Here is a 227,959-nt window from a genome sequence, read left to right on the forward strand (position 1 = left end):
GGTGAACGACGGGCGGCCCGAGGCGTCGACGGTGACGTCCAGGGCCCGTACGTCCGCCTCGTTCGCCACGCCGAAGGTCAGGACCCGGGCACGGGTACGGGACGCCATCGCGGCGACCAGCGGATCGTCGGCGTTGAGGACCGCCACCCCGTCCTCCGCGAGCGCCTCGACCAACTCCCCCTTCGCCAGGGCGATCTGCTCGCGCCCGCCGAACTCCCCGACGTGGGCCGTCCCCACGTTGAGGACCAGGCCGACGGCGGGCGGGGCGATCCGGGTCAGGTGAGCGATGTGGCCGACGCCGCGCGCGCCCATCTCCAGCACGACGTACCGGACGGACCGGTCCAGGTGGGTGACCGTCAGCGGCATGCCGATCTCGCCGTTGAACGACTTCACCGTCGCGATCGTCGGGCCGATCTCGGGAAGCACCTGGGCGAGCAGGTCCTTGGTGCTGGTCTTGCCCGCCGAGCCGGTCAGCCCGATCACCACCGCCTCGGGGACGGCGGCCAGGACGGTACGGGCCAGCGCGGCGAGCGCGTCCAGCACGTCGTCCACGACGATCGCCGGGACACCGACGGGACGGGTGGCCAGGACCGCCACCGCGCCGGCCCGCACCGCGTTCACCGCGAAGGTGTGCCCGTCGGCGTGCTCGCCGGGCAGCGCCGCGAACAGGCCACCGGGCTCCACCGCGCGCGAGTCCACGACGGTGGGGGCGCTCACCAGGACGGAGGGGTCGGGCACGTCGTGCAGGCGGCCGCCGACGGCCGCCGCGACGGCTTCGAGGGAAAGGGGGATCACGGGACAGGTCCTCCGCATCGACAAGGTGTGCCCGGCACGGCCCCACCGGCCGAGCGGTCCGGACCCGAGACCGGTCCGGCCCTGCCGACCGTAACCCCTCCACCCCCGGGAGCTGCGGAGACGTGCCAGGGAGGAGGGAGACCCGGGCCCGGGCGAGCGGCCGGTTATCGACCTCACGGTTGGCCAAATCCGCTGATTCGCAAGCGAGTTGCCTGGCCATAGATCAACCGTGCTGAAACGGAAGAAATTCGGTGTCCTGGTCGCGACGGCGGCCCTGGTCGGTGTGACGGCGGCCGCGACCCCGCCGAGCCGGGCCGACCGGCCGGCCCACACCACCCGCTCCCCCGCGTCGGCGGCCGGGTCCCGCCCGGCCCTGCCCGACACCACCGACGGGGCCTTCCTCCAGCAGGTCGTGAAGGCGGTCAACCGGTACCGCGCGAGACATGGCGCCCCGCCGGTGCGGCTGGACGGAAAGCTGAACGCGTACGCCAAGTCCCGTGCCCGGCAGGTGTCTTCGCACGAGCGGTTGCACGAGGGCCACCGGGGCCTGGACCGGCGGTACGGCGAGAACCTGTACTGGACGGGCTCCGCCGAACGGAACCGGCTGCCCGGGCCCACCGCCGTCAAGGCGTGGTACGACGAGGTCGCCTCGTACGACTTCCGCGCCGGCGGATTCAGCCACGCGACCGGGCACTTCACCCAGTTGGTGTGGCGCGGCTCGAAGCGGATCGGCGCGGCGCGGGCGACGGGCCGGGGCGGGGAGTGGTTCGAGAACTACGTCGTGGTGACGTTCAGCCCGCCCGGGAACGTGGAGGGCCGCTTCCGGGAGAACGTACAGGTCAAGGTGCGTTAGAACGCACGGGTCAAGGTGCGTCAGAACGCCTCGGGGGCGGTGGCCGACGCGCCCGTCGGCCGGGTCAGGGTCCAGTAGCCGACGTGCGGGACCATGCCCAGCGTCCTGTTCGCCCGGAGGATGGGCTCGTTCGTCACGTCGTTGTGCGTGGTGACGGTCTCGACCCCGGCCCGGCAGGCGTAGAGGAGCGAGGCGGCCTTCACCGCCGCCGCGACCCCCCGGCCCCGCCGGACGGGGTCGGTGGCGGTGAAGGCCACGTGCCAGCGGTTCGTGTCCGTCAGGGGGGTGAGGACCGTGATGGCGTCGGCGCGTACGGTGCCGGTCGTCACGTCCGCCCCGGCGGCCGGGCCGTGTTCCGCCTGGATCGGCTCGGCGAGCAGGAAGACGGTGCCGGGAGGGCAGTCCGCGAGCCACGCGTACGGGTCGACGGGCCGTTCGCCGTAGGGCAGGGGGATCCCGGGCCGGCAGCGCTCGGCGCACTCCACGATCGCCTCCTGCTCCGTGCTCGGGTCCGCCAGCCGGACCCGCACCCCGGCGCGCTCCAGCGCGGACCCGGCCCGCTGGGCCAACTCCGCCTCGTGACCGGTCAGGTCGAACCGGAAGCCGACACTGTGGTGGAGGACACCGAAGCCGTACCGCTCGGCGAAGGCCCTTCCGCGCGGGAGGTCGTCCCGCAGCGAGCTGGTGACGGTTCCGGCGGCGGCCCCGTCCCGCCCGGTCACCAGCGGGTCCTCCATCAGCCTGTCCGCGAGCGCGGTCCCGATCCCCCGGCCGCGCTCCGCCGGGTCGACCGCGATCCGGGTGGCGGCCGTACCGAGGAAGACGAGGTCTTCCGACACCTTCGCCGCGCCCACCAGCCGCCCGTCCCGCTCGGCGACCAGGGCGCGTCCCGGCGCGTCCCGCGCGGCGGCCAACACGCCCAGGTCCGCGCGCAGGAGGTGCCGGACGTCGCTCGGGCTCGTCAGGTTCAGCAACTCCACCGCGGCGTCCACGTCGGCCGCGCCGAGCGGGCGCACCGACCAGGTCAGGTCTGAGTTCATGACCCCCACCGTAAACGCAAAGGCGGACAAACCATCCGAGAGGGTCCACGAACCAGCCCCACGCCGCCGGCCCGGACACGAGGGGTGCGTGGAACCACGGGGGGGTGTGGAACCACAGGGGCATGCGGCGGCCGTACGGAAAAGCGGACCGGCCCGTACGTGTGCGTCGTACGGGCCGGTCCTGGGAAAGGCCGGGGTGTGGAGGGGGGTCAGACTCCGGCCTGGGTCTTCTCGGTGACGACCTTCCCGCCCGCCTCGGACGCCGGGGCGTCGGAGTCGGCGTCGGCGTCGGCGTCGGCGTCACCGGCGGACGCGCCGTGGTCGTCCAGGAGCGTCGTCTCGTCGAACGGGATGCGGCCCGCGAGGACCTCGCCCGCCCGCTCCTTGTCGATCTCCTTGGTCCACGTGCCGACCAGGACGGTCGCCACGGCGTTGCCCGCGAAGTTCGTCAGGGCGCGCGCCTCGCTCATGAAGCGGTCGATGCCGACGATGAGGCCGACGCCGTCCACCAGTTCCGGGCGGTGCGACTGGAGGCCGCCGGCCAGGGTCGCCAGACCGGCGCCGGTGACACCCGCCGCGCCCTTGGAGGCGACGATCATGAAGAGGAGGAGCGAGATCTGCTCGCCGATCGACAGCGGGTCGCCCATCGACTGCGCGATGAAGAGCGAGGACATCGTCAGGTAGATGGCGGTGCCGTCGAGGTTGAAGGAGTAGCCGGTCGGCACGGTGATGCCGACGACGGGCTTGCTGATGCCCATGTGCTCCATCTTCGCGATGAGGCGCGGCAGGGCCGACTCCGACGACGAGGTGGAGAGGATCAGCAGGAACTCACGGCCCAGGTACTTCAGCAGGAGCAGCAGGTTCATGCCGGCGACGAATCGCAGCAGCGCGCCCAGGATGACGAAGACGAAGATCGCGCAGGTGACGTAGAAGCCGATCATGATGACGGCGAGCGACTTGAGCGCGTCCACGCCGGTCTCGCCGACGACCGCGGCCATCGCGCCGAAGGCGCCGACCGGGGCGGCCCACATGATCATGGCGAGGATGCGGAAGACGAGGCGCTGGATGTGCCCGATGCCGCGCAGGACCGGCTCGCCCGCCTTGCCCATCGCCTGGAGCGCGAAGCCCGCGAGCAGCGCGACCAGCAGCGTCTGGAGGACTTCGCCCTCCGTGAAGGCGGACACCATGGTCTTGGGGATGATGCCGAGCAGGAAGTCCGGCAGGGACTCGCTCGCGCCCTCCGCCTGCGCCGCGCCCACGCCCTTCGTGGCCTCGGTCAGGTGCAGGCCCGAGCCCGGCTCCAGGATGTTGCCGACGACGAGGCCGATGGCCAGGGCGACGGTGGACATCACCATGAAGTAGCCGAGGGCCAGTCCGCCGACGGCGCCGACCTTGGCGGCCTTCCGGACGGAACCGACTCCGAGCACGATGGTGCAGAAGATGATCGGCGAGATCATCATCTTGATCAGGTTCACGAAGCCCGTGCCCAGCGGCTTGAGCTCGACGGCGACGCCCGGAGCCGCGAAGCCCACCAGGATGCCGAGCGCGACGGCTGCGATCACCGCTATGTACAGGTAATGCGTACGGTCCCGCCTTGCTGCGGCCACGGGTCCTCCTTGACTCGTCCCTGCGATGCCCCCGTCGTCCCGACTGGGGTCCCGGCGACTATCCACCACCGTGTGACGCCGGTCACCCTTGCGTTCATTTCGTTCATACGATTCCGGACAGGCAGACTTGGGCCATGCGTCTGCCCCGTCGGCTGCCCCGCCGACTCCCCCGCCGCCTCCCGCGCCCCCGCAGCCTGGCGGGCCAGCTCTTCGCGATGCAGGTCGTGCTGGTGGCGGCCGTCGTGGCGGGCTGCGCGGTCTTCGCGTACGTCACCGATCGTGCCCAGGCCGACGAGACGGCACGGGGGCAGGTTCTGGCCGCGGCGCGCGCCATGGCCGATTCGCCCTCCGTACGGGAGGCGATACGGACGCCCGACCCGACGGCGGTGCTCCAGCCGTACGCGGAGCGGGTGCGGCACGACACCGGGGTCGACTTCGTGACGATCATGAATCCGAAGGGGATCCGCTGGACGCACCCCGATCCGAAGCAGATCGGCATGCCCTTCCTGGGGCGTACGGCCCCTGCGCTGGCGGGGCACACGTTCACCGAGACCTACACCGGGACGCTCGGCCCCTCGATGCGGGCCGTGACACCGATCGAGGACGGCGGGAGGATCACCGGGCTGATCAGCGTCGGCATCACCGTCGACCGCATCTCGACGCAGGTGACCGAGCAGGTGCGGCTGCTGTTCCTGGCGGCGGGGGCGGCGCTGATGCTGGGCGGGCTGGGGACGTACGTCGTCAACGCGCGGCTGCGGCGGCACACGCACGGCATGAACGCGGCCGAGTTGAGCCGGATGCACGACTACCACCAGGCCGCGCTGCACGCCGTACGGGAAGGGCTCCTCATGCTCGACGGACAGCGGAGGATCGCGCTGATCAACGACGGCGGGCGGGAGTTGCTCGGCCTGGACGACTCGGCCGTGGGGCAGCCGGTCGCGGCGCTGGGGCTGCCGGTGCCGCTGACGGGGGCGTTGCTGGCGTCGGAGCCGCGCGTGGACGAGGTGCACATGACGCGGGACCGGATCGTGGTGGTCAACACCCGCCCGGTGGTGGGCGGGGAGCGGCGGGGCACGGTCATCACCCTGCGCGACCACACCGAACTCCAGGCGCTGTCGGGCGAGTTGGACTCAGAGCGGGGCTTCACGCAGGCGTTGCGGTCGCAGGCGCACGAGGCGGCGAACCGGTTGCACACCGTCGTGTCGCTCATCGAACTGGACCGGGTGGAGCAGGCGGTGGAGTTCGCGACGGCCGAACTGGAGCTGGCGCAGGTGCTGACGGACCGGGTGGTCGGCGCGGTCGCCGAACCGGTGCTGGCGGCGCTGCTGTTGGGGAAGGCGGCGCAGGCGAACGAGCGCGGTGTGGAACTGGTCCTGGCGGACGACAGCCGGATCGACGACGGGGTGCTTCCGGCGTCGCTGCCCGCGCGGGACCTGGTGACGATCCTGGGGAACCTGATCGACAACGCGGTGGAAGCGGCGGGGGCCGCGGGCGCGGCCGGGGGCGGTCCCGTGGGGGCGGCCCGGGTCACGGTCACGGCGCTGGTCGAGGACGGGGTGCTGCTGCTGGGGGTACGGGACACGGGCGCCGGGGTCGAGCCGGGCGACCGGGCGGAGGTGTTCCGGAGCGGCTGGTCGACGCGCGGGCCGGGGCGGGGGCTGGGCCTGGCACTGGTCCAACAGGCGGTGCACCGGGCGCGGGGGACGGTGGACCTGTCCCAGGGCCCGGAGGGCGGCGCGGAGTTCACGGTTCGACTACCGGTCGCACCCGGCGCGGGTGTGGGTGGTGTGGGTGTGGGTGGGCCCGGTGTCGCGGGTGGTGGGGTGCCTTGGGTGGGAGGGGGTTCGTCGTGAGTGGGCACGCTATTCGGGTGCTGGTCGTCGAGGACGATCCCGTCGCCGCGGACGCCCATCAGCTGTACGTACGCCGGGTCCCCGGCTTCGCCGTCGCGGGTGTCGCGCATTCGCGGGCGGAGGCGGGGCGGGTGCTGGAGCGCACAGCGATCGACCTGATCCTGCTCGACCTGTACCTGCCAGACGGCCACGGCCTCCACCTCCTGCGGAGCCTGCGGGCCGGCGGCCACCAGGCGGACGTCATCGCGGTGACGTCGGCGCGGGACCTGGGGATCGTACGGGAGGGGGTGTCGCTCGGGGTCGTCCAGTACGTGCTGAAGCCCTTCACGTTCGCGACGCTGCGGGACCGGTTGGTGCGGTACGCGGAGTTCCGCGCGTCGTCGGGGGAGGCGAGCGGCCAGGACGAGGTGGACCGGGCGCTCGGCGCGCTCCGGACGCCGCACGCGGCCTCGCTGCCGAAGGGGTTGAGCGCGCCGACGCTGGAGGCGGTGACCCGGACGCTGCGGGAGTCGGACTCCGGGTTGACGGCGGCGGAGGCGGCGGTGCGGGCGGGGATCTCGCGGATCACCGCGCGGCGGTACCTGGAACACCTGGTGACGGAGGGGCGGGCGGAACGGAGCCCGCAGTACGGCCACGTGGGCCGCCCGGAACTCCAGTACCGGTGGCGGCACGCGTCGCGGTGACCGGGAAAGGTCCGCCCTGTCCTCAAGCGCCGGACGGCCCCGCCCCGCCCTCGCCCGGGTTCAACGGCTGCCACCCCGTCTGGATCAGGGTGGGCCCGCTCCGGCGGGAGATGAAGTACCCCCGCCCGGGAGGCATCGGGCGCGGCCGGACGCGGCCGAGGATCTCCCCGTCGGCGGGCTCCCCCGAGAGCACCACGCCCTGGGCGCCCAGTTCCTGGACCCGCTGCGTGAACGGCTCGTAGGCGGCGCGGGAGGCGCCCGCGGAGCCGCGGGCGAGGAGGAAGTGGACCCCGGCGTCATGGGCGAAGGGCAGCTGCTCGGTGAGCACGCCCAACGGGTTGCCGCGGGCGGTCGCGACCAGGTCGAAGTCGTCCACGACCACGAACAGCCGCGGCCCGGACCACCAGCTGCGGTCGCGCAGTTGGCGCGGGGTGACGTCCTTCGACGGCATGCGCTTGTCGAAGACCTCCTTGAGCCCGGCCACGTGCGCGTCCATGCCGGTGGGCGAGGCGGCGTACTCGATCAGGTGCGAGTCCGGGACGGTGTCCAACAGGGTCCGCCGGTAGTCGACCACCACGAAGCGCGCCTCGTCGGGTGTGTACCGCTCGCAGAGCTGCCGGACCAGCAGGCGCAGCAGCGCGGTCTTGCCGGACCCGCTCTCCCCGGCGACCAGGAAGAAGGGGTCGGTCTCGAAGTCGGCGAAGACCGGCCGCAGGGTGTTCTCCTCGATACCGAAGGCGACCCCCGACGCCGGAAGGGCGTCGCCCCTGGGGAGTTGGCCGGCGGGCAGCTCGCCGGGGAGCAGCCGGACCGGCGGGGCGGGCGGGCCGTGCCAGGCCTGGGCGACGGCGCGGCTCAGGGCGGCGGTGGCCCCGGGCAACTCGTCGTCGGAGGGCACGCCGTCGATCCGCGGGACGGCCGCGATGAAGTGCAGCTTCTCGGGGGTCTGGCCGCGGCCGGGAGTGCCCGCCGGGACATTCCGGGCGACGGGGACGGAGAACTCCGACATCGTGGGGTCACCGAGCCGCAGTTCGAGCAGGTAGGGCAGGTGGTCCTTGAGCGCCGGCCGTACGTCCATGGCGCGGTACGCGGTGAGGACGACGTGGATCCCGTAGGCGAGCCCTCGCGAGGCGATCTCGGTGACGGTCTCCGACGGCAGGTCGTACTCCTGCCGGAAACTTCCCCAGCCGTCGACGAGCAGGAAGACGTCCCCCCACGGGTCGGTGATCTCCCCGCTCGCGCGACCGCGCCGGTAGGCCGCCATGGAGTCGATGCCCAGGGAGCGGAAGGACTCCTCCCGCTGGGCCAGGATCCCGGCGACCTCCGTCACGGTCCGCCGGACGCGCTCCGGGTCGAGCCGTGTGGCGATGCCGCCCACGTGCGGCAGTTCCGCGAGGGCGGACAGACTGCCGCCGCCGAAGTCCAGCCCGTAGAACTGGACTTCGCCGGGAGTGTGCGTGAGGGCGAAGGACGACACCAGCGTGCGCAGCAGCGTCGACTTGCCGGACTGCGCGCCCCCGGCGATCAGCAGGTTGCCCGAAGCTCCGGAGAAGTCACCCCACAGGACGTCGCGCCGCTGCTCGTACGGCTTGTCCACCAGGCCCAAGGGCACGACGAGCGCGCCTTCGGCCGGGTAGCCGGGCACGGTCAGGCCGCGCCCTTCGACGACCGCCAGCCCCGGCAGCAGCGCGTCGAGCGGCGGTGCCTGGTCCAGCGGCGGCAGCCAGATCTGGTGGGCCGGGGGGCCCTGGCCCTCCAGCCGGTTCAGGATGAGGTCCATCGGGGAGTCCCCGTCGGCGGCGCGCGCGTCCTCGCCCACCCAGCCGGACGCGTAGGCCGCCCGGAAGCCGACCATGTGGTCCATGTCGAACCGGAGATAGCCGGACCCGGGCACGGACGGCAGCGAGTACGCGTCGGGCACGCCCAGCACCGCGCGTGACTCCTCGGCCGAGAAGGTGCGCAGACCGATGCGGTACGACAGGTGGGTGTCCAGGCCGCTCAGCCGCCCCTCCTCCAGGCGCTGCGAGGCCAGGAGCAGGTGGATGCCCAGCGACCGGCCGATGCGGCCGATCTGGACGAGCGCCTCCAGGAAGCCGGGCTCGGCGGTCAGCAGTTCGGTGAACTCGTCGATGACCAGGACCAGCGTCGGCAGCGGGATCAGCGGCGCACCCGCCGCGCGCGCCCGCTCGTACTCGTGGATGTTGGGGTAGTTGCCCGCGCCGCGCAGCAGTTGCTGCCTGCGGTTGAGCTCGCCCCGGATCGCGTCCTCCATGCGGCCGACCAGGGACGGTTCGTCGGCCAGGCCGGTGATGACGGCCGCCACATGGGGCAGGCGTGCCATGCTCGCGAAGGTGGCGCCGCCCTTGAAGTCGACCAGGACGAAGTTCAGCGTCTCCGGGGAGTGGGTGACGGCCAGTCCGAGGACCAGGGTGCGCAGCAGCTCCGACTTGCCGGACCCGGTGGCGCCGACGCACACGCCGTGCGGCCCCCAGCCGCCGAGCGCGGCTTCCCTCAGGTCCAGCAGGACCGGGGCGCCGTTGGCGTCGACGCCCACCGGGGTGGTGAGCCGGCGCTCCGGCTTGACGGCCCAGGCGGACGCGGGGGCGGCGTCCCAGCCGCCGGGGAGCGGCAGGAGGTCCAGGAGGCGGGGTACGGAGTCGTGGTCGTCCCTGAAGGTGCTCAGCGGACGGGCGCCCGGCCGCCGCCACGCCCCGGCCACCTTGTCCAGCAGCGCGTCGAGTTCCTCGCCCTCGTCGCCGGTCCGCGCGGGCGCGGGCGTCTCCCCCGAACTCCCGGCGGCGCCCCCGCTCGCCACGCCCGCCGTGCCCGCCGCCGTGGCCAGCGCGGGGACCGCGAGCCGGACGTACCGCCGCCCCCGGGTCAGTCCGAAGCCCGGCTGCCCCGGCGGGATCCCGCCGGCGAGGTCGCGGTCGATCCGCGACTCCTGCGGGTCGGCCAGGGCGAGTTCGACCCACGTACCGAGGTGCAGGAACAGCTCCTCGGGCAGGTCCTTCCACCGGTCGGCGGAGACCGCCAGGTGGATGCCGTAGTAGACGCCGCGCTGGGCAACGCCGAGCAGCAGGCGGGACTCCTCCGGGAAGCGTGCCGCGAAGTCCGGCCAGCCGTCGACGAGGAGGAACACCTCGCCGTTCGACTCGCCGTCCAGCAGCCCCCGCGTCCGCATCCGGCGGAACGTCTTCGGGGACCTGATGCGCAGGCGGTCGCAGAGCCTCTCGCGCCGCTTCAGGGTGGCCATGACACCGTCGACCAGGGTGCGTACGGCGTCGGCGCGGCCGTAGTCCGCCACCATCCCCATGTGCGGCAGGGTCTCCAGGCGTGTCATCCCGTCCGGTTCGCCGTGCAGGGCGTACATCTGCACCTCGTCCGGCGTGTGGGTCAGCGCCAGCGAGCAGGCGAGGGTGCGCAGCACCGACGTCTTGCCGCTCCACCTGCCGCCCACGACGCCGATGTGCGGCGCGCCCCCGGACAGGTCGAGCGTCAGGGTCTCCTGGAGTCCCTGCGCCGGGTCGTACATCCGGCCCAGCGGCACGGTGAGTTGTCCGTTCGGCGGCCAGTCGGGCGCGCAGAGGCCCCGGTCGGGACCGGCGACGAGCGCCGGCAGCAACTCCCCCAGGGAGAGGCTGTCGCCCACGAAGGGATCACTCTCCGCGCTCTGCCCCCGGTGCCACAACGCGGCCGTCGCGAGGGGGATGTTGCCCTGTACGCCGGAGCGGAACTCGGTCGGCGTCTGCGGGGCCCCGCTCTCCCGGACGTGCCGCTCGACGTGCTGGAACAGCTCGTGCGCGGTGATCACCCCGTCGTTGTCGAGGTCCGCGCGCCCGGTGCTGAGGCCGTCGATGAGCGCTTCGGTGAACACCGAGTGGAAGTCGCCCGAGCGGCTCTTCACCGTCTCGCCCTCGAAGGCGAACTCCAGGACGTCCGAGGCGGTCATGACGTACGTGCCCTTGCCGGCGGCCTGCACGGACAGTTCACCGTCGTCGGGCGCGAAGGGCGCCATGCCCTGGACGTACGCCCCGCCGAAGCAGCAGTCGAGCAGGAGCACCTTGGACCGGGCGCGGCAGCGACTCATCTGCTCCTCGACGAAGCGCGCCGATATCGCGGTCGACTCGGGCAGGTCGCGCTTGGTGCGCAGCGTCGTGAAGAAGAGGCGGCCGTGCTTGTCGCGGATGCCGTGGCAGGACACGTACAACAGCAGGGTGTCGTTCGGCCCGAGATCGCGCAGCGTGCGCTCGATGTGCTCCTCGATCTCCGCCTTCGAGTCGTTGACCAGGGGGACGACCCGGTCGAAGTACCCGATCGCCGGGTCCTCCAGCAGCGCGCCCAGGCGCCGCGCGTCGGAGGCGGGCGAGCGCAGGCGGCGCAGTCCGGAGTCGATGTAGTCCGTGGTGGCGACGAGCAGGGCGACGCGGCTCAAGGTCTCTCCCGGAGGCCGCGGCTACGGCTGCGGGTCGCTGCCGGAGCGGCGCTGGAGCCACGCCTCGATCAGGGCCTTCTGGTCGCGGCCCGAGACGCCTTCGACGATCAGCGAGTCGTCGCCCTCGGTGAGTTCGACGCGGCGGGCCTGCGCCCGCTGGCGCCATTCGCTCACGAGGCTGACCATCGTGTTGAGGGCCGCCCGGGAGAACACCCCGGTGACGAGCAGGGCCCCCAGCGTGGTGGCCGTGCCGCTCTTGGCGCCCGCCGGGGCCGCTCCGCCCTCGGGGCGCGCGACGGACTCGGCGGCGTCGAGCAGCAGCAGCTCCTCGCCCAGCTCCCGGGTCAGGGTGTCCAGTTCTTCCGCGTCGCCGTCCGTCGTCTCGACGGCTACGGCGATCTGCATGGGTCGCATGGAATGGTCCCCCCGTTGCGGTGCGGCCGATCTCCAGCTTGGCACAGAACGACCGCCGCCAGCACCCTCGTTCGCCGCTCGGCGAAACGTCCGCGGGGAGCGTCCTCCCGGAACGTCCGCGCGGAACGTCCTCGCGAAGAGGCCCGGTCGAAGGTCTAGAAGACCGACTCCGCCTCGTGCATACGGTTCTCCGGGACGCGCTTCAGCTGCGTCACGGCCTCCGCCAGCGGAACCATCTCCACCGCCGTCCCGCGCAGCGCCGTCATCCGGCCGAACTCGCCGCGGTGCACCGCCTCCACGGCGTGCCACCCGAAGCGCGTCGCCAGGACGCGGTCGTACGCGGTCGGCGTGCCGCCGCGCTGGACGTGGCCCAGGATCACCGGGCGGGCCTCCTTGCCGAGGCGGTGTTCCAGCTCCGCCGCCAGGCGGTTGCCGATGCCCTGGAAGCGCTCGTGCCCGAACTGGTCGATCTCGCCCTTGCCGTACTCCATCGAGCCCTCGGCCGGGTGCGCGCCCTCGGCGACGCAGATGACCGCGAACTTCTTGCCCCGGGAGAACCTCGCCTCGACCATCTTCACGAGGCTGTCCACCTCGAAGGGCCGCTCCGGCAGGCAGATCCCGTGCGCGCCGCCCGCCATGCCGGACTCCAGCGCGATCCAGCCGGCGTGCCGCCCCATGACCTCGACGACCATGACGCGCTGGTGCGACTCCGCGGTGGTCTTGAGGCGGTCGATCGCCTCCGTCGCGACCATCACGGCCGTGTCGAAGCCGAACGTGCGGTCCGTCGAGTAGATGTCGTTGTCGATCGTCTTGGGGACGCCGACGACGGCCATCCCCGCGTCCGACAGCAGCCGGGCCGCCGTGAGCGTGCCCTCGCCGCCGATCGGGATGAGCGCGTCGATGTCGTACCGGCGGGCCAACTCCGCGCAGTTCTCGGCCGCTTCCCGCAGCCGGTCGCGCTCCAGGCGGGCCGAGCCGAGGATGGTGCCGCCCCGGGCGAGGATGCCGCTGACGGCGTTCAGGTCCAGCGGGCGGAAGTGGCCGTCGAGGAGTCCCTTGAAACCGTCCTCGAAGCCGATGACTTCGTCGCCGTACCCGGTCATGGCCCGGTGAACGACCGACCGGATCACTGCGTTCAGGCCGGGGCAGTCGCCGCCCGCGGTGAGGATTCCGATACGCATCGTGCCGTGTCTCCCGCTCGCTAGTGCTGTGCTTCAGTGCCGTGCTTCCCGGGGGCGGGCCCTCCGCACCCCGCGCATGAGCCGCTTCCGATACTCCCACGCGGGGTGCGCGGCGCACGCATCCGGACACCCCGAGTCCAGCGGGTGGACCGGCGGCGCCCGGGGCCGGTCCCGCCGACCGCCGCGAGACGGGCCTAGGGCCTGTCCGGCGGATCTTCGTGGATCAGCCCGCGGCGTCTGGTGCCGTGCCTCGCAAGGCGGAGGACCGACCACGTACTGGATGTACTTGGTCGGTCCGACAACGCCGCGAGGTGCGGTGCCAGGCGTCGCGGGCCCACGAAGATCCGCCGGACAGGCCCTAGCCGTACCCGGAGGTATTGTCAAGAGGGAATTGCCGCCCCACCACATCCTCACCGACATGGACAGGAGAGCACGCGTGACGCGCAGCGTGTACGTGACCGGGATCGATCGCGGGGACGGCCGGCAGGTCGTCGAGCTGGGGGTCATGGAGCTCCTGACCCGCCAGGTGGACCGCGTGGGCGTCTTCCGCCCGCTGGTGCACGACGGCCCGGACCGGCTCTTCGACCTGCTCCGCAGCCGTTACCGGCTGTCGCAGGAGCCCTCCGAGGTGTACGGCCTCGACTACCACGAGGCGACGGCGCTCCAGGCCGAGCGGGGCACGGACGAGCTGGTGTCGCGCCTGGTGGACGGGTTCCACCGGGTGGCGCGGGAGTACGAGGTCGTCCTCGTCCTCGGCACCGACTTCGCCGCCACCCAGCTCCCCGACGAGCTGTCGCTGAACGCCCGGCTGGCGAACGAGTTCGGCGCGTCGGTGATAGCGGTGGTGGGCGGCAAGGACCAGTCCGCCGAGTCCGTACGGTCCGAGGCGCGCAACGCGCACCGGGCGTACGAGGCGCTCGGCTGCGACGTGCTGAGCGTCGTCGTCAACCGGGTCGCCGCCGAGGACCGGACGGCCATCGCCGAGGGGCTGGTGTCGCAGCTCCCGGTGCCCTGTTACGTCCTGCCCGACCAGCCCGCGCTGGCCGCCCCGACGGTCGCGCAGATCACCCAGGCGCTCGGCGGCGAGGTGCTGCTCGGGGACGACGCGGGCCTGGCGCGGGACGCGCTGGACTTCGTGTTCGGCGGGGCGATGCTGCCGAACTTCCTGGGCGCGCTGACCCCCGGCTGCATGGTGGTCACTCCGGGCGACCGCGCCGACCTGGTGGTGGGCGCGCTCGCCGCGCACTCGGCGGGCACCCCGCCGATCGCGGGGGTGCTGCTCACGCTGGACGAGCGGCCCGCGGAGCTGGTGCTGACGCTGGCGTCGCGGCTGGCGCCGGGCACCCCGGTGATCTCGGTGGCGGGCGGTTCGTTCCCCACGGCGACCGAGCTGTTCGGCCTGGAGGGCAAGTTGAGCGCGGCGACCCCGCGCAAGGCGGAGACCGCGCTGGGGCTCTTCGAGCGCCACGTCGACACGGCGGACCTGCTGGCGCGGATGTCGGTGGCGCGCAGCGGCCGGATCACCCCGATGATGTTCGAGCACGAACTGCTGGAGCAGGCCCGGTCGTCCCGCCGCCGGGTCGTCCTGCCCGAGGGCTCCGAGGAGCGTGTGCTGCGCGCGGCGGACGTCCTGCTGCGCAGGAACGTCTGCGACCTGACGCTGCTCGGCGACCCCGACGTCATCCGCAAGAAGGCCGCGGACCTGGGCATCGACCTGAGCGCCCCGTCCACGCAGTTGATCGACACGGCCACCTCCGACCTGCGCCGGCGCTTCGCCGAGCGGTACGCGGGCCTGCGCGCGCACAAGGGCGTGACCGTGGAGCTGGCGTACGACGTGGTGGCGGACGTCAACTACTTCGGCACGCTGATGGTCGAGGAGGGCCTCGCCGACGGCATGGTGTCGGGCTGCGTGCACTCGACGGCGGCGACGATCCGGCCCGCCTTCGAGATCATCAAGACCAAGGAGACGGCGTCGATCGTCTCGTCGGTCTTCTTCATGTGCCTCGCCGACAGGGTGCTGGTGTACGGCGACTGCGCGGTGAACCCGGACCCGGACGCGGAGCAGCTCGCGGACATCGCGGTCCAGGCGGCGGCCACGGCGGCGCGGTTCGGCGTCGAGCCGCGCATCGCGATGCTCTCGTACTCGACCGGCACGTCCGGTTCCGGCGCGGACGTGGACAAGGTGCGGGAGGCGACGAAGCTCGTCCGGACGGCCCGCCCCGAGCTGCGGATCGAGGGGCCGATCCAGTACGACGCGGCCGTGGAGCCCTCCGTGGCGGCGACCAAGCTGCCGGACTCCGAGGTCGCCGGCCAGGCGACGGTCCTCATTTTCCCGGACCTCAACACCGGGAACAACACCTACAAGGCCGTGCAGCGTTCGGCCGGCGCCGTCGCGGTCGGGCCGGTCCTCCAGGGGCTGCGCAAGCCGGTCAACGACCTGTCGCGGGGCGCGCTCGTGCAGGACATCGTCAACACGGTCGCGATCACCGCGATCCAGGCCCAGGACGGAACGGCATGACGGACTCCCCCACCTCCCTCGGCTCTCCCGACTCCCCCACCCGGGTTCTCGTTCTCAACTCCGGTTCCTCGTCGCTGAAGTACCAGCTGCTGGACATGGCGGACGCGAGCCGCCTCGCCGTCGGCCTCGTGGAGCGCATCGGCGAGGCCGACCCCCGGCTCGTGCACACCCCGCGTTCGGGCGGGAAGCGCGAGCGTACGGGCGGTTTCGCCGACCACGCGGCGGCCCTCGCCGCCGTGTCCGAGGAGCTGGCGGCGGACGGCCTCGGCCTCGACTCCCCCGCGCTGGCGGCCTTCGGCCACCGGGTCGTGCACGGCGGGTCGCGGTTCGGCGAACCGGTCGTGGTGGACGACGGCGTGGAGGCCGAGATCGAGCGGCTCGTACCGCTGGCGCCGCTGCACAACCCGGCGAACCTGACCGGCATCCGTACCGCCCGGGAACTGCGGCCCGACCTGCCGCAGGTCGCCGTGTTCGACACGGCCTTCCACCGGACGATGCCGGAGTACGCCGCCCGCTACGCCATCGACGTGGCGACGGCGGACGAGCACCTCATCCGCAGGTACGGCTTCCACGGGACGTCGCACGCCTACGTCTCGCGTAAATGCGCCGCGCTGCTGGGCAAGGACCCGGCCGACGTGAACGTGATCGTCCTGCACCTGGGCAACGGCGCGTCCGCGTCGGCGGTCGCGGGCGGGCGGTGCGTGGACACCTCGATGGGAATGACCCCCCTGGAGGGGCTGGTGATGGGCACCCGATCCGGTGACATCGATCCGGCCGTTCCGCTTCATCTCCAGCGGGCGGCGGGAATGTCCGTCGACGAGACCGATGAACTTCTCAACAAGAGAAGTGGTCTCACCGGCCTCTGCGGGGACAACGACATGCGCGAGATCCTGCGCCGTTCCGACGCCGGTGACCAGCGCGCCCGGCTCGCTTTCGACGTCTACATCCACCGGTTGAAGAAGTACATCGGCGCGTACGCCGCCGTGCTCGGCCGGGTCGACGCGGTGGCTTTCACGGCCGGGGTCGGGGAGAACGCGGCGGCGGTCCGGGAGGCCGCCGTCGCAGGTCTGGAGCCCTTGGGTCTCTCGGTGGACCCGGAACGCAATACCGTACGTTCCGACGAGCCGCGGATCATCTCGCAGGACGGTGCGCGGGTCGTGGTGGCCGTCGTCCCGACCGACGAGGAGCTGGAAATCGCGCAGCAGACTTTCGCGCTGGTCGGCACGGAGAACGTACGAAAGAACGAGATTCGCACACCTCTCTCCTGAGCGGCCCTCCGCCCATTTGTACTTTCCACCAGACGGAATATTCCGCGCTGAAACAAACCGATAGGATCCGCCTCATGCGCCGTTCCAAAATCGTCTGCACACTGGGTCCCGCCGTCGACTCGTACGAGCAACTGAAGTCGCTCATCGAGGCCGGAATGAATGTGGCCCGCCTGAACATGAGCCACGGAAGTCACGCCGAGCACGAGGAGCGGTACCACCGCGTCCGTCAGGCCGCCGCCGACACCGGTCGCGCCGTCGGCGTGATGGTGGACCTCCAGGGCCCCAAGATCCGCCTGGAGACCTTCGCCGAGGGTCCGGTCGAGCTGGTCCGGGGGGACGAGTTCACCATCACGACCGAGGACGTCCCGGGTGACAAGTCCATCTGCGGCACCACCTACAAGGGGCTGCCCGGGGACGTCGCCAAGGGCGACCAGATCCTGATCAACGACGGCAACGTCGAGCTGCGGGTCGTCGAGGTCGAGGGCCCCCGGGTCAAGACCATCGTCATCGAGGGCGGGGTGATCTCCGACCACAAGGGCATCAACCTGCCCGGCGCGGCGGTGAACGTGACCGCGATGTCCGAGAAGGACGTCGAGGACCTGCGCTTCGCGCTGCGGCTCGGCTGCGACATGATCGCGCTCTCCTTCGTGCGCGACGGTGACGACATCCTGGACGCGCACAAGATCATGGACGAGGAGGGCCGCCGGGTCCCCGTCATCGCCAAGGTCGAGAAGCCGCAGGCCGTCGAGAACATGGCGAGCGTCGTCGCGGCGTTCGACAGCATCATGGTGGCCCGCGGTGACCTGGCCGTCGAGTACCCGCTCGAAAAGGTCCCGATGGTCCAGAAGCGGCTCATCGAGATGTGCCGCCGCAACGCCAAGCCGGTGATCGTCGCGACCCAGATGATGGAGTCGATGATCACCAACTCCCGCCCCACCCGCGCCGAGGCGTCCGACGTCGCCAACGCGATCCTGGACGGCGCGGACGCGGTCATGCTCTCCGCCGAGTCCTCGGTGGGCGCGTACCCGGTCGAGACGGTCAAGACGATGTCGAAGATCGTGGTCGCGGCCGAGGAGGAGCTGCTCTCCAAGGGCCTCCAGCCGCTGAACCCGGGCCGCAAGCCCCGTACGCAGGGTGGTTCCGTCGCCCGCGCGGCCTGCGAGATCGCCGACTTCCTGAGCGCGAAGACGCTGGTCGCCTTCACGCAGTCCGGTGACACGGCCCGCCGTCTGTCCCGCTACCGCGCCGCGCAGCCGATCCTGGCCTTCACCACGGACGAGTCGACGCGCAACCAGCTCTCGCTGAGCTGGGGCGTCGAGTCCTTCATCGTGCCGTGGGTGAACAGCACGGACGAGATGGTCGACCTGGTGGACGTGGAGCTGCTCAAGCTCAAGCGCTACAACGACGGTGACATCATGATCATCACCGCCGGTTCCCCGCCCGGCGTCCCGGGCACGACCAACATGGTCCGGGTGCACCACCTGGGCGGCCAGAGCCGCGACTGACCGTCGCGCCGGCCGCGTTCGCCGAGCTTGTACGGCTGTGGGCCGCACCCCGGATCGGGGGGCGGCCCACAGCCGTGTGCGGCGGTACCCGGTGGCTGGTGCTCTCCGCTCGTACGGTCAGTTCGTGACGTAGTTCTTGAGGTGCGGGATCGTCAGCGTGCCGCCGAACTGGCCCGCCTGGAGGACGGTGACGTCCGTGAAGAACGCGAACGGGATGTTCAGCGGGGGCGGGGTCGCCGGGCTGAAGGTGATCGGGATCAGCCCGAAGAGGTTGCCCTTCAACTGCTCCGTGTACATGGTGACCTCGGCGCCCCGGATGGTCGACGTGGTGCCCGGTCCGCCCGTCGTGTGGCCCACGCCGCCCGCGGGGTGGATCCAGCTCTGGTGCAGGTCCTTGATGTCCAGGGACGAGGCGGTGAACTTGAGCACCTTCTTGAGCTCGCCGCCCGCCGTCTCCACCTCCACGATGCCGTGGTAGTCGAGGCCGTTGAGGGTGAGCAGTGAACTCTTGAGCGTCCAGGGCTCGTTGGCGAGCCGGGGGATGCCCGGCTCCAACTCGGCGTTCGCCAGGGCCTCGGGGTCCGCGGTCGGGCAGGGGAACGGTTCCTTGCCGTCCGCGCCCTCCGGGATCTCCTCGTCCTCGCGCGCGTCGAGCCCCTTCGCGTCCTTGTCCAGCTCCTCCACCGTGGCGCCGGCCTTGTCGGCGGCCTCCTTGATGGCGTCCTCGGTGGACTTGGCGGAGTCATCTGTGCCGCTGCCGGCGGGCTCGGTGGGCCGGTCCGGTTGCGCGGTCGGCCCGGACGTCGGCTCGGACGTCGGCTCGGACGTCGACTCGGACGTCGACTTCCCGCTGGACGACCCGGTCTCCGACGGGGTCGGTACGGGCTGCTCCGGCGGCGGTGTGGTGGTGTCCGGTGCCGGCGGGGGCGTCGACTTCTTGCCGCCGAGGAGGTCGCCCAGCACGTCTCCGAGGCCCAGCGGGTCCAGCGGGTGCGCCGACTTCGTGGGCGTGGGGGTGGGCGTGGCCGTGGGCTTCACGGTGGGCGCAGTGTCCCCGTCCTGGGGCGCGTCGGGCGGCGGCGCGTCGGGCGGCGGCGTCACGGGGGCCGAACTCGCCGACGGATGCGGCTCGGTGGCCGTACCGCTCCCGGTGGGGGTCGGCCCCGGCGTGGCCGAGTCCGACGGGTCGACGGACGCCGACGGCGACGGCGAGCCGCTCGGCGACTCCGAGGGCTCGGGCTCGTCGGAACGTGTCACGCACGGCCCCGGCAGGAAGGGGATGTCCTGACTGTCACTGGCCAGCGCGAGGCGGGGGGTGAGCCCCATCCCCACGAAGACCGCGGTCGGCATCGCGGCCAGGGCCATCGCCTTGCCGGCGGGTATCTGGAGCTTGGTCAGAAGCGATTTCCTGGGCGCCGCGTGGCGCGGCCCCCGCCGTACCGGGGGGTTGTCGTCCCCGGCCGCGGTCCACCGCGTGGTGTCACCCCGCACTGTTCCTCCCGCCCTTGGCCTCGGCAGTCGTTTCCGTCGCGTTCGGTTCCGCCCCTTCGCGCGGGGCGGGGAAGAGGGGGGCGCGGGTGCCGTCGGGCTCCGGGGCCCACTCGTCGTGGCGTGTGGCGGTGTCGTACGGCTCGGCCAACTCGTCGTAGTGCTCCTCGTCCGGCTCCTCGGGCACGGGGTGCTTCACGGGAACCCAGGCGAGCGCGAGCCCGCCTCCGACGAGTGCGAAGAGGTAACCGAGCAGGAAGCCGCCGAAGTTGGAGATGGGGATCGAGACCAGGGCCAGCAGGATCGCGGCGACGCCGGAGAACACCCGGACGAGGCTGTGGTACCACATCGTCAGACCCAGGGTGACCAGCAGGACACCGATGATCAGCGAACCCGCCCCGGCCGTGGTGGACATGGCCAGCGTGAGGTTGCCGAGCTTGAGATTCCCGTACGGGAAGTAGGCGATCGGGATTCCGCCGAGGAGGGTGAACAGCCCACCCCAGAAAGGGCGACTGCCACGCCACGCCCGGAACCGAAGCCGCCAGTAGGTGAATCCGCGGGGATCTGTGGACTCGGCCTTCATGGATGCAGCTCCCTGGGAGGTGTCACGTGGTGAGAGGGGTCCGAGCGAGCCGGACAACCGGGCCAGCGCCGCGGGGATCCGACCCGCTCGGGGCAAACAACTACGGAATGTCCGGGAAGCACTCGTCGTTGCCGAGGCTCAGCCGCAGGCTGAGGTTCGGCAGAGTGAAGGAGCCGGCCGTGGTCGCCCACGCCGTCTGCCTGACACCGGTCAGCGTGGCCGTCTTCGCCTGCTGGCCGAAGCCGTAGGGGGCAGCGGGCGAGACGCCCTTCTCGTCGGTCCTTCTGCCCGGCAACTGAAGGTCCTTGGCCGGCAGGCCGATCTCCATGTGGTCGAACACTGCGTTGTCGACATTCAGTGACGCGACATCAAGGTACAGGTTGTCCGCGACAACCTTCTTGTCGCCGAATCCGGCCTGCAACCTCAGGGTGACAGTGCCCAGGATCGGCACGTTCGGTGTCACCACGGACTGACACATGTCGGTGATCGTCGCCGACTTGAAGCCCGAGACGACTACTGGGTAGTTCTTCTCCGGACCCGGGGCGACACCGCCGTACTGCACCATGTTCTGGCCGACCAGTTCGGACGCCTTCACCTTGAAACTCTGCCCCGACACACTGAACGACGCTGCCAGCGCCCCCTGTGCGAGAGCGACACCGATCGCGGCCGTGGCGGCCACACTCGGCACCATGACGACGGCGAACCGCCGCCATCTGGTCCCGCCACGGACTTGGGCTGGGGACTCCATGTATTTCCTCCTTCTCGGACGTACATCTCCGGATCGGGTCTGGCCCGTCCTGGGATGGGAGAAGTGCTACGTCCTCGGGAAGGGGAGCGCCCGGATCGGGTGGGCGGGCCGCACCGTGCGGACCACGTCCGATTCTCCGGCGATCACCCCCGAGCGACAACCACTGGCCACGCCTTCGCGCAACCTCTGGACAGGCCCTGCCCGTGAGCAGGAACCCCCCTGTCCGGGCCGGCGGCGGTGCCGCCGGTCCACTCGGCGGGGAACCCTCGACCGGCGGGCGCGGCTGGTTGCCGTGCCGGTGCGGTATTGGACCGAGCGTCGCCGATCGTCGTGCATTCACGAGCTCTACACAAGGGGGCTCGTTACTGGCTAGTAACGGCGAGATAACCGGCCCGCGACCCAGCGATGCCGCCCGGCCACTCAGGGTGCCCCGGGCGGGGGCGACAGAAGGGAGCAAGGGACCCAATAACCGGACAGAGCAAGCCCGTTGATTTACTCGCAGTAACAGCAGCCGCGTTTGCCAAGTTTTAGCAAAACGCGGCTGCTGCGTGTGTGACTCCCCCGGAAGTGGAATTTCGTTACCCGGAAGCCACCCGAACGGGCCGCCGTGGCGGTGTCAGAACAGCACCCTCGCCAGCGCCTGACGCGCCGCCGTCACCCGCGGATCGTCCCCGCCGATGACCTCGAAGAGCTCCAACAGCCGTACGCGCGCCGCGTCCCGGTCGTCGCCCGCCGTCCGGCGGACCGTCTCGACCAGCCGGGAGAACGCGTCCTCCACATGCCCCCCGACGAGGTCGAGGTCGGCCGCCGCGATCTGCGCCTGCACGTCCGCCGGCTTGGCCGCCGCGTCCTCGCGCACCCGCTGGGGGTCCATGTCCCGGACGCGCGTGAGCAGTTCGGCCTGGGCCAGGCCCAACTTGGCCTCGGTGTTGCCGGGGTCGTCGGCGAGCACGTTGCGGTACGCCTGCGCCGCCCCGCCGAAGTCGTTGGCGTCCAGCGCCTGTACGGCCGCTTCGAGCAGCGCGTCGTACGGCCCGACCGGGACGGCCGCCTCCGGTGCGTCCGCCGCCGCGCCCTCCGCGTCCGCGTCGACGGCGATCCCGGTGAGGCCGAACCGCTCCTCGCCGACCTGGATCAACTGGTCGAGGGTGCCGCGGATCTGGGCCTCGGGGGCCGCGCCCTGGAAGAGGGGCAGCGCCTGGCCGGCGACCACCGCGAAGACGGCGGGGATGCCCTGGATGCCGAACTGCTGCATCAGCATCTGGTTGGCGTCGACGTCGATCTTGGCGAGCACGAACCGGCCGTTGTACTCCCGCGCCAGGCGCTCCAGCACCGGGCTGAGCTGCTTGCACGGCTCGCACCACTCGGCCCAGAAGTCGATGACGACCGGGACCTCGGAGGAGCGCTGGAGGACGTCGCGTTCAAAGCCGGCCTCGTCGACGTCGATCACCAGGCTTGAGGGGGGTACGGCGGCGGTCCCGCCGTGGCGGGCGGCCTCGGCGCGAGCCTGCTCCGCCTTCGCCTTGGCCTCACCGGCCGCCTTCACCGCGGCGAGGTCGACAACGCCGCTCATGGACATGTTCCTAGGCTGCATGAGTACATCCTCCCCCCTCCGCGCACGCTTGAGAAAAGCGGCGTGTACACCCATTCCTCCCGGTGGCCTCCGCCGCGGGCCGAACGGCGCTATGGCACGGCTTCCGGCACCGTTCGCAGCCTAACTTTCACCCGCGGGACGCAGGCCGGATCCCCGCCGTGAACTGCCTCACAGCAGGTCACCGCCCGACCACCGGCAGCTGCCGCTACCGGCCGCAGCGCACCTGCGCGGACTTCGCCGGCACCAGCCGTACCTTCCCCGCGGGGACTTTGAGCGGTTCACCGGCACGCCGGTCCCACAGGACGGCGTCGCCGCCCGCGACGCCGAAGGCCAGGTAGGGACGGGCGGGGTCGAACCGGGGCCCCTCTCCCGGGAGGGAGGCGAGCGGGACGGTGGGTTCGACGCAGGTCCACGCGGGCTCGACGCCGTAGTAGTGGGGGGCCTCGTGGCCCTGCCGGGCGGCCTTCTCCGTAAGGGAGGCGGCCTCCTCGGCCGAGTCCATGGCCAGACTGCCGCCCGCCACCAGGAACGCCGCCAGGATCGTGACGTACATCAGCCCGCCGACCCGTTCGCCCGGCACCACGTAGTGGTAGTGCTTGGCGATACCCCACACGGCGGGCACCAGCAGGACCGGCATCAGGAGCGTGACCAGGCGCAGCGCCGAGAGGAACTGCCACATCGGGGGCACGTCGAGGTCGCCCGGCGTCAGCTGGAGGGAATCCGCGTAGAGGGCGTGCAGGACGGACCCCGCTCCAACAAGGCTGGAGATCAGCAGGGTGGCGGTCAGCGGAACGGCCCAGGTGGCCCATTCTCCCCAGGTCCACTGCCGCACCAGCAGCCACAGGCCGGTCAGAAGGGTCAGTCCGTAAAGCAGCCGCACCCCGCCCGTCTCGGTCAGGCCCCCCTCCTCTCCCAGAGTGAAGAGGAGAGCCATCGCGATGATCCCGGCAGCCATCGCCGTGTTCAGCCAGCGGCGGCCCAGGTCAACGGTCCCGCCGGCCGACAGCGCCCCGCACCCCGCGACCAGCGCCACCGCCACCCAGAAGTAGCGGCTCCCGCCGTTCTGTCCCGCCGAGATGGCCGCGCTCGACACCAGGACCAGCGTCCCGATCGAGAACACGGCCATCCGGCGGTCGAACTGCCGCTCGCGCCGCATCCGCGCCGGGCGCTTCCAACGCCCGTCCATCGGCCGTACGGCGACCGCGCGTGGCGACCCGCCGTCCAGCCCCGCGCGGGCGAGCCTGAACGCCTCCCCGGGTCCTCCGGTCACCTGCGTACCGGCGTCGAACACGCCCATCCGGGCCAGCCGCCGGGCCACCCGGGCCAGCCGTCCCGCACGGTGGGCCGTCGAGTACGCCAGCCATTCGGTCAGCATCTCGCTGTCCCGGTCGAGCCGGTCCGCCCGCCGTACGTACATCTCCAACTGCGCCGCTCGCGCCGCGTTCCGTACCTGCCAGGTGGCGCCGCGCTCGGCCCGGCGGGCCGCACCGTACAACCGGATCTCGACGCGGTAGACCCGCGCCGCCGCATCCGCGCTCAGGATGCCCGCCGACGCCCCCTGCCCGCGCGGCTCGTGACCGACGACCGGCCAGCCGTGCGCCTCGAAGACGCTCTCGGCCTCCGCCCAGTCCCGGGAACCCCCGCGCACCTCTATCAGTGCCAGCACCCGCTGGTCGTACCGGACCCTCGCCGCCACGGCCCTCTCTCCCCCCGTCGAGAGCCGCCGACCCTACCGCGCCAGACGCCCCAGCAGCGACGACGCCGCGGCCACCCCCACGGCGGCGGCGAACACCAACACCCCGAAGTCCAGCAGCAGATGGTGGGAGGACGTCCCGAGCAACAGGCCTCTCAGCGCGTCCACCTGGTAGCTCAGCGGGTTGATCCGGCTGATCACCTGGAGCCAGCCGGGCATGATCGCCACCGGGTACAGCGCGTTGGAGGCGAAGAACAGCGGCATGGTGATGGCCTGCCCGATGCCCATCAGCCGGTCACGGGTCAGCACGATCCCCGCGATCGACATCGACAGGCACGAGAAGAAGGCCGAACCGAGGATCACCACGACGGCCACGCCGAGCAGCCGCAACGGGTTCCAGGTCAGGCCGACGCCGAGCGCCGCGGCGATGACGATCACCACGACCGCCTGGATCAGCGCCTTCACCCCGGCGGCGAACGCCTTGCCGGTGATCAGGGCGGATCTGGGGGTGGGGGTGACGAGGAGTTTGGTGAGGACACCCGCGTCCCGCTCCCAGATGATCATGATCCCGTAGAAGATCGCGATGAACATCGCGGACTGGGCGATGATGCCGGGCGCCAGGAAGTCCAGGTAGGGCGTGCTGCCCGTCGGGATCGCGTGGATCCGGGTGAAGGTCTCGCCGAAGATCAGCAGCCACAGCGCGGGCTGGATCGCCCGCGTGTACAGCTCGGTGCGGTCGTGGCGGAGCTTCTGGAGCTCCACCGCGCACATCGCGCCGACCCGGGCGAGCAGGACCCGCCAGCCGGTGCGGGGGCGCGGCGGGACGAGGAGCAGGTTGAGCTTGCTCAGGTCGGGCTTGCTCCCAGGAGCTGGGGCCCCGCCCTGGCCCCCGTCGCCGTCAGCCGACACGGGATGCGGTGCGCCGGGTCGTACGGACATCGCGGAAGTCCCCTCCCTCCTCGTCCAGGCCGCTGCCGGCCACGTCCCGGAAGACGTCCTCCAGCGTCGGCAGCGGGTCCTTCCCGGTCGCGGCACCGGACGCCACCCGCCGGGCGCGCAGGTCGCCGCGCAGCTCGCCGGGGGTGCCCAGCGCGTGGATCCGGCCGCGGTGCATCAGCGCGACGCGGTCGCAGTACTGCTCGGCCTCGTCCATGTAGTGGGTGGTGACAAGAACGGTCATGCCGGTCGCCTTCCGTACGGCGGTGATGTGCTCCCACACGCTGGTACGGGCGATCGGGTCGAGGCCGATCGTCGGCTCGTCCAGCATCAGCAGGCGGGGCGCGCTGACGAGGGCCTGGGCCAGTTCGAGCCGCCGGATCATGCCGCCGGAGAACGTCTTGGCCATCCGGTCGGCCGCGTCGGTGAGGTCGACGGCCGCGAGGGCCTGCGCGACCCGTTCGGCGCGCTCCCGGCGGGGCACGTCGAAGACCCGGGCGAACAGGGTGACGTTCTCCCGGCCGGTCAGCGTGGCGTCGGCGGAGAGCTGCTGGGGTACGTAGCCGAGCAGGCGGCGTACGGCCATGGGCTCCTTGGCCGCGTCGTGTCCGAACACCCGGACCATGCCGGCCGGGACGGGCAGCAGCGTGGTGATGCAGCGGATCGCGGTGGTCTTGCCCGCGCCGTTCGGCCCGAGGAGCCCGAAGACCTCGCCCGCCCCGACGGAGAGGTCGAGGCTGTCGACGGCCTTCGTCCCGTTGAAGGAGTAGTCGAGGCCGTCACAGGTGACGGCGTCGGTCCCGCTCGTCTCTTCGGCCTTGTCCTCGGTCATGTGCGCTCCCCCTCCTCCTGAAGGTTCCGGGCGAGTCTGTTCAGCGCGGGGATCGCCGCCGCGAGGGCCTCCCTGTCCTCCACCGTCAGCCGCTCCAGCTGCTCGCGCATCAGCGCGGCCCGCCGCGAGGCCCAGGCGGCGAGCCGCGCACCGGCCTCGGGAGTGGGCAGCAGTACGGCGGAGCGCCGGTCGTCCGGGTCGGTCTCGCGGCGCAGGTAGCCCGCGCCGCTGAGCTGGTTGACGAGCGTGGAGACGGAGTTGTTGGCGAGGCGCAGCTCCCGGGCGGCGGCCGACACCCCGATGCCGGGGCGCGCCGCGACCAGCCGCAGCAGCTCGATCTGCGCGCCGCGCATCGGCGAGACGTCCAGCTCGCGCCGCAGACGCCGGCGGACGAGCCGCTGGACGCCGGCCAGCGCGTCGGCGAGGGAGTCCGCGTGGTCAGTGGTCATACCACCTACATTAGCTCTCACTCAGAGCTAAATGCCAGAAACCATCCCCCGGACCCGTACAGCCGGTCCGGGGGATGGTTTCGTGGTCGGATCCGCGCGCTCAGAAGCCGGGCGGCTCCGTGTACGTACCCCACTCGTCCCGCAGCGCGTCGCAGATCTCGCCGAGCGTCGCCTCGGCCCGTACCGCCTCCAGCATCGGCGCGATCATGTTCGACCCGTCCCGCGCGGCCGCCAGCATCGCCGCGAGGGACTTGGTGACCCGCGCGTCGTCCCGCGCGGCCCGGCGCTCGCCGAGGACCTTGACCTGGTCCCGCTCGACCTCGTGGCTGACCCGCAGGATCTCCAGGTCGCCGGTGACCGAGCCGTGGTGCACGTTGACGCCGACGACCCGCTTGTCGCCCTTCTCCAGGGACCGCTGGTACTGGAACGCGGACTCGGCGATCTCGCCCGTGAACCACCCGTCCTCTATGCCCCGCAGAATTCCCGAGGTGATGGGGCCGATCGGGTGCTGTCCGTCGGGGTGCGCCCGTACCCCCCGCTCCCTGATCTGCTCGAAGATCTTCTCGGCCTCGGCCTCGATCCGGTCGGTCAGCTGCTCCACGAACCACGAGCCGCCGAGCGGGTCGGCCACGTTGGCGACGCCGGTCTCCTCCATCAGCACCTGCTGCGTGCGCAGCGCGATCTCGGCGGCCTGCTCGCTGGGCAGGGCCAGGGTCTCGTCGAGCGCGTTGGTGTGGAGGGAGTTCGTGCCGCCGAGGATCGCCGACAGCGCCTCCACGGCGGTCCGTACGACGTTGTTGTACGGCTGCTGCGCGGTCAGCGAGACCCCGGCCGTCTGCGTGTGGAAGCGCAGCCACTGTGCCTTGTCGGTCTTCGCGCCGTACTCCTCCTTCATCCAGCGCGCCCAGATCCGGCGGGCGGCGCGGAACTTCGCGATCTCCTCGAAGAAGTCGAGGTGCGCGTCGAAGAAGAAGGACAGCCCGGAGGCGAACGCGTCCACGTCCAGGCCCCGGCTCAGGCCGAGCTCCACGTACCCGAAACCGTCGGCGAGTGTGTACGCCAGCTCTTGCGCGGCCGTCGCCCCGGCCTCGCGGATGTGGTAGCCGGAGACCGAGAGCGGCTTGTACGCGGGGATGGAGCTCGCGCAGTGCTCCATGAGGTCGCCGATGAGGCGCAGGTGCGGCTCGGGCTGGAAGAGCCACTCCTTCTGCGCGATGTACTCCTTGAAGATGTCGGTCTGGAGCGTGCCGTTGAGGACGGCCGGGTCGACGCCCTGGCGCTCCGCCGCGACCAGGTACATGCAGAAGACGGGGACGGCGGGGCCGCTGATCGTCATCGAGGTCGTGACGTCGCCGAGCGGGATGTCCCCGAAGAGGATCTCCATGTCGGCGGCCGAGTCGATGGCGACCCCGCAGTGGCCGACCTCGCCGAGCGCGCGCGGGTCGTCGGAGTCGCGGCCCATCAGGGTCGGCATGTCGAAGGCGACGGAGAGCCCGCCGCCGCCGTTGGCGAGGATGGTCTTGTAGCGCTCGTTCGTCTGCCGGGCGTTGCCGAAGCCGGCGAACTGGCGGATGGTCCAGGTCCGGCCCCGATAGCCGGTGGGGTGCAGCCCGCGCGTGAACGGGTACTCCCCCGGCCAGCCGATCCGCTCGAAGCCCTCGTAGGTGTCCCCGGGCCGGGGCCCGTACACGGGCTCCACGGCGTCCCCGGACAGCGTGGTGAAGTCCGCGTCGCGCTTGCGGGCCTTGTCGTAACGTTCCTGCCAGCGACGGCGGCCCTCTTCGACGGCGTGAGCGTCCATACCTCCACCCTCCTTGGCTTCCATGGAGTCCAATTTACTAGGACGTCCAAGTAAATGTCGATGGCAGAGGCCGTCAGGGTGACGGGGACGGGGAACGAGGACGGGAGGCGGGGACGGGGGATGCGGACGGGGGACGGGGACGGCCCCCGCCGTACCGGTCGTCCCGGTCCGACGGGGGCCGCCGCGAAGGTCAGTGCGCGTGCTGGGCGGCCTCGTACAGGGGCCGGGTGACCTTGGAGCTGAACTGCGGGCCGACGAGGTACCGGGTGCAGTCGGGGTCGTCGCTGTCCTCACAGACCGCGCCCGTGCTGTGGAAGAAGGCCCCGTAGGTGTTGTCGCCGACGACCGTGCCGAGACCGGTGGCCGGGTCGAAGGCGGCGATCCGGGGCCCGCCGCTGGAGCCCCCGCCCATCACGCAGGCGACGCCCCACTCGCCCTTGGGCTCCGGGAAGTCGGCCGTGCCGGGGTCCTCGCGGGTGGAGCCGGCGCAGAAGGCGAGCCGGTCGCCGATGTACTCGGGCAGGCCGGCCCGCGCCGGGTCGGACGCGGCCCGGGGATAGCCGAAGGCGTACGCCCGCCCGTCGCCGGGCCGGTCGAAGCCGATGCGCTGCGCGGCGCCGGCCACGTCCTGCACCCGGCGGCCCTGGGAGTCGGTGTTGAGGACCACGAACGCCTGGTCGTAGTCGTCGTACTTCAGCGTGCTCTGTCCGTCGTTCTCCAACCAGGTGGCATCGGCCACGCCCAGCCGGCCGACGAACTTCCCGTACGGCGCCCGGCCGTCCTTGAATCCGGGCACGAACATCTCGTTCGCCGCCCACTGGTTGTCCTCGCCGATGAGGTTGGTGCTGTTCACGCAGTGCCCCGCGGTCACGACGGTGCTGCGGTTCGCGCTGTCGACGACGGTGGCGGTGCAGCTGGCGTCCTCGCCGTGGTCGGTGAAGAAGAGCCTGCCGACCGTACGGCTCAGGGTGGCGGACCCGGTCCACGGCGCCCCGTCGGGGCCGCTCCTGGGCGGGTTGTCGGACGACGGCTCGGTGAGGGCGGCGATGCGCGCCGGGGTCCAGTAGTCCAGCACGGCCTGTCGCTGCGTAGCGGTGACCGCCTGCGGGTGGGTGACGACACGGCCCGAGCCGCCCGCAGCCGCCGCGGCGGGCCCGGCAGGCACCGACAGAGCGACGCCCACGGCCAACACCGCCGCCGACAGGGCGACTTCACGCCGTGCGTACCCGTGTGTCCGGTTCTGATGACCGCGTGCGCGGCCGAAGATCTTGAACATACGCGGGAACGTAGCCAGGCGAGGTCAGGAACCTGTCAGCAAGCGGTGAGAAGCCTTTGTGCCACGCGACGCCCCTCAGCCACCCAATGCGCCGCGCTTCACCGCCGAGACGAACGACGACCAGCCGTCCGCGGGGAAGGCGAGCACGGGGCCGAGCGGGTTCTTGCTGTCCCGGACGGGGACGATGTCGGCCACGCCGTCGGCGACCTCAAGACACTGGCCGCCGTCCGAGTTGCTGTAAGAGCTCTTACGCCAAGTGACTGTGGTCAGGTCGAGGGATCGCACGGTACTTCCTCCAGAAGGCGCAGGATGAACTTCCGCGACTCAGCAGGGGACAGCGCCAGGTCGCGCACAAAATCGTACGTGAGCTGCAACCGTTCAACCGGTGCGGTTTCCTCGATCAGATCGCCCCGGACATCGTTCTCCGCGTAGGCCACGGTACGCCCATCGAGGAGCCGAAGAAACATCACGTCAGCGTTCGAGAGCCCATGCAGCCCCGCGCTGAACGGCAGTACCTGCACGGTCACTTCGCCCCGCTCCGTCGCATCCCGCAGGTACTCCAACTGTGCTCGCCACCGGCCCGCGTCCCGTAACTGTGTGCGCAGCACCGCCTCCGACAGAATCGTGCGGAACGGTGGCGCGTCGTCTCCCGCCAGCAACTCCCGCCGCCCCATCCGCGCGTCGACCTGCTGATCCAATTCCTCACCCTTGAGGCCACCGGCTGCCAGCAGCTCCCGCGCATACCCCGGCGTCTGCAACAGCCCCGGCAGAACGCTCACGGCGTAGTGCCACAAACTCGTCGCCTCGGCCTCCAGGGACATGTACCGCCGATACCGCTCCCGGAACTGCGTCTTGTCACTGACCGCCAGCTCCCACAGGGCCAGCAACAGCCCCGGGGTCCCGTAATACGTGTCGAGCGCCTGGACCACCTCCGGGCCCCCCACCGTCTCGCCCTTCTCCATCTTGCCGAACAACGACCAGTCCCAGCCCAGCCGTTCACCGAGCTGCCGCAGGCTGTCCCCGCGCTGGAGGCGCAACGAGCGCAACTCCTCCGCGAACCGCGCGCGGGGCTCCCTGCTGCGGCCCGTGACCACTCGTCTCGTCGGCATGGCGCTGCCCTCCGTGGAAGGTGTGGAACGTACGTCGGACGCGAGAGAAGCAGCACCCGCACTCGGCGCGGCCCACTCCTCCGGTGGCGCATTCTCGTAACACGCCCCTGACGCACAGTAATCAGAAACGTGCGATCCGGAGGGCGATTCCGCGCAAGAACAACCGAAGGAAGGCCCACGTGACTCAGCAGCCGTCCACCCCTCCCACCCCACCGCTCCCCCGCCGAGACGAACGGACAACTCCCGCCCCGAGCAACACCGTTCTGGTCCCGCCGGAGGGCCTGGTAGGAGCGCCCAAGATCCAGGAAGCCGTCGAAGCACGGGACGCACTCGCGGGTGCGCTGACGGCGGCCGGCATCCAACTCCCGGCGATGGACGTACGCACCCCATGGCCCGAGACGGACGACGAGGACGCCGGCCGGGCAACCCGCCACGCCCTCATCTACCTGGGCGTCTGCTCGGCCCCAGTAGCACTCGCCCTCGCCGCGGTGATCGTGAAGGGCACCACCCGGTGACGGACGGCCCCCCAGCCGTGGGCGACACCGTCCACGACCCCGCCCGCGACCGCGTAGGCGTGGTCATGGGCGGGGTAGGCCCCTACCTCCAACTCCGCCCCCTGGGCGGCGGCCAAGAATGGGACGCCAACCCGGACCAGGTCCGCCCCCTGACCCCCACCGAACTACTAAGCGCCCGAGTATCCGAAGCCAACACCCGCAGCCGCACAACCCTCGACCTAGGCCCTCTGCCCGAACGGCAGCCGTGGAGCCCGTCGGTGCAGCTCAGAACCGCCGTCGGGGATAGTGGAGACCTCGTCGACGAAGGAGGCTGCATTGAGCAGCACGATTGAAGCCTGGTCCCGCGTTACCCGCTGGATGAACGAGAACACGCCTGACCACGCCGATGCTTTGAACGATCCTGCCACTGACGAGCAGATCGCGCAGGCCGAGGAAAAGATGGGAGTACGTTTGCCCGTCGAGTTGAAGCAGCTCCTGAAAGTGAACAACGGCAGCACCGCCAAGCAGCGGTCCATTGCCGGGAATGAACGCTACGACATACGAGGCGGCGGCGACTACTCGCCGTTCCCGTTCGACTATGCGTTTTGCGATGTGGAACTCATCTGTTCTTTGTACACGACCAACAGGAAAGCGAGCATCGACTTGCAGGAGCCCGGTTCCCGCTACGAGTACTGGAAGGAGGGTTGGATTCCAGTCTTTCGGACCAAGGAAGAGCACAGCGGACTGTTCCTCGATGTGTCCGGACTCAGCGGGCAGGACCCCGCACCGGTCTACGAGTACGGTGAGGAAAGCTTCCCGGATCTGGCCTTCCCGTCGTTGGCCGACTATCTGAGCACCATGGCGGATGCATTGGAAGGCATCCGGCCGTTCACGATCATGGGCCGCCGATCGCCGAATTTTCCCGTAGTGCAGGAGGGGCTGATCCACTGGTAGGTGGATCAGCCCCTCTCCCTCACACTGTTCAGCACCCCACGGTCACGGAGTAAAGCCGTTCAGGTCAAGCCAGTAATCGTCCTTGTCCATCAGCCTGTTCCGGGTGATGAAGGCACCAAAAGGTCGCATGGATTGGACATTCTGGTTTTTGGACATGGTGGCGCGTCCACACTTCTCGTTCCACGTCGGAAGCGGGTAGCGAAGGTCGGGACGAAGCGTCCATACGCCATTGTCGCCCCTCTTGGCGTACGTCTGAAGACACTGGTCGCCTGAGTCGACCGGGTTGAACCCGCCGGCCATGCCCGCACTGTTGTAGCTGGCGGCGAAGGCCAACTCGTCGCAGGAATATGTATCAGGATCGCTTCCTTCATCCAATTCCGGCGAGAGGGTGGCGTCCGTATTGCGTGCCCAACTTCTCGGGCAGATGACCTCGCGGTTGGCTGTGCTCTGCTTCTTGGCGGGGTTGGTCGGCGACATCACGCCGCTGCCGAGGTAGGTGAGCGGAGTATCGAACGCCTTGCTCCCGAAATGTCCGGGAAGCTTGTTCTGGGCAAGCCAGGCGTGTGCGGCCGCGGCGGGGAACTTCTTCGAGTTCATGACGTACGTCGGACTGTACTGATCGAACACACACCCCGGGGACGCCCCCGGGACCGTGGAGTCGCACCGGATCTGCGCTTTGGGACCCTCGGTACCGACCTTCGCTTCGTTCTCCGTCAGGATTCCCCCGATATCGCCCGTCATGGACCATCCAGGGAAGAGCAGATCCGCCGGCCTGGACTCACCCCAGCGCCAAATCTGCGACATGGAGTACGTATGCCTGTCGCCCAGGTCGAATTGCCACCACAGACCGTTATCCTCCGTTCGGGGTCCGTTCCTCGTGCAGTCCAGGGAGCACACATCGTTGACATCTACGAAGATCGCCTCAGTAGCGGCTTCGCCAGTCGCTTCAACCAGTTTGAACTTGAACGCGGTATTCCATCCGATTGAGTCGGGGTGAACCTTCATCTCGGCCTGGAAGTCGAAGGTGGCGGTTCCGGTCACGCGTCCGTCAACCGATTTGATGAATCCGAACTGTCCTTTGATGCAGGCTTCTGTGCGGTTGGTCCAGACCTTGCGATTGTCGCGGAATCCGAAGGGTTTGGCCGCGCACCAGGGGACGTAGGTGTTCACGGGTGAGGAGAACTCCCGCTGAATGGAGTCGAGGGGCTCCAGCCCCTGGGAAGTCGCCTCAGGCGTCATGTCCTCCGGGGTGGTGATGTCGCCGGGCTGCGGGGCGCTGACATCCGGGTCGGCGAAGGCGATGCTGGGCATGCCGGAGTAGTCGCCCGGTACGAACGCGACAGCGTCGTAGGCCACGTCCTTCTCCGCCGTACCGTCCGATGTCGCGTTGGACAGCTGAACTTCCGGTGCCTGGTCCTTGAAGTTGTAGGCGCCGAGAGACACCCACTGGTTGGCCGAGTTCCCCTGGTTGACGGTCTTGTTCACCGCGCCGAACGGCGTGATGATCCGGTAAGTGGCGTTCGAGACCTGGGCTCCCGTGTCCGGGACGTGCACGTACACCTTTGCCTGGCTGCCGGTGATGGCTGAGTTCAGCTTCCAGTCACCCAGGATGGTCATGCGTCCGCCGTCGCCGCCCAGGTGCGCGGCGTCGCGTGCGTGCGTGTACCAGAAGTGCCCCTGGTAGCCGCCGCCGATCTGGTGCAGGTCAGCCTTCGCGTCGTATGCCCCCAGGCCCGGTCCCGTCGCGCTCGGATCGGGGTAGAAGGTGAACTGGAACGAGCCGGCTGTTGTGGTGGTGCCGCAATCGCTCCAGGTGTTGGTGCCTGCTGGGACGGATGCGACGACCTTCGCGCCCGAGGGAGCGCCGGAGCACACCGGTGTGCCGTATTGGAGCCGGTAGCCGCGACCGGGCTCGCTGATCAACGTCTGGTACTTGACATTCTCGAAACCGCAGGTGGTGGCACAGTCGGACTTCCAGGTGGCGTTGGGCGCGTTCCACCAGTACTGGGTGTAGCAGGCGGCGTCCGGGCAATCCGGCGGGTGGGCGGTGTCGCAGTTGTTCTTGGCGTTGCAGAACGTGTCGAGGGGCGGCGCGACGTGGGCCCGGTTGTATCGTGCGCTGCCTTCGAATGCGTAGGGCAGGTCCGAACCGTTCCAGTAGGCGGGACGGAAGCCGGCCGATGAGAACCCGGCTTCTCCCGGCCAGTCCTGTCGCCCGGAGGTGGCATAGGAGTGTCCGGTGTCGATGGACCAGGCGGCCCAGCCCATCACCTTCTCCTCGTACGGCCATTTCTGCGGCTGCGCGGCGTCCTTGGCGGCAAGCGGGTCGATGTCGGTGTTCATGAACGCCAGCCGGGACGCGGGATAGACCGGGTTGGCGGGGTTGTTGTACCAGCCGAGACCCCAACTGCCGTTGGTTGCCTCGTCCGCCTTCGCATTGAAGCCGAGGTTGTAGTTCCAGACGGCCGTGAACCAGTTCTCGGGCTTGGCCGGGTTGTCGTTGTTCACGGCGATCGTCTGTCCCGCCTTGTGGACCTCGTTCCACTTGTCGGCGAGGATGTAGAGCGACGCGGCTATGTTGGTCGTGTAGTCGATGGCGATGGCGCGTTGCGTGGCGACCGGGCGCGAGTGTTCGCCCTCCTTCTCGAAACCTGCCTTGCGCATGCCGTCGGTGACCTGACCGACGCCGTAGCCGCAGTCGGACAGGTTCCAGTGGATGGCCCAGAAGTCGGTGAGACTTCCACCGGTCTGGTGACCGTAGTAGCCGTCCACTGCCGCGAGTGGGCTGCCCATCTGACCCGGGATAGCGCCGGATTCCGCCTGCCACAGGTTGGACTCCTGTGCGAGGACGCCAAGTTCGACCTGTGCGGGGATGGTTCCGCCGGTGACCAGGTCGGGGCGGGGAAACATGCCTTGCGGGTCGATGGTGCCGAGCCCGGTCTGCGCGCGCCAGCCGCCCTGGGTGATGTATCCCGAGCGCAGGTTGTTGCGGACAGCCATGTCAACGGCCCACTCGACCTGGTTGGAGGTCGGCTGCAGGGCCTGGGCGTCGACATCGTTGCGGGCCACCGAGCACCAGGCATCCGTATCGACCGGATCGTGCGCCCGCGAATCGTCGGCAGCCGCCGCCATCGCACTCATCGTTGACGTCTGCGGCTTCGACGAGCCGGTCAGCGCCGGTGACGGCTTGCTCCCCGCGGTAACGCCGGGTTCGGCGGCCTTCTGCTTCGTGCGCCGGCCCGTGCTCGGCGCCGTGCTGGTGATGGTCAGCACATGACTGGTCCGGCCCAGCGTTCTTTCCGCGGCCGGTTCGGTGGTCTCGGTCTTGGTGAAGCCGCGGCCCGCGCTGGTGATGTGGTCAACGCCTGCCTGCACGGCCGGGGAGACCACCGGGTCGACGGCGAGGCGACCGCGGGTGGAGACCTCCGCGTCGGGTGAGACCTTCAGCGCCTTGACACCGCTCGCCGCGAAGTTCTTCTCCCGCGTCGCCGTACCGGTGAGGTAGACCGTCCCGTCCATGCCCTGGCGCAGATTCATCTCCGCCAACTTGCCACTCGCGACGGTCGCTCTCCTGCCGCGGGCGTAGGTGTGCACGCCGGCGACGGTGTTATCGGTCCGGTCGAGATAGGTGACCGTGCCGTCACCAGCCACACGGATACCGTACGGGGCGTGCTTCGTGGCCGCGAGTTCGTCGACCTCGCCCTTGCGGTCGATGTGGACGAGCCTGTTTCCGGAGGCGGCGACAGCACCGTCGTCGGTGGGGACAGCGGAGGTGATCTCGCCCGTCGCGGTGGTGTTCGCGACAGTGGCGCCCTTGGTGTTCACCGTGACCAGGCGTGTCTTGGTGTCGCGGAGCGCGGTGAAAACTGCGGTGTGGGTGGTGGGGCTGCAGGTGGGGTCGAAGTACGCCAACGACGCCGTGAAGGGCAGCTTGGTCACGCTGCCGTCATCGAGATTCACGATCGCGGTGAACGCGCCACCCATCATGAGGTCCGGCTTGTTGGTGAAAGTACGGGGTGCGTAGACAACGGCCGCGTAGTGGTCGTTCATCACGCACTGGTTGCCGATCCAGGTGTCGGCCGGTAGCTGCGGCTCACTCAACACCGCTACGGTCTTCCAGTCGTAGCCAGATGTGCTGTCAGCGACCAGGAGATGGAGTCCATCGCTGTCGGCCGCAGCGGTCACTGCCCGGTCGGCCGATGCCTTCCAGCCCTTCCCGAGAACCGTGTCACGGTCCTTCAACGGGACTCCCGACGACGAGGACCTCTTTTCCGACGCGGTGACCTTTTCCCGTATCGAGCCCTTGGGTGGTTTCGGTATCGACGCTTGCGCGGTGCTGACAGTGAGGGTGGACGCGATCAACGCGACTGCCATGACGGCAACCGGTATTCTCGCTTTCTTCCGGAATCTCAAAGCATCTCCTTGGACTTCATGCGCGCCACGCCATGTGGCGAACGCTCGACGTGAGTTGGTCCGAAGCGTGCGGGGAGCGGCTAGTGGCGTAGTGCCTCGACGGGCTGGATACGGCTGGCCCGCCACGCGGGATAGAGACCCGCGAGCAGGCCGGTGAAGAGGCCGATGCCAGGCGCGGCGGCGACGGTCGCGAAGGAGATCACGGGGGTCCAGTCACGCGCGACGGCGACGATGACCACGGTGAGGGTGCCGAGCGAGGTGCCGATCAGACCGCCGAGTGTGCCGAGTACCGCTGACTCGGTGAGGAACTGGGCGGTGATGTGGCGACTGCGGGCGCCCAGCGCACGGCGCAGGCCGATCTCGCCGGTGCGCTCCAGCACCGCGACCAGGGTTGTATTGGCGATGCCGATCGTACCGATGAACAAACAAATCACGGCTAGCAGGAGAAACAGCTCGTCGAGGTCCCCGGACACCGCGCTGCGCAAGGTCCGGGGGTCGGGCGGAGGAATCGCTTTGAAGTAGTCGGGATGGGCCGGATCCAGCGCGACCGGTGCTTCCGCCGCGACCTGGACCGCGGCACCGGGCGCCGTGGAGATGAGCATCTTGGCGTCGCTCTTGGGCGCGCCCCAGAGCTGCTCGGCGGTCGAGCGGGGCACCACGACGGACAGCAGGAGGTCCGCCTTGCGTTTCACGTCGCTGACGATGCCCACGACGGTGAAGGCCTCGTCGCCGATGAAGACAGCCGGATGGGTCTCAAGCGTGGTGATGCCGAGCCGCGAAGCCACGCCGGCGCCGACAACGGCGACTTGCTGGTCGGTCCTGTCGTGCCAGCGGTCGAAGAGCCGCCCCTCGACCAGGGTGGGTTCGGCCGCCTCGAGTACGCCGGAGGAGGCGGCGACGACCTGCGTGTTGCCGTTGGAGCCCGCGGCGGTGATCGGCGACGCCCGTACCGCGTGGTCCTCGTCCAGTTGGACGGACCAGTAGACGCCCGCGTGCTCGACCCCGTTGAGCTGCTCCACCCTGGTGTCGGCGTCCGACGGGAAGGCGAGAACGCTGAACTCGTCCTGTTCGCCCGCGACATCCTCGACCGTCACTTCGGTCGCGCTCAGCAGGCTGAACCGCTCGTCGATCTGCGAGGATGCGGTCGCGGTGAGACCGAGGATGGCGACGAACGCCCCGACACCGAGCAAGGTGCCCACGGAGGTGAGCGCCGCGCGGGCCGGACGTTGCAGAATTCCGGCAAGCGATTCGGAGAGCAGGTCCTGCCAGGGCAGACGTGAGCGCGGGGGCTTCATTCCTTCACCCGTTCGGTCATTTTGCCGTCGCGGATGGTCAGAGTGCGACAACCTCGTTGCGCGACCGCGGTGTCGTGGGTGATGACCAGAACGGTCATCCCGGCCTGATTGAGGTCTTCGAGAAGCCCAAGAATCGTATCGGCGGTCGCGGTGTCGAGGTTGCCGGTCGGCTCGTCGCACAACAGCAGAGAGGGTCCTCCGACCAAGGCCCGGGCGATCGCCACGCGTTGGCGCTCCCCGCCGGACAAGGTCGTGGGGAGCGCCTCCACCCGGTGCCCCAGGCCCACTCGGAGGAGAGCCTGCCGTGCGAGGTCACCGCGTGCCTTACGGGGAGTGCCGTTGTAGACGAGAGCGAGTGCCACGTTTTCCACCGCGGTGCGATGAGGCAGCAGGTGGAACGACTGGAAGACGAAGCCGATGCGTTGCCCGCGCAGAGCCGTGCGATCGCGGTCACGGAGATTGACGGTGTCGAAGCCGTCCAGCAGGTAACTGCCCCTGGTAGGAATGTCGAGAAGGCCCACGATGTTGAGGAACGTCGACTTGCCGGCCCCCGAGGGCCCGACGACGGTGACGAACTCTCCTTGATGAACCGTCAGGTCGCAGCCGTCGAGGGCCGTGAACGGGGGCGGTCCCGGATAGCGAAGGCCAGCCTGCCGCAGTTCGATGACCGGAGGCCTCCCGGGCTGGTCGTCGCCCATCACCTGGACTCCGGTGGAGCCTGCACTCCGGTGATGACCCGGTCCCCCTCCGCCAGCCGCCCCCCGGCGGCGGGGCGTACTTCGACATAGCCGTCACCGCTGGCTCCGGCCCTGACGGGAACCCTGCGCTGATGGCTCGTCCTGTCCACCACGACCACAGAGGTCTTTCCGTCCGCCGCGGCGAAGACCGCGGTGACCGGGACAACGATGGCCTTGCCACCGGTGGATGCCGCCTGGACCGTGAGGCGCAGGTCCTGTCCCGCAAGCCTCGCGTCCAGGTCCTTCTCCGGCTTCACAGCCATCCGGTAGCCGCTGGGGCCGGAGTTCGGCTGGACGGCGCCGCCGCCCTCCGGCTGCTGATCCGAAGTGATCGTGTCACCGACGGAAACCACGACCCCGGACGCGCTCATCCCCGTCAGTTCGGATTCGATGTCGACCTTCTGACCGACTCGCACGAGGCCCCTCTGCTGCTGCCGCAGAAAGCCGTGCACCACCAGGGCACCGGAGGACACAGTGAGAACGGGACCGGAGACTGTCGCGCCCACCGTGGTCGTGACCGTGTCGACACGGGCGGGAAAGCGCTTCAGGAACACCACCTCGGCAGCCGGCAGCATGGGGCCGCTCTTGGCCAGGGTGCCGGCCAGTTGCTCTTCGGCCTTGCGTAGATCCTCCTCCGCCCGCTCCGTCCGCCGGTCGGCTTCCTTGTCGCCGCCGCCCTTGACAGCATCACGGGAATCCTCCATGGCGCGCTGCGCCGCGGTCACGGCGTCCCGGGCGCTCTCCACGGCGGCGTCGCCGTCCGGATCGGCGGGCATCGGGTCGTACCCGACACTTTGGTAGAGCATGGCGAGAGCGGACTTCGTGCCGCTCCCGAAGTGACCCTTGGCGTCCGCGCCTGATCCATGGCCCAGTTTCTCGAGGGCCCTTTGGAGTTGGGCGACGTCGTCCCCCTCGGCGCCCGGCTTGAGATCCCGGTACACAGGCAGGTTTCCCTCGAGGGCGATCACCGGCCGGCCCGAGACCTCCAGCAGCACCTGACCGGCTTTGATCTTCGCCCCGGAGAGCAGCGGCAGCTTCGTCACCACCGCCGCCCCTGCTTCACTGCCCCCTGAGGGAGCCACCGACACGGATTGTTCGGCCGTCGCCGTGCCGCGCACGATCACGGAGTCGGTCAGTACGCGGCGCTCCACAGGAGCGGTGAGAACACTGGGCACAGGAGGTACGGAATCCGCGACGGCCTGGGCCGGGGACTTGATCATTTGAGCGGCCGTCAGCCCCGCGCCGGAGACCAGCACGGCCCCCGCCGCCACGCCAGTCACCCACCGGCGCCGGCTCACCAGGCCGGGAAATGCCGACCGGGGTTCCTTTTCCTTGTCCATACTCCCCCCAACCCCGTCTGCTCCGCCCTAGCCGCGGAGCACTCTTTCAGCGGCCTTCACCGCTGCCGTGTTCTTCTTCTTGAGTTCATCCAGGGCAAGGGCGTTCTGCGCGATCTGCTCGTGCTGGATCGAGGTCTCCTCCTCGAACCAGATCTTGACCAGGTCGGTTTGCTTCTTGCAGTCGATGTCCGCGATCGCCGTGGCTATTTCTGCCTGGGAGGCCTGTCCGTTCCCGGAGGAGGGGTTGAGTTTCACGGCGTCATAAGGATCAGCAACGTCGTAGCCGCTCTTCTTCATGCAGTCGGACCAGTCCTTGATGGCCGACCGCACCTTGGGGCGCTCCTGTGATTTCGTCTGGCTCTCGTACGCGAGCGTCTCGGGGAGGCTCCCGTCCAGACGTCCACCTACCTTGGCGAACGAGGATCCCGCGCAACCGTCCTTGGGGATCTTCTTTCCCTTGTACGTGTCCGGAGCGAGCTCCGCGTTGGGCCCTCGGCCCTTACGGCCGGTCAGAACAGCGACGGCTGCTTCGCTGAGCTGGGGACCCTGCGGGCGCGCTTCTTCGGATTCCGACAACTGGTAGCCATATCGTGCGGCGGTCTCACGGTCCGTGATGCCGTAGCGCCGGGGCATGTTCATGCTGTTGTTACTCGGCGGCGGATTCGTTCCCGCCGGGGGGAACTTGATGTCGAACCCGAAGCCCGCCATGCACTCTTCCTGGAGATTCCGTCCCGCCTGCTCAACGGTGACGGACTCCTCGTAGGACTGCATATACGTCTCCAGCGGCAGCACAAGCCCTTTCGCCAGCCCGGTTCTCGGAATAGCGGCCGGCCAGGCACCCCTCTCCACGAGAGGAGTGCCTGCTCGACCGACGGCGCCGGGAGGCTCGCCAGGCCCCTTCGTACTCGATGTGTCGCAGGCGCTCGCACCTGCCACCACGATGCCGACGAGCCCCAGGACCGCACTGCCCCGACCGAAGGCATGACGCATCCGCGATCGCCTCATCTTGCCGTACCTATTTCTTGAGTGAGATGTGCACCGGCGCCCCGAAGCCCAGTTACGCGAAATGCTGGGAGGCGTTGTTGTTCTTCAGGGCGGCAATGAAATTCTCCGCCACGAAGCACCCGCCGGCATGCTCGAAGAGCTGAGCCGTGCCGGTGTAACCGGAGTTGAAATAGACTCGGTAGTTGTCCGCGTCAGCGCAGTTGGTCGCGGATGCGGCGTTGTTCTTCACCGACGTCCCGCTCCCGTCACCCGGCCCGAAGACAAATACATAGTCGACTGCCGTCGCCCCGTTGTAGCTGATGGTCTGCCCGGCATAGTTGTAAACGTTGCCGTAGAACGTCGCCAAGGCGCTGTTCGGGACTCCCGACGAGCGGTACTTGAGGTAAAGGTCACCACTGCTGCACCCCGCGTACGGACAGTTACTGTCGACGTACTTCGTGGTGTTCGCAGCTTCTGCCGACGTGGCGGGCAACAGCATTCCTGACGCGGCTATCGCCGCGGCACACACGACTCCAAGACGCTGACGCAGAGATCCTGACTTCATTGTTTCCTCCCGTTATCAAGGCAGCCTGTCGAGAACATCGCCCATACGACGAAAAGAGCGGGCGCACGTGACAGGGGTGGACGCTATCCTCGTCGCGCGGCGAAGGTCCAGACCTTATTTCGCTGCCCCAGCCTTCCACCGCGCCCGAATTGGGCAGGTGAGCGGACTTGGTCGCCATATGGCACCTGCGGGAGCGTCAGAACGACTTCCGAAAATGACGATGTGTCAGATTGAACGCGCACAAGGGCAACTCGCGATCCGGCCGATGCGCGGACCCTTCTGCGTACACCCACGACTACACTGAGTTAGGTGTCATGCATCACACAGATATTTCAGGATCGGCTCCCGCGTCCGGGGCACGCCGGTCCGACGCGGGACGGCCGACCGAGTGAACGACAAAGGCCGACCAGCGCGTTCGCGCATGGTCGGCCTCCGTGCAGGGGAGAACCTGTGGTTACACCTTTGCCGTGACGGGGGTCTCGTCGGTGAGTCTGGCGGCCAGTTCGCGGGTGACCTTGCGTTCCACGAAGAACGCGGCCGTGGGGACCGTGCCGGCCAGGAGGACCCAGATCTGGCGCTTGACCGGCCACTTCGCCTTGGCGCCGAGGTCGAAGGCGAAGACCAGGTAGACGATGTAGAGCCAGCCGTGGGCGATGCCGACGACGCTGGTGAAGCCGCTCGCGCCGTCGATGTCCAGCACGTACTTGGCGATCACGCCGAGAGTCAGCAGGACCAGCAGCACACCGGTCACGTAGGCCATGACCCGGTAGCGGGTGAGCACGCTTCGTTTCATGCGGACGAGCGTAACCGGCACGTTCCAGGCGATCTTCGCTGGGTCCTCCACCTACTTCGGCGGCGCCGCTACTCGTCCTCGAAGTCGTTCGCCGCGACCCGCAGCGGGCGCAGCATCGCGAAGATCTCGGCGCACTCCTCGGCGTCGTACGCGCCCAGGCCGAAGTCCATCCGCATCAGCTCCTGGGTGGCGGACTCGACCACCTCGCGGCCCTTGTCGGTGATGGAGGCGAGGGTGCCGCGCCCGTCGTTGGGGTTGGGACGCTTGTCGACGAGACCGGACTTCACCAGGCGGTCGACGGTGTTGGTGACGGACGTCGGGTGGACCATCAGCCGCTCGCCGATCTTCGACATGGGCAGTTCGCCGGCCTTGGAGAAGGTGAGCAGCACCAGCGCCTCGTAGCGGGCGAAGGTCAGTCCGTACGGCTTGACCACGGCGTCGACCTCGGCGAGCAGGATCTGGTGGGCGCGCATGATCGAGGTGATCGCCCCCATGGAGGGCACCGGACCCCAGCGCTGCTGCCAGAGTTCGTCGGCGCGGGCGATCGGGTCGAAGGGAAGGCTGAGCGGCTTTGACACGGCCCCGACCTTACCCAGTGGTCACTTGCCGGCCCGACCCGTCTCGTACTTCGGTCCTTTCGGCTTCGGGGGCTGTTGCTCTCACCTCCCGTACGAGCAGCAGACAGCACAGGGTGCCGAGGCCGCCGGACCAGGCGACGACGTGGTGCACGGGGAGGAACTCCGCGGCGGCCCCCGCCAGTGCCATGCCGAGGCCCTGGATGGTCATCAGGCCGGCGGTGAGCAGCGTCATCGCGCTGCCGCGCCGCTCCTCGGGTACGGCGGCGACGAACCACTGGTCGAGGCCGATGACGTACGCGGCGCCGACGCCGGACAGCGCGAGCGCGGGCAGGGCCCAGCCGAGGCCGGGGCGGGCGGCGTAGACGAGCAGGGGTACGAGGCCGAGGGCGGCGACCGGCAGGACGATACGGCCACGGGCGCGCGGCGAGAGTGCCGTACCGACGTACAACTCCGCCGAGATGTGGCCGATGGGCATGGCGCACATCATCAGGCCGAGGGCGGCGGGGCCGGCGTCGATGGCGTCGGCGTAGGGGGCGGCGAGGGCTTCGGGGGCGACGACGAACATCGCGGGGATCCAGAAGAGGAGGAGCAGGGCGCGGATGCGGCGGTCGCGGAGGAGGAAGCCGGCGCCGGCGAGGGACTCGCGCATCATGCCGTGGGGCTTGGCCGCCTTGGCGTTGTCCCGCCGGGCGTTGTCCCGCCGGGCGTTGTCCCGCCGGGCGTTGTCCCCCCTGGCGTTGTCCCGCGCGGCGGCCTTGCGGGCCGGGCGCTTGCGCGTGCCGAGGCGCAGGAGGAGGGCCGAGCAGAGGAACGTACCGAGGGTGACGCCGATCGCGCCGCGCGCGGGAATGACGGCGAGGAGGACGCCGCCGACGCCGTAGCCCGCGAGCAGGGCGCTCTGGGAGACGATCCGCAGGAGGGAACGGCCGAGGACGTAGAGGTCGCCCTCGCCGAGGATGTCGGTGAGCGCGGCCATGCGGGTGCCGGTGAAGACGGGCGAGACGGCGGCCACCGCGCACCGCAGCGCGAGCAGGGCGGCGACGGGGGTGCTGGGCAGGACCATCACCGCGACGCAGGCGGCGCAGATCAGGTCGCAGGTCACGAGGGTGCGGCGGGCGGGGTACCGGTCGGCGACGCCGGCGAAGAGGAGCCCGCCGAAGAGGTACGGGAGCAGCCCGAGCGCGAAGGTGAGGGCGGAGAGCAGGGGGGAGCCGGTGAGGTCGTAGACGAGGACGGTCAGCGCGATCTCGCTGACGACGACGCCGAGGAGGGAGAGGAGGTGGGCGGCGAACACGAACCGGAACTCACGCACGGCGAAGACGGCTCGGTAGCCGTGCGGCGCGGCGGGGGACTCGGCGGCGCCGGTGCCCGGGGTGCGGGTCGGTCCGGTGGCGTCGACCCCGGCCGCGTCCGACACCGCGGCAAGCGGCACGGCGGCAACCGCCCCGGCGGCAGGAGCGTCGGCGTCAGGAATATCGGCGCCCGTGCCGACGGGCCCCACAGCGGCGGGCTCCCTGCCGACGGGCCCCACAGCGGCGGGCGCGCCCGTAGGCGGGGGTTGCGTGTTCTTCTTGGGCATACGCGCAGCCTGCCGGGGCTGCCCGCCGGTCGGTAGACTTTCGGGTACGGGCGAATCTTCCGGAAGCCCGGCCAACCCCCCGGAGCCGGTCGGACCATGCCCTTCCACCTTCACTTCGGCGAGAGCGACCTCCTCCGCTCCCGCTTCGCCGTGTCCCCGCTCTGGGAGACGCAGGAGGCGGTACGGACTCTCGCGCGCCCCGAGCGCCACGGTTACCACCTGCCGTGGCTCCGGCGCGTGCGGGGCGCGGCCGCCGGGCTCGACCTCGGGCCGTTGCGCCTGCTGATGCCCGACCTCGGCCACAACCCCGACTTCCTCTGCCCGGCGCCGCTGAGCGCCGTCGCCTCCTTCGAGGAGGAGATCGAGGCCGTACGGGCCACTCCGGCCGAGGCCGCCCGTACCGACATCGCCCTCTCCCTCGCCGACTCCCCCGGCGCGGCCGGCACCCCGGCGGGGCGCGCGATGCTGGCCGATCCCGCCGGCGCCGTGCGGGAGTTGGCCGATCTGCTGGAGGCGGCCTGGCGGGCGCTGGTCGAACCCGAGTGGCCACGGCTGCGCGCGCTGCTGGAGGCCGATGTGGCGTACCACTCGCGGCGGTTGGCGGACGGCGGCTTCGAGCGGCTGATCGGGGAGCTCAGTCCGCAGCTCAGGTGGGGCGGGGGCGCCACAACCGGGGGCGCAGCGGGCGAGGGCGCCACGGGCGGCGGCGCCTCGCTCACCATCGTCGGGACGCACGGCGACCACGAGCGCGTGCTCGGCGGCCAGGGGCTCGTCCTGATGCCGAGCGTCTTCTGCTGGCCCCGGGTCGTCAGCGGGTACGAGGCGCCCTGGCAGCCCGCGCTCATCTACCCCGCGCGCGGGATCGGCGGGCTCTGGACGGAGGCCGCCGACCGTACCCCCGACGCCCTCGCCCGGCTCCTCGGCCGCGCCCGCGCCGACGTCCTCTGCGCCCTCGACGAGCCCGCCGGGACCACCGCGCTCGCCCACCGGCTGGGCCTCGCGCCCTCCTCGGTCTCCGCGCACCTGTCGGTGCTGCGCGGGTCGGGGTTGCTGACCTCGCGGCGGTACGGCCACCAGGTGCTGTACGAGCGGACGCCGCTGGGGATCACCCTCGCGGTGTCGCAGCCCCTCCCTGACTGACCGTTATGCCACGATGTGCCGGATCTGTCGTTCCCCGTTGTCACGTCACGTCGTCATGCCCTAGGGGGCTGGATGTCCGGCCGCAGACCGCGCTCACCCTTCGCCGCCCGTTCCGTCGCCCCCGCCCGCTCGCCCTTCGCCGCCCGCACCGTCCTCGCCGCCCTCGCCCTCGCCCTCGCGCTGGGCGGCTGCGCGTCGCCCCAGGGCGACCGGGGCGCCCAGCGCGGCGGCTCCTCCGTCGGCCACGGCGAGGCGGCCCCCGAGGCGTCGCCGTTCTGGGTCGATCCCGACAGCGAGGCGGCCCGCCAGGTCGCGCGGTGGGAGCGGCAGGGGCGGGCGGCCGACGCGAGGGTCCTGCGGCGGATCGCCGACCGCCCGGTCGCCGTGTGGCCGTCGGGCGCCGACCCCGTACCGCAGATCGAGCACGCCGTACGCGGCGCCACCGCCGAAGGGCGCACCCCGGTCCTCGTCGCGTACAACATCCCCCACCGCGACTGCGGCCTCTACTCGGCGGGCGGGGCCGCCGACGCCTCCGCGTACCGCACCTGGATCCACTCCTTCGCCACCGCCCTCGGCCGCGCCCCGGCCGTGGTGATCCTGGAGCCGGACGCGATCGCGCACCTGGCGGACGGCTGCACCCCGGCCGAACACCACGAGGAGCGCTACACCTTGCTGGCCCAGGCGGTCAGCCGCCTCAAGCAGCAGCCCCGTACCCGCGTCTACCTCGACGCGGGCAACCCGGCCTGGATCTCCGACCCGGCCCGGCTCGCGGGCCCCTTGCAGCGGGCCGGCGTCAACGCCGCGGACGGCTTTGCCCTCAACGTCTCGAACTTCCAGTCGAACGGTACGGTACGGGCCTTCGGCGCCCGTCTCTCCGCCCTCCTGGGCGGCTCCCACTTCACCGTCGACACCAGCCGCAACGGCCAGGGGCCACTGCCCGGCAACCGCGCCCAGGCGTGGTGCAATCCACCGGGCCGCGCGCTCGGCACGCCCCCGACCACGCGTACGGGCGACAAGCTCGTCGACGCCTACCTGTGGATCAAACGCCCCGGCGAGTCGGACGGCCCCTGCCGAGGCGGCCCACCCGCCGGCACCTGGTGGCCCGACTACGCCCTCGGCCTGGCCCGCAGAGCAACAAACTGACCCCGCCCCTCGCCCCCAAGCCCAGGAGCCCGAACCGGCCCCGGACCCACCCCACAGGGCAACCGGCCTGAACCAGGACTCGAACCGGACCAGACCCGCAAGACAACGAGCCCAACCCGGACTGTGCCCCAGCCCACAAGGCCGGGAGGCCGATCCGGAACCGAAACCGGGACCCGAACCCGCCCCGACCGGCAGGGCGCAGGGCTGAACCCGAACCAGACCTCACCCGACCCGCAAGGCAAAGGGCTGAGCCGGAACCCGACCCGACCCGCAGGACAACGGGCTCAGCCCGGACCCGAACCAGGCCGGGCCCGCAAGGCCGGGAGGCCGAACCGGAACCGGACCGCCACGACCGGCAAGGCGCAGGGCTGAACCCGACGCCAAACCCCACCCGACCCGCAGAACAACAGACTCAGCCCGGACCCAAACCAGGCCAGGCCCACAAGGCCGCAAGGCCGAACCGGAACCGGACCCGCCCCCACCCGCAGGGCAAAGGCCTGAGCCTCGACCGGACCGCGCCCGACCCACAAGGCAACGGGCTCAGCCCGGACGCGGACCAGGCCCGGTCCGCAGGGCCGGGAGTCCGAACCCCGGGCCCCACCCGGCCCACAGGCCCGGGCCGGGAGCCGGATCCGGGCGGGACACGCGCGCCCCGTGGCCCGCGGCCAACGATCCCCCGGCCACCGGCCACCGCCCGGCCCGCGCCCCGGGCGCCCCGTGGCCCGCGGCCAACGACCCCCCCGGCCCCCGGCCACCACCCCGCGCCCGCGCCCCGCCCACCCCCCGCCCCCCCGGCCTACGGCCAACACCCCTCACCCCACCCGCACCCACTTGGCCTCCGAAGGCACCCCCTCCGCGTTCGTCACGAACAGCATGTACCAGCCCGGCGGGACCAGCGTCGGGTCCTTCGGTACGCCCACCGTCACCTCGCCCGCCCCCTTCGTCAGCGTCAGCGCGATCGAGCGCTGCTCCACGTCCGTCGTGTGCGTGACCGCGCTCGGGCGCATCAGGCGGGCCTTGGTGATCCGGTCCGCGTCCGCCGTCGCGAAGGTCGCGCGGCCCGACGCGTCCAGCGTGGTCGGGCCCGTACCCAGCACCGGGCGGTCCTCCTCCCCGCCGCCGTGCAGGTACGGCGGCGTGTAGATCTCCACCCGCTGCTCGAACGTGCCGAGCTTCGTGTTGTCCTCGTCGTCGAAGAGCGGGTCCGAGCCGAAGGTGACCACCCTCCCGTCGGGCAGCAGCAGCGCCTCGGAGTGGTAGTTGCGCCCCACCGTCGGGTCGGCGGCCCGCCGGAACGCGTTGGTCAGCGGGTCGTAGAACTGCGCCTTGTGGATGTCACTGGCCGACCGCCCCCGGTAGTCGGAGGACCCGCCGGTGGTGAACACCGAGTCGTCCGGCATTAGCACGCTGCTCAGGTACCGCGTGCCCTGCGGCAGCGAAGGCCCCTTCACATAGCCGGGGCTCTCCCGCTTGAGGTCGACGATCGCCGTACGGGACGTCGCGAGGGACGACTCGCCCACCCCGCCGCCGCCCAGGATCATCACCTTCTGGTCCTGCGCGGGCGGCAGCATCAGGGAGGCCGACGTCTCCGTCTGGTCGACGTCCGTCAGCCCGTTGACCCGGGTGAACGTGTTGGTCCGCACGTCCCACAGCCCGGGCTGCCGCCCCTTCTCGGCGGGCCCGTACCCGGCGTTGGAACCGGAGTAGAAGAGCTTGCCGCCCTTGGTGAGGAACAGCGCCGGATAGGTGGGGAAGTAGCGGGTCGGGCCCTTGGACCACGTCTTCGTCGCCGGGTCGTAGATCTCGTTGTCCCCGGTGAGTACGGCACCGACGTCGTCCAGCCCGGAGACGGCGAGCACCTTGCCGTCGTCCAGGGTCACCAGCGTCGGGTACCAGCGGGCCTCCTTCATCGGGCTGACGGGGACGTACTTCTCGGCCCGGGGGTCGAACTCGTACGCCGCCTTGATGCCCTGGAAGTCCTGCTTCTCCGTGGTGAGCTTCTGCGCGAGGCCGTACAGGTTGTCGGCGTCCTTGCCCTTGAGGCCGAGGATCTCGTACTGCGCCGCCTCGGTCGTCAGCGCCTCGGGCCCCGCCTTCGCCGCCTCCACGAAGACCCGCGCCTCGCCCGCCGTGACCTTCGTGCGCCACGGCATCATCCGGCCGCCGCGCGCGTACGAGATCTTGAACTGCCGTTTCGCCTTGGGCACGGTGACGTCGAACCTGCTGACGTACTCCACCCCCGACGGGGAGCGGAAGCGCGTGCCCTTCTTGAAGGTGACCGCCTTGTCCGGGCTCTCGTTCTTGACGCGCATCCCGCCGCCCGCCCGGTCGACCTCGCCGTCGAGCACCTCGTACCGCGCCGTCCCGCCGGCCACCAGCAGCCGCCCGTCCGGCAGTTGGGAGTGGCCCGAGCAGAAGAAGTCCTCGGGGGTGGGGATCTTGCGGAAGCTGTTGTCCGCGGGGTTCCACAGGATGGTGTCGAAGGTCCCCTTGTCGAACTTCTTCTGGCTGTTGCCCGAGCCCGCGATGATCAGCACCTTGCCGGTGCGCAGCAGGGCCGCGTGGATCGCGTTCGTACGGAACTCCTCCGGCACGTCGAGCAGCTCCCAGGAGCCGTAGCGCTGCTTGTAGCCGGGCTGCGAGATCTTGTACGCGTGGTACTTCTCGCCCGCGAAGGAGAGCGCGGCCGGGGCGTTGAGCCCCGCGAGGACCACCAGCGCCCCGCCGCCCAGCAGCGTCTTCCTGAACCTGTCCGTCGGACGGTACCGGTACCTCATGACTCAGTTCCTCCTGTTGTCGTCGAGGCGAGCGCCGTGGTGGCGGGGGCGGGGGTGGGGGTGGGGGTGACAGCCGAGGTCGTCGGGGCGGGAGCCGGAACCGGCTCCTGGGTGGTGGCGGCCACCGACGGGGCCACCGCGCCCGCCGCGCGCCGCTCGCGCCGTACCGTCCCCACCCATATCGCCACCGGCGCGAGCGCGATCGCGAGGGCCAGGACGGCCCAGGTGCGCATCGCCGCGTGCGTGTGGCCGAGGACGACGGACGCGACGAGCGAGCTGACCAGCACGGCCGCCCAGAAGAGGTGGACCCGGAAGGTCATCAGCCGGTCGACCGTGGTCTCGCCGCCCTTGGGCGTGACCACGAACCGGCCGCGGGTGCGCAGCAGCGCCGAGCCGAGCGAGGTGAGGTAGATCGGCGCGGAGAGGGCGGACATCGCCATCCCGGCGAGGCCGCCCGAGCCGCGCGGCTCGTGGGGCGAGACGTTGTGGCGGCGGTTCCAGAGGTACAGGCCGATCTGGAAGGCGGCGGCGTCGCTGTAGAGCATCAGCAGGACCGAGGACGACACCTGGGTCCCGGAGGCGCCCAGCCACAGGAACAGGACGCAGCTGAGGATCCCGAGGAACCAGTTGACGGCGGTCATCGGGTAGTAGACGAGCATCAGCGTGTAGCTGACCACGCGGCCGGGCGGCATCCGGAAGGGCGCCTTCCAGTACTGCTTGATGAGCGTCTCGTACGTGCCCCGCGACCAGCGCAGCTGCTGCGTGAAGAAGTCGGTCCAGGAGGCGGGGCCCTCGCCGACCGCCAGCACGTCGGGGGTGTAGACGGAGCGCCAGAACCGGCCGGTGAGGGGGTTCTTCCTGCGGTGCAGCTCGAACCCGGTCGCCATGTCCTCGGTGATCGAGTCGTAGAGGCCGCCGGCCTGCTTGAGGGCGGTGATGCGGACGACGTTGTTGGTGCCGACGAACATCGGCGCGTGGTAGCGGTTGCCCGCGCGCTGGATCAGGGCGTGGAAGAGGAACTGCTGCGACTCGGCGGCCTTGGTGACGGGCGAGGTGTAGTTGCCGTACACCTGCGGTCCGACGACGAAGGCGATGTCCGGGTCGCGGAAGAAGCCGAGCATCCGCTCCAGGAAGTTGGGCAGCGGTACGTGGTCGGTGTCGACCGACGCGAAGAAGTCGTAGTCGTCGCCGTGCCGGGCGAGCCACGCGTTGTAGTTGCCGTGCTTGGTGCGCGCCTTGTGGGGGCCCTTGGGGCGGTTCCACTCCGGTACGCCGTTCCGGGTGAAGTGCCAGACGCCCAGCTCCTCGCAGAGCGCCCGGGCCTCGGGGTCGTCGCCCTCGTCCAGCAGCCAGATGTCCAGGAGGCCCTGGTGCCGCAGGGCCACGGCCCCTTCGAGGGTGGCCCGCACCATGGCGAGCGGTTCCTTGCCGGGGACGTACGTGGTGAGGAACGCGACGCGGGTGCCGACCTCGGCGGGCACGGGGACCGGGTCCCGGGCGACGAGGGTGGCGTGGGCGACCGAGGCCACGTTGACCAGCATGAAGAAGGCGATGAGCCCGATCGACACGAGCATCACGTGGTCGAAGGCGACCAGCCAGCGCTGGCCGCCCTCACGCTCGGTGCGGTGCGAGGGCCAGACCAGGTACAGCAGCAGGACACCCGAGAGCAGCGGCGCCATCGTCATCAGCAGGACAGCGCGTATTCGGTGCGGCTCCTGGGCGAGCAGACTCCGGTATCCCACCCGGTAGACGGCCGCCGGGTCCGGTTCCGTGAGGGGACCGGCCAGGCAACTGTGGCTGTCGTAGTCGTAGCCTTCGGGCCGCACGGTGCCTCCAGCTGATCAGCAAGGTCGATAACCCCACAAAAAGGGAGATCGACCGGCGTGTCGACTGGAGACGGGCCGAGCGGGTGGCGTATGGAGCGGGAGGCCGGGTACGGGGGCGGTCAGCTCGCGAGCTCGTGTCGGCTCAGCCCGCGAGGTGGCGTTCGACCGTCTCGACCTTGGACGTCAGGCCGTCGGTGACGCCCTGTCGGATGTCGGCCTTGAGGACGAGCGAGACGCGCGGGGCGCGGGCCTCGACGGCGGCGACGGCGCGCTTGACGACGTCCATCACCTCGTCCCACTCCCCCTCGATGGAGGTGAACATGGCGTCGGTACGGTTCGGCAGGCCGGACTCGCGGACGATGCGGACGGCGTCGGCGACGTACTCACCGACGTCCTCGCCGGCACCGACGGGCGAGACGGAGAAGGCAACGATCATGCGCCGACCTTAGCTTCCCCGGCCTCGCGGCGGGCACGCGAGGCGATGACCTCGTCGTCCGCGGCGCGCTTGAGCTTGCGCTCGGCGAAGAAGCCGCCGGTCGGCAGGACGGAGAGCACGAAGTAGAGGGCGGCCGTGCCGAAGGACCACCGGGTGCGCTGCCAGGCGACGGCCCAGAAGAGCACGTACAGGATGAAGAGCACGCCGTGGATCATGCCCATCGCCGGGACGGCGTTGAAGTCCGTCGTGCGCTTGAGCACCGAGCAGACGAGCAGCAGCAGGAAGGACACGGCCTCGGGCGCGGAGACCAGGCGGAGGCGGTGGAGGGCGGAGGCGGTCTTGATGTCCACGAGGCAGGCACCTTCGTCGTCGGAGTGGGATCTTGTGAATGCGTGCACAAGCGCCGCCCCATTGTCGCAGGCCGCCCCCGTACCGCTTTATCAGGGTCGGGTCAGGGAGGGGAAGAGCCCGGTTGCTCTGTTCCCGGGGGTCCCCGGCCGACTACCGTCGTCGTGTGGCTCAGTTCCGACTGCAAGGCAGCAAGGTGCTCGCCGTCGACATGTCCGGCGACGCGGTGAAGGCGAAGAACGGCTCGATGGTCGCGTACGACGGCCAGATGGCCTTCAAGAAGATGTCCGGCGGCGGTGAGGGCATACGCGGGATGGTGACCCGCCGGCTGACCGGCGAACAGATGGTCATGATGGAGGTGAAGGGCCAGGGCACCTGCTATTTCGCCGACCGGGCGAGTGAGATCAACCTCGTCTCGCTGCACGGCGACAAGCTGTACGTGGAGTCCAGCAACCTGCTCTGCACGGACGCGGGCCTGCGGACGGGCACGTCGTTCACCGGCCTGCGCGGGGGCGCGACGGGCAACGGCCTGTTCACCACCACCGTCGAGGGGACGGGCCAGGCGGCCATCATGTCGGACGGCCCGGCGGTCGTCCTGCGGGTGACCCCGCAGTACCCGCTCTCGGTCGACCCCGGCGCGTACATCGCGCACCAGGGCAACCTCCAGCAGAACTTCCAGTCCGGGGTGACCTTCCGGACGTTCATGGGCGAGGGCTCGGGCGAGGCCTTCCAGATCCGCTTCGAGGGCGACGGGCTCGTGTACGTGCAGCCGAGCGAGCGGAACACCATCGGGGGTGACGTCTGATGCCGTTCCGTGAGGTCAATTCGAAGATGGTCGAGGCGACGGTCCTGCCCGGCCAGAAGATGTACAGCCAGCGCGGCGCGATGCTCGCGTACCGCGGCGACGTCAGCTTCACCCCGAACATGCAGGGCGGCCAGGGCGGCCTGGCGTCGATGATCGGCCGGCGCGTGGCGGGCGAGGCGGCGCCGCTGATGACCGTCGAGGGCAACGGCACGGTGATGTTCGGGCACGGCGGCCACCACATCCAGGTCATCGGGCTGGCGGGCGACACCTTGTACGTGGAGGCCGACCGGCTGCTCGCCTTCGACGGCACGCTCCAGCAGGGCACGATGTTCATGGGCTCGCAGGGCGGGGTCATGGGCATGGTCCGCGGCCAGGTGACGGGCCAGGGCCTGTTCACCACGACCCTCAAGGGCCACGGCGCGGTCGCGGTCATGGCACACGGCGGGGTGATCGAGGTGCCGATCACCCCCGGCCGCCCGGTCCACGTGGACCCCCAGGCGTACGTCGCCCACCACGGCGACGTACGGAACAAGCTCTCCACCGCCCTCGGCTGGCGCGACATGGTGGGGCGTGGCTCGGGCGAGGCGTTCCAGCTGGAGCTGAGCGGCAACGGCGCGGTGTACGTGCAGGCATCGGAGGAGAAGCTGTGAGCGGGCCCGTGATCCATGACCCGATGACGCTGCCGAGCGACGACAACGTCAACGCGTACACCTTCTGCGTGGAGCTCAAGGGGAGCCAGTGGTTCCTCCAGAAGGGCAAGATGATCGCCTACTACGGGCGCATCGACTTCAACGGGATCGGCCACGGCCGGTTCGAGGGGCTGCTGCGGACGAGCTTCCACTCGCCACTGCACGCGGCCGACTGGGTGGTGGCGGAGGGCAGCGGGAAGATGCTGCTCGCCGACCGGGCGTTCGACGTCAACTCGTACGACCTGGAGGACGGGAATCTGACGATCCGGTCCGGGAACCTGCTGGCGTACCAGCCCTCGCTCGCCCTGAAGCAGTCGATCGTGCCGGGCTTCCTGACCCTGATCGGTACGGGGAAGTTCGTGGCCGCGTCGAACGGGCCCGTGGTCTTCATGGAGCCGCCGCTCAAGGTGGACCCGCAGGCGCTGGTGGGCTGGGCGGACTGCCCGTCCCCCTGCCACCACTACGACCACGGGTACATGACGGGTCTGCTGGGCGGTCTGCGGGCCATGACGGGGATCGGCGGGGCGTCCGGCGAGGAGCACCAGTTCGAGTTCGTCGGGGCCGGGACGGTGCTGCTCCAGTCGACCGAGATCCTGATGGCCGAGCAGCCGACGGGCGCGGTGCCGCAGCAGGCGGGGGTGCCGGGCGGTGGCCCGGGGGTGCCGGGGCACGGTCCCGGCGGGGGTCAACAGGGCGCCGCGCCCCGGTTGCCCGGCCAGCTGGGGGACCTCCAGCGCCGCTTCGGTCTGTGAGCGGTAGGCTGCGGAGGGTGACGTCGAACGCCTGCGCCGTTTCTCCGGGGCTCCCGGGGGGACATCCTCGGGTGGGTGCGGCATGTCACCCGCCGAGGATTCGTCCAAATTTCAACTTCTTAGGTAGAATGCTCATATGGAGACCGAGACGGAAACCCGCTGGCTGACCGAGGCCGAGCAATGCGCGTGGCGCACCCACCTGGACGTCAACAGACTGTTGACCCACCAGCTGGAGAAGGATCTCCAACCGTTCGGCCTGACCCTGAACGACTACGAGATCCTGGTCAACCTGTCCGAGTCGGCGGAACGGCGCATGCGGATGAGCGACCTCGCCGCCGCCACGCTCCAGTCGAAGAGCCGCCTCTCCCACCAGATCACCCGGATGGAGACGGCCGGCCTGGTGCGGCGGGAGAACTGCGAGTCGGACCGGCGCGGCCTGTTCGCCGTCCTGACGGACGCGGGCATGGAGACCATGCAGAAGGTCGCCCCCTTCCACGTCGACTCCGTACGGAAGCACTTCATCGACCTGCTGTCGACGGAGGCACTCGCGGACCTGAGCGCGTCGCTCACCCCGGTCGCGGAGCGCCTGCGGGGGCGGCGGGGGAAGCTCTGACCGGTCGGCGGGGAAGCGGGACGACGCAGGGCCCCCGCCGGTCATCGGCGGGGGCCCTGTCCGTGGACGGCATCAGCACGTGGGTGAGTCCATGATCCGTATCCCGGTCGGCCCGGCCGCTCCGGGAGCGGTCTGCCAGCTCCAGCCGGGCTGGAGACAGTAGGTGCCGCTGGAGAAGCGGAGCAGCGCCCCGTCGTCGTTACGGGAGTTGTGGACCCACTTGGCTCCCATGGCTCCCGAGCTGAGGTTCTGGAAGTAACTGGTGACGTCCTTGTACGCGGCTGTCCACCGCCTGGCGTCCCAGTCCGCCTGCGTCTTGTAGAAGCAGACCTGCGGGTATCCGCAGCCGAACGCGGTGTCCGCGGCGGCCGGCGTGGTCCCCGTCGCGGCGATGCCGAGAGCCAGGCCCGCGGTGACGAGAGCGCCGGCGACGGTGCGTTGGAGCCTCATGAATCCCCCTGGGTGCGTCCTGATTCGTTCGCTGTCACGCGCGTTTCGTTCACGGGCCTTTCGTTCGCGGCATTCAGCAATTGCGGATCGACCAGACGAGCGTCCAGTCGTAGTTCTGCTGACCGCCCCCGGGAGCGAAGGGACCCTTCAGTACGTTTCCGCTCGACCCGTAGAAGGTCGATCGGGCGCTCGGGGTCTGGTTGTTCCAATAGGCCCCGCCGCCGTTCCAGTTCGCCAGCGCATACCTCGCGCAGTTGTAGAGGTAGAAGACCTTCCAGCTCGCGGTGGTCGGATCCCAGGCGAGGGCGCAGAAGTTTCCGTACGCGCAGGTGTAACTGCCGCCCGGCGCCACGTGCGTGGTGGTCACGGCCGGCGAGATCGTGGGCGGGACCGCGGCGGGCGCGAAGGCCGGCCCGATCCCCGCGGGGGCCGGTGGCGCGGTCAGGGCGGGCCCGGCCGCCCGGTGGTCGGCGGGTGCGGCCGCCTGGGCCGGTCCGGCGGTGAGGAGACTTCCCAGCACCAGGGCCAGGATGCCCAGCAGGGTGAGGATGAGGCGCTTGAGGCGCATGACGTGGTTTCCCCCAGTCAGGACGACAACATTTCCGAAGGTCGCGAATCGCTGGTCAGGCGAGAACCGGTACCGATCTCCGTCGCCGGTATTCCGGTGTGCGAAAAGCGCGACTGTCCGCGCTCCCCGTGCCCGTCAGAGTCACGGCCGTCCGCGAGGGCGTCAACGACGTCTTTCGGTCCGCTCGTACCTCGTGTCCCAACAGTCCCGGAAAGCCGGGGCGGTGGGCGTCTCACGCCCCTGTGGTGAGCTGGTTCGATACCGAATCGAACTCCTGTTTCCCGGGAAATGCGGCGGGCGCTCAGGAATGACGCATTCCGGGTGGTTCTCGTCGACGCTCAGCCGGCCCTCCGGGCCCCCGGACCGCTCATGCCAGGGGCAGGTTCAGGGTGAACAGGGCGCCGCCCCGGGGGGATCGGGCGAGGGTGAGGGTGCCGTTGTGGCGGTGGGCCACGTCGCGGGCGATCGCGAGGCCGAGTCCCGCGCCGCCGTCATCGCGGGCGCGGGCGTCGTCCAGCCGTACGAAGCGCTCGAAGACCCGCTCCCGCTCCGCCTCCGGCACACCGGGGCCGTCGTCGGCGACCGTCAGCGCGACGCGGCCGCCCCGGCGGTGGACCGCGACCGTGACCGACGAGGCGGCGTGGCGCTGGGCGTTGTCCAGGAGGTTGCCGAGGACGCGGGCCAACTGGCCCCGGCTGCCGGTCACTTCGAGGGCGTCGTCCGGCCCGGGCTCCCTCGCCGCCAGGGACACCGTCACGCGGTCGCCCGCGCGTGACGCGATCTCCTCGGCCGCCAGGTCGCCCAGGTCCAGGCGGGCCGGCCCGGGCCGCTCCCCCGCGTCCAGGCGGGCCAGCAGCAGGAGGTCGGCGGCGAGCCGCTGGAGCCGTACGGTGTCGGCGACCGCGCCGGGGACGTCCAGCAACTCCGGGTGGGCGTCGCCCACTTCGAGCTGGGTGCGGAGCGAGGCGATCGGGCTGCGCAGTTCGTGCGAGGCGTCCGCGACGAAGCGGCGCTGGCGCTCGACGGAGGCCTCCAGCGCGGTGAGTGTCTCGTTGGTCGTACGGGCCAGCCGGGCCACCTCGTCGCGCGTGGCGGGCTCGGGCACCCGCCGGGAGAGGTCCGCCGACGCGGTGATCGCCGCCATCTCGCGCCGGATGCCCTCCACCGGGCGCAGCGCGCGCCGGGTCACCAGCCAGGTCACTCCGCCGACGACCAGCAGCAGCACCGGCAGTCCGGCCAGCATCGCCGCGGCGGCCGTACCGACGGCGCTCTGGCGGGCGGCCAGGGTGGCGCCCGCGTGGACGACGACCGTCCGGCCGGCGGTGTCGGTCACCTCGATGGAGGTGAAGCGGTAGTCGCCGGTCTCGCCGTCGACCGTGGCGCGGCCGGTGGTCGGGGAGCCCGGCGTCCCGATGGCGCCGATCGCCGGGTCGTCGTTGTCGTCTTCGTTGTCGCCTTCGCTGTCGTCGTCGCTGCCGCCGCTGTGGCGGCTGGTGCCGCTCCCGCCCCCGGAGCCGTTGCGGTCCTCGGTGGTGTCGTCGTCGGACCCGCTGTCGTCGGCGGAGGTGTCGGTGTCGGCGCTGTCGGTATCCGGGGTCGCGGTCGTCGGCGGGGCCGTCGGTGCCGGGGCCGTGGCGGTCGGCAGGGCGGTCGGTCGCGGGGCCGGAGACCGTACCGGAGTCACCGCCGCCACGCCCGTGCCGCTGATCCCCTCCAGGTCGCCGCTCACCGCGATCAGCCGGCCCCGCTCGTCGGCGACCTGGACCGGGTGCTCGTCGGCGTCGGGCAACTCCAGTCCGCTGTACGGGGTCCGGCCCGGCACCTGCCGGGCGATGATGTCGAGCGCCACCTCACGCGCGGCCGCCTCCGCCTGCCGGTCCGCCTGGTCGGTGAGGTCGGAGCGCAGCGACAGCAGCACCGCGAGCCCCGCCGCCACCAGGGCGACCGCGACGACCAGGGTGGCGCCGAGGGAGGCCCTGGCCCGTACGGAGGAGAACCGGCCACCCCGGCGGCCCGGCGCGGGGCTCACGCGGCTCACGCGGCCACCAGCCGGTACCCCGCCCCGCGCACGGTCTGGATGCTCGCCGCGCCGATCTTGCGGCGCAGGGCGCTGATGTAGACCTCGACGATGTTCGGGTCGCCGTCGTAGGCGAAGTCCCAGACGTGCTCCAGGATCTCCGGCTTCCCGACCACCTCGCCGACCCGGACGGCGAGTTGCTCCAGGACCGCGAACTCCTTGGCGGTGAGGGCCACTTCGGTGTCGTCGCGGAAGACCCGGCGGGCGGCGGTGTCGATGCGCAGGGCGCCGGCCCGCAGCACGGGCGAGGCCCCGGCCGTACCCCGGCGGCGGAGCAGCGCCCTGACCCGGGCGACGAGCACCACGTACGAGAACGGCTTGGTCAGGTAGTCGTCGGCCCCGGTGTCGAGCCCCTCGGCCTCGTCGTACTCGCCGTCCTTCGCCGTGAGCATCAGGATCGGCACCTCGTTGCCCGCGTCCCGGAGGGCGGCGCAGACGCGGTAGCCGTTCATGCCGGGCAGCATGATGTCGAGCACGACGAGGTCGTACACGCCCTCCCCGGCCCGGTGCAGGCCCTCCAGGCCGTCGTGGACGACGTCCACGGCGAAGCCCTCGGCCGTCAGCCCCCGGGCGAGCGAGACCGCGAGCCGTCTTTCGTCCTCCACGATCAGCAGGCGCATGCCCCCACCCTCCCAAACGCCACCTGAAGATCTCTTCAGGTGGCTTCAGGCTGCGTTCAGCCTCGCCGGGCCACCTTGGGGTCATCCACAACGGACATCCACGACGGACATCCACGACGGACCGACTTCGGAAGGACCCTCCATGAAGCGCAATCTGGTGATCGCGGCCGTCACCGCGGCGGCACTCGTCGGCGGCGGCACGTACACGGCGGTCGCGGTGGGCGGCGAAGGACGCGACGACGACAGGGGTACGACCCGGGTCGCCGACGACCGGAGCCGTACGACCACCACCGCCAGCACCCCCACCACGGCGGCCGGCGCGCCGGGCACCGCGAACGAGGCCGCGGCCGCCGCGCTCGCGAAGTACCCGGGCGCGGTGGCCTCGTTGGAACGCGACGACGACCGCGGGAGCGTCTGGGAGGTCGAGGTGCTCGGCGAGGACGGCCGGTGGCACGAGCTGAGGATCGACGCGGCCGGTACGGTACGCGCCGACGGCCGCCAGGACGACAACAGCCGGGACGACGACCGCGACGACGACCGGGAGGACCTCGCCGAGCGCGCCGCGCTGCGGGCGGCCACGGTGGACGCCCAGGAGGCCGCGAAGGCCGCCCTGGCCTCCGTCCCGGGCACGGTGACCTCCGTGGACCTGGACGACGACCACACGAGCGCCTGGGACGTCGACGTACGCGGCGAGGACGGCCGTACGCACGAGCTGACCGTCCACACGAGGACGGGCAAGGTCACGCCGGCGGGCACCACCGAGGACCGCCACGACCGCGACAACCGCGACGACGACCACGGCGACGACGACTGACCGCCGTCAGCCGAACGGCCCGGCTTTCCGGCCGGCCGTTCGGCCGCCCGCCGGCCGCTCCCCCTCGCCCGCTCAGAGGAACAGCGACTCGACCAGCTGGAAGGGCACCAGATAGAGCCCCAGAGCGACCGCGGGCAGCAGGACGAACACCACTCCCAGCGTCCGGAGAATCCAGCTGCCCACCGGCAGGACCGCCGCAGTCCGGGCAGGGCGGAGGGGGTCGTAGTTGATCTCGTACCGTTCCGGCCCGGTGCTCACCGGCCTCGCGGCGCCGTCGATCTCGACCCGGCGCTCCGTCCCCTTGGCGTCGGTGAACGCGTACCCGTTGCCGTAGGGCACCGCCAGCACGGTGATACCGCGACGCCGAAGGATCCACCGGGTGTACAGCGCCTTGACCACCACGGAAAGGAGGACCAGCGCCTTGATGAGGGGCGAGATACCGATGACCCACAGGATCGCCCCCACCACGTCGCCCCTCACGACCAGCGTCACGAAGCCGGCCACGTAGCACACCAGCCCGGTGACGGCTCCGATCAACCACCAGTTGGGTGACCAAGGTTGACGGCGCTTCGGCGGCAGCACCTCCACCAGCTCCGCGCCGTCCCGCCGCGGGGCGCCGTCCTCGCGGCGCGGCAGCGCGCCGTTGACCGCGTCCGCGAAGGCCGTGACCGCCGCGCTGTTGCGGCAGTTCAGCCGGAACACCGTGCCCGGAACGCCGTCGGGGGCCGTCAGCACCACCTCGACCGCAGACGGGCGGGCGTCGTCGGCCCGGATTCTCTCGACCGCCGCCAGCGGTATGCGTCTTCGTGTCCCGTCCTGGTCGAGCAGGAGCGCCCCCGGCTCCGCGCACAGCCTCGACGAGCGGTCGCGAAGTACCAACGAGGTGGGCTGAGTTGAGTTGTTCGCCTTGGTTTGTCGGGTCATGGCGGAACCCTAACGAGACGCCCGGGGGCCGCGTGGGCGGTTTCCGCCCTTCAGGGCCGCGTCAGGGGCGGTTCCGGGCCGTCACCCGGCCTCCGGTTCCGTCAGGCCCGCGATCAGTTCGTCCGCCGCCGTGTACGGGTCCAGTTCGCCCGCCACGACCCGGCCCGCCAGGGTCTCCAGGCGGCGGTCGCCGTGGAGGTCCGCGATGCGCTCCCGCAGGGCGGTGACGGCGATCGTCTCCACCTCGCGGGCCGCGCGGGCCGCCCGGCGCGTGGTGAGGACGTCGTGCTCCTCCATCCACGCACGGTGCTTCTCCAGCGCCTCCACGACCTCGTCCATGCCCTGGCCCCGCGCCGCGACGGTCTTCACGATCGGCGGCCGCCAGTCGCCGGCGCCCCGGGCCTCGCCTAGCCCCAGCATGTGGTTCAGCTCGCGGGCCGTCGCGTCGGCGCCGTCGCGGTCCGCCTTGTTGACGACGTACACGTCACCGATCTCCAGGATCCCGGCCTTCGCCGCCTGGATGCCGTCGCCCATGCCGGGGGCGAGCAGCACCACGCACGTGTCGGCCTGGGAGGCGATCTCCACCTCGGACTGGCCGACGCCGACCGTCTCCACCAGGATCACGTCGCACCCGGCCGCGTCCAGGACCCGGATCGCCTGCGGCGCCGACCAGGCGAGGCCGCCGAGGTGGCCGCGGGTCGCCATGGAGCGGATGTAGACGCCCGGGTCGGACGCGTGCTCGGACATCCGTACCCGGTCGCCCAGCAGCGCCCCGCCGGAGAACGGCGACGACGGGTCGACGGCCAGCACCGCGACCCGCTTGCCGGCCCTGCGGTACGCGGACACCAGCGCGGAGGTCGACGTGGACTTGCCGACCCCCGGCGAACCGGTCAGCCCGATCACGTACGCGCCTCCGGCGAGCGGCGCCAGCGCCGCCATCACCTCGCGCAGCTGCGGGGACGCCCCCTCCACCAGGGAGATCAGCCGGGCCACGGCCCGCGGCCTGCCCTCCCGCGCCTGGGCCACCAGCCCGGGGACGTCCTGCATCACAGCTCCCGTTCCTCCTGTCACCTGCTCGTCATGCCGTACGGATCGTCGGGACCGCGGCTACTTCGCCACCCGCACGATCAGGGCGTCCCCCTGGCCGCCGCCCCCGCAGAGCGCCGCCGCGCCGACCCCGCCGCCGCGCCGCTTGAGCTCCAGCGCCAGGTGCAGCACGAGCCGGGCGCCGGACATGCCGATCGGGTGCCCGAGGGCGATCGCCCCGCCGTTCACGTTCACCTTTTCCGGGGAGACCCCGAGATCCTTCATTGACTGGACCGCGACCGCCGCGAACGCCTCGTTGATCTCGATCAGGTCCAGGTCCCCGACCTCCAGGCCCTCCTTCTCCAGGGCGTGCCTGATGGCGTTCGAGGGCTGCGACTGGAGCGAGTTGTCGGGTCCCGCCACGTTGCCGTGGGCGCCGATCTCCGCGAGCCATTCGAGGCCCAGCTCCTCGGCCTTGGCCCGGCTCATCACCACGACCGCCGCCGCGCCGTCGGAGATCTGCGACGACGTGCCGGCCGTGATCGTGCCGTCCTTGGCGAAGGCGGGCCGCAGCCGGGCCAGCGAGTCGACCGTCGTCTCGGGCCTGATGCCCTCGTCCTCGCTGAAGAGCACCGGGTCGCCCTTGCGCTGCGGGACCTCCACCGGGGTGATCTCGGCCTCGAAGATCCCGTTCTTCCTGGCCGCCGCCGCCCGCTGGTGGGACAGCGCGCCGAACTCGTCCTGCGCCGGGCGGGCGATGCCCAGGCGCGTGTTGTGCTTCTCCGTGGAGGCGCCCATGGCGATGTCCTCGAAGGAGTCGGTCAGCCCGTCGTACGCCATCGCGTCGAGCATCTCGACGGCCCCGTACTTGTATCCCTCGCGGGACTTGGGCAGCAGGTGCGGCGCGTTGGTCATCGACTCCTGGCCGCCGGCCACCACGACGTCGAACTCCCCGGCGCGGATCAGCTGGTCGGCGAGGGCGATCGCGTCGAGCCCCGAGAGGCAGACCTTGTTGATCGTCAGCGCGGGGACGCTCATCGGGATGCCGGCCTTGACGGCCGCCTGGCGGGCCGGGATCTGGCCCGCGCCGGCCTGGAGCACCTGGCCCATGATCACGTACTCCACCTGCTCGCCGCCGATCCCGGCCCGCTCCAGCGCCGCCTTGATGGCGAGCCCGCCGAGGTCCGCGCCGGAGAAGGACGTGAGCGATCCGAGCAGCCTGCCCATGGGGGTACGGGCGCCCGCGACGATCACCGAGGTGGTCTTGTTCGTCTTGTTCGTGTCAGCCATGAGACGCGATCCCCTTTGCGTTGCCGCTGCGGTGCGGCGTGAGGAGGTGAACGAGGGTTAACCCCAATGTACTGAGGGGTAGCACCCCCGGTCACCCGGCAGCGCGTGTGACAGCGCGCACGTTGCGTAACCGCCGCCGTACCGCTGCACTGGGACCATGCTGACGCGCATCGACCACATCGGAATCGCCTGCTTCGACCTCGACGCCACCGTCGAGTTCTACCGCGCCACCTACGGCTTCGAGGTGTTCCACACCGAGGTCAACGAGGAACAGGGCGTCCGCGAGGCCATGCTCCGGATCAACGGCACCTCGGACGGCGGCGCCTCGTACCTCCAGCTGCTGGAGCCGATCCGGGAGGACTCGGCCGTCGGGAAGTGGCTGGCCAAGAACGGTGAGGGCGTCCATCACCTCGCGTTCGGGACCGCCGACGTCGACGGGGACGCCCAGGACATCCGCGAGAAGGGCGTCCGGGTGCTGTACGACGAGCCCCGCACCGGCTCCATGGGCTCCCGCATCACCTTCTTGCATCCCAAGGACTGTCACGGAGTCCTCACAGAACTGGTCACCTCGGCCCCGGAGCACTGACCTCAAGCATTCCCGGCCCGGTAGAGTGGACCGCTCCGGGCCGGGGCCGGGCCGGGGCCGCGCCCCGACCGAAGATCTGACACCATTCCCCGGGGGGGCCGTTCACCGAAAGAACGGGCTCTATAGGGCAGTTGCGACCAGGGGACGGATGGGACCGCGCAGTGCGGGGCTACGAACGCCAGGAGAGCCACCGAGCTGACGACGACCACCTCTCGCGGTTCGAAGCCGAGATGGAACGGCTGAAGACCGCGCGGGAGAAGGCCGTCCAGCACGCCGAGGACCTCGGTTACCAGGTCGAGGTATTGCGCGCCAAGCTGCACGAGGCGCGCCGCAATCTGGCGACCCGTCCCTCCTACGACAACGCCGACCTCGGCTACCAGGCCGACCAGCTGCTCCGTAACGCGCAGATCCAGGCCGAGCAGATGCGCACCGACGCGGAGCGCGAGCTGCGCGACGCCCGGGCCCAGACGCAGCGCATCCTCCAGGAGCACGCCGAGCACCAGGCGCGGCTCCAGGCCGAGCTGCACGCGGAGGCCGTCCAGCGCCGCCAGCGCCTCGACCAGGAGCTGGCCGAGCGCCGCCAGACCGTCGAGTCGCACGTCAACGAGAACGTCGCGTGGGCCGAGCAGCTGCGCGCCAGGACCGAGTCCCAGGCCCGGAGGCTCCTCGACGAGTCGCGCGCCGAGGCGGAGCAGTCGCTGGCCGCCGCCCGCGCCGAGGCCGCCCGGGTCACCGACGAGGCCCGCCGCCGGCTCAGCTCCGAGGCCGAGTCGACCCGCGCCGAGGCCGAGGCGCTCCTCCAGCGCGCCCGCAGGGACGCCGAGCGGCTGCTGAACGCCGCGTCCGCGCAGGCGCAGGAGGTCACGAGCCACGCCGAGCAGCTCCGTACGTCCAGCACCGCCGAGTCCGACCAGGCGCGCCAGCAGGCCGGTGACATCAGCCGGGCCGCCGAGCAGCGGATGCAGGCCGCCGAGGAGCGGCTGCGCGAGGCCCGCGCGGAGGCCGAGAAGGTCGAGGCGGAGGCCAGGGAGGCCGCGGCCAAGCGGATGGCCGCCGCCGACTCGCAGAACGACCAGCGCACCCGTACGGCCAAGTCGGAGATCGCCCGGCTGGTCGGCGAGGCCACCCAGGAGGCCGAGGCGACGAAGGCCGAGGCCGAGCAGGCGCTCGCCGACGCCCGCGCCGAGTCGGAGAAGCTGGTCGCGGAGGCGGCCGAGCGGGCCCGTACGGCGGCGGCGGAGGACTCCGCGGCGCAGCTCGCGAAGGCGGCCCGGACGGCGGAGGAGGTCCTGAACAAGGCGTCCGACGACGCCCAGGCCACCATCCGGTCGGCGAGTGAGGAGGCCGAGCGGATCCGCCGCGAGGCGGAGGCCGAGGCGGACCGGCTGCGCGGCGAGGCGGCCGAGCAGGCCGACCAGCTCAAGGGCGCGGCCAAGGACGACACGAAGGAGTACCGCGCCAAGACCGTCGAGCTCCAGGAGGAGGCGCGCAGGCTGCGCGGCGAGGCCGAGCAGCTGCGGGCGGACGCGGTCGCCGAGGGCGAGCGGATCCGGGGCGAGGCGCGGCGCGAGGCCGTCCAGCAGATCGAGGAGGCGGCCAGGTCCGCCGAGGAGCTGCTGACCAAGGCGAAGGCCGACGCGGACGAGGCGCGGACGAACGCGACCGCGGAGAGCGAGCGGGTCCGTACCGAGGCGATCGAGCGGGCCACGACCCTGCGTCGGCAGGCCGAGGAGACGCTGGAGCGCACCCGCGCCGAGGCCGAGCGGCTGCGGGCGGAGGGCGAGGAGCAGGCCGAGGCGACGAAGAAGGCCGCCGAGGAGGCCGCCGCCGCGCTGCGCGAGGAGACGGAGCGGGGCGTCGAGTCCCGCAAGGCCGAGGCGGCGGGCGAGCTGACCCGGCTGCACACGGAGGCCGAGCAGCGCCTCGCGTCGGCCGAGGAGGCGCTCACCGAGGCCCGCGGCGAGAGCGAGCGGATCCGCCGGGAGGCCGGCGAGGAGACGGACCGGCTGCGCGCGGAGGCCGCCGAGCGGATCCGTACGCTCCAGGCGCAGGCCGAGCAGGAGGCCGAGCGGCTCCGTACGGAAGCGGCGGCGGACTCCGCGCAGTCCCGCGCCGAGGCGGAGACGCACGCGGTACGGCTGCGCACCGAGGCCGCGACGGAGGCGGAGCGGCTCAAGAACGAGGCGCAGGAGAGCGCCGACCGGATCAGGGCCGAGGCCGCCGCGGCGGCGGAGCGGGTCGGTACGGAGGCCGCGGAGGCGCTGGCGGCCGCGCAGGACGAGGCGGCCCGGCGGCGGCGCGAGGCGGAGGAGACGCTCGCCGCGGCCCGCGCGGAGGCGGACCAGGAGCGCGCGGCGGTCCGCGAGCAGAGCGAGGAGTTGCTCGCGTCGGCCCGCAAGCGGGTCGAGGAGGCGCAGGCCGAGGCGCAGCGGCTGGTCGAGGAGGCGGACCGGCGCGCGACGGAGCTGGTGACGGCCGCCGAGCAGACGGCCCAGCAGGTACGGGACGCGGTGGCCGGTCTCCAGGACCAGGCCGAGCAGGAGATCGCCGGGCTGCGGTCGGCGGCGGAGCACGCGGCGGACCGGACGCGTACGGAGGCGCAGGAGGAGGCCGACCGGGTGCGCGGCGACGCGTACGCGGAGCGGGAGCGGGCCACGGAGGACGCCAACCGGATCCGGGCGCGGGCGAACGCGGAGTCGGAGGCGGCGCAGGCGCTCGCCGAGCGGACGGTCACGGACGCGATCGCGGAGGCGGAGCGGCTGCGGGCGGACACGGCGGAGTACGCGCAGCGGGCCAGGACCGAGGCGTCCGACTCGCTGGTCGCCTCCGAGCAGGACGCGTCCCGGGCGAGGGCCGAGGCCAGGGAGGACGCCAACCGGATCCGCGGGGACGCGGCGGCGCAGGCGGACCGGCTGGTCACGGAGGCGACCGGCGAGGTCGAGCGGATGCGCGCCGAGGCCGCCGAGGCGATGGGCCAGGCGCAGCAGGCCGCGGAGCGGTTGCGGGCCGAGGCCGAGCGGTTGAAGGCGGAGACCGCGGAGGCGGCGGAGCGGCTCAGGACCGAGGCGCAGGAGGAGACGGACTGGCTGCTCGACGAGGCGCGCAAGGACGCGGCCAAGCGCCGTGCGGACGCGGCCGAGCAGGCGGACCAGCTCATCAACAAGGCCCAGGAGGAGGCGTTGCGCGCCGCCACCGAGGCCGAGGAGCAGGCGGACCGGATGGTCGCGGCCGCCCGCAAGGAGTCCGAGCGCATCGACGCGGAGGCGACGATCGAGGGCAACTCCCTGGTGGAGAAGGCCCGGGCGGACGCGGACGAACTGCTGGTGGGCGCGCGGCGCGACGCGACGGCCATACGCGAGCGGGGCGAGGAACTGCGTCAGCGCGTCGAGTCGGAGATCGAGCAACTGCACGAGCGGGCGCGGCGCGAGACGTCCGAGCAGCTGCGGACGGCGGGCGAGCGGGTCGACGCGTTGATGAAGGCGGCCGAGGAGCAGCGGGCCGAGGCGGCGCGCAAGGCGGAGGAGCTGGTCTCGGAGGCCAACTCCGAGGCGAGCAGGGTCAGGATCGCCGCCGTGCGCAAGGCGGAGGGGCTCCTCAAGGAGGCCGAGACGAAGAAGGCCGAACTGACCAAGGAGGGCGAGACGTTGCGCGCGGACGCCCAGCAGGCCGCCAAGCAGATGGTCGAGGACGGCGAACGGGAGCTGGACGTCCTCACCCGCAGACGCGCGGACATCCAGACGGAGATCTCCCGTGTCCAGGACGTGCTCGAAGCGTTGGGGTCATTGGAGGCACCGTCGGGCCCGGCGAAGGACAACCCGGTCAAGGCGGGTGCGGCGGCCGGAACGAATCGTTCGGGTGGCAAGTCTTCGGACGGCTAGCCACTCAAAAGGCTGGACATTCTCCATATCAAACCGGCATCAACACGATGACACGCCGCTCCGGCCCCTAGGATTCCCCCTATCACCTCACCGGTCTCATTCGACAGGAACCCCATGAGTGACACATCCTCCCCATTCGGCTTCGAGCTCGTGCGGCGTGGTTACGACCGTGGTCAGGTGGACGACCGCATTACCAAACTCGTCGCCGACCGTGACAGCGCCCTGGCCCGCATCACCGCGCTGGAAAAGCGCATCGAGGAGCTGCATCTCGAAACGCAGAACGCCCAGGCCCAGGTCAGCGACGCGGAGCCGTCGTACGCCGGCCTCGGCGCGCGTGTAGAGAAGATCCTCCGTCTCGCCGAGGAGGAGGCGAAGGACCTGCGCGAGGAGGCCCGTCGCGCGGCGGAACAGCACCGCGAGCTCGCCGAGTCGGCGGCCCAGCAGGTCCGTAACGACGCCGAGTCGTTCGCGACGGAGCGCAAGGCCCGGGCCGAGGACGAGGGCACGCGCATCGTCGACAAGGCGAAGGGCGACGCGCAGACGCTGCGCTCGGAGGCGCAGAAGGACGCGCAGTCCAAGCGCGAGGAGGCGGACGCGCTCTTCGAGGAGACCCGCGCCAAGGCCGCCCAGGCCGCCGCGGACTTCGAGACGAACCTCGCCAAGCGGCGTGAGCAGTCGGAGCGTGACCTCGCGTCGCGTCAGGCGAAGGCCGAGAAGCGCCTGGCGGAGATCGAGCACCGCGCCGAGCAGCTGCGCCTGGAGGCCGAGAAGCTGCGTACGGACGCGGAGCGCCGCGCCCGTCAGACGGTGGAGACGGCCCAGCGTCAGTCCGAGGACATCGTGGCCGACGCGAACGCCAAGGCCGACCGGATCCGCAGCGAGTCGGAGCGCGAGCTGGCGGCGCTCACCAACCGCCGCGACTCGATCAACGCGCAGCTGACCAACGTCCGCGAGATGCTGGCGACGCTGACCGGTGCCGCGGTGGCCGCCGCGGGCACGCCGGCCGACGACGAGCCGATCTCCCGCGGGGTGCCGGCGCAGCAGTCGCGCTGACGGCATCCTTCCGGATCGCGCCGGATCGCGCCGGATCGAGGTCCGCGTAACGATCGCGTAAGCCCCCTGCCACTCCGGTGGCGGGGGGCTTTTGGTGCCCTTAGGTTGTCCGCATGATCGAGGTTGAGGGTCTCACCAAGCGCTTCGGCCGCAAGGTCGCCGTCGACCACCTCTCCTTCGAGGTCAGACCCGGGGTCGTGACGGGCTTTCTGGGGCCCAACGGCGCGGGCAAGTCCACCACGATGCGGATGATGCTCGATCTGGACAATCCGAGCGGTGGCTCGGTCAGGATCGACGGCAAGCGCTACCGCGACCTCGCGGAGCCCCTCACCCACATCGGGGCGCTGCTGGAGGCGAAGGCCATGCACGGTGGCCGGACCGCGTACAACAACCTCCTCTGTCTCGCGCAGAGCAATCGCATTCCGGAGCGCCGGGTGTCCGAGGTGCTGGACATGGTCGGACTGACGGCCGTGGCGCGGAAGAAGTCCAAGGGTTTCTCCCTTGGTATGGGCCAACGCCTCGGAATCGCCTCGGCGCTGCTCGGTGATCCCGAGATCCTGATGTTCGACGAACCGGTCAATGGTCTGGACCCCGAGGGAATTCACTGGATCCGCAATCTGATGAAAGCCCTGGCGGCCGAGGGCCGGACGATCTTCGTCTCCAGTCACCTGATGAGTGAAATGGCCCTGACAGCGGATCACTTGATCGTGATCGGTCAGGGACGGCTTCTCGCGAACACCTCGATGGCCCAGTTCATCCACGACAACTCCCGCAGTTACGCGCGTCTGCGCTCGCCGCAGCGCGAGGAGTTGAGGGACGTGCTCGCGGCGGCCGGCCACACCCCGGTCGAGGGGGAGGGCGGGGTCCTGGAGGTCGACGGGGCCGAGACCGAGGAGCTGGGTGAGCTGGCGGCGCGGCACGGCATCGTGCTGCACGAGCTGAGCGCCCAGCGCGCCTCCCTGGAGGACGCCTTCATGCAGATGACCGCGGAGTCCGTCGAGTACCACGCCCACGCGGCGGCCGGCGGGGGCCCGCCGACCGGGGGCGCGGTGCCGCAGTGGGGTCCGGACCGGTTCGAGGGCAAGGGAGCCTGACCCATGGCACTGACAGCGGCACCGGCGGTCCTCCGGTCCGAGTGGACCAAGATCCGTACGGTCTCCTCCACCACCTGGACCCTGATCAGCGCCCTCGTGGTGACCGTCGCCCTGGGCGCCGTCCTCTGCGCGGTGTACAACGCGACGTTCGACGACCTCAGCGACGCCCAGCGGGCCACCTTCGACCCGACGTTCGCCAGCTTCTCCGGGATGGTCCTCGGCCAGCTGGCGATGGTGGTCTTCGGGGTGCTCGTGGTCGGCTCCGAGTACTCCTCGGGCATGATCCGCACCTCGCTGGCCGCCGTCCCCCGGCGCTCGCTCTTCCTCTTCTCCAAGATCTTCGTGGCCGGGGTGCTGGCCCTGATCGTCGGGCTCCTCACCGGCTTCCTCTCCTTCTTCCTCGGCCAGGCGCTGCTGGGCGACCACAGCACGACCATCGGCGCGCCTGACGTGCTGCGCGCGGTCATCGGCAGCGGGCTCTACATGGCGCTGATCGCCGTGTTCTCGATGGGGGTGGCGGCGATGCTGCGCAGCTCGATGCTGTCGCTGGGCATCCTGATGCCGTTCTTCTTCCTGGTCTCCCAGATCCTGGCGGCGGTCCCGGGCGCCAAGGACGTCGCGCGGTACTTCCCCGACCAGGCGGGCCGGAAGATCCTCCAGGTGGTGCCGGACGCGATGAACACGGACCGGGCGCCGTACGGGCCGTGGGAGGGCTTCGGGATCCTGGTCCTGTGGGTCGCGGCGGCGCTGGTCGGCGGCTGGATCGTGATGAAGAGGCGCGACGCCTGACGGGAGCGGCCCGGGCGAATACGTCGTCGCCGCGACAAATCCGCCGCCGACGCTCCGTCGTAACGACTTGGCCGGAACCGTCAAGGCCCGGATATCCTCCTAACTCAAACGGGGGGCATTCGGTCCACGAGCGGCCACTGCCCCGACGACCTGACCTGTCGATGGGGCTGGCGAATGATCGAGGCGATCGGCCTGACGAAGCGCTACGGCGCCAAGACGGCCGTGCACAACCTTTCCTTCCAGGTACGGCCCGGCACCGTGACCGGGTTCCTGGGCCCCAACGGTTCCGGCAAGTCCACAACGATGCGGATGATCCTCGGGCTCGACCAGCCCACGGCCGGGCAGGTCACGGTCGGCGGCCATCCCTTCCGGCAGTTGCCGAACGCGCCGCGCCAGGTCGGCGCGCTGCTCGACGCCAAGGCCGTGCACGGCGGCCGCACCGCCCGTACTCACCTGCTGTCGCTGGCCCAGCTGTCGGGCATCCCGGCCGCCCGGGTCGACGAGGTCCTCGGGGTCGTCGGCCTCCAGGACGTGGCACGGCGGCGCTCCAAGGGCTTCTCGCTCGGCATGGGCCAGCGGCTCGGCATCGCGGCGGCGCTGCTCGGCGACCCGCAGGTGCTGCTGTTCGACGAGCCGGTCAACGGTCTCGACCCCGAGGGCATCCTCTGGGTCCGCAACCTGATGAAGCGGCTGGCCTCCGAGGGCCGTACGGTCTTCGTCTCCTCGCACCTGATGAGCGAGATGGCCGTCACCGCCGACCACCTGATCGTGATCGGGCGCGGGCAGCTGCTCGCCGACATGAGCGTCACGGACTTCATCTCCGCCAACTCCGCGGACTTCGCGCGGGTGCGGACCGCGCCGATCGACCCGCCGCGGCGCGAGAAGCTGACGGCGGCGCTGACGGAGGCGGGCGGCCAGGTGCTGTCCGAGCCGGACGGCGCGCTGCGCGTCACGGGGCTGCCGCTCCCCCGGATCAGCGACCTCGCGCACGAGGCGGACGTACGGGTCTGGGAACTGTCGCCGCACCAGGCCTCCCTGGAGGAGGCGTACATGCGGATGACGCAGAGCGTGGTGGACTACCGCTCGACGTCGGACGCCCTGGAGGGCTTCCAGCCGCCGCAGCAGCAGGGCTGGGGTCAGCACCAGGGGTACGGCACCCCGGCGCCGCCGGTGGTCCAGGAGGCGCCGCAGCAGGGCTGGTACGCGCCGCCGCCGCCCGGACAGAACCCGTACGCGACGACGCCGCCCGCGGGGGCGCCGGCCCCCGCCGTACCGGCCGCGGCTCCCGCGCCGGCCCCGGCCGCTCCTCCCGTAGCCCCCGCGGCCCCCATGGCTCCGGCCGCCCCGGCCGTTCAGACGACGAAGCGCGACAGCAACGAGGACGCCCGATGACGACCCCGTACCAGCAGCACGCTCCGCAGCAGCCGGCCCCGCAGTGGGGCGCGGGCCCGGTGGGCGGTTACGTCTCCCCGATCCCCGTGCGGCGTGCCACGCTCGGCGACGCCGTGGCGTCCGAGTGGACCAAGCTCCGGTCCGTACGTTCCACGATGTGGACCCTCGGCGTGATGCTCGTCCTGATGGTCGGCATCGGAACGCTCACCGCCTGGGTGGTCTCCGCCTCGTCCACCGAGTCGATCAACGACGACGTGCTGACCCTCGGCTTCTTCGGGGTGCTGCTCGGCTCGATCTGTGTGATCACGCTCGGCGTGCTGACCATCTCGTCCGAGTACTCGACCGGCATGATCCGTACGACCCTGACGGCGTGCCCGAGCCGGGTCCGGGTGCTCGGCGCGAAGTCGCTGGTCTTCTTTCTGCTGATCTTCGTGCTGGTCGTGGTCACCACGGCGCTGGTGGGCGCGCTCCAGGTGGCGATCACCGACGCCCCCTCGCCCTCCGGCGAGGTGTGGTTCCGCTCGACGGTCGGCGTCAGCCTCTTCGTCGCGACGCTGGGGCTGTTGTCGCTGGCCGTCGGGGCGCTGATCCGGCACTCCGCGGGCGCGATCACGATCATGATCGGTGTGGTCCTGCTGCCGCTGGTGCTGGCGATGTTCATGTTCGCCGACTCGCTCGACGGGCTGCGGGACGCGCTGTTCAACTACTCGATCCCCAACATGCTCGCGGCGCTCTACGACAACACGGGCGTCTCCACCGACAGCTCGGGACCGACCGGCTGGCTGCCGCTGTGGATCATGATCGGCGTGACGGTGGTCGCGATGACGGGCGCGTTCTTCTCGCTGGACCGGCGCGACGTCTGACCGCGCGGGCGGGTCCGGCCGCCGGTGATTCGTCGGCGGCCGCCGGTGTCGTACCAGCGGGCGGTCGTCAGTAGCGGGGCGCGTTACGGGACCGCTGCACCCGCGAGGTGCGGCGGTCCTTGGCGTTCCAGCACGCCTGGTGCCAGTGCCGCCGGTCCTCCACCCCGCCGTACTCGGGCCAGGCCACCACGTGCGCGACCCCGGAGGGGATCTCCTGGTCGCACCCGGGGCAGCGGTAGCGCTTGCCGGCCGCGCTCGCGCCGGCGACGTGGCGCACGGACCACTGCTCGCCCTGCCAGCCCTCCGTGCGCTGGAAACCGCCGTACCGGTCCCCCGCTTCGCCGGCGGGTTCGGTCGGTTTCTCGCCGCCTTTGGGGCGGTTGCGGCGCGGGGACACAGGACACCTCACGGGGCAGGCAGCACGGTTCAGCTCCAGCGTACGGCCCGTACCCGCGGGCGGGCGTCGCACACGGCCCGGGACAACTCCCACCACAAGGGGGACTTACCGGACAATCGCAAGAACTTTGCGGGGAGCCGTGCCTTTGGCACGTGTCAGGCGTTGTTGCCGGTAGGGGGAGTCGCGTCGGCCGCAAGGAGGCAGAGAGCGATGCGTGTGGGAGCTTTTGTGCTCGCGGCCCAGTTCCCGGGCCAGGGACAGGGTGAGGCGCTGCACCGGGCGGTGCGTACCGCCGAGGTCGGCGAGGAGTCCGGCCTGGACTCGGTCTGGCTGGCCGAGCACCACTTCGTGCCGTACGGCGTGTGCCCGTCGGCCGTCACCCTGGCCGGGCTGCTGCTCGGCAGGACCCGGCGCCTCAGGGTGGGTACGGCGGTCAGCGTGTTGCCGAACGTGCATCCGGTCGCCCTCGGCGAGCAGGCCGCGCTGCTGCACCTGGTCTCCGGGGGCCGGTTCTCGCTCGGGGTGGGCCGGGGCGGTCCCTGGGTGGACCTGGAGGTGTTCGGCAACGGCCTACGGGCGTTCGAGGAGGACTTCCCCGAGTCCCTCGACCTGCTGCTGCGCTGGCTGCGCGAGAGCCGCGTCGGGGCGGCGGGCGACCGGTTCGGTTTCCGTGAGGTCGCCGTCGTACCGCGGCCGGACGAGCTGATGGACGCGCCGGCCCCGGAGGTCGTCGTGGCGTGCACCTCGCCCCGGAGCGTCCAGCTGGCGGGCGAACGCGGCCTGCCGATGCTCCTGGGCATGCACTCGGGCGACGACGAGAAGGCGGAGATGGTCGCCCTGTGGCGTACGCACGCCCGCGCGGCCGGGCACGATCCGGAGGCCTCGCACGTGTCGGCGGGGGTCGCGCAGATCGCGGACACGGACGCGGAGGCGAGGGAGAGCCTCGTCAAGGCGATGCCCGGCTGGCTGCGGCAGGGGCTCGGCGCCCATGTGACCGTGGACGGCCGGGAAAGGACCATGCGGGACCCGGTCGGCTACACGGAACTGCTCTGCGGCATGCACCCGGTGGGCTCCCCCCGGCTCGCCGCCGACCGGCTGGCGGCCACGGCGGAACGTACCGGCATCACGCGCTTCGCGCTGCTCGTCGAGGGCTCCGGCGACCTGGCGTCGACGGAGGGGAACGTACGGCGGCTCGGAGCGGACGTACTCCCCCTGCTGACGTAGGGCCTGTCCGGCGGAGCACCGCCACTCCGCCGATTCAGGCGGCGGAGTGGCGGCACGGGACGTCAGCAGTCCCGGAGTTCGGGGGACTGGTTGAGCAACTGGCCGCGTATCGAGGTGAATCGGGCCAGCCGCTCGTCGACCGAGGGATCCAGCGGGAACACCGCGACACGATGGCAGTTCTGGAAGGCGAGACGCACTCCGAAGTGGCGCTGGAGCGCTCCGCGAATGGCATCACTCGCGAGGGCGCGCAGCAACTGACCACGTGCCTGCTCGTCCGGCGGCGGCGTCTGGTTGTCGGCGAACTGTCCACCGTCCACCTTCAGCTGAGCCACCAGAGAACTGATCATCTCCCACGCGTAGGGCAGGGAGGTCCGGACGCAGTCGACGAAAGCCGCTTCGTCGACCTCGCCTCGCTCGGCCTGTTCCAACAGTGCCGGTGAGACGTCGAGCGACATGAGTTCTCCTCTCGCGACCCCGAAGACCGGGGTCTTGCGGGCACGGAAAGAGGCGACGACGACGCAGCGTGCACGACCGGCGACCTCAGGTATCCACGTTAGGCGCGCAGTCGGGCCCGCACCAGGCGAATGGGAACACAACCGGCCAATAACGAACGGGGCTTCCGGGGCGAATCGCGCGCGACACGACGGGTCGAGTAGCGTTGCCGACCATGCGTCTCGTCATTGCCCGCTGCTCCGTGGACTACGCGGGCCGGCTCACCGCCCACCTGCCCTCCGCGCCCCGCCTCATCCTGGTCAAAGCCGACGGCAGTGTGTCGATCCACGCCGACGACCGGGCGTACAAACCCCTCAACTGGATGTCGCCGCCCTGCACCCTCAAAGAGGATGACGGCACTTGGACGGTGGTGAACAAAGCGGGCGAGAAACTGATCATCACGATGGAGGAGGTCCTCCACGACTCGTCCCACGAACTCGGTGTCGACCCCGGCCTGATCAAGGACGGCGTCGAGGCCCACCTCCAGGAGCTGCTCGCCGACCGCATCGAGACGCTCGGCGAGGGCTACACCCTGATCCGCCGCGAGTACCCGACGGCCATCGGCCCGGTGGACATCCTGTGCCGGGACGCGGACGGCGCGACGGTGGCGGTGGAACTGAAGCGGCGCGGCGACATCGACGGCGTGGAACAGCTCACCCGCTACCTCGAACTCCTCAACCGCGACCCCCACCTGGCCCCGGTGAAGGGCGTCTTCGCGGCCCAGGAGATCAAACCCCAGGCCCGAGTCCTCGCCACGGACCGAGGCATCGGCTGCCTGGTCCTGGACTACAACGCGATGCGAGGCATCGAGGACGACAAACTCCGCCTGTTCTGACGCGACAGGGCCCGACCTGAGCAACAGGCCGGGCCCTTCACGTCGTACGGCTGCCGACGGGACGACCACGACCGGCCGAACTCCCCCCGTCGTGCCGCTGGACGAACACGGTCAGCCAGCCACAGCACCCACCCGTGCACTCGGGCTCACCGAGCACTGCCCGCACCGCCGTGGGCCGACTCGGACGAGTGGGTTTCGGTGCGCAGAAGGTAACCGGCTGTGCGGGCGGGCGTACCGTGTGGCGGGGGAAGGGGAAGATCGTGGATGCCACCTTCAAGACCGTCATCGGCGGCAAGCTCGTGGAGCTGCCCGGCACCATCGCGGGCGTGCGCGCGACCATGGACGCCGGCCGGGCCGCGGAGTTCGATCGCGAGATCGAGCACGTGCCCGCCGACCGGCTTCCCGCGGCTCTGGTGCGCTGGGCGCTGGCCGGGACGGGTGCGGACGACGAGGACGACGCCCTCTTCGAGAGGCTGGCCCGCGGCGAGGACATCGGCGCGCACGATGCCGCTCCGGGCTCGGAGACCGCGTGACCTACCGCCTCCAGTACGCGCCGCCCGCGGAACAGGCGCGCCGCGCCATGCCTCGCGCGTTACAGACCGTCTTCGACGCGGGCATGCGGCGCCTGGCCGCCGATCCGTACGGTCTCGGCTCCACCCCGGTCAAGGCCGACACGGATCGCCGTGACGCCACGGTCGGCGGAGTTGTCGTCCGCTACTACGTCAGCGCGGCCGTGCTGGTGGTGACCGTCGTCCGCGTCGTGTACGTCTGACGACGGCGACGGTGCGTCGCTCTCCAAGGAGGGCTGACTCACCAGTCCGACAACCCGCCCGGTCAGGCGATGACGCCGCCCTGCGTTGTCTGGGTGCTCGTCGGGGTGCCGGCGCTCAGGCTGGGTTGGGAGGAGCTGGCCGTCGGTGGGGTGGAGTCCGACGACGGGGTTTCGCTGGGCGGGTCGGAGGGCGTGTCCGAGGGGGTGTCCGACGGGGTTTCGCTCGGGGTGTCCGAGGGGGTCGTCGGGTGGGACGGGGACTTCGTGGGCGACTTGGTGGGGGTGGACGGGTCGTCGTCCGGGGGTGTCGAGGTGGAGCTGGTGGTCGGGGACGGGGTGTCCGTGGTGGTGGGGGTGCCCGAGGGGGTGCCGGTGCCGGTGGGGGACGGGGGGGCCGCTTCGCCCGGGGCCGCCGCGTTGCCGCCGATGGGGCGGTTGGTCGAGCCCGTTCCCGGCTGGTCCTGCTGCACGCCGCCGTCGCCGTCGTCCGGCTCCAGCGACTGGCCCGGCGTCCCGTGGTCGAGCTGGTTGTTGTCGTTGTTGGACGTCGCGCCCAGGGTCACGACCGTGCCCAGGACGGCGGCCAGCACCGCGCCCGTGCCCGCGGCGACCAGGTTGCGGCGCGCCCCGCCGAAGACCGCGCGGCGTCGGCGGCCGCGCCCCGAGGGCGGGACGGCGACGGTCGGGGTGCCGCCGACCGGGGTGTCGTTGCGGGTGACCAGCATGTTGTTGCCGGCGGACGACGGCAGGGCGGGGAGAGCGGCCACCCCCGCCGAGCCGCCGCCCAGCGCGAGCGCCTTGGGCGTGGTGGGCGGCGCGTCGCCCGGGGTCGTACGGGCGCCGAACGCGTTCCCCGGCACCCCGAAGCCCGACAGGCCCGGCATCCCGGTCAGCCCGCCCTCGCGGTCCGTGACCAGCGCCAGCGCGCGGCGCCCCGCGACCGTACCGCTGCGGTCGGCGACCGCGCCCCGCATGCCGATCGAGGCCTCCAGCTCGGCGCGGGCCCGCTCCAGGTTCCCCACGCACAGCGCCAGGACGCCCAACTCGTGGTGGAAGTACGCCTCTTCCGCGACCTCCCCCGCCAGCCTGGCGGCCTCGGAGCCGGACCGCAGGGCCCGCTCCCAGGCGCCCCAGTGCAGCCCGGCCAGGAACGCGGGCGCGGCGCTGCGGGCGAGCAGGACCGCCGCGCTGGCGTGCCCCGCCTCCGGGCTCGTGACCAGCGGCGCCATCGCGGCGAGGATCGCGTCGGCCTCCGCGGCGGCGCGCTCCGGCGTGACCGAGGGGTGCGCCGACCACCAGGCGTAGTGCTGGGCGGCCGTGTGGGCGTGGGACACCGCGTCCTCGCTGTACCCCTCCGCCTCCAGCTGTACGGCGACGCCGGTCGCCAGCCGGTAGCGGGTGCCGACCGGCGAGATCAGCGCGCACGCCATCAGTTCGCCGAGGGCGGCGTCCGCGTGGGTGTCGCCGATCAGCGCGGGCAGGTGCGCCTGGTGCGGCACCTCGCCGCCGAGCGCGACGGCGAAGCGCAGGGTGGCGCGGGCGGACTCGCTCAGCCGGGAGGCGAGCAGGGCCGCGGGCGCGGCGCCCTCGCCGACGGTGGGCAGCGGCGGGTCGTAGCCGTCGGCGGTGCCGAGGCCCACGACGAGCGGTACGTCCCCGGTGGCCTCGGCGAACGGCTCGAAGTCGTCGATCGCCTCGGCGGACGCGCCGCGCAGGACGTCGCGCTGGCGCAGCAGCGCGCCCGCCTGGACGAAGCGCAGGGGCAGCCCCTCGGACTCGAACCAGAGGTCTCCCGCCCAGTTCGCCTCCTCGTCCGTGAGGGGGCGGTCGACGGCGCGTTCCATCACTTCCAGCGAGCCCCCGCGGCCGATGCCGCCGAGCAGGACCTCGTGGAGGCGCGCGGTGGCGGACGGCGGGTCGGCCTCGGGCGCGGTGGCGAGCAGGTACGCGCACTCGGGCGTCGCGGCGAGCAGCTCGTCGAGGGCCTCCCCGCCGATCTCCAGGTCGTCGAGGAGGACGACGGCCCCGATGCCGTGGACGCGTTCGAGCAGGGCGGCCCGGTCGGGGCGGGAGAGCTCGATGCGGTAGACGGCGGCGTACAGGTCGTACAGCAGCTCGGTGGTGGTGCGGCGGTGTCCGGAGAGCCGGACGACTCCGTCCGGCGCGAGGTCCGCGCACTCGGCGCCGACGGCCTCGATGAGCGCGGTGCGGCCGGATCCGGGCTGTCCTGTGAGTCGTACGGAACGGCCGCGGCCGAGCAGCTCGACCAGTTCCTTGTGCTCGGCGCCGCGCTCCAGGAGCGGGAGGGGCGGCGCGGCGGGCCCCGGCGGGACGGGCGGGCGGCCGGCGCGCTGGAGGGCGGTGCGCTCGGTGGCGCTGCGCCGGATGGGTGCGGCGGGTTTGCGGCCCGGCGGGCAGGGCTCTATCTCCGTGCCGTCGACCGGGTTGACGGTGAGCAGGAAGTCGCCCGATATCAGCTGGACGGTACGGGCGGGGACAGGCGTGGTCGCGCCCGCGCCCTTGATGTGTCCCTGGGGTGGGGTGAGGGGCTCACGCGACGGCCGCTGCTCGTCGGCGCTCCCGGCGGCGCCTTCGCCGTCGTGGCCGTGTTGTTCTTCCGCTCCCCGGCTCATCGGGTCCATCGTGAAAGTCCCCCAGATCGTGGCGTGCGGTTGCCCCCCGGCCTCGCACGCTTGTCTGTCGCTCCGGTCCGGTGCCTGCTCCATGGGTCGGTCGATCCGCAGACGGCCGAAACCCTAGGCTCCGGACAGTATCTACGAACAGGCGGGGTGCTGACCTGCCCAGGAAGTCACGTTCTCGTGAGGATTGTGCGGCGCATCGGGGAGTACGTGCGGCGCGCGGCGGCGCGCGGGCCGCGCACCGGCGGACGTACCCGCCGGTCCGTCACCCACCGGAACGGACCCCTCACACCCGCGGCAGCGACTCCGCCGCGATGCCGCCCTCGATCGCGAGGATGCGGTGGAGCCGGGTGGCCACGAGCAGCCGCTGCATCTGCGGCGGGACGTTGCGCAGCACGAGTCTGCGCCCGCACCGTCCCGCCCGTCGGTGGGCCCCCATGATGACGCCGAGTCCCGTGGCGTCCCAGGAGTCCAGATCGGTGAGGTCGAGCACGAGGTCGCCGGCTCCGCCGTCGACGGCCGAGTGCAGGACCGTACGGGCGTCCGCCGCGCTGCGCACGTCGAGGCGGCCCTCGACGACCAGCTCGGCGTGGTCGCCCCTGATGTGCATATGCGCTCCCCGAGAGTGCTCAGTGCTCCATGGCCTGTTCGGTCTCGCACCCCACTGACTGTCACGCAGCCGTGGAAGTTGCCGTCCGTGAGCGAACCGATACCGAATTCACCCGGTGGGGTGAGGTCGCGACGGCGGTGCGGCTCAGTGCTTGTAGAACCCCTGCCCGCTCTTGCGGCCGATGTCACCCGCGTCCACCATCCGGCGCATCAGCTCCGGCGGGGCGAACTTCTCGTCCTGCGACTCGGTGTAGATGTTCTCCGTGGCGTGGAGCAGGATGTCGACGCCCGTCAGGTCGGCCGTGGCGAGCGGGCCCATGGCGTGTCCGAAGCCCAGCTTGCAGGCGGTGTCGATGTCCTCGGCGGACGCGACGCCCGACTCGTAGAGCTTGGCCGCCTCCACGACGAGCGCGGAGATCAGCCGGGTGGTCACGAAGCCCGCCACGTCGCGGTTGACCACCACGCACGTCTTGCCGACGGACTCGGCGAACTCCCGCGCGGTGGCGAGCGCTTCGTCGCTGGTCTTGTACCCGCGGACCAGTTCGCACAGCCGCATCATCGGCACCGGCGAGAAGAAGTGCGTGCCGACGACGCGCTCCGGACGGTCCGTCACGGCGGCGATCTTCGTGATCGGGATGGCCGAGGTGTTGGAGGCGAGGACGGCCTCGTCCCGTACCAGCTTGTCCAGCTGACGGAAGATCTCGTGCTTGACGTCCAGCCGCTCGAACACGGCCTCCACCACGAGGTCCGCCTCCGCGACGGCGTCCAGGTCGGTGGTGGTGGTGATCCGGCTCAGCGCGGCGTCGGCGTCGGCCTCCTCCAGGGTGCCCTTGGCGACGAACTTGCCGTACGAGGCCCGGATGCCATCGATCCCGCGGGCCAGCGCCGCGTCGGTGACGTCACGCAGGACGACGTCCCAGCCCGCCTGGGCGGAGACCTGCGCGATCCCGGACCCCATGAGTCCGGCCCCGATGACGGCGAGCTTCCTGGCCACGACACACCCCTTGAATCGCCCCGGTCTTAACGCCGGGTTTACATTTGCGTGCTCTGCCGGAGGTTAGCGTTCGCGGGCGGCCGGATGGCGGCGAAGAGATGCGCGTCACGTCTCACATGACGGACATCACACCGGAGGGGGTCATCAGGGGCCCCGTACCGGGCACTTGAGCGGGTTGTCCCCCGTACGGCGCAGCACCTCGGGGGGCCTCACTACCCTGGTCGTATGGTCAATCTGACGCGCATCTACACCCGCACCGGCGACAAGGGCACGACGGCGCTCGGCGACATGAGCCGTACGGCCAAGACCGATCCGCGGATCGCCGCGTACGCCGACGCGAACGAGGCCAACGCCTGCATCGGGACGGCGATCGCGCTGGGCCGGCTGCCCGAGGAGATCGTGAAGGTCCTCGTCCGCGTCCAGAACGACCTCTTCGACGTGGGCGCGGACCTGTGCAACCCGGTGGTGGCGGAGCCCGAGTACCCGCCGCTGCGGGTCGAGCAGGCGTACGTGGACAAGCTGGAGCGGGACTGCGACCGCTTCCTGGAGGAGGTGGAGAAGCTCCGCAGCTTCATCCTGCCGGGCGGCACGCCGGGCGCGGCGCTGCTGCACCAGGCCTGCACGGTCGTGCGGCGCGCGGAGCGCTCGACGTGGGCGGCGCTGGAGGTGCACGGCGACACGATGAACGCCCTGGCGGCGACGTACCTGAACCGCCTCTCCGACCTCCTGTTCATCCTGGCCAGGGTGGCCAACAAGGAGGTCGGGGACGTGCTCTGGGTGCCGGGCGGCGAGCGGTAGGACGGGGCGGGGCGCCGAGGGGCGCCGCGCTCAGCGCTCCTCGCGGGAGCCGGCCGTGACCGCCGGCTCCTTCTTCGGCCAGAGGGTGTACGTCAGGGCGATCACGCCGTGGATCCCGGCGGCCCGCAGCGCGGTGAACTGCCACTGCCTCAGCGAGCCGGTGTCGCCCCCGTCGCCGACGTACAGGACGGCGAGCTGGAGCAGGGCGACCGCGACCGCCGCGCCCAGCAGCGTCCGGAGCCACATCTTGGCCTCGTGCGCGGCGCGGGCGGTCCCGTAGCGGGGCGGCCTGCGCGGGGGCGGGCCGCCGGCGAAGCGGTGGGCGACGTGCCCGTCGATCCACCGGATCGTGTAGTGCCCGTACGCGACGGTGTAGCCGAGGTAGAGGGCGGCCAGGCCGTGCTTCCAGTCCGGGGCGGCGCCGTTCCTGAGGTCGACGGCCGTGGCGACCAGCAGGACGAGCTCCAGCAGGGGTTCCAGGAGCAGGACCGCGGCCCCCAGGCGCCGCTTCCCCGCCGCGTACCGCAGCGCCAGGCCGGCGGCGAGCAGCACCCAGAAGCCCACCTCGCAGACGATGATCAGGGTGACGATCACGGGGGTTCCTCTCGGTGGGGTGGGGGCCGGCGCGCCTCACGGACACGACCCGGACGGGCACGACCCGGACGAGCGCGACCCCGACGGATACGCCCCGGCCCGACACCGTCCAGCCTGCCGACCGGCCGCCGCCCCGGCGTCGTCGCCGGTGACGAATCCCCACTGCATCTTTCGATGTACCCGCCACTCCCCCGGCACGCCGACGCCACCACCCCGCACGCCGTGTTTCATGGAGGCATGACCGCCTCCCTCCGCCCGGGCCGCGCCGTCCGGCCGCACCGCGACGACGTGTTGATCGCCTCGGCGGGGCTCCTGGGCGGCGTCGTGCTGTGGGCGGCGGGGGTCCACACCCAAGGGCCCCGCCTGTGGAACGGCGCCTGGGTGCTGGTGCCCGTGGTCGTCATGGCCGCGATGGAGCCGCTCCGCAGGACCGCGCCCGCGACCGCCCTCGCCGTCGGCACGCTCGCCCTCGTCGCGGACCAGTTCACCCGGGGCAGCGTCGCCACCGTCGTGATGTTCACGGATCTCGTGTACGCGGCTGTCCTGTACGGGACCCCGGCCGCCGCCCGCCGGGTCCCGCGCGTCACGGGTCTGCTCACGATCGCGGCGACGGTCGGGTTCCTCGCGTGGTTCCGTACGGCCGACGCCCTGCTCATCGGGATCGCCCTCGGCGTCGTCGGCTTCACGCCCGCCGCGACGGGCGCCCTCGTGCGCAACCACCGGGACGCCGCGGAGACGGCCCGGCTGCGGACCCGGCAGGTGGCGTTGCTGGCGGAGATCGACCGGAGCCAGGCGGTGACGGCCGAGCGCGCCAGGATGGCCCGCGAACTGCACGACATGGTGGCCAACCACCTGTCGGCGATCGCGATCCACTCCACGGCCGCGCTCTCGCTGGACGACGCGCGCACGACCCGGGACGCGCTCACCGTGATCAGGGAGAACAGTGTGGAGGGCCTCGCGGAGATGCGCCGGCTGATCGGGATCCTGCGGGACAGCGGCGGCGGTGACCCGGAGCCGGCCGCCGCGCCGAGCCTGCGCGCCCTGGACTCCCTGTTGGCGCAGGCGGGCACCAACGGGGCCGCCAGCGGGCTGGAGTTCGTCCTCGACGACGGGCTGCCCGGGGGTCGTGCGCTGCCCGCGCCGGTCGAGCTGGCCGCGTACCGCATCGTGCAGGAATCGCTGACCAACGCCCTCAAACACGCCTCTCCGGGGCGGGTGTTCGTCGGGCTGGCCGTCGAACCGGTCGACGGCGCGGAGGAGTTGACCGTAACGGTGGAGAGTCTGTACGGGGACCGGCCAGGACCCCGGGCGCCCGGCTCGGGAGCGGGTCTGGTGGGGATGCGGGAGCGGGTGGCGCTGCTGGACGGTGTGTTCGCGGCCGGGCCCGTCACCGACGGCGGCGGGCGGAGGATCTGGCGGGTACGGGCCCGGGTGCCCGTCGGGACCACCGGGACCACCGGGACCACCGGGACCACCCGGATCACCGGGACCGCCGGGCTTCTCGGAGCCGCCGGGAGCGCCAGGAACGCCGGGAAAGTACGGGAGGGGCGATGACGATCCGGGTGCTGGTGGCCGAGGACCAGTCGGCGGTCCGCGCGGGGCTGGTCCTCATCCTGGGCAGCGCGCCGGACATCGAGGTGGTCGGCGAGGCCGCGGACGGCGAGGAGGCGGTGGCCCTGGCGCGTGAACTCCGGCCGGACCTGGTGCTGATGGACGTGCAGATGCCGCGTCTCGACGGGGTGGCGGCGACCCGGCGGGTGGTCGAGGAGGGGCTCGCGGACGTGCTGGTGCTGACCACCTTCGACCTGGACGCGTACGTCTTCGGGGCGCTGCGGGCCGGGGCGGCGGGCTTCCTGCTGAAGCACACCGAGGCCGCGGACCTGCTCACGGCGGTACGGACGGTGGCCCGCGGCGAGGGTCTGATCGCACCGGCCGTCACGCGCCGCCTGATCGCGGAGTTCGCGTCCCCCACGGCGTCCTCCACGGCGGCGCGTGCGGGGAGCGCGGCGGACCCGGCCGTACTGGAAGCGCTTACCCGCAGAGAGCGTGAAGTGCTCTCGTGCCTGGGCGACGGGCTGTCGAACGCTGCGATCGCGGTACGCCTCGACATGGCGGAGGCGACGGTGAAGACGCACGTCAGCAGGGTGCTGGGCAAGCTCTCGCTGCGCAGCCGGGTCCAAGCGGCCATGCTCGCGCAGGAGTTGGGTGTGTAGCCCACCTATCACCGTCGGTGGTCTGGACCTATTGACGATTGGTCCAGACCTTCCTACTCTCACCGCACACACTGCGGTGAGCCGACGTGGTGTGCCCAGTGCACGGACCACCCCCGAATTGTCCGGTACTCACTCCACCGAGGAGCACCTTTGAACATCCCACCTGCTCTCAAGAACAGGTTCAGATCGAGAGCCGTCGCGGGCCTCACCGCGCTGCTCCTGCCCCTGGCCGCCATGGTCGGGCTCGCCGCCCCCGCCGAAGCCGCCACGTCGGCCACGGCCACCTTCTCCAAGCCCTCCGACTGGGGCTCGGGCTTCGAGGGCAGGTGGACGGTGAAGAACACCGGCACCACGACCCTCTCCTCCTGGACCGTCGAGTGGGACTTCCCCGCCGGCACCACCGTGACCTCCGCGTGGGACGCGGACGTCACCGGCTCGGCCAACCACTGGACGGGCAAGAACAAGACCTGGAACGGCACGCTGGCCCCCGGCGCGTCCGTCACCTTCGGCTTCAACGGCACCGGCTCGGGATCGCCCTCCGGCTGTAAGCTCAACGGCGCCTCCTGCGACGGCGGCCCGAGCGTCCCCGGCGACGCGCTGCCCTCGGCCCCCGGCACCCCCACCGCCAGCAACATCACCAACACGGCGGTCACGCTGAACTGGTCGGCGGCGACGGACGACAAGGGCATCAAGAACTACGACGTCTTCCGTAACGGCACGAAGGTCGCCACGGTCACCGGCACCTCGTACACCAACACCGGCCTCACCGCCGGCACGGACTACTCGTACACCGTCCAGGCCCGCGACACCATCGACCAGGTGGGCCCCGTCAGCGGCGCCCGCGCGGTCCGCACCACCGGCGGCTCCACGGACCCCGGCACCCCCGGTACCGGCAGCAAGATCAAGCTCGGGTACTTCACCGAGTGGGGCGTCTACGACCGGAACTACCACGTCAAGAACATCGTGAGCTCCGGTTCCGCCTCGAAGATCACGCACATCAACTACTCCTTCGGCAACGTCACCGGCGGCAAGTGCGTCATGGGTGACGCGTACGCCGCGACGGACAAGGCGTACACCGCCGACCAGGCCGTCGACGGTGTCGCCGACACGTGGGACCAGCCGCTGCGCGGCAACTTCAACCAGCTGCGCAAGCTCAAGGCCGCGAACCCGAACATCAAGGTTCTCTGGTCCTTCGGCGGCTGGACCTGGTCCGGCGGCTTCACGGACGCCGTGAAGAACCCGACCGCGTTCGCGCAGTCCTGCTACGACCTCATCGAGGACCCCCGCTGGGCCGACGTCTTCGACGGCATCGACCTGGACTGGGAGTACCCGAACTCCTGCGGTCTGTCCTGCGACGCCAGCGGCCCGAACGCGTTCAAGAACATGATGCAGGCCATGCGGGCGAAGTTCGGCCCGAACTACCTGGTCACCGCGGCCGTCACGGCCGACGGTTCGGCCGGCGGCAAGATCGAGCAGACGGACTACGCCGGCGCTGCCCAGTACATGAACTGGTTCAACGTCATGACGTACGACTTCTTCGGCTCCTTCAACGCGGCGGGCCCGACGGCGCCGCACTCCCCGCTGACCTCCTACACCGGCATCCCGCAGCAGGGCTTCACCTCGGCCGACGCGATCGCCAAGTTCAAGGCGCAGGGCGTCCCGGCGGCCAAGCTGCTGCTCGGCATCGGCTTCTACGGCCGCGGCTGGACCGGCGTCACGCAGGCCGCCCCGGGCGGCACGGCGACGGGCGCGGCGCCCGGCACGTACGAGGCGGGCATCGAGGACTACAAGGTCCTCAAGAACACCTGCCCGCCCACCGGCACCATCGCCGGGACGTCGTACTCCAAGTGCGGCTCGAACTGGTGGAGCTACGACACCCCGGCGACCGTCGCGGGCAAGATGGCCTGGGCCAAGCAGCAGGGCCTGGGAGGCGCGTTCTTCTGGGACTTCACCGGTGACACCGCCAACGGCGAACTGGTCACGGCGATCAGCAACGGTCTCCAGTAGGACCGACCCGGTTCGTGACACACCCGCATGACTGAAGGGGGCGGCGCTTCGAGCGCCGCCCCCTTCACCCTGTCCCGGTACGGTACCGGAGCCCCGGGCCGGACCGGCCCCGGGCCCCGCGCCCAGGCTCTCTACGCCACGTTCACCCGCTGGCCGGGAGGCGCGGCCTCCAGCCAGGCCAGGAAGCCCGTGAGCGCGTCCTCGCTCATCGCCAGCTCCAGCCGGACGCCCCGGTGCGCACAGCCGAGGATCACCGCGTCGGAGAGCAGCGCGAGTTCCTCCTCGCCCTGCGGGCCGCGGCGGGCCGTCACCTCGATCGACGCGCGGTCCAGGGTGCGGCGGGGGCGGGGGGCGTACGAGAAGACGCGGAACCAGTTGACGCTGTCGCCGTTGTAGCGGGCGACCCCGTACACCCAGCCCTTGCCGGAGAGGTCGATCTCCTCCGGCACGTCCCAGCGCAGACTGCAGTCGAAGGTCCCTCCGGAGCGCTGGATCAACCGCCGGCGCAGACCGAAGACGAAGAGCCCCACCGCCACCAGTACGACGACCAGTCCGCTTACGAGCAGAGCGAGGACCATCACCACCGACCTCCTCGCCCTATCCAGTACCGGACCCAGAACCGCACCCGCATCGCCTCAGCCGCGACCCGGTCTGGAAGTCCAGCCAGGGCCGCGGCTGAGGGTGGAACCGTTGTGCCGGAGCGCTTGTCAGCGCGCCGACACCGCACGCATCCGTACGTCGGCGCGCCGCTCGGCGGCGTCGTCGTCGTCGGACTTCGCGCGTTCCAGCGCACGCTCCGCGCGCTGGGTGTCGATCTCGTCCGCCAGCTCGGCGATCTCCGCCAGCAGCGAGAGCTTGTTGTCGGCGAACGAGATGAACCCGCCGTGCACCGCGGCGACGACGGTGTCGCCGCCACTCGTACGAATGGTCACCGGGCCCGATTCCAGCACACCGAGCAGTGGCTGGTGACCGGGCATGACGCCGATGTCGCCGGACGTGGTGCGCGCGACGACCAGGGTGGCCTCGCCGGACCAGACACTACGGTCGGCGGCGACCAGCTCGACATGCAGCTCAGCAGCCAAGGGTGGCTCCTCGGGTCACCACCCGGCCCTGCGGCCGGGTGTTGGAATTGATTCTATGGGGTACCGGAGGATGCGCCGGAGGGGGGCAGGTCGACCCGCCCCCCTCCGAGCGTCCGCCAGGTCGGAAGACCGGGTCAGGAGACGCCGAGCTCCTTGGCGTTGGCCTTGAGGTCCTCAATGCCACCGCACATGAAGAACGCCTGCTCGGGGAAGTGGTCGTAGTCCCCGTCGCAGATCGAGTTGAACGCCGTGATCGACTCGTCGAGCGGCACGTCCGAACCGTCCACGCCGGTGAACTGCTTGGCGGCGTGGGTGTTCTGCGACAGGAAGCGCTCGACACGACGGGCACGGTGGACGACGAGCTTGTCCTCCTCGCCCAGCTCGTCGATCCCGAGGATCGCGATGATGTCCTGGAGGTCCTTGTACTTCTGCAGGATCCCCTTGACGCGGCTGGCCGCGTCGTAGTGCGCCTGCGAGATGTAACGGGGGTCCAGGATGCGGGACGTCGAGTCCAGCGGGTCCACCGCCGGGTAGATGCCCTTCTCCGAGATCGGACGCGACAGCACGGTCGTCGCGTCGAGGTGCGCGAAGGTCGTGGCCGGGGCCGGGTCGGTCAGGTCGTCCGCGGGGACGTAGATCGCCTGCATCGAGGTGATCGAGTGACCACGCGTCGAGGTGATGCGCTCCTGGAGCACACCCATCTCGTCGGCCAGGGTCGGCTGGTAACCCACCGCGGACGGCATACGGCCGAGCAGCGTGGAGACCTCGGAACCGGCCTGGGTGTAACGGAAGATGTTGTCGATGAAGAGCAGCACGTCCTGCTTCTGCACATCGCGGAAGTACTCCGCCATGGTCAGGGCGGACAGGGCGACCCGCAGACGGGTGCCCGGCGGCTCGTCCATCTGGCCGAAGACCAGCGCGGTCTTGTCCAGGACGCCCGACTCGGTCATCTCGTCGATGAGGTCGTTGCCCTCACGCGTACGCTCGCCGACACCCGCGAAGACGGACACACCGTCGTGCAGCTTGGCGACACGCATGATCATTTCCTGGATGAGGACCGTCTTGCCGACGCCCGCACCTCCGAACAGACCGATCTTGCCGCCCTTGACGTACGGGGTCAGCAGGTCGACGACCTTCAGGCCGGTCTCGAACATCTCGGTCTTCGACTCGAGCTGGTCGAAGGCCGGGGCCTTGCGGTGGATCGGCCAGCGCTCCGTGATCTGCGACTCGGCCTCGGGCTCGTTCAGGATCTGACCGAGGGTGTTGAACACCTTGCCCTTGGTGATGTCGCCGACCGGCACCGTGATGCCCGAGCCCGTGTCGGTCACCGGGGCCTGGCGGACCAGGCCGTCGGTGGGCTGCATCGAGATGGCCCGGACCACGCCGTCACCCAGGTGCTGGGCGACCTCGAGGGTCAGGACCTTCTTCTTGCCTGCCTCGGCCGGGTCGGAGACCTCGACGTGCAGCGCGTTGTAGATCTCCGGCATCGCGTCGACGGGGAACTCCACGTCGACGACCGGGCCGATCACCCGGGCGACGCGGCCCGTGGTTACGGCCGTCTCAACAGTGGTCGTCATTAGTTGTCACTCCCCGCGGTCGCGTCGGCGAGGGCGCTCGCGCCTCCGACGATCTCGCTGATTTCCTGGGTGATTTCGGCCTGGCGGGCCGCGTTGGCAAGCCGGGAGAGGCTCTTGATGAGATCCCCGGCGTTGTCGGTCGCCGACTTCATCGCGCGTCGGGTGGCCGCGTGCTTGGAAGCGGCGGCCTGGAGCAGCGCGTTGTAGATACGGCTCTCGACGTACCGCGGCAGCAGGGCGTCGAGGACGTCCTCCGCCGACGGCTCGAAGTCGAACAGCGGAAGGATCTCGCCCTTCGTGCCCGCCTCCTCGGCCGCCTGGTCGAGGCTGAGCGGCAGCAGCCGGTTCGCCACCGGCGTCTGGGTCAGCATCGACACGAACTCGGTGAAGACGATGTGGAGCTCGTCCACGCCGCCCTCGGCCGTGTCCTGCTGGACGGCCGCGATCAGCGGAGCCGCGACCTTCTTGGCGTCCGCGTACGTCGGGTTGTCGGTGAAGCCCGTCCACGACTCCGTGACCTCGCGCTCACGGAAGCCGTAGTACGAGACACCCTTGCGGCCGACGATGTACGCGTCGACCTCCTTGCCCTCACCGCGGAGCCGCTCGGTGAGCCGCTCCGCCGCCTTGATGGCGTTCGAGGAGTAGCCGCCGGCCAGTCCGCGGTCGCTCGTGACGAGCAGGATCGCGGCCCGGACCGGGGACTCGGCCTCGGTGGTCAGGGGGTGCTTGGTCGTCGACCCCGTGGCGACCGCGGTGACCGCGCGGGTCAGCTCGGTCGCGTACGGGGTGGAGGCCGCCACCTGGCGCTGCGCCTTGACGATGCGCGAGGCGGCGATCATCTCCATCGCCTTGGTGATCTTCTTGGTCGCGGTGACGGATTTGATGCGACGCTTGTAGACCCGGAGCTGGGCTCCCATGAGTCAGGTCCCTTCCGTCGTCACTTGGCCGCGCCGGCCGGGGCGTCCTCGCCGAGCAGCTTGCCGTCCGAGGTCTCGAACTGCTGCTTGAAGGCGCTGATCGCGTCGCCGATCGACTGGATCGTGTCGTCGGACATCTTGCCGCCCTCGGCGATGCTGGTGAGGAGGTCCTTGCGCTCGCGGCGCAGGTACTCCAGCAGCTCCGACTCGAAGCGGCGGATGTCCAGGACCGGTACCTCGTCCAGCTTGCCGGTGGTGCCGGCCCACACGGAGACGACCTGCTCCTCGACGGGCATCGGCGCGTACTGCGACTGCTTCAGCAGCTCGACCAGGCGCTGGCCACGGGCGAGCGACGCCTTGGACGCCGCGTCCAGGTCGGAACCGAAGGACGCGAACGCCTCCAGCTCACGGAACTGGGCGAGGTCCACGCGCAGTCGTCCCGACACCTGGCGCATGGCCTTGTGCTGGGCGGAGCCACCGACACGGGAGACCGAGATACCGACGTTCAGCGCGGGCCGCTGGCCGGCGTTGAACAGGTCGGACTCCAGGAAGCACTGGCCGTCGGTGATGGAGATGACGTTGGTCGGGATGAACGCCGAGACGTCGTTGGCCTTCGTCTCGACGATCGGCAGACCCGTCATCGAACCGGCGCCCAGGTCGTCCGAGAGCTTCGCGCAGCGCTCCAGGAGACGCGAGTGCAGGTAGAAGACGTCGCCCGGGTAGGCCTCGCGGCCCGGCGGACGGCGCAGCAGCAGGGACACGGCGCGGTACGCGTCGGCCTGCTTCGAGAGGTCGTCGAAGATGATCAGGACGTGCTTGCCCTGGTACATCCAGTGCTGGCCGATGGCCGAGCCGGTGTACGGCGCCAGGTACTTGAAGCCGGCCGGGTCGGACGCGGGGGCCGCGACGATGGTCGTGTACTCCAGCGCGCCGGCCTCGTCCAGCGCACCGCGCACGGACGCGATGGTGGAGCCCTTCTGGCCGATGGCGACGTAGATGCAGCGCACCTGCTTGTTCACGTCGCCCGAGCGCCAGTTGTCGCGCTGGTTGATGATCGTGTCGACGGCAAGAGCGGTCTTGCCGGTCTGACGGTCACCGATGATCAGCTGTCGCTGGCCACGGCCGATCGGCACCATGGAGTCGACGGCCTTGTAGCCGGTCTGCATCGGCTCGTGCACCGACTTGCGGACCATGACGCCAGGGGCCTGCAGTTCGAGGGCGCGGCGGCCGTCGGTCGCGATCTCGCCGAGGCCGTCGATCGGGTTGCCGAGCGGGTCGACGACGCGACCCAGGTACCCCTCGCCGACGGCGACGGAGAGGACCTCGCCGGTACGACTGACCGGCTGCCCCTCCTCGATGCCGCTGAACTCGCCGAGGACGATGGCACCGATCTCGCGCTCCTCGAGGTTGAGGGCGAGACCGAGGGTGCCGTCCTCGAACTTCAGCAGCTCGTTCGCCATGGCCGAGGGAAGTCCCTCGATCTTGGCGATACCGTCGCCGGCCACGCTGACCGTACCGACCTCCTCGCGCGAGGCCGCGTCCGGCTGGTACGACTGGACAAAGGTGTCCAGCGCGTCCCGGATCTCCTCCGGCCGGATCGTGAGCTCCGCCATCTGGGTTCCCTGCTCTCCTTGTTGGGCCCGAAGTTTCTTTGGGGGTCTGCGGGTCTGGGGGCGACCCCCAGGAATCTTCTGCAATCTCTGCACGGCCCAACCGGGCCGCTCGTCCTGCTGTTCTGCGGTGGTGCGGGTCAGCCGGCCAGTCGCCGGGCCGCCTCGTCGAGACGGTCCGCGATCGTGCCGTTGATGACCTCGTCGCCGACCCGTACCGAGATCCCGCCGAGGACCGCGGGGTCCACGTCGAGGTTCAGGTGCATCGGGTGGCCGTAAAGCCTCGCCAGTGCGGCGCCGAGGCGCTGCTTCTGGCCGTCGCTGAGCGGGACCGCCGACGTGACGACGGCGACCAGCCGGTCGCGCCGTTCCGCGGCGATCCTGGACAGGGTGTGGATACCCGCTTCCAGGCTACGTCCACGCGGCTGTGCCACGAGTCGTACGACCAGGCGCTCGGTCACCGCTTCGGCGCGGCCGCCGAGCAGGGTCCTGAGCAGCGCGGTCTTGGCCTGGACCGTCGCCGACCGGTCGGTCAGCGCGGCGCGGAGGTCGGGGCTGGAGAGGACGATCCGGCCGAACCGGAACAGCTCGTCCTCCACGTTGTCCAGCGAGCCGGTCCGCTGGGCGGCGGTGAGGTCGGCGACGGCCGACAGCTCCTCCACCGCGTCGACCAGGTCGCGCGGCTGGGACCAGCGGGAGCGGACCATGCCGGACACCAGGTCGGAGGTCGTACCGCCCACCTGCCCGTCCAGCAGTCGCGCGGCCAGCCCGGCCTTGCCCTCGCCGTCCTGCGCCGGGTCGGTCAGGACCCGGCGCAGCGAAACCTCGCGCTGGAGCAGCGCCGTGACGGCGGCCAGCTCGTCCGCGAGCTTCACGGCGTCGACCGACGTGCTGTCGGTCAGCGCGTCCAGACGCTCACGAGCGGCAGCCAGCGCCTCGCGGCTAGCTCCGTTCATCGTGTGGCCTCCGTCTTGGACGCGCCGTCCTCGAGCTCGTCGAGGAAGCGGTCGATCGTGCGGCTCTGCCGGGCGGAGTCCTCCAGGGACTCGCCGACGAGCTTGCCCGCGAGATCGGTGGCGAGCTTGCCCACGTCGCGGCGCAGGGCGCCGGCCGCGGCCTTGCGGTCCGCCTCGATCTGCGCGTGACCGGCGGCGATGATCTCCTCGCGCTGCCGCTGGCCTTCCGCTTTCATCTCCTGGATGATCGCGGCGCCCTGCTCGGTCGCCTCCTGCCGGAGACGCGCGGCCTCGTGGCGGGCCTCGGCGAGCTGCGCCTTGTACTGCTCCAGGACGCTCTCGGCCTCGGCCTTGGCGGCGTCGGCCTTCTCGATGCCGCCCTCGATGGCCTCGCGACGCTCTTCGAGAACCTTGTTGATGTTCGGGAGGAGCTTCTTGGCGAGGAAACCGAAGACGATGATGAAGGCGAGCAGGCCGATGATGAGTTCGGGGATCGGGGGAACCAGCGGGTTTTCCGATTCCTCGACCGCGAGCTGAACCAGGGGATGGCTCACATCAGTGCCTTTCGTCTAGTGGATCTGCGGCGGATCTGGAGATCAGGTGCCGTAGACGAACGGCATGACCAGACCGATGAGGGCGAGCGCCTCACAGAACGCGAAACCGAGGATCTGGTTGGCGCGGATGAGGCCGGCCGCCTCGGGCTGGCGGGCGAGGGCCTGGGTGCCGTTACCGAAGATGATGCCGACGCCGACGCCGGGGCCGATGGCGGCGAGGCCGTAGCCGACGGAGCCGATGGAACCGGATACGGCAGCAAGAGTCTGGGACATGCCAGTTCTTCCTTCTCTTTCACGGACCGGTGGGGGTTGGCCACCGGACAAATAACGGGAGCGGGGGTAAGGGAGGGACGATCAGTGGGCCTCGGCGAGCACGGCCTGCTTCTCGCGGGCCGGCTCAGCGTGGTCGGCGTGGTCGTCACCGTGACCCGAGAGCGCACCTTGGATGAAGGTGCAGGTCAGCAGGACGAACACGTACGCCTGAAGCGCCTGGATGAAGAGCTCGAAGGCGGTCATCACGAGGACCATCACGAACGAGACGGCGGCGTAGGCGATGCCGATGCCGTTCAGCAGGTACCAGCTGGCGATCGTGAACAGCAGGATCAGCGTGTGGCCGGCGAACATGTTCGCGAACAGTCGCACCGCGTGCGTGAAGGGCCGGACCAGCAGGTTCGAGAAGAACTCGATCACCATGGCCAGCGGGAGCACCGGGCCGAGCGACTTGTCGTACCCGGTGAAGTTCTTGAGGGCGCCGACGAAGCCGTGGCGCTTGAAGGTCAGCGACACCCAGAGGACGTAGACGATCAGCGCGAGCCCGACCGGGTACGAGATGATCGCCGTCACCGGGAACTGGGCGAGCGGGATGATCGACCAGAGGTTCATCATCCAGACGAAGAAGAACAGCGAGACGACGAGGGGAACGTACTTCTCGCCCTCGCGCTTGCCGATCGTCTCGTACACGATGCCGCGGCGGACGAAGTCGTAACCGGCCTCGGCCACCATCTGGAGCTTGCCCGGGACGAGCTTCGGCTTCCGGAAGGCCGCCCAGAAGAAGACGACGATGATGATCGAGCCCAGGACGGCCAGCAGCATGGTCTTGTCGAAGTACCAGCTGGTGCCGGTGCCCCCGTGCCCGATCAGGGGCTTGAACAGGAACGAGTGCAGGCCGGGTGCCGGGAAACCACACCCGTCGAAGATGTGGCAGTCGGTCTCGAAGGCGAGCACCTGCGTCGGGTCAGCACTCACCGCGGGCTCCTTCAGCATGGCGCATAGGTACGGCAACCTCGTTGTGTCGGCGCGGCGCTGAGCCGCGGTTCGGCACTGGACAGGTGGAACGGATGGGGGAGCGGCGGTCGGGTTTCGAGCCTCGCGTCGAAACAACAGGCGTCAGCTCGGATGCCCGCGCCCGCAATGCCGCAGTTGGCACCGGACGATAGCAGGGTCCCGAACAGTCGCTTATCCCGGCCCTACCCCTCACGTCGAGGACCCCGACTTCTGGGGCGCGCTGCCCTTCGAGGATTCGGGTTCGACGTAGAGGATCTTGGCCTTCATGTGAGCACGCGCCTGAGCGCCGATCCACACCAGGGTGGCCGCGACGAGCGTGGCGGCGAAGGCTTTCGGATTGAACAGTGTGGTGTTCTTGAACGCGGCCATGAAGATGAACAGCAGCAACAGCTGGGCTGTGTACAACATCAGGCCCATCGCCTGGAACAGGTGCGGCAGCGATTTCGCCGTCCGTTCGAGCACCACGAGCCCGATCCCCATGAACAGGATCACGATCAGCGCGCCGACACCCGCGCCCAGAGCTCCCTTTCCACCGGCGACCACACCACTGACGACAGCGGCGACGGCACCGGCGGCGGCAGTGGGCACGGCGGTGTGAAGGAGGTTCCGGACGTCGTGGGACGGCATGGCGGCAGCTCCGCTTGCTGGGTGGGGCAGATGGTGTCGTCATGGACGAGCGTAGGCCCGGTCCGAGAGAAGGTTTCTCGGGCCAACGAACCGTCGCACTACGGTCCTTCGGCTCTGTCGCCGGGTCTCGTGAACAGTATCACAAACTATTTGATGAGGTCTTTACCCAGGTGGTGTGCTACCTGTCACACGTGAGAGTGGGCGCGCCCATGTGTATTGCTGAAATGGGCGCGTTGTGTGGTATTGGACCTCAGTGCGGTAAATGGAAAAGTGTCATCGCCGGGACCCGGCCTTGCCGCGTTCAGGAAGACGCGAACGAGCGCCGAGCGCAGTCGCGCCGTTGACGCCGGCGGGAACAGGCGTGCGTTCCCCGGGCATCTCCCGTGCGTCGGCGGCGAGTCCGGGCACGATGTCCTCCACCGTGATCTCCGCCCGCTTGCGGCGCCGGTAACGGGGCGGGACGAACGACTCCGCCCAACGCGGCGCCCGCGGTGTGAACCGCGGCAGCAGCAGGAGCACCAGACCCACCGCGCTGAGCGGCACGATCAGCAGCAGGATCCACATCGCCGCCGAGTGCACCGAGTAGAGCACCACACCGAACGCGATCAGCGCGGACCAGAAGTACATGATCAGGACCGACCTGCTGTGCGAGTGCCCGATCTCCAGCAGCCGGTGGTGCAGATGGCCGCGGTCCGCCGCGAACGGCGACTGGCCGTTCCAGGTACGGCGCACGATGGCCAGCACCAGGTCCGCGAACGGGATCGCGATGATCGTCAGCGGCAGCAGCAGCGGGATGAAGACCGGCAGCATCTCGTGCGTGGCCTCCCGCTCGGAGCCGGCGAACAGGTACAGGCGGTCCGGGTCGACCTGGCCGGTGATGGAGATCGCGCCCGCGGCGAGCACCAGGCCGATGAGCATCGAGCCCGAGTCACCCATGAAGATCCGCGCGGGATGCATGTTGTGGGGCAGGAACCCGAGGCACATCCCCATGAGGATGACGGCGAACAGCGTCGCGGGGGCGGCCTCCTCGATGCCGTACCCGACCCACAGCCGGTACGAGTAGAGGAAGAACGCGCTCGCCGCGATGCACACCATGCCGGCCGCGAGGCCGTCCAGGCCGTCCACGAAGTTCACCGCGTTGATCGAGATGACCACCAGCGCGACGGTCAGCAGATTGCCCTGCCAGGCGGTGAGCGCGACGGTGCCGACACCCGGGACGGGGATCCACAGGATCGTGAGGCCCTGGATCACCATCACACCGGCGGCGATCATCTGCGCCCCGAGCTTGATCAGCGCGTCGATCTCGAACTTGTCGTCCAGGACCCCGACCAGCCAGATCAGCGCGGCGCCCGAGAGCAGGGCGCGCGGCTCGTTGGAGCGCTCGAAGACCCCGCTCAGGTTCTGGAGGTTGTCCGCGACGAGCAGTCCCGCGCAGAGCCCGAGGAACATGGCGATCCCGCCGAGTCTCGGTGTCGGCTCCCGGTGCACGTCACGGGCGCGGATCGCCGGCATCGCCCCGACCGCGATCGCGAACTTCCGCACCGGGCCGGTCAGCAGGTAGGTCACCGCGGCCGTCACACAGAGCGTCAGCAGGTAATCACGCACAGGCTGCCCCACAGGAATCGCTGGCCATCTGAGCACCACACATTAGCCCGCACCGGAAGCGCGGGCGGATACCGCGTCCCCCCGGGAGGAGGACACACGGTTCTGGCAGATGGTTGCACGGCTTCCTGTCGACACCAATTCCATTCAGGAAAGGGGGCCGTACGGCGGAAAGCGTTCGGCCAGTTCCCGCACCCGGGCGCGTACGTCGCGCCGGTTCTCGGCGCCTTCGCGCAGCGCCTCCGCGAACAGCACGGCGATCGCCGCCATCTCGGGCTCCGTCATGCCCTGCGTGGTCACGGCGGCGGTGCCCAGGCGGATGCCGCGCCCCCGCGCGTACGGCAGGGCGCAGGTGTCCAGGACCAGGCCCGCGGCGGCGAGGCGGCCGCGGGCCGTCCTGCCGTCCACGCCGAGCGGGGCGGGGTCCGCGGTGATCAGGTGGGTGTCCGTGCCGCCCGTGGTGATCAGGAAGCCCTCGGCGGCCAGCGCGCCGGCGAGCACGCGCGCGTTCGCCACGACCTGGTGGGCGTACGCGCTGAACGCGGGGGTCGCCGCCTCCCCGAACGCGACGGCCTTCGCCGCGACGGAGTTCATCTGCGCGCCGCCCTGCGTGAAGGGGAACACCGCGCGGTCGACCCGCTCCGCCAGCTCTTGGCCGCACAGGACCATCCCGCCTCGCGGGCCGCGCAGTACCTTGTGCGTGGTGGCGCACACGACGTCCGCGTACGGCACCGGGTTGGGCGCCGCTCCCCCGGCGACCAGGCCGATCGGGTGCGCGGCGTCCACGATCAGGTAGGCGCCCACCTCGTCGGCAGCGGCGCGGAAGGCCGCGTAGTCGAGGTGGCGGGGGTACGAGATCGAGCCGCAGACGATCGCCCGGGGGCGGTGCTCGCGGGCCAGGGCGCGCACCTGCGGCAGGTCGACGAGGCCGGTGCGCTCGTCGATCCCGTACCCGACGAAGTGGAACCACTGGCCGGAGGAGTTCACCGGGGCGCCGTGGGTGAGGTGCCCGCCGTACGGCAGTCCCAGGGCGAGGACGGTGTCACCGGGGCGCAGCAGCGCGGCGTAGGCCGCGAGGACGGCGGCGGACCCGGAGTGCGGCTGCACGTTGGCGTGCCCGGCGCCGAACAGGGCCTTCGCGCGGTCCACGGCGATGCGCTCGGCGGTGTCGACCAGCTCGCAGCCGCCGTGGTGGCGGGCGCCGGGGTAGCCCTCGGCGTACTTGTTGGCGAGCGGGGAGCCGAGGGCGGCGAGCACGGCGGGCGAGGTGATGTTCTCGGCGGCGGTGAGCTGGAGGCTGTCGGCCTGCCGGCGCGCCTCCCCGAGAATCACCTCGGCCATCTCGGGATCCTGGCGCAGGAGCCGTTCGTACGAGGGCGCGTACGCGGGCACGGGGGTGGGGGTGGGTGCGTGGTGGACGACCGGCATGACGGGCTCCGGGCCTCGGGAGCGGTGCTTGCCCTCCAATGTAGGCCTGGGGCCGCGCGGCTGCCCGCCGGCGCGGACGTGGCCCGACAGGCCCTAGGGGACGCGCCGGGCCGGTACGCCGGTGAGTGCCGTGACCACCGGGTCGAGCGCCTGGTTGATCTCGTCGCCGATCGAGCGGAAGAACGTGATGGGGGCGCCGTACGGGTCGTAGACCTCGTCGGCCTCCGCGCTCGGGGCCAGCAGCCAGCCGCGCAGCGCCGCCGCGGCGCGGACCAGGGCGCGGGCGCGCTCCACCATGCCCTCGTCCAGCGGGTCGGGCAGGGTGGCCGGGTCTATGGCCCGTACCAGCCGGGTGAACTCCTTGAGGGTGAAGGTGCGCAGCCCCGCGGAGTGCCCCATCGAGATCACCTGGGCGCGGTGGTCGCGGGTCGCGGTGAGGACGAGGTCGGCCCGGATGACGTGCTCGTCGAGGAGTTCGCGGCCGACGAACCCGGACGCGTCGGCGCCGAAGTCGGCGAGGACCGCCTCGGCGTTGGACTCCATGGGGGCCCCTTCGTGGCCCCAGGTGCCCGCGCTCTCCACGATCAGCCCGTCGGTGAGGCGCGCGCCGAGGCGGACGCTCAGGGCATGCCGGTTCAGCCGCTCGGTGATGGGCGAGCGGCAGACGTTGCCGGTACTGACGTGGAGGATGCGGAAGGTGTCGATGTTGCTGCCGGTGTATGCGGTCTCCGCTATGCCACGCCCCTCAGGGGCGGTCAATTGGCCACCTCGAGGTCGGGTACCACCTTGCGGAGCTCGGCCGCGTCGAGCGAACCGGCCCGCAGCAGCACGGGGACCTTGCCGGTGACGTCCACGATCGAGGACGGGACGATGCCGGGCGTCGGGCCGCCGTCGAGGTAGACGGAGACGGAGTCCCCGAGCATCTCCTGGGCGGCGTCGCAGTCCTCGGGAGCCGGGTGTCCCGTGAGGTTGGCGCTGGAGACGGCCATCGGGCCGACCTCCGTGAGCAGTTCGATGGCGACGGGGTGCAGCGGCATGCGGATGGCGACCGTGCCCCGGGTGTCGCCGAGGTCCCACTGGAGGGACGGCTGGTGCTTGGCGACGAGGGTGAGCGCGCCCGGCCAGAAGGCGTCGACCAGTTCCCAGGCCTGCTCGGAGAAGTCCGTGACGAGGCCGTGGAGGGTGTTCGGGGAGCCGATCAGGACAGGGGTGGGCATGTTGCGTCCGCGCCCCTTGGCGTCGAGCAGGTCGGCGACGGCCTCGGCGCTGAAGGCGTCCGCGCCGATGCCGTAGACGGTGTCGGTGGGCAGCACGACCAGCTCACCGCGGCGAATCGCCGACGCGGCCTCACGCAGACCCGTCGTACGGTCGGTCGCGTCGTTGCAGTCGTATCGCCGTGCCATCAGCCTGACTCCTCGTTCTTCGAAGCTCTGTGGGTGCCGCCAGGGGTCCGCGCGCTCACGGCATGGCCTTGCGGGCCGTGGCGAAGCGGGGGCGTTTGTTGAGGTCGGGGTGGTCCGCGGCGTCCGCCCAGCCGGACTCCTCGCTGAAGATCCAGGGCACCTGGCCGCCCTGGGTGTCCGCGTGCTCGACGACGACGAGCCCGCCGGGCCGCAGCAGGCGGTGCGCGGTGCGCTCGATGCCGCGGATCGTGTCGAGGCCGTCCTCGCCGGAGAAGAGTGCCATCTGCGGGTCGTGGTCCCGGGCCTCGGGGGCCACGTACTCCCACTCGGTGAGCGGGATGTACGGCGGGTTGGAGATGACCAGGTCGACCTGTCCGTCGAGCTCCGGGAGCGCCGTGAGGGCGTCTCCCTGGTGCACGGTGACCCGGGACCCCTCGGCGTTCTTGCGCGTCCACGTGAGGGCGTCCTCGGACAGCTCCACGGCGTGCACCCGCGAGCGGGGCACCTCCTGCGCCATGGCGAGCGCGATCGCGCCGGAGCCCGAGCAGAGGTCCACGATGAGCGGCTCGACGACGTCCATGGCCCGTACGGCGTCTATCGCCCAGCCGACGACCGACTCGGTCTCGGGGCGGGGGACGAAGACCCCGGGGCCCACCTGGAGCTCCAGGTAGCGGAAGAAGGCGCGGCCGGTGATGTGCTGGAGCGGCTCGCGGGCCTCGCGGCGGGCGATGGCCTCCCAGTACCGGGCGTCGAAGTCCGTGTCCTTGACGTGGTGCAGCTCGCCCCGCTTGACGCTGTGCACGTAGGCGGCGAGCTCCTCCGCGTCGAAGCGCGGTGAGGGCACGCCCGCGTCGGCCAGCCGCTGGGTGGCCTGGGCCACCTCGGCGAGCAGCAGACTGCGGGGTGCGGGCCCGCGGCGGAGCCGCTGAGGGTCGCTGGGCCCCCCAGATGATGGCTGCACGCTGGTTCCTCCGGACTGCGAGAGTGGTCGGGGCGGGGAGTGGGTCGGGGACGGGTTACTGGGCGGCGGCGAGCTTGGCCGCGGAATCGGCGTCCACACAGGCCTGGATGACCGCGTCCAGCTCCCCGTCGAGCACCTGGTCCAAGTTGTACGCCTTGAAGCCGACGCGGTGGTCCGAGATCCGGTTTTCCGCGAAGTTGTACGTACGGATCTTCTCGGAGCGGTCGACCGTGCGTACCTGGCTGCGACGGACGTCCGAGGCGGCGAGGTCGGCCTCCTCCTGCGCGGCGGCGAGGAGCCGCGAGCGCAGGATGCGCATGGCCTGCTCCTTGTTCTGGAGCTGGCTCTTCTCGTTCTGGCAGGAGGCGACGACGCCGGTCGGCACGTGGGTGATGCGCACGGCGGAGTCGGTGGTGTTGACGGACTGGCCGCCGGGGCCCGAGGAGCGGTAGACGTCGATCCGCAGGTCGTTGGGGTTGATCTCGACCTCGATCTCCTCGGCCTCGGGGGTCACGAGGACACCGGCGGCGGAGGTGTGGATACGGCCCTGGGACTCGGTGGCGGGCACGCGCTGCACGCGGTGCACGCCGCCCTCGTACTTGAGCCGGGCCCAGACGCCCTGTCCGGGCTCGGTGGCGCCGTTGCCGCCCTTGGTCTTCACGGCGACCTGGACGTCCTTGTAGCCGCCCAGCTCGGACTCGGTGGCGTCGATGATCTCGGTCTTCCAGCCGACGCGCTCGGCGTACCGCAGGTACATGCGGAGCAGGTCGCCGGCGAAGAGCGCGGACTCGTCGCCGCCCGCGCCCGCCTTCACCTCCAGGATGACGTCCTTGTCGTCGCTGGGGTCGCGGGGCACGAGCAGCAGGCGGAGCTTCTCGGTGAGCTGCTCGCGCTGCTTCTCCAGGTCCTTGACCTCGGCGGCGAAGTCGGGGTCGTCGACCGCGAACTCGCGGGCCGTCCCGATGTCGTCCCCGGTCTGCTTCCAGGAGCGGTACGTGGTGATGATCGGAGTGAGCTCGGCGTAACGCTTGTTGAGCTTGCGCGCGTTGGCCTGGTCCTGGTGGACCGACGGGTCGGCGAGCTTCTTCTCCAGATCGGCGTGCTCGCCGATCAGTTCCTCGACCGCCTCGAACATCGGGGTCTCCTGGGTTGATGCGAAAGTGCTGCGCACGGGTTGCGAAGGTGCTTCGGGACGCCAAAGCGCCGGTCTCGATGCCCGGGAGAGGGCACCGAGGACCGGCGCGGGTTGCTCGCTACTTCTTGGCGGCGGCGGCCTTGCCGAAGCGGGCCTCGAAGCGGGCCACGCGGCCACCGGTGTCGAGGATCTTCTGCTTGCCCGTGTAGAACGGGTGGCACTCGGAGCAGAGGTCGGCGCGGATGGTGCCCGACTCGATCGTGCTCCGGGTGGTGAACGAGGCACCGCAGGTGCAGCTGACCTGGGTCTCGACGTACGCGGGGTGGGTGTCGCGCTTCAAGGTGTCTCCTAGGGAACATCCCCGCCGGGGGCGGGGAAGGCTCCGGGTCGCACGTGCTGAGTGCTCGTACGTGAACCGGGGCCGACGAGCCAGTCTGCCAGGACCGGCCGCATCTGCCCAAACCGGGGGGCGCCCGGATGTATTCCGGGGGGCGTACCGGTGGCGGGCGCGTACGGGCGGCGGGGGCGCGCGTCAGCCGCCCTCGACGACCCGGCCCACGTTCTCCTTGTCGCCCGCCGAGTCCTTGGTGGCGGACGCCGGGATCGGGCGGTCGTGCGCGAGGGCCGTCCAGACCTGCTTCGACTCCTTCGCCAGCGGCAGTACGCGGTTCTCGTCGGCCGGGTCGTAGCGCACCGGCAGCGTGATCATCTTGAGGTTCTTGCCGCCGATGTCCTTGAGGCCGCCGGCGAAACCGATCAGTTTGTTCACCGAGTCGAGCTGGGAGTCGGGGGTGATCGCGCTGGTCGCCGTGTCGGCGAGGTCGAAGAGCTTCTTGGGGTTGCTGAACACCCCGACGCTCTTGATCTGGCTGATCAGCGACTTGATGAAGATCTGCTGGAGCTGGATACGGCCCAGGTCGCTGCCGTCGCCGATGCTGTGCCGGGTCCTGACGAGCCCGAGCGCCTGCTCCCCGTGGAGCGTGTGCGTGCCGGCGGCGAGCTTGAGGTGGCTCTTGGGGTCGTCGATGGCCCGCGTCGTGGTGATCTTCACCCCGCCCAGCTCGTCGATGATCTTCTTGAAGCCGGTGAAGTCGACCTCGATGTAGTGGTCCATGCGGATGCCGGACATCGACTCGACGGTCTTGACCGCGCAGGCGGGCCCGCCGGCCTCGTACGCGCTGTTGAACATGACGAGGTGCTGGGGCGGCACCCGGTGGCCCTTGGAGTCGGTGCACGCGGGCCGGTCCACCAGGGTGTCCCGCGGTATGGACACCACGCTGGCCTTCTTGTGGCCCTTGTAGACGTGCACGACCATCGCCGTGTCCGACCGGGCCGTACCGCTGTCGCGGCCGTACTCGTCGTTCTTCCCGGCCCGGGAGTCCGACCCGAGGACCAGGATGTCCTCGGAGCCGTTGTCGACGTTGTGGGGGCGCGCGGTGCCGAGCTGGGCGTTGATGTCGACGCCCTTGATGTTGCCGTTCAGCTTGAAGTACACGTACGTGAGACCGCCGCCGCAGACCACGAGCAGGGCGGCCAGGCACCACACCAGGACGACGACCGGCCGGCGGTGCTTGCCGGGCGCCCTGTGGCGTCTGCCACGGGCCCCTACGGGCCCCCCGCTCGGTTCGGTCATGGATCTCCTCGGTCCGTGGTGCCGGTCCCGCCGCCTCCCGCCGGGGCCGTCCGGGCCGCCGGGGCCCGAAACCGGCCGTTTCTCGCCACCGGGCTGTTTATCGTCACATATACAGACGGTGAAGGACCACGCGGGGTTCCACAACCGGGCAGAACGCGCGGAACCGCCCCGGCACGGGGTGCCGGGGCGGTTCTGGGGAGCGTACGAGCGGCGGAACCGTCAGTCGTTGCCGTTGCCCGGCGTCGTCTTCTGGATCTGCAGCAGGAACTCCGCGTTCGACTTCGTCTGCTTCATCTTGTCCAGGAGCAGTTCGATCGAGGACTGCTGGTCGAGGGCGTGCAGCACCCGGCGCAGCTTCCAGACGACGGCGAGCTCGTCGCTGCCGAGCAGGATCTCTTCCTTACGGGTGGAGGACGCGTCCACGTCCACCGCCGGGAAGATGCGCTTGTCGGAGAGCTTCCGGTCGAGCTTGAGCTCCATGTTGCCGGTGCCCTTGAACTCCTCGAAGATCACCTCGTCCATGCGCGAGCCGGTCTCCACGAGCGCGGTGGCGAGGATGGTCAGCGAGCCGCCGTCCTCGATGTTGCGCGCCGCGCCGAAGAAGCGCTTCGGCGGGTAGAGCGCGGTCGAGTCGACACCACCGGACAGGATGCGTCCCGAGGCGGGCGCGGCGAGGTTGTACGCACGGCCCAGTCGGGTGATCGAGTCCAGCAGGACGACCACGTCGTGACCCAGCTCGACCAGGCGCTTCGCCCGCTCGATGGCCAGCTCGGCGACGGTGGTGTGGTCCTCGGCCGGGCGGTCGAAGGTCGAGGAGATGACCTCGCCCTTGACCGACCGCTGCATGTCGGTGACCTCTTCGGGCCGCTCGTCCACGAGCACGACCATCAGGTGGCACTCGGGGCTGTTGACCGTGATCGCGTTGGCGATGGCCTGGAGGATCATGGTCTTACCGGTCTTCGGCGGGGCCACGATCAGACCGCGCTGGCCCTTGCCGATGGGGGCGACGAGGTCGATGATCCGCGTCGTCAGCACCCCGGGGTCGGTCTCCAGGCGGAGCCGGTCCTGCGGGTAGAGCGGGGTCAGCTTCTGGAACTCGGGACGGCCGCGGCCGGAGTCGGCGCCCATGCCGTTCGCGGAGTCGAGCCGGACGAGCGCGTTGAACTTCTCGCGGCGCTCGCCGTCCTTGGGCTGGCGCACCGCGCCGGTGACGTGGTCACCCTTGCGCAGGCCGTTCTTGCGGACCTGGGCGAGGGACACGTACACGTCGTTGGGACCCGGCAGGTAGCCGGAGGTCCTGATGAACGCGTAGTTGTCGAGGATGTCGAGGATGCCCGCGACGGGGATCAGCACGTCGTCGTCGGCGACCTGCGGCTGGTCGGGGCCGAACTCCTCGCGGCCACGGCGCCCGCGGCGGTCGCGGTAGCGTCCGCGACGGCCCCTGCGGCCGCCCGCCTCGTCGTCGTAGTCGTCCTGGGGGCCGTTGTTCTGCGGGCCGGTGTTCTGGGGGCCCGCCTGGGCCGGGGCGCCCGCGCCGCGGTTGTCGCGCTGCTGGCGCTGGCCGCCGCCCTGGCCGCCCTGCTGCTGGCCGCCCTGCTCGTCGCCCTTGCCCCGGCGGTCGCGCTGGCGGTCACGGCGGTCGCCGCGCTCGCCGCGGTCCCGCTCGCCGCGCTGGCCGCGGTCCTGGCGGCCCTGCCGGCCGTCGGCGTCGCCCTGGCCGTTCACCTGCGCGTTCGCCTGGGCGGACACGGAGACGGCGGCCTCGGCCTTGGTGTCGGGCTGCGCCTCGACCTTGACGTCGGCCGGCGCGGCCTCGGTCCTGGTGTCGGTCCTCGCCTCGGAACGGGCGCCCTCGGGGCTGCCCGCCTGGGCGGTGGCCCGGCGGCGGCGGCGCTCGCCCGCGGGCTGGTCGTCGCTGGCCGGCTGACCCGGGATGTCGATCTGCTGCTGGGCGACGGCCTGCTCGGCCTGGGGCGCCGCGGCGGCGGCCGCCGACTCGCCCGTACGGGCCTTGGAGGTGGCGCGGCGCTTCGGCTTGGCCTCGCCGTCGGAGCCGCCGGTCTCGGCGCTCTTCGGCGCGGACGCGGAACCGGCCTGCGTCTCCTTGATGACCTCGATCAGCTGGCTCTTGCGCATCCGCGCGGTGCCCCTGATGCCGAGGCCGGACGCGACCTGCTGAAGCTCGGCCAGGACCATGCCCTCAAGGCCGGTGCCGGAGCGGCGGCGCCGTGCGGTGGTGCCAGTGGCAGCACCTTCGGCGGGCGCGGTCGTGTCGACGCTGTTGTCGGCAGTCACGCCCATCAGATCGGTGGTGTCGCTCACGAAGGGTCCTTCCCTGGAGCGGACGTCGGCCTTCTGGCTCGGCGACCGGTTGTGCTGTCCGGCTGCGGTCCCATCTTGTGGACCGTGCCGGGGCGGTGGTCCCGCCGGGTACGGCGGAGAAACATGCGTACGTGCCATGGGTCCGGCCCGAGGTCCCCCTGCTCGGCCCACCGCTGGGAAAAACGGGGGGTGTCGTGCCGGTTCCGGTGCGTGCTCAAAACTGCTCAGGCAGGCTGCTCAGGCAGTTGGGGAGGCTCCCGGAAGAAAGGTGGTCCCGAAACGGGACACGAAGCACCGCGCCTGAAAGACGTCGGTTGCAGACTTGAGGTTAACACTACCGGCTCCAACAAACATTCCCCCTCTCACTCACCGGCAATCCCGGCTCACGGGCCTTCCGGCCCCTGTGCCTGGGCCCGGTCGGGCCCGAGCGGCAGTACACACGCGCCTCCGGCGTCGAGGGACAGCCGGTTCGCCGCCCAGCCCTCGCCCGCCAGTCGCGCGACCTTGTCCGCCGCGCCGTCCTCGGCCAGCGCGAGGACCGTGGGGCCCGCGCCGGAGATGACCGCGGGGACGCCGTCCGCGCGCAGCCGGTTGACGAGCGCGACGCTCTCCGGCATCGCCGGGGCCCGGTAGTCCTGGTGCAGCCGGTCCTCGGTGGCGGGCAGCAGCAGCTCGGGACGCCTGGTCAGCGCCTCGACGAGCAGCGCGGCACGACCGGCGTTGACGGCCGCGTCCACATGGGGGACGGAGCGCGGGAGCAGCCCGCGCGCCGTCTCCGTCAGCACGGGCCGGCCGGGCACGAAGACCACCGGAACGATGGAACGGGCCGGTTCCATCCGGATGGCGCGGGCCGCTCCCCCGTCCGTCCAGGCCAGGGTGAACCCGCCCAGCAGGCACGCCGCGACGTTGTCGGGGTGTCCCTCGATCTCGCTCGCCAGCTCCAGCAACGACGCGTCGTCCAGGCGGGCGTCGCCGCCTATGGTCACCGCGCGGGCGGCGAGGATGCCGGCGCAGATGGCCGCCGACGACGAGCCGAGCCCGCGGCCGTGCGGGATGCGGTTGGCGCACACGACCTCCAGGCCGCGCGGCTGTCCCCCGAGCAGGTCGAAGGCGGTGCGCAGGGACCGTACGAGCAGGTGGTTCTCGTCGCGGGGAAGCGTGTCCGCGCCCTCGCCCGCGATGTCGATGTGCAGGCCGGAGTCGGCGACGCGGACGACCACGTCGTCGTACAGCCCCAGCGACAGGCCGAAGGCGTCGAAGCCGGGACCGAGGTTGGCGCTGGTGGCGGGGGTGCGCACCCGTACGGCGGCGGCGCGGAACGAGGGACCGGCCATCGCTCTGACGACTCTCCTTGACTGCGGGACCTGCGTGGGGATCTGCGGGCACTGCGGGAAATACGGGGCGTGCGTGAGGATCTGCGGAACGGCGGGATTTCGGCGGTACGACGGTATACCGGACGCCCGGGCCGCGGGGTCGACAGCGCGGCAGCACGTTGCGGCACGGCGGGTTGGCCACAGCCTATCGAAGGAAGGTTCCATGGCGACATAGGGCGCACAGGAGGCGCACGATGCGTGTCGCGTGCCTGCGTGTGCGCCTGTGACCATGGTGTCCCGGAGGGGCCTCCCGGAGGCGGCCCGCCCGGGACGGGCCGGACAGGATCTACGCGTCCGCCAGGCCCAGCCGGCGGGCGGCGACCGCGGCGTCGACGGGGACGACGGACGGCTGCGGGGCGCCTGCAGTGGCCCATTCCGGGTCCTTGAGGCCGTTGCCGGTGACCGTGCAGACGATGCGCTGGCCGGGGTCGACCTTGCCCTCGTCGACGGCCTTGAGCAGTCCGGCGACGGAGGCGGCCGAGGCGGGTTCCACGAACACACCCTCCTGCGCGGCCAACAGGCGGTAGGCGGACAGGATCTGGCGGTCCGTCACCTCGTCGATGAACCCGCCGGACTCGTCACGCGCGTCGAGCGCGAACTGCCAGGACGCCGGGTTGCCGATCCGGATCGCGGTGGCGACGGTGTGCGGGTCCTTGACGACCTCGCCGCGCACGATCGGGGCCGAACCGGACGCCTGGAAGCCCCACATACGCGGGGTACGGCCGGCCGGCCCGTTCGCGGCGTACTCGGTGTAACCCTTCCAGTACGCCGTGATGTTGCCGGCGTTCCCGACGGGCAGCACATGGATGTCGGGGGCGTCGCCGAGCGCGTCCACGATCTCGAACGCGGCGGTCTTCTGACCCTCGATACGTACCGGATTGACCGAATTGACCAGGGCCACCGGGTAGTTGTCGGAGAGCGAGCGGGCCAGCGTCAGGCAGTCGTCGAAGTTGCCCTCGACCTGGAGGATCTTGGCGCCGTGGACGAGGGCCTGGCCCATCTTGCCCAGCGCGATCTTGCCCTGCGGTACGAGCACGGCGCAGACCATGCCGGCGCGGACCGCGTACGCGGCGGCCGACGCCGAGGTGTTGCCGGTGGAGGCGCAGATGACCGCCTTCGCGCCCTCCTCCGCGGCCCGGGTGATCGCCATGGTCATGCCGCGGTCCTTGAAGGAACCGGTGGGGTTGGCGCCCTCGACCTTGAGATGCACCTCACACCCCGTGCGCTCCGACAGCACCTGCGCGGGGACCAGGGGCGTACCGCCCTCCCGGAGGGTGATGACGGCCGCGCCGTCCGTCACCGGGAGGCGGTCCCGGTACTCCTCGATGATGCCGCGCCACTGATGGGTACCCCGCTGGGTGCCGATGCTGGTGGTCATGGGTCCCTTACTCCCCTTCAACACGCATGATGCTGGCGACACCGCGCACGGTGTCGAGCTTGCGCAGCGCCTCGACGGTCCCGGAGAGGGCCGCGTCGGCCGCGCGGTGGGTGACGACGACGAGGGAGGCCTCGCCGTCCTTTCCCTTCTGGCGGACGGTGTCGATGGACACGCCGTGCTCGGCGAAGACCGTCGCGACCTGGGCGAGCACGCCCGGCTTGTCGGCCACGTCGAGGTTGATGTGGTAGCGGGTGACGACCTCGCCCATGGAGCTGACGGGCAGCCGGGTGTAGGCGGACTCGCCGGGCCCGGTCGCGCCGTTCAGCTTGTTGCGGCAGACCGCGACCAGGTCGCCGAGGACGGCCGAGGCGGTCGGGGCGCCGCCCGCGCCGGGGCCGTAGAACATCAGCTGTCCGGCGGCCTCGGCCTCGACGAAGACCGCGTTGTACGCCTCGCGCACGGAGGCGAGCGGGTGGCTGAGCGGGATCATCGCGGGGTGGACCCGCGCGGTGACCGACTTGCCGTCGGCCGCGCGCTCGCAGATCGCGAGGAGCTTGACCGTGCAGCCCATGCGCTGGGCGGAGGCGAGGTCCGCGGAGGTGACCTCCGTGATGCCCTCGCGGTGCACGTCGTCCAGGCGTACGCGGGTGTGGAAGGCGATCCCGGCGAGGATGGCGGCCTTGGCGGCGGCGTCGAAGCCCTCGACGTCGGCGGTCGGGTCGGCCTCCGCGTACCCGAGGGCGGTGGCCTCGTCCAGCGCCTCCGAGTAGCCGGAGCCCGCGGTGTCCATCCGGTCGAGGATGAAGTTCGTCGTGCCGTTGACGATGCCGAGGACCCGGTTGACGGTGTCCCCCGCCAGGGACTCGCGCAGCGGCCTGATCAGCGGGATGGCCCCGGCGACCGCGGCCTCGAAGTACAAGTCCCTGCCGTGCCGCGCGGCGGCGTCGTAGAGGGTCGTGCCGTCCTTGGCGAGCAGCGCCTTGTTGGCGGAGACGACGGACGCGCCGTGCTCGAAGGCGGTGGTGATGAGCGTACGGGCGGGCTCGATGCCGCCGATGACCTCGACGACCACGTCGATGTCGCCGCGTTTGACCAGGGCGGTGGCGTCGGTCGTGATCAGGGCGGGGTCGATGCCCTCGCGGACCTTGGAGGGCCGCCGGACGGCGACCCCCGCCAGCTCCAGCGGGGCGCCGATCCGCGCGGCGAGGTCGTCGGCGTGCGTCGTCATGATGCGCGCCACCTCTGAGCCGACCACGCCACAGCCCAGGAGCGCCACCTTCAGCGGACGCGTACGCATCATCCGACCTCGTTTCCTCTTACTGAGTGTGAACCAGTCTCACGCACCGGACGGAAGTATCTACCGTCCGTCCAGATCCCGAGACACCAATTCCATCATCCGATGTCGAGCCGCAGGAGATCTTCCTCCGTCTCGCGGCGGACCACGACCCTGGCCTCGCCGTCCTTGACCGCCACGACGGGCGGGCGGAGCGCGTGGTTGTAGTTGCTGGCCATCGAACGGCAGTACGCGCCGGTGGCGGGCACGGCGATCAGGTCGCCGGGGGCCAGGTCGGCGGGGAGGTAGGCGTCCCGTACGACGATGTCACCGCTCTCGCAGTGCTTGCCGACCACGCGCGACAGCATGGGCTCGGCGTCGGAGCGGCGTGAGACCAACGCCACGCTGTAGTCCGCGTTGTAGAGGGCCGTACGGATGTTGTCGGACATGCCGCCGTCGACGCTGACGTACGTCCGCAGCCCTTCGAGTGGCTTGATCGTGCCGACCTCGTACAGCGTGAAGGCGGTGGGGCCGACGATCGCGCGCCCGGGCTCGACGGAGATCCGGGGGGTGGCGAGCCGGGCCGCCTCGCACTCGCGCGTGACGATGTCCAGCAGCGACTTCGCGATGTCGTACGGCTCCTTCGGGTCGTCCTCGGAGGTGTACGCGATCCCGAGGCCGCCGCCGAGGTCGATCTCGGGCAGCTCGACGCCGTGCTCGTCGCGGATCTCGGCGAGGAGCTGGACGACGCGGCGGGCGGAGACCTCGAATCCGGCCATGTCGAAGATCTGCGAGCCGATGTGCGAGTGGATGCCGATCAGCTCGATGCCGTCGAGCTTGAGGGCCCGCCGGACGGCCTCGGCGGCCTGGCCGTCGGCGAGCGCGATGCCGAACTTCTGGTCCTCGTGGGCGGTGGCGATGAACTCGTGCGTGTGGGCCTCGACGCCGACGGTGACGCGGATCTGGACGGGCTGGCGGCGGCCGAGGCGCTGCGCGATGTGCGCGACGCGGACGATCTCCTGGAAGGAGTCGAGGACGATGCGGCCGACGCCGACGGAGACGGCGCGCTCGATCTCCTCGGCGGACTTGTTGTTGCCGTGGAAGGCGATGCGCTCGGGGGGCATGCCGCCGGCGAGGGCGGTGGCCAGCTCGCCGCCGGAGCAGACGTCGAGATTGAGCCCTTCCTCGGTGAGCCAGCGCACGACGGCGCGGGAGAGGAACGCCTTGCCCGCGTAGAACACGTCGGCGTTGGGGCCGAAGGCGTCGGACCAGGCGCGGCAGCGGGCCCGGAAGTCGGCCTCGTCGAGGAAGTAGGCGGGGGTGCCGAACTCCTCGGCCAGCCGCGTCACCTCGATCCCGGCGACGGTGGCGACGCCGTCGTCGTTGCGCCGGACCGTACGCGACCAGACCTTCTCGTCCAGGACGTTGAGGTCGGCGGCGGGGGCGGAGTAGTGCCCGTCGGGGAAGACATCGGCGTGGCGGGGCCCTGCGGGGTGTGCGGAACGGCTCATCTCGTGGCTCTCAAGGTCTCTCAGGTCTCAACGACGGTCTGTCTTCAACGGTCTGTCTGCGACGGTCTGTCTGCGACCGTCTAGAGGAATTCCGGGGCGTCGATGCCGAGCAGGGTCAGGCCGCCGGCCAGCACGGCCCCGGCGGCCTCGGCGAGCGCGATCCGGGAGCGGTGGGCGGCCGAGGGTTTCTCGTCCCCGACGGGCAGGACGCGCCCGCTCTCCAGGAACCGGAGCACGGCTTCGGCGACGTCCTCCAGCCCCCGGGCGACGTGATCGGGCGCGCGCCGCCGCGCGGCGGCCTCCAGGACGGCGGGGTGGTCGCGGAGGAGGCGGGCGAGGGTGGTCCGGGTGGGGGTGGTGTGCGCGTCCGGGGCCTGGTCGTGGTCCGGGCCCTGGTCCGGGACCGGGGTCTGGTCCTGGGGGATGCCCAGCCGCTCGGCGGCGCGGGTGACGGCGCGGGTACGGGCGTGGGCGTACCGCACCCGGAACAGGGGGTTGCTCTCGCGCTGCACGAGCAGCCCGTCGGCGGCGGGCCCGCTCGGGGGCCGCTCGCGCGCGGGGGTCCGCAACAGCGCCCACCGCGCCGCGTCGGCGCCGAGCCGGCCGAAGAGGTCGTCCCCGGCGGGCGCCGGGACCACGCGGAGCGTCTCGGGCACGGGGGGCGGGGTGGCCGTACGAGCACCGTCTGTGGGATTCGTCACAGTCGCGCCCTGCGTGCGGAGGACGGCGGTCACCGCTTCCGTCCAGACGCGGGCGCGGGGCTCCTCCGGAGTCGCCAAGCACACCGTGGTGCCGGTCAGGGTGGTGCCGTGGCCGTAGCGGGGGCCGGCGCGCAGCACCGTACGGACCAGGGTGGCGTCGGTGTCGTCGGCGGCGAGGGTGAAGTTGAGGAAGCCGGGGCCCGTGATCTCGACCCGGGCGATGCCCTCGTCGGTGGCGACCCGGGCGCGCAGGATCTCGGCGACCTCGCGGGGCGCCAGCCCCGCGCCGCCGGCCAGGCGCAGCGCCGCGTTGGTCGCGTAGTCCCCGCTCCCGCCGGGCCGGGGCCGCTCGACCACCACCCGCTCGGGCACGGCCACGCGCAGGGCGCCGTCCGCCACCGCGCGGCGCACGGCGTGCAGCACGGTCCTGGAGAGATCGGCGGGGGTCACGGGACCAGCGTAGGGGAGGAGGGGGTACCCCACGCGACCTCGTTCCGCGATGCGGTCGGCGGGGGACGAGGTTCCTGGTCAGCCTCGTGTGCTTTCCGCGTGACCCGCGCCGTGGCGGTCGTCGAAGGAGGGTGGGCAGTCCTGGTGGGTCAGGCGGCGGACGAGCCGGATCAGCTCGGCCGGCTCGAAGGGCTTCGCCAGGAACGCGTCCACCCCGGCCGTGAGGCCGGCCTCCACCTCGTACTGCGTGCAGGCGCTGACGATCGCGAGCGGCAGCCGGCTGGTGCGCGGATCGGCGCGCAGCCGGGAGGCCGTCCTGAGCCCGTCCAGGCGTGGCATGACCACATCGAGGGTGATGAGATCCGGCCTGACCTCGTGCACGACCTCCAGGCATTCGGCACCGTCGGCCGCGGTCACGACCTCGAAGCCCTCCAGCTCGAGATTGACCCTGATCAGCTGCCTGATCACTCGGTTGTCGTCGACAACGAGCACCCGGCCGGATGCACTTGACACATATCGAGAGTAGGTCGGACTCCCGCGCCGCGTCCGGGTTTTGGCCAATTGCCGGTCGGCCCCGGGAGCGGGACGGGCGGCGCAACGCGCCGGGGAGGCCGCGGGCGCGGGGGGTCTCCCGGCCCGCCCGTACCGCCTACGCTCCACGCATGGAGCAGAACGAAGTTGTCCTCAGGGCCATCGGCATCCTCACCCAGTCCGCGGAGTGGATCCGTACGGCGGGCCGGCACCCCGAGAGCACGGACAGCCCCGACGGCCCCGGGGGCCCGGACGACCCGTCGGCGGGCGCCGCCGGGCGGGGCGGGTCCGGCGAGGGCCAGATCGGCTCGCTGCTCGCCGAGGTCTTCCCGTCGTTCGAGGTGTCGTCCGACGCGACACCCCTGGAGGCGGCCCACGCGGTGACCGAGGCCGCGCTGCCGGCCATCATGCAGCTCATCGGGGCGTTCACGTACGTCCACTCCGAACTGGCCCAACTCCACGACTCCGGCCGCTCGGACATCACGTCCGAGGAACTCCTCCGCGACCTCGCCCTCCGCATGTCCCGCCCCCCGCAGGACAACTGACGATCGTCGTCGGGCAATAAGAAAGCCGCTTGGCAGGTTCCTCGGCGTGAAGGCTGAGGCTGCCAAACGGCTTCTCAAGGCACGTTCCGCTGATTCCAGCGGTCGTGCCCCCGGCAGGATTCGAACCTGCGCACCCGGCTCCGGAGGCCGATGCTCTATCCCCTGAGCTACGGGGGCGTTGTCGCTTTGTGTGGCGACGTGTGAAACCTTACCAGCTCCGGTGGGGTGGCCGTGAACAGGTATTTCGGGGTGCCGCCGCGGAGTGGGCGGGCGGTGTCAGGCGCGGAGGTACGTGAGGACCGCCAGGACGCGGCGGTGGGTGTCGTCCGCCGGGGGGAGGTCCAGCTTCGCGAGGATGTTGCCGATGTGTTTGCCCACCGCGGCCTCGGAGACGACCAGTTGGCGGGCCACCGACGCGTTGGACCTGCCCTCCGCGATCAGGGCGAGCACCTCGCGTTCGCGGGGTGTCAGGCGTTCCAGCGGGTCGCGGCGGCGGCGCAGCAGTTGCCGTACGACCTCGGGGTCCACGACCGTGCCGCCCGCGGCCACCGCCCGGAGCGCCGCGTCGAAGTCCTCGACCTGGCCGACGCGGTCCTTGAGGAGGTAGCCGACGCCCGTACCGTCCCCGGAGTCGAGGAGGTCGGCGGCGTAGGCGCGCTGGACGTACTGGCTCAGGACCAGGACCGGGAGGGACGGGTCGCCCTCACGCAGCGCCACGGCCGCCCGCAGCCCCTCGTCCTGGAAGCCGGGTGGCATCCGTACGTCCGTGACCACGAGGTCGGGGGTGTGCCGGGAGACCGCCGCCGTCAGGGCGTCCGCGTCGCCGACCGCCGCCACGACCTGGTGGCCGAAGCGGTCCAGGAGGGCGGTCAGGCCTTCCCTGAGCAGCACGCTGTCCTCCGCCAGGGCGATGCGGAGCCCCTGGGGCGCGGGAGGAGGGGGTGGGGCGTGGCGCGTTCCGGTCACGTCCGCAGTCTGTCATCAGGCCGAGGACCGCCTGTTCCTGGCCGGAGCCGTCTTCTTCGCCCCGGTGGTCTTCTTCGCCGCCGACGACTTCTTGGCGGTGGCCGCCTTCTTCGCCGTGGTCTTCTTCGCGGCCTGTGTCTTCTTCGCCGTCCCCGTGCTCTTCGCCGCTGTCTTCCTGGCCGCCTGCTTCCGCCGGGGAAGCTCCGTCACCTGGGCGTCGCCCCCGGTGTCCTCCCCCTCCCCCTCCTCGCCCCGCGACTCCTTCGCCGCCCGCACACTGCTCTCCAGCGCCGACATGAGGTCCAGGACCTTGCCGCCGCCGCGCTCGGCGGGCCCCTGCTCCACGACCGTCCCGCCCGACGCCTTGGCCGCGATCAGTTCCTCGACCGCCTCCCGGTAGTCGTCGTGCAGCGTCTTCAGGTCGACCGAGCCGAGGGTGTCCATCAGCGCGTCGGCCAGGTCGAGTTCGGCGTCCCGTACCGACACCGGCGCCTCCGGCGCGACCCCCTCGGGCGCCCGGATCTCGTCCGGCCAGAGCAGGCCGTGCATCGCGATCACGTCGTCGACCACCCGCAGCATGCCGAGGCGCTCCCGCCCGCGCAGCGCGTACTTGGCGATCGCGACCTTCTCGCTGCGCTTGAGCGCCTCCCGCAGCAGTGTGTACGGCTTCGCGGCCGGCACCCCGTTCGCCGAGAGGTAGTACGAGGCGTCCATCTGGAGCGGGTCGATCGACGCCGCCGGGACGAACGCCACGATCTCGATCGTCTTCGCGGTCGGCAGCGGCAGCGAGGCCAGGTCCTCGTCCGTGATCGGGATCATGGAGCCGTCGGAGTCCTCGTACGCCTTGCCGATCTCCGCCGAGGACACCTCCCGCTCCTCCAGCTCGCACACCTTCCGGTAGCGGATGCGTCCCCCGTCCTCCTTGTGGATCTGGCGGAAGGAGATGGAGTGGTTCTCGGTCGCGTTCACCAGCTTGATCGGGATGCTGACCAGCCCGAAGGAGATCGCGCCGTTCCAGATGGATCGCACGTCGACCCCTCCCTTTCCGGATCTGAGGAATGTCCCGGCCGGGAATGTTCTGGATTCACCGGAATGTGAGGAACATGTGGGATTCTCATCGTATGACGCCGATCACAGAGGTGGAGGGGCGGCGCCTGAGCCTGAGCAACCTCGACAAGGTGCTGTACGCCGCCACCGGCACCACCAAGGGCGAGCTGCTCCACTACTACGCCCGTACGGCGGCCCCTCTCCTGGCCCATCTGGCGCACCGGCCGGTCTCGTTCCTGCGCTATCCGGACGGGCCCGAGGGGCAGCGTTTCTTCACCAAGAATCCGCCGCCCGGTACGCCCGCCTGGGTGCGGATCGCCGAGGTGCCCCGCGCGACCGCGCAGGTCGGCCGCCAGGTGGTGATCGGGGACCTGCCCTCGCTGATGTGGGCCGCGAACCTGGTCGTGGAATTCCACACGCCCCAGTGGCCGGTCGAGGAGCCGCGCCGGGCGGACCGGCTGGTGTTCGACCTGGACCCGGGGGCGCCCGCGACGGCCGTCGAGTGCTGCGCGGTGGCGCTGTGGCTGCGGGAGCGGTTGGCGGCGGACGGGCTGACGGCGTACGCGAAGACCTCGGGCTCCAAGGGGCTGCACCTGCTGGTCGCGCTGGAGCCGACGGACTCGGACGAGGTGTCGGCGTACGCGAAGCGCCTGGCGGTCGAGGCGGAGGGCGCCAGGCCGGAGCTGGCGCTGCACCGCATGAACCGCTCGCTGCGGCCGGGCAAGGTCTTCGTCGACCACAGCCAGAACAACGCCGCGAAGACGACCGCGGCGCCGTACACCGTACGAGCGCGGCGGGAGCCGACCGTCTCCACCCCGCTGACCTGGGAGGAGGTCGAGCGCTGCACGGACGCGGAGCAGCTGGTGTTCCGGCTGGACGACCTGGCGGGGCGGCTGGAGCGGTACGGGGACGTCCTCGCCCCGCTCCTGGACGGCGGGCGGGCGGGGCAGCTGCCCCCGGGATTCTGAGCGGTCGCCGCGCGCCCCCTTGAGTACCCCCCGGCCCCTCAGCGCCCCCAGACCCGCCGGTCCCGCGCCGCCCCGTACACCGCCTCCACGTCGGCCGCCTTCAGGACGCCCTCCGGATCCGCCAGCGCCGCCACCTCCGCCTCGCGCACGACCCGTACGCCCAGGAGCGGCCCCGCGACCTCCAGCCGCGACGCCCCCACCACCACGAGCACCGGCCGCACCGCCGTCGCCAGCGCCCGCGAGGCCCGTTCCGCGGCGTCGCGGAGGTGGCCGAGCAGGGGCGCGGGCGCCGCGAAGCCCGTACGAACCATCGGGTCGACGATCCGGATCCGCCGGTTCCGGGCGGCCAGTGTGCGGATCGCCAGGACACCCGCCGGGCCGATCAGCAGATGGTCGATCCGGACGGCCGGATCCGCCCCCGGCAGCGGCACGGAGTGCAGCACGCGCGGGCCCGCGCCGGCGAACGGCCGTTCCAGCCGGTCCAGCTCCTCCCCCACCACCTGCCGCGCGAGCAGCTCCGCACGGCGCGGATCCCGGCGCGACACCGGCCCGCCGACCCGCCACACCCGGTCCGCCCGCCCCGCCCGGCCAACCGGACCCGCCCGGTCCGCCCCGAGCCCCCCGGGCAGCGCGTCCAGTACGGCGTGCAGCTCCTCGCCCGGCCGGTTCGGCGCCAGGTCGTCGTCCGGGTGCAGCGCGAGCCGGTCCAGCTCGGCCGGGGTCGGTACGGGCGGCGGCCCCACGGTCACCTCACCGCTCAGGTACGGCGCCAGCGCGGCCAGCACCTCTTCGCGTCCGGCCCCGGGCAGCAGGCTGACGCGTCCGGCGCTCCTGTCGTACCAGGCCACGGCCGTACCGTCCGGCAGCGTCACGTACAGCCGGTCCCGGCCGTAGCGCGGCGCCGGGGCGACACGTAATCGGGTCATCCCTCATCACTCCCCACGTCGGCGGACGGAAATGCCCCCGGACGCGCCGCCTCCGTACGGCACACTCTCCCCTGACACGTGTCCCCCGGAAGGAATCCCACCCATGATCATTTTTGGTACCAAGGGCTATCTCTATCAACTGGCCATATTGACGCTGGTGTGCGGCAGTTGCGGCAACCCCTCGGCGCACACTCTCCGCAAGCAGGTCACCAAGTTCACGCTGTTCTTCGTGCCGCTGTTCCCCTTCTCCACGAAGTACCGGACGCAGTGCACGTTCTGCGGCATGGAGCAGCGGTTGCAGAAGGAGCAGGCGGACCAGCTCCTGGCGCAGGGCGCGCACACGCCGTCGCCCCGCCCCTGACGTGAGTTCGACATGCCTCGCACCCTGACATAAGCGGGCATAAGGCATGCCTCCTTGCTACGTTGCGGGGCATGACCGCAACGAGGGCGGACCCGCCCCCGCCCGAGCTACGCCTCCCCAAGCGCCGGGGCGTCGAACTCTCCCTCCTCGTCTGCGCCGTCGTCATCTCCGTCTTCGGCTACGTCAGCGTCGGGCTCGGCAGGAACGACGCCGTCCCGCCCGACGCGGCGCGCTACGGCGCCGGCCTCGGCCTGCTCGCGCTCCTCGCGCACCTCGCCGTGCGCCTCCGCGCCCCGTACGCGGACCCGCTGCTGCTCCCCATCGCGGTCCTCCTCAACGGCCTCGGCCTGGTCCTCATCTACCGGCTCGACCTGGAGACCCCGCATGACCAGGCCGCGCCCGCCCAGCTGGTCTGGTCCACGTTCGGCGTCGCGCTCTTCATCGCCGCCGTGCTGTTCCTGCGCGAGGCCCGCGTCCTCCAGCGGTACGCGTACCTGTGCGTCGCCGCCGCGCTCGTCCTGCTGATCGTGCCGATCTTCTTCCCGGCCGTGAACGGGGCCAAGATCTGGATCAGGATCGGCGGACTCTCCTTCCAGCCCGGGGAGTTCGCCAAGATCCTGCTCGCCGTCTTCTTCGCCTCGTACCTCGCCGCGAACCGCGACGCCCTCGCCTACACCGGCCGCCGGCTCTGGTGGAAGCTCCAACTGCCCACCGGCCGGGTGCTCGGGCCGATCGTCTCGATCTGGCTGCTCAGCGTCATCGTCCTGGTCCTCGAACGGGACCTGGGCACCTCGCTCCTCTTCTTCGGGCTCTTCGTGATCCTGCTGTACGTGGCGACGGGGCGCATCGGCTGGATCGCGGTCGGCCTGCTGCTCGCGGCGGTCGGGGCGTTCGTGGTCGGGTCGTACGAGCCGCACGTCCACGGCCGGGTCGAGGACTGGCTCTCGCCGTTCGCGTCCATCGACGCGGGACAGGGGCCCGGCCAGCTCGCGCAGTCCCTCTTCGCGTTCGCCGCCGGCGGGATGTTCGGTACGGGCCTCGGCCTCGGCGAGTCGGTCCTGATCGGGTTCGCCGCCAAGTCCGACTTCATCCTGGCCACGGCGGGCGAGGAACTGGGCCTGGCCGGACTGACCGCGATCTTCCTGCTGTACGCGCTGCTCGTCGCCCGCGGCTACCGCGCCGGCCTCGCCCTGCACCACCCCTTCGGACAGCTCCTGGCCGTCGGGCTCTCCTCCATCCTCGCCCTCCAGGTCTTCGTGATCGCGGGCGGGGTGATGGGGCTGATCCCGCTGACCGGCATGGCGATGCCCTTCCTCGCGCAGGGCGGTTCGTCGGTCGTCACCAACTGGATCATCGTGGCCCTGCTGATCCGGGTCAGCGACGCGGCCCGCGGGCCGCGCCCCGAGCCGGTGGAGCCGGACGCCGCCGTCCCGGTGGCCGAGGGGACGGAGTCGCGCTGATGATCCGCCAGATCCGCCACACCGCCGCGTTCTGCCTGGTCCTGCTGGTCGCGCTGCTCGTGAACGCGGGCCGGATCCAGGTCGTCGACGCGGACTCGCTCGACGACAACCCCGCCAACCGCCGCCAGACCGTGGCCCGTTTCGAGCAGCGGCGCGGCGACATCCTCGTCGGCGGCAAGGCGGTCACCGGCTCGGTGGACACCGGCGAGCAGCTGCGCTTCGAGCGCACGTACGCGGACGGCCCGCTGTACGCGCCCGTCACCGGCTACGCCTCCCAGACGTACGGGACGACCCTGTTGGAGAACGCCGAGGACTCCCTGCTCACCGGGACGAACCCGCTGCTCGCGCCCCTGCCTTTCTGGAACGACGTCACCCGCGGCCGCCAGCCGGGCGGCCGTGTCGCCACGACCGTGCGGGCGTCGATGCAGCGGGCCGCGTTCGACGGGCTGGCCGGCCGGCGGGGCGCGGTCGCGGCGATCCAGCCGTCGAGCGGCCGGATCCTGGCGCTGGTCAGCAGCCCCTCGTACAACCCGGAACAGCTGTCGGGCACCGGCCCCGCCGTCACGGCGGCCTGGACCGCGCTGACCGGCGCGGAGGCGCAGCCGATGCTGAACCGGGCGATCCGGCAGACCTATCCGCCGGGCTCCGCGTTCAAGATCGTGACCGCGGCGGCGGCGCTGGACGCGGGGGTGGTCACGGACGTCGACGCGCCCACCTCCGTACCCGACCCGTACGTCCTGCCGGGGACGACCACGACGCTGCCCAACGAGGTGGACGGGTGCGACCGGGCGTCGCTGGCCTTCGCGATCACCTTCTCCTGCAACTCGGTGATGGCGGGGCTCGGGGTGAAGGTGGGGGCGGCCGACATGCTGGACACGGTGGAGAAGTTCGGCTTCAACGACACGGGGATCCGGATCCCGTCCGGGGTGGCCGCGTCCAACTTCGACACGGAGATGTCGGACGACCAGCTGGCGCTGTCCTCGATCGGTCAGTTCGACACGCGGGCGACCCCGCTCCAGATGGCGATGGTGGCCTCGGCGGTCGCCAACGGCGGTGACCTCAGGCGCCCTTACCTGGTCGACCGGACGACGTCCGCCGACGGCGACCCGGTCTCCCGCACCGCGGAGCGGACCTACCGGCAGGTGATGGACCCCTCGACGGCCCGGCGGGTACGGCAGTTGATGGTCGACGTCGTCGAGGAGGGCACGGGGACGAACGCGGGCATCGACGGCGCCACGGTCGGCGGCAAGACCGGCACGGCCCAGCACGGCATCGGCAACGCCGGTGTCCCGTACGCCTGGTTCATCGCGTGGGCCCAGGCGGACGACGCGGGAGAGCCGGCGGTCGCGGTGGCCGTGGTGGTCGAGGACGCGGAGGCGGACCGCTCGGACATCAGCGGGGGCGGCGACGCGGCGCCGATCGCCCGGGCGGTGATGGAGGCGGCGTTGGCGGAGTGAGAGTGAGGGGGGCGGGGAGTCCGGGGAGGCGGGCGGCGCCGGTCAGTCGGTGTCGGCGGCGGCGGTGTCGTACGCGCGCTGGTGGTCGCGGATCTCCGCGTGCCGGTCGGCGGACCAGGCCGCCAGCTCCAGCACGGTGGACAGCAGGGACGTACCGAGCGCGGTCAGGGCGTACTCGACCCGGGGCGGGACCTCCGCGTACGCGGTGCGTCCGACCAGCCCGCTGCGGCGGAGCTGCTTGAGGGTGAGCGTGAGCATGCGCTGCGAGATGCCGGGGATGTCCCGCGCGAGGTCCGAGTAGCGCACGGGACCGTCCGCGAGCGTGCCGATGATCAGCACGCTCCACTTGTCGCCGACGAGGTCGAGGATCTCGCGGATGAAGTCGGCGTCCCGGTCGGCCCAGCGCGCGCAGGGCCCCGGGGTGCGCCGCACGTCCGCCCGTACGTCCGTGCGCCCCTGCCGCATTCCGTCGCCGGAACCCATGTCCGCCGCCTTCCTCTCGCGTACCCCACACACATCGGTGTGCCTTTTGTATCGCTTGTCACTCTAATGCACAGTGTGGCAACGAACAGAAAGTTAGTTCTGGGTCGAGAGGAAGAACCATCCCATGTCCTACCTGCTGCGCATCGACGCCTCCGCCTCCGGGGAGTCCTCCTTCTCCCGTCAGGTCGCCGACTCCTTCACGCGCGCCTGGAGCGGCGACATCGTCCGCCGCGACCTCGCACGCGACCCGGTCGACCACCTGAACGGCGCGGGCATCACCGCCCGCACCACGCACCCCGACGCGCACACCCCGGAGCAGAAGGCCGCGGCCCGCCTCCAGGACGAGCTGGTCGAGGAGTTCCTGGGGGCCGAGGCGTACCTCTTCGCCGTACCGCTCTACAACTACTCGCTGCCCTCGGTCTTCAAGGCGTGGCTGGACCAGACCATGGTCATCGGCAGGACCATCGGGCTGGGCGACGCCGTGCCGAGCGCCGGCCGCCCCGCCGTCATCGTCTCCGCGCGGGGCGGCGGGTACGGTCCCGGTACGCCGAACCACGGCAGGGACTTCCTGGTCCCGGCCCTGGAATCGATCCTCGGCGATCCGGTGCTGATGGCCCTCGACGTCCGCTCGATCACACCCGAGCTGACGTACTCGCTGACCATGGACTCCCTGCGGCACCTGCTTCCGCAGCACCGGACCTCCCTGGAGGAGGCACACGCCGAGGCGCGGCGGCAGGCGGAGGACGTCTCGGCCCGTGTCGCGGCGGCCCGGGCGGGAAGAAACAGCCCGACGGTGAGGTGATCCCGGGGGCTCGGGGGGATCTTCCGAGGGGGAGCGTGGGGTGGGCGGTGGACGGGCGGTGACCGACCGGGTCGAACGGGCGCTGGAGCGGATCGGGCGGCTGGATCCGGAGCTGTGCGCGTTCGCCGAGGTGTGGGACGAGGAGGCTCGTGCGCGCGCCCGGTCGGTGGACCGGCGGCTCCCCCTGGCGGGCATGCCGTTCGCCGTGAAGGGGCCGGCCGGGATCCGTTCGTACGCGGCGCAACGGCTCGTCGCGGCCGGTGCCGTGCCGGTCGGGTCGACGGCCGTGCCGGGCCCGGGCACGTACTGGCAGACCTGGGGGCGGGGCCGGCACGGCCGTACGGTCAACCCCTACCGCGCCGACCGCACACCCGGCGGGTCCTCCGCCGGTTCCGCGGTGGCCGTCGCGGCGGGGATGGTGCCGCTGGCGACGGGCAGCGACGGGGCGGGGTCGGTACGGATCCCGGCGGCCTGGTGCGGGGTGTTCGGCCTCAAGACGACCAACGGCCTGCTGCCGTCGCCCGACCGGACGGGGCTGGCATCGGCCGGGGTGCTGACCCGGTCGGCGGCGGAGGCGCGGGCGTACCTGGACCACGTGCTGGACGCGCCGCGGCCGGCGCCACCGCCCCTGGCTCTGCCCCTGCCGGCCGTGTTCTCGGCGGACTTGGGCTTCGCGCGGACGGAGCCGGAGGTGGCGGCGGTCGTACGGGCCGCGGTGGAACGGCTGGTGGCGGCCGGCGTCGTACAACTGCTCTCGGATCGGACGCCGTTCACGCTGCTGGACCCGCGGGAGGCGTGGTTGTCGGTACGGGGCGGGGCGGCGGCGGACGCCGAGGGGGCCGGGAGGGCCGCCGGGGTGCGCGCCGAGAACGTCCGGCGGCTCGACGGCCTCTTCGCCGGGGCGGAGCTGCTGCTGACCCCGGTCACGCCCAACAGGCCGCATGGGCACGAGGGGCCGGGCGAGGCCTACTCCACCGCGCTGACCTGGGCGTTCAACCTGAGCGGCCATCCCGCGGCGAGCGTCCCGGCCGGTTTCACCGCCGACGGCTGTCCGGTCGGGCTGCAACTGGTGGCGCGGCGGGGGGCCGATGTCCGCCTGGTGGAAATGGCCGTGGCGGCGGAGAGCGCGGTGATTAGGGTGCGGCCATGACCGCGTACGAGCTTGCCCAGGTGAACATAGCCCGCCTCAAGTACCCCTTGGATTCTGCGGAGTTGAAGGACTTCGTGGACGCCCTGGACCCGGTGAACGCCGTGGCCGACGAGTCCGCCGGCTTCGTGTGGCGGTTGCAGAGCGACAGCGGCAACGCCACGGACGTCCCGGTCTTCGGCGACGCGTGGCTGATCGTGAACCTGTCGGTGTGGCGGGACGTGGAGGCGCTGAAGGCGTTCATGTACGCGGGACGGCACCGCGAGCTGCTGAGCCGGCGCAGGGAGTGGTTCGAGCGGGTGGAGGAGGCTATGACGGCCCTGTGGTGGGTACCGGCGGGCCATCGCCCGACGGTGGCGGAGGCGGAACGCCATCTGCGCCACCTACGGGAGAACGGCCCGGCGGCCCACACCTTCACACTGCGGGAAAGCTACCCGGCCCCGGGCGAGGACGACCGGGGCTGAGGCCGACGCCGGGGGACGGTCGCGGGTGGGTGGGGCGTGTGGTGGGGCGTGGGGTTGGTGTTACGGCAGTGGTAGTGCCTCTCGTCTTTTCAGCCACTCCGCCGGTACGCCCGACAGTCCCGTTCGCGCCGCCACGATCCCGCCCGTGATGGCGCACGTCGTGTCCACGTCCCCGAAGCCCTCCGCCGTCGACCACAGGGCGGCCGTCAGGTCGTCCGGGTGGCGGGCCGCCGTCCAGACCGCGAAGGGGACGGTGTCGTCGGCCCGGATGCGCCGGCCGTTGCCGAGGATGTCCGCGGCCTTCCAGGGGGCGGTGGTGAACGGCAACGCGGCGGCGCGCGCCAGGCCCTCCCGTACCACCCCCTCGGGAGTCGCCTCCGCCACCGCCGCCACGGACAGCTCGCCCCGTACCGAGAGCGCCGCCGCCACGGCGACCGCCACCGCGCCCGCGATGCCCTGCGGGTGGGCGTGTGTCACCTCGGCGGACAGCACGGCCTGTTCGGTCACGCGCGCCAGGTCGGCGTGGAACCAGGCGCCGAGCGGCGCGACCCGCATCGCCGCGCCGTTGCCGAGGCTGCCGCCCTCGAACAGCTCGGGCGCGAGCGCCCGCCAGCGTTCCGGCGCGGCGAGGAGTTCCGGGAGCAGGACGTGCATGCCGTGCCCGTACCCCCGGGCCGGATCGGCGTGGAAGGTGTCGGCGAAGCAGGCCGCCAGGCGGTCCTGGTCGACGGTCCCGTACTCCCCGAGCACGCGGTGCACGGCGAGCGCGAGGGCGGTGTCGTCCGTCCAGTGCCACTCCGCCTCGGGCGGGGTGCGCCGGGCCTGGATCTCCTGGAACGCCCGGTCGGGGTCGCGGAAGAGCGGGAACCAGCGTTCGCCGAACGCGTCGCCCAGCGCGAGCCCTTCGAGGCTGCGACGGGCCGCCGCACGGTCGGCGCCGTCTGCGCGGAGGTTCGGGTGCGTCATGCGTACATCGTCCCGCGCGACGGGTCCGCGCGTACATCCGTTTACACATCGGGAGGCGGCTTGCACGTCGGGGGGTTCGGCCAGGTGTCGGCGTTCAGGCCTTGCCCGTCCAGGCATTGACGGCTCTACTGACAAGTAGTCTCATAAGGAGTGACCGCCGGTAACCCAGCGATGAGGTGTCCTCACCCATGCCCCGAGCCACTGCTCAGACGCCCACCCCGCACGAACCTCCCGCCCCCGCCACCGAGCGGGACATCGAGATCCTCCGTGACGCCCTCGGCCCGCTCAGGGACCGGGAGCAGGTCGCCGCGCGGCTCCTCGAAGCGTCCGCCAAGCACTCCTTCGACCCGGACGAGGAGTTGGACTGGGACGCGCCGGCCGAGGCCGGGAAGTGGTTCTGGCCGCCGGAACTGGTCTCCCTCTACGACACCCCGCTCTGGCGGAAGATGTCCGAGGGCCGGCGCATGGACCTGGCCAGGCACGAGGCCGCGTCGCTCGCCTCGCTCGGCATCTGGTTCGAGATCATCCTCATGCAGCTGCTGGTGCGGCACATCTACGACAAGCCCGTGACCAGCAACCATGTCCGCTACGCGCTCACCGAGATAGCCGACGAGTGCCGGCACTCCATGATGTTCGCGAAGATGGTCGACAAGGGCGGCACCCCCTCGTACCCGGTGCCGAGGCTCTACCACAACCTCGCGCGCGTCCTCAAAACCGTGTCCACCACGCCCGGTTCCTTCGCCGCGACCCTCCTCGGGGAGGAGATCCTCGACTGGATGCAGCGGTTGACCTTCCCCGACGAACGGGTCCAGCCGCTCGTGCGCGGGGTGACGCGGATCCATGTGGTCGAGGAGGCGCGCCATGTCCGGTACGCCCGAGAGGAGTTGCGGCGCCAGATGGTGACCGCGCCGCGCTGGGAACAGGAACTCACCCGCCTCAGCTGCGGCCAGGCCGCGCGCGTCTTCTCCGTCTGCTTCGTGAACCCGAGCGTGTACGACCACGTCGGCGTGGACCGGCGGGAGGCGGTCGCCCAGGTCCGGCTGAGCGGCCACCGGCGGGAGGTCATGCAGTCGGGCGCCCGGCGGCTGACGGACTTCCTCGACGACATCGGCGTGCTGCGCGGGCCGGGGCGGCGGATGTGGAAGGCGTCGGGGCTGCTGGCCTGAGGGTGCGCGGAGACCGCCGGCCTGCGGGAGGATGGGTGGGTGAGAACTGAGGACACCCTGTTCGTCGGCGGCCCGCTGGACGGGCGCGTACTGCCCATCCTGACCGGACCGACGGGCAACCCGCCCAAGTGGTACGAGGTCCCGGTCCCGGACGCGGACGGCGGCCCGCCCACGGTGCTCACCTACCGCCGCGAACCGGCCGGGCACACGAAGCGGCTCGGGATCCAGCGCGGCTGGAAGTACGTGCACGCCCCGGAGGGCCGCGCCCCGGGCGAGGGCGGCCGGCCGCGCTGGCCCTGGTCGAAACCGGACCGCGCGGGCTGACGGCGCGCCGGGGGCCGCCGCGATCCCCCACCGCGATTCCCCGCCTCGGGTGATGTTCTTGCGCCGAACCGCCCAATGGTGCGATAGCCACACCAGTAGTACCGCTCCCCCACCCCATCATCGTCGGGTACCGGACGATCCGTCCCGCAACGGGAGGTGAGGGAGTGTCAGCGAGAAGGCTGCGATCCGTCTGCACGACGGCCCTGGTCACGGCAACGGCCCTCACCCTGGTGCCCTGGGGCGCGGGCGGGCCGGGGGCGGGGCGGGGGGTTTCGGTGGCGTACGGGCTCGCGGGCTCGGAGTCGGGGTCCGGCTCGGACTCGGACTCGGGCTCGGGCAGCGGTGGCGCTGGTACTCCCGGTGCGCCCGGTGCGCCTGGTGCCGCCGGGCCGGCTGCCGCGTCCGGCGGGATCGCGGGCGTGTTGGTCAGGCTCCAGCGGCTCTACCAGGAGGCCGAGGAGGCGGGAGAGGCGTTCAACGCCACGGATGTGGAGCTGGCGCGGTTGCGGGCCGACGCCCGCCGCCTCGGCGGCGGGCTCGACCGGGCCCGTACCGCCCTCGCCCTCAGCCGGAACGAAGCCGGGCGGCTGGCCCGTGAGCAGTACCAGGGGCGGTCCGGCCTCTCCGGTTACGTACGGCTCCTCCTCGCCCGCGACCCCCAGTCCGCCCTGGACGAGGGCCACCTCATGGAACGCGCCGCGCGCGGCAGGGCCGCCACCCTCGCCCGCCTGACCAGCGGCGAGCGGCGGGCCGGCGCCCTGGCCGACGCCTCGCGCCGGGCCCTCCAGCGGCAACAGGTGCTCGCCGCACGGCAGAAGAAGCAGCGCGACACCGTACGGGCCCGGCTCGGCGAGGTCGAGAGGATGCTCGCCTCCCTCACCCCCGGGCAGCTCGTCGCGCTGGCCGCGCTGGAGAAGGCCGCCACGGACAAGGCCCAGCGCGAGCTGATCACCTCGGGCGCGCTCGGGAACGTACCGGGCGCGAGCCCGGCGGCCGGACGGCCCGGAGCGCCGGGTCCGGCGGCAACGGGGGGTCCTCCCCGGCCCGCCACCCCCTCCCCCCGAGGCGGCGAGGCGCTCGCGTACGCCGTCGGCCAGATCGGCAAACCGTACGAGTGGGGTGCCGAGGGGCCCCGGTCCTTCGACTGCTCGGGGCTGACCTCCGAGGCCTGGGCGCGCGCCGGGGTCGCCGTCCCCCGTACCAGCCAGCGGCAGTGGCGCGACCTCCCCCGCGTGCCCCTGAACCGGCTGCGCCCCGGTGACCTGGTCGTCTACTTCCCCAAGGCCACCCATGTGGCGATCTACCTCGGCGACGGCCTGGTGATCCAGGCCCCCCGCCCCGGCGCCCGCGTCAAGGTCTCCCCGATCGCGGCGAACCCCCTGCTCGGCGCGGTACGCCCGGACCCGGGCGCGCGCCCCCTGCCGTCGTACGAACCCCCGCGCCTGCCGCCGGGCGCCGGGAGCGGCTCCGACCTGGGCAACGACGCGGCCCCCTGACACCCCCTCGCCGGCGGCGCCTGCGCTACGGGCGGCCCGGCACGGTGGTGGCGGCCAACTCGCCCACCAGGGACAGGCGGTGGCGCGTGCCACCCCGGCCACCCCCGCACCACCACGCCGGCGGGTCAGCGGCGTCCGTGTCGTCCTCGTCCATGTCGCCCCCGTCCGTATCGCCCCCGTCCGGGCCGTCGGAAGCCGCGAGCCACAGGTGCGTTCCGACCTGGTGCACAGGGCAGACCGGCCAGGCCCGCCACCGCAGTTCCATGACGGTGGACTGTGCCGCGTCCGCGACCTCGGCCAGGACCGCCGCCGCGTCGTCCGGCTCCGGCGGGTCGCCCTCCTCCAGGTCGGACGAGTTGACCGGATTGCCGTGCCATCGACCGTCCGGCATCGCCACGTAGAGCTGTTCCCGGCCGACGGCCTCCCCGGGCAGCGGCTCGGAGGAAGGAACGGCCACCAGAATCAGCGGATCCTGGCCCCGCAGGGTCGCCCTGACGTCGCGGTTGACGACGGCGAGCGCGGCCTCGAACGCCGGCCACTCGCCCGGCTCGGCCCGCCGGGGTTCCCCTCGGTCTCGGCGGTGGTGACCAGAACCGATGCCGCCGTGCGAGAAGGAGTTCATCGAAGCATCGTCCCAGCTCGCGGGGGCGGGCACGCGGCCCGGCCGGGGCCGTTCAGCCGCCCGCCCCGGCGCCCCCCGCCCGCACCCCCGCCAGATACGCCTCCGCCCTCTCCTCCTCGTAGAAGAAGTCCTCGAAGTCCGCCGGGTCGTCGAAGCCGTTCGCGATGCGGTCCGCCACCGGCTGGAGGGTCGCGCCGGCCTGGATCAGGCGCAGGACGTGGTCGCGGGGCGGGTCCAGCATCGTGTTCGTCCACTTGGTGGCGTGCCGCGCGCTCGCCCAGAAGCCGTCGAACGCCGCCCTCATCCACGCCTCGTCGAACACCCGGTCCCCGTGCGCGAGGATCGCGTCCAGGTACGCCGCCGCGCACTTGGACGCCGAGTTGGAACCCTGGCCGGTGACCGGGTCGTTGGCGACGACGACGTCCGCGACGCCGAGGACCAGGCCGCCGCCGGGCAGCCGGCCGACCGGGTCGCGGACGGTCGGGGTGTAGCGCCCGCAGAGCGTGGCGTTCGCGTCCGTCAGCTCGATCTTCGTGGCCCGGCCGTACTCCCACGGCGTGAACCGTTCCATCGACTCCAGTACGAGCGACAGGACGTCGGCCGGGTCCCGTACCCCCTCGAACACGTCCAGCGGCCCGCCCGGCACCCCCTCCCAGAACAGGATGTCCGCGCGCCCGCCGGTCGTCAGGGTCGGGATCACGAACAACTCCCCCACCCCCGGGACCAGGTTGCAGCGCGCCGCGTCCTCGTCGGGATGCTCGGGCCGGGGGCCGAGCCCGTGCACGTACGCGACCGCCAGCGCCCGGCGCGGGCCGCCGAACGGCGAACGCGCCGCGTCCCGGGCGAACAGGGAGACGATCTCGCCCTTGCCGGCCGAGACCAGGACGAGGTCGTACATACGCGAGAAGTGGTCCAGGTCGGAGACGGCCGCGCCATGGATGACCAACTGGCCGCCGCGCCGCGCGAAGGTGTCCATCCAGCCCGCCATCTTGACGCGCTGGTCGACGGATTGGGCGAACGCGTCGAGCCGGCCGAGCCAGTCCACGGGACGGGACAGCTCGGCCGGCGCGGCGGGATCGGCGAGGGAGACGCCGACGCCCACGATCCTGGGCGCCTGCGCCTCCCAGAAGTCCAGCCGCAGGTCACGCTCGTGCTGGAGCGCCGTGTGGAACATGCACTGGGTCGACATCACCCGGCCGGTCCTGATCTCGTCCGCCGTGCGGTTCGACATCAGCGTGACCTCGTAGCCGTACGACTGGAGTCCGAGGGCGAGTTGCAGCCCGGACTGGCCGGCCCCGACGATGAGCACCCTCCGCACGGCGGTTACTCCGGCGAGGACGCGAGCGCGTGACGCACCAGGGTGAAGAGGGACTTGACCGCGGTCTGCCGTTCCCGCGCGTCCATGATCAGGATGGGTACGTGCTCCGGTACGGTCAGCGCCTCGCGTACGTCCTCCGGCTCGAAGGGCGGGGTGCCCTCGAAGTGGTTGACGGCCACGATGTACGGCAGCCCGCAGCTCTCGAAGTAGTCCAGCGCCGGGAAGCAGTCGGGCAGGCGGCGGGTGTCGGCCAGCACGACCGCGCCGATCGCGCCCCGTACCAGGTCGTCCCACATGAACCAGAAACGCTGCTGGCCCGGCGTACCGAACAGGTACAGCACCAGGTCGTCGTCGAGCGTGATGCGGCCGTAGTCCATCGCCACGGTCGTGGTGAGCTTGTCGGGCGTGTGCGTGACGTCGTCGAGCTCGGCGCCCGCCTGGGTCATCAGCGCCTCGGTCTGGAGCGGCGGGATCTCGGAGACCGACCCGACGAAGGTCGTCTTGCCGACGCCGAACCCGCCCGCGATCACGATCTTGGTGGCGACGGGAGCGCGGGTGCGGTCCAACTGCCAGGCCCTGGCGTCCTCTTCGGGCACCATGAGGGGCGCGTCGTCGGAGGTGTCGGCCGTGCTCCTCTTCTTCCCGGGGGGCCGGGTGAAGAGGTCCTGCGGGTCGGCGGTGCCGACCTTGTTGTCGTGCTCGGCCTTGTCGTGCTCGGCCTTGTTGTCCCCGACCTCCCGGTCGGTGGCCTCGTGCCCGGTCGCCCCCTGTTCGGCGACATCGGAGAGGTCAGATACGGCGGAGTCCACTCAGCACCCTTTCCAGCAGCGCTCTGTCGGGCTGGCCGTCGCCGTGCCCTGTCCCGTACACACGAATCTTTCCCTGGTCGGCCAGGTCGCTGAGCAGCACCCTGACCACGCCCAACGGCATCTTGAGCAGCGCCGATATCTCGGCGACTGTGCGCATACGGCGGCACAGCTCGACGATCGCCAGCATCTCCGGCATCACGCCGGGGGGCGGCCCGCCATCGGTCAACTCCTTGCGTTCCTCGGGCGGTTCGATCGCGGCGACGAACGTCTCCACGAGCAGGACGTGCCCGAAACGGGTACGGCCGCCGGTGAGCGAGTACGGGCGGACCCGGGTGGGCCTGCGGTCCGACCCGCGCACCGGCAGCCTGCGTCCTCGACCGCCGTGCGAGCTGTCGTGGCCGTCCGCGCCACCCACGGTGCCGCCGGTGCCGTCAGCGGCATCGGTGGCACCGTCGGCGGGCGTCATTCGGCGCTCTCCATCGATTTGCGTAGCTCGTCCCGCACTTCGGGTGTCAGTACGTGTCCGGCGCGGCCCACGAACAGTGCCATGTGGTACGCCACGACGCTCATGTCGCAGTCGGGGCCGCCGTGCACCCCGAGCAGCGAACCGTCGCTGATCACCATGACGAAGACACTGCCCTCCTCCATGGCGACCATGGTCTGCTTGACCCCGCCGCCGTCCATGAGCTTGGCGGCGCCGATCGTGAGGCTGCCGATGCCGGACACGATGGTGGCCAGATCGGCGCTGGAGCCGCGCGGGCCCTCCCGGGTCACGGTGGTGGCCGCCTCGGCGTTCTGCTCCGGGTCGGAGGAGAGGAGCAGCAGTCCGTCGGACGAGACGACGGCGACCGAACGCGCTCCTGGTACCTCCTCGACCAGATTGCTCAACAGCCAGTGCAGGTTACGGGCTTCGCTGCTCAGTCCGAATGTGCCGGTCGCAGTCAACTGCGTGCCTCCTCGACTGTCTCCCCCGTCTCTTCGGTATGTACCGCGGTCTGCTCCTCGGGCATGGTCTGCTCCGCGAGCTCGGCCTCGACGTCGCGCCGGCCGTTCTTCGCCCCCTGGTGGAAGCCGCCGAGCCTGCGGCGCAGCTCTTCCGCGTCGATGCTCCCGGTCCGCTCCTGGGGGGCGAGGGGGACTGGCGTGACGATCTTGGGGGTCCGCTTGGGCAGGCCCTTGTCGGTGAGGCGTTCCCCTCGGGCGGGGGCGGGGGATCCGTCCCCCGTTCCGGGCAGGGGCGCGCCCGGCTGCCGGGGCAGCCGCATGGTGAAGGTGTCCTGGTCGGGGGTACGTTCATGGGCGTCGGGCCCGATGGCGTACGGCCCCCCGGCGGTCTCGGGGGCGGGGTCGGACGAGGGGTCCCGTACGGCGGCGGCGGCCCGCAGGGCGGCCGCGGCGGCCTCCGCCGCGTCCACGCCACCGACCTGGCCACCCGCCGCGCTCCGCGCCTCGGCGGCGGCCCACAGGGCTTCCTCCGCGGCTGCGGCGTCCTCGGCGTTCAGCCGGTCGACGGCCGCGCTCAGGGCCTCGGCGGCGGAGACGTGCTCCTCGTCCGGGCCACCCGTCGCGGCGGCGCGCGCCTCGGCGGCGTCCACACCACCGGCGCCCCCACTCGCCGCGCTCCGCGCCGCCGCGGCGGCCCAGAGGGCCTCCTCGGCGGCAGCGGCGTCCTCGGCGTTCAGCCGGGTGACGGCCGCGCTCAGGGCGTCGGTCGGGGCGTCGGTCGCGGCGGGCACGACACCCTGACTCCGGGCTTCGGCCGCGGCCCAGAGGGCCTCCTCGTCGGCGTCCGCGTCCCGCTCGGGCTCGGCGACAACCTCGCTTCGCCCACTCCGCGCCTCGGCGGCCGCCCACAACGCTTCCTCGTCGGCGGCAGCGGCGTCCACATCGGCGGCCCGGCCCGGCCCGGAGACCTCGGCCGAGTCCGCACGGTCGGCGCGGCCCGACGCGTCGGCGTCCGCCGTGCCCCGCCCGGAACCGGTGGCCCCGCTCCGGGCTTCCGCGGCCGCCCACAGCGCTTCCTCGTCGGCGTCCACCGCCCGCGCGCCGCCACGGCGGCGCGGCAGAACGGCGTCCGCCGCACCCGCACCCGCGCCGGCATCCGCCGCGTCCCGAGCCGACCCGGCGTTCCCGCTCCGGGCCTCCGCGGCCGCCCACAGGGCTTCCTCCGCCGCCGTGGCGTCCTCGGCCTCGGCCTCGGTCCCGGCCTGCGCACGGCCGTCCGTACGGGCGTCGCCGTCGGCGCGACGGTCCGCCCCGGCGTCAGAGCCGGCGCCCGAGGCGGCGGCTTCCGCGGCCTCCGCAGCCTCCGCAGCTTCAGCGGCCTCCGCCTTCAGGATCGCCTGTTCGGCCGCCACCACCAGCGGGTCCGGCTCCGAACGACCGGGCAGCGCACGGGAGTCGGACTCCGCCTCCGGGCCGGTCGGCCGAACGGCCGACGCCTTGCCCTTCGACCGGTCCTTCGACTTCCCCTTCGTCCTGTCCTTCGCCCGCGGCCCACGCGACTCACCCTGCTCCGCCGCGACCGCCACCGCCGGGAGCAGCGCCTGCGGCAGGACGACCACCGCCGCCACACCACCCTGCTCGTGCTCGCGCAGTTCGACCCGTACCCCGTGACGCGCGGCCAGCAGCCCCGTCACGCGCAGGCCGAGCCCGTCGGCCACCTGGCCGGTGCCCGCCTCCGGTTCGGCCGTCGGGTCGGCGAGGCGGCCGTTCAGTTCGTCGAGGCGCGCCGCCGAGAGGCCGACGCCCCGGTCCTGGACGGAGAGCATCACCTCGCCGTTCTCCAACAGCCAGCCGGACAGCTCCACATCGGCTTCCGACGGCGAGAACGACGCGGCGTTCTCCAGCAGTTCGGCCACCAGGTGGCTGAGGTCGTCCGCGACGAACCCGGCCACCTGGATGTGCTGCGGCAGCTCCTGGATCGTGACCCGCTCGTACCGCTCGATCTCACTGACCGCCGCGCGCAGGACATCCACGAGCGGTACGGGCCCGGTGGGCGCGTGGGCGTGCTCGTACCCCGCGAGCAGCAGCAGGTTCTCGCTGTGCCGCCGCATGACCGTCGCCAGGTGGTCGACCTTGAAGAGCGTGGCGAGCCGGTCCGGCTCCTGCTCCCGCTCCTCCAGGCCCTCGATGACGGCGAGTTGGCGCTCGACCAGGCCGAGCGTGCGCAGCGACAGGTTGACGAAGGTGTGGTGCACGGTGTGGCGCAGCTGCTGGAGCTGGACGCCGATCTCGGCCGTGGCCTCCTGGAGTTCGGCCCGCTGCGCGACGATCTCCTCGCGGGCCGCGATCAGGTCGCCGCGCTCGCTCGCCGGCGTCCCCGCAGGGCCGGCGGGCGTCCCCGTACCGCCCGGGAGCCGCGCCGGACCCGCCGCGGCCTTCTCCGTACCGGTGGCGGAAAGCTCTCCCGTACGCGCCGAGAGGTCGAGCAGCTTGCCGTGCAGTGTGTTGAGGGACCGTACGACCTGCGCGAACTCGTCGTTGCGGCCGGTGAACCTGATCGGCTCCTCGGTCCCGGGCGCGGCGGAGATCCGGGCCGCGCCGATCCGCAGGACGGCGAGCGGCCGGGTGAGCGTACGGGCGACGGCCGTGGACACGCCGACGGCGATCAGCAGGCAGCCGCCGAGGAGCGCGACGCGCAGCTCCAGGTCGGTGACGCCGTCGTCGCGGAGCTTCTCCAGCCGGGCGACCTGGCTGGAGCCGAGGCCGGACTCGACGCCGCGCATCTGGTCGATCCGGGCGGAGAGCGCCGCGCCGACCTTCTCCTGGTCGGCCTCGCGCTCGGACGAGGACAGCTCGGGCCGGTCGGTGAGGCGGGTGAGGAAGCCGTCGGCGGCCTTGACGTCGGGGCCGGTGACGGTGGCCGCGAAGGAGTCGCGGGCCTCGGCGCCGGCGGCCTGGTCGAAGTCGGCGAGGGCGCCCAGCTCCCGTACGCGGGACTGCTGGGCGGCGGCGCTGAGGGCGTCGCGCAGCGCGTCGTTCTTCTTGCTGTCGCTGCCGGCGGTCGGCTCGATCGCCAGACCCGTGACCGGGTCGAACTGCGGCGCCTGGACCTGCCCCCCGGGCACGGCGAGCGCGGCGAGCAGCAGTCCGCGGGTGGCGGATGCCTGCTCGACGGCGCGGCCGAGGTCGGCGGGCGCGCGGGTGCCGGCGGCGGCCTCGGCCGGGGCGTCGTCGGCCAGCTCGTCGGCGAGGGCCTGGAGCTTGGCGATGACGTCGGAGTACGCGCGGTACGCCTCCAGCGCCGAGCCCTTGCCGGTGAGGGCGGCGCGCCGCAGGGAGGGGACGGTCGCGAGGTCGCGGAGGAGGCCGGGGGAGGCCGCGGCGGCGGTGCGGATCTCGTCGATCTGGCGATCGACGCGGGCGCTGCGGGTCGCGGAGACCTCGTGCGTGTTCTTCTTGCCGCCGTCGCCCTCGCCACCGCCCGCCTCCTCGCGCCCCGCCGCGATGAAGACGACGACCTCGTCGCGCTCGTCGGCGAGGGAGTGGGAGAGGGTCACGGCCTGCTGGTTCAGCTGGGCGAGGGTGACCAGGTTCTGCGCGTCGTTGAGGTCGGCGGAGACCAGCAGGAGGCCGGGGGCTCCCGCCGCGACGACGGTCACCCCGACGACGGCGACGCCGACGACGAGCCGGTTGCGCACCCGCGCCCGGCGTCCGTCAGGAACGCCCGGGACGCCGGTGGCGCCCGTGACGCCGGTGTTCCCGTTCGCTCCAGGGTTCAGGGGGCCGCCCGGATTCTCACCGCGCGTGACGCCGTTGCCCCGAGGCCGCTTCTTTCGCACCGGTGCTCACATTCTTGTACTCGTCCGCCCATCAGGCGGAGATGACATCCGGTCAGCGACGAGACATCGGCCGCTCCGCCACCTGAACGAGTCAACATCACAGACGAGTTGACCAACAACTCTTCCCAGGCGGCGCCCTACCGGAACCTGTTGTGCCGGGTGGACCTTACGCGCACCCTTTGGCAGGATGCGCGCCCGCAGCTCCGCGGAGGGGTGCCTCACCGCCGAAACACACCGTCTGACCTGGGTGTACATGCCACTGACGTGCCGTGCAGGCGGCGTGAAGGACCCATGCGGGACCCATGCGGAAGGGTGCGCGGCTCGTGCAGACTGGCATCCATGCGCATCGAACTCGCCACCGCCCCCGGCGCCGCCGTACGCCCCAATGAGGACTGGACAGCCGTGTCACTGCCCGCGGGCGGTGAGGGCGGTGTGCTGGTCGTCCTGGACGGCGTGACCCCGCCGGCGGGGTCGGACGGATGTGTCCATGGCGTGCCCTGGTTCACGGCCCGGCTGGGCGGCGCACTGGTCGAACTGTCCGGTTCACGGCGGGATATGCCCCTCGACGCGATCCTGTCCGCGGCGATCCTGCGCACGGCGGACGCCCACCGGGACACCTGTGACCTTTCTCACGTACGGACGCCCCAGGCAACCGTCGTCCTGGTCCGCTGGGGCGCGGACACGGTGGAGCACCTGGTGCTGTCGGACTCGACCCTGCTGCTGGAGTCGCCGGACGGCGCGGTACGGGCGGTGCTGGACGACCGCCTGGACCGGATCCCCCAGGAGGCGCTGCGCCTCGTCGCGACGGCGGACGCGCTGCGCAACGCGGAGGGCGGCTTCTTCACGGCGGCGGCGGACCCGGCGGTGGCGTCGCGGGCGGTGACGGGCCGGACGCCCGCGGCGGAGGTACGCAGCGCCCTGGCCCTCACGGACGGCGCGGCGCGGTGGGTGGAGGTGTTCCGGGAGGGCGGCTGGGCGGACTGCCTGGCGGTGGTGCGCAAGAACGGCCCGCAGGAGCTGGTGGACCGGGTACGGGCGGCGGAGTCGGCGGACCCGGACGGGGCGGTGTTCCGGCGGGGAAAGCGCAGCGACGACGCGACGGTGACGTACGTGGAGCTGTGACGTTCGTGGAGCTGTGACGTACGTACCAGGCCCCCTTACGGCCTGCACGGCCTACACGCTGGTGTTCAGCTGATGCAGCAGCCGGGCCAGCTCGGCGACCTCGGTGCGGTCCCACTCCGCGAGTCGGTGGACGTACATCTCGCGCCGCGCGTCCCGCACCTGGCGGAAGCGGGCCAGCCCCTCGCCGGTGATCCGCACGAGCGAGGCGCGGCCGTCGGCGGGGTCGGGCTCGCGGGTGACGAGGCCCAGTTCCTCCAGGGCGCGCAGTTGCCGGCTCATGGTCGCCTTGCCGACGCCGAAGTACCCGGAGAGGGCGGTGGCGCGCTGGTCGCCGCTCTCCTCCAGCCGTACGAGCAGTCCGTACGCGGCGGGCTCCAGCTCGGGGTGGACCTCGCGGGCCATCTCGCCGGAGCTGGCCCTGGCGCGGCGCAGGAAGACGGCCAGTTCGCGTTCCAGCGCGAGGAACTCCTGGTCACCGCCCTGGGCCCGGGCACCCCCGCCGGCCGGGGCCGGGTCGTGTGCCGTACCGCTCGCGTGCACGTCTGCTGCCATCGCGCGCTTTCCCGCTCCTGAAGGTCCGTTCCCGCCGGCGGCCGTTGCCCCGGGCTCCGAACAGTATTTCGCAGGCTCGTAGGAGTGGCGTCAGCGTGCCGCGGCCGCCCGGCGAGGGTGACCGTGCGTAGCGTCGTGTACCCCGTCCGGACCCCCGGACCGCCCCCAGGAGGCACCACCGATGCCCACTCCCGGCCCCATGCCGACAGCCCGCTTGTTACGCCGCGCGGCGGCCACGCTCCTGTCCGTCCCCGCACTCCTCCTCACCCTCCCGGCCACGGCGCCGGCCGCCCCCACCCCCGTCCCCCCGGCGCGGGGGTCGGCGCACATGGGCGTGGGGATCCAGGCGCACGAGGGCCGGGGCGGCGGCCTGCCCGCCGGCGTACGGGTGGCGCAGACGGAGGGGGTGGACGTCTCCAGCCACCAGAAGGACGTCGACTGGCCGAAGCTGTGGGGCAGCGGGGTGAAGTGGGCGTACGTGAAGGCCACGGAAGGCAGCTACTACAAGAATCCGTACTTCGGCCAGCAGTACGAGGGCTCGTACGACGTCGGCATGATCCACGGCGCGTACCACTTCGCCGCCCCGGACGACTCGGGCGGCGCCGAACAGGCGACGTACTTCGCGGACGGCGGCGGATCGTGGTCGCCGGACGGCAGGACGCTGCCCGGGGTGCTGGACATCGAGTGGAACCCGTACGGCGCGGCCTGCTACGGCAAGACCCCGGCCCAACTGGTCTCCTGGATCCGCGACTTCCTGACCACGTACAAGACCCGCACGGGCCGCGCGGCCCTGATCTACACGTCCACGAACTGGTGGCGCGACTGCACGGACAACTACGCGGGCTTCGGCACGACGAACCCCCTGTGGATCGCCCGCTACAACACCACGGTCGGCGAACTCCCGGCGGGCTGGGAGTACCAGACGATCTGGCAGTACACCTCCACAGGCCCGACGGTAGGAGACCACAACAAGTTCAACGGCCCCCTGACAGGCGTCAAGTCCCTCGCCACCGGCTGACGCCCACCGGAGGCCACCTTCAGCCCCCGGCCGTCGCAGCTCTCCACCCCGGGAGACCGCGCGGCCGGGGTGCCCGCCCCCGCTGTCACGCACCCCCAGCCGGACGAGCAGGCCCTCCACCCCACTCCCCAAAGGTGCTGGTGACGAAATCCCGCAAGGCGCGGACCATGGTCACCGGTCGCCCCAGCAAAGCCACCGAGACCGGGAGGACGTCGTGAGCGTCAGCGAGTGGGTCAGTTCCTCATTGCCGTACCTGACACCGCGGCCGGACGGACAGCAGGACGCCTGGGGGGCCGAGTTGGCCGCACGTGGGCGGCGGGGCGGCCAGCGCGTCGTCCACGCGGGCGAGGTGCCGGCCTCGCCCGACGTGGCCGGTCTGCTGGGACTCGGCGGCGGGGAGACGGTCATCGTGCGCAGGCGGGTCATGTACGTCGAGGACCGGCCCTGCGAGTTGACGGACACCTACTACCCCGCCGCCATCGCGCGCGGCACGCGCCTGGCCGGCACCGCCAAGATCCCCGGCGGAGCCGTCACCCTCCTCGCCGAGCTGGGTCACGTGGGCGTGCGGGTCCGCGAGGACGTGACCGCGCGTCTGCCGGACAGGGAGGAGCAGAAGGTCTTGGACATCCCGCCCGGCGAACCGGTGCTGCTCCTGACGCGTGTGACCTTCGACGGGGACGACCGCCCCATCCAGTTCGACCTGATGACCATGCCCGCCCGACTCCAGCGACTGCGGTACGAGATCAGGATCGGCTGACCATGCCCAGGACCGAGGAAGACGCGTACGACCGCCGATCGCTCCACGAGCGGCTGGCCGCCGACCTGCGCGACGAGATCATGACCGGTGAGCTGGCACCCGGCGCCAAGATGCCGTCCACGGCCCAGCTCAAGGAGCGGTTCGACGCCTCGAACGCCACCGTGCAGAAGGCGCTGCAACTCCTCAAGGACGAGCGGCTGGTCGTGGGGCGCGCGGGCGCCGCCGTCACCGTACGGGAGCACCGGCAGCGGACGGTACGACCCGCCGACCACATGGCGCCGGCCGAGGCCGGGGAGCCGTATCGCTGGCTGACCGAGACGGCGAAGCAGGGCTCCCGGGCCCGGAGCAAGCTCATCACCGTCGCCGAGGTCACGGCACCGGCGGACGTCGCGGCCTCCCTGGGGCTGCCGGAGGGCGGGACCGCCCTGCTCCGGCACCAGTTGCTGTCGCAGGACGACGAGCCCGTGGAGCTCGTCCACTCGTACTACCCGCCGGACATCGCCCGGGGCACACCGCTCATGGAACGGAGCCGGATCAGGGGCGGCACCCCGACCCTCCTGGCCGGCCTCGGCCATCCGCCACGCCTGAGCGTCGACCGGGTCTCCGCCCGCGTGCCCACGCAGGAGCAGTACGAGGCGCTGCGGCTCCCCGGCGATCTGCCGGTGCTGCGCACCTTGCGCGTCGTCCACAGCGACGGCAACCGGCCCATCGAGGCGACCGTCATGGTCAAGGCCGGTCATCTCTACGAGCTGCGGTACGAGTTCACGCCCGAGTGAGCCGGCGGGCGGCCGGGCAGCCACCGTGCGGGCATACGGCGACGGCCGCGCCCCCGCCCGGAACATGTGTTCCGGGCGGGGCGCGGCCGTTGTCAGCGGGGCGGGGCGTTACGCCGCCGCTGGGACGCGCATTTCTGCGGGGGCCAGGGCGATGTCCAGGACCTGGCGGACGTCCGTCACCGGGTGGATCTCCAGTTTGTCCAGGATCTCCGCCGGGACGTCGTCGAGGTCCGCCTCGTTGCGCTTCGGGATCACGACCGTCGTGATGCCCGCCCGGTGGGCCGCCAGGAGCTTCTGCTTCAGGCCGCCGATGGGCAGGACGCGGCCGGTCAGCGAGACCTCGCCGGTCATGGCGACGTCCGTGCGGACCAGGCGGCCGCTCAGGAGCGAGGCCAGGGCCGTCGTCATCGTGATGCCCGCGCTCGGGCCGTCCTTCGGGACCGCGCCCGCCGGGAAGTGGATGTGCACGCCCCGGTCCTTGAGGTCCGCGACCGGCAGCTCCAGTTCCGCGCCCCGGGAGCGGAGGAAGGAGAGCGCGATCTGTGCCGACTCCTTCATCACGTCACCGAGCTGGCCCGTCAGGGTCAGGCCCGAGCCGCCCGTCTCCGGGTCGGCGAGCGACGCCTCCACGAAGAGGACGTCGCCGCCCGCGCCGGTGACCGCGAGGCCCGTCGCCACGCCGGGGACCGCCGTGCGGCGCTCCGCCGGGTCCTGCGCGGACTCGGGGACGTGGTGCGGACGCCCGATCAGCTTGCGCAGGTCGTCGGGGCCGAGCGTGAACGGCAGTTCCCTGCGGCCCAGTTCGTGTTCCGCCGCGACCTTGCGGAGGAGTCTGGCGATGGACCGCTCCAGGTTACGGACGCCCGCCTCGCGGGTGTACTCGCCCGCCAGCCTGCGCAGCGCCTCGTCCTCCAGCGTGACCTCGCCGGTCTCCAGGCCCGCGCGCTCCAGCTGCCGGGGCAGCAGGTGGTCCCGGGCGATGACGACCTTCTCGTCCTCGGTGTAGCCGTCGAGCCTGACCAGCTCCATCCGGTCGAGCAGCGCCTCCGGGATGGCCTCCAGGACGTTCGCCGTGGCGAGGAACACCACGTCGGACAGGTCGAGTTCGACCTCCAGGTAGTGGTCGCGGAAGGTGTGGTTCTGCGCCGGGTCCAGGACCTCCAGCAGCGCCGCCGCCGGGTCGCCCCGGTAGTCGGAGCCGACCTTGTCGATCTCGTCCAGCAGGACGACCGGGTTCATCGAACCGGCCTCCTTGATCGCCCGGACGATACGGCCCGGCAGCGCGCCGACGTAGGTACGCCGGTGTCCGCGGATCTCCGCCTCGTCACGGACGCCGCCCAGCGCCACCCGCACGAACTTACGTCCCATGGAGTGCGCGACCGACTCGCCGAGCGAGGTCTTGCCGACGCCGGGAGGACCGACCAGGGCCAGTACGGCGCCGCCGCGCCGCCCGCCGACCACCCCGAGCCCGCGCTCCGCGCGCCGCTTGCGCACGGCCAGGTACTCGGTAATGCGCTCCTTCACGTCCTCCAGGCCCGCGTGCTCGGCGTCGAGGACCCGCTGGGCGCCCTTGATGTCGTACTCGTCCTCGGTCCTGACGTTCCAGGGCAGTTCGAGCACGGTGTCGAGCCACGTGCGGATCCAGGAGCCCTCGGGGCTCTGGTCCGACGAGCGCTCCAGCTTCTCGACCTCCTTGAGGGCGGCCTCCCGCACCTTCTCGGGCAGGTCGGCGGCCTCGACACGGGTCCGGTAGTCGTCGGACTCGTCCTCGTCGCCCTCGCCGTTCAGGCCGCGCAGTTCCTTCCGTACGGCTTCGAGCTGGCGCCTCAGCAGGAACTCGCGCTGCTGCTTGTCGACGCCTTCCTGCACGTCCTTGGCGATGGACTCAGCGACGTCCTGCTCCGCGAGGTGCTCCCGGAGCTGGTCGGTGGCGAGCTTGAGCCGGGCCACCGGGTCGGTGGTCTCCAGCAGCTCGACCTTCTGCGCGGTCGACAGGAACGGCGAGTACCCGGCGTTGTCCGCCAGCTGCGACACGTCGTCGATCTGCTGGACGCGGTCCACCACCTGCCACGCGCCGCGCTTCTTCAGCCAGTCGGCGGCGAGGGCCTTGTACTCCTTCATCAGGTCGGTGACGGCGCCGGGCAGCGGATCCGGCGCCAGCTCCTCGACGCTCAGACCCTCGACCCAGAGGGCCGCGCCGGGCCCGGACGTCCCCGCGCCGATCTGCACGCGGCCACGGCCGCGGATCAGTGCGCCGGGGTCGCCGTCCGAGAGCCGGCCGACCTGTTCGACGGTGCCGCGCACACCCGTACCGGCGTACGTGCCGTCGATGCGCGGGACGAGCAGCACCTGCGGCTTGACCCCGGCGCCCTCGGCGCGGGCCGCCGCCTGGGCGGCCTCCACGGCCGCGCGGACCTCGGCGTCGGACAGGTCGAGCGGAACCACCATTCCGGGCAGCACGACCTCGTCGTCGAGCGGCAGCACGGGAAGCGTGAGCGATGTGGACGTGAGAGCCATGATCTCCCCTTCGGCATTCAAGTTGAGCTGTACCGACTCAATGCTTATGAGTCCCTCAATGTTCCCCGGGGGCTGTTCGCTCTGAGCGATCGCTCTGACGTGCGGTCTTGCGCGCCGCACGCCAGGTAGAGCAACGAGTCGCGGTCAGAGATTCCGGCCAGGGGCGCGGGTTCTCACGGCCCGCGGGCGGGTGATGTAATGCTCCGGTGGATATAGCAGCCATTACATCGGCGTGGGTGGCGGGGTGGACGGTCTCCCGCGGCACCCGCCCCGCCGAACCCCGGCCCTGGGGGTACGTGATCCAGGTGGGCGCTCCCGGCCATGTGGCCCGGCACGTCCTCCCCGAGCCGGACGGCACGACGGTGCGGAAGCTCTGCGACACGATCACCGAGCCCGGCGTCTGGCTCCGCCTGATGGCGCCGCGCGAGGAGGTCGCCGGATGGATCACCCCCGGGTGGACCCTGCGGGAGGATCCCGGCTTCCTGATGACCAAGGCCCTGCCCCACCCTGCTGGTCAGGCCGCTCCCCCTGCCCCGCCCGACGGCTACCGCCTGCGCACCGAGCGCGCCGCCGGGGTCGTCACGGTCCGGATCCTGGCCCCGGACGGGGAGCCCGCGGCGCGCGGCCAGGTCGCGCCGACCGGCGCCACCGCCGTCTTCGACCAGATCGGGACCGAGGCCGCGCACCGGCGCCGGGGGCTCGGGGCGCTGGTGATGGGAACGCTGGAGCGGGCCGCGGCGGAGGCCGGCGCGGCGACCGGCATCCTGGGCGCGACCGTGGACGGCCGGGCCCTGTACACCGCGCTCGGGTGGGAGGTCAGGGGGCCGCTCACCGGAGCCGTCCGCGCCGGCTGATCCCCGGGGCGGCGTCCCGGGCGGAGGCCCGTTCCGGCGCGGCGATTCCGGCGCGTGCTTCCGGCGCGTGCTTCCGGCGCCCGATTCCCCGGATCCCGGTTGTGACCGGCCCCCCGGGACCAGCAGGATGGCGCCCGGGCGCCCCAGGACGCCGGACCGCCCACGCCGGCCGGCCGGCCGACCCGTGCCGCCCGGCGCAAACCCTCTCCCGAAAGGTCGCACCATGTACGTGTCCGTCCCGGAACCCGGTCCGGACTCCGGCCCCGTCACCCTCGACCGCCGCGACGGCCCCCACGGCGAGGTCGTCCTGCGGCGGCGCGGCGCCGAACTGGAGATCATCGCCAACGGGTGCTTCCTGATGGACACGTCCGACGGCCGCTCCGAGCGCCTCCTCATCGACGCCGCCCTCGCCGCCCTCCCCGACGCCCGCCGCGCAGGCCACCCCTCCGTCCTCGTCGGCGGCCTCGGCGTCGGCTTCTCCCTCGCGCACGCCGCCGCCGACCCCCGGTGGGGCCGGATCGTGGTCGTCGAGCGCGAGGAGGCCGTCATCGACTGGCACCGCACCGGCCCGCTCGCCCGGATCTCGGGCGCCGCGCTCGCCGACCCGCGCACCGAGATCCTGCACGCCGACCTCGTCGCGTACGTACGGACCGCCACGGACAGCTACGACGCCCTGTGCCTCGACATCGACAACGGGCCTGACTGGACCGTCACCGAGGACAACACGGGCCTCTACACGCCGAGCGGGCTCGCGGCGTGCCGGGAGCGCCTCAACCCCGGCGGTGTGCTGGCCATTTGGTCCGCGCAGCCGTCCGCCGCCTTCGGCGAAGCGCTCCGGAATGCCGGGTTCGGTGGAGTTACGGCCGAAGAGATCCCTGTTGCCCGAGGCGTACCGGACGTCGTCCATCTCGCCGTTCGCACTGCGTAGCCGTGACCCTGTTCCTGCCTCTACGCTGCTCCCACACCCGCGATCTCCGTCCACATGGAGATCGCATGTGACGGATCGACGACGATCGCAGAACGCGTACCAGCCAGCAGGGGCGGGGCCATGGAGCAGACACAGACCAGCCACAACGGGGTCGCGGCGACGCCGGGCGCCCAGCGAAGGGTCCTGGTCGTCGAGGACGACGCGACCATCGTCGACGCCATCGCCGCCCGGCTGCGGGCCGAGGGGTTCCTGGTCCAGACGGCGGTGGACGGCCCCGCGGCCGTCGACGCGGCGGAGGCCTGGCAGCCGGACGTGATGGTCCTCGACGTGATGCTGCCCGGCTTCGACGGCCTGGAGGTCTGCCGCCGCGTCCAGGCGCAGCGCCCGGTGCCGGTGCTGATGCTGACGGCCCGCGACGACGAGACGGACATGCTGGTCGGGCTCGGCGTCGGCGCCGACGACTACATGACCAAGCCCTTCTCCATGCGGGAGCTGGCGGCGCGGGTGCACGTGCTGCTGCGCCGCGTCGAGCGCGCGGCGCTGGCCGCCGTCACCCCGCGCAGCGGCATCCTGCGCCTGGGCGAGCTGGAGATCGACCACGCGCAGCGCCGGGTCCGGGTGCGCGCCGAGGACGTCCACCTGACGCCGACCGAGTTCGACCTGCTGGTCTGCCTGGCGAGCACCCCGCGCGCGGTGCTCTCGCGCGAGCAGCTGCTCGCCGAGGTGTGGGACTGGGCGGACGCGTCGGGCACCCGTACGGTCGACAGCCACATCAAGGCGCTGCGCCGGAAGATCGGCGCCGAGCGGATCCGTACCGTCCACGGCGTCGGGTACGCCCTGGAGACCCCGGCCCCATGACCCGCCCCCGGGACGGCGCACGCCGGGAAGCCGCCCCGTACGACGACTCGCGCGGCGGTCCGTTCGAGGGGTCGCGCGGCAGCTCCCAGGGCGGCCCGTACGAAGGTCCCCGCCGCGGCTCCCGGGGCGGTCCCGGCGCACGGCCGAGTGGACGGCAGGCAGGCCGGCCGGGCGGACGTCCAGGACCGCGCGGCAGGGTCCCCGAGAAGACCGGCCTGCGGCCCTTCTCCATCAAGGCCAAGCTCGGCACCCTGGTCGTCGTCTCCGTCTTCATCACCACCGGCCTGCTGATGGTGGCCCTGCGCACGGAGACCGAGCTGCGCTTCATCACCGTCTTCTCGGTGATCGCCACGCTCCTCATCACCCAGTTCGTGGCGCACGGCCTCACCGCCCCGCTCGACGAGATGACCACCGTCGCGAAGGGCATCTCGCACGGCGACTACACGCGCCGCGTCAGCGGCATCGACCGCCGGGACGAGCTGGGCGACCTCGCCACCACCATCAACCGCATGGCGGACGACCTGGAGGCCGTCGACCGGCACCGCAAGGAGCTGGTCGCCAACGTCTCGCACGAACTGCGCACCCCCATCGCGGCGCTGCGCGCGGTCCTGGAGAACGTCGTGGACGGCGTGTCCGCCGCGGACCCGGAGACGATGCGCACCGCCCTGCGGCAGACGGAACGGCTGGGCAGGCTCACCGAGACCCTGCTCGACCTGTCCAGGCTCGACAACGGCGTGGTGACGCTCAAGGCCCAGCGTTTCGAGGTGTGGCCGTACCTGTCCGGCGTACTCAAAGAGGCCAATCTGGCGGCGTCGCAGCGCGCGGTCGGCTCCGGATCCGGCAATCACACCCGTACGGACGTCCACCTCCACCTGGACGTCTCGCCGCCGGAACTGACCGCGCACGCGGACGCGGAGCGCCTGCACCAGGTCGTCGCCAACCTCATCGACAACGCGGTCAAGCACAGCCCGCCGCACGGCCGGGTGACGGTACGGGCCCGGCGCGGCCCCCGCCCCGAGTCGTTGGACCTGGAGGTCCAGGACGAAGGGCCCGGCATACCGGAGGCCGAACGGCACCGCGTCTTCGAGCGGTTCAACCGCGGCAGCGCGCCCTCCCCGCACGGTCCCGGCAGCGACGGGGGCACCGGTCTGGGGCTCGCGATCGCGCGGTGGGCGGTCGATCTGCACGGCGGACGCATCGGAGTGGCCGAATCCGCACGTGGCTGCCGGATCCGCGTCACTCTTCCGGGAATTCCCCAGGCGCGGGATTGACGTAGAGTTCGGACTTGTTAGCGCACGATCTCCGGGTACGGAGTCGGGGACGGGCGGACTACGGGCCGCGGACCCGCCGCAGCCGGGGACAGTGCTGGACGGGCGCTCTCCCGGCGAGGCGAACCAGGCTTGTTTCCCGCCATTTCATACGCTGAAACCCGCCGTCAGATGTGACTTGCACGACGATGGCCCGCCTGGCCTGCACCTGCGGGCCCGGTTAGGCGTAGCCTTGATTCCCGCTGTCCATCACCTTGTGAAGCGGAAGAGGGCGGTTCACGCCGTGTCGTCTCAGTCCCCCAGTAAGCCGAGCATCTCGACCGACGAAGACGGGCAAGGGAAGAACCCTGCCGCCGCCTTCGGTGCCAACGAATGGCTCGTCGACGAGATCTACCAGCAGTACCTCCAGGACCCGAATTCGGTCGACCGCGCCTGGTGGGACTTCTTCGCCGACTACAAGCCGGGCACGCCCGGCACGGCGGACAAGCCAGCGGAGACCGCAGCCGCGGGGGCTGCGGTGACCCCGGCCGCCACGACCGCCGCCTCGACCCCGACAGCCACCCCGGCACCGGCTCAGGCCGCCGCGCCGGCGCGGCCCGCGGACCGGGCCGCCGCGCCCGCCGCGCAGGCGCCGGCCCCCGCCGCCCAGGCTCCGGCCCCGCAGGCACCGGCCGCGCCCGCCGCGCAGGCCCCGGCGCAGGCCGCGGCGCAGGCCGCGGCCCCCGCCGCTCCCGCGCAGGCCGCGGCGAAGCCATCGACGAATGGCAACGCCCCCGCCGCCGCCGAGGGCCCGGAGTACGTGACGCTGCGCGGCCCGTCCGCCGCGGTCGCGAAGAACATGAACGCGTCGCTGGAGCTGCCCACGGCCACGTCCGTGCGCGCGGTCCCGGTGAAGCTGCTCTTCGACAACCGCATCGTCATCAACAACCACCTGAAGCGCGCGCGCGGCGGCAAGATCTCCTTCACGCACCTCATCGGGTACGCGATGGTGCAGGCCCTCAAGGCCATGCCGACGATGAACCACTCCTTCACGGAGAAGGACGGCAAGCCGACCCTCGTCAAGCCCGAGCACGTCAACCTCGGCCTGGCCATCGACCTGGTGAAGCCCAACGGCGACCGCCAGCTCGTCGTCGCCGGCATCAAGAAGGCCGAGACGCTCAACTTCTTCGAGTTCTGGCAGGCGTACGAGGACATCGTCCGCCGCGCCCGTACGAACAAGCTGACGATGGAGGACTTCACCGGCGTCACCGCGTCGCTGACCAACCCCGGCGGCATCGGCACCGTCCACTCCGTGCCGCGCCTGATGCCCGGTCAGGGCCTCATCCTCGGCGTCGGCGCGATGGACTACCCCGCCGAGTTCCAGGGCACCTCGCAGGACACCCTGAACAAGCTGGGCATCTCCAAGGTCATGACGCTGACCTCCACGTACGACCACCGCGTCATCCAGGGCGCCGCCTCCGGCGAGTTCCTGCGGATCCTCAGCCAACTGCTGCTCGGCGAGAACGACTTCTTCGACGAGATCTTCAAGTCGCTGCGGATCCCGTACGAGCCGGTCCGCTGGCTCAAGGACATCGACGCCTCGCACGACGAGGACGTCACCAAGCCCGCCCGGGTCTTCGAGCTGATCCACTCCTACCGGGTCCGCGGCCACGTCATGGCCGACACCGACCCGCTGGAGTACCGCCAGCGCAAGCACCCCGACCTCGACATCACCGAGCACGGGCTCACGCTGTGGGACCTGGAGCGGGAGTTCGCGGTCGGCGGGTTCGCCGGCAAGTCGATGATGAAGCTGCGCGACATCCTGGGCGTGCTGCGCGAGTCGTACTGCCGCACCACCGGCATCGAGTTCATGCACATCCAGGACCCGAAGCAGCGCAAGTGGCTCCAGGACCGCGTCGAGCGGCCGCGTGGCAAGCCCGAGCGCGAGGAGCAGCTGCGCATCCTGCGCCGGCTCAACGCCGCCGAGGCGTTCGAGACGTTCCTCCAGACCAAGTACGTGGGCCAGAAGCGCTTCTCGCTGGAGGGCGGCGAGTCCGTCATCCCGCTGCTGGACGCGGTCCTCGACTCCGCCGCCGAGGCGCGCCTGGACGAGGTCGTCGTGGGCATGGCCCACCGCGGCCGCCTCAACGTCCTCGCGAACATCGTCGGCAAGTCGTACGCGCAGATCTTCCGCGAGTTCGAGGGCAACCTCGACCCGAAGTCGATGCACGGCTCCGGCGACGTGAAGTACCACCTGGGCGCCAGCGGCACCTTCACCGGGCTGGACGGCGAGCAGATCAAGGTCTCGCTGGCCGCGAACCCCTCGCACCTGGAGGCGGTCGACCCGATCCTGGAGGGCATCGCCCGCGCCAAGCAGGACATCATCAACAAGGCCGGCACGGACTTCACCGTCCTGCCCGTCGCGCTCCACGGCGACGCGGCCTTCGCGGGCCAGGGCGTCGTCGCCGAGACGCTCAACATGTCGCAGCTGCGCGGCTACCGCACCGGCGGCACGGTCCACATCGTGATCAACAACCAGGTCGGCTTCACCGCCGCCCCGGAGGCGTCCCGCTCCTCCATGTACGCGACGGACGTCGCGCGCATGATCGAGGCGCCGATCATCCACGTGAACGGTGACGACCCGGAGGCGGTCGTCCGCGTCGGGCGCCTGGCGTTCGAGTTCCGCCAGACGTTCAACAAGGACGTCGTGATCGACCTCATCTGCTACCGCCGCCGCGGTCACAACGAGGGCGACAACCCGCAGTTCACCAACCCGCAGATGTACAACCTGATCGACAAGAAGCGCTCGGTGCGCAAGCTCTACACCGAGTCGCTCATCGGCCGCGGCGACATCACGCTGGAAGAGGCGGAGCAGGCGCTCCAGGACTTCCAGGGCCAGCTGGAGAAGGTCTTCGCGGAGGTCCGCGAGGCCACCTCGCAGCCCGCTCCGACGCATGTCCCGGACGCCCAGGCGGAGTTCCCGGTCGCGGTCACCACGGCCGTGTCCCAGGAGGTCGTCAAGCGGATCGCCGAGTCGCAGGTCGCCATCCCCGACACGGTCACCGTCCACCCCCGCCTGATGCCGCAGCTCCAGCGCCGCGCGTCCTCCGTGGACGACGGCACGATCGACTGGGGCATGGGCGAGACCCTCGCCATCGGCTCGCTGCTCATGGAAGGCACGCCGGTCCGGCTGTCCGGCCAGGACACCCGCCGCGGTACGTTCGGCCAGCGCCACGCCGTCCTGGTCGACCAGGAGACCGGCGAGGACTACACCCCGCTGCTCTACCTGACCGACGACCAGGCCCGCTACAACGTCTACGACTCGCTGCTCAGCGAGTACGCGGCGATGGGCTTCGAGTACGGCTACTCCCTCGCCCGGCCGGAATCGCTGGTCATGTGGGAGGCGCAGTTCGGTGACTTCGTCAACGGCGCCCAGACGGTCGTCGACGAGTTCATCTCCTCGGCCGAGCAGAAGTGGGGCCAGACGTCCGGCGTCACCCTGCTGCTGCCGCACGGGTACGAGGGCCAGGGCCCGGACCACTCGTCCGCGCGTCCCGAGCGCTTCCTCCAGATGTGCGCGCAGAACAACATGACGGTCGCCATGCCGACGCTGCCGTCGAACTACTTCCACCTGCTGCGCTGGCAGGTCCACAACCCGCACCACAAGCCGCTGATCGTCTTCACCCCGAAGCTGCTGCTGCGCCTCAAGGCGGCCGCGTCGAAGGTCGAGGAGTTCACCACCGGCGGCTTCCGCCCGGTGATCGGTGACACGGCGGTCGCGGCGGGCACGGTCGATCCGGCCGCGGTGCGCAAGGTCGTCTTCTGCGCCGGCAAGGTCTACTACGACCTGGAGGCCGAGCGGCAGAAGCGCGGTACGACGGACACGGCGATCCTGCGCCTGGAGCGGCTGTACCCGCTGCCCGGCCAGGAACTCCAGGCGGAGATCGCCAAGTTCCCGAACGCCGACAAGTACCTGTGGGCCCAGGAGGAGCCGGCGAACCAGGGCGCGTGGCCGTTCATCGCGCTCAACCTGATCGACCACCTGGACCTGGCCGTCGGCGCCGACATCCCGCACGGCGAGCGCCTGCGCCGCATCTCGCGGCCGCACTCCTCGTCCCCGGCGGTCGGCTCGGCCAAGCGCCACCAGGCGGAGCAGGCGCAGCTGGTCAACGAGGTCTTCGACGCCTGACCCGCTGCCACCGGCTGTGGTACGGCCCGGAGGGCCCGGCCCCGCGAGATGTCTCTCGTGGGGCCGGGCCCTCCGGCGTTCCCGGCTCCCCCACAGGGTCGTTACGCTGGTCGTATGTACTTCACGGACCGTGGGATCGAGGAACTGGAGAAGCGGCGCGGCGAGGAGGAGGTCACCTTCGCCTGGCTCGCCGAGCAGTTGCGCGTCTTCGTCGACCTCAACCCCGACTTCGAGGTGCCGGTCGAGCGGCTCGCGACATGGCTGGCGCGGTCGGACGACGAGGACGACGACGAGTGACGCGGGCCGGCGGCTCAGCCCGGCCTTGACTTCCCGTAACCACGATATATCGTGTCTCACAGGAGACGCGATATGTTGCGTTGTCGCGTCGCTTCGCGTCCGGCCCGGGAGGTCAGCACCATGGAGTGGTCCGTCTCAGAGCCGAGGAAACTTGTCTTCGACGACCCGGTCACGGCGCTCAGCGTGCGCATCGTGGACGGCACGGTGAACGTCGTGGGCACGGACGGCGCGGCCCACCTGGAGATCTCCGGGATCCAGGGCCCCCCGCTCGTCGTGACCCAGGAGGGCTCCACGCTGACCGTCGCGTACGAGGACCTGCCCTGGAAGGGCTTCCTCAAGTGGCTTGACCCGCAGGGCTGGCGGCGCAAGGCCGTCGTGTCGGTGGCCGTCCCCGCCGGGGCGGCCGTCGAGGTCGGGGTGGTCAGCGCGGGGGCCGTGGTCTCGGGGATCCGGGGGCGTACGGACGTACGCGGCGTCACCGGCGACACCACGCTCGTCGGCCTCTCGGGGCCGGTCAGCGCCGAGTCCGTGTCCGGCGACCTGGAGGCCCAGGCCGTCAGCGGCGACCTCCACTTCCAGTCGGTGTCGGGCGACCTGACGGTCCTCGACGGTACGGGCTCCTCGCTGCGCGCCGAGTCGGTCAGCGGCGACATGGTCATCGACCTGGACGAGGCGGGCCGCCCGACCGAGATCCAGGTCGCCACGGTCTCCGGCGAGGTCGCGATCCGGCTGCCGCACCTCACGGACGCGCAGGTGGAGGCGAACACGGCGAGCGGCAGGATCTCCAACGCGTTCGACGACCTGCGGGTCGGGGGGCGGTGGGGGGCGAAGAACATCACCGGCACGCTGGGGGCGGGCACGGGGCGCCTGAAGGCGACGACCGTGTCCGGCTCGATCGCGCTGCTGCGCCGGCCGGCGGCGGAACCGTACGACTCCCCCGCGCCGGCGCCCGCCTCCCCCGCCGCCCCCGCCTCCCCCAAGGAGCTCTGACATGCCCCCGGTCTTCGCCCACGGACGACTCCGCCTCTACCTGCTCAAGCTCCTGGACGAGGCCCCGCGCCACGGCTACGAGGTGATCCGCCTGCTGGAGGAGCGCTTCCACGGCCTGTACGCCCCCTCCGCGGGCACGGTCTACCCCCGCCTGGCCAAGCTGGAGGCCGAGGGCCTGGTCACGCACGCCACCGAGGGCGGCCGCAAGGTCTACTCGATCACGGACGCGGGGCGCGCGGAGTTGGCCGGGCGCAGCGGTGAACTGGCCGACCTGGAGCTGGAGATCCGCGACTCCGTCTCCGAACTGGCCGCGGAGATCCGCGACGACGTGCGGGGCGCGGCGGGGCAGTTGCGCAGCGAGATGCGGGCGGCGGCGTCGGAGAACCACCGCGGGTCGTCCAAGCCGGCCGGCTCCGACGACTGGTCGGCGGCGAAGGAGGAGCTGCGGCGCGCGCAGCAGGGCTGGAAGGAGCAGGCGCGCCGGGCGAAGGACGAGTCCCGCCGGGCCCGCGAGGACGCGCAGCAGGCGCGTCGCCAGGCCAAGGAGGCGCAGGAGACGGCCCGCCAGGAGATGCAGCGCATCGCGAAGCAGGTCCAGGACCAGGTGCAGGGGCACTTCGCGCGGGGGGACTGGCCCACGGGGTTGCGGGAGGGGCTGTCCGAACTGACGGGGCAGCTGCGAGGGGTGTACGCGGGATCCGCGCCGAAGGCCCCCGCACAGGAGGAGACGCCCGACGGCTGGCCGAAGGATGCCACGGGCTCGGGCGACCCGGCACGCGACCTGGACCGCCTGCTGGACCGCTTCCGCGACGACATCCGCGACGCGGCGCGCGACAACGGGGTGACCGAGGCCCAACTCGGCGAGGCAAGGCGCCACTTGTCCACGGCGGCAGCCCACATCACCGCCCTCCTACGCGTAACCGACCCCCCACGCTGACCACACCGCGACCAAAAGACGTCCTCAACCGCCGACCCAACCCAGCCCGTCCGGCGCTTGAGGACATCTTTGACCCGCACCGGACTCCAGGCGGACGCCGACCCCCAGCCCGTCCGGCGCTTGAGGACATCCGTGGGCCGCGGCCCGAGGGGCGCCTACGCGGTCGGGGTGAGCACGATCTTCCCGAACTGAGCACCCGACTCCAGCTTCGCGAACCCCTCCCGCGCCCGCTCCAGCGGCAACACCTCGTCGATCACCGGCCGTACCCCCGTCACCGCGCAGAACGAGAGCAGATCCTCCAACTCGTCCTTGGACCCCATCGTCGAGCCGACGACCTTCAGCTCCAGGAAGAAGATCCGGGTCAGCTCCGCGTGCGCCGGCGCGTCACCACTCGTCGCCCCCGAGATCACCAACGTGCCCCCGGGGCGAAGGCACTTGACCGAGTGCGACCAGGTCGCCGCGCCGACGGTCTCGATGACGGCGTCGACCCGCCGGGGCAGCCGGGCGCCCGGCTCGAAGACGTCCGCCGCGCCCAGTTCGAGAGCCCGCGCCCGCTTCTTCTCGTCCCGGCTGGTGGCGTAGACGCGCAGTCCCGCCGCGCTGCCGAGGGCGATCGCGGCCGTGGCGACCCCACCGCCCGCGCCCTGCACGAGGACCGAATCCCCGGGCCGGACACCGGCGTTGGTGAAGAGCATGCGGTACGCGGTGAGCCAGGCGGTCGGCAGGCAGGCGGCCTGCTCGAAGGTCAGCTCGGGCGGCTTGGGCAGGACGTTCCACGTGGGTACGGTGACCTGCTCGGCGAAGGTCCCCTGGTAGCGCTCGGTCAGGATCGAGGGCCTCTCGCGCGGTCCGACACCGTGGCCGGTCGCGCCGATCACCGAGTGGACGACCACCTCGTTGCCGTCCTCGTCGACCCCGGCGGCGTCGCAGCCGAGGATCATCGGCAGCCGGTCGGCGGGCAGGCCCACCCCGCGCAGCGACCAGAGGTCGTGGTGGTTGAGGGAGGCGGCCCGCACGGTCACGGTGGTCCACCCGGCCCGTGCCCCGGGCGCGGGCCGCTCACCGAGCTCCAGGCCGTTGAGCGGGTGGTCACGGTCGATGCGGGCTGCGTAGGCGGCGAACATGCCCCCGACGATAGGACGCCACCCGCCCGCGACGGAACCGGAACAACGTGTGACACGGCCCGCGTTGCGAACGAGCCCCGGGTGCGCCCAGGACGCGGATACGGCCGGGACAGGGGTACGCCCGGCGACCGCCCACCTCCCCGGGAGCGGCCCCCGTCGTACCCTCGGCGCCACCCGGCGCTCAGCCCCGCGCCACGCTCAGCGCCGCGCCACCCCCTCGGCGCGGGCCGCCGCCGCCACCGCCGCCGTGACCGCCGGGGCCACCCGGGGGTCGAAGGGGGACGGGATGACGTAGTCCGCCGCCAGGTCGTCCCCCACGACGTCCGCCAGCGCGTTCGCCGCCGCGAGCTTCATGCCCTCGGTGATCCGCGACGCCCGCACCTGGAGCGCTCCCGCGAAGATCCCGGGGAAGGCGAGGACGTTGTTGATCTGGTTGGGGTAGTCGCTGCGCCCGGTGGCCACGACCGCCGCGTACTGGTGCGCGATGTCGGGGTGCACCTCGGGGTTCGGGTTGGCCATCGCGAAGACGAACGCCCCCGGCGCCATCGAAGCGATCGCGGGCTCCGGGACCGTACCGCCCGACACCCCGATGAACACGTCCGCACCGGACAGCGCGGCGTCCAGCGCACCGGAGTGGCCCGCGCGGTTGGTGATCTCGGCCAGCTCCCGCTTGACGTCCGTCAGGTCGTCGCGGTCGGTGCTGACGATGCCCTTCCGGTCGGCCACCGCGACATCGCCGATCCCGGCGGCGAGCAGGAACTTGGCGATCGCCACCCCCGCCGCCCCCGCCCCGGAGATGACGGCCCGCAGCTCGCCGAGGGTGCGCCCGGTGAGCTTCGCCGCGTTGTTCAGGGCGGCGAGGGTGACGACGGCCGTGCCGTGCTGGTCGTCGTGGAAGACCGGGATGTCCAGCCGCTCCTGGAGTCTGCGTTCGATCTCGAAGCAGCGGGGCGCCGAGATGTCCTCCAGGTTGACCCCGCCGAAGGACGGCGCGAGCCGCACCACGGTCTCGACGATCTCGTCGGTGTCGGTGGTGGCCAGCGCGAGCGGCACGGCGTCGACCCCGCCGAACTGCTTGAACAGGATGGCCTTGCCCTCCATCACCGGAAGCGACGCCTCCGGGCCGATGTCACCGAGTCCCAGCACCGCCGTCCCGTCCGTCACGACGGCGACGACCTGCGACTTCCAGGTGTAGTCGTGGACGAGCTCCGGGTTCTCCGCGATCGCGCTGCACACCTTCGCCACCCCGGGGGTGTACGCCAGGGACAGGTCGTCCTTGTCGCGCACCGGCACCGTCGACCGGATGGACATCTTGCCGCCGCGGTGCAGCGCGAAGGCCGGATCGAAGGGCTCGTCGGGCCTGCTCGCCGTACCCCCGGGCCCACCCCCGGGTCCCGCCACCGTGTCCGTGCCGTCAGCGCTGCGAGGATTGACGATCTCCGCTGCCATGTCTGTGACCCCTTAGGTCTGCATCAGTTGAGGGTGTCCACTCCTGGTCGAGGAGGGGTGGGTGACCACCGCGCACGCGCCCCGGCCCGTCGTTTCGGCCCGCTCGGCCAGGGGGTGGTACGTACGCGCGGGCGCGCCGCACACGCGCCCAGGGCCCCGGATGCGGGGCGTAAACGTCCTTCATACCGGACGGACAACGCCGTCTGCGACTCCACACCGACGCGGTGACATGCCTCATAACCGAAGATCTGGGCACATTCGGCAGACCGCGCGAATCACGCGCACAAGCCAGCACGAACAGGAGAATTTCCGGTCGGAAAGAGACAACCCGGCGAAAGGTCCCGCCGTGGTGGGCGGGGCGGACGGGGTGGGGGTGGGTCCCGTTACCCGATTTTGACATGACTGGTCCCCTGAACGGGTCAGTCCGAATGGCAAGATGCCTCTCATCACACACCGTTGCGAAAATCGAAGGTGTGTGCCAGCCGGATTGACCCGCCTTCGTGGCGGTTCATCACCCGCCCGACCCGCCGGAGGATTCACATCATGACCGCTAGCACCACACGTCGTACGACCGCCGCGAAGTCCCGGATCGCCGCGGCCGGCGCGATCGCGGTAGCGGGCGCCATGCTGCTGACCGCCTGTGGCGACCAGACCGACAGCGGCAAGAAGGACACCGCCGCGTCCGCCGACGCGAACAAGGCACCGCTCTTCGACCAGCTGCCCAAGGCGATCCAGGACAAGGGTGTCGTCAAGATCGGCTCCGACATCGCGTACGCGCCGGTGGAGTTCAAGGACAAGTCGGGCAACACGGCCGGCATCGACCCCGACCTCGCCGACGCGCTGGGCAAGCAGCTCGGGGTGAAGTTCGAGTTCGAGAACGGCACCTTCGACACCCTGGTCACCGGCCTGCGCGCGAAGCGCTACGACATCGCCATGTCCGCGATGACGGACACCAAGGACCGCCAGAACGGCGTCGAGGACGGCAAGAAGGTCGGCGAAGGTGTCGACTTCGTCGACTACTACACCGCCGGTGTCTCGATCTACACCCCCAAGGGCAAGACCCAGGGCATCAAGACCTGGGACGACCTCTGCGGCAAGAAGATCGTCGTGCAGCGCGCCACCGTCTCCGAGGACCTCGCCAAGGGCCAGGCGAAGAAGTGTCCGGCCGGCAAGAAGCTCGCCATCGAGTCCTTCGACAACGACCAGCAGGCCCAGGTACGGCTGCGCTCCGGCGGCGCCGACGCCGGCTCCTCGGACTCCCCGATCGCCGCGTACGCCGTGAAGACGTCCGGCGGCGGCAACGACTTCGAGCTGGTCGGCGAGACCGTCGAGTCCGCCCCGTACGGCATCGCCGTCGCGAAGGACAACAAGCAGCTCTCCTCCGCGCTCCAGGCCGCGATGAACGCGATCATCAAGAACGGCGAGTACGCCAAGGTCCTCGCGAAGTGGGGCGCCGAGTCCGGCGCCGTCACCGAGGCGAAGCTCAACGGCGGCTCCTGACCGGACGTTCCCGACCGTCCCCGCCGGGGCGTTCCACACGAACGCCCCGGCGAACGTTCCGAGCGAACGCCCCGGCCGGACACCCTGACCGGGCGTCCCGACCGGGCATCCGGCGCTGAGAGGCAACACCTGTGACTGCTGACATCGAAAAGACGGGGCCCGTCGACACGCCCCCCGCCGGGCCCGAGGCCATCAAGGCGATCCCGGTCCGGCACTACGGCCGGTACGTGTCCGCCGTGATCGCCGTCGCCCTGCTCGTCTCCCTCATCTACGCCTTCTCGCAGGGCAAGGTGAACTGGGGCGCCATCCCCGACTACTTCTTCGACAGCCGGATCCTGTCCGGGGTCGGCAACACCCTGCTCCTCACCGTCCTCGCGATGGTGATGGGAGTGGTCGGCGGCGTGATCCTCGCGGTCATGCGCCTGTCGAAGAACCCGGTGACGTCGTCCATCGCGTGGTTCTACATCTGGTTCTTCCGGGGTACGCCCGTCTACGTACAGCTCCTGGTCTGGTTCAACCTCGGACTGGTCTTCGAGTACATCAACCTCGGCCCCGTCTACAAGGACTACTGGTCCTCGTTCATGACGCCGTTCCTGACGGCGCTGCTGGGACTCGGCCTCAACGAGGCCGCGTACATGGCCGAGATCTGCCGGGCCGGACTGCTCTCGGTCGACGAGGGCCAGACCGAGGCGTCGCACGCGCTGGGCATGAGCCACGGCAAGACGCTGCGCCGGGTGATCATCCCGCAGGCGATGCGGGTGATAGTGCCGCCCACCGGCAACGAGGTCATCAACATGCTGAAGACGACCTCGCTCGTCTCGGCGGTGCAGTACACCGAGCTGCTGAGGAACGCGCAGGACATCGGGACCACCTCGGGCGCGGCGGCGGAGATGCTCTTCCTCGCGGCGGCCTGGTACCTGATCCTCACGACGGTCTTCAGCGTCGGGCAGTTCTACCTGGAGCGGTACTACGCGCGTGGTTCGAGCCGCTCGCTGCCGCTGACACCGTTCCAGAAGGTCAAGAGGAATCTGGCCGGATTCAGCACTCGTTCGGGAGCCGCCGCATGACCGCCATGGTGAGGGCGGAGGGCGTCCACAAGTCCTTCGGCGCCGCGCACATCCTCAAGGGGATCGACCTGGAGGTCGCCCCGCGTGAGGTGTTCTGCCTGATCGGCCCGTCCGGTTCCGGCAAGTCGACGTTCCTGCGGTGCATCAACCACCTGGAGCAGATCAACGCCGGGCGGCTGTACGTCGACGGGGAGCTGGTCGGCTACCGCCAGAAGGGCGACAAGCTGTACGAGCTGAAGGACAGCGAGGTCGCCAGGAAGCGCCGCGACATCGGCATGGTCTTCCAGCGTTTCAACCTCTTCCCGCACATGACGGCGATCGAGAACGTCATGGAGGCGCCGGTCCAGGTGCGCGGCGAGGCGAAGGCCGTGGCCCGCGCGCGGGCCGAGCGGCTGCTCGACCGGGTGGGCCTGGCCGACAAGGCGGCCAGCTACCCGTCGCAGCTGTCCGGCGGCCAGCAGCAGCGGGTGGCCATCGCGCGGGCGCTGGCGATGGAGCCGAAGCTGATGCTCTTCGACGAGCCGACGTCGGCGCTCGACCCGGAGCTGGTGGGTGACGTCCTGGACGTCATGCGCGGGCTGGCGGAGGAGGGCATGACCATGATCGTGGTCACGCACGAGATGGGCTTCGCGCGGGAGGTCGGGGACGCGCTGGTGTTCATGGACGACGGTGTGGTGGTCGAGTCGGGGCACCCGCGGGACGTACTGACGAACCCGCGGCACGAGCGGACGAAGTCGTTCCTGTCGAAGGTGCTGTAGGAGCGGGGAGGGGCGGTACGGAGATGCCCGCCCCGCCCGCCCCCCGCCGCCCGCCGGTGCCCCGCCGCCCGGCCTCCGCCTGCTCGCCCGCTGCCTTACCGCAGGGCGAGGACCAGGGCGTCGGAGGGCGAGGACCAGACCGTGCGCGCCTCCGCGAAGCCCGCCTCGCGGAGCGTGCGCGCGTGCCAGGCGGCGGTGGGGGTGTCGCCGTCCGCGTGCTCGCCGTAGATCCGGAACCGCTCGGCGGTCGGTCCGGCGAGCGCCGGATCGCCGGCGGCCAGCTTCCACCAGTCCGCCCAGTCCAGCGCGCCCCCGTCCCTGGCGCGTTCCATGGCCGCGTGCCGGTGGGCGCGCTCGGCCGCGTTGATCCGGGGGGTGTCGTCGGCCGGCATGTGGTCGGCGTTCAGGAAGACCCCGCCCTCCCTGACGACCCCGGCGAGCTGCCCGTACAGCGCGGCCAGCGGCTCGCTGTGGAGCCAGTGCAGGGCGGTGGCGGTGAGGACGGCGTCGTACGGTCCCGCCGGGAGCAGCTCCGGCCAGTCCGGGTCCTTGAGGTCGGCGGTCACGAAGGTGACCCGGTCGTCCCCGGCGAAGGAGCCCCGGGCGATCGTGAGCAGCGCCGGGTCGAGGTCGACGCCCGTGCTCGTGGCGCCGGGGAACCTCCGGAACAGCCGGTCGGTGATACTGCCCGTACCGCACGCGAGGTCCAGCACCCTCGGTTCGGGGCCGACGAGGGCCTCGACCATGTCCAGCATGACCCGGAAGCGCTCCTCGCGGTCGGGCATGTACCACTCCTGCTGGCGGTCCCAGCTCCGCTGCCAGGCCGGCCAGTCGGTCTCGACAAGCGCCATGTGACTCCCCATCCACTCGATCGCGGGAACGCCGCGAGGATCCGCGATCACCCGTATACCCTGACGAATACCCCGAAGCCGTAATACCCTGAATACACTACGGCCCATTACTTCTTCTTCCGACGAACCAACTTAGACCGCAGCCGTAAGGACTACAAGTGGAACTGGCCTCTTACTCGGACTACGCCGTACGCCTGGTCAACACCGAGGAGCCGGCCCGTGGCACGGACACGCTGACCTCGGTGGACGACATCCGTGCCCTCTTCGGCGCGAGCACCCAGCTGGCCCGCAGGGCCACGGAGGCGGACCTCACGCGTTTCCGGGCGGTACGGGCACGGCTGCGCGCCGTCTTCACGGCGGCCGACGAGGGCGAGGGCAGCCGGGCGGTCGACCTGCTGAACTCGCTCCTGCTGGAGTTCCCGGTCAGCCCGCAGGTGTCGGGGCACGACTTCCTGGACGAGGAGGGGCGTCCGCGCTGGCACATGCACCTGGCCGAGCACCCGTCGAACGCGACGGCGGGGTACGCGGCGACGGCGGCCATGGGGCTGGCCTTCCACCTCACCGGGTTCGGGGTGGACCGGCTGGGACTGTGCCAGGCCGCGCCGTGCCGTAACGCCTACCTGGACACCTCGACCAACCGCTCCCGCCGCTACTGCTCGGACCGCTGCGCGACCCGGGCCAACGTCGCCGCCTACCGGGCGCGCAAGCGCCTGGAGACCGAGCGGTCGGCGAGCACCGGCCGCAGCGCGGAGACCAGCCACGAGACCGTGCCCAGCACGGACCGCTGACCGGCGGCGAGGGGCCGGTACCTGGCCCGCACCCGCCCCAGCAGCAGTTCCTCGGGTACGGCGCCGAACACCCGGCTGTCCCCCTCGGCCCCCGGGTTGTCGCCGAGCACCCACCAGCCGTCGTCGCGCCGCTCCACCAGCCGCTTCACGATGAGGAGGTCCTGCTGGAGCGGGTGCTTGAGGACAGCCACGTCACCGGCCTTGACGGGGGCGCGGTAGTGGACGAGGAGCTGGTCGCCGTGCTTGAGCGTCGGGTACATGGACGGCCCCGTCACTTCCGCGATCCCCAACGGCGCTCTCGGCTCACGCTCGTGCTCCGCCATCCGACACCCTCCCGGTCCCGCCGTCCGTTCCGCCGCCTGTCCCATTTTGACCCCGGACTTTTGTCCTAAGCCCATGGGGGCACTCGCGAAATCACGCTTCTCACGGAGTAATGTCCCACCTGAGAAGACGATCACGAGGAAGGACAGCTCCATGCTCTCCCGCCTGTTTGCCCCCAAGGTGAAGGTCAGCGCCCACTGCGACCTCCCCTGCGGCGTGTACGACCCCGCCCAGGCCCGCATCGAAGCCGAGTCGGTCAAGGCCGTCCAGGAAAAGATGGCCGGCAACGACGACGCCCACTTCCAGGCCCGCGCGACGGTCATCAAGGAGCAGCGCGCCGAGCTCGCCAAGCACCACGTGTCGGTGCTCTGGAGCGACTACTTCAAGCCGCCGCACTTCGAGAAGTACCCCGAGCTCCACCAGCTGGTCAACGACGCCCTGAAGGCCCTCTCGGCCGCCAAGGCCTCCACGGACCCGGCGACGGGCCAGAAGGCCCTGGACTACATCGCCCAGATCGACAAGATCTTCTGGGAGACCAAGAAGGCCTGACCCCACCCATGGTCACGCCGAAGAACCGCACCCGGCCCGCGGACCGCCGAAAACGGCGCTCCCAGCGGACCGGGTGCGGTTGTCTTGTCTCCACCCGGGCGCAGGCGCGCGGGTGCGCTGCGCGGGGCCCGTGCGTTGCGGGTGGGGTGGTGGGTCAGCCGGGGTGCCCGGTGATGGCCCGAAGGTGGTCGTGGAGGTAGGGGGCGTCGAGACGCGTGTCGGCGGCGCGGTCGCGTACGTCGGTGAGAAGCCAGCCCAGCAGCTCGGGGGTGGCGTCGTACTCGTCGTAGAAGCCCATGTGCAGGTCGGTGATCTCGGACTCGAACAGGACGTCGTCGACGAAGTCCGCCAAGTGCGCGTCGGCGGCGGGGGTGTTGGTCGCGGTCCATGTGTCCAGCCAGGGGCGCAGGCTGTGGGTGGTCACGGTGATGAGGCCGAGGGTGTTCCTGACGGGCACGGGGCTGGGGTAGGTGTGCAGCGTGTCCTGCCACCAGGCGGACCGGACGTCCCGTAGGGCCTCGCTCAAGGGCGGGTCCCAGTCCGTCCAGCCCGCCTGGAGCAGGTGGGAGGCGATGAGCTTCGCGTCGACGTGGAGCTTGCCGGTGACGAGGGGGCGGACGATGCGCGGGACGAGGCGGCGGTAGAGACGCGGGAAGTCGTCCCAGTGGGAGGGCACCTCTCCGGCGACCGCGGCGATCAGGTCGTCGGCTATGAGGTCCAGCGGACCGGAGAGTTCCGCGAGGTCCTGCTCGGCGTAGCAGAACGTGCATCCTGTGACGCGGAAGGGAGCTTCCGGGGCGAACGCGTGGTCCAGGGCATCGAGAGCTGCCATGAGCTGCTCGGAGCGAGACATGAAGACCTGCCGGGGGACTCCGTCCGGGCGACCGGCGAGGATCGCAGGCTATCAGGAGGGGGCCGAGCAGGGGCTGACGTCCTGCACCGGTCCGGGCGGGACGCTGCTCGCGCTCGACGCGCGCGACCGGCGGAAGGCCGCACCCGGGGTGGGGGCGGCCTTCCGTTGGGGGTTGGGGAGGGTCAGGGGGCTGTGATCAGGTCGATCGGGGGGACCGTTACCTTGCGGGCTCCTGTGGTGCCGGTCAGGATCACCTTGCGCAGCGCCACGTTGTTCTTCAGGTTCGTCTCGCGCAGGCGGTGTTCGGGGTTGGCGATGACCTCGATGTAGTACGTGCCGTTCTTCAGGTCGGTGACGTCGAAGGACTGGCCGGGGCGGTACTGGGTGTACGTGTCACCGGAGCCCACGTCGAGGACCTCGCGTACCGAGATCGAGTTCTGCTGGCCGCAGGCGGTCGACAGGTCGGTGTTGTTGGGGTGCCAGTTGGCGTTCTTCACCGTGTAGTCGATGGCGTCCGTGTTGGCGAGGCAGAAGGCCTCCTTGCCGCTGCGTACGATCTCGGACTTGTCGGCGCTCAGCAGGCGGTAGCTGGCGAAGTCGGTGAAGTGCCAGTGCTCGTGGCCGACGCGGGGGTCCCACTCCATCGTGCCGGTGGGGGTGTAGCCGACCTGCTTGCCCTTGGCGTCGTAGAAGTACTGGTACGCGTCCATCAACTCCTTGCCCGGGCTGCGGAATCCGTCCACGACCAGGGGCGCGGGGCCGGCGTTCCAGACGTTGGCGCTGAACACCATGTAGTCCTTGCCGGGTACGTCACCGTCCTCCCCGTCCGAGATGCCGATGTCCCAGGCCGGCAGCGAGCGGAGGTCGGGCTTCGGTACGTCGGGCACCTTCGCCGCGCCGGTCGGGCGCTTCGTGTTGGGCTTGAGGGCGGGCGCGATGCGCGAGCCGTCGGTGTGGCCGGGGCCGTCGCCCAGGTGCTTGAGGGCGCGCGGGCCGATCGCGTGGGGGCGGGCGGGCGGGGTGGGGGCGTCGGCTCCGCGGCCGTTGCTGTAGACGTGGCCCGTGCCGGGCGTGGGGGCGGAGCCGGGGGCGGTGCCCATGCCGGCCATGTCGTGGCCGGCGCCCATGTTGCTCATGTCGTGCGCGGAGTGGGCGGAATGGGCGGCGGTCCCGGCGCGCTTCGCCGACCTCGCCGCCGCGCCCTCGCCGTCCTCCGAGATCGTCCGTACCGTCACCTTGATCGTCTGCGGCTTGTTCGCGATGCCCAGCAGGTCGCGGTACTTCTTCGCGACCGCCACCGTCGCCGTGTATCCGCCGGCCGGCAGGTCGACCGGCTCGGAGTAGTAGCCGTTGCTGGTGTTGGACGCCCAGCCCTTCTCCACGCCCCACACCGAACCGAGCGTGAACGGGTTCGTCGGGCAGCTCTCCGGATACTTCGAGGTGGCCGGGGCGTCGGGGCGGATGCGGCCGGACGCGTTGTTCGGGCAGAAGGTGTCGCTGGTCTTCAGGACCTGCTTGCCCGCCGCGTTCTTGACGGTCACCTCGACGAAGCCCTGCAGACCCGAGAAGTCCTTGACCAGCCCCGCGGGCAGCCGCTTCGTCCGGGTCTTACCGCCGTCCCGGATGATCTGGTCGGCGACCACGGGGGTCTTGTACGACGCGCGCGTCACCTTGAACTCGAGGGGGGCGCCGTCGACGGTGACGTACGCGCCGAGGTCCAGGTAGACGCCCGGTTCGCCTTCCCACCGGTCGAGGGTCACGGTGGTGGAGGCGGCGATCAGGCTGATCCTGGGGCCTGCGGGCGCCGTCGCTCCGGCGACGGGCGCGGCGCCTGCCACGCCCGCCACGACGGCGAGGGCGGCGGAGGCGGCCAGCGCCGGCCGACCGAAACGATTTCGGTGATCTCTGGTCATCGGTTCCTCGTCTGCGAGTGCCACAGTGGCATCGGACCTGTGAACAACCTGTGAGAGCGAGGCCACGTCACCTCGGGTTGCCTGGCCCCCTCGAAAGTCACCCATCGTTGGCCGGAAGCGATTCTTTCGGCGCGGATCAAGCCATAGTTGGGCGGATCGGGGCAGATCAGTGGTGCGGGTGTGGTAATCGCAGGCGGGGGCGGGGGCGCGCGTACGAAGGCGCGGGTACGAGGGCAGGCGCGGGTACGAAGGCGGGCGCGGGCGCGCGTACGGAGGCCGGGGGTACGGGTACGGGGGACGTCGGCCGCCCCTCAGGGCACCTCCGCCACCGCCGTGATCTCCACCAACTGCCCCTCGTACCCCAGACACGCCACGCCGAGCAGCGTCGACGTGTGCGGGCCCAGGTCGAGCCCGCTCGTACGGACGGAGTCCCAGACGAGAGAGAGATCCGCCCGGTCCGACGCGACCACGTACACGGTGGTGGCGACGACGTCGCCCAGTCCGCAGCCGAGCGCCTCCAGGGCCGTCGTCAGGTTCGCGAGCACCTGGCCGGTCTGGGCGGTGAGGTCGCCGGGGCCGACCAGTTCGCCGTCCTGGTCGAGCGGTACGGCCCCGGCCAGGAAGGCCAGGCGCCGGCCCGTCTCCACCACGGCCGCGTGCGCGTAGTCCGGTGGGGGGAACAGGCCCGGCACGGTCACGCGTCGCGACACGTTCACATCTCCTCAGTTCGACAACCGACAACTGACAAACCGACAACCCGACACACCAACAGACCGCCCCACCGGAACGGCGACAGGCACCGGGCCGTGGTCTAAGCCGCCGGCGCGTGGAGCCAGGGGCTCTTGTGGTGGGTCAGCCACTGGCGGTACCCCACCGCGCGCAGTGCCGCCTCCCGGTAGGCCGCCTCCAGGTCCGCGTACACCTCGTCCACCAAGGACCTTATGCCCGCCGGGCGTTCGCCGCCCGCCGGCGCGGTCCCGGGGCGCGAGAACAACTGGAGGCGTACGGCCAGCGGGTCGTCCCGCAGCGGGCGGATCGCCATGTCGTCCCGCGGGCCCGACGTGGGCTGGCAGGGGGCGACCGCCTCGCCGACCGCGATCAGCGTGGCCGCCGTGAGGTAATCGCCGTGCAGGACGGCGGGGTTGATGCCCGCCGCGACCAGGACCCGGCGCAAGCCGTCCCATTCGCCGTCCACCGTGGGGTCGACCACCCAGCGGTCCCCCGCCAGGTCGGCCAGTGCCACCACCGGGCTCGCGGCGGCCGGGTGGTCGCGGGCCATGGAGACGAACTGAGGCTCCCGCTCGACCAGTACGCGCCGCTCCAGACCCTCCGGGACCGACAGCGGGCAGCCCTCCACCTCGTGCACGAACGCCACGTCCAGCCGCCCCGCCGCGACCATCCGCAGCAACACCGCCGCGGAGACGTCCATGTGGAGCGAGATGTCCGTACCGGGCAGCCGCCCCCTCAGCCGCCGCAGCCAGCCGCCGAGCGCCCGGCTCGCCGTCGAGCCGATCCGCAGCCGGGGGCCGCCCGCCAGGTCCGCGGCGGCCCGCGTCTCGGCGACGAGCGTCGCCATCCCGTCGACCAGGGGCCGGGCGCGGCTCAGCACCGAGTGGCCCAGCGGAGTGGGCCGACAGCCCGTGCGTTCGCGGGCGAACAGCTCCGCGCCGAGCGCGTTCTCGATCCGCCGCAACTGGGTCGTGAGCGACGGCTGGCTCATCCCCAGCTGCCGGGCGGCCTTGCGCAGACTGCCCGCTTCGGCGATGGCACACAGGGCGCGCAGATGCCTGACCTCCAGCTCCATTCCCGAAGAGTAGAGCGGGCTCCTGAGCCGCACCAGACACCCAAATCGCAGTAATCCGGAGCGCATTCGAAGAAAGCCAACCAGGGATATGCGCTGGTGCTATCGCCGATTGACATCATCCGTCAGGAGGCGGACTCCCCGAGACTCTGCGGTACCGAACCCGTTCACCGGACGACTAGGAGCCCCCCACATGCGTCACGTCAGACACCCCAAGTCCGCTCTCTCCGCGATCGCCGGCCTCGGCCTGGCCCTCGCGACCGCGCTGGGCGCGGCACCCGCCTCCGCCGCGCCCGCCGACGCCGCCCCCACCGGCGTCCCGTCCGCGTCCTCGTACGCCGCGTACGAGGGCTCGAAGGCCGAGGCCGCCAACAACAAGGCCTTCTTCGACGCGGTCCTCAAGTCGGTCGCCGAGAAGCGCGCGGCGAACCCGGGCGCCGCCGTGGTGACCGTCGTCTACAACGCGTCGGCCGCGCCCCGCTTCCGCAGCCAGATAGCCAGCAGCGCGTCGATCTGGAACAGCGCCGTCAGCAACGTGAAGCTCCAGTCGGGCACCAACGCCGACTTCACGTACCGCGAGGGCAACGACCCGCGTGGCTCGTTCGCCAGCACCAACGGCCACGGAAGCGGCTACATCTTCCTCGACTACGCCCAGAACCAGCAGTACAACTCGACCCGCGTCACCGCGCACGAGACCGGGCACGTGCTCGGCCTCCCGGACCACTACAGCGGCCCGTGCAGCGAGCTGATGTCCGGCGGCGGGCCCGGCACGTCCTGCCAGAACGCCCAGCCGAACTCGGCCGAGCGCGCACGGGTGAACCAGCTGTGGGTGAACGGCCTCGCGGCCGCCGTGGCCAAGCTGTCCTGAACCCCGGCACCCCGGCACCCCGGCACCCCGGCACCACCGCTGACCGCCACCCCCCACCACCGCACGACACGCGCATGACAGCGCGGCTCCACAGGGGCGTCCCGAAGTGCACCACGGGGCGCCCCTTCCCCTTGGTAACGTCGTGCGGTGGATTTCAGTACGCATACCGGCGGGACGGACAGCGGCGGAACGCACCTCGTCCTGGCCGTCGAGGGCGACTTCACGACGCGGCTGACGGTACGGGCCGACCGGCCGGAACCCGCCGCCCGGCTGGCCGCCTGGGCCGGGGCCCAGGGGCTCGCCCTCACCCACGGGGTACGGGACCGGGGCCGCACGCCCTCCCGCCCGGTACTGACCCTGCGGGGTACGGGGAGCCTGGACGCCCAGCGGCGCGCGGCCGACCTGTGGGCGGGCCGGCTCGCGGAGACCGGGTTCCCGGTGATACGGACGACGATCGCGGCGGCCCCCTGGAACGCGGGGGTGCCGGGCACCGACGCCGAGGCCGCCGCGCTCCCCGCGCACTGCCACTTCGCCCACCGGGTCACGCTGCGGCTGCGGATCCCGTACGACGCCCACCGGCTCGCCGCCGTCGCGGAGCGGCACGCCGCCCGGGTCTCGCGCACCGCCCGGCGGGTGCTGTCCGGCGGGGTCCAGGAGCGGTACGTGACCCAGCGCGCCTTCGCGGTGGGCCGCCCGTCGGCCCGCGCCCGGCTGGACGTGCTGCTCGACGCGCTGGCCGGGGCCGGCTTCCGCGCGGCCGACGTCGAGGAGGAGTTCGTCCTCCTCGACGACCTCCCGAGCGCGTAAGTCCCGGGCGCCTAGGGCCCGGGCACGTAACGCCGGAACGCGTCACGCCAGGGGCGCGTGGGTCAGGCTCCGACCAGCGGCCTGCCGCCCAGCTCCGTGTCCGTCGGCAGCTGCCGGCGGATGCGGCCGAGCGCCTCCTCGAACCCGCCCCCGGCGATGCCCGATTCGTACGCCGCCCCGCCGCACCGCAGCGTCAGGCTCAGCTCCGCGCGCCCGAGCGGGTCACCGGACGCCCGCTCGCCCAGCGCCAGCAGGCAGTTGAGCGTGGCCTGCTGCACGGCGCCGTCCGCGCTGACCGGCATCGGCATGTCCCACTCCATGACGCAGGAGGACAGCACCTCGCCCGCGCCGACGGGCTCCAGCGTGGCGAACTCCGTGCCCTCGTACTCAACTCCCCTGATGGTGGTGCGTACTTGCTGTCCGCCCGAGAGGATCGTGATCGCTTCCGCGCCCAGGCGGTCCCGGTACCAACCTGCCCATGAATCCGTCGACTCCGCTGTCATGGCGCGGACTGTAGCGGTAAGGGATCTTCCCGCGCAGCGTGGGTCACCGCTCCCGCCGCCCCTCAGCGCGTCCGGCGTGTCACGAACTCCGCCAGCGCCAGCAGATCGCCCGCCGCGGTGAGGTCGGGCACCGCCCGCGACAGCTGCTGTACGGCCCTGGCCATCCGGTCGGCCGCCTGGACCTGCGCCCAGTCGCGCCCGCCGGCCCGCTCCACCGCGTCCGCCGCCCGGCGGATCGCGGCGCCGTCCATCGGCGACCGGTACAGCTCGGCCAGCTCCTCCGCCGCCGGGGTCCCGGAGGCGAGCGCCGCGACCACCGGCAGGGACTTCTTGTGCGCGGCGAGGTCCGCGCCGGCCGGCTTGCCCGTGGTGTCGGGGTCCCCCCAGATCCCGATCAGGTCGTCGATCAGCTGGAACGCGAGGCCCGCCTCCCGCCCGAAGGCGTCCATCGCGGCGATCTCCTCGTCGTCCGCGCCCGCGTAGAGCGCCCCCAAAGCGCACGAACTGCCCAGCAGCGCGCCGGTCTTGGCCATCGCCATGGCCACGCACTCGTCCAACGAGACCTCGTCGGGCGCCCGCTGCTCGAACGCGCAGTCCGCCTGCTGCCCCGCGCACAGCTCGATGACGCACGCGGCGAGCCGGGCCGAGGCCGCGCCCGACGCCGGATGCGGGTCCTCGGCCAGCAGCCGCAGGGCGAGGGCCATCATCGCGTCGCCCGCGATGATGGCGGCCGGGGTGCCGAAGACCGTCCAGGCGGTGGCACGGTGCCGCCGGGTGGGGTCCTCGTCGATGACGTCGTCGTGCAGCAGCGTGAAGTTGTGGGCCAGTTCGACGGCGACGGCCGCCCGGACGGCGTGCAGCGGTTCCCCGCCGAGCGCCCGGGCCGAGGCGAGCACGAGGGCGGGCCTGATGGCCTTGCCCGCCCGCCCCGAGGCCGGGGTGCCGTCGGCGTGCTCCCAGCCGAAGTGGTACATCGCGACACGGCGTATGGAGTCCGGCAACGACTCGACCGTGGAACGCAGTTCGGGTTGGACGGTGGTGCGGGTGCGGTCCAGGAGGGCTACCGCCTCGTGGCCCTCGGTGGCGGCATCCGTGCTGGTCATGCTCGTGGTCACTTCCTCTGTCACTGTGTCGGACCAGGGGTGCGGGTGCCGGGAGGGGACCGGGGGAGGGTGGTCCGTGTGCCGGGCTCGTACGCGCCCGGCGCACGGACCGCCCCTCCCCCGGGCCGGCGCGGGGCCGGCCCCTCCGGCCGGCGGATCAGTTCCGGCGGCCCACTTCCACGTTCTCCAGCACGCCCACCGCGTCCGGCACCAGGATCGCCGCCGAGTAGTACGCGGTGACCAGGTAGGAGATGATCGCCTGCTCGTCGATGCCCATGAAGCGGACGGACAGGCTCGGCTCGATCTCGTCCGGGATGCCGCTCTGCTGGAGCCCGATGACTCCCTGCTCGGCCTCGCCCGTACGCATGCAGAGGATCGACGTCGTCCGCGCGTCCGAGATCGGGATCTTGTTGGACGGGAAGATCGGCACCCCCCGCCACGCCGGCACGTGGTGCCCCCCGATCTCCACGGTGTCCGGGTAGATCCCGCGCCTGTTGCACTCACGCCCGAAGGCCGCGATGGCCCGCGGATGCGCCAGGAAGAGCTTCGAGCCGCGGCGGCGCGAGAGCAGCTCGTCCATGTCGTCGGGGCTCGGCCCGCCGTCGTGGGGCTGGAGCCGCTGGCCGTAGTCGGCGTTGTGCAGCAGCCCGAACTCGCGGTTGTTGATCAGCTCGAACTCCTGGCGCTCGCGCAGCGCCTCGACCGTCAGCCGCAACTGCTGCTCGGTCTGGTTCATCGGCTGGTTGTACAGGTCCGCGACCCGGCTGTGCACCTTCAGCACGGTCTGGGCCACGCTCAGTTCGTACTCCCGCGGCGCCCCCTCGTAGTCCACGAACGTGTGCGGGACGAAGGCCTCCCCGACGTGTCCCGCGGACAGGTCGATCTCGGCCTCGCCGTACTTGTTGGTCCGCTGGTGCGGCACGCTCGCCAGCGCGTCCAGGTGCTCGCGCAGCGACGTGGCCCGCTCGGCCAGGTTCAGGACGTCCGCCCTGGTCAGAACCAGCACCGTGCAGGCCGTGACCGCACGCACGCTGTAGTCCCAGGTGGCCTCCCCGTCCACCAGGGCCGCTTCGCCGAAGTACGCCCCGTCCGCGAGCGTGTCCAGCACCGCGTCGTCCCCGTAGGGCCCCTCGCCGAACTTCTCCGCCCGGCCGTGGGCCAGCAGGTAGACCCGGTCCGTCGCGTCCCCGGACGCCACCAGCACCTGCCCCGCTGCGAACTCCCGCTGCTCGCAGCGCGCCGCCAGCTCGGCGAGCGCCGCCTCGTCCTCGTACCCCCGCAGCGCGGGCAGTTCGCCCAGCTCCGCGGGGATGACCTCGACCCGGTCCCCGGTCTGCACGAACGTCACACGCCCGTCCCCGACCGCGTAAGTGAGCCGACGGTTCACCCGGTAGGTGCCGCCCTGAACCTGCACCCACGGAAGCATCCGCAGCAGCCACCGCGAGGTGATCTCCTGCATCTGCGGTACCGACTTGGTGGTGGTCGCCAAGTTGCGCGCCGCCGACGTTCCCAGACTCTGCTGGGGCGGCGCCTGCGACTCGCGGACCTCGTCACCAACCGACATGAAGACTCCCCTTCGTTCATGTGCTGTCCTGCACCCAGAGACTTTCAGCACGGAGAGTCGGCGCGCCATTACACAAATGAGTGGGACTGGATCACCGGGAACGGGGCACAACACGCCGAAAGTCATCCGACCGGCCCATCGGAAGCCCGTCAGAGGCCCGTCGGCATCACCCGCACCACCACCGTTCGACCCTGTGTCCGGATCCGCTCGCACACCGTACGAACGCCGTACGACCGTTGTACGAACGGCTGTTGGTGACGCGGCCCTGGGGGTAGGAGCGCGGTACGGGATCTTCCGCTTACCGTCCGAAGGAGCCGGCCATGTCCTCACCCATGTCCGCGAGCACGTTTCTCGACGTGTTGAAGAGCGAAGGGCTCACCGTCGTCCAGGTCGGCGACTGGCGCACCCACAACCGCAACCACAAGGGCCCCTGGGGCCCGGTCCACGGCGTGATGATCCACCACACGGTCACCAAGGGCACCGCGGCCACCGTCCGCATCTGCCGGGACGGCTACGCGGCCCTGCCGGGCCCGCTGTGCCACGGTGTCATCGCCAAGGACGGCCGGGTCCACCTGGTCGGCTACGGGCGGGCCAACCACGCGGGGAGCGGGGACGACGACGTCCTGCGCGCCGTGATCGCCGAGAAGGCCCTCCCGGCGGACAACGAGGCGAACACCGACGGGAACCGCTACTTCTACGGCTTCGAGTGCGAGAACCTCGGCGACGGCAAGGACCCCTGGCCCGCCGTCCAACTGGAGGCCATCGAGAAGGCCGCCGCCGCGATCTGCCGCTACCACGGCTGGGGCGCGCCGTCCGTCATCGGCCACCTGGAGTGGCAGCCGGGCAAGATCGACCCGCGCGGGTTCACGATGGCGTCGATGCGGGCCCGGATCCGCGACCGGCTGGCGTGAGGACGGGCCGGCCGCGGAGGCTCCACCGCCCTGCAGCGGACCCGCGCGCCCGCGCCGCGACAATGGGCCCGTGACGCCACCCGGAGCACCCGACCTCGCCGCCCTGCGGCCCCGGCTCCCCTCCCCGCTGACCCCGGTCGAGGACGAGCGCTTCGCCCGCCACGGCGTACGGCTGCTCCTCAAGCGCGACGACCTGATCCACCCCGAGCTGCCGGGCAACAAGTGGCGCAAGCTCGCGCCGAACCTCCGCGCAGCCGCCGACGCGGGCCGCCCCGCCCTGCTCACCTTCGGCGGCGCCTACTCCAACCACCTGCGCGCCACGGCCGCGGCCGGCCGCCTGCTGGGCCTCGCCACCGTCGGCGTCGTCCGGGGCCACGAGCTGGCGGACCGGCCGCTCAACCCCTCCCTCACCCGCTGCGCGGCCGACGGGATGCGCCTGGTCTTCACCGACCGCGCGACCTACCGCCGCAAGACCGACCCGGCCGTCCTCGGCGCGCTGCTCGCGGAGGCGGGACTGCGCCCCGAGGACGTCCACGTCGTCCCCGAGGGCGGCAGCAACGCCCTCGCCGCGCGCGGCTGCGCCGCCCTCGGGGAGGAGCTGCGCGGCGCGGCCGACGTCGTCGCCGTCGCGTGCGGGACGGGCGGCACCCTCGCGGGCCTCGCGGCCGGGCTCGCCCCCGGGCAGCGCGCGATCGGCTTCCCGGTGGTCGGCGGGGACTTCCTGGAGGCGGCGGTACGGGAGCTCCAACGCGCCGCGTTCGGCGGCCCCGCGGGCGACTGGCGGCTCGACGGCCGCTTCACGTCCGGCGGGTACGCCCGTACCACCCCCGCCCTCGACGCGTTCGCCGGGGACTTCGGGGAGCGGCACGGCCTGCCGGTCGAGCGGCTGTACGTCGCGAAGATGCTGTACGGCCTGACGGCCCTCACCGGGGAGGGCGCGTTCCCGGAGGGCACGACGGTCGCCGCGGTGATCACGGGCGGTCCCTAAGGCGATCGCGGGCCCCCTGGGAAGGCCGGTCCAGCCCTACGGCGTGTCCTCCCGGTACGCCGACGCCTCCTCCAGGTCCAGGCGCCGCAGCAGCGTCCGCATCATCTCGTCGTCGATGCTCCGGCGGTCCCGCAGCTCCACGAACACCGCGCGCTCCGCCTCCAGGATCTCCCCCGACAGCCGCCGGTACGTGTCGTCCGCCGACTCCCCCGTCACCTCGTTGACCGTGCCCAGCCGCTCCCAGACGGCGTTGCGGCGGCGTTCCAGGACGGCGCGCAGCCGCGCGGCCAGCGGCTGCGGCAGCGCGTTCTTCCGGTCGGCCAGCAGCTCGTCCAGCCGCTGTTCCGCCGCCCTGGAGGCCTCGCTCTGCGCCTGCGCCTCGGCCAACGTCTCGGCCCGCACGTCGCGCCCGGGGATCCGCAGCAGGCGGATCAGCGGGGGCAGGGTGAGCCCCTGCACGACCAGCGTCCCGATGACGGTGGTGAACGTCAGGAAGAGGACCAGGTTGCGCCCCGGGAAGGGCCGGTCGTCGTGCATCGTCAGCGGGATGGAGAAGGCGATCGCCAGCGAGACCACCCCGCGCATCCCGGCCCACCCGACGATCAGCGGCGACCGCCAGTCGGTGTCGGGCTCGCGCTCCTTGATCCTGGGGAACAGCTTGCGCGGCAGGAAGGTCGCCGGATAGACCCAGATGTAGCGGACCACCACCACCGTGACGAAGACGCCGACGGCGTACAGGAGCGCCTCCCCGACGCCGTACTCGCCCAGGCCCTTGAGGACGAAGGGCAGTTGCAGCCCGATGAGCGCGAAGACCGACGACTCCAGGACGAACGCGACCATCTTCCAGACCGCGGCCTCCTGGAGCCGGGTGGCGAAGTCGACCTGCCAGGAGCGGTGGCCCAGGTAGAGGGCGACGACCACGACGGCCAGCACCCCCGACGCGCCGACCTGTTCGGCCGCCGCGTAGGCGACGAACGGGATGAGCAGGGAGAGGGTGTTCTGGAGCAGCGCTTCCCTCAGGTGGGTGCGGAGCCAGTGCAGCGGCACCATCAGCACCAGCCCGATGCCGACGCCTCCCAAGGAGGCGAGCGCGAACTCGGCGAGCCCGCCGCCCCAGCTCGCGCCCTCGCCGACGGCCGCCGCGAGGGCCACCTTGAAGGCGGTGATCGCGGTCGCGTCGTTGACCAGCGACTCTCCTTGGAGGATGGTCGTTATCCGGCTGGGCAGGCCCAGTTTGCGGGCGATGGCGGTGGCCGCGACGGCGTCCGGCGGCGCGACGACGGCGCCGAGCACCAGGGCGGTGGTCAGCGGCAGGTCGGGCACGAGCAGGTAGGCGAGGTAGCCGACGACAACCGTCGCGAAGAGGACGTACCCCACCGAGAGCAGCGCGACGGGTCTGATGTTGGCGCGCAGGTCGAGGTACGAACTGTCCACGGCGGCGGTGTAGAGGAGCGGCGGCAGCAGCAGGGGCAGGACGATGTGCGGATCCAGCGTGTAGTCCGGCACGCCCGGGATGTACGCGGCGATCAGCCCCGCGGTCACCAGCAGCAGCGGAGCGGGCACGGGTGTCCTGCGGGCCGCGCCGGCGATCGCCGCGCTCCCCGCCACCAGTGCGACCAGCGGCAATACGTCCATCACAGAGTCCTCACAAGCGTCGTAACCTGGCCATCATGAGCGAGTGTCTCCATGCCGCGGAACTGCCGCGCCCCGAGCCCGAACCGCAGAGCGACACCTGTCTGGAGTGCCTCGCGGTCGGGAGTCATCCCGTCCAGCTACGGCTCTGCCTGGTCTGCGGGCAGGTGGGGTGCTGCGACTCCTCGCCGTACCAACACGCCACACAGCATTTCAAGAACACCGATCACGAGGTCATGAGGAGTATCGAACCCGGGGAGAGCTGGCGGTGGTGTTACGTGGACGGTTCGATCGTCTGACGCTTGGGTACGTCAACCCTCCGCCGGTTTCTTGTATTTGGGCGCCGCGCACCTCCACCGACTTTCCGTGCTCATAGGGTTACCATGAGTGACACCCGTCGGACGGGGGTGCGGCGACAGGGCACTATGGATCGCGATAGCGTCGCCAGTCCAGACCGGCTACGTACCGACTACGTACCGCGAGGCTTCGGGACGTCCCTTGTCCGGAGCCCTGAAGAGCTTGTGCCACCTTGGAGGTGAGGGTGTCCCAGATCGCAGGCGAGCCCGGGACCCAGGACTTCGTGGAAGTCCGGCTGCCCGCTGCGGGTGCCTACCTGTCCGTGCTGCGTACGGCCACGGCCGGCCTCGCGGCGCGCTTGGACTTCACCCTCGACGAGATCGAGGACCTCCGCATCGCGGTGGACGAGGCCTGCGCGATCCTGCTCCAGCAGGCCGTGCCCGGCTCCGTCCTCAGCTGCGTCTTCCGGCTGGTCGAGGATTCCCTGGAGGTGACCGTCTCGGCGCCGACCACCGACGGGCGCGCACCGGAACGGGACACCTTCGCGTGGACGGTGCTCTCCGCACTGGCCGGAAAGGTCGACTCGACGGTCGCGGAGGACCGTACGGTCTCCATCAGCCTGTACAAACAGCGCGGCGCGGGACCCGGGCCGGCGTGACGAACGGGGAAGGGCCGGTGCGTGACGAGGGGCGCATCCCACGGGAGGCGCGGCCGGAAGGATCCCGGCCGGCGGGACCGCGAGGAGGGCACGGGGCTCCGGTGGAGCCCCTGCTCGCCCCCGCGGGCATCCCGGAGCAGCAGGCCCGTCCCCACCCGGAGGACGGGCTTGACGGCCAGAAGGCCGCGGCGGAGCAGGCGCAGGCAGAGCGGGCGGCCACTATGAGCGAGCAACAGCACACCGAGCACAAGCAGCACGATCCACACGACCGCAGCGGTGCGCGGCTGATGTTCGTCACGCTGCGGGAGCTGCCGGACGGGTCGCCGGAGAAGGCGGACCTGCGGAACCAGCTGGTGCGGATGCACCTGCCGCTGGTGGAGCACCTGGCGCGGCGGTTCCGCAATCGCGGGGAGCCGCTGGACGACCTGACGCAGGTCGCGACGATCGGCCTGATCAAGTCGGTGGACCGGTTCGACCCGGAGCGCGGCGTCGAGTTCTCGACGTACGCGACGCCGACGGTCGTCGGGGAGATCAAGCGGCACTTCCGCGACAAGGGCTGGGCGGTGCGGGTGCCGCGCCGGCTCCAGGAGCTGCGGCTGTCGCTGACGACGGCGACGGCGGAGCTGTCGCAGCAGCACGGGCGGTCGCCCACGGTCCACGAGTTGGCCGAGCGGCTGGGCATCTCGGAGGAAGAGGTCCTGGAGGGGCTGGAGTCGGCGAACGCGTACTCGACGCTGTCGCTGGACGTCCCGGACACGGACGACGAGTCGCCGGCGGTGGCGGACACGCTGGGCTCGGAGGACGAGGCGCTGGAGGGCGTCGAGTACCGGGAGTCGCTCAAGCCCCTGTTGGAGGATCTACCGCCGCGGGAGAAGCGGATTCTGCTGCTCCGGTTCTTCGGCAACATGACGCAGTCCCAGATCGCGCAGGAGGTCGGCATCTCGCAGATGCACGTCTCCCGCCTCCTGGCCCGGACGCTGGCGCAGCTGCGCGAGCGCCTGCTGGTCGAGGAGTAGGACAAGCACGAACAGGAAGCGGTACGGCTCCGAGGCGCCTCCCACCCGCCCTCCGGGGCCGGGTGGGCGCGTCGCCCGCCGGCCGGCGGGGCCGGGCGCTCAGTCGTCGGCCGGAGTGCGCGCGCCGGGGGCGATGCCCAGCGCCGCCGTCGTCGTGGGGTGGAGCAGCAGGACCAGGCCCGCCACGGCCACGACCGCGAGCGCGATGCCGAACGGGATGCGGGCGCCGGACGACTGGAGCAGCGTCCACGCGACCGGCAGCGCCATGATCTGAATGATCATCGCGGGGCCCCGGCTCCAGGACCGCCGCAGCAGCAGGCCCCGGACCGCGAGCAGCGGGAGCAGGCCGAGGACGATCACGGTCAGGCCGCCCGCCTCCGCCTCCCGGGGGCTGTCGGGGCGCCCCAGCAGGCCCATGACCAGCAGGTACCCGCCGGCGCCGAGGAGCGCGAGGGCTTCGAGCCCGCAGAGCGCCGCCAGTGCGACCAGGCGCGGGGGCCGCGGGGCGGTCAAGGGGGCGGACGCGGGGCCGGTCTTCTCACTGCTGCTGCTCACCCCAGCAGCGTAGCCGCCGCCCCTTCCCCCGCCGCCCGCCGTCCCGAGGCGACCCGGCCGCCCCCCGGCCGGTAATCTGCTGACCATGCGCGCACTCCTCGTGGTCAATCCGGCAGCAACCACCACCAGTGCCCGCACCCGTGACGTACTGATCCACGCGCTCGCCAGCAAGATGAAGCTGGAGGCCGTGACGACCGAGTACCGCGGGCACGCCCGGGACCTGGGCCGGCGGGCCGCCGAGTCGGACGACATAGAACTGGTGGTCGCCCTCGGCGGCGACGGCACGGTCAACGAGGTCGTGAACGGGCTGCTCCACCACGGCCCCGACCCGGACCGGCTGCCGCGTCTCGCGGTCGTTCCCGGCGGCTCGACCAATGTGTTCGCCCGCGCGCTCGGACTCCCCAATGACGCGGTCGAGGCGACCGGCGCGATTCTCGACGCGCTCGCCCGGCAGAGCGAACGTACGGTCGGTCTGGGACTGGCGGCCGGGACTCCGGGCACGGAGGACGAATCGGTTCCGTCACGATGGTTCACTTTCTGTGCCGGATTCGGATTCGACGCGGGAGTCGTCGGAAGGGTCGAACAACAGAGGGAGCGCGGGAAAAGATCCACGCACGCGCTCTATGTGCGCCAGGTGGTACGGCAATTGCTCGACGAACCCCACCGCCGGCACGGGACGATCACCCTGGACCGCCCCGGCGAGGACCCCGTGACGGACCTCGTCCTGTCCATAGTCTGCAACACGGCCCCCTACTCCTACCTGGGCAATCGTCCGCTGTACGCGTCCCCCGGCGCCTCGTTCGACACGGCGCTGGACGTGCTCGGGCTGAACAGTCTGGGCCCCTCGGCGGTGGCGCGGTACGCGACCCAATTGCTCACTTCGTCCCCCGAAAAAGGGCCTCACGGGCGCCATGCCGTGGCACTCCACGACCTGACCGACTTCACCTTGCATTCCAAGGCGCGCCTGCCCTTCCAGATGGACGGCGACCACCTCGGACTGCGCACCAGTGTGACGTTCACAGGCGTTCGCCGTGCACTGCGTGTGATTGTGTGAGTGAAGGGACCCAAAGTCCTTCCACTCGAACGTTTAGGCTGGCATCCACCCCATGGAAGTACGGCTGTGACGGAGTCGTCACCGAGGAATCAAAAAAAACTTTCCAGAAGGGGTTGTATCCGCCGCCGAGGTTTGCGAATCTCTACATGGCGATCGGGACGGCCCGCAACACCGGCCTCCCTGAGAACCAGAACCCCTCCTCATTCAAGGACCACACCAGCTCGTCTGGCGGTCGGCCCTTCCCTTGTCGGGGGATTCGTGAAAGCGTTCACATTCACAAGCAACATGTTCGTCACACCAAGAGAGGTAGCAGCCATGGACTGGCGTCACAACGCCGTTTGCCGCGAGGAAGACCCCGAGCTCTTCTTCCCCATCGGCAACACCGGTCCTGCGCTGCTGCAGATCGAGGAAGCCAAGGCCGTCTGCCGTCGCTGCCCCGTCATGGAGCAGTGCCTGCAGTGGGCGCTCGAGTCCGGCCAGGACTCGGGTGTCTGGGGTGGCCTCAGCGAGGACGAGCGCCGCGCAATGAAGCGCCGCGCCGCTCGCAACCGGGCGCGTAACGCGACCGCCTGAAGCACCCCGCAACGAGCCCCGGCCAGGCGGAGCGCACAGAGAGTGCGCACGGCCCCGCCCCCGAAACGCAGCGCGCAGTACCCCCCGATGCGCATCGCAATGTGAGCTTCGAACCGAGCCCCGGACCGTCACCACGGTCCGGGGCTCGATGCTTGTCGGGGTCGAACCGAGCCGAACGGCCCCATCCCCGCGGCTACTTCTGCGGTTCCACCGGTATGTCGAGGACCACCCGGGTGCCGCCCCCGGGGTTGGGCACCATGTCGAAGGCGCCGCCCAACTCCCCCTCGACCAGGGTCCGTACGATCTGGAGCCCCAGATTCCCGGTCCGCTGCGGGTCGAACCCCTCGGGCAGTCCGACCCCGTTGTCCTGAACGGTGATCAGCAACCGGGCGTCGGAGCGCACCCCTTCGCCGCGCTTCGCGGCGGGCGGTTCGCCGCTGCGGACGGCGGAGACCTCGACCCGGCCGGCCTCGCCCGGCGCGAAGGCGTGTTCCAGCGCGTTCTGGAGGATCTCGGCGAGGACCATCGAGAGCGGGGTGGCGACCTCGGCGTCCAGGATCCCGAAGCGTCCGGTCCGCCGGCAGGCGACCACCCCGGGGGAGATCTCCGCCACCATCGCGAGGACCCGGTCGGCGATCTCGTCGAACTCCACCCGCTCGTCCAGATTGTGGGACAGCGTCTCATGCACGATGGCGATCGAACCGACGCGCCGTACGGCCTCGTTGAGGGCCTCCCGCCCCTGCGGTGAGTCCATCCTCCTGGCCTGGAGCCTGAGGAGCGCGGCGACCGTCTGGAGGTTGTTCTTGACCCGGTGGTGGATCTCCCTGATCGTGGCGTCCTTGGTGATCAACTCGCGCTCGCGGCGGCGCAGTTCCGTCACGTCACGACACAGGACCAGCGAACCGATCCGGACGCCCTTGGGCTTGAGCGGGATGGCGCGCAGCTGGATGACCCCGCCGCTGCCCTCGACCTCGGTCTCCCGGGGGGCGTACCCGCTGGCCAGTTTGACCATGGCCTCGTCCACCGGGCCGCGGGCGGGGGCCAGTTCGTCGGTCGTCCGTCCGAGGTGATGTCCCACCAGGTCGGACGCCAGTCCCAACCGGTGATACGCGGAGAGGGCGTTGGGGCTCGCGTACTGGACGACGCCGTCGGCGTCGAGGCGGATGAGTCCGTCGCCGACGCGCGGCGAGGCGTCCATGTCGACCTGCTGCCCGGGGAACGGGAAGGAGCCGGCCGCGATCATCTGGGCGAGGTCGGACGCGGACTGGAGGTAGGTCAGCTCCAGCCGGCTGGGCGTGCGGACCGTGAGCAGGTTGGTGTTGCGGGCGATGACGCCGAGGACGCGGCCGTCCCGGCGTACGGGGATGGACTCGACCCGTACGGGGACCTCCTCCCGCCACTCCGGGTCGCCCTCCCGGACGATCCGCCCCTCGTCCAGCGCGGCGTCCAGCAGGGGTCTGCGGCCCCGGGGGACGAGGTGGCCGACCATGTCGTCCTGGTAGGAGGTGGGGCCGGTGTTGGGGCGCATCTGCGCCACGGAGACGTACCGCGTGCCGTCGCTGGTGGGGACCCAGAGCACGAGGTCCGCGAAGGACAGGTCGGAGAGCAGTTGCCACTCCGAGACCAGCAGGTGCAGCCACTCGAGGTCGGATTCACTCAGGGCGGTGTGCTGGCGGACGAGGTCGTTCATGGAGGGCACACAGGCGAGCGTACCCGCGGCGGGAACCGGGACGAACCGCGAGCGGCGCCGGGCGCTCAAGGGCCGGAAATCGCCTGCCCGAATGCATGGACAGGGCGGAATGGTCTAGTCCACAATGATTCGGTAAAGAGCTTCCGCGCTCCCCGCACAGGAGCGCGGAACGAGGTACCCGGCGCTCTCTGCCCTGACTGCGCCGAGACCTCTCCCACGGCCGCGCGGGACCGCACACCTGCCGGCCGAGTAACTCCGGGCTGCGGTGCCGGACGGGTTGAGGGTCCCGTCGCGGCGCCGCGGCCCGCGGGTGTTTCCGGGCCCGGGCCGCGCCCGGGAGGCCCCGCCCCGCCGCCCACGGCCCCCTTGAGCCGCGCGACCGCTTGGGGCGCGTGACCCCCTTGAGCCGCGCGACCCCTCTGCTAGATTGGTCTATACCACAAAAAGTCCCATCCTCAGATCGGCAGGCCCAGCGTGGAAGTTGTCATCGTCCAGGACGCCACGGCAGGCGGCGAACTCATCGCGGAGACCATCGCCGCGCTGCTGCGCCGCAAGCGCGACGCCCTCCTCGGTGTGGCCACGGGATCGACCCCGCTGCCCATCTACCAGGCGCTGACGGGCCTGGTGAAGTCCGGCGCGGTGGACGCCTCGGGCGCCAGGATCGCGCAGCTCGACGAGTACGTGGGGCTGCCGCAGGGCCACCCCGAGTCGTACCGCTCGGTGGTCCTGCGCGAGGTCGTGGCCCCGCTGGGCCTCTCCGAGGAGTCCTTCCTCGGCCCGGACGGCACGGCCGAGGACGTCGCGGCGGCCTGTGAGGCGTACGACCGCGCGCTCGCCGAGGCCGGCGGGGTGGACCTCCAGCTGCTCGGCATCGGCACGGACGGGCACATAGGCTTCAACGAGCCGTGCTCCTCGCTCGCCTCGCGCACCCGCATCAAGACGCTGACCCGGCAGACCCGCGAGGACAACGCGCGCTTCTTCGACAGCATCGACGACGTCCCGCACCACGTGATCACCCAGGGCATCGGGACGATCCTCGAAGCGCGCCACCTGATCCTGCTCGCCACCGGCGAGGGCAAGGCGGAGGCCGTGGCCCAGACGGTCGAGGGGCCGGTCGCCGCCCTCGTACCGGCCTCGGCGCTGCAACTGCACCCGCACGCCACCGTGGTCGTGGACGAGGCGGCCGCGTCCAAGCTCAAGCTCGCGGACTACTTCCGCGACACCTACGCCGCCAAGCCGGACTGGCAGGGTCTGTAGGCCCCCGGCCCCCGGCGCGAGGGCGCCGCAGCGGGTACGAAGACGAGTGCCGGACCGCCCGCGAGGGGTGGTCCGGCACTCGTCATTTCCGTCCCGGCCAGGACAACGGCACCGGCCGGGACTCAGCTCCTCAGGCGCGGCCCGCGATGACCTCGGCCGCCGCCGTGCCGCACACCCGCGCCGCGCCGTGCGTCGCGATGTGCAGCGCTCCCCTGGGCTCCGCCTCGTTCACGCCCATCTCGACGACGACCGTGCTGGGCCGTTCGGCGAGGATCGCGTCCAGGGCGTCCGCCATCCACGCGTGCCGGTGCAGGTCCCGTACGACGGCGACGATCACCCGGTCACCGGCGGCGGCGAGCACCTTGCCGGTGAGCGCCGCGGTGTCCGTACCGTCGATCCCGGCGCTGTTGTACGCGCCCGTCTCGGTGCCGGGCAGCAGGCGCTCCAGCTCCGGGGCGACGCCCCACGGGGTCTGGTTCCCGACGGCGATGTTCGCGACGGGGGTGAAGGCGGCGACGTACGGCGCCTCGTCGAGGGGCTTGCCGGGGCCGGTGACCCGCAGCGCGCGCCGCGCGGCGACCAGGCCGACCGGGGCGTCGCCGGTGGCTCCGGGGGCGCTCAGGGTCACGCTTGTGGTGCCGGGCGCGGTCCCCTCCTGTGGCTCCGCGCCCGGCTCCGCAGCCCCCCGCGCCCGGAGCGTCCAGTCGGCGAGGGCGCGCACGCGCGCGGCCGCGTCGGCCAGTCGCTCCTCGGGCAGTTCGCCGTCCCGTACCGCCGCGACCAGCGCGTCGCGCAGCCGCAGTACGGTTCCCTCGTCCGACGGGCCGCCGCCGACGCAGATCGCGTCGGCGCCCGCCGCGATCGCGAGGGCGGAGCCGCGCTCGATCCCGTACGTGGCGACGATGGCTTCCATGTCCATGCCGTCGGTGACGATGAGTCCCTCGAAGCCCAGCTCCTCACGGAGCAGGCCGAGCAGGATCTGCGGGCTCAGCGTCGCCGGGCGGTTGGGGTCGAGCGCGGGAAGCAGGATATGCGCGCTCATGACCGCTTTGGAACCCGCCGCGACGGCCGCGCGGAAAGGCAGCAGGTCACGTGCGTGCAGTGTGTCCAAGTCCACGTCGATGCGGGGCATCGCGTGGTGCGAGTCCACCGCGGTGTCGCCGTGGCCGGGGAAGTGCTTGGCGCAGGCGGCGACGCCGGCGCTCTGGAGACCGTCCACGTAGGCGGCGGTGTGCCGGGCCACCAGGTCGGGATCGGCGCCGAAGGACCGTACCCCGATGACCGGATTGTTCCGGTTCGAGTTGACGTCGGCCGAGGGCGCCCAGTTGAAGTTCACGCCGCAGGCGGCGAGGCGGCGGCCCAGTTCCCTGGCGACGGCCCGGGTGAGGTCGAGGTCGTCGACCGTGCCGAGCGCGTAGTTGCCGGGGAACGACGAGCCGTGCCTGACCTCCAGGCGGGTGACGTCACCGCCCTCCTCGTCGATGGCGACGAGGAGGTCGTCGCGCTCGGCCCGCAGGCGGGTGGTGAGCGCGGAGATCTGCTCGGGGGTGCGGATGTTGCGGCCGAACAGGGCGACCGAGGACAGCCCTTCGCCGATCCGGCGCAGGACCCAGTCCGGCGGGGTGTCCCCGGCGAAGCCGGGCTGGAGGACGGCGAGCGCGTCGCGGGTGAGGGTGTCCGTACCGCTCAGGAGTGTGGTCATGGGTGGTGTTATCCCTTCACCGCGCCGGCCGTCAGACCGCCGACGGCGCGGCGCTGGAGGAAGGCGAAGACGAGGAGCACGGGGAGGGCGAAGAGCGTGGACGCGGCCATGGTCGCGCCCCAGTCGCTGCCGAAGGCGGTCTGGAACTGGGTCAGCCAGAGCGGCAGGGTCTGCGACTCCTTCTCCTTGTTCAGGATCAGGACCATCGCGAACTCGTTCCAGGCGGTGATGAAGCCGAAGAGCGAGGTCGACATCAGGCCGGGGGCCAGCAGCGGGAAGATGACCTTCATGAACGCCTGGCCGCGGTTGCAGCCGTCGATCAGGGCGGCCTCCTCCAGCTCCACCGGGACGGCGGCGATGAAGCCGCGCAGGGTCCAGATGGTGAAGGGCAGGACCATGACGAAGTAGATCGCCGTCAGGGTGCCGAGGCTGTTGAGGTAGTCGCCGTCACGGGCGATCATGTAGACCACGATGACCATGACTTCCCACGGTGCCATCTGGGCCATCATGATGCCGAGCACCAGGCCCTTGCGCCCGCGGAATTTCATCCGGGCGATGGCGAAGGCGGCCGCCAGGGCGACGACGAGGGAGATCAGCACCGCGCCGATCGTGACGATCAGGCTGTTCGTGACGTACGTCCAGAACAGGTCGACGCCGGTCGCCTTCGTGTAGTTGTCGAAGGTCGGGGTGAAGAGGAAGACCGGGTCCTTGGTCAGGATCTCGCTCTGCGGCTTCAGCGAGGACGCGAACATCCAGTAGACCGGGAAGATCAGGACCAGGGCGATGAGGAGCGCGCCGCCGTTCTTGGCGATCGCGCCGGCCCGCAGGGGCTTCTTGTTGCGGACCGCGGGGGCCTCGGGGGCCGCGTCGGCGGGCGCCTTCGTGAGGGTGGTGCTCACTGCTCCTCCTCCTGCTTCAGGATCAGGCGGAAGTAGAAGGACATGATGGCGATCAGCATCACGATGGTCAGTACGGAGATCGCGGCGGCGAGACCGTACCGGAACAGGCCCTGGCCGGTGATGTACGCGTACACGGGGAGGGTCTCGGACGCGTGGTCCGGGCCGCCCATGTTCATCGCGTACACCTGGGCGAAGGCCTTGAACACCCAGATGATCTCCAGGAACGTGGTGATCATGAAGAAGGGCTTGAGGTTCGGGAAGACCACGGACCAGAAGGTGCGCCAGCCGTTGGCGCCGTCCATCTTCGCGGCCTCGTAGAGCTCGCTGCCGATGGTGGTGAGACCCGCGTACATGTTCAGCGCGACGAAGGGGATCGAGCCCCACACGATCAGCAGCGTGACGATGACGAGGGTGGAGAAGCCGGTCTCGAACCAGTTGTGCTGTTCGTAGCCGGAGAATCCGAGGCTCCGCAGGACCCAGTTCGCGACACCGAACTGCTCGTCGAACAGCCACCGGAAGACGGTCACGGAGGCGACGATGGGCATGGCCCAGGCGAGCATGAGGGCGAGCGAGAGGACCAGGCGCATCTTGGTGCCGAGGCGGTTGAGCAGCACGCCGATCAGCGATCCGATGACCATGATCAGGAGGACGTTGGCGACCGTGAAGACGAGGCTCCGGAGGACGACGGTCCAGAAGTCCGGGTCCTTGAGCAGCTCCGTGTAGTTGTCGAAGCCGACCCATTCGGGTACCCGGGTGATCAGTTCCTTCCGGTTGACCTGCTGGAAGGAGAGGATCACGTTCTTGACGAGCGGATAGAGGAGCAGCACCGCCATCGAGATCACCGCGGGGGCGATCAGCAGGTACGGCACCAGCCCGCCGAGCCGGGAGCGTCTACCGCGTGGAGGGGTGTGGATTTCCTGGGATCCGGTGGGGGGAGGCGGAGTCGTCGACTCCCCTGCCGCCCTTCCGGGCGCGTCCTCGGGGGCGGTGGACACCGCTCCCTGGGAGTGCACGGTCATGGTCTTTCCTCGCGGTTCTGGGGCTCCCGCGCCCGCCGGGGCGCGACCCGCGGACGACGGGCCGCTTGCACGAACGAAAACCCGGTGGCGCGGCCGGTGCAGAACACCGCCCGCACCACCGGGTCGTGACGACTACTGCTGGTTGAGGCGCTCGTCGATGACCTTGTCGGCCGCTTCGCCGGCCTTCTTCGGGTCTTCGCCGTTCAGGACCTTGGTCATGTAGTCCTTGATCGGGTTGGGCGCGGTCTCGACGTTCGCCCAGCCCGGGGTGACCGGGGTGATCTTGCCGACGGGCGCCGACTTGGCCATGGCCTCGGCGAACGAGCCCGCGGGCGGCGCGAACTGCGACGCGTCGTTGTTCGGCAGCAGGGCGCCGCCGGTGACCTTCGCGTACTCGGCCATCTGGGCCTTGCCTGCGGCGAGGGCCAGCCACTCCTTGGCGAGGTCCTTGTTCGGGGAGCGCTCGGCCACCGCGAGGTTGGAGCCGCCGAAGAACACGGAGCCCGGCTTGTCAGCGGTCTTGCCCGGGATCGGGAAGTAGCCGAAGTCGGCGGTCTTGCCGGCCTTCTTCATCGCGTCGATCGCGCCGCCGGCCTCCCAGCCGAGACCGATCCAGGACGCGACGCCACCCTTGGGCACGACGTCGGTGGACTGCTGAGGCGTGGCCTCGTCCTTGTCCTTCGGGGCGGTGGAGAAGGACTGGAGTTCCTTGTAGAAGTTGATGGCGGCCGTGGCCTCGGGGGAGGCCAGGTTGCCCTTCCACTTGTCGCCGTCCTTGACCGCGAGGTCGCTGCCCTCGTCCCAGACGAAGCCGGAGTACACGTACCAGCTCTGGCCGGGCAGGTAGATCGGCTGGACCTTCTTGTCCGACGCCTGGATCTTCTTCAGGCCGGCGATCCACTCGTCACGCGTGGTGGGCGGGGTCACCCCGGCCTTCTTGAAGACGGCCTTGTCGTAGACGACGACGCGGCTGGCGGCGTACCAAGGGGCGGAGTACAGCTTTCCGTCCAGCTCGGTGGAGGCCAGCATGCCCTTGTTCCAGCCGTCGTAGCCGAGCGCCGCCTTGTCACCGGTGAGGTCCGCGAGACCGCCGGTGACCGCGTAGCCCGCGGTCTGGGTGTTGCCGAGTTCGAGGACGTCCGGCGGGGTGTCCTCGGAGAGGGCGGTGGTGACCTTCTCCTGGATGCCGTTCCACTGCTGGATCTCGACCTTGACCTTGACGCCCTTGTGGGCCTTCTCGAACTCCTGGTTGACGCCCTTGATCCAGGCTGGGGGAGCGGAGCCGTCCATGACCCAGACGGTCAGGTTCTTGGTGCCGCCGGCCTTTGTGTCGCTACCTTTGTCGTCCGAACCACATGCGGCGATGCTGACCATCATGCCCGCGACACCTATCGCCGCGACGAGCTTGCGCTTCACGCCACCCTCCTCAGGGATGCCTGCAACTGCTGCCCACCGCGAAGCCATACGACTAGTAGTGACTGTGGGGTCGGGGGCTTGGCCTTGAATGGTTTAGACCAGTACCGGGAGCTTGGCCTAGACCTTTGGGGGTGTCAAGGGTGTATAAGAAGGACAGTCGCGTCCGTTATCGGACCGACACCTGAGGAGGGGCGACGACCCGTGAGCGGTCCGTGCCACCATGTGAGCCGCGACAGACGGAGGAGCCGGTGACGGCAGCAGCACAGTCGGGAAGGCAGGCCATGGCCACGGACGGCGGCGGTACGGAGTCCGAGGCCACGACTCCCGTACGCACGGCGCGCGTGCCCAAGTACTACCGTCTCAAGCGGCACTTGCTCGACATGACGGGGACACTGGCCCCCGGCACACCTGTTCCCCCCGAGCGTACTCTCGCCGCCGAGTTCGACACGTCGAGAACGACGGTTCGGCAGGCGCTCCAGGAACTGGTCGTCGAAGGACGACTCGAACGCATCCAGGGCAAGGGCACGTTCGTCGCCAAGCCCAAGGTCTCCCAGGCCCTCCAGCTCACCTCGTACACCGAGGACATGAGGGCCCAAGGGCTGGAACCCACGTCCCAGTTGCTGGACATCGGGTACGTCACCGCGGACGACACGCTCGCCGGGCTGCTCGACATCACCGCGGGCGGGCGGGTCCTGCGGATCGAACGGCTGCGGCTCGCCAGCGGGGAGCCCATGGCCATCGAGACCACCCACCTGTCGGCGAAGCGCTTCCCCGCGCTGCGCCGCTCGCTCGTCAAGTACACGTCGCTCTACACGGCGTTGGCCGAGGTGTACGACGTGCGCCTCGCGGAGGCCGAGGAGACGATCGAGACCTCGCTCGCCACGCCGCGGGAGGCCGGGCTGCTGGGCACCGACGTCGGTCTGCCGATGCTGATGCTGTCCCGCCACTCGATCGACGGCCACGGCGAACCGGTCGAATGGGTGCGGTCGGTCTACCGGGGCGATCGTTACAAGTTCGTGGCGAGGCTGCGCCGGCCGACCGACTGACCGGCCGGGGGGTTCCCTCGGCCCTGGCCGTCCCCTAGATTTCCTGCGCGTTGCAAAGGCGATCAGTGGAACGGCGAGCAGTGAGGGGACGAGCGCGCATGTCAGAAGCACCTCCAGAAGCACCGTCAGGACCCGGGGGGAGCCCCCCTCCCCCCGTGGTCACCCCGGTCCGCGTGGTCATCGCGCTCTGTCTGGTCGCGCCCTTCGTGGCGCTGCTGTGGGTGGGTTCGTACGCGAAGACCGACCCGGCGTTCATCGGCATCCCGTTCTTCTACTGGTACCAGATGCTGTGGGTCGTCGTGTCGGCCGTACTGACCATGGTCGCCCACCAGTTGTGGCAGCGTGACCAGCGCGCCCGTACGGGATCCGGGAAGGGCGGTGGCTCGCGATGAACGACGGTGTGAACGGCGTCGCCCTCGGCGTCTTCATCTTCTTCTTCCTGGCCGTCACGGTCATGGGGTTCCTCGCGGCGCGCTGGCGCCGGGCCGAGAACGAGCAGAGCCTCGACGAATGGGGCCTGGGCGGGCGGTCGTTCGGCACGTGGGTCACCTGGTTCCTGCTCGGCGGTGACCTCTACACGGCGTACACCTTCGTGGCCGTGCCCGCGGCGATCTACGCGGCGGGCGCGGCGGGCTTCTTCGCCGTGCCGTACACGATCCTCGTCTACCCGCTCATCTTCACCTTCCTGCCGCGGCTGTGGTCGGTGTCGCACAAGCACGGGTACGTGACCACCTCGGACTTCGTCCGGGGCCGGTTCGGCTCCAAGGGGCTCTCGCTGGCGGTCGCCGTCACCGGGATCCTCGCGACCATGCCGTACATCGCGCTGCAACTGGTCGGCATCCAGGCCGTGTTGGACGTGATGGGCGTCGGCGGCGGCAAGGACACCAACTGGTTCGTGAAGGACCTGCCGCTGCTGATCGCGTTCGCGGTGCTCGCCGCGTACACGTACTCGTCGGGGCTGCGGGCACCCGCGCTGATCGCGTTCGTGAAGGACACCCTGATCTATCTGGTGATCATCGTGGCCATCATCTACATCCCGATCAAACTCGGCGGCTTCGACGACATCTTCGCGAAGGCGGGCGACGCGTTCGCGCAGAAGAACCCGGCGACCGGGGCGCCACGCGGCGCGCTCGCGCCGGGCGAGGCCCAGCAGTGGGGGTACGCGACCCTCGCGCTCGGCTCGGCGCTCGCGCTCTTCATGTATCCGCACTCGGTCACGGCGACGCTCTCCAGCCGCAGCCGCGAGGTGATCCGGCGCAACACCACGATCCTGCCGCTGTATTCGCTGATGCTGGGCTTGCTGGCGCTGCTCGGCTTCATGGCGATCGCCGCCGGGGTGAAGGTCGACAACGGGCAGCTGGCGATCCCCCAGCTCTTCGAGAACATGTTCCCCGACTGGTTCGCGGGCGTGGCCTTCGCGGCGATCGGCATCGGCGCGCTGGTGCCGGCCGCGATCATGTCGATCGCGGCGGCGAACCTGTTCACCCGCAACATCTACAAGGACTTCATCAGGCCGGACGCGACCCCGGCGCAGGAGACGAAGGTCTCCAAGCTGGTGTCGCTGCTGGTGAAGGTGGGGGCGCTGGCCTTCGTCCTGACCATGGACAAGACCGTCGCGATCAACTTCCAGCTGCTGGGCGGGATCTGGATCCTCCAGACGATGCCGGCGCTGGTCGGCGGGCTCTTCACCCGCTGGTTCCACCGGTGGGCGCTGCTCACCGGCTGGGCGGTGGGCATGCTGTACGGCACGATCGCCGCGTACGGCGTCGCGAGCCCGACGCAGGCGCACTTCGGCGGTTCGTCGAAGGAGATCCCCGGGATCGGCGAGATCGGCTACATCGGCCTGACGGCCTTCGTGCTGAACCTCGTGGTGAGCGTGGTCCTGACGTTCGTCATGAAGGCGCTCAAGGCCCCGGAGGGCATCGACGAGACGACCCCGTCGGACTACACGGCGGACATCGGCGACCCGGGCGTCAAGAAGGACCTCCCCCTGGCCCCGACCACCCCGTCGGACCCGGACCCGGTGCGCTGAGGGTGCGCTGACGGGCGCCGAGGGGCGCCGACGTACGGCGGAAGGCGGGCCGCCCGGACTCCGGGCGGCCCGCCTTCCCGCTTCCGACACACGGGGGCGAAACGGGGCGCGACACTACATCTAGGGGGTGCCTCATCGTGCGCCCCCCAGATGTATGCTCGACCTCGTTGTCGACGCAGGGGAATCCGGTGTGAATCCGGAACTGTCCCGCAACGGTCTGCTGTGGTGTGCTTTGTCATACCCGTGAGTCCGAATACCTGCCGGCAACGCATCCGGCTCGACCGAACCGGATGCCAGGACGTCCGGGCCTCGAGGCTGGGCCGGAGACGCCGTGGTTCGTGCTGCCCGCAGACGGGTCGTACGGCCCCCGCGCCCCCGCTTCCCCGCCGACGGCCCAGAGCCGAGCGAGGGAGAGCACCACGTGACCATCGCGCCAGCCGATCCGGCTTCAGGCATCTCCGAGGTCTCCGCGCAGGAGACCGACGGACCCGGGACCGCGTTGCTGCGGCTCCTCACCGACCTGACCGCCGATCTGCCCGACACCGACCCCGGACGCGTCGCCGGCGCCGCGCTGCGTGGCCGCAACGCCCGGTCGGACGAGGCCGAGCTGCGCGAGCTCGCCACCGAGGCGGCCGCGGGGCTCATCTCCGAGGACCCGGCCTACTCCCGGCTGGCCGCCCGGCTGCTCACCCGTACCATCGCCGAAGAGGCCGCGAGCCAGGGCGCCGTGGCGTTCTCCGCGTCCGTCGCCGTGGGGCACCGCGAGGGCCTCATCGCCGACCGCACGGCCGAGTTCGTCGCGCTGCACGCCGACTTCCTGGACGCGCTGATCGACCAGGACGCCGACGACCGCTTCGGCTACTTCGGGCTCCGTACCCTCTTCAGCCGGTACCTGCTCCGCCACCCGATCACCCGCAAGGTCGTCGAGACCCCCCAGCACTTCATGCTGCGCGTCGGCGCCGGTCTGGCCGAGGACAACAGCGTCCGCGCGCTGGACGAGGTCGCCTCCCTCTACCGCCTGATGAGCCGCCTGGACTACCTCCCGTCCTCGCCGACGCTCTTCAACTCCGGTACGCGCCACCCGCAGATGTCCTCCTGCTACCTGCTCGACTCCCCGCTGGACGAGCTGGACTCGATCTACGACCGCTACCACCAGGTGGCGCGCCTGTCGAAGCACGCGGGCGGCATCGGCCTCTCGTACTCCCGCATCCGCTCGCGCGGTTCGCTGATCCGCGGCACCAACGGGCACTCGAACGGCATCGTCCCGTTCCTGCGGACCCTCGACTCCTCGGTCGCGGCGGTCAACCAGGGCGGCCGGCGCAAGGGCGCGGCCTGCGTCTACCTGGAGACCTGGCACGCGGACCTGGAGGAGTTCCTGGAGCTGCGGGACAACACCGGTGAGGAAGCGCGCCGTACGCACAACCTGAACCTCGCCCACTGGATCCCGGACGAGTTCATGCGCCGCGTCGACGCGGACGGCGAGTGGTCGCTGTTCTCCCCCGCCGACGTCCCGGAGTTCGTGGACCTGTGGGGCGACGAGTTCGACGCCGCGTACCGCAAGGCGGAGGCCGCGGGCCTGGCGCGGAAGACCATCCCGGCCCGTGAGCTGTACGGCCGCATGATGCGCACGCTCGCCCAGACCGGCAACGGCTGGATGACCTTCAAGGACGCGTCGAACCGTACGGCCAACCAGACCGCCCTGCCCGGCAAGGTCGTCCACTCCTCCAACCTCTGCACGGAGATCCTGGAGGTCACGGACGACGGCGAGACCGCCGTCTGCAACCTCGGCTCGGTCAACCTCGGCGCCTTCGTGCTCGATTCGGGCGAGATCGACTGGGAGCGGCTGGACGAGACCGTCCGTACCGCCGTCACCTTCCTCGACCGGGTCGTGGACATCAACTTCTACCCGACCGAGCAGGCCGGCCGCTCCAACGCCAAGTGGCGCCCGGTGGGCCTGGGCGCGATGGGCCTCCAGGACGTCTTCTTCAAGAAGCGCCTGCCCTTCGACTCCGCCGAGGCCGCCGCGCTCTCCACGAAGATCGCCGAGCGGATCATGCTCGCCGCGTACGAGGCGTCCTGCGCGCTCGCCGAGCGCAGCGGCCCGCTCCCGGCGTGGTCGGAGACCCGTACCGCCGCCGGGGTCCTGCACCCCGACCACTACGACGTCGAGCTGAACTGGCCGGAGCGCTGGGACGCGCTGCGCGCCCGCGTCGCGAAGAGCGGCATGCGCAACTCCCTGCTCCTCGCGATCGCGCCGACCGCGACCATCGCGTCGATCGCGGGCGTGTACGAGTGCATCGAGCCGCAGGTCTCCAACCTCTTCAAGCGCGAGACGCTGTCGGGCGAGTTCCTCCAGGTCAACTCGTACCTGGTGCAGGAGCTCAAGAACCTGGGCGTCTGGGACGCGCAGACCCGTGAGGCGCTGCGCGAGTCCAGCGGCTCGGTGGCCGGCTTCACCTGGATCCCGGCGGAGGTGCGCGAGCTGTACCGCACCGCGTGGGAGATCCCGCAGCGCGGCCTGATCGACATGGCGGCGGCCCGTACGCCGTTCCTCGACCAGAGCCAGTCGCTGAACCTGTTCCTGGAGACGCCGACCATCGGGAAGCTCAGCTCGATGTACGCGTACGCCTGGAAGAAGGGCCTCAAGACCACGTACTACCTGCGCTCGCGCCCCGCGACGCGCATCGCCCGCGCGGCGGGCGGCGCCCAGGCCGCGGCCGCCGCGCCGGCCGCCACCATCCCGCTCCAGCAGGCGTCTTCTTCGCCGGCTCAGTCCGGCAACCCGATGGTCCCGGACGCGGACGCGATCGCCTGCTCCCTGGAGAACCCCGAGTCCTGCGAGGCCTGCCAGTAATGAGTTCCACCGAGAAGAACCTGCTCGACCCGGGCTTCGAACTGACCCTGCGCCCCATGCGCTACCCGGACTTCTACGAGCGCTACCGCGACGCGATCAAGAACACCTGGTCGGTGGAGGAGGTCGACCTCCACTCGGACGTCGCCGACCTCGCCAAGCTCTCCCCCGGCGAGCAGCACATGATCGGCCGGCTGGTCGCGTTCTTCGCGACGGGCGACTCGATCGTCTCCAACAACCTGGTGCTGACGCTCTACAAGCACATCAACTCCCCCGAGGCGCGGCTGTACCTGTCCCGCCAGCTCTTCGAGGAGGCCGTGCACGTCCAGTTCTACCTGACGCTGCTCGACACCTACCTGCCCGATCCGGACGACCGGGCGGCCGCGTTCGACGCGGTGGAGGAGATCCCGTCGATCCGCGAGAAGGCGCAGTTCTGCTTCCGCTGGATGGACTCGGTGGAGAAGATCGACCGGCTGGAGACGAAGGCGGACCGCCGGCGCTTCCTGCTCAACCTGATCTGCTTCGCGGCGTGCATCGAGGGGCTGTTCTTCTACGGGGCCTTCGCGTACGTGTACTGGTTCCGCTCGCGCGGTCTGCTGCACGGCCTGGCCACCGGCACCAACTGGGTGTTCCGTGACGAGACGATGCACATGAACTTCGCGTTCGAGGTCGTCGACACCGTCCGCAAGGAGGAGCCCGACCTCTTCGACGACGCGCTCCAGCAGCAGGTCACGGACATGCTGAAGGAGGCCGTCGAGGCGGAGTTGCAGTTCGGCCGCGACCTGTGCGGCGACGGTCTGCCGGGCATGAACACGGAGTCGATGCGCGAGTACCTGGAGTGCGTCGCGGACCAGCGCCTCCAGCGCCTGGGCTTCCCTCCGGTGTACGGCTCGCAGAACCCGTTCTCCTTCATGGAGCTCCAGGGCGTCCAGGAGCTGACCAACTTCTTCGAGCGCCGCCCGTCGGCGTACCAGGTGGCGGTGGAGGGGTCGGTCGCGTTCGACGACGACTTCTAGGCGACCGCTGTACGAACGACCGGGGCGCGCCCCGCCTCCGCCGCGGCGGGGGCGGGGCGCGCTTCCGCGTCATCCGTCGAAGAGTCCGAAGAGGTGGACAAAGCCGTACACCCACACGGCCGAGACGACGAGGACGACCAGCAGGCACCCGCCCCCGAGGAGCAGCTTCCCCAGGAGGCCGAACGGCCGCGCGTCCCCGTGGGGGTCGTCCCTTCCCTCCGTCGGTACGGAGTCCCAGTCGACGGGCCGCCCGAACGCGGCCGAGCAGGCGGTCCGCACGGCGGCCAACTGCGCGACGGCGAAGGCGGAGGCCGCGAGCGCCTCGGGCCCCTGCCAGGCCAGCGCCCGCATGAGCCGCTCGGGGTCGGCGTACCGCGCCTCGAACGCGGCGGTCTCGCCGGCGTCCCTGTCCTCGTCCAGGTACGCCCACCGCCCGGCCTCGGCGCGGTCGCCGTAGAGCCGGTAGACGTCGGCGAGCCGGCGCCGGAGCGTCAGGTCGTACGGGTACGAGGAGACGAGGCCGCGCAACCGCTGCCGCGCCAGGGGTATCCGCCCGGCGACCAGATCCGCCTCGACCCGCGCCAGGGTGTCTGTGGGTGCCATGCCCCCATGGTCGGCGCCCCGCCGGAGGCACGCGACGCGTTTTCCCGGAGGGTAGGGGGCCCCACTCCACGTCCCAGCCCGCGGAACGCCGCGCGCACCGCGCCTCGGCGCGTCGGGGCCGAGCGGTCGATGCCCGCGAACTGCCGCCGTCAGGTGGCGTGGCGCCCTATAAGGTCCCCGGCATGGGTGTTGTGCTCGGCACGCGGTTGGTCGCTCTCGTGGGTGCCGTGGTGACCGTTGCCGCGGGGCTCGGGGTCAGGGGCTGGGCCGGGGGTGACTTCGCCAAGTACGCGGGCGACGCGTTGTACACCGTGCTGGTCCACGCGCTCGTCGTGTGTGTCGTCCCCCGGGTGCGGCCACGCGTCGCCGCCGTCGGGGCGTTCGCGTTCAGTTGCGGTGTCGAGCTGCTTCAGCTCACCCCGGTACCGGCCGGGCTCGCCGCGCGCAGCGGGCTGGCCCGGCTGGTGCTGGGGTCGACGTTCAACGCGCCTGACCTGCTGTGGTACGCGGTCGGGGCCGGCGCGGCAGCGGTCGTGCACTCGGCGCTCGCGCGCTCGGCGGCGCGGGTCCGTCGGCCCGTGCGGCCCCTGGATCCCCCCTCCGGACTGTCGCGTCGCGCAACTGGCGGTCGATCGACAGGTCCTTGAGGAGCCAGAGCAGGGGCGGGACGGCCAGGAGGGCGAACAGGAGCGTAAGGGCGAGAAACGCCAGGAAGGTGTCCATGTCCCCACTGTCGGCGATGCGGTCGACGAAAAGCAGTGGCAGGACTGTCAGCGAACCTCGAATTACTGCCACACTGGCGGCATGCTGAAAAACGTCGCCGCCGTCCTGCTCGACGGAGTCCACCCGTTCGAACTCGGCGTCGTCTGCGAGGTGTTCGGACTCGACCGCAGCGACGACGGGCTCCCCGTCTACGACTTCGCCGTCGTCTCCGGCGAGGGACCGGTGCTCCGCACGCACGCCGGATTCACCCTCGGCTCGCTCGCCGGGCTCGAACGGCTGGAGGAGGCCGACCTCATCGCCGTACCCGCGGGGGACGCCTACGTGGAGCGCGAGTTCCCCGAGGAGCTGCTGGCCGCGCTGCGGCGCGCCGTCGACCGGGGCGCCCGCGTCCTCAGCGTCTGCACCGGCGGCTACCTGCTGGGCGCCGCGGGCCTCCTGGACGACCGCCGCTGCACCGTGCACTGGCGGCACGCCACCGACCTCGCCGCCCGCTTCCCCCGGGCACGGGTCGAGCCCGCCGTGCTGTACGTCGAGGACGGCCCGGTGATCACGTCCGCCGGTACGGCCGCCGGCATCGACGCGTGCCTGTATCTCGTACGCCAGGAACACGGCCCGGAGATCGCCAACGCGCTGGCCCGCCGCATGGTCGTCCCGCCCCACCGCGACGGCGGCCAGGCGCAGTTCATCGAGCGGCCGCTGCCCGTGGCCTGCGACACCGTCGGGGACGTGCTGTCCTGGATGGAACGCCACCTGGACCGCGAGATGACCGTGGAACAGCTCGCCGAGCGCGCCCACATGTCGCCGCGTACGTTCGCCCGCCGCTTCCAGCAGGAGACGGGGACCACCCCGTACCGCTGGCTCCTGCGCCAACGGGTGCTGCTGGCACAGGAGTTGCTGGAGGGGACGGACGAGACGGTGGACCGGGTCGCGGGACGGGCCGGGTTCGGGAACGCGGCGGGGCTGCGCCACCACTTCCTGCGGACGCTCGGGACGACCCCGAACGCGTACCGGCGCACGTTCCAGGGACCGGGACCGCTGTCGGCCTCACCGGCCCGCGAACCTCAGGCGTTCGGGACCGTCTCGTAGCGCGCCGTGCCCTCTTCCATCTGCTTGAGCGCGTCCTTGCGGTCCCGCTTCGACAGCCGGTCGATGTACAGGTATCCGTACAGGTGGTCCGTCTCGTGCTGGAGGCAGCGCGCGAAGTAGCCGGTCCCCCGCACCTTGACCGGATTGCCCTGGGCGTCCTGGCCGCGCACCACCGCGTAGTCGGGGCGGGGCAGGGCCGCGTACGCCGTCGGGACCGACAGGCAGCCCTCGTTGGAGTCGTCCAGGTGACGCTTCTCCGGCGGCAGCTCCTCCAGCACCGGGTTGCAGATCGCCCCGACGTGGCGCTTGCCGTCGTCGTCCGGGCAGTCGTACACGAAGACCTTGAGGTCCACGCCGATCTGGTTGGCGGCGAGGCCCACGCCCTCCGCCGTGTGCTGGCTGGCGAACATGTCGTCGATCAGCGCGGCGAGGGAGTCGTCGAACTCCGTGACGTCCCGGCACTCCTTGTGGAGCACCGGATTCCCGACGACGGTGATCGGGCGGGACGTGCCGCGCTCGCGGTGTGCCAGCTCACGCTCCGCGGCGCCCGCCGTGTCGTCGGCGAACCCGTCCGCCGTCCCCGCCACGAGGGTCCCACTGTCGATCCGCTGGTCCGTCTCCTGCTGCGCCATGTCCGCAGTACGCCTTCCTCGGTTCCCGATGCTGCCCGCACGATCGGCACGATGTGCCCGTACAGCCTAAGGGCAGTGCCCAGCGGCGTTCAGCAGTCGGCCGGATCCGGCCGAACCCCGCCCGGCAGGGCACGAGCACCTACGGCGGGGCGACGCATGGCCGCCCCGGCGTACCCCTCAGCAGACCTCTTCCAGATCCCGCCACTCCCGGGTGTCCGGACTGTCCGCGACCCACCCGTCCAGCAGCCCCCGCACCAGCCCCTGCGGCGCCGCGATCCCGCACTCCCGCTCCGGCACCCACAGCTCGCCGGCCGTACGGTGCCCCAGCGGGCCCGGGTGCCCCGGCTCGCTGTGGTCGTGCGGGTCCAGGTGCTCGCCGTCGCCCTCGGCGCTCGGCATCCGGCTCTCCGAGCAGGCCCGGCACAGCAGCCGTACGGACGACGACCAGTCCTCGGCGGCGAATCCCGCGTCGGCCGCGAGGCGCTCCAGGGCGTCCCTGTCCTCCTCGGTGGCCGCCTCCAGCAGCACCACCCAGGTCGGTACGGGCGACGGCGCCCACAGCTCGATCTCGTCGAAGACGGGGTACGCGCGGGTGGTGCCGTCGGGCCCGGCGGCCGTCGTGCGCTCCCCGTGCGGTACGCCGTCGTGGAGCACGACCTCGCCCCACCGGCGTCCCGACGACGGCAGCGGGATGGAGAGCAGCTCGATCCTGGCCGGGTCGAGCCTGCGGCCCCAGACGACCTCGGCCTCGCCCTCCGGGGAGAGCCGGACGGCGGCGCTGCCCAGCTCCATGCCCTCGGGCTCGCCGTTGGCCTCGACGCTGTGCGGATTGCCCGGCACCTTCAGCCCGTACGCCTGCCAGGCGCGGCGGGCCAGCGGCCAGTCCTGGAGGGCGGTGGCGGCGATGCCGACGTTCCACCAGTCCGGGGCGCCGGTCTCCTTGTCGAGCAGCGCGACGGCCCGCAGCCCGGCGGCGCGCGCCTGCTCCCAGTCGTGGCGGAACTTGTGCAGCAGCGCCAGGTTGAACCACGACTCCGAGAGCCAGGGCTCCAGGTCCGCCGCACGGGTGAGCAGCGCGCCCGCGTCCTCGTACCGGCCGTCACCGATCAGCGTGAACGCGCGGTCGGTGGCCTGCCGCCACGAGGCGGAGGGCCGATGCCGTACCTTCCCGAAGATCCTCACGATTCCCGCCTGCCGGTCGCTCGGGTCTGTGCCCCCGGACACCCTCTTCTTGCTCTTCTTCGCATCCAACCATGCCCGGTCCCACGCCCGCTCATTACCCATGGGTTACCCGGCCCTGCCCGGGACGGGAGCCCTGCCGGGGGCCGGGGCGCCGCGGGACAGCACGCGTGCCAGGGATTCCACGACCTCGGGCTGGTAGTCGTGCCCCGTCCCGAGCCGCAGCCGCTCCAGTGCGCTGAGAGGTCCACTCGCAGTGGCACATTCCCCGGTCAGGTCGTCGTACGCATTGACGGCGCGGACGATCCTGGCGGAGAGGGGTTGTTCGCGGTACGGATCGGCCTGGCGCTCCACGACGAGGGCGACGGCGGCGGGCACTCCGGTCTGGCGCACGACCGCCCCGCCGAGCAGGGCGATACGGCGCTGTTCGTCGGCCGGGAGGAAGGCGGTGGCGCCCTCGGGGACGGGGTCGACGAGGGAGAGCTGCCCGATGTCGTGCATGAGGGCCGCGTATTCGAGCACGGTCAGCTCCGGTCCTGACAGGCCCAGCTCACGGCCGACGGCGCGGCTCAGCTCGGCGACCCTGCGGGCGTGGCCGTGCGGGGTGTAGCCGGCGATCTCGGTGGCGCGGGCGAGGGAGGCGATGGTCTGGCGGTACGTGGTCCGCACTGCGGCGTACCGCCGGTAGGAGAGCTGCGTCAGCAGCAGCGGTACGCAGAACACCGGCAGCGCCCACAGGCCCGCGACGGCGGCCCCGAGGGAGATGACGGCGCCCGTGGCGCAGACGGCGGAGCCGATGTGCAGGAGGGCCCGCAGCTCGTCGCGGAGGAGGGGGCCGAAGGGGTGGCGGGTGCGGGCGCGGACCAGGACGGCGGCGAGGACGGCGTCGCAGAGGGCGGTGAGGACGAGGAGCAGCAGGAGCGTGACCGCGTAGAAGGGGCCCTTGCCGAAGCGTTCCGCCAGACCGTCGGCGCCGCCCGCCTTGTAGCCGGCGTTGTAGAGGGGCTGGAAGCAGACGGCGGCGAAGGTGACGGTGAGGACGCGGCGGACCAGGTGGTCGAGCGCGGGGCCGCGGCCCTTGGCGATGTGCGGTACGGATCCGGCGAGGGTGGCCGCGACGACGACGGCGAGGGTCTGGAGGACGCCGTGGGTGGTGCGCTGCCCGGCGTTCTCGCCGAGGAGGGCGTACGCGAGCGCGCCGGCGGCGCCGAGGGGCGCGGGCTCGCGTTCGCCGGGGAGCGCGCCCCAGCGGGCCAGCTCGCCGACGACGACGAGCAGGCCGAAGGCGAGGGCGATACGGGGCTCGGCGAGCCCGCGCCAGAGGGTCGCGGCGAGCGCGGCGGCGGTGAGGAGGGCGGCGGCGGCGTACACCGCGACGACGGCGGACGGGGGCCACGCCACGGCCGCGACCGGCCGCCCGGGAAGCACCCCGGCCCTCACGCCCGCCCCCTGCGGGGCGCACGCCGGGGCGCGGGGGGCCGGGGCACGGCCGGAAGACCGCGCCGGGCGGCCCCGGGCTCGGGGGCCGGGGCGGGGCCCGGGGCGGGCGCCTGCCGGACCGGCGCCGGAACGGGAAGCCCCTCGCCGACCGGCGCGGCCGCCCCCGTGCGGCCACCGGACGGCGGTCCGTTCTTCTCGTCCGCCGTGACCGCCGTCTGCCAGCCGTGCCGGGCCAGGGCGCGGACCAGGGCGTCCACCATGTCCGGGTCGAACTGCGAGCCCGCGCAGCGTTCCAGCTCGGCGACCGCCGTGCCCACCGGCCTCGCCCTGCTGTACGAGCGCGTCGACGTCATCGCGTCGAACGCGTCCGCCACCGCGACCACCCGCGCGAACTCGGGGATCTGCGCGCCGGCCAGCCCGTACGGGTATCCGCTGCCGTCCAGGCGCTCGTGGTGGTGCAGGATCGCCTCCCGCGCCTCCCCCAGGAAGCCGATGCCGCGCACCATCTCGTGCCCGTACTCGGGGTGCAGCTCGATCACCCGCCGCTCGTCGGGCGTCAGCGGCCCGTCCTTGCGCAGCACCCGCGTCGGTACGCCGAGCTTCCCCACGTCGTGCAGGATCCCGGCGAACCGGAGCACCTCCACCCGGTCCCGGTCCATGCCCAGCTCCTGGGCGATCAACACCGAGGCGCGGCCCACCCGTTCGCTGTGCCCGCGCGTGTACTTGTCCTTGATGTCGACGGCCTGCACGAGCGCCCTGATGGTGGCCTGGTGGGCGGCGGACTCGCGGTGGTACTGCGCGAAGACCCAGCAGGAGATGTACATCGGCAGCAGCACGAAGAGCGCGGAGAGCGGCCCGTACGGGCTGCGCCACAGCACCGCCATCATCAGCCCGGCGAGGCCGTGCGCCCCGTGCGGGGCCAGGGAGCGGACGAACAGCCCGCGCCACGCGGTCCGCAGCGGCAGCCGCTCGGCCGCCGCCAGCACCCCGCCGTCGAGCGTGGCGAGAACCAGGCAGAAGGCGAGCGTCGCCGCCCCGGCGGGGAGCAGCACATAGGGAAAGTCCGGGGTCTTGAGCCCGTACCCGCCACCGCCGAGGGCGACGGGACCGCCGAACAGGATCTGCGCCCGCGCCGCCGCCCAGGTCGCCAGGGAGAGCTGCGCGGCCCGCCAGATCCGGCGCGCGCCCCGGGGCCGCTGCTCGACGCGCCCCAGCAGCGCGCCGGGCACGGCGACCAGCGCGGCGGCGGCGGGCGGCAGCAGGAGGGCGGAGGCGAGGAGGACGGGGAAGAACGATCCGGCGGCGATCGGCACCGAGCCGTGCAGCGACCGCCCGAGGACCCGGCAGCGGGCGGGCATCTCGCAGAGGGCGTACAACGCGGCGAGCAGCGCCACGGCCCGCCACGGGGTGCCGGCGCGGAACGCGGGAAGGAGGCAGAAGGCGGCGCAGAGCGCGGCGCCCAGAATGTACGCGCGCGCCGCACCCGGTATGGCCCTCACGGGTTCTCGCCCTTCCTCGGCTCCTCGATCCGGCCCGGAAGGGCCCGAAACAGAGGGTCAGGCTAGCGAGTTGGGGGCGCGGCGGAGGCCGTACGAGGACGATTAGCACCTTTGAGTGACATGGCCGGTCCCGCGGTGGTACGGGCACGGCCGAGGGCGCACCGCGCGGATGCGCGATGCGCCCTCGTACCCCGTGCGAAGGGGGGCTTCCCGGGCAGCGCTCGGGCCCGGGTGGTGCTCAGGGCCCTGAGCGGTACGTCAGTCCTGAGCCGCTCGCGGCACGTCCGCGCCCGCCGCGGACACTTCCCGCTCCGGCCCGAGCTGTCCCGACCGGATCAGATCGATCCGGCCCATGACCTTGGCCCGCAGGTCGGACGGTACGTCGTCCTGGCCGCAGCACCGCTTGACGAGCTTCTTCACGGCCTGCTCCAGACCGTACTTCTCCAGGCACGGGGAGCACTCCTCGAAGTGCACCTCGAACTTGGTGCAGTCGTTGTCCGGCATCTCGTTGTCGAGGAACTCGTACAAATGATCGAGTACCTCGGAGCAATCCGTCTCATGCGGCTCTCCGCAGCTCATGAGCCCGAACCTTTCCGATCGTCCGACGACTCCCCGGCACCGGCCGGGACGAGCCCGCGCTCGCGGGCGTAGTCCTCCAGCATGCCGCGCAGCTGGCGGCGGCCCCGGTGCAGTCGCGACATGACCGTACCGATGGGTGTCCCCATGATGTCCGCGATCTCCTTGTACGCAAAGCCCTCTACATCGGCGAGATACACCGCGATGCGGAACTCCTCGGGGATCGCCTGCAACGCCGACTTCACGTCCGAGTCCGGAAGGTGGTCGAGCGCCTGCGCCTCCGCGGACCGCAGACCCGTCGACATGTGCGACTCGGCGCGCGCGAGCTGCCAGTCCTCGATCTCCTCGGCGGCACTGCGCTGAGGCTCGCGCTGCTTCTTGCGGTACGAGTTGATGAAGGTATTGGTGAGGATGCGGTACATCCAGGCCTTGAGGTTGGTCCCCTCGCGGAACTGGTGGAAGGAGCCGTACGCCTTCGCGTACGTCTCCTGCACCAGGTCCTCGGCGTCCGCCGGGTTGCGCGTCATGCGCAGCGCGGCCGAGTACATCTGGTCGAGGAAGCCCAGCGCGTCCCGCTCGAAACGGGCGTTGCGCTCGGCCGTGGTCTCTTCGATGCCGCCGTCGTCGGTCCCTGCGTCGGTCCCAGTGACCGGACCCACCTCCTCCAACGCTGTGGCGGGCCCGTAAGCGGACCCACTCGAATCGGAGAATAGTCGACCTTGTGACAACGAGGGCCGGTGGTCCGCTCCGCCGGCCGCCCGGACCGGAGCGTTCTTGGACGCGGAAAGCACCGTCCACTCCAGATCACCGGCGTCTGAGCGGCTCGGGCAGATGGTCGAACCCATACGACGGACTCCCTCTCCATGCTCTGTGTTCCGTTGACCTCTAGAACAGTGCGCCCCGGTCCCACATTCCCGGCCACGACCCGGTCCTCAGGCGAATTCCGCGGCCCATCGGGCGACGCCGCCGGTGATGATCGCGAGGGCCTGTTCCTGCGGTACGGCGGCGGTCCTCGCCACGGCGAAACCGTGGTCGGCGCCCGGCACCTCGCACAGCTCGTACGCGCCGCCACCGCTCGTGGCCGCCGCGTCCCCGCCGTGCGGGTCGGGGAACTCGGCGGGCTTCCCGAACGGGTCGTTGCCGCCCTGGACGACCAGCGTGGGCACCCCCGAGCCCAGCAGTTCCGCGGCCCGGGACTTCTCCGGCCTCCCCGGCGGGTGCAGGGGGAAGCTCAGGGCCAGTACGGCGTGCGCCCCCAGCTCCGCCGCCGTCCGGCAGGCCACCCGCGCTCCGGCGCTGCGCCCGCCCGCGACCACCGGCGGCCCCGCCCCGGCCAGCGCGGGCCACACCGCGCGCCAGGCCGTGTCCAGGGTCTTCGGGGCCGGCGCGAGCTTCTTGCCGGCCACCCGCCAGGGCTGTTCCACCAGTGCGACGGTGAAGCCGAGCGGCGGCAGCGCGTCGGCGAGCGCCCGGAGGTCACGGGCCTCGATGCCGCCGCCAGCGCCGTGGCCGAGGGCGAGGATCAGCCGGGGGTCCTCCGCCGCGTACCAGGTGATGCGGGCGTCGCCGCCCGGGGTGCCGACGGTCTGGATCCGCGTCCCACGCGTGTCAGGTGTCACAGCGCACATCCTGCCGCCCCGGCGCCCGCGCCCGTGCCCCCCACGCCCTCGGACCCGCGTGCCCGGGACCCGCGCGCGGGACCCCCACCCCTCAGAACAGCGTGCTCTCCTCCGGCGCCGCCAGCTCCTCCAGCAGCTCCGGGCCGTTGTTGCGCACGTTGCTGACCGCCGTCGCCACCGGGTACGCCCGCATCAGCCCCGGCGCCGGCGGCGCGAGCAGCTCGCGCAGGTCGTCGGGGTCCGTACGGGCCGGGTCCAGCCACGCGTCCCAGCGGTCCGGCGTCAGCATCAGCGGCATACGGGGGTGGATGTCGGCCAGCGACCCGGGCCCCTCGGCGGGCGCCACGGCCAGCGGCGTCCTCTCGGCCTCCGTGGTGATCACCGAGCACGTCACCCACCAGGCGCCCGGGTGGTCGTCGGGCAGCGTCCGGTCGCGCCAGAACTCGTACAGGCCCGCCAGCGCCATGACGGAACCGTCGGCCGGCGTGACGAAGTACGGCTGCTTGCGGGGGCGCTTCTTCTTCCCCTGCTCCTCCAGCTGCCGTTCGTCGACACCCGTCACCCACTCGTAATACCCGTCGGCCGGCAGGATGCAGCGCCGGGCGAGGAAGGGCCGGCGGAAGGACGGCTTCTCGTGCACGGTCTCGGCCCGCGCGTTGATCATCCGGGCCGCGCCCTCGGGGGTCTTGGACCACGACGGCACGAGCCCCCACCTGAGCTTGCGCAGCTGGCGAACCGGATCGGGCTCTTCCGCGTCCTTCACAGGACGTTCCAGAACCGCGTAGACCTCTTTTGTCGGAGCCACGTTCCAGTCGGGCGCGAGGGTCTCCTCGGGCTCCCACTTCTCCACCCCGAAGAGCCCCTTGAGTTCCTCGGGCCGCCGGCTCGCCGCATACCGTCCGCACATAAGTGCCAGACTGCCACGACGCCGTCCCAGTTGAGGAGCCGACCGAGAAATGGCCAGCATCGACGTCACGTCCATATCCGACCTGTGGGACCGCGTGTTCGGCAGCCAGCCGGCGCCGGCGCGCTGGCTGGTGGTCGTGACCGGGATCGTCGCCCTCGCCGCCGTGGTGCCCCACCCGGTCTGGCGGGTGTCGCGCAACACCATCACCATCGCCCACGAGGGCGGCCACGGCCTGATCGCGCTGGTCACCGGACGACGCCTGAACGGGATCCGGCTGCACTCGGACACCTCGGGCCTGACCGTGAGCCGCGGCAAACCCGCCGGGATCGGCATGATCCTCACGGCCGCCGCCGGCTACACCGCTCCCCCGCTGCTCGGGCTCGGCGGCGCCTGGCTGCTCTCCGCGCACCACATCACGCTGCTGCTCTGGCTCGCGACGGGCCTGCTGATCGCGATGCTGGTGATGATCCGGAACGCGTACGGGGCGCTCACCGTGATCCTGACCGGCGCGGCCTTCCTGCTGGTCTCCTGGCTGACCGAACCGGCGGTCCAGGCGGCATTCGCGTACACCGCTGTGTGGTTCCTGCTGCTCGGGGGCGTCCGGCCGGCCTTCGAGCTCCAGTCGAAGCGGCGGCAGGGCGGGGCGGGCGACTCGGACGCGGACCAGCTGGCGCGGCTGACGAACGTACCGCCCCTGCTGTGGCTGTTCCTCTTCCACGCCGTCTCGCTCTGCTCACTCATCGGCGGCGGCCGCTGGATGCTGGGTCTCTGACCCCCCTCGTCCGCCGCCCGTCCACCGGACCTCGGTTACGTCCAGGTTTCCGCGCTTTTTGTCAGGATCCGAGCCGCCGCGAACCCACTAAAGTAAGGGCCATGACCGAAAGCTCCGTGCAGCCCGCCCTCTGGCCCGCCCCCTCCGCGCGCGGGGCCGTCGAAGCGACGGTCACCGTGCCCGGATCCAAATCGGTCACGAACCGCGGGCTGATCCTCGCCTCGCTGGCCGCGGAGCCCGGGTGGCTGCGCCGCCCGCTGCGCTCCCGTGACTCCCTGCTGATGGCCGACGCCCTGCGCGCCATGGGCGTGGGGATCGAGGAGACCGTGTCGTCCAGCTCCGCCGCCGCGGGCCGGGACGGCTTCACGGGCGAGGCGTGGCGGGTCATCCCCGCCGGTCTGTACGGCCCCGCCACCGTCGACGTCGGCAACGCCGGCACGGTGATGCGCTTCCTCCCGCCGGTCGCGGCCCTCGCCGACGGCCCGGTGCACTTCGACGGGGACCCCCGGTCGTACGAGCGCCCCCTCGGCGCGGTCATCGAGGCGCTGCGGGTCCTGGGCGCCCGGATCGACGACGAGGGCCGGGGCGCGCTCCCGCTGACCGTGCAGGGCGGCGGGGCACTGGACGGGGGCTCGGTGGAGATCGACGCCTCCTCGTCGTCGCAGTTCGTCTCGGCGCTGCTGCTGTCCGGCGCGCGGTTCAACCAGGGCGTGGAGGTACGGCACGTGGGGTCGTCCCTGCCGTCGATGCCGCACATCCGGATGACGGTCGACATGCTGCGCGCGGTCGGCGCCCAGGTCGACGAGCCGGAGACGGGCGGCGAGCCGAACGTGTGGCGGGTCTCCCCCAGCGCGCTGCTCGGCCGGGACCTGACCGTCGAGCCGGACCTCTCCAACGCCCAGCCCTTCCTGGCCGCCGCGCTGGTGACCGGCGGCCGGGTCACGATCCCGGACTGGCCGGAGCACACGACGCAGCCCGGGGACGCGCTGCGCGAGATCTTCACGGCGATGGGCGGCTCCTGCGAGTGGGCCGTGACCAACGAGGGCAGCTCCCTCACGCTGACCGGCTCGGGCCGGATCCACGGCATCGACGTCGACCTGAGCGAGGTCGGTGAGCTGACGCCGGGCATCGCGGCCGTCGCCGCCCTCGCGGACTCGCCGTCCACCCTGCGCGGGGTCGCGCACCTGCGGCTGCACGAGACGGACCGGCTGGCGGCGCTGACCAAGGAGATCAACGAGCTGGGCGGTGACGTGACGGAGACCGCCGACGGGCTGCACATCCGGCCCCGCCCGCTGCACGGCGGCGTCTTCCACACGTACGACGACCACCGCATGGCGACGGCCGGGTCGATCATCGGCCTGGTGGTCGGCGGCGTCGAGATCGAGAACGTGGGGACGACGGCGAAGACGCTGCCGGACTTCCCGCAGATGTGGACCGACATGCTCGCGGGAGCGAGCCCCGGCCCGGGTGCGGGCGCGGGAGCCTGACGCGATGCGCCGCTACGGCAAGAACCCCGACGAGGACGACATCCGGACCCGCCCGAACCCGAAGGGCAACCGGCCGCGTACGAACATCAGGCCCAAGCACGAGGACGCCTCGGAGGGCATGGTCCTGACCGTGGACCGCGGCCGGCTCACCTGCCTCGTCGAGGACCGGGTCGTGCTGGCGATGACCGCCCGCGAGCTGGGCCGCAAGGCCGCGGTGGTGGGCGACCGGGTCGACATCGTCGGTGACCTGTCGGGCAAGAAGGACACGCTGGCGCGGATCGTACGGATCGGGAAGCGCACCTCGGTCCTGCGGCGCACGGCGGACGACGACGACCCGTACGAGCGGGTGGTCGTCGCCAACGCCGACCAGCTCGCGATCGTCACGGCCCTCGCCGACCCCGAGCCGCGCCCCCGGCTGATCGACCGCTGCCTGGTCGCGGCGTTCGACGCGGGGCTCGAACCGCTGCTGGTGCTGACCAAGTCCGACCTGGCGTCCGCGGACGAGCTGCTGGAGACGTACCAGGACCTCGGCATCCACTATGTCGTCACGCGGCGCGACGAGTTGGAGAGCGGGTTCGCGGCGGACCGGGTGCGGGAGTACCTGGAGGGCAAGGCGACCGCGTTCGTCGGCCACTCCGGCGTCGGCAAGACCACGCTGGTCAACGCACTCGTCCCGGAGGACAGGCACCGGAGCACGGGCCTCGTCAACGCGGTGACGGGACGCGGCCGGCACACCACCACGTCGGCGCTCGCCCTGCCGCTGGCGAAGGCGGACGGCTGGGTCATCGACACCCCGGGCATCCGGTCCTTCGGGCTCCACCACGTCGACCCGTCGCGCGTGATCCTGGCGTTCCCCGACCTGGTGCCGGGGACGGAGGGCTGCCCGCGCGCGTGCAGCCACGACGAACCGGACTGCGCGCTGGACGCGTGGGTCGCGGAGGGGCACGCGAGTCCGGCCCGGCTGTACTCGCTGCGGCGGCTCCTCGCCACGCGCGAGCGGCGCGAAGGCGACTGACACAACGCGTTTGCGCGCCCCCGGCGTTGGTAAGTGAGTGCATAATCGCACCGAGCGACACCGAGCAGTCACCGACGCGGGAGGCCCCAGAAGATGGCGTGGCTGCTGGTTGTGGTCGCCGGAATCCTGGAGACGGGTTTCGCGGTCTGTCTCAAGCTCTCGCACGGATTCACCCGGCTCTGGCCGACCATCGCCTTCGCGTGCTTCGCCCTCGGGAGCTTCGGTCTGCTGACGCTCTCGCTGAAGAAGCTCGACGTCGGCCCCGCGTACGCGGTGTGGACGGGCATCGGCGCGGCGGGCACCGCGATCTACGGAATGATCTTCCTCGGGGACATCGTCTCGGTCCTCAAACTGGTCTCGATCTCGCTCGTGATCATCGGCGTCATCGGCCTCCAGCTCTCGGGCTCGGCGCACTGACGGCAGGCCCCGGGGCGCGTCGTCACACCGCCGCCTCCGTGACGGCGCTGCGGACCAGCTGCCCCACCGGTTGCGCGCCGGGCGCGACGAGGTGGGAGAGCGCGAGGCGTACGGCCAGTTCGCACCGGCGCAGATTGTGATCCGTACGCCCCCCGTCCAGCGTGCTCGCCGACCGGTCCCGTACCAGCGCCACCAACTCGGCCGGTACGGGCGGGCCGGTGCCGGCCCCGCGCGGCGCGGGGACGGCGGCGGACGCCCCAGGGGTACGTGACGGGCGCGGCGTCGGCAGCCACTCCCCCCAGCAGCCGGTGAGCAGCGCCCGCAGCAGGGGCCGGTCCGCCGCCCTGGCGACGGTCCACTCGGCGACGGCGGCCAGCCGGTCGGCCGGCTCGGCCCGGGTGTCCGCCTCGGCCAACTGCCCTTCCACGCCGCGCAGATAGAGGTCGGCCTCGCGTCGCACCAAGGCGCGGGCGAGCCCGTCCTTGCCGCTGAACTCGTTGTAGAGGGTCTGCCGGGACACCCCGGCGGCGGACGCCACCTCGACCATCCTGACGGCCTGCCAGGGCACCTCGGCGAGCGCCGACTGCGCGGCGTCGAGCAGGGCTTCACGTGCGGTAGGCATCGTTGCCTCCGGGGGCGTCGGGTGTGCGCACAGAGTCCTCGGGCGTGCGCACAGAGTTGACGCGCCGTAGCGCACTGTCAAGGGGCGCGGCACCACGGCCCTTCCCCGCCGCCCGCTCCCCGTAGCCCGGCCCCGTGACCGGTCGATACTGTGACGCCCATGCCCGACTACCACGATGATCTGCGTCTCGCCCACGTCCTCGCGGACGCCGCCGACGCCGCGACGATGGACCGGTTCAAGGCGCTCGACCTCAAGGTCGAGACCAAACCGGACATGACACCGGTGAGCGAGGCCGACAAGGCCGCGGAGGAGCTGATCCGTGGGCACCTCCAGCGGGCCAGGCCGCGGGACGCGATCCTGGGCGAGGAGTTCGGCGTCGAGGGCACGGGGCCGCGCCGCTGGGTGATCGACCCCATCGACGGCACCAAGAACTACGTGCGCGGGGTGCCCGTGTGGGCGACGCTGATCTCCCTCATGGTGGCCACCGAGGGCGGGTACGAACCGGTCGTCGGCGTGGTGTCCGCGCCCGCGCTCGGCCGGCGCTGGTGGGCGGCGAAGGGCGGCGGGGCCTACACGGGCCGCAGCCTCTCCTCGGCGACCCGGCTGCGCGTCTCGGACGTCGGACACGTGGGCGACGCGTCGTTCGCGTACTCCTCGATCACCGGCTGGGAGGAGCAGGGGCGCCTCGACGGCTTCCTCGACCTGTCCCGGGCCGTGTGGCGCACGCGCGCGTACGGCGACTTCTGGCCGTACATGATGGTCGCCGAGGGCTCGGTGGACATGTGCGCGGAGCCGGAACTGTCCCTGTGGGACATGGCGGCGGTGGCGGTCGTGGTCCAGGAGGCGGGCGGCGACTTCACCGGCCTCGACGGCCGGCCGGGCCCGCACAGCGGCAACGCGGCGGCCTCGAACGGCATCCTCCACGAGGAGCTGCTCGGCTACCTGAACCAGCGCTACTGACACCGACGCCCCTTCGACGGCGTCACGGAGCGTGAGGCGGGCCCGGGCGGCGCCTTGTGTGATCTTTTGGAGCCCCCACCGCACTCCTACGCCCCTCTTGTCGACCCGGCGCATCGGTGCGACTCTGGGAGTCCCCCCGCTTGTGAACTTGTGAATCGCTTCTCGTTACGTTCCGTACGCACCGCGCACGTGCCGTGCGCGCACCTCGTACCCGCCGCGACGATTCACCCAGGAGGTGGCTCCATCCCATGCTCGTCCGTGACGCCATGAGCTCGGTGGTCCTCACCATCGGCCCCACCCACACCCTCCGCCAGGCCGCCCGCCTGATGGCGGCCCGCCGCGTCGGCGCCGCCGTCGTGCTCGACACCGACCACTGCGGGATCGGGATCCTCACCGAACGGGACATCCTGGTCTCGCTCGGCGCGGAGCAGGACCCCGACACCGAGACCGCGGGCACGCACACCACCGGCGACGTCGTCTTCGCCGCCCCTTCGTGGACCCTCGAAGAGGCCGCGGAGGCCATGACGAACGGCGGCTTCCGCCACCTGATCGTGCTCGACGGGCACGAGCCGGTCGGCGTCGTCTCCGTACGCGACATCATCCGCTGCTGGGCCCCGGTCAGGACCCGGGCCGCGGCCATGGCGGGGTGACGCGGGGCGGCCCCCGGAACGGCGAAAGGGGCCGGGTCCCGAAGGACCCGGCCCCTGCCGTCTCGGCGAGGTCCGGCTGTCAGCCGCGCAGGGCCTGGACCGCGGAGTCCAGCCGCTTGCCGAAGTCGCCGTCCGCCTGGCGGAAGTTGTTCACCGCGCGCTCGACGATGTCGTCACGCGACACCTTCGAGATGAATCCGGCGAGGTTGTCGATCAGGCGGCCCTTCTCGTCCTCGGAGAGGAGCCGGTACAGGTTGCCCGCCTGGACGAAGTCGTTGTCCTCGGCGTGCACGGGCGCCTCGGTGTTGCCGGTGACACCGGAGACCGGGGTCGCCTGCCACAGCGGGCGGTCCGTCTGGAAGGGGCCGCCGAAGCTGTTGGGCTCGTAGTTCTTGGTGCCCTTGTGACGGCCGTCGTACAGGAAGCCGTCCCGGCTGTTCGTGCGCGCCTCGGTGGCGTGCGGACGGTTCACCGGCAGGTGGTCGGCGTTGATGCCGACGCGGTAGCGGTGGGCGTCGCCGTACGCGAACAGACGGCCCTGGAGCATCTTGTCCGGGGAGGGACCGATGCCCGGCACGAAGTGCGCCGGCGAGAAGATGGACTGCTCGACCTCGGCGAAGATGTTCTCCGGGTTGCGGTTGAGCTCCAGCTTGCCGATCTCGATCGGCGGGTAGTCCGCGTGCGGCCACACCTTGGTGAGGTCGAACGGGTTGAAGCGGTACGAGGCCGCGTCGGCCGCCGGCATGATCTGGACCTGCACCGTCCAGGACGGGAAGTCGCCGCGCTCGATGGACTCGCGCAGGTCACGCTGGTGGCTGTCCGGGTCCATGCCCGAGACCTGGACGGCCTCTTCGGTGGTGAGGTTCTTGATCCCCTGGTCCGTCTTGAAGTGGTACTTGACCCAGAAGACCTCGCCGGCCTCGTTGTTCCACTGGAACGTGTGCGAGCCGTACCCGTTCATGTGACGCAGCGTCGCCGGGATGCCGCGGTCGCTGAACAGCCACGTCACCTGGTGGGTGGACTCGGGCGACAGACCCCAGAAGTCCCAGACGTTGTCCGCCTCCTGCGAGCCCGTGTACGGGTCGCGCTTCTGGGTGTGGATGAAGTCGGGGAACTTGATGGCGTCCTTGATGAAGAACACCGGGGTGTTGTTGCCGACGAGGTCGTAGTTGCCCTCTTCGGTGTAGAACTTCAGCGCGAAGCCGCGGGGGTCACGCACCGCGTCGGCCGAGCCGAGGTTGCCCGCGACGGTGGAGAAGCGCAGGAACGTCTCGGTCTGCTTGCCGACCTCGGAGAGGAACTTCGCCCGGGTCCACTGCGAGACGTCACGGGTGAGCGTGAAGGTGCCGTACGCGCCGGCGCCGCGGGCGTGCACGATGCGCTCCGGGATGCGCTCGCGGTTGAAGTGCGCGAGCTTCTCCAGCAGCGCCTGGTCCTGGACCAGGACGGGGCCACCGGCTCCAGCGGTCTCACTGTTCTGGTTGTCCGCCAGCGGAGCCCCGGACTCCGTCGTCAGTGGTCCCTGCGTCACGTGCGCCTCCAGCGTCATTACTGCGTTCTGTCCCTTGGCGTTTGCCGATCTCGATCCTACGATGGACTCTGTCTAAGTCAAGTAAACATCCAAAGTCACACTCGTTCGGGACCTGAGTCCCTTCACTGTTAGGCTGGGCCCATGAGTGACCTGTTGGAACGACTTCGCGAGCGCGGCTGGCGTATGACCGCACAGCGGCGTGTCGTGGCCGAGGTCCTCGACGGCGACCACGTGCACCTGACAGCCGACGAGGTGCACGCGCGTGCCGTCGCCAGGCTCCCGGAGATCTCCCGCGCGACCGTCTACAACACCCTGGGTGAGATGGTCACGCTGGGCGAGGTCATCGAGGTGTCCACGGACCGCCGCGCCAAGCGGTACGACCCCAACGCGCACCACCCGCACCACCACCTGGTCTGCGCGCGGTGCGGCGCGATCAAGGACGTGCACCCGACGGGTGACCCGCTGGCCTCCCTCCCGGACGCCGAGCGCTTCGGGTTCTCGATCTCGGACGTCGAGGTGACGTACCGCGGTACGTGCCCGAACTGCGCGGCGGCGTAGGGAAGTAGCGGACAGGACGATCGAGGAAGGGCCCGGCTCCTGGGGAGCCGGGCCCTTCCTCATATGTCTGGTCCACGTCCGGACAGACGTGAGGCCCGGATCCCTTGCGGGACCCGGGCCTCACGTTTCAGTAGCGGGGACAGGATTTGAACCTGCGACCTCTGGGTTATGAGCCCAGCGAGCTACCGAGCTGCTCCACCCCGCGCTGTTGAACTGAACATTACGTCAAGGCGTCGACCAGCGCAAATGACCTTCGCCGGGCTCACGCCGTCAGCTCCTGGTGGAGCGCCTCGCGCAGCCGCGCGGCCCGCTCCGCCACCTCCGAGGGCCCCAGCTCGACGGCGCGCGCGCACCAGCGCTGGCCCTCGGTCAGCTCGCCCCGGCGGGCCGCGAGCAGCGCGAGGCGCAGCGCGGCCCGGCCGTGCCCGGCCTGCGCGGCGCGGGTCCACCACAGGGCCGCCTCCCGCTCGCCGCCCTCACGCGCCAGCAGGAGACCGAGGTTGAACGCGCCGTTCCGGCTGCCCGCCTCGGCGGCCTCGCGGTACCAGCGGGCGGCGTCGGCCATGTCCCCGCGGCCCGCCGCGAGCATGCCGACGCGCACCTGCGCCCGGCGGTGCCCCTGCTCGGCGGCGCGCTCGTACCAGGACTCGCACTCGCTCTTCTCCGGGTACGTCTCCCCGAGCGCGGGCGGTCCCGGCGGCGGCCTGCGCGCGTCGAGCACCGTGGCCAGCCGGAAGGCCGCCTCGGCGCTGCCGCCGCCCGCCGCGCAGCGCAGGTGGCGCTCGGCGGACTGCTCGTCGCCGTCCCGCAGGTAGGCGATGCCCACCTGGAGGGCCGCCTCCGTGTGTCCGGCCGCGGCCGCGCGCTCGTACCACCGCAGGGCCGTACGGTCCTCGTCGCGCCCGGCGTGCAGGATGCCCAGGTTGAACGCGGCGTCCACGCTGCCCGCCTCGGCGGCCTTGGAGAACCAGGGCTCGGCGCCGGTCGCGTCGTCGGCCTGGAGCAGCAGCACGGCGAGCGCGTTGGCGGCCTCGCGGTGGCCCGCGTAGGCGGCGCGGCGGTACCACTGCTCGGCCTGGACGGTACGGTCCTGGGCGGCGCACAGCAGGCCGAGGTTGTACGCCCCGTTGACGTCGCCCGCGTCCATGGCGGCCCGGTACCACCGCTCGGCGGTCTGCGGCTCGCCCCGGGCGGCGTGCAGCGCGCCGAGGGCGTTGGCGGCGTTGCCGTCACCGTCCTGGGCGGCGCGCAGCCACCAGACGGCCGCACTCTCCTCGTCACCGGCGTCGCGCAGCAGGAACCCCAGCGCGCAGGCGGCCCTGGCCTCGCCGTCCTTGGCGGCGGTCAGGTACCAGCGGCCGGCCTCCTTGAGCTCGCCGCGCTTCTCCAGGATCGCGCCGAGGTGCAGGGCGGCGCGGCGGTGGCCGCGCGCGGCGGCCTGCTGGTACCACTGCGCGGCCTCGCTGATCAGCGTGGGCCCGTCGGCCCCCGCCCGGCGCCCGGCCCGGTCCGCGCGCGGCGGGGGCGCGGCGGCGCCCCGGGGGACCGGCCGGCCCGTACCGGTGTCGTACTGGGCCCTGTTGCCGCTGTAGACGACGTCCGCGCCGGAGCGCGCGCTCTCCTTGGCCCGGCGCTCCAGCGCGCGTGCCAGCCGGTACGAGGCCTCGCGGTGGCCCTGTTCGGCGGCGGCGCGCAGCCAGCGCTCGGCGCCGACGTCGCTGCGGTGCTCCAGCAGGTCGGCGAGCGCGTAGGCGCCGAGGGCGTGGCCCTGCTCGGCGGACTGGCGCAGCCAGTACTCGGCGGCGGGCTCGTCGCCGCGCTCGCGGTAGTGGCGGCCGAGGGCGTGGGCAGCGGCGGCCGATCCAGCGACGGCGGCGATCCGCCACCAGCCTGCGGCCTCCTCGACGTAGCCGCGCTGGTGGAGCAGGACACCCAGGTTGTTGGCGGCGGCGCGCTCGCCCTCGGCGGTCGCGGCGCGCAAGTAGGGCTCGGCGGCGTCGAGGTCGCCGCGGCGCAGCAGCAGGGCGCCGAGCACGCTCATCGACGCGGTGTCGCCCTTCTCGGCGGCGCGGCGGTGACGCGCCTCCGCCTCGGCGTCGGACGCCTCCCTCATGTCGGCGGGGGGCGTACCGCCCGTCGCACTCGGGGAGGTGTCCGCGGCGTTGGCGGCACCGGCTTCGTCCTGCTGCACAAACCGCCCTGTCTCCAACAGAGTTGCCCTATCCCCCATAAATACCATCGTCGCACCACCTGTCCACCCACGTACAGCTGGTATGTCCCCCCGCGTACAGCTGGTATATCGCGGCCGGAGAGGTCGTCGTTGCGTTTTGTCGACTTGCCCACAGAGAGACAAGTCAAACCCGAAGGGGGACCAACGCGGCCGACCTGAGACACAGGGGGCGGCGGCACACGTCAAGGGCCCGGATCCTAGAAGGATCCGGGCCCTTGACTTCGCGTAGCGGGGACAGGATTTGAACCTGCGACCTCTGGGTTATGAGCCCAGCGAGCTACCGAGCTGCTCCACCCCGCGTCGTTGTGTCCCAACCGTACCACGACGCGGGGGTGACGCTTTCTCAGTCACTCAAGCCCTCAGTCACTCAGGGCTCATGGGACTCACGTCCCGGTTGACGGTTTCTCGGTGGCCGATCCGGAGGGCTTGGCGTCCGGCTTCGCCGGGGTCGAGCCCGAGGGCTTGTCCCCCGGCTTCTCCGAGGTGCCGGCCGCGGCGTCCGCCTCGGCCGCCCGCCTGAGCGCCGCCTGGAGCTCGTCCTGGGCCTTGCCGTACGCCGTCCAGTCCTGCTTGGCGAGCGCCTCCTGACCCGCGTCGTACGCCTTCTGGGCGTCGGCGATGGCCTGCTTGAGCGCCGTACTGCCGGTGGCCGGCGGCTTGGTGGTGTCCCCCGGTGGCGGCGGGGTGGTCGACGGCGGCTCGGTGCCCTCCGCGCCGAACACCGCGTTGAGCGCCTTGGTCAGGCTGTCCTCGAAGACCGGCTTCCCTCCTCCGTAGGAGGCGGCCACCTTCTTGAGCAGCGGGTAGTTGGCGCTGCCACCGCGCGCGTACACCGGCTCGATGTAGAGGAACCCTCCGCCGAGCGGCACCGTCAGCAGGTTGCCGTACTCGATGTCCGAGTCGGTGCCTCTCAGGTTCCGCACGAACTCGGCGACCTTGTCGACGCCGTTCAGCTCGCTCTGCACCTGTTGCGGCCCCTGGACGTTGGAGGTCACTCTCAGGACTCTGATCTTGCCGAAGTCCGGACTGGTCGCGTCCGCGTCCACCGCCATGAACGCCCCCAGGTTGGGGCGCCCGTTGGGCGTGAAGGTCGTCGTCAGGGAGAACCGCTGGTCCGTCTGGCCCGGCATCTTGAGGCTCAGGTAGTACGGCGGGACCGCGTTGCTGTCCTTGTTGGTCGGGTCGTCCGGCACCTGCCACGCGTCACTGCCGCTGTAGAACTGCGAGGCGTTGGTGACGTGGTAGCGGGTGAGCAGTTCGCGCTGCACCTTGAACATGTCCTGCGGGTAGCGCAGGTGGGCCAGCAGGTCCGGGCTGATGTCCGCCTTGGGCTTCACCGTGCCGGGGAAGGCCTTCATCCAGGTCTTGAGGACCGGGTCCTCGGTGTCCCACTGGTAGAGCGTGACGGTGCCGTCGTACGCGTCGACGGTGGCCTTGACCGAGTTCCGGATGTAGTTGACCTGGTTCTGCTGGGCGACGACCGCGCGCTGGTTGTCGGTCAGCGAGTCCTCGGTCGTGTCCCCCAGCGTCGTACGGGACGCGTACGGGTAGCCGTTGGTCGTGGTGTACGCGTCGACGATCCACTGGATCCGGCCCTTGACCACGGCCGGGTAGGCGTCGCCGTCGATGGTCAGCCAGGGGGCGACGGCCTCGACGCGCTCCTTGGGGGTGCGGTTGTAGAGGATCCGCGATCCCTCGCCGATGGCGCCGGAGTAGATCATCTGCGGCTCGTTGAACGCCACGGCGTAGGCGGCGCGGTTCACCGGGTTCGAGAGGTCGACGCCGCTCTTGCCGGCGTAGCTCGTCGTCTTCTCGCCGTTCTTCTCGTAGTCGAGTTCCTTCTGAGGACCCCCGACGATCGAGTACTGCTCGGTCTTCTCCCCGTAGTAGATCCGCTGCTCGTACGTGGGGAGCGCGCCGGTCGTCGGCAGGCCCGACTCGGTGAAGTCGGGGGCGCCGATGGTCTTCCCGCCCCCGCTGGAGACCACCGGGGTGGTGCCCTTGGCGGCGATCGCGCCGTACCCGTGGGTGTACGTGAAGTGGTCGTTGATCCAGTTGCTCTTGGGGATGCCGTTGATGTTCAGCTCACGCAGGCCGATGACCGTGTCCTGCGGCTTGCCGTCCGGGCCGGTGTAGCGGTCCACGTCCAGCGTCGCCGGGAACTGGTAGTACTTGCGCTCCTGCTGGATCTGCTGGAAGGCCGGGGAGACCACGTTCGGGTCGACCAGCCGGTAACTGGCGGCGCTGTCGGCCGCCTTGCGCTGGTCGGCGAGCTTCGCCGAGTCGCCCTGCCCCGAGTAGTTCTGCACGTCGGCGTCCGCGATGCCGTACGCGGTGCGCGTGGCGTCGATGTTCTTCTTGATGTACGGCGCTTCCTTGGCCTGCTCGTTCGGCTCGACCTGGAACTTCTGCACGATCGCCGGGTAGAGGCCGCCGATGAGGATCGCGGACAGCACCAGCAGACCGAAGCCGATCACCGGCAGCTGCCAGGTGCGGCGCCAGATGGTCGAGAAGAACAGCAGCGCGCAGATCACGGCGATGCAGAACAGGATCGTCTTCGCGGGCAGGTACGCGTTGGCGTCCACGTACCGCAGGCCCGTCCAGTTGCCCGCCGCCTTGAAGTCACTGGACTTCACGGCCAGTCCGTACCGGTCGAGCCAGTACGCCACGGCCTTCAGCGCGACGAAGATCCCGATGAGCACGGAGAGATGGCCGGTGGCGGCGCCGGTCGCGCGCGCTCCCGGGCTCGTCACCCGCAGCCCGCCGTACAGGTAGTGGGTGACAGCGGCGGCGATCAGGCAGAGCACCGCGGCCGCGAAGCCGAAGGCCAGCAGGAAGCGGTACCACGGCAGGTCGAACGCGTAGAAGGACACGTCCAGGTGGAACTGCGGGTCCTTCTGCCCGAACGGCACGCCGTTCACGTACATCAGCCACGTACGCCACTGGCCCGAGGCGGACGCCCCGGCGATCAGCCCGACGAGGGCCGTGATCGCGAGGAGCACCCACTTCTTGTACGGGGCGATGCCCATCCGGTAGCGGTCGAGGTTCTGCTGCTCCATCGACATGGCGCTCAGCGGCGGCCGCAGCCGGTGCGCCAGCCAGATGTTGAACCCGACGGCGGCGGCCATCAGCAGGCCGAAGACCGCGAACAGTCCGACCTTGGTCCCGAGCGTGGTGGTGAAAACCGATGAGTAATCGACCGAGCGGTACCAGAGCCAGTCCGTCCAGAACCCGGCGAACATGACGAAGAGCATGGCCAGTACGGCCAGCACCCCCAACGTCATGAGCAGGGTCCGGACGCGCCGGGACGGGCGGCCCACTCTCATCCGTGGCCCGGCGGGGCCTACGCCGCGGTCCGGCATCTGGAAAGCCAACGTGCGCACCTCGAAGTTCGCGGTCGTATGGATCAGCGTCGTGATGAATCAGCGTCGAACGGTTCAGCCTGTGGAGCGGTCCAGCGATCCTAGGACCCACTCTTGCAACTTACTGAGGCTTTACCTAGTTCCCGTCCGCGGTCCCCGAGGGGGCAGGATATCGGCCATGTCCAACGTTTCCTCAGGTACCCCCATGGCCGCGAGCCCGCTGACCCGCGCGGTCCTCGAAATCGACGCGTACGCGGCGGGGCTCGGCTGGGACCAGCCGGCCCGCCTCTTCGCCCTCGTCGACACCGCCCGGCTGCGCACCGACGAACCCGAGCTCGCGGCCCAGCTGGGCCTCGACGACGGCGACACGACCGCGCCCCTCACCCCCATCGAGCAGGACGAGATCCCGGCCGGCACCCCGCTGGACGAGTTCCTCGCCACGATCGCCTGGCCCGGGGCGGTGGCCGGCTGCGCGATGACCGTGGAGCGGCTGATGCTGCCGCCGTCCGCGGAGTCGTCCGTCCCGGACGGTCTCGACGAGGCCGGCCTCGCCGACTGGGTCGCCACCCACCCCGACCGTCAGGAGGTACGGATGACGGTGGCGGTGCTGCGGGACGGCGCGCGGGACTCGGCGCTGCGGCTGCGCGAGAAGGACTCGCCCACCGAGGTCCTCACCGGCTCGGGCCTGGTCCCCGGGCTGGCCGAGGCGCTGTCCGCCACCTTCGAGGCGTAACCGCCCGGCCCGCGGGCGGAGTCGCTGTGCGCCGGTGACGCGGCCGGTCAGCTTGCCGAACAGCTCGGCAGGCCGGCCGTGTCCCCGGAGCGGATCTTGTCCAGGGACGCCTTGGCGTCGGCGATGGTCTTGACCTTGATCAGCGTGAGCCCGTCCGGGATGTCCGACGCCGCCGCGGCGCAGTTCTCGGCGGGCGTGAGGAAGTACTGGGCGCCCGCGTTGCGCGCGCCGACCAGCTTCATCTCGATGCCGCCGATCGGGCCGACCGTGCCCTGGTCGTCGATCGTGCCCGTACCCGCGACGAACTTGCCGCCCGTGAGGGAGCCGGGGGTGAGCTTGTCCACGATGCCGAGGGCGAACATCAGGCCGGCGCTCGGGCCGCCGACGTCGGCGAGCTTGATGTCGACCGTGAACGGGAACGTGTGGTCCGTCCCGGCCTGGATGCCGACGATCGCGCGGTCGCCGTCGTCGGCCTTCTTGGTCGTGAGGGTGACGTCCTTGGAGGCCGAGGGCTCCTTGCCGGTCTTCTCCGCCGCCTCGGCGTCCTTGGCGGGGACCACCGTGAAGACGACCTTCTGTCCCGGCCGGTGCTTGGTGACGAGCTTGGCGACGTCCGTCGGGGCCTTCACCGGGGAGCCGTCCACGGCCTTGATGACGTCTCCGGCGTGCAGCGTGCCCTCGGCGGGGCTGTCCTTCACGACGGACGAGACGATGATCCGGGAGGTGACCGGGATGTGCAGCTCCTCCAGGGCGGCGACCTTGGCGCTCTCCTGGGACTGGCTGAACTCCTCCGCGTTCTCCTGCGTGGACTGCTCTTCCGTCTTGCCGTCCGGGTAGAGGGTGTCGTGCGGCACCACCACGTTGTCGTGGGCCAGCCAGCCGTAGACCGCCTCGACGACGTTCATCTTGTAATCGGCGCCCGTGACCCGGACCGTCGTCATGTTCAGATGACCCGTCGTCGGGTACGTCTTGTGCCCCGACACCTGGAGGACCGGTTCGCCTCGCGCTTCACCGAGGGTGTTCACCGTCGGCCCCGGGCTCATCTCGGCGTACGGCACGGGGAGCAGCAGGCCCGCGCAGAGCAACCCGATGAGGGCGAGGGTGGAAGCGAGCATCGTCGCGGTGCGCCGTGGCATGGAACGACAGTACGGGAAGGGTCTGTCAGTGCACCCCTGGGGCCGGTCCGTACGAGGAGCCCCCGGCGCGGCCGTCGGACCGGGCGGGAGCCGTCAGGCCGGGCCCGAACCGGAATGTGCCTTTTCCATCGCGTCACGGAACCGCGCGTATCCGTTGAGGGTTGCTATGTCCCCCGTCGTACGGTTCCTCTGGGCCCAGCTTCCCCATATCGCGGCGCCTACCGCGGCGAACAGTGGAATGAGCAACCAGGTGAGCGCGGCCATTCGGACCTCCCGACCCCCATGAGCGTTCGCAGCGCCTGCGACCGACCGATCAGCAGATTAACCATCTGCTGATCCAACGCTCCGGGCAGGGCGGCGGTTACGCAAATCGGGCCGTACGGGTGCCGGACCGGTTTGGGCCCCGCCGGGCCGAGCACGGGGCCCGTCCGTCAGCTCGCGCGAGGAACCGGAACCGGAGCTAGCCGTTCCGCGCGCCCACCCAGTCGTCGGTGCCGTCCGAGTACGTCTGGTGCTTCCAGATCGGAACCTCGCTCTTGAGGTCGTCGATCAGCCTCCGGCACGCCTCGAACGCCTCCGCCCGGTGCGGGCAGGAGACGGCGACGACGACGGCCAGATCGCCCACCGCCAGATCGCCCACCCGGTGGACGGCGGCCAGCGCGCGCACCGGGAAGTCGGCCACGACCTTCTCCGCGACGCGGCGCAGCTCGTCCTCGGCCGAGGGGTGGCCGGTGTAGCCGAGCGCGTCCACGTCGGCGCCGCCGTCGTGGTTGCGCACCGTGCCGACGAACAGCGCGGTGCCGCCCGCGGCGTCGTCCCCGACCGCGCGGAAGACCTCGTCCACGCTCAGCGGGGTGTCGCGTATCGCGAGCAGCCGGATCGGGTCCTGGGCCGTCTGCTCGCCGGGGTGGGAGGGGGTGGTCGGGGTGGTCGCCATACCGCCCATCGTGCCGTACGGGACCGCATGGTGGAAGCTTCCTTCCACTGGGCGGCGGCGCGAGGCCTTCCGGGCGCGGGTGTACGGCGACCTGACGCGGCGACCTGACGCGGCGGCCGGATACCCGGATACAGCGGCTACCGGATACCCGTATGCAGCGCTAGATGCGGCGGCGGGCCTTGCGGGCGCGGCGTACCAGCGCGGCCGTGCCGAGCAGGGCCACCGTCGCGCCCGCCGCGCCGGCCGCGGTGGCGTCCTTGCGGCCGAGCCGGCGGCCGGCGACGGTGTGGCGTCCCTCGACCTCGGCCAGCAGGGCGGCCAGGACCTCTTCGTTCGTCCAGGTGGCCCGCCAGCCCGCGTCGTGCAGCCGGCTGACGCTGACGACCCAGGGATGCATGGTGTACGCGAGGTCGCCGGCGGGCGAGGGCGTGAGCCCGATGCGGTGCAGGCGGGCCGCGGCGCCGAGAGCGACCGCGGACGGCAGCTCCATGCGGCGGATCCCGCTGAGCTCCTCGACCTCCTCCTGCTCCAGCCAGCCGTCGCAGCCGACCGCCAGCTCGCCGTCGACCTTCTCGAGCGCCGCGTACTCCAGCGCGCTGACCAGGTCCTCGACGTGGCAGAACTGCCAGGTGGGGCGCGAGCCCGCGACGACGAGCAGCCGGGGCGACTCGAAGTAGCGGGTGAGGGCCGTGTCCGTACCGCCGACCAGGACGGCGGGCCGCACGACCGTCACGTGGAGGCCCGGGTGCGCGCGAGGCGCCCTGCGGCCGAGCCGCTCGATCTCCAGGAGGTCGCCGACCCCCGTCGCCTCGGCCGTGGCGCGCAGCTCGGCGTCCTCGGACAGCGGGATGGCGTTGTCGGGCAGCGCCCCGTAGACCATGGCGGAGGTGCAGAGCACGACCCGGTGCACGCCGGCGGCGGCCGCGGCCGTCAGGACGGTCTGGGTGCCGCGCACGTTGTACGCCGTACGGGCGGCGGCGTCGGTCTCCAGGTCCAGGTCGAGCGCGAGGTGCACGACGACGTCCACCCCGCGCAGCTTCTCGGCGATGGCCGGGTCGCGGACGTCGAGGATGTGCCACTGGGCCTCCGGCACGTCCCCGCGGCGCTCGTCGAGGGCGACGACCTGTTTGATCTCCTCCGAGGCCGCGAGGCGGCGGGTGAGCAGGTCACCGACGCCGGAGGCGGCGCCGGTGACCGCGACGACCGGGCCTCGGGACGGGGTCGGAGTCGATCGGTTTCGCGCTGCGCGAACCTGCGGATCTGGGGAACTCACCGGGCGTCTCCAGCGGTTGTCTTCAGTACGGATGTGAACGCTCGCGTCCGTACCAGGTGATGTCCATCCTGCCGCAGACCGTCGGCCGACTCAGCACCGAGCCCGGAAGCCAGCCGGGTGTCGGCGCCGTTCAAAGGAGGCGGCGGCCGGCGGAACAGCCTGCTGACGCCGTGCCGCTTCCGCCGACCACGCTCCGTGTGCCGGTCGGTCTTAGGCTGGGTGTGTAGTCGGGCAGCCGCCGTCGGCGAGAAGCCGCCGGCCCTACGAGCCGAGGAACCCCGTGAGTGACTCTCCATTCGGATTCGGCCTTCCGCCGGAGGAGCCGGAGGACGGCGACGGCAAGAAGAAGGACCCCGCCGGAGGTGGTCAGGGTGCCGGTGGTCCCGGCAATCCCTTCGGGAACTTCGGGTTCGGTCTGCCGGGCGGCGCGGGCGGCGGAGACAATCCGTTCGCCTCGATGTTCGGTTCGCTGAACCCGAACGACCTGGGGGCGGCCTTCCAGCAGCTCGGCCAGATGCTCAGCTACGAGGGCGGTCCCGTGAACTGGGACATGGCCAAGCAGATCGCGCGCCAGACGGTCGCGCAGGGCACCTCGGACGGGACGAAGGACGCGAGCGTGGGCCCCTCGGACCGCTCGGCGGTCAACGAGGCGGTGCGGCTGGCCGACCTGTGGCTGGACGGCGTGACGTCCCTGCCCTCCGGCGCGCACACCGCGGTGGCGTGGAGCCGCGCGGAGTGGGTCGAGGCGACGCTGCCCGCGTGGCAGCAGCTCGTGGACCCGGTCGCGGAGCGGGTGGGCGCGGCCATGGGCGACGTGCTGCCCGAGGAGATGCGGGACGTGGCGGGTCCGCTGATCGGCATGATGCGCTCCATGGGAGGCGCCATGTTCGGCCAGCAGATCGGGCAGGCCGTGGGCGTGCTCGCGGGCGAGGTGGTGGGCTCGACGGACATCGGGCTGCCGCTGGCCCCGGCCGGCAAGGCGGCGCTGCTGCCGCTGAACATCGAGGCGTTCTCCAAGGACCTGGGCGTCCCGAAGGACGAGGTCCGGCTGTACCTGGCCCTGCGCGAGGCCGCCCACCAGCGGCTCTTCACCCACGTGCCGTGGCTGCGGTCGCACCTGTTCGGCGCGGTCGAGGCGTACGCACGCGGGATCAAGGTCGACACGAGCAAGCTGGAGGACGTGGTCGGGCAGTTCGACCCGGCCAATCCGGAGGAGCTCCAGGAGGCGCTCCAGTCCGGCATGTTCCAGCCGGAGGACACGCCCGAGCAGAAGGCCGCGCTCGCCCGTCTGGAGACGGCGCTGGCGCTGGTGGAGGGCTGGGTCGACGCGGTGGTGCACGAGGCCGCGAAGGACCGGCTCTCGGCGTCCGACGCGCTGCGGGAGACGCTGCGCAGACGGCGTGCCTCGGGCGGTCCCGCCGAGCAGACCTTCGCGACACTGATCGGGCTCCAGCTGCGTCCGCGCAGGCTGCGGGACGCGGCGCGGCTGTGGGCGTCGCTCACGGACGCGCGCGGGGCGGACGGCCGGGACGCGCTGTGGGAGCACCCGGACAACCTGCCGACGGCGTCGGACCTGGACGACCCCGACGGGTTCGTGCATCACGAGCAGCTGGACTTCTCGGAGCTGGACAAGATGCTCGGGGAGGCGGCGGACGGCAAGCCCGACCTGACGAAGCACGACGCGGGGTCCGACGGGCCCACGGGTGAGTCCAAGCCCGCGAAGCCCGCCGATCCCGCCGATCCCGCCGATCCCGCCGACAACGACGAGGACGACTCCGACAAGTGAGCCTGCACGACAACGCCGTTCTGGTGCTGAAGGACTACCGCGCGGGCGGGCCGGGCGCCCAGGACGGCCAGGAGGAGTTGCGCGGGCTCTACCTGGACCACCTTGCGGCGCGTCCGGACGGGATGTGGAAGGCGTGCGAGGCCGGGCACGTGACGGCCAGCGCGCTGGTGATCGACCCGGAGCGGGGCAAGGTGCTGCTCACCCTGCACCGGAAGCTCAACATGTGGCTCCAGATGGGCGGTCACTGCGAGCCCGGGGACGCCACCCTGGCGGGGGCGGCGCTCCGGGAGGCCACGGAGGAGTCCGGGATCCCGGACCTGACGCTGCTGCCCGTGGGACCCGTACAACTGGACCGGCACGCGATCCCGGCGCCCTGCAACTGGCACCTGGACGTCCAGTACGCGGCGCTGGCGCCGGCCGGGGCCCTGGAGCGGATCAGTGACGAGTCGCTGGACCTGCGGTGGTTCGGCTTCGAGGAGGCCGCGGAGGTCGCCGACGACTCGGTGGTGGGGCTGATCGGGCGGACGAGGGCGGCCCTCGCGGCCCGGGCGTGACGGAAGGGGGCGTCCTCCGTGGGAGGACGCCCCCTTCCGCGGGTCATGTCGACCTCAGCGGCTCCAGGCGTTGCCCTGGTTCTGGGCGTGGGCGCCCTGGGCGCCGACACCGAACTGCGCGCCGAGGCCCTGGCCGATCCCCGCGTTCTGCGGCGGCATGACCTCACTGGGCTGGACCAGCGCGAACCCCTGCCCGAGGAAGCTCAACTCCCAGCCCTCGCCGGTGTTGCCGCGCCGCCGGGTGACGCCCGAGGAATGGGTCTGCGCCTGCATCTGCACCCGCAGCGACGTCGACCAGGCGACCACCGCGTCGGCGTCCGCGTTGATGTACTTGTCCGGCGTGACCTGGAGCATCAGCGGCTGGCCCGAGGTCATCAGCGCTACCTTGCCCCGGCCCGAGATGTTCAGCTGGTACTTGCCGGACCCCGAGATGCCGTACTGGCTGTCCACCGCGATGACCTCGGTGTGCAGCGCGGAGTCGAGCGCCAGGACGTAGGCGCTGTCGACGGTCATGCCCTCGTGGTCGACGTCCACGACGTGGATGTACTGCGCGAGGTTGGCGAGATAGACCGTGCCCTGCCCGGAGCAGCGCATCAGGTCCAGGCCCTCGCCCGTACGCGCCCTGGCGCGCCGCTGGCTGCTCGACTGGTACTCGCCGTCGAAGTCCATCAGCCCCTGGTACGCCACCATCGCGCCCTTGCGGGCGAGGACGTCGTCCTGGCCGGTCAGGGCGACCCGCAGGAGCTGCGGGTTCTGGACGACGTAGCGGTCCTGGGACTGCTGTTCCGTATAGGCGAAAAGTGGACTCTGCATGGTTCCCCGCTCCCCCTCAGCCCCGGATCCGCAGGCGGTCGGTGCTGTCCTCGCTCGGTTGTACGACCACGATTCCCTGGCCGGAGAACGCCATCTGGTAGGCCTCTCCGCTGCCCCTGCCGACCAGGGCGGAGGCCTTGAAGCTGCGCTTGCCCTTCACCTTGAGCCCCGGTGACCAGGCGACGAGCGCGTCCGGGTCGACGTACGTCTCGTCCTCGCCCCGGCCGCAGTCGACCACGATCGGGGTGCCACGCGAGGTCAGGGCGACCCAGCCGGTCCCGGCGATCTGCACGTTCCACAGGCCCTGGCCGGCGAACTTGGCCATGCCCTTGACCTTTTCGACGCCCCACTGGAGGTGGGCGTCGAAGGCCAGCAGGTTGCTGCCGTTCACCGAGAGCGCGTCGTTGTTGAGGTTGATCACGACGACGTCCGCGCCGTAGTCGGCGAGGTAGAGCAGGCCGTCGCCCGAGCACTTCATGATCGGCGCGCCCTCGCCGGTCACCCACTGGGAGGCGACCTGGCGCAGGGCGGGCGGGTTGGGCTCGTACTGGATGAAGCCCTCGTAGGCGATCATCGATCCGGTACGGGCGAAGAGGTCCTGGCCCGAGGCCATCGCCACCTTGAGCATGGCGCGGCCGTGATTCTCCATCCGGGCCGCGATGGGGGTCGGGGCATAGCCCGCGAGCTGCTGGTTCATGATCCGGGCTCCCTCAGACCTCGTACGGCTGGACAACGACGAAGTTGCCGGGGGCTCCCCGGAACTGGAGGTTCACGGTCTCGCCGCTGTGGCCCGGGTACGCGTTGCGGCGCAGCCTGACCTGGCTGGAGATGATCACCTGGGAGGCGGACGACCAGGCGACGACCGCGTTGCAGTCGGCGAAGGTCGTCGGCGTGACGGGCAGGACCACCGGGGTGCCGTGCGTCTTGACGACGACGGTGCCGGTGCCCTGGAACTGCATGGTGAACAGGGCGCCTCCGGGGATGCCGTGGCCTTCGATGCGGCGGACCTCGTACTGGAGTCCCTCGTCGAAGGCGAGGACGTTCTCCGCCGAGACACAGATGCCGTCGCCCTGGAGTTCGATCGGGTGGAGGTGCGCGGCGTCCTCGGCGAGGAACACCTGCCCCCGGCCCGAGCAGCGCATCAACTGCATCTCCTGCCCGGTCGCGTTGCCGACGATCCGGCCCGCGAAGCCGGCGCCCTTGTGCCCGAACTCGACCTTGCCCTGGTACATGACCATGCTGCCCTGGCGGGCGAGGACCGGCGAGCCGCCCATGGCGAGGTCGACCCGCATCAACTGACCGTTCTGCGGGGTCCAGCGCTGGCCGGTGGGCAGTTCCTTGTACGGCTGGAGGGCCGCCGTCAGCCCGGCGGCGCCCTGGGGGACGCCTTGCGGGACACCCTGGGGAGCCCCGGGCGGCTGCTGGCCGAAGGGGGCGGGGGCGGGCTGTCCGTACGGGGACGGGGCGCCGGGCGGCGGGACCTGACCCGGCATCTGGCCCGGGATCTGACCTGTGCCCTGGCCGGGCACCTGGCCGAACTGGGGCTGCTGCGGCGGCTGTCCGTACGGCGACGGGGCGGGCGGCGGGGGTGCGGTGGCGCCCGGCGGGGACATCGGCGCCATGAGCGTCGGGGCCGCGTGCACGGGCGGCGGGGCCGGTGCGGGGGCGGGCGGTCCCACCGGGGCGCCGAACGAGGGCGCGGGCGGCGGGGCCGGGGGCGCGGGGGCCGCGGGCGGTGCGCCGAAGGCCGGGGCGGGGGCGCCGCCCCGGGGCGGTGCGAATCCCGGCACGGGGCCGCCGGCCTGCGGCTGCGGCGCGGCCGGCTCCTCCTCGGCGACCTCGCCGCCGAAGTTCTTGAGCAGCGCGTCCAGTCCGCCGTCGAAGCCCTGCCCGACGGCGGCGAAGCGCCACACGTCCTTGAGGTAGAAGTCGCCGAGCATCACGGCCCGCTCGGTGGTGAACTCCGAGCCGTCGAACGCGTACCGGACCACTTCCTCGCCGCCCGCGACGATCCGGATGTATCCCGGGCCGACCTGGGACATCTGTCCGGGGCCGTCGATGGTGGCGGTGAACGAGAGCTTGTGGACGGTCGCCGGGATCCGTTCGAGCGTCACGCGGAACGACTCGGTGTCGCCCGCCTGCGCGCCGAGCAACTGGATCGATTCCTCGGGGGACTTCGGCTGGTTGAAGAAGATGAAGTAGCGGTCGTCCGAAAGCTGTTCGTCGGCGTCGAGGCCGAAGCAGCTGATGTCGAAGCTCAATCCGGGAGCGCCGATCTGCACACCTACGTACAGATCCGTCCCCGGCGTGAGATCACTGATCCTGGCCTTGTGCCCGCGTTGGAATTCCCTCGCCATGCGTAACGACCGTCCCCCATCCCGAATGAAATACGTCGCGTCAGGCTAACGGCTGTGTCCGACATTGGACCGAGCCGGTACGCGTTCGGTACAGGATCGGGCAGAGACGCGGATCAAGGATGACCAGGTGAAGGGTGGAGGGAGGGCCGGGCGGGACGGGGGCTTCAGTCCTCGCGGGTCGACGGGGAATGGGGCAGGCGATCGGCCGCGACGACGCCTTCGAGGTAGCCGCGGGCGCGTTCGGTACGGGGGTAGGCCTCCAGCAGCCGCCAGAACCGCGGCCCGTGGCCGGGGACCAGCAGGTGCGCCAGCTCGTGGACGAGGACGTAGTCGACGACGTACTCCGGCATGCCCTGGAGCCGGTGCGAAAGGCGGATGCTGCCCTCGGCGGGGGTGCACGAGCCCCAGCGGGTGTTCTGGTTGGTCACCCACCGGACCGACACCGGCCGCGCGCGGCCTTCGAAGTACTGCGCGGACAGCCGCTCGGCCCGCTCGATCAGCGCCTCGTCGCCGATGACCCGCTTGCTCTCCTGGGCGGCGAGCTTGTCGAGCATCACCGTCACCCAGCGCCGCTCCTCCGCCTCGGACATCCGGGCGGGAATGAGCACGATCGTCCGGTCACCTTCGCGGTACGCCGAGACGGTACGGCTCCGGCGGGCGCTGCGGCGCACCTCGACGGCGCTCGTCGCCGTGAGGCGGGAGAAAGAATCGGCGGACACGCCACGACGTTACCCGCTGTATGTGCGGGACGTCGCGCCCCCCGGTCACCGCTTTCTTGATCCATTGAGTGGCGTCCACCATTTGAACGATTGATATCCCGCGCCTGTGGATAACTTTTCCCGCCGGGAAACGGTTGCCTGCATTCTGGAAACGGGCCGGAGAACGGGGCCCGGGAGCCGGAATGGACGGGGGACGGCGCGATGCATCCGAAGGTGAAGCCCGCGTTGCGGCGGGCGTGGCGGGAGCGGCAGACGGTCCAGTTCGGAGTGACGCGGGCGCACGCGGTGCTGGTGGGGCCGGTGGACACCGCGACGGGCAGCTTCCTGGAGCTGCTGGACGGGACGCGGGGGCTGCCGCTGCTGCGGGAGGAGGCCAGGGCGATGGGGCTGCCGGAGGGGCGGGCCGACGCGCTGGTGGAGCGGCTGGCGGAGGCGGGGGTGCTGGACGACCCGGCGGGAGGCGGCGCGGCGGCGGACGCGCTGCGCGAGCGGGCGGGGGTGGTGGAGCGGCTGCGGCCGGACCTGGCGTCGCTCTCCGTCGTCCACCGGGAGCCGGGGGCGGGGATGGCGCGGCTGGCGGCGCGGCGGGCGCTGCGGGTCCAGGTGCGGGGCGCCGGGCGGGTCGGGGCGGCCGTGGCGGCGCTGCTGGCGGCGGCCGGGGTGGGGCGGGTCGACGTGCTGGACGGGGGCTTCACCGAGGAGGGCGATGTGGCACCGGGCGGGCTGCCGTACGGGTCCGTGGGGGAACGGCGGGACACGGCGGCCCGGCAGCTGGTGCGGAGGTCGGCGGCCGGCGGGGCGCCGCGGGAGGCGGAGCGGGCACGGGCGGGCGGCGGGGAGCCGGCGCTCGCCCTGGTGGTCGTGGCGCCCCGGGACGGGCTGGCGGTCCACGCCCCGGACCCGGTGGTGGCGGAGACCTGGATCGCCTCGGGGACGCCGCATCTGTACGCGGGCGTGATCGAGGCCACGGGGGTGGTGGGCCCGCTGGTGCTGCCGGGCGGCTCGGCGTGCGCGGGGTGCCTGGCGCTGGAGCGCGCCGACCGGGACCCGGGATGGCCCCGGCTGCTGGCCCAGTGGCGGTCCGGGCGGGGGGTCACGGGGGCGCAGGCCTGCGACGTGGGACTGGCCACGGCGGTGGCGGGACTGGCGGCGGCTCACGCTCTGGCGTTCCTGGATGGTGAACTCCCGGGCACGACAGGTGCACGATGGGAGGTGTCACTTCCCCAGCTCGACTGGCGGTCCAGTCGGACGGCGCCCCATCCGGAGTGCCCGTGCGGCGCGGCCGGCGGCCGGCGGGGGGAGCGCCTCGCGGAAGCCTTGCCCCCGCACGACACAATGACCGCAAGCCCGGCATGATCCGCAAGACACCCCCTAGGAGGGCTTGATGTCTGATCTTCCCCGGAAGGCGGTCACCCGTACCGCGAAGCTGGCGGCGTTGCCACTGGGCTTCGCGGGGCGGGCCACCTGGGGCCTGGGCAGACGGATCGGCGGGAAGTCCGCGGAGATCGTCTCCAAGGAGTTGCAGCAACGCACCGCGGACCAGCTCTTCAAGGTCCTCGGAGAGCTCAAGGGCGGTGCGATGAAGTTCGGGCAGGCCCTGTCCGTCTTCGAGTCGGCGCTGCCCGAGGAGGTCGCGGGGCCCTACCGGGCGGCGCTCACCAAGCTCCAGGAGGCGGCGCCGCCGATGCCGAGCGGCACGGTGCACGCCGTGCTGGCCGAGCGGCTGGGCGAGGGCTGGCGCGAGATGTTCCTGGAGTTCGAGGAGAAGCCCGCGGCGGCGGCGTCGATCGGGCAGGTGCACCGGGCGGTGTGGCACGACGGCCGGGTGGTCGCGGTCAAGGTGCAGTATCCGGGCGCCGGGGAGGCCCTGCTGTCGGACCTGACGCAGCTGAGCCGGTTCGTCCGGCTGCTGGGGCCTCTGATCCCGGGCATGGACATGAAGCCGCTGATCACCGAAATGCGGGACCGGGT

Annotated in this window: 206 protein-coding genes, 3 tRNA genes, 1 pseudogene and 1 riboswitch (2 of these 211 running past the window's edge); of the genes and pseudogenes, 87 read left to right on the plus strand and 123 right to left on the minus strand. The window is 71.4% G+C overall.

Going from position 1 to position 227,959, the window contains the following annotated elements; genetic code table 11:
• Positions 1-795 carry the 5' portion of a UDP-N-acetylmuramoyl-tripeptide--D-alanyl-D-alanine ligase gene (locus tag HA039_RS10010; RefSeq protein WP_167026888.1) on the minus strand. The gene continues 597 nt to the left of window position 1, outside the view, so the window shows 795 of its 1,392 coding nt (coding positions 1-795); it begins with the start codon at positions 793-795; its stop codon lies off the left edge, out of view.
• A 229-nt stretch (positions 796-1,024) separates the two neighbouring features.
• Between HA039_RS10010 and HA039_RS10015 the strand changes: the two genes are divergently transcribed.
• Positions 1,025-1,648, plus strand: a complete 624-nt coding sequence (locus HA039_RS10015; RefSeq protein WP_167026891.1) for a CAP family protein — start codon at positions 1,025-1,027, stop codon at positions 1,646-1,648.
• Between the two features lie 20 nt (positions 1,649-1,668).
• On the opposite strand, the gene HA039_RS10020 is transcribed toward HA039_RS10015, so the two are convergent.
• Positions 1,669-2,688, minus strand: a complete 1,020-nt coding sequence (locus HA039_RS10020) for a GNAT family N-acetyltransferase (RefSeq protein ID WP_167026894.1) — start codon at positions 2,686-2,688, stop codon at positions 1,669-1,671.
• 209 nt (positions 2,689-2,897) lie between these two features.
• The gene (locus tag HA039_RS10025; RefSeq protein ID WP_167026897.1) at positions 2,898-4,295 is read right to left on the minus strand and encodes a cation:dicarboxylate symporter family transporter; all 1,398 of its coding nucleotides are present in this window, start codon (positions 4,293-4,295) and stop codon (positions 2,898-2,900) included.
• Positions 4,296-4,429: 134 nt separating this feature from the next.
• Here HA039_RS10025 and HA039_RS10030 point away from each other — a divergent pair, with 134 nt between their 5' ends.
• Together HA039_RS10030 and HA039_RS10035 are read left to right on the plus strand one after the other, a co-directional pair.
• On the plus strand, positions 4,430-6,148 hold the full coding sequence (locus HA039_RS10030; RefSeq protein ID WP_167026900.1) for an ATP-binding protein: 1,719 nt from the start codon (positions 4,430-4,432) through the stop codon (positions 6,146-6,148).
• Positions 6,145-6,831: a response regulator gene (locus tag HA039_RS10035; protein ID WP_167026903.1), complete on the plus strand. Its 687-nt coding sequence runs from the start codon at positions 6,145-6,147 to the stop codon at positions 6,829-6,831. The genes HA039_RS10030 and HA039_RS10035 overlap by 4 nt, the downstream gene beginning before the upstream one ends.
• 22 nt (positions 6,832-6,853) lie before the next feature.
• Here HA039_RS10035 and eccCb read toward each other — a convergent pair whose 3' ends face one another.
• The 3 genes from eccCb to HA039_RS10050 form a co-directional block, all read right to left on the minus strand.
• Positions 6,854-11,266, minus strand: a complete 4,413-nt coding sequence (gene eccCb, locus HA039_RS10040) for a type VII secretion protein EccCb (RefSeq protein ID WP_167026906.1) — start codon at positions 11,264-11,266, stop codon at positions 6,854-6,856.
• 21 nt (positions 11,267-11,287) lie between these two features.
• A complete protein-coding gene (locus HA039_RS10045) occupies positions 11,288-11,671 on the minus strand; it encodes a hypothetical protein (RefSeq protein ID WP_167026909.1) in 384 nt (127 codons plus the stop codon).
• Between the two features lie 164 nt (positions 11,672-11,835).
• Positions 11,836-12,861 carry an ATP-dependent 6-phosphofructokinase gene (locus HA039_RS10050; protein ID WP_167026912.1) on the minus strand — a complete coding sequence of 342 codons (1,026 nt, stop codon included), beginning with the start codon at positions 12,859-12,861 and terminating at the stop codon, positions 11,836-11,838.
• Between the two features lie 436 nt (positions 12,862-13,297).
• Here HA039_RS10050 and pta point away from each other — a divergent pair, with 436 nt between their 5' ends.
• The 3 genes from pta (at position 13,298) to pyk (ending at position 18,152) form a co-directional block, all read left to right on the plus strand.
• Positions 13,298-15,379, plus strand: coding sequence for a phosphate acetyltransferase (gene pta / locus HA039_RS10055; protein WP_167026915.1), 2,082 nt, complete (start codon positions 13,298-13,300; stop codon positions 15,377-15,379).
• Complete coding sequence (locus HA039_RS10060; RefSeq protein ID WP_167026918.1) at positions 15,376-16,647, plus strand: acetate kinase; 1,272 nt, start codon at positions 15,376-15,378, stop codon at positions 16,645-16,647. The genes pta and HA039_RS10060 overlap by 4 nt, the downstream gene beginning before the upstream one ends.
• A gap of 74 nt (positions 16,648-16,721) precedes the next feature.
• Positions 16,722-18,152 carry a pyruvate kinase gene (gene pyk, locus HA039_RS10065; RefSeq protein WP_167026921.1) on the plus strand — a complete coding sequence of 477 codons (1,431 nt, stop codon included), beginning with the start codon at positions 16,722-16,724 and terminating at the stop codon, positions 18,150-18,152.
• Positions 18,153-18,269: 117 nt separating this feature from the next.
• Here the strand turns inward: pyk and HA039_RS10070 are convergent, their stop codons facing one another.
• The 12 genes from HA039_RS10070 to HA039_RS10125 form a co-directional block, all read right to left on the minus strand.
• Complete coding sequence (locus HA039_RS10070; protein WP_167026924.1) at positions 18,270-19,643, minus strand: hypothetical protein; 1,374 nt, start codon at positions 19,641-19,643, stop codon at positions 18,270-18,272.
• A complete protein-coding gene (locus tag HA039_RS10075) occupies positions 19,633-20,223 on the minus strand; it encodes a DUF6114 domain-containing protein (RefSeq protein WP_167026927.1) in 591 nt (196 codons plus the stop codon). Before HA039_RS10075 ends, HA039_RS10070 begins: the two co-directional genes overlap by 11 nt.
• A gap of 100 nt (positions 20,224-20,323) precedes the next feature.
• Positions 20,324-20,971 (minus strand): DUF6230 family protein, encoded by a 648-nt coding sequence (locus tag HA039_RS10080; protein WP_167026930.1) that lies wholly within the window; start codon positions 20,969-20,971, stop codon positions 20,324-20,326.
• A gap of 616 nt (positions 20,972-21,587) precedes the next feature.
• Complete coding sequence (locus tag HA039_RS10085; RefSeq protein ID WP_167026933.1) at positions 21,588-22,565, minus strand: tetratricopeptide repeat protein; 978 nt, start codon at positions 22,563-22,565, stop codon at positions 21,588-21,590.
• A 205-nt stretch (positions 22,566-22,770) separates the two neighbouring features.
• On the minus strand, positions 22,771-24,261 hold the full coding sequence (locus HA039_RS10090; RefSeq protein ID WP_167026936.1) for a hypothetical protein: 1,491 nt from the start codon (positions 24,259-24,261) through the stop codon (positions 22,771-22,773).
• 33 nt (positions 24,262-24,294) lie between these two features.
• Complete coding sequence (locus HA039_RS10095) at positions 24,295-25,197, minus strand: ABC transporter permease (RefSeq protein WP_167026939.1); 903 nt, start codon at positions 25,195-25,197, stop codon at positions 24,295-24,297.
• The gene (locus tag HA039_RS10100; RefSeq protein ID WP_167026942.1) at positions 25,157-26,026 is read right to left on the minus strand and encodes an ATP-binding cassette domain-containing protein; all 870 of its coding nucleotides are present in this window, start codon (positions 26,024-26,026) and stop codon (positions 25,157-25,159) included. The genes HA039_RS10095 and HA039_RS10100 overlap by 41 nt, the downstream gene beginning before the upstream one ends.
• Complete coding sequence (locus HA039_RS10105; RefSeq protein ID WP_167026945.1) at positions 26,023-26,475, minus strand: MarR family winged helix-turn-helix transcriptional regulator; 453 nt, start codon at positions 26,473-26,475, stop codon at positions 26,023-26,025. The genes HA039_RS10100 and HA039_RS10105 overlap by 4 nt, the downstream gene beginning before the upstream one ends.
• A 100-nt stretch (positions 26,476-26,575) precedes the next feature.
• Complete coding sequence (gene icmA, locus HA039_RS10110) at positions 26,576-28,276, minus strand: coenzyme B12-dependent isobutyryl-CoA mutase large subunit (protein WP_167026948.1); 1,701 nt, start codon at positions 28,274-28,276, stop codon at positions 26,576-26,578.
• A 190-nt stretch (positions 28,277-28,466) separates the two neighbouring features.
• Positions 28,467-29,552 (minus strand): trypsin-like serine peptidase, encoded by a 1,086-nt coding sequence (locus HA039_RS10115; RefSeq protein WP_243869316.1) that lies wholly within the window; start codon positions 29,550-29,552, stop codon positions 28,467-28,469.
• Positions 29,553-29,627: 75 nt separating this feature from the next.
• A complete protein-coding gene (locus HA039_RS10120) occupies positions 29,628-29,837 on the minus strand; it encodes a DUF397 domain-containing protein (RefSeq protein ID WP_167026951.1) in 210 nt (69 codons plus the stop codon).
• Entirely contained in the window at positions 29,819-30,661 is an 843-nt protein-coding gene (locus tag HA039_RS10125) for a helix-turn-helix domain-containing protein (RefSeq protein ID WP_167026954.1), read from the minus strand. Before HA039_RS10125 ends, HA039_RS10120 begins: the two co-directional genes overlap by 19 nt.
• 179 nt (positions 30,662-30,840) lie before the next feature.
• On the opposite strand from HA039_RS10125, the gene HA039_RS10130 reads away from it, so the two are divergent.
• Positions 30,841-31,176 carry a hypothetical protein gene (locus HA039_RS10130; protein ID WP_425086327.1) on the plus strand — a complete coding sequence of 112 codons (336 nt, stop codon included), beginning with the start codon at positions 30,841-30,843 and terminating at the stop codon, positions 31,174-31,176.
• Between the two features lie 315 nt (positions 31,177-31,491).
• On the plus strand, positions 31,492-32,109 hold the full coding sequence (locus HA039_RS10140; RefSeq protein WP_167026957.1) for an SMI1/KNR4 family protein: 618 nt from the start codon (positions 31,492-31,494) through the stop codon (positions 32,107-32,109).
• Between the two features lie 42 nt (positions 32,110-32,151).
• On the opposite strand, the gene HA039_RS10145 is transcribed toward HA039_RS10140, so the two are convergent.
• From HA039_RS10145 to HA039_RS10185, 9 genes are all read right to left on the minus strand, one after another.
• The gene (locus HA039_RS10145) at positions 32,152-36,483 is read right to left on the minus strand and encodes a golvesin C-terminal-like domain-containing protein (protein ID WP_243869318.1); all 4,332 of its coding nucleotides are present in this window, start codon (positions 36,481-36,483) and stop codon (positions 32,152-32,154) included.
• 119 nt (positions 36,484-36,602) lie between these two features.
• On the minus strand, positions 36,603-37,817 hold the full coding sequence (locus HA039_RS10150) for an ABC transporter permease (RefSeq protein ID WP_167026960.1): 1,215 nt from the start codon (positions 37,815-37,817) through the stop codon (positions 36,603-36,605).
• Positions 37,814-38,515 carry an ABC transporter ATP-binding protein gene (locus HA039_RS10155; RefSeq protein WP_167026963.1) on the minus strand — a complete coding sequence of 234 codons (702 nt, stop codon included), beginning with the start codon at positions 38,513-38,515 and terminating at the stop codon, positions 37,814-37,816. Before HA039_RS10155 ends, HA039_RS10150 begins: the two co-directional genes overlap by 4 nt.
• The gene (locus tag HA039_RS10160) at positions 38,515-39,600 is read right to left on the minus strand and encodes a peptidoglycan-binding domain-containing protein (RefSeq protein ID WP_243869320.1); all 1,086 of its coding nucleotides are present in this window, start codon (positions 39,598-39,600) and stop codon (positions 38,515-38,517) included. The genes HA039_RS10155 and HA039_RS10160 overlap by 1 nt, the downstream gene beginning before the upstream one ends.
• Positions 39,601-39,921: 321 nt before the next feature.
• A complete protein-coding gene (locus HA039_RS10165; protein WP_167026969.1) occupies positions 39,922-40,665 on the minus strand; it encodes a hypothetical protein in 744 nt (247 codons plus the stop codon).
• A gap of 286 nt (positions 40,666-40,951) precedes the next feature.
• On the minus strand, positions 40,952-41,377 hold the full coding sequence (locus tag HA039_RS10170; protein WP_167026972.1) for a hypothetical protein: 426 nt from the start codon (positions 41,375-41,377) through the stop codon (positions 40,952-40,954).
• A gap of 520 nt (positions 41,378-41,897) precedes the next feature.
• A complete protein-coding gene (locus tag HA039_RS10175; RefSeq protein WP_167026975.1) occupies positions 41,898-42,236 on the minus strand; it encodes a DUF3817 domain-containing protein in 339 nt (112 codons plus the stop codon).
• A 68-nt stretch (positions 42,237-42,304) separates the two neighbouring features.
• Positions 42,305-42,814: a MarR family winged helix-turn-helix transcriptional regulator gene (locus HA039_RS10180; RefSeq protein ID WP_167026978.1), complete on the minus strand. Its 510-nt coding sequence runs from the start codon at positions 42,812-42,814 to the stop codon at positions 42,305-42,307.
• A gap of 10 nt (positions 42,815-42,824) precedes the next feature.
• Positions 42,825-44,393: an MFS transporter gene (locus HA039_RS10185; RefSeq protein ID WP_167026981.1), complete on the minus strand. Its 1,569-nt coding sequence runs from the start codon at positions 44,391-44,393 to the stop codon at positions 42,825-42,827.
• Positions 44,394-44,489: 96 nt separating this feature from the next.
• Here HA039_RS10185 and HA039_RS10190 point away from each other — a divergent pair, with 96 nt between their 5' ends.
• Positions 44,490-45,533, plus strand: a complete 1,044-nt coding sequence (locus HA039_RS10190) for an ArsR/SmtB family transcription factor (protein WP_167026983.1) — start codon at positions 44,490-44,492, stop codon at positions 45,531-45,533.
• Between the two features lie 72 nt (positions 45,534-45,605).
• Positions 45,606-46,676 (plus strand): glycoside hydrolase family 6 protein, encoded by a 1,071-nt coding sequence (locus HA039_RS10195; protein ID WP_167026987.1) that lies wholly within the window; start codon positions 45,606-45,608, stop codon positions 46,674-46,676.
• A gap of 812 nt (positions 46,677-47,488) precedes the next feature.
• Here the strand turns inward: HA039_RS10195 and glxA are convergent.
• From glxA to HA039_RS10215, 4 genes are all read right to left on the minus strand, one after another.
• A complete protein-coding gene (glxA, locus tag HA039_RS10200; protein ID WP_167026990.1) occupies positions 47,489-49,453 on the minus strand; it encodes a radical copper oxidase GlxA in 1,965 nt (654 codons plus the stop codon).
• Positions 49,450-51,279: a glycosyltransferase family 2 protein gene (locus HA039_RS10205; protein ID WP_167026993.1), complete on the minus strand. Its 1,830-nt coding sequence runs from the start codon at positions 51,277-51,279 to the stop codon at positions 49,450-49,452. The genes glxA and HA039_RS10205 overlap by 4 nt, the downstream gene beginning before the upstream one ends.
• A 142-nt stretch (positions 51,280-51,421) precedes the next feature.
• Complete coding sequence (locus tag HA039_RS10210) at positions 51,422-51,715, minus strand: MTH1187 family thiamine-binding protein (RefSeq protein WP_161309196.1); 294 nt, start codon at positions 51,713-51,715, stop codon at positions 51,422-51,424.
• Positions 51,712-52,065 carry a DUF3817 domain-containing protein gene (locus tag HA039_RS10215; protein ID WP_167026996.1) on the minus strand — a complete coding sequence of 118 codons (354 nt, stop codon included), beginning with the start codon at positions 52,063-52,065 and terminating at the stop codon, positions 51,712-51,714. Before HA039_RS10215 ends, HA039_RS10210 begins: the two co-directional genes overlap by 4 nt.
• A 164-nt stretch (positions 52,066-52,229) precedes the next feature.
• Here HA039_RS10215 and HA039_RS10220 point away from each other — a divergent pair, with 164 nt between their 5' ends.
• The 4 genes from HA039_RS10220 to HA039_RS10235 all read left to right on the plus strand — a co-directional run bounded on the left by HA039_RS10220 (position 52,230) and on the right by HA039_RS10235 (position 54,922).
• A complete protein-coding gene (locus HA039_RS10220) occupies positions 52,230-52,868 on the plus strand; it encodes an AIM24 family protein (RefSeq protein WP_167026999.1) in 639 nt (212 codons plus the stop codon).
• Complete coding sequence (locus HA039_RS10225) at positions 52,868-53,518, plus strand: AIM24 family protein (RefSeq protein ID WP_167027002.1); 651 nt, start codon at positions 52,868-52,870, stop codon at positions 53,516-53,518. The genes HA039_RS10220 and HA039_RS10225 overlap by 1 nt, the downstream gene beginning before the upstream one ends.
• Positions 53,515-54,309, plus strand: coding sequence for an AIM24 family protein (locus HA039_RS10230; RefSeq protein ID WP_167027005.1), 795 nt, complete (start codon positions 53,515-53,517; stop codon positions 54,307-54,309). Before HA039_RS10225 ends, HA039_RS10230 begins: the two co-directional genes overlap by 4 nt.
• Positions 54,310-54,445: 136 nt before the next feature.
• Positions 54,446-54,922: a MarR family winged helix-turn-helix transcriptional regulator gene (locus HA039_RS10235; RefSeq protein ID WP_167027008.1), complete on the plus strand. Its 477-nt coding sequence runs from the start codon at positions 54,446-54,448 to the stop codon at positions 54,920-54,922.
• Between the two features lie 72 nt (positions 54,923-54,994).
• On the opposite strand, the gene HA039_RS10240 is transcribed toward HA039_RS10235, so the two are convergent.
• From HA039_RS10240 to HA039_RS10255, 4 genes are all read right to left on the minus strand, one after another.
• Positions 54,995-55,372 (minus strand): hypothetical protein, encoded by a 378-nt coding sequence (locus tag HA039_RS10240; protein WP_167027011.1) that lies wholly within the window; start codon positions 55,370-55,372, stop codon positions 54,995-54,997.
• A gap of 73 nt (positions 55,373-55,445) precedes the next feature.
• Positions 55,446-55,940 (minus strand): hypothetical protein, encoded by a 495-nt coding sequence (locus tag HA039_RS10245; RefSeq protein ID WP_167027013.1) that lies wholly within the window; start codon positions 55,938-55,940, stop codon positions 55,446-55,448.
• Between the two features lie 367 nt (positions 55,941-56,307).
• Positions 56,308-57,876, minus strand: coding sequence for a sensor histidine kinase (locus HA039_RS10250; protein ID WP_425086410.1), 1,569 nt, complete (start codon positions 57,874-57,876; stop codon positions 56,308-56,310).
• A gap of 98 nt (positions 57,877-57,974) precedes the next feature.
• Positions 57,975-58,637, minus strand: a complete 663-nt coding sequence (locus HA039_RS10255) for a response regulator transcription factor (protein ID WP_167027016.1) — start codon at positions 58,635-58,637, stop codon at positions 57,975-57,977.
• 142 nt (positions 58,638-58,779) lie between these two features.
• Between HA039_RS10255 and HA039_RS10260 the strand changes: the two genes are divergently transcribed.
• Positions 58,780-59,451: a PepSY domain-containing protein gene (locus HA039_RS10260; RefSeq protein ID WP_167027019.1), complete on the plus strand. Its 672-nt coding sequence runs from the start codon at positions 58,780-58,782 to the stop codon at positions 59,449-59,451.
• Between the two features lie 72 nt (positions 59,452-59,523).
• On the opposite strand, the gene HA039_RS10265 is transcribed toward HA039_RS10260, so the two are convergent.
• The 3 genes from HA039_RS10265 to HA039_RS10275 all read right to left on the minus strand — a co-directional run bounded on the left by HA039_RS10265 (position 59,524) and on the right by HA039_RS10275 (position 62,691).
• Complete coding sequence (locus tag HA039_RS10265) at positions 59,524-60,375, minus strand: hypothetical protein (RefSeq protein ID WP_167027021.1); 852 nt, start codon at positions 60,373-60,375, stop codon at positions 59,524-59,526.
• An 81-nt stretch (positions 60,376-60,456) separates the two neighbouring features.
• Entirely contained in the window at positions 60,457-61,422 is a 966-nt protein-coding gene (gene meaB / locus HA039_RS10270; RefSeq protein ID WP_167027024.1) for a methylmalonyl Co-A mutase-associated GTPase MeaB, read from the minus strand.
• Between the two features lie 60 nt (positions 61,423-61,482).
• Positions 61,483-62,691, minus strand: coding sequence for an acetyl-CoA C-acetyltransferase (locus HA039_RS10275; RefSeq protein WP_167027027.1), 1,209 nt, complete (start codon positions 62,689-62,691; stop codon positions 61,483-61,485).
• Between the two features lie 157 nt (positions 62,692-62,848).
• Here HA039_RS10275 and mce point away from each other — a divergent pair, with 157 nt between their 5' ends.
• The 7 genes from mce (at position 62,849) to HA039_RS10310 (ending at position 72,346) form a co-directional block, all read left to right on the plus strand.
• Positions 62,849-63,277 carry a methylmalonyl-CoA epimerase gene (mce, locus tag HA039_RS10280; protein WP_167027030.1) on the plus strand — a complete coding sequence of 143 codons (429 nt, stop codon included), beginning with the start codon at positions 62,849-62,851 and terminating at the stop codon, positions 63,275-63,277.
• Between the two features lie 161 nt (positions 63,278-63,438).
• A complete protein-coding gene (scy, locus tag HA039_RS10285; RefSeq protein WP_167027033.1) occupies positions 63,439-67,155 on the plus strand; it encodes a polarized growth protein Scy in 3,717 nt (1,238 codons plus the stop codon).
• Between the two features lie 114 nt (positions 67,156-67,269).
• Positions 67,270-68,208: a coiled-coil domain-containing protein gene (locus HA039_RS10290; RefSeq protein ID WP_167027036.1), complete on the plus strand. Its 939-nt coding sequence runs from the start codon at positions 67,270-67,272 to the stop codon at positions 68,206-68,208.
• A 113-nt stretch (positions 68,209-68,321) separates the two neighbouring features.
• Positions 68,322-69,302, plus strand: coding sequence for an ABC transporter ATP-binding protein (locus HA039_RS10295; protein ID WP_167027039.1), 981 nt, complete (start codon positions 68,322-68,324; stop codon positions 69,300-69,302).
• A 9-nt stretch (positions 69,303-69,311) separates the two neighbouring features.
• The gene (locus HA039_RS10300; RefSeq protein ID WP_167036532.1) at positions 69,312-70,091 is read left to right on the plus strand and encodes an ABC transporter permease; all 780 of its coding nucleotides are present in this window, start codon (positions 69,312-69,314) and stop codon (positions 70,089-70,091) included.
• Positions 70,092-70,265: 174 nt separating this feature from the next.
• Positions 70,266-71,483 carry an ABC transporter ATP-binding protein gene (locus HA039_RS10305; protein WP_167027042.1) on the plus strand — a complete coding sequence of 406 codons (1,218 nt, stop codon included), beginning with the start codon at positions 70,266-70,268 and terminating at the stop codon, positions 71,481-71,483.
• Entirely contained in the window at positions 71,480-72,346 is an 867-nt protein-coding gene (locus HA039_RS10310) for an ABC-2 family transporter permease (RefSeq protein WP_167027045.1), read from the plus strand. Before HA039_RS10305 ends, HA039_RS10310 begins: the two co-directional genes overlap by 4 nt.
• A gap of 67 nt (positions 72,347-72,413) precedes the next feature.
• On the opposite strand, the gene HA039_RS10315 is transcribed toward HA039_RS10310, so the two are convergent.
• On the minus strand, positions 72,414-72,743 hold the full coding sequence (locus HA039_RS10315) for an ATP/GTP-binding protein (protein WP_167027048.1): 330 nt from the start codon (positions 72,741-72,743) through the stop codon (positions 72,414-72,416).
• Positions 72,744-72,953: 210 nt separating this feature from the next.
• Between HA039_RS10315 and HA039_RS10320 the strand changes: the two genes are divergently transcribed.
• Positions 72,954-73,967, plus strand: a complete 1,014-nt coding sequence (locus HA039_RS10320; RefSeq protein ID WP_167027051.1) for an LLM class flavin-dependent oxidoreductase — start codon at positions 72,954-72,956, stop codon at positions 73,965-73,967.
• A 62-nt stretch (positions 73,968-74,029) separates the two neighbouring features.
• Here the strand turns inward: HA039_RS10320 and HA039_RS10325 are convergent, their stop codons facing one another.
• Positions 74,030-74,422, minus strand: a complete 393-nt coding sequence (locus tag HA039_RS10325; RefSeq protein ID WP_167027054.1) for an SCO5389 family protein — start codon at positions 74,420-74,422, stop codon at positions 74,030-74,032.
• 212 nt (positions 74,423-74,634) lie between these two features.
• Here HA039_RS10325 and nucS point away from each other — a divergent pair, with 212 nt between their 5' ends.
• From nucS to HA039_RS10340, 3 genes are all read left to right on the plus strand, one after another.
• On the plus strand, positions 74,635-75,294 hold the full coding sequence (gene nucS / locus HA039_RS10330) for an endonuclease NucS (protein ID WP_208298577.1): 660 nt from the start codon (positions 74,635-74,637) through the stop codon (positions 75,292-75,294).
• 260 nt (positions 75,295-75,554) lie between these two features.
• The gene (locus HA039_RS10335) at positions 75,555-75,827 is read left to right on the plus strand and encodes a hypothetical protein (RefSeq protein ID WP_167027060.1); all 273 of its coding nucleotides are present in this window, start codon (positions 75,555-75,557) and stop codon (positions 75,825-75,827) included.
• The gene (locus tag HA039_RS10340) at positions 75,824-76,066 is read left to right on the plus strand and encodes a hypothetical protein (protein ID WP_167027063.1); all 243 of its coding nucleotides are present in this window, start codon (positions 75,824-75,826) and stop codon (positions 76,064-76,066) included. The genes HA039_RS10335 and HA039_RS10340 overlap by 4 nt, the downstream gene beginning before the upstream one ends.
• A 62-nt stretch (positions 76,067-76,128) precedes the next feature.
• Here HA039_RS10340 and HA039_RS10345 read toward each other — a convergent pair whose 3' ends face one another.
• From HA039_RS10345 to HA039_RS10355, 3 genes are all read right to left on the minus strand, one after another.
• Positions 76,129-78,708: an ATP-binding protein gene (locus HA039_RS10345; RefSeq protein ID WP_167027066.1), complete on the minus strand. Its 2,580-nt coding sequence runs from the start codon at positions 78,706-78,708 to the stop codon at positions 76,129-76,131.
• Between the two features lie 283 nt (positions 78,709-78,991).
• Positions 78,992-79,315, minus strand: coding sequence for an STAS domain-containing protein (locus HA039_RS10350; RefSeq protein ID WP_167027069.1), 324 nt, complete (start codon positions 79,313-79,315; stop codon positions 78,992-78,994).
• Positions 79,316-79,459: 144 nt separating this feature from the next.
• On the minus strand, positions 79,460-80,308 hold the full coding sequence (locus HA039_RS10355; protein ID WP_167027072.1) for a 3-hydroxyacyl-CoA dehydrogenase family protein: 849 nt from the start codon (positions 80,306-80,308) through the stop codon (positions 79,460-79,462).
• A gap of 225 nt (positions 80,309-80,533) precedes the next feature.
• Between HA039_RS10355 and HA039_RS10360 the strand changes: the two genes are divergently transcribed.
• A complete protein-coding gene (locus tag HA039_RS10360; protein ID WP_167027075.1) occupies positions 80,534-81,106 on the plus strand; it encodes a cob(I)yrinic acid a,c-diamide adenosyltransferase in 573 nt (190 codons plus the stop codon).
• Between the two features lie 30 nt (positions 81,107-81,136).
• Here HA039_RS10360 and HA039_RS10365 read toward each other — a convergent pair whose 3' ends face one another.
• Positions 81,137-81,700: a hypothetical protein gene (locus HA039_RS10365; protein WP_167027078.1), complete on the minus strand. Its 564-nt coding sequence runs from the start codon at positions 81,698-81,700 to the stop codon at positions 81,137-81,139.
• A 237-nt stretch (positions 81,701-81,937) separates the two neighbouring features.
• On the opposite strand from HA039_RS10365, the gene HA039_RS10370 reads away from it, so the two are divergent.
• The 3 genes from HA039_RS10370 (at position 81,938) to HA039_RS10380 (ending at position 85,920) form a co-directional block, all read left to right on the plus strand.
• Positions 81,938-83,254 (plus strand): sensor histidine kinase, encoded by a 1,317-nt coding sequence (locus tag HA039_RS10370; RefSeq protein WP_243869324.1) that lies wholly within the window; start codon positions 81,938-81,940, stop codon positions 83,252-83,254.
• Positions 83,251-83,913 (plus strand): response regulator, encoded by a 663-nt coding sequence (locus HA039_RS10375; protein ID WP_167027084.1) that lies wholly within the window; start codon positions 83,251-83,253, stop codon positions 83,911-83,913. Before HA039_RS10370 ends, HA039_RS10375 begins: the two co-directional genes overlap by 4 nt.
• A gap of 234 nt (positions 83,914-84,147) precedes the next feature.
• Positions 84,148-85,920 (plus strand): glycoside hydrolase family 18 chitinase, encoded by a 1,773-nt coding sequence (locus HA039_RS10380; protein WP_167036536.1) that lies wholly within the window; start codon positions 84,148-84,150, stop codon positions 85,918-85,920.
• Between the two features lie 131 nt (positions 85,921-86,051).
• On the opposite strand, the gene HA039_RS10385 is transcribed toward HA039_RS10380, so the two are convergent.
• The 25 genes and pseudogenes from HA039_RS10385 to HA039_RS10505 form a co-directional block, all read right to left on the minus strand.
• Positions 86,052-86,498 (minus strand): DUF2550 domain-containing protein, encoded by a 447-nt coding sequence (locus tag HA039_RS10385; protein ID WP_167036538.1) that lies wholly within the window; start codon positions 86,496-86,498, stop codon positions 86,052-86,054.
• 129 nt (positions 86,499-86,627) lie between these two features.
• Complete coding sequence (locus HA039_RS10390; protein ID WP_167027087.1) at positions 86,628-87,002, minus strand: F0F1 ATP synthase subunit epsilon; 375 nt, start codon at positions 87,000-87,002, stop codon at positions 86,628-86,630.
• A gap of 134 nt (positions 87,003-87,136) precedes the next feature.
• Complete coding sequence (gene atpD, locus HA039_RS10395; protein ID WP_167027090.1) at positions 87,137-88,579, minus strand: F0F1 ATP synthase subunit beta; 1,443 nt, start codon at positions 88,577-88,579, stop codon at positions 87,137-87,139.
• A complete protein-coding gene (locus HA039_RS10400; protein ID WP_167027093.1) occupies positions 88,579-89,496 on the minus strand; it encodes a F0F1 ATP synthase subunit gamma in 918 nt (305 codons plus the stop codon). Before HA039_RS10400 ends, atpD begins: the two co-directional genes overlap by 1 nt.
• 20 nt (positions 89,497-89,516) lie before the next feature.
• Positions 89,517-91,109: a F0F1 ATP synthase subunit alpha gene (gene atpA, locus HA039_RS10405; protein WP_167027096.1), complete on the minus strand. Its 1,593-nt coding sequence runs from the start codon at positions 91,107-91,109 to the stop codon at positions 89,517-89,519.
• A gap of 137 nt (positions 91,110-91,246) precedes the next feature.
• Positions 91,247-92,062, minus strand: coding sequence for a F0F1 ATP synthase subunit delta (locus HA039_RS10410; protein WP_167027099.1), 816 nt, complete (start codon positions 92,060-92,062; stop codon positions 91,247-91,249).
• A complete protein-coding gene (locus tag HA039_RS10415) occupies positions 92,059-92,616 on the minus strand; it encodes a F0F1 ATP synthase subunit B (protein WP_243869327.1) in 558 nt (185 codons plus the stop codon). The genes HA039_RS10410 and HA039_RS10415 overlap by 4 nt, the downstream gene beginning before the upstream one ends.
• A gap of 42 nt (positions 92,617-92,658) precedes the next feature.
• A complete protein-coding gene (atpE, locus tag HA039_RS10420; RefSeq protein ID WP_167027102.1) occupies positions 92,659-92,889 on the minus strand; it encodes an ATP synthase F0 subunit C in 231 nt (76 codons plus the stop codon).
• Between the two features lie 150 nt (positions 92,890-93,039).
• A pseudogene (atpB, locus tag HA039_RS10425) lies at positions 93,040-93,876 on the minus strand (F0F1 ATP synthase subunit A); the annotation flags it as partial.
• Between the two features lie 213 nt (positions 93,877-94,089).
• On the minus strand, positions 94,090-94,527 hold the full coding sequence (locus HA039_RS10430; RefSeq protein WP_167027108.1) for a Cg1360 family ATP-synthase-associated protein: 438 nt from the start codon (positions 94,525-94,527) through the stop codon (positions 94,090-94,092).
• 273 nt (positions 94,528-94,800) lie between these two features.
• On the minus strand, positions 94,801-96,144 hold the full coding sequence (locus HA039_RS10435) for an MraY family glycosyltransferase (protein ID WP_208298578.1): 1,344 nt from the start codon (positions 96,142-96,144) through the stop codon (positions 94,801-94,803).
• A gap of 132 nt (positions 96,145-96,276) precedes the next feature.
• On the minus strand, positions 96,277-97,557 hold the full coding sequence (locus tag HA039_RS10440) for a serine hydroxymethyltransferase (protein ID WP_167027114.1): 1,281 nt from the start codon (positions 97,555-97,557) through the stop codon (positions 96,277-96,279).
• 93 nt (positions 97,558-97,650) lie between these two features.
• Positions 97,651-98,316, minus strand: a complete 666-nt coding sequence (locus HA039_RS10445) for an arsenate reductase/protein-tyrosine-phosphatase family protein (RefSeq protein ID WP_167027117.1) — start codon at positions 98,314-98,316, stop codon at positions 97,651-97,653.
• Positions 98,313-98,960, minus strand: a complete 648-nt coding sequence (locus tag HA039_RS10450) for an L-threonylcarbamoyladenylate synthase (protein WP_167027120.1) — start codon at positions 98,958-98,960, stop codon at positions 98,313-98,315. The genes HA039_RS10445 and HA039_RS10450 overlap by 4 nt, the downstream gene beginning before the upstream one ends.
• Positions 98,961-99,015: 55 nt before the next feature.
• Entirely contained in the window at positions 99,016-99,855 is an 840-nt protein-coding gene (prmC, locus tag HA039_RS10455; protein ID WP_208298783.1) for a peptide chain release factor N(5)-glutamine methyltransferase, read from the minus strand.
• Positions 99,856-99,976: 121 nt separating this feature from the next.
• The gene (gene prfA / locus HA039_RS10460) at positions 99,977-101,056 is read right to left on the minus strand and encodes a peptide chain release factor 1 (RefSeq protein ID WP_167036547.1); all 1,080 of its coding nucleotides are present in this window, start codon (positions 101,054-101,056) and stop codon (positions 99,977-99,979) included.
• A 118-nt stretch (positions 101,057-101,174) separates the two neighbouring features.
• Positions 101,175-101,396 (minus strand): 50S ribosomal protein L31, encoded by a 222-nt coding sequence (gene rpmE, locus HA039_RS10465; protein WP_167027123.1) that lies wholly within the window; start codon positions 101,394-101,396, stop codon positions 101,175-101,177.
• Positions 101,397-101,588: 192 nt separating this feature from the next.
• Positions 101,589-102,689, minus strand: coding sequence for an LCP family protein (locus HA039_RS10470; protein ID WP_167027126.1), 1,101 nt, complete (start codon positions 102,687-102,689; stop codon positions 101,589-101,591).
• A gap of 219 nt (positions 102,690-102,908) precedes the next feature.
• Positions 102,909-105,011: a transcription termination factor Rho gene (rho, locus tag HA039_RS10475; RefSeq protein WP_167027129.1), complete on the minus strand. Its 2,103-nt coding sequence runs from the start codon at positions 105,009-105,011 to the stop codon at positions 102,909-102,911.
• A 383-nt stretch (positions 105,012-105,394) separates the two neighbouring features.
• The gene (gene thrB, locus HA039_RS10480) at positions 105,395-106,345 is read right to left on the minus strand and encodes a homoserine kinase (RefSeq protein WP_167027131.1); all 951 of its coding nucleotides are present in this window, start codon (positions 106,343-106,345) and stop codon (positions 105,395-105,397) included.
• A 325-nt stretch (positions 106,346-106,670) separates the two neighbouring features.
• Positions 106,671-107,762 (minus strand): threonine synthase, encoded by a 1,092-nt coding sequence (thrC, locus tag HA039_RS10485; RefSeq protein WP_167027134.1) that lies wholly within the window; start codon positions 107,760-107,762, stop codon positions 106,671-106,673.
• Between the two features lie 7 nt (positions 107,763-107,769).
• Positions 107,770-109,059, minus strand: a complete 1,290-nt coding sequence (locus HA039_RS10490; protein ID WP_167036550.1) for a homoserine dehydrogenase — start codon at positions 109,057-109,059, stop codon at positions 107,770-107,772.
• A 95-nt stretch (positions 109,060-109,154) separates the two neighbouring features.
• Positions 109,155-110,546 carry a diaminopimelate decarboxylase gene (gene lysA / locus HA039_RS10495; RefSeq protein ID WP_167027137.1) on the minus strand — a complete coding sequence of 464 codons (1,392 nt, stop codon included), beginning with the start codon at positions 110,544-110,546 and terminating at the stop codon, positions 109,155-109,157.
• An 80-nt stretch (positions 110,547-110,626) separates the two neighbouring features.
• Entirely contained in the window at positions 110,627-111,697 is a 1,071-nt protein-coding gene (gene nrtL, locus HA039_RS10500; protein ID WP_167027140.1) for an ArgS-related anticodon-binding protein NrtL, read from the minus strand.
• Between the two features lie 78 nt (positions 111,698-111,775).
• Positions 111,776-112,258, minus strand: a complete 483-nt coding sequence (locus HA039_RS10505) for a response regulator (protein ID WP_167027143.1) — start codon at positions 112,256-112,258, stop codon at positions 111,776-111,778.
• Between the two features lie 101 nt (positions 112,259-112,359).
• Here HA039_RS10505 and HA039_RS10510 point away from each other — a divergent pair, with 101 nt between their 5' ends.
• Positions 112,360-112,773, plus strand: coding sequence for a hypothetical protein (locus tag HA039_RS10510; RefSeq protein ID WP_167027146.1), 414 nt, complete (start codon positions 112,360-112,362; stop codon positions 112,771-112,773).
• Positions 112,774-112,878: 105 nt separating this feature from the next.
• Here HA039_RS10510 and HA039_RS10515 read toward each other — a convergent pair.
• The 3 genes from HA039_RS10515 to ku form a co-directional block, all read right to left on the minus strand.
• Positions 112,879-112,950: transfer RNA gene (locus HA039_RS10515), tRNA-Arg, on the minus strand.
• Between the two features lie 99 nt (positions 112,951-113,049).
• Positions 113,050-113,739 carry a response regulator gene (locus HA039_RS10520; RefSeq protein WP_208298579.1) on the minus strand — a complete coding sequence of 230 codons (690 nt, stop codon included), beginning with the start codon at positions 113,737-113,739 and terminating at the stop codon, positions 113,050-113,052.
• A gap of 15 nt (positions 113,740-113,754) precedes the next feature.
• Positions 113,755-114,768 (minus strand): non-homologous end joining protein Ku, encoded by a 1,014-nt coding sequence (gene ku / locus HA039_RS10525; RefSeq protein ID WP_167027149.1) that lies wholly within the window; start codon positions 114,766-114,768, stop codon positions 113,755-113,757.
• 92 nt (positions 114,769-114,860) lie between these two features.
• Here ku and ligD point away from each other — a divergent pair, with 92 nt between their 5' ends.
• On the plus strand, positions 114,861-115,754 hold the full coding sequence (ligD, locus tag HA039_RS10530) for a non-homologous end-joining DNA ligase (RefSeq protein WP_167027152.1): 894 nt from the start codon (positions 114,861-114,863) through the stop codon (positions 115,752-115,754).
• A 38-nt stretch (positions 115,755-115,792) separates the two neighbouring features.
• Here the strand turns inward: ligD and HA039_RS10535 are convergent, their stop codons facing one another.
• On the minus strand, positions 115,793-116,680 hold the full coding sequence (locus HA039_RS10535; RefSeq protein WP_167027155.1) for a nuclease-related domain-containing protein: 888 nt from the start codon (positions 116,678-116,680) through the stop codon (positions 115,793-115,795).
• Between the two features lie 103 nt (positions 116,681-116,783).
• On the opposite strand from HA039_RS10535, the gene HA039_RS10540 reads away from it, so the two are divergent.
• From HA039_RS10540 to HA039_RS10550, 3 genes are all read left to right on the plus strand, one after another.
• Positions 116,784-117,041 carry a zinc-ribbon domain-containing protein gene (locus tag HA039_RS10540; RefSeq protein WP_167027158.1) on the plus strand — a complete coding sequence of 86 codons (258 nt, stop codon included), beginning with the start codon at positions 116,784-116,786 and terminating at the stop codon, positions 117,039-117,041.
• Positions 117,042-117,112: 71 nt separating this feature from the next.
• Entirely contained in the window at positions 117,113-118,501 is a 1,389-nt protein-coding gene (locus tag HA039_RS10545) for an FtsW/RodA/SpoVE family cell cycle protein (RefSeq protein ID WP_167027160.1), read from the plus strand.
• Entirely contained in the window at positions 118,501-119,958 is a 1,458-nt protein-coding gene (locus HA039_RS10550) for a penicillin-binding transpeptidase domain-containing protein (protein ID WP_167027163.1), read from the plus strand. The genes HA039_RS10545 and HA039_RS10550 overlap by 1 nt, the downstream gene beginning before the upstream one ends.
• Before the next feature lie 42 nt (positions 119,959-120,000).
• On the opposite strand, the gene HA039_RS10555 is transcribed toward HA039_RS10550, so the two are convergent.
• Entirely contained in the window at positions 120,001-120,441 is a 441-nt protein-coding gene (locus HA039_RS10555; protein ID WP_243869331.1) for a winged helix-turn-helix transcriptional regulator, read from the minus strand.
• 124 nt (positions 120,442-120,565) lie between these two features.
• Here HA039_RS10555 and HA039_RS10560 point away from each other — a divergent pair, with 124 nt between their 5' ends.
• From HA039_RS10560 to HA039_RS10570, 3 genes are read left to right on the plus strand one after another with little or no spacing between them, the layout of a single operon-like run.
• Complete coding sequence (locus HA039_RS10560) at positions 120,566-121,243, plus strand: FMN-dependent NADH-azoreductase (protein ID WP_167027166.1); 678 nt, start codon at positions 120,566-120,568, stop codon at positions 121,241-121,243.
• A 40-nt stretch (positions 121,244-121,283) separates the two neighbouring features.
• The gene (locus tag HA039_RS10565) at positions 121,284-122,393 is read left to right on the plus strand and encodes an amidase family protein (RefSeq protein WP_243869333.1); all 1,110 of its coding nucleotides are present in this window, start codon (positions 121,284-121,286) and stop codon (positions 122,391-122,393) included.
• Positions 122,390-122,854 carry a DUF3291 domain-containing protein gene (locus HA039_RS10570; RefSeq protein WP_167027169.1) on the plus strand — a complete coding sequence of 155 codons (465 nt, stop codon included), beginning with the start codon at positions 122,390-122,392 and terminating at the stop codon, positions 122,852-122,854. Before HA039_RS10565 ends, HA039_RS10570 begins: the two co-directional genes overlap by 4 nt.
• A gap of 60 nt (positions 122,855-122,914) precedes the next feature.
• On the opposite strand, the gene HA039_RS10575 is transcribed toward HA039_RS10570, so the two are convergent.
• Positions 122,915-123,820, minus strand: coding sequence for an ADP-ribosylglycohydrolase family protein (locus HA039_RS10575; RefSeq protein WP_208298580.1), 906 nt, complete (start codon positions 123,818-123,820; stop codon positions 122,915-122,917).
• A 188-nt stretch (positions 123,821-124,008) separates the two neighbouring features.
• On the opposite strand from HA039_RS10575, the gene HA039_RS10580 reads away from it, so the two are divergent.
• The 3 genes from HA039_RS10580 to HA039_RS10590 all read left to right on the plus strand — a co-directional run bounded on the left by HA039_RS10580 (position 124,009) and on the right by HA039_RS10590 (position 126,806).
• Positions 124,009-124,986: an AurF N-oxygenase family protein gene (locus HA039_RS10580; RefSeq protein WP_167027175.1), complete on the plus strand. Its 978-nt coding sequence runs from the start codon at positions 124,009-124,011 to the stop codon at positions 124,984-124,986.
• A gap of 39 nt (positions 124,987-125,025) precedes the next feature.
• Entirely contained in the window at positions 125,026-125,310 is a 285-nt protein-coding gene (locus tag HA039_RS10585; RefSeq protein WP_167027179.1) for a hypothetical protein, read from the plus strand.
• A 164-nt stretch (positions 125,311-125,474) separates the two neighbouring features.
• Positions 125,475-126,806, plus strand: coding sequence for a C40 family peptidase (locus HA039_RS10590; protein ID WP_167027182.1), 1,332 nt, complete (start codon positions 125,475-125,477; stop codon positions 126,804-126,806).
• 25 nt (positions 126,807-126,831) lie between these two features.
• Here the strand turns inward: HA039_RS10590 and HA039_RS10595 are convergent, their stop codons facing one another.
• From HA039_RS10595 to HA039_RS34595, 6 genes are all read right to left on the minus strand, one after another.
• Positions 126,832-127,428 carry a hypothetical protein gene (locus tag HA039_RS10595; protein ID WP_167027185.1) on the minus strand — a complete coding sequence of 199 codons (597 nt, stop codon included), beginning with the start codon at positions 127,426-127,428 and terminating at the stop codon, positions 126,832-126,834.
• 52 nt (positions 127,429-127,480) lie between these two features.
• The gene (locus HA039_RS10600; protein ID WP_167027188.1) at positions 127,481-128,746 is read right to left on the minus strand and encodes a styrene monooxygenase/indole monooxygenase family protein; all 1,266 of its coding nucleotides are present in this window, start codon (positions 128,744-128,746) and stop codon (positions 127,481-127,483) included.
• 5 nt (positions 128,747-128,751) lie between these two features.
• Entirely contained in the window at positions 128,752-129,345 is a 594-nt protein-coding gene (locus HA039_RS10605; RefSeq protein ID WP_167036562.1) for a GTP-binding protein, read from the minus strand.
• Between the two features lie 190 nt (positions 129,346-129,535).
• Positions 129,536-130,021, minus strand: a complete 486-nt coding sequence (locus HA039_RS10610; protein ID WP_167027191.1) for a DUF742 domain-containing protein — start codon at positions 130,019-130,021, stop codon at positions 129,536-129,538.
• Positions 130,018-130,500 (minus strand): roadblock/LC7 domain-containing protein, encoded by a 483-nt coding sequence (locus HA039_RS10615; protein ID WP_167027194.1) that lies wholly within the window; start codon positions 130,498-130,500, stop codon positions 130,018-130,020. Before HA039_RS10615 ends, HA039_RS10610 begins: the two co-directional genes overlap by 4 nt.
• A complete protein-coding gene (locus tag HA039_RS34595; protein WP_425086328.1) occupies positions 130,497-134,198 on the minus strand; it encodes a sensor histidine kinase in 3,702 nt (1,233 codons plus the stop codon). Before HA039_RS34595 ends, HA039_RS10615 begins: the two co-directional genes overlap by 4 nt.
• A gap of 480 nt (positions 134,199-134,678) precedes the next feature.
• On the opposite strand from HA039_RS34595, the gene HA039_RS10625 reads away from it, so the two are divergent.
• Positions 134,679-135,461 (plus strand): protein phosphatase 2C domain-containing protein, encoded by a 783-nt coding sequence (locus tag HA039_RS10625; RefSeq protein ID WP_167027197.1) that lies wholly within the window; start codon positions 134,679-134,681, stop codon positions 135,459-135,461.
• A 51-nt stretch (positions 135,462-135,512) separates the two neighbouring features.
• On the opposite strand, the gene HA039_RS10630 is transcribed toward HA039_RS10625, so the two are convergent.
• Positions 135,513-136,013: a MarR family winged helix-turn-helix transcriptional regulator gene (locus HA039_RS10630; protein ID WP_167027200.1), complete on the minus strand. Its 501-nt coding sequence runs from the start codon at positions 136,011-136,013 to the stop codon at positions 135,513-135,515.
• Positions 136,014-136,212: 199 nt separating this feature from the next.
• Here HA039_RS10630 and HA039_RS10635 point away from each other — a divergent pair, with 199 nt between their 5' ends.
• The 3 genes from HA039_RS10635 to HA039_RS10645 all read left to right on the plus strand — a co-directional run bounded on the left by HA039_RS10635 (position 136,213) and on the right by HA039_RS10645 (position 138,564).
• The gene (locus HA039_RS10635; protein ID WP_243869336.1) at positions 136,213-137,031 is read left to right on the plus strand and encodes a lysozyme; all 819 of its coding nucleotides are present in this window, start codon (positions 136,213-136,215) and stop codon (positions 137,029-137,031) included.
• 214 nt (positions 137,032-137,245) lie between these two features.
• Positions 137,246-137,788, plus strand: a complete 543-nt coding sequence (locus HA039_RS10640; protein ID WP_167027206.1) for a GntR family transcriptional regulator — start codon at positions 137,246-137,248, stop codon at positions 137,786-137,788.
• 2 nt (positions 137,789-137,790) lie between these two features.
• Positions 137,791-138,564, plus strand: a complete 774-nt coding sequence (locus HA039_RS10645) for a GntR family transcriptional regulator (RefSeq protein ID WP_208298581.1) — start codon at positions 137,791-137,793, stop codon at positions 138,562-138,564.
• Positions 138,565-138,672: 108 nt separating this feature from the next.
• Here HA039_RS10645 and lon read toward each other — a convergent pair whose 3' ends face one another.
• Positions 138,673-141,081, minus strand: coding sequence for an endopeptidase La (lon, locus tag HA039_RS10650; protein ID WP_167027209.1), 2,409 nt, complete (start codon positions 141,079-141,081; stop codon positions 138,673-138,675).
• A gap of 206 nt (positions 141,082-141,287) precedes the next feature.
• On the opposite strand from lon, the gene HA039_RS10655 reads away from it, so the two are divergent.
• The 8 genes from HA039_RS10655 to HA039_RS10690 all read left to right on the plus strand — a co-directional run bounded on the left by HA039_RS10655 (position 141,288) and on the right by HA039_RS10690 (position 151,381).
• Positions 141,288-141,935 carry a GNAT family N-acetyltransferase gene (locus HA039_RS10655; RefSeq protein WP_167027212.1) on the plus strand — a complete coding sequence of 216 codons (648 nt, stop codon included), beginning with the start codon at positions 141,288-141,290 and terminating at the stop codon, positions 141,933-141,935.
• Between the two features lie 223 nt (positions 141,936-142,158).
• Entirely contained in the window at positions 142,159-142,863 is a 705-nt protein-coding gene (locus HA039_RS10660) for a spermidine synthase family protein (RefSeq protein ID WP_167027215.1), read from the plus strand.
• A 120-nt stretch (positions 142,864-142,983) separates the two neighbouring features.
• Positions 142,984-143,721, plus strand: a complete 738-nt coding sequence (locus HA039_RS10665) for a response regulator transcription factor (protein ID WP_167027219.1) — start codon at positions 142,984-142,986, stop codon at positions 143,719-143,721.
• Between the two features lie 215 nt (positions 143,722-143,936).
• Positions 143,937-144,992 carry a HAMP domain-containing sensor histidine kinase gene (locus HA039_RS10670; RefSeq protein ID WP_167036568.1) on the plus strand — a complete coding sequence of 352 codons (1,056 nt, stop codon included), beginning with the start codon at positions 143,937-143,939 and terminating at the stop codon, positions 144,990-144,992.
• A gap of 280 nt (positions 144,993-145,272) precedes the next feature.
• Positions 145,273-149,157 (plus strand): multifunctional oxoglutarate decarboxylase/oxoglutarate dehydrogenase thiamine pyrophosphate-binding subunit/dihydrolipoyllysine-residue succinyltransferase subunit, encoded by a 3,885-nt coding sequence (locus HA039_RS10675; RefSeq protein ID WP_167027222.1) that lies wholly within the window; start codon positions 145,273-145,275, stop codon positions 149,155-149,157.
• Positions 149,158-149,271: 114 nt separating this feature from the next.
• On the plus strand, positions 149,272-149,454 hold the full coding sequence (locus tag HA039_RS10680; protein WP_167027225.1) for a DUF6104 family protein: 183 nt from the start codon (positions 149,272-149,274) through the stop codon (positions 149,452-149,454).
• Positions 149,455-149,574: 120 nt separating this feature from the next.
• The gene (locus HA039_RS10685; protein ID WP_243869338.1) at positions 149,575-150,444 is read left to right on the plus strand and encodes a DUF4097 family beta strand repeat-containing protein; all 870 of its coding nucleotides are present in this window, start codon (positions 149,575-149,577) and stop codon (positions 150,442-150,444) included.
• 1 nt (position 150,445) lies between these two features.
• Entirely contained in the window at positions 150,446-151,381 is a 936-nt protein-coding gene (locus tag HA039_RS10690) for a PadR family transcriptional regulator (RefSeq protein ID WP_167027231.1), read from the plus strand.
• A 155-nt stretch (positions 151,382-151,536) separates the two neighbouring features.
• On the opposite strand, the gene HA039_RS10695 is transcribed toward HA039_RS10690, so the two are convergent.
• Positions 151,537-152,505: a zinc-binding dehydrogenase gene (locus HA039_RS10695; RefSeq protein WP_167027234.1), complete on the minus strand. Its 969-nt coding sequence runs from the start codon at positions 152,503-152,505 to the stop codon at positions 151,537-151,539.
• Between the two features lie 198 nt (positions 152,506-152,703).
• Positions 152,704-153,954, minus strand: coding sequence for an NAD(P)-dependent malic enzyme (locus tag HA039_RS10700; protein ID WP_167027237.1), 1,251 nt, complete (start codon positions 153,952-153,954; stop codon positions 152,704-152,706).
• A gap of 543 nt (positions 153,955-154,497) precedes the next feature.
• Here HA039_RS10700 and HA039_RS10705 point away from each other — a divergent pair.
• From HA039_RS10705 to HA039_RS10715, 3 genes are all read left to right on the plus strand, one after another.
• Entirely contained in the window at positions 154,498-155,454 is a 957-nt protein-coding gene (locus HA039_RS10705) for an ABC transporter substrate-binding protein (protein WP_167027239.1), read from the plus strand.
• A gap of 131 nt (positions 155,455-155,585) precedes the next feature.
• Positions 155,586-156,521, plus strand: a complete 936-nt coding sequence (locus HA039_RS10710) for an amino acid ABC transporter permease (RefSeq protein ID WP_167027242.1) — start codon at positions 155,586-155,588, stop codon at positions 156,519-156,521.
• The gene (locus HA039_RS10715) at positions 156,518-157,279 is read left to right on the plus strand and encodes an amino acid ABC transporter ATP-binding protein (protein WP_167027245.1); all 762 of its coding nucleotides are present in this window, start codon (positions 156,518-156,520) and stop codon (positions 157,277-157,279) included. Before HA039_RS10710 ends, HA039_RS10715 begins: the two co-directional genes overlap by 4 nt.
• 95 nt (positions 157,280-157,374) lie before the next feature.
• On the opposite strand, the gene HA039_RS10720 is transcribed toward HA039_RS10715, so the two are convergent.
• Entirely contained in the window at positions 157,375-158,130 is a 756-nt protein-coding gene (locus HA039_RS10720; RefSeq protein ID WP_208298582.1) for a class I SAM-dependent methyltransferase, read from the minus strand.
• A gap of 158 nt (positions 158,131-158,288) precedes the next feature.
• Here HA039_RS10720 and HA039_RS10725 point away from each other — a divergent pair, with 158 nt between their 5' ends.
• Positions 158,289-158,918: a CGNR zinc finger domain-containing protein gene (locus HA039_RS10725; protein ID WP_167027248.1), complete on the plus strand. Its 630-nt coding sequence runs from the start codon at positions 158,289-158,291 to the stop codon at positions 158,916-158,918.
• On the opposite strand, the gene sodX is transcribed toward HA039_RS10725, so the two are convergent.
• Positions 158,822-159,241, minus strand: coding sequence for a nickel-type superoxide dismutase maturation protease (sodX, locus tag HA039_RS10730; RefSeq protein WP_167027251.1), 420 nt, complete (start codon positions 159,239-159,241; stop codon positions 158,822-158,824). The two genes, HA039_RS10725 and sodX, sit on opposite strands and share 97 nt — an antisense overlap.
• Positions 159,242-159,392: 151 nt before the next feature.
• On the opposite strand from sodX, the gene sodN reads away from it, so the two are divergent.
• A complete protein-coding gene (sodN, locus tag HA039_RS10735; protein ID WP_167027254.1) occupies positions 159,393-159,788 on the plus strand; it encodes a superoxide dismutase, Ni in 396 nt (131 codons plus the stop codon).
• A gap of 154 nt (positions 159,789-159,942) precedes the next feature.
• Here the strand turns inward: sodN and HA039_RS10740 are convergent, their stop codons facing one another.
• From HA039_RS10740 to HA039_RS10755, 4 genes are all read right to left on the minus strand, one after another.
• A complete protein-coding gene (locus HA039_RS10740; protein WP_167027257.1) occupies positions 159,943-160,641 on the minus strand; it encodes a hypothetical protein in 699 nt (232 codons plus the stop codon).
• A 182-nt stretch (positions 160,642-160,823) separates the two neighbouring features.
• Positions 160,824-162,554 (minus strand): lysyl oxidase family protein, encoded by a 1,731-nt coding sequence (locus HA039_RS10745; RefSeq protein WP_167027260.1) that lies wholly within the window; start codon positions 162,552-162,554, stop codon positions 160,824-160,826.
• A 311-nt stretch (positions 162,555-162,865) separates the two neighbouring features.
• Positions 162,866-163,264, minus strand: a complete 399-nt coding sequence (locus tag HA039_RS10750; RefSeq protein WP_167027263.1) for a RidA family protein — start codon at positions 163,262-163,264, stop codon at positions 162,866-162,868.
• A 101-nt stretch (positions 163,265-163,365) separates the two neighbouring features.
• Entirely contained in the window at positions 163,366-164,358 is a 993-nt protein-coding gene (locus tag HA039_RS10755) for a LysR family transcriptional regulator (RefSeq protein WP_167027266.1), read from the minus strand.
• Positions 164,359-164,548: 190 nt separating this feature from the next.
• Here HA039_RS10755 and snpA point away from each other — a divergent pair, with 190 nt between their 5' ends.
• Together snpA and HA039_RS10765 are read left to right on the plus strand one after the other, a co-directional pair.
• Complete coding sequence (gene snpA / locus HA039_RS10760) at positions 164,549-165,223, plus strand: snapalysin (protein WP_167027269.1); 675 nt, start codon at positions 164,549-164,551, stop codon at positions 165,221-165,223.
• Between the two features lie 147 nt (positions 165,224-165,370).
• The gene (locus HA039_RS10765; protein ID WP_167027272.1) at positions 165,371-166,030 is read left to right on the plus strand and encodes a hypothetical protein; all 660 of its coding nucleotides are present in this window, start codon (positions 165,371-165,373) and stop codon (positions 166,028-166,030) included.
• A 62-nt stretch (positions 166,031-166,092) separates the two neighbouring features.
• On the opposite strand, the gene HA039_RS10770 is transcribed toward HA039_RS10765, so the two are convergent.
• The 3 genes from HA039_RS10770 to HA039_RS10780 all read right to left on the minus strand — a co-directional run bounded on the left by HA039_RS10770 (position 166,093) and on the right by HA039_RS10780 (position 169,200).
• Positions 166,093-166,533, minus strand: coding sequence for a DUF6304 family protein (locus tag HA039_RS10770; protein WP_167027275.1), 441 nt, complete (start codon positions 166,531-166,533; stop codon positions 166,093-166,095).
• Positions 166,534-166,595: 62 nt separating this feature from the next.
• Positions 166,596-167,636, minus strand: coding sequence for a family 2 encapsulin nanocompartment cargo protein polyprenyl transferase (locus HA039_RS10775; protein WP_167027278.1), 1,041 nt, complete (start codon positions 167,634-167,636; stop codon positions 166,596-166,598).
• A gap of 157 nt (positions 167,637-167,793) precedes the next feature.
• Positions 167,794-169,200 carry a family 2B encapsulin nanocompartment shell protein gene (locus HA039_RS10780; protein WP_167027281.1) on the minus strand — a complete coding sequence of 469 codons (1,407 nt, stop codon included), beginning with the start codon at positions 169,198-169,200 and terminating at the stop codon, positions 167,794-167,796.
• Between the two features lie 320 nt (positions 169,201-169,520).
• Between HA039_RS10780 and HA039_RS10785 the strand changes: the two genes are divergently transcribed.
• Entirely contained in the window at positions 169,521-170,111 is a 591-nt protein-coding gene (locus tag HA039_RS10785; protein ID WP_208298583.1) for an N-acetylmuramoyl-L-alanine amidase, read from the plus strand.
• A gap of 70 nt (positions 170,112-170,181) precedes the next feature.
• On the plus strand, positions 170,182-171,099 hold the full coding sequence (locus tag HA039_RS10790) for a 1-aminocyclopropane-1-carboxylate deaminase/D-cysteine desulfhydrase (RefSeq protein WP_167027284.1): 918 nt from the start codon (positions 170,182-170,184) through the stop codon (positions 171,097-171,099).
• A 36-nt stretch (positions 171,100-171,135) separates the two neighbouring features.
• On the opposite strand, the gene HA039_RS10795 is transcribed toward HA039_RS10790, so the two are convergent.
• On the minus strand, positions 171,136-172,734 hold the full coding sequence (locus HA039_RS10795; RefSeq protein WP_167027287.1) for a Na+/H+ antiporter: 1,599 nt from the start codon (positions 172,732-172,734) through the stop codon (positions 171,136-171,138).
• 35 nt (positions 172,735-172,769) lie between these two features.
• Here HA039_RS10795 and HA039_RS10800 point away from each other — a divergent pair, with 35 nt between their 5' ends.
• The 3 genes from HA039_RS10800 to HA039_RS10810 all read left to right on the plus strand — a co-directional run bounded on the left by HA039_RS10800 (position 172,770) and on the right by HA039_RS10810 (position 174,702).
• Positions 172,770-173,030: a UBP-type zinc finger domain-containing protein gene (locus HA039_RS10800; RefSeq protein WP_167027290.1), complete on the plus strand. Its 261-nt coding sequence runs from the start codon at positions 172,770-172,772 to the stop codon at positions 173,028-173,030.
• A 242-nt stretch (positions 173,031-173,272) separates the two neighbouring features.
• Positions 173,273-173,686, plus strand: coding sequence for an ATP-binding protein (locus HA039_RS10805; RefSeq protein ID WP_161306966.1), 414 nt, complete (start codon positions 173,273-173,275; stop codon positions 173,684-173,686).
• A gap of 101 nt (positions 173,687-173,787) precedes the next feature.
• Entirely contained in the window at positions 173,788-174,702 is a 915-nt protein-coding gene (locus tag HA039_RS10810) for an RNA polymerase sigma factor SigF (RefSeq protein WP_208298584.1), read from the plus strand.
• A gap of 99 nt (positions 174,703-174,801) precedes the next feature.
• Here HA039_RS10810 and HA039_RS10815 read toward each other — a convergent pair whose 3' ends face one another.
• A complete protein-coding gene (locus HA039_RS10815; protein ID WP_341830013.1) occupies positions 174,802-175,257 on the minus strand; it encodes a hypothetical protein in 456 nt (151 codons plus the stop codon).
• Between the two features lie 85 nt (positions 175,258-175,342).
• Here HA039_RS10815 and HA039_RS10820 point away from each other — a divergent pair, with 85 nt between their 5' ends.
• Positions 175,343-176,311 carry a diacylglycerol/lipid kinase family protein gene (locus tag HA039_RS10820; RefSeq protein ID WP_167027296.1) on the plus strand — a complete coding sequence of 323 codons (969 nt, stop codon included), beginning with the start codon at positions 175,343-175,345 and terminating at the stop codon, positions 176,309-176,311.
• A 315-nt stretch (positions 176,312-176,626) separates the two neighbouring features.
• On the plus strand, positions 176,627-176,884 hold the full coding sequence (locus HA039_RS10825; RefSeq protein ID WP_004937597.1) for a WhiB family transcriptional regulator: 258 nt from the start codon (positions 176,627-176,629) through the stop codon (positions 176,882-176,884).
• Between the two features lie 193 nt (positions 176,885-177,077).
• Here HA039_RS10825 and HA039_RS10830 read toward each other — a convergent pair whose 3' ends face one another.
• On the minus strand, positions 177,078-178,574 hold the full coding sequence (locus tag HA039_RS10830; RefSeq protein WP_208298786.1) for a sensor histidine kinase: 1,497 nt from the start codon (positions 178,572-178,574) through the stop codon (positions 177,078-177,080).
• Positions 178,575-179,048: 474 nt separating this feature from the next.
• Between HA039_RS10830 and nagB the strand changes: the two genes are divergently transcribed.
• A complete protein-coding gene (gene nagB, locus HA039_RS10835; protein ID WP_167027302.1) occupies positions 179,049-179,831 on the plus strand; it encodes a glucosamine-6-phosphate deaminase in 783 nt (260 codons plus the stop codon).
• Between the two features lie 130 nt (positions 179,832-179,961).
• On the opposite strand, the gene HA039_RS10840 is transcribed toward nagB, so the two are convergent.
• From HA039_RS10840 to HA039_RS10855, 4 genes are all read right to left on the minus strand, one after another.
• The gene (locus HA039_RS10840) at positions 179,962-181,533 is read right to left on the minus strand and encodes a glycoside hydrolase family 3 protein (protein WP_167027305.1); all 1,572 of its coding nucleotides are present in this window, start codon (positions 181,531-181,533) and stop codon (positions 179,962-179,964) included.
• Between the two features lie 8 nt (positions 181,534-181,541).
• Entirely contained in the window at positions 181,542-182,360 is an 819-nt protein-coding gene (locus HA039_RS10845; protein WP_243870056.1) for a carbohydrate ABC transporter permease, read from the minus strand.
• Between the two features lie 68 nt (positions 182,361-182,428).
• The gene (locus tag HA039_RS10850; protein ID WP_167027308.1) at positions 182,429-183,451 is read right to left on the minus strand and encodes a carbohydrate ABC transporter permease; all 1,023 of its coding nucleotides are present in this window, start codon (positions 183,449-183,451) and stop codon (positions 182,429-182,431) included.
• A gap of 132 nt (positions 183,452-183,583) precedes the next feature.
• The gene (locus tag HA039_RS10855; RefSeq protein WP_167027311.1) at positions 183,584-184,867 is read right to left on the minus strand and encodes an extracellular solute-binding protein; all 1,284 of its coding nucleotides are present in this window, start codon (positions 184,865-184,867) and stop codon (positions 183,584-183,586) included.
• 281 nt (positions 184,868-185,148) lie between these two features.
• On the opposite strand from HA039_RS10855, the gene HA039_RS10860 reads away from it, so the two are divergent.
• The 5 genes from HA039_RS10860 to HA039_RS10880 all read left to right on the plus strand — a co-directional run bounded on the left by HA039_RS10860 (position 185,149) and on the right by HA039_RS10880 (position 191,812).
• On the plus strand, positions 185,149-185,913 hold the full coding sequence (locus HA039_RS10860) for a GntR family transcriptional regulator (protein ID WP_167036583.1): 765 nt from the start codon (positions 185,149-185,151) through the stop codon (positions 185,911-185,913).
• A gap of 98 nt (positions 185,914-186,011) precedes the next feature.
• Entirely contained in the window at positions 186,012-186,305 is a 294-nt protein-coding gene (locus HA039_RS10865) for a DUF3311 domain-containing protein (RefSeq protein WP_208298585.1), read from the plus strand.
• A complete protein-coding gene (gene mctP / locus HA039_RS10870; protein WP_167027343.1) occupies positions 186,302-187,945 on the plus strand; it encodes a monocarboxylate uptake permease MctP in 1,644 nt (547 codons plus the stop codon). The genes HA039_RS10865 and mctP overlap by 4 nt, the downstream gene beginning before the upstream one ends.
• 142 nt (positions 187,946-188,087) lie before the next feature.
• Positions 188,088-188,224: riboswitch (cobalamin riboswitch) on the plus strand.
• Between the two features lie 142 nt (positions 188,225-188,366).
• A complete protein-coding gene (locus HA039_RS10875; RefSeq protein ID WP_167027346.1) occupies positions 188,367-190,799 on the plus strand; it encodes a ribonucleoside-diphosphate reductase subunit alpha in 2,433 nt (810 codons plus the stop codon).
• Positions 190,799-191,812: a ribonucleotide-diphosphate reductase subunit beta gene (locus tag HA039_RS10880; protein ID WP_167027349.1), complete on the plus strand. Its 1,014-nt coding sequence runs from the start codon at positions 190,799-190,801 to the stop codon at positions 191,810-191,812. Before HA039_RS10875 ends, HA039_RS10880 begins: the two co-directional genes overlap by 1 nt.
• Before the next feature lie 69 nt (positions 191,813-191,881).
• On the opposite strand, the gene HA039_RS10885 is transcribed toward HA039_RS10880, so the two are convergent.
• Positions 191,882-192,415: a DUF6584 family protein gene (locus HA039_RS10885; protein ID WP_167027352.1), complete on the minus strand. Its 534-nt coding sequence runs from the start codon at positions 192,413-192,415 to the stop codon at positions 191,882-191,884.
• A gap of 182 nt (positions 192,416-192,597) precedes the next feature.
• Here HA039_RS10885 and HA039_RS10890 point away from each other — a divergent pair, with 182 nt between their 5' ends.
• Complete coding sequence (locus tag HA039_RS10890; protein WP_167027355.1) at positions 192,598-193,062, plus strand: ribosomal maturation YjgA family protein; 465 nt, start codon at positions 192,598-192,600, stop codon at positions 193,060-193,062.
• Between the two features lie 157 nt (positions 193,063-193,219).
• Positions 193,220-194,224: a GlxA family transcriptional regulator gene (locus HA039_RS10895; RefSeq protein WP_167027358.1), complete on the plus strand. Its 1,005-nt coding sequence runs from the start codon at positions 193,220-193,222 to the stop codon at positions 194,222-194,224.
• On the opposite strand, the gene def is transcribed toward HA039_RS10895, so the two are convergent.
• The 8 genes from def to HA039_RS10935 all read right to left on the minus strand — a co-directional run bounded on the left by def (position 194,200) and on the right by HA039_RS10935 (position 202,076).
• Complete coding sequence (gene def, locus HA039_RS10900; RefSeq protein ID WP_167027361.1) at positions 194,200-194,856, minus strand: peptide deformylase; 657 nt, start codon at positions 194,854-194,856, stop codon at positions 194,200-194,202. The genes HA039_RS10895 and def overlap by 25 nt on opposite strands.
• A gap of 177 nt (positions 194,857-195,033) precedes the next feature.
• On the minus strand, positions 195,034-196,038 hold the full coding sequence (locus tag HA039_RS10905; RefSeq protein WP_167027364.1) for a tetratricopeptide repeat protein: 1,005 nt from the start codon (positions 196,036-196,038) through the stop codon (positions 195,034-195,036).
• A gap of 105 nt (positions 196,039-196,143) precedes the next feature.
• Positions 196,144-197,436, minus strand: coding sequence for an HD-GYP domain-containing protein (locus HA039_RS10910; RefSeq protein ID WP_208298788.1), 1,293 nt, complete (start codon positions 197,434-197,436; stop codon positions 196,144-196,146).
• 35 nt (positions 197,437-197,471) lie between these two features.
• Positions 197,472-198,974, minus strand: coding sequence for an HD-GYP domain-containing protein (locus tag HA039_RS10915; RefSeq protein ID WP_167027367.1), 1,503 nt, complete (start codon positions 198,972-198,974; stop codon positions 197,472-197,474).
• Positions 198,975-199,232: 258 nt separating this feature from the next.
• Positions 199,233-199,553, minus strand: coding sequence for a mycothiol system anti-sigma-R factor (gene rsrA / locus HA039_RS10920; RefSeq protein WP_167027370.1), 321 nt, complete (start codon positions 199,551-199,553; stop codon positions 199,233-199,235).
• On the minus strand, positions 199,550-200,209 hold the full coding sequence (locus HA039_RS10925) for a sigma-70 family RNA polymerase sigma factor (RefSeq protein WP_208298586.1): 660 nt from the start codon (positions 200,207-200,209) through the stop codon (positions 199,550-199,552). Before HA039_RS10925 ends, rsrA begins: the two co-directional genes overlap by 4 nt.
• Before the next feature lie 273 nt (positions 200,210-200,482).
• The gene (locus HA039_RS10930; protein WP_167027376.1) at positions 200,483-201,178 is read right to left on the minus strand and encodes an alpha/beta hydrolase family protein; all 696 of its coding nucleotides are present in this window, start codon (positions 201,176-201,178) and stop codon (positions 200,483-200,485) included.
• An 82-nt stretch (positions 201,179-201,260) separates the two neighbouring features.
• Positions 201,261-202,076: an SOS response-associated peptidase gene (locus HA039_RS10935; RefSeq protein ID WP_167027379.1), complete on the minus strand. Its 816-nt coding sequence runs from the start codon at positions 202,074-202,076 to the stop codon at positions 201,261-201,263.
• 49 nt (positions 202,077-202,125) lie between these two features.
• On the opposite strand from HA039_RS10935, the gene HA039_RS10940 reads away from it, so the two are divergent.
• The 4 genes from HA039_RS10940 (at position 202,126) to HA039_RS10955 (ending at position 205,767) form a co-directional block, all read left to right on the plus strand.
• A complete protein-coding gene (locus tag HA039_RS10940; protein ID WP_167027382.1) occupies positions 202,126-202,848 on the plus strand; it encodes a M50 family metallopeptidase in 723 nt (240 codons plus the stop codon).
• Positions 202,849-202,949: 101 nt separating this feature from the next.
• Positions 202,950-204,335, plus strand: a complete 1,386-nt coding sequence (aroA, locus tag HA039_RS10945) for a 3-phosphoshikimate 1-carboxyvinyltransferase (RefSeq protein ID WP_167027385.1) — start codon at positions 202,950-202,952, stop codon at positions 204,333-204,335.
• Between the two features lie 4 nt (positions 204,336-204,339).
• Positions 204,340-205,350: a ribosome small subunit-dependent GTPase A gene (gene rsgA, locus HA039_RS10950; RefSeq protein ID WP_161308151.1), complete on the plus strand. Its 1,011-nt coding sequence runs from the start codon at positions 204,340-204,342 to the stop codon at positions 205,348-205,350.
• Between the two features lie 93 nt (positions 205,351-205,443).
• Positions 205,444-205,767 (plus strand): DMT family transporter, encoded by a 324-nt coding sequence (locus tag HA039_RS10955; RefSeq protein ID WP_161308152.1) that lies wholly within the window; start codon positions 205,444-205,446, stop codon positions 205,765-205,767.
• Positions 205,768-205,789: 22 nt separating this feature from the next.
• Here HA039_RS10955 and HA039_RS10960 read toward each other — a convergent pair whose 3' ends face one another.
• Entirely contained in the window at positions 205,790-206,389 is a 600-nt protein-coding gene (locus HA039_RS10960) for a TetR/AcrR family transcriptional regulator (protein ID WP_167027388.1), read from the minus strand.
• A 159-nt stretch (positions 206,390-206,548) separates the two neighbouring features.
• On the opposite strand from HA039_RS10960, the gene hisN reads away from it, so the two are divergent.
• Positions 206,549-207,349, plus strand: coding sequence for a histidinol-phosphatase (hisN, locus tag HA039_RS10965; protein ID WP_167027391.1), 801 nt, complete (start codon positions 206,549-206,551; stop codon positions 207,347-207,349).
• A gap of 248 nt (positions 207,350-207,597) precedes the next feature.
• A complete protein-coding gene (locus tag HA039_RS10970; RefSeq protein ID WP_167027394.1) occupies positions 207,598-207,999 on the plus strand; it encodes a CBS domain-containing protein in 402 nt (133 codons plus the stop codon).
• A 79-nt stretch (positions 208,000-208,078) separates the two neighbouring features.
• Here HA039_RS10970 and HA039_RS10975 read toward each other — a convergent pair whose 3' ends face one another.
• A complete protein-coding gene (locus HA039_RS10975) occupies positions 208,079-209,548 on the minus strand; it encodes a catalase (RefSeq protein ID WP_167027397.1) in 1,470 nt (489 codons plus the stop codon).
• 123 nt (positions 209,549-209,671) lie between these two features.
• Between HA039_RS10975 and HA039_RS10980 the strand changes: the two genes are divergently transcribed.
• Entirely contained in the window at positions 209,672-210,088 is a 417-nt protein-coding gene (locus HA039_RS10980) for a Fur family transcriptional regulator (RefSeq protein ID WP_167027401.1), read from the plus strand.
• 131 nt (positions 210,089-210,219) lie between these two features.
• On the opposite strand, the gene HA039_RS10985 is transcribed toward HA039_RS10980, so the two are convergent.
• From HA039_RS10985 to HA039_RS11000, 4 genes are all read right to left on the minus strand, one after another.
• Positions 210,220-210,293: transfer RNA gene (locus tag HA039_RS10985), tRNA-Met, on the minus strand.
• Between the two features lie 57 nt (positions 210,294-210,350).
• On the minus strand, positions 210,351-212,327 hold the full coding sequence (locus HA039_RS10990; protein ID WP_167027404.1) for a tetratricopeptide repeat protein: 1,977 nt from the start codon (positions 212,325-212,327) through the stop codon (positions 210,351-210,353).
• Positions 212,328-212,544: 217 nt separating this feature from the next.
• Positions 212,545-212,618, minus strand: a tRNA-Met gene (locus HA039_RS10995).
• 83 nt (positions 212,619-212,701) lie between these two features.
• Positions 212,702-215,680 carry a UPF0182 family membrane protein gene (locus HA039_RS11000; RefSeq protein WP_208298790.1) on the minus strand — a complete coding sequence of 993 codons (2,979 nt, stop codon included), beginning with the start codon at positions 215,678-215,680 and terminating at the stop codon, positions 212,702-212,704.
• A 178-nt stretch (positions 215,681-215,858) separates the two neighbouring features.
• On the opposite strand from HA039_RS11000, the gene HA039_RS11005 reads away from it, so the two are divergent.
• Positions 215,859-216,413 (plus strand): PPA1309 family protein, encoded by a 555-nt coding sequence (locus HA039_RS11005; RefSeq protein WP_167027410.1) that lies wholly within the window; start codon positions 215,859-215,861, stop codon positions 216,411-216,413.
• Positions 216,414-216,460: 47 nt separating this feature from the next.
• Here the strand turns inward: HA039_RS11005 and HA039_RS11010 are convergent, their stop codons facing one another.
• The 3 genes from HA039_RS11010 to HA039_RS11020 form a co-directional block, all read right to left on the minus strand.
• On the minus strand, positions 216,461-217,549 hold the full coding sequence (locus HA039_RS11010) for a YlbL family protein (RefSeq protein WP_167027413.1): 1,089 nt from the start codon (positions 217,547-217,549) through the stop codon (positions 216,461-216,463).
• A gap of 460 nt (positions 217,550-218,009) precedes the next feature.
• Positions 218,010-218,495, minus strand: coding sequence for a molybdenum cofactor biosynthesis protein MoaE (locus HA039_RS11015; protein WP_167027416.1), 486 nt, complete (start codon positions 218,493-218,495; stop codon positions 218,010-218,012).
• A 151-nt stretch (positions 218,496-218,646) separates the two neighbouring features.
• Positions 218,647-219,759 (minus strand): SDR family oxidoreductase, encoded by a 1,113-nt coding sequence (locus HA039_RS11020; protein ID WP_167027419.1) that lies wholly within the window; start codon positions 219,757-219,759, stop codon positions 218,647-218,649.
• 280 nt (positions 219,760-220,039) lie between these two features.
• On the opposite strand from HA039_RS11020, the gene HA039_RS11025 reads away from it, so the two are divergent.
• Together HA039_RS11025 and HA039_RS11030 are read left to right on the plus strand one after the other, a co-directional pair.
• The gene (locus tag HA039_RS11025) at positions 220,040-221,545 is read left to right on the plus strand and encodes a zinc-dependent metalloprotease (RefSeq protein ID WP_243869346.1); all 1,506 of its coding nucleotides are present in this window, start codon (positions 220,040-220,042) and stop codon (positions 221,543-221,545) included.
• Positions 221,542-222,099, plus strand: coding sequence for an NUDIX hydrolase (locus tag HA039_RS11030; RefSeq protein ID WP_167027422.1), 558 nt, complete (start codon positions 221,542-221,544; stop codon positions 222,097-222,099). The genes HA039_RS11025 and HA039_RS11030 overlap by 4 nt, the downstream gene beginning before the upstream one ends.
• Before the next feature lie 54 nt (positions 222,100-222,153).
• Here HA039_RS11030 and HA039_RS11035 read toward each other — a convergent pair whose 3' ends face one another.
• The 4 genes from HA039_RS11035 to HA039_RS11050 all read right to left on the minus strand — a co-directional run bounded on the left by HA039_RS11035 (position 222,154) and on the right by HA039_RS11050 (position 225,988).
• Positions 222,154-222,912, minus strand: a complete 759-nt coding sequence (locus tag HA039_RS11035) for an AIM24 family protein (RefSeq protein WP_167027425.1) — start codon at positions 222,910-222,912, stop codon at positions 222,154-222,156.
• A 16-nt stretch (positions 222,913-222,928) separates the two neighbouring features.
• The gene (locus HA039_RS11040; RefSeq protein WP_167027428.1) at positions 222,929-223,609 is read right to left on the minus strand and encodes an AIM24 family protein; all 681 of its coding nucleotides are present in this window, start codon (positions 223,607-223,609) and stop codon (positions 222,929-222,931) included.
• Positions 223,610-223,622: 13 nt separating this feature from the next.
• A complete protein-coding gene (locus HA039_RS11045; RefSeq protein ID WP_167027431.1) occupies positions 223,623-225,269 on the minus strand; it encodes a TerD family protein in 1,647 nt (548 codons plus the stop codon).
• Positions 225,270-225,433: 164 nt separating this feature from the next.
• Positions 225,434-225,988, minus strand: a complete 555-nt coding sequence (locus HA039_RS11050) for a M48 metallopeptidase family protein (RefSeq protein ID WP_167027434.1) — start codon at positions 225,986-225,988, stop codon at positions 225,434-225,436.
• Positions 225,989-226,189: 201 nt separating this feature from the next.
• On the opposite strand from HA039_RS11050, the gene HA039_RS11055 reads away from it, so the two are divergent.
• Together HA039_RS11055 and HA039_RS11060 are read left to right on the plus strand one after the other, a co-directional pair.
• Positions 226,190-227,344, plus strand: a complete 1,155-nt coding sequence (locus HA039_RS11055) for a TOMM precursor leader peptide-binding protein (protein ID WP_167027437.1) — start codon at positions 226,190-226,192, stop codon at positions 227,342-227,344.
• 28 nt (positions 227,345-227,372) lie between these two features.
• Positions 227,373-227,959, plus strand: partial view of an ABC1 kinase family protein gene (locus tag HA039_RS11060; RefSeq protein ID WP_167027440.1) — the 5' end (the start) only. Its footprint extends 781 nt past the window's final position; 587 of the gene's 1,368 nt are visible here — the first part of the coding sequence; the start codon lies at positions 227,373-227,375; its stop codon lies beyond the right edge, outside the window.

The sequence above is a fragment of the Streptomyces liangshanensis genome (assembly GCF_011694815.1).
Classification (GTDB): Bacteria; Actinomycetota; Actinomycetes; order Streptomycetales; family Streptomycetaceae; genus Streptomyces; species Streptomyces liangshanensis.

What these genes read in the sequence shown, in the direction of transcription:
- HA039_RS10235 (WP_167027008.1), top strand. Translation starts at nt 54,446, where the DNA reads ATGGAGACCGAGACGGAAACCCGCTGGCTGACCGAGGCCGAGCAATGC.
- HA039_RS10245 (WP_167027013.1), bottom strand. Translation starts at nt 55,940, where the DNA reads ATGCGCCTCAAGCGCCTCATCCTCACCCTGCTGGGCATCCTGGCCCTG.
- HA039_RS10740 (WP_167027257.1), bottom strand. Translation starts at nt 160,641, where the DNA reads ATGTCTCGCTCCGAGCAGCTCATGGCAGCTCTCGATGCCCTGGACCAC.
- HA039_RS10265 (WP_167027021.1), bottom strand. Translation starts at nt 60,375, where the DNA reads ATGACCCGACAAACCAAGGCGAACAACTCAACTCAGCCCACCTCGTTG.
- HA039_RS10255 (WP_167027016.1), bottom strand. Translation starts at nt 58,637, where the DNA reads ATGCGCCTGCTGATCGTGGAGGACGAAAGACGGCTCGCGGTCTCGCTC.
- HA039_RS10610 (WP_167027191.1), bottom strand. Translation starts at nt 130,021, where the DNA reads ATGACGCCCGCCGACGGTGCCACCGATGCCGCTGACGGCACCGGCGGC.
- HA039_RS10260 (WP_167027019.1), top strand. Translation starts at nt 58,780, where the DNA reads ATGAAGCGCAATCTGGTGATCGCGGCCGTCACCGCGGCGGCACTCGTC.
- HA039_RS10490 (WP_167036550.1), bottom strand. Translation starts at nt 109,059, where the DNA reads ATGCGTACGCGTCCGCTGAAGGTGGCGCTCCTGGGCTGTGGCGTGGTC.
- thrC (WP_167027134.1), bottom strand. Translation starts at nt 107,762, where the DNA reads ATGACCACCAGCATCGGCACCCAGCGGGGTACCCATCAGTGGCGCGGC.
- HA039_RS10660 (WP_167027215.1), top strand. Translation starts at nt 142,159, where the DNA reads ATGTACGTGTCCGTCCCGGAACCCGGTCCGGACTCCGGCCCCGTCACC.
- HA039_RS10830 (WP_208298786.1), bottom strand. Translation starts at nt 178,574, where the DNA reads ATGAACGACCTCGTCCGCCAGCACACCGCCCTGAGTGAATCCGACCTC.
- HA039_RS10705 (WP_167027239.1), top strand. Translation starts at nt 154,498, where the DNA reads ATGACCGCTAGCACCACACGTCGTACGACCGCCGCGAAGTCCCGGATC.
- HA039_RS10560 (WP_167027166.1), top strand. Translation starts at nt 120,566, where the DNA reads ATGTCCTACCTGCTGCGCATCGACGCCTCCGCCTCCGGGGAGTCCTCC.
- thrB (WP_167027131.1), bottom strand. Translation starts at nt 106,345, where the DNA reads ATGGCCGGTCCCTCGTTCCGCGCCGCCGCCGTACGGGTGCGCACCCCC.
- HA039_RS10375 (WP_167027084.1), top strand. Translation starts at nt 83,251, where the DNA reads ATGACGATCCGGGTGCTGGTGGCCGAGGACCAGTCGGCGGTCCGCGCG.
- HA039_RS10305 (WP_167027042.1), top strand. Translation starts at nt 70,266, where the DNA reads ATGATCGAGGCGATCGGCCTGACGAAGCGCTACGGCGCCAAGACGGCC.
- snpA (WP_167027269.1), top strand. Translation starts at nt 164,549, where the DNA reads ATGCGTCACGTCAGACACCCCAAGTCCGCTCTCTCCGCGATCGCCGGC.
- HA039_RS10155 (WP_167026963.1), bottom strand. Translation starts at nt 38,515, where the DNA reads ATGGGCGACGACCAGCCCGGGAGGCCTCCGGTCATCGAACTGCGGCAG.
- HA039_RS10210 (WP_161309196.1), bottom strand. Translation starts at nt 51,715, where the DNA reads ATGATCGTTGCCTTCTCCGTCTCGCCCGTCGGTGCCGGCGAGGACGTC.
- HA039_RS10930 (WP_167027376.1), bottom strand. Translation starts at nt 201,178, where the DNA reads ATGTGCGCTGTGACACCTGACACGCGTGGGACGCGGATCCAGACCGTC.
- HA039_RS10720 (WP_208298582.1), bottom strand. Translation starts at nt 158,130, where the DNA reads ATGGCGCTTGTCGAGACCGACTGGCCGGCCTGGCAGCGGAGCTGGGAC.
- HA039_RS10470 (WP_167027126.1), bottom strand. Translation starts at nt 102,689, where the DNA reads ATGACCGAACCGAGCGGGGGGCCCGTAGGGGCCCGTGGCAGACGCCAC.
- HA039_RS11035 (WP_167027425.1), bottom strand. Translation starts at nt 222,912, where the DNA reads ATGCAGAGTCCACTTTTCGCCTATACGGAACAGCAGTCCCAGGACCGC.
- atpD (WP_167027090.1), bottom strand. Translation starts at nt 88,579, where the DNA reads ATGACGACCACTGTTGAGACGGCCGTAACCACGGGCCGCGTCGCCCGG.
- HA039_RS10450 (WP_167027120.1), bottom strand. Translation starts at nt 98,960, where the DNA reads ATGGCACGGCGATACGACTGCAACGACGCGACCGACCGTACGACGGGT.
- HA039_RS10115 (WP_243869316.1), bottom strand. Translation starts at nt 29,552, where the DNA reads ATGTTCAAGATCTTCGGCCGCGCACGCGGTCATCAGAACCGGACACAC.
- HA039_RS10975 (WP_167027397.1), bottom strand. Translation starts at nt 209,548, where the DNA reads ATGACGCTGGAGGCGCACGTGACGCAGGGACCACTGACGACGGAGTCC.
- HA039_RS11010 (WP_167027413.1), bottom strand. Translation starts at nt 217,549, where the DNA reads ATGCCACGGCGCACCGCGACGATGCTCGCTTCCACCCTCGCCCTCATC.
- HA039_RS10190 (WP_167026983.1), top strand. Translation starts at nt 44,490, where the DNA reads ATGCCCTTCCACCTTCACTTCGGCGAGAGCGACCTCCTCCGCTCCCGC.
- HA039_RS10880 (WP_167027349.1), top strand. Translation starts at nt 190,799, where the DNA reads ATGAGTTCCACCGAGAAGAACCTGCTCGACCCGGGCTTCGAACTGACC.
- HA039_RS10175 (WP_167026975.1), bottom strand. Translation starts at nt 42,236, where the DNA reads ATGAAACGAAGCGTGCTCACCCGCTACCGGGTCATGGCCTACGTGACC.
- sodX (WP_167027251.1), bottom strand. Translation starts at nt 159,241, where the DNA reads ATGGCGGAGCACGAGCGTGAGCCGAGAGCGCCGTTGGGGATCGCGGAA.
- HA039_RS10690 (WP_167027231.1), top strand. Translation starts at nt 150,446, where the DNA reads ATGCCCCCGGTCTTCGCCCACGGACGACTCCGCCTCTACCTGCTCAAG.
- mce (WP_167027030.1), top strand. Translation starts at nt 62,849, where the DNA reads ATGCTGACGCGCATCGACCACATCGGAATCGCCTGCTTCGACCTCGAC.
- HA039_RS10440 (WP_167027114.1), bottom strand. Translation starts at nt 97,557, where the DNA reads ATGCCGGTCGTCCACCACGCACCCACCCCCACCCCCGTGCCCGCGTAC.
- HA039_RS10595 (WP_167027185.1), bottom strand. Translation starts at nt 127,428, where the DNA reads ATGAACTCCTTCTCGCACGGCGGCATCGGTTCTGGTCACCACCGCCGA.
- HA039_RS10680 (WP_167027225.1), top strand. Translation starts at nt 149,272, where the DNA reads ATGTACTTCACGGACCGTGGGATCGAGGAACTGGAGAAGCGGCGCGGC.
- HA039_RS10605 (WP_167036562.1), bottom strand. Translation starts at nt 129,345, where the DNA reads ATGGTGCCCGAAGAGGACGCCAGGGCCTGGCAGTTGGACCGCACCCGC.
- HA039_RS10400 (WP_167027093.1), bottom strand. Translation starts at nt 89,496, where the DNA reads ATGGGAGCCCAGCTCCGGGTCTACAAGCGTCGCATCAAATCCGTCACC.
- HA039_RS10795 (WP_167027287.1), bottom strand. Translation starts at nt 172,734, where the DNA reads ATGGACGTATTGCCGCTGGTCGCACTGGTGGCGGGGAGCGCGGCGATC.
- HA039_RS10105 (WP_167026945.1), bottom strand. Translation starts at nt 26,475, where the DNA reads ATGACCACTGACCACGCGGACTCCCTCGCCGACGCGCTGGCCGGCGTC.
- HA039_RS10535 (WP_167027155.1), bottom strand. Translation starts at nt 116,680, where the DNA reads ATGACCCGATTACGTGTCGCCCCGGCGCCGCGCTACGGCCGGGACCGG.
- HA039_RS10695 (WP_167027234.1), bottom strand. Translation starts at nt 152,505, where the DNA reads ATGTTCGCCGCCTACGCAGCCCGCATCGACCGTGACCACCCGCTCAAC.
- prfA (WP_167036547.1), bottom strand. Translation starts at nt 101,056, where the DNA reads ATGTTCGAGGCGGTCGAGGAACTGATCGGCGAGCACGCCGATCTGGAG.
- HA039_RS11040 (WP_167027428.1), bottom strand. Translation starts at nt 223,609, where the DNA reads ATGAACCAGCAGCTCGCGGGCTATGCCCCGACCCCCATCGCGGCCCGG.
- HA039_RS10825 (WP_004937597.1), top strand. Translation starts at nt 176,627, where the DNA reads ATGGACTGGCGTCACAACGCCGTTTGCCGCGAGGAAGACCCCGAGCTC.
- HA039_RS10885 (WP_167027352.1), bottom strand. Translation starts at nt 192,415, where the DNA reads ATGGCACCCACAGACACCCTGGCGCGGGTCGAGGCGGATCTGGTCGCC.
- HA039_RS10080 (WP_167026930.1), bottom strand. Translation starts at nt 20,971, where the DNA reads ATGGAGTCCCCAGCCCAAGTCCGTGGCGGGACCAGATGGCGGCGGTTC.
- HA039_RS10020 (WP_167026894.1), bottom strand. Translation starts at nt 2,688, where the DNA reads ATGAACTCAGACCTGACCTGGTCGGTGCGCCCGCTCGGCGCGGCCGAC.
- HA039_RS10060 (WP_167026918.1), top strand. Translation starts at nt 15,376, where the DNA reads ATGACGGACTCCCCCACCTCCCTCGGCTCTCCCGACTCCCCCACCCGG.
- HA039_RS10030 (WP_167026900.1), top strand. Translation starts at nt 4,430, where the DNA reads ATGCGTCTGCCCCGTCGGCTGCCCCGCCGACTCCCCCGCCGCCTCCCG.
- HA039_RS10940 (WP_167027382.1), top strand. Translation starts at nt 202,126, where the DNA reads ATGGCCAGCATCGACGTCACGTCCATATCCGACCTGTGGGACCGCGTG.
- HA039_RS10850 (WP_167027308.1), bottom strand. Translation starts at nt 183,451, where the DNA reads ATGACCGTGCACTCCCAGGGAGCGGTGTCCACCGCCCCCGAGGACGCG.
- HA039_RS10325 (WP_167027054.1), bottom strand. Translation starts at nt 74,422, where the DNA reads ATGTCGCTCGACGTCTCACCGGCACTGTTGGAACAGGCCGAGCGAGGC.
- HA039_RS10385 (WP_167036538.1), bottom strand. Translation starts at nt 86,498, where the DNA reads ATGGTCCTCGCTCTGCTCGTAAGCGGACTGGTCGTCGTACTGGTGGCG.
- HA039_RS10990 (WP_167027404.1), bottom strand. Translation starts at nt 212,327, where the DNA reads ATGGTATTTATGGGGGATAGGGCAACTCTGTTGGAGACAGGGCGGTTT.
- atpE (WP_167027102.1), bottom strand. Translation starts at nt 92,889, where the DNA reads ATGTCCCAGACTCTTGCTGCCGTATCCGGTTCCATCGGCTCCGTCGGC.
- HA039_RS10195 (WP_167026987.1), top strand. Translation starts at nt 45,606, where the DNA reads ATGTCCGGCCGCAGACCGCGCTCACCCTTCGCCGCCCGTTCCGTCGCC.
- meaB (WP_167027024.1), bottom strand. Translation starts at nt 61,422, where the DNA reads ATGCAGGACGTCCCCGGGCTGGTGGCCCAGGCGCGGGAGGGCAGGCCG.
- HA039_RS10625 (WP_167027197.1), top strand. Translation starts at nt 134,679, where the DNA reads ATGCGCATCGAACTCGCCACCGCCCCCGGCGCCGCCGTACGCCCCAAT.
- aroA (WP_167027385.1), top strand. Translation starts at nt 202,950, where the DNA reads ATGACCGAAAGCTCCGTGCAGCCCGCCCTCTGGCCCGCCCCCTCCGCG.
- HA039_RS10310 (WP_167027045.1), top strand. Translation starts at nt 71,480, where the DNA reads ATGACGACCCCGTACCAGCAGCACGCTCCGCAGCAGCCGGCCCCGCAG.
- HA039_RS10350 (WP_167027069.1), bottom strand. Translation starts at nt 79,315, where the DNA reads ATGCACATCAGGGGCGACCACGCCGAGCTGGTCGTCGAGGGCCGCCTC.
- HA039_RS10840 (WP_167027305.1), bottom strand. Translation starts at nt 181,533, where the DNA reads ATGACCACACTCCTGAGCGGTACGGACACCCTCACCCGCGACGCGCTC.
- mctP (WP_167027343.1), top strand. Translation starts at nt 186,302, where the DNA reads ATGAACGACGGTGTGAACGGCGTCGCCCTCGGCGTCTTCATCTTCTTC.
- HA039_RS10075 (WP_167026927.1), bottom strand. Translation starts at nt 20,223, where the DNA reads ATGAAGGCCGAGTCCACAGATCCCCGCGGATTCACCTACTGGCGGCTT.
- glxA (WP_167026990.1), bottom strand. Translation starts at nt 49,453, where the DNA reads ATGAGGTACCGGTACCGTCCGACGGACAGGTTCAGGAAGACGCTGCTG.
- HA039_RS10540 (WP_167027158.1), top strand. Translation starts at nt 116,784, where the DNA reads ATGATCATTTTTGGTACCAAGGGCTATCTCTATCAACTGGCCATATTG.
- HA039_RS10580 (WP_167027175.1), top strand. Translation starts at nt 124,009, where the DNA reads ATGCCCCGAGCCACTGCTCAGACGCCCACCCCGCACGAACCTCCCGCC.
- HA039_RS10970 (WP_167027394.1), top strand. Translation starts at nt 207,598, where the DNA reads ATGCTCGTCCGTGACGCCATGAGCTCGGTGGTCCTCACCATCGGCCCC.
- HA039_RS10780 (WP_167027281.1), bottom strand. Translation starts at nt 169,200, where the DNA reads ATGTCGGTTGGTGACGAGGTCCGCGAGTCGCAGGCGCCGCCCCAGCAG.
- HA039_RS11045 (WP_167027431.1), bottom strand. Translation starts at nt 225,269, where the DNA reads ATGGCGAGGGAATTCCAACGCGGGCACAAGGCCAGGATCAGTGATCTC.
- HA039_RS10645 (WP_208298581.1), top strand. Translation starts at nt 137,791, where the DNA reads ATGCCCAGGACCGAGGAAGACGCGTACGACCGCCGATCGCTCCACGAG.
- HA039_RS10890 (WP_167027355.1), top strand. Translation starts at nt 192,598, where the DNA reads ATGGGTGTTGTGCTCGGCACGCGGTTGGTCGCTCTCGTGGGTGCCGTG.
- HA039_RS10240 (WP_167027011.1), bottom strand. Translation starts at nt 55,372, where the DNA reads ATGAGGCTCCAACGCACCGTCGCCGGCGCTCTCGTCACCGCGGGCCTG.
- atpA (WP_167027096.1), bottom strand. Translation starts at nt 91,109, where the DNA reads ATGGCGGAGCTCACGATCCGGCCGGAGGAGATCCGGGACGCGCTGGAC.
- HA039_RS10700 (WP_167027237.1), bottom strand. Translation starts at nt 153,954, where the DNA reads ATGGCAGCGGAGATCGTCAATCCTCGCAGCGCTGACGGCACGGACACG.
- HA039_RS10225 (WP_167027002.1), top strand. Translation starts at nt 52,868, where the DNA reads ATGCCGTTCCGTGAGGTCAATTCGAAGATGGTCGAGGCGACGGTCCTG.
- HA039_RS10100 (WP_167026942.1), bottom strand. Translation starts at nt 26,026, where the DNA reads ATGACCGAGGACAAGGCCGAAGAGACGAGCGGGACCGACGCCGTCACC.
- HA039_RS10745 (WP_167027260.1), bottom strand. Translation starts at nt 162,554, where the DNA reads ATGACCAGAGATCACCGAAATCGTTTCGGTCGGCCGGCGCTGGCCGCC.
- icmA (WP_167026948.1), bottom strand. Translation starts at nt 28,276, where the DNA reads ATGGACGCTCACGCCGTCGAAGAGGGCCGCCGTCGCTGGCAGGAACGT.
- HA039_RS10345 (WP_167027066.1), bottom strand. Translation starts at nt 78,708, where the DNA reads ATGGACCCGATGAGCCGGGGAGCGGAAGAACAACACGGCCACGACGGC.
- lon (WP_167027209.1), bottom strand. Translation starts at nt 141,081, where the DNA reads ATGGCTCTCACGTCCACATCGCTCACGCTTCCCGTGCTGCCGCTCGAC.
- HA039_RS10550 (WP_167027163.1), top strand. Translation starts at nt 118,501, where the DNA reads ATGATCCGCCAGATCCGCCACACCGCCGCGTTCTGCCTGGTCCTGCTG.
- HA039_RS10430 (WP_167027108.1), bottom strand. Translation starts at nt 94,527, where the DNA reads ATGCCGTCCCACGACGTCCGGAACCTCCTTCACACCGCCGTGCCCACT.
- HA039_RS10685 (WP_243869338.1), top strand. Translation starts at nt 149,575, where the DNA reads ATGGAGTGGTCCGTCTCAGAGCCGAGGAAACTTGTCTTCGACGACCCG.
- rsrA (WP_167027370.1), bottom strand. Translation starts at nt 199,553, where the DNA reads ATGAGCTGCGGAGAGCCGCATGAGACGGATTGCTCCGAGGTACTCGAT.
- HA039_RS11055 (WP_167027437.1), top strand. Translation starts at nt 226,190, where the DNA reads ATGCATCCGAAGGTGAAGCCCGCGTTGCGGCGGGCGTGGCGGGAGCGG.
- HA039_RS10665 (WP_167027219.1), top strand. Translation starts at nt 142,984, where the DNA reads ATGGAGCAGACACAGACCAGCCACAACGGGGTCGCGGCGACGCCGGGC.
- HA039_RS10775 (WP_167027278.1), bottom strand. Translation starts at nt 167,636, where the DNA reads ATGACCAGCACGGATGCCGCCACCGAGGGCCACGAGGCGGTAGCCCTC.
- HA039_RS10095 (WP_167026939.1), bottom strand. Translation starts at nt 25,197, where the DNA reads ATGTCCGTACGACCCGGCGCACCGCATCCCGTGTCGGCTGACGGCGAC.
- HA039_RS10320 (WP_167027051.1), top strand. Translation starts at nt 72,954, where the DNA reads ATGCGTGTGGGAGCTTTTGTGCTCGCGGCCCAGTTCCCGGGCCAGGGA.
- HA039_RS10370 (WP_243869324.1), top strand. Translation starts at nt 81,938, where the DNA reads ATGACCGCCTCCCTCCGCCCGGGCCGCGCCGTCCGGCCGCACCGCGAC.
- HA039_RS10575 (WP_208298580.1), bottom strand. Translation starts at nt 123,820, where the DNA reads ATGACGCACCCGAACCTCCGCGCAGACGGCGCCGACCGTGCGGCGGCC.
- HA039_RS10860 (WP_167036583.1), top strand. Translation starts at nt 185,149, where the DNA reads ATGGCCACGGACGGCGGCGGTACGGAGTCCGAGGCCACGACTCCCGTA.
- HA039_RS10380 (WP_167036536.1), top strand. Translation starts at nt 84,148, where the DNA reads ATGGTCGGGCTCGCCGCCCCCGCCGAAGCCGCCACGTCGGCCACGGCC.
- HA039_RS10050 (WP_167026912.1), bottom strand. Translation starts at nt 12,861, where the DNA reads ATGCGTATCGGAATCCTCACCGCGGGCGGCGACTGCCCCGGCCTGAAC.
- HA039_RS10555 (WP_243869331.1), bottom strand. Translation starts at nt 120,441, where the DNA reads ATGGGTTCCGGCGACGGAATGCGGCAGGGGCGCACGGACGTACGGGCG.
- def (WP_167027361.1), bottom strand. Translation starts at nt 194,856, where the DNA reads ATGGCGCAGCAGGAGACGGACCAGCGGATCGACAGTGGGACCCTCGTG.
- ligD (WP_167027152.1), top strand. Translation starts at nt 114,861, where the DNA reads ATGACGCCGATCACAGAGGTGGAGGGGCGGCGCCTGAGCCTGAGCAAC.
- hisN (WP_167027391.1), top strand. Translation starts at nt 206,549, where the DNA reads ATGCCCGACTACCACGATGATCTGCGTCTCGCCCACGTCCTCGCGGAC.
- HA039_RS10755 (WP_167027266.1), bottom strand. Translation starts at nt 164,358, where the DNA reads ATGGAGCTGGAGGTCAGGCATCTGCGCGCCCTGTGTGCCATCGCCGAA.
- HA039_RS10715 (WP_167027245.1), top strand. Translation starts at nt 156,518, where the DNA reads ATGACCGCCATGGTGAGGGCGGAGGGCGTCCACAAGTCCTTCGGCGCC.
- HA039_RS10185 (WP_167026981.1), bottom strand. Translation starts at nt 44,393, where the DNA reads ATGCCCAAGAAGAACACGCAACCCCCGCCTACGGGCGCGCCCGCCGCT.
- HA039_RS10635 (WP_243869336.1), top strand. Translation starts at nt 136,213, where the DNA reads ATGCCGACAGCCCGCTTGTTACGCCGCGCGGCGGCCACGCTCCTGTCC.
- HA039_RS10150 (WP_167026960.1), bottom strand. Translation starts at nt 37,817, where the DNA reads ATGAAGCCCCCGCGCTCACGTCTGCCCTGGCAGGACCTGCTCTCCGAA.
- HA039_RS10770 (WP_167027275.1), bottom strand. Translation starts at nt 166,533, where the DNA reads ATGACAGCGGAGTCGACGGATTCATGGGCAGGTTGGTACCGGGACCGC.
- HA039_RS10955 (WP_161308152.1), top strand. Translation starts at nt 205,444, where the DNA reads ATGGCGTGGCTGCTGGTTGTGGTCGCCGGAATCCTGGAGACGGGTTTC.
- HA039_RS10165 (WP_167026969.1), bottom strand. Translation starts at nt 40,665, where the DNA reads ATGCAGTCCTACGAGGAGTCCGTCACCGTTGAGCAGGCGGGACGGAAT.
- HA039_RS10360 (WP_167027075.1), top strand. Translation starts at nt 80,534, where the DNA reads ATGGTCAATCTGACGCGCATCTACACCCGCACCGGCGACAAGGGCACG.
- HA039_RS11000 (WP_208298790.1), bottom strand. Translation starts at nt 215,680, where the DNA reads ATGCCGGACCGCGGCGTAGGCCCCGCCGGGCCACGGATGAGAGTGGGC.
- HA039_RS10895 (WP_167027358.1), top strand. Translation starts at nt 193,220, where the DNA reads ATGCTGAAAAACGTCGCCGCCGTCCTGCTCGACGGAGTCCACCCGTTC.
- HA039_RS10785 (WP_208298583.1), top strand. Translation starts at nt 169,521, where the DNA reads ATGTCCTCACCCATGTCCGCGAGCACGTTTCTCGACGTGTTGAAGAGC.
- rsgA (WP_161308151.1), top strand. Translation starts at nt 204,340, where the DNA reads ATGCGCCGCTACGGCAAGAACCCCGACGAGGACGACATCCGGACCCGC.
- HA039_RS11005 (WP_167027410.1), top strand. Translation starts at nt 215,859, where the DNA reads ATGTCCAACGTTTCCTCAGGTACCCCCATGGCCGCGAGCCCGCTGACC.
- HA039_RS10820 (WP_167027296.1), top strand. Translation starts at nt 175,343, where the DNA reads ATGCGCGCACTCCTCGTGGTCAATCCGGCAGCAACCACCACCAGTGCC.
- pyk (WP_167026921.1), top strand. Translation starts at nt 16,722, where the DNA reads ATGCGCCGTTCCAAAATCGTCTGCACACTGGGTCCCGCCGTCGACTCG.
- HA039_RS10960 (WP_167027388.1), bottom strand. Translation starts at nt 206,389, where the DNA reads ATGCCTACCGCACGTGAAGCCCTGCTCGACGCCGCGCAGTCGGCGCTC.
- HA039_RS10290 (WP_167027036.1), top strand. Translation starts at nt 67,270, where the DNA reads ATGAGTGACACATCCTCCCCATTCGGCTTCGAGCTCGTGCGGCGTGGT.
- HA039_RS10545 (WP_167027160.1), top strand. Translation starts at nt 117,113, where the DNA reads ATGACCGCAACGAGGGCGGACCCGCCCCCGCCCGAGCTACGCCTCCCC.
- HA039_RS10865 (WP_208298585.1), top strand. Translation starts at nt 186,012, where the DNA reads ATGTCAGAAGCACCTCCAGAAGCACCGTCAGGACCCGGGGGGAGCCCC.
- HA039_RS10125 (WP_167026954.1), bottom strand. Translation starts at nt 30,661, where the DNA reads ATGCCGACGAGACGAGTGGTCACGGGCCGCAGCAGGGAGCCCCGCGCG.
- HA039_RS10980 (WP_167027401.1), top strand. Translation starts at nt 209,672, where the DNA reads ATGAGTGACCTGTTGGAACGACTTCGCGAGCGCGGCTGGCGTATGACC.
- HA039_RS10935 (WP_167027379.1), bottom strand. Translation starts at nt 202,076, where the DNA reads ATGTGCGGACGGTATGCGGCGAGCCGGCGGCCCGAGGAACTCAAGGGG.
- HA039_RS11015 (WP_167027416.1), bottom strand. Translation starts at nt 218,495, where the DNA reads ATGGGCGGTATGGCGACCACCCCGACCACCCCCTCCCACCCCGGCGAG.
- sodN (WP_167027254.1), top strand. Translation starts at nt 159,393, where the DNA reads ATGCTCTCCCGCCTGTTTGCCCCCAAGGTGAAGGTCAGCGCCCACTGC.
- HA039_RS10570 (WP_167027169.1), top strand. Translation starts at nt 122,390, where the DNA reads ATGACCGCGTACGAGCTTGCCCAGGTGAACATAGCCCGCCTCAAGTAC.
- HA039_RS10145 (WP_243869318.1), bottom strand. Translation starts at nt 36,483, where the DNA reads ATGGCAGTCGCGTTGATCGCGTCCACCCTCACTGTCAGCACCGCGCAA.
- HA039_RS10510 (WP_167027146.1), top strand. Translation starts at nt 112,360, where the DNA reads ATGGAGCAGAACGAAGTTGTCCTCAGGGCCATCGGCATCCTCACCCAG.
- nucS (WP_208298577.1), top strand. Translation starts at nt 74,635, where the DNA reads ATGCGTCTCGTCATTGCCCGCTGCTCCGTGGACTACGCGGGCCGGCTC.
- HA039_RS10410 (WP_167027099.1), bottom strand. Translation starts at nt 92,062, where the DNA reads ATGAACGGAGCTAGCCGCGAGGCGCTGGCTGCCGCTCGTGAGCGTCTG.
- HA039_RS10085 (WP_167026933.1), bottom strand. Translation starts at nt 22,565, where the DNA reads ATGCAGCCTAGGAACATGTCCATGAGCGGCGTTGTCGACCTCGCCGCG.
- HA039_RS10170 (WP_167026972.1), bottom strand. Translation starts at nt 41,377, where the DNA reads ATGCTGTTGCCCGCCACGTCGGCAGAAGCTGCGAACACCACGAAGTAC.
- HA039_RS10295 (WP_167027039.1), top strand. Translation starts at nt 68,322, where the DNA reads ATGATCGAGGTTGAGGGTCTCACCAAGCGCTTCGGCCGCAAGGTCGCC.
- HA039_RS10275 (WP_167027027.1), bottom strand. Translation starts at nt 62,691, where the DNA reads ATGGCTGACACGAACAAGACGAACAAGACCACCTCGGTGATCGTCGCG.
- lysA (WP_167027137.1), bottom strand. Translation starts at nt 110,546, where the DNA reads ATGAGCCGTTCCGCACACCCCGCAGGGCCCCGCCACGCCGATGTCTTC.
- HA039_RS10045 (WP_167026909.1), bottom strand. Translation starts at nt 11,671, where the DNA reads ATGCAGATCGCCGTAGCCGTCGAGACGACGGACGGCGACGCGGAAGAA.
- HA039_RS10630 (WP_167027200.1), bottom strand. Translation starts at nt 136,013, where the DNA reads ATGGCAGCAGACGTGCACGCGAGCGGTACGGCACACGACCCGGCCCCG.
- HA039_RS10800 (WP_167027290.1), top strand. Translation starts at nt 172,770, where the DNA reads ATGAGCGAGTGTCTCCATGCCGCGGAACTGCCGCGCCCCGAGCCCGAA.